Origin of the sequence: Streptomyces chromofuscus, from assembly GCF_015160875.1 — a bacterium.
GTDB classification, from domain to species: domain Bacteria; phylum Actinomycetota; class Actinomycetes; order Streptomycetales; family Streptomycetaceae; genus Streptomyces; species Streptomyces chromofuscus.
In genome coordinates this window covers 2,406,807-2,631,885 of record NZ_CP063374.1, presented here as the reverse complement: position 1 = coordinate 2,631,885, position 225,079 = coordinate 2,406,807, and the positions used below count along the sequence as shown (strand labels likewise).

Below are 225,079 nucleotides of genomic sequence, written 5' to 3'. Positions count from 1 at the left end.
GTCCTTTTTCATGTCCGGTGGAACCGCCCGGGCCGCGGGGGAGTCTCCGAGGTCGTGCGGAGCCGACCAGCCGGAGCAGGAGATCGTATGAGCGGCTATGCTGCGGCAGACGGCGCGCACAAATGTGCGCGACACGCCGCTATGGGGCGGTAGCTCAGCCGGTTAGAGCAGCGGACTCATAATCCGTCGGCCGTGGGTTCGAGTCCCACCCGCCCCACCAGTGCAGGCCCGTAACCTGCGGAAACGTCTCTTCTTGGCAGGGAGATCATCAACGTCGACCCGACGGGGAGAATCCGCTGCTCAGGGGCACTGCCGGGAGTCGCAGAGAGTGACCTGACTGATCCAGGCATGGCTCTGACCTGCACTGATACGAGGGGTCGGTGAGCTGGAAACCACCTCGCGGTCTCCGTGCCTCAAGATCCAGTGGACGCATAGTGGACGCGAGGGCCTGGAGCTGAGTGCAGAACGGCGCGGCTGGTTCGAGCAGCAACGGAGCACGCGTCCGGTACTGGTACCCGTACCTGAGCCGCCACGCCGCCCGGCGTAGCCCCAGTGGTGCGGCCTAGTGCCGCGACAGGCAACGTTCACCCCGTCCCGACGCCCGGCACGCCCTCTCGCCGCACCGGCCGGAAGCCCAAGTACATCCAGTACGAGGGCTTCCGGCCGGCACGTCGAGAGGACGCACCGGACGCCGCTCCTTGCCGGGCAAACGTTGCCTGCCGCGGCACTAGAGGTCGTCGGGTAGGAGCCGGAAGGCGGGATGGCCAGTCAGGGGGCGGACCATGCGGAAGTGATGGTCGGTGGTGAGCAGGGCGTCGGTGCGGTAGGCGGCGGCCAGGGCGACGTTCATGGCGCCGGTCAGTCCGATACCTTTGCCGCCGTCGGCGTCGGCGTACCCCTCTGCGACCGCGATCGCCGCGCTCAGGTGCGCGCTGACAGGCGGTACCTCGAATCGGCGCGTCGCCACGTTGCGTTCGATGAACCGGGCCGCCGCCAGAGCTTTGCGGGCTCCGGCGCGTGTCGCGATCAGGTAGTCCAACTCGGCCAGAACCAGGGGGGAGATGACCAGGTGGCTGGTCGCCGCCAGTGCCTTCCTGTGCTCCTGGTGGCCGGTTAGGTTCGGATCGAGCAGGCGGTACAGGCCGTTGGTGTCGGCGATGGCGACCAGGGTCACGCGCTCATCCCCTTGAGCGTGTCCTCGATCTCGTCGTCGGTGAGGTCGGGCAGGCCCAGGTCGGGCAGGTCGAGGTCGCCCATGGGGTCGGTCGGGTACGGGGGGACGTTGGTGTCGCTTATCGGTACGACCCGAGCTACCGGGGTGCCGTTCTTGGTGACCGTGACGGTCTCGCCGCGGGCCGCGGCGGCAAGGATCTGCGAGGACTTCTGGTTGAACTCGCGGGCAGTGGTCTCCATGTAGTACATGTTACTACCCTAGGCTGTCGGCGACGGTCGGTGCCGCTCATGCGGGGTCCCAGCGGAGCAGCCGGAACGCGAGTGCCGCGGTCGCACGGCGCAGGTGGCCGGGGCCGCCGAGGGCGCGGTGGATAGGGCGATGCCGTGGTGTGGGGTGAGCGTGTCCGGCAGTGCGGTGTCGAGGTGGTGCAGCGGCAGCAGCCGGGCGGTCCACTGCAGCCGTGAGGGGGCCTGGTCCAGGTCGAAGAAGCTCACGCAGCGGGGGCAGCACCGTGGACAACGACTTCAGTACTGGGTCGGCGGTCCTGAAGGGAGTTACAGCAGCGGGACGCACGTGCCTGATGACGGCGACCGCTGCGGGAGAGCTCCGTCCGTCGAGGTGGCGTCGTACGAAATGCGCCGAGCACGGATCACTCGATCGGCGGTGCGGTGGAGGCGGCCACCAACAAAGCGACGTCGGCCTCCCGGTGACGCACCCCGGACGGGTGCGGCTGCCTCGCGCCCTGGGCCGCCACCCGAGCGTTACGCCGGGGGCATCACACCGTGGATCCGCGACAGGGTGAACACCCGTTCCGCATCGCGTAGATGACACCAGGCGTACAGATACGGGGGGTCGAGGTCGAGGCCGCTGATGGTGCGGACCGTGCGGCTGCCCGTGGTGGCGACGTACTCGATGGTGATCGCCGTACGGTCGTCGACGGCGTGCGCGAGTTGACGGACATCGGCGTGGGGGAGCTGGGTCGCGTATCCGGCGATGATTTCTTCGGTATCGGTGGCGAAGGGGACTCCGTTGTACGGGTCGGGGGCGGGATGAGCGTGCGGGGCGCCCGTGAGTCGGGTGGCCGGCGCGGCCAACTCGGCTTGCTCCGGGGCGGCGGTCGTACGGGACCGGACACCGGGCCCGCCGACCGCTCCGCGCGGGGGCGGTACCGGCGCGGTCGCCCGGTGGCTGCGGGGCCGTTCGATGCGCACGGTTCCGTCTGCTGCCTCCGCGACGCCCCGCCTCACCGCCCCCGCCGGGCGAGCGCCCGGCGCAGCGCCGCGCGTACGTCCTCCGGCGGGGGCGGGCCGTCGGACTCCGCGCCGGAGGTGATGGCCGCCGCGACCGTGTGGAGCTTGGTGTTGGAGAGCTGGGAGGCCTCGCGGAGGATGTGCCACGCCTCGTCGGAGGTGCAGGCGTGGGTGGCCATGAGGACGCCGCGGGCCTGGTCGATCACCGGGCGGGAGGCGATGGCCCGGCGCAGGTGCTCGATCTCCTCGCGCAGTTCGTGGAGTTGTTCCGCGCGTTCCAGGGCCACCGCGGAGGGGAGCGGGGCGGGCGGCGGCGCCGGCGGCTCCGTGTCCTTCGGGCGCAGGGGGTCGGTGGTGTCCAAGCCGATCAGCTCCAGGATCCGGCGCGGCTGGCCGTGCCAGTTGGTGGCGGAGACCGGGACCACGTGCCGGCGCCCGTAGTCGCACAGGGTGGCCAGGAACTGCCGTCCCGCCGTGTCCATGAACGTCACGCCGGCCATGTCCAGCTCCACCCGGCCGGTGCGTGCGGGCAGCCGGGCCAGTGCCTCGGCCAGGATGCCGTCGCAGCCGTGCACGACCTCGCCCCGCGCGCGGAGCACGGCCCGCCCGGCGGCGTTTGTGCGCCGGTCGATGGTGAGGGGGCGATACCGATCCCCGAGAGAGGGTGGTGCCACAGGGTTCATGTCACCGCCTTCGTGGTCGCCGACAGCCGTGGACGGCCGCCGACGGTCGGGCACGACGTGGCGTTGTCCACGACTGTTCCGTTGTCCCGATGTTGTGCGGAGCCCTCCGCAGCCCCGATGCTGTGGGTGCGCCTGCCCCGCGGGTGGCGCCCTACACCCGCTGACGGGCCGGACGCGAGGATTGACCGGTTCACGTCGGGGTACGAGCGACGACGAGGAGTACGGGGAGACGGCTGTGGCCATCCAGTACCGGGAGCCGTCCGGGTCCGGCGGCGCGCCGGCGCGGCTGACCGTCGCGCCGCTGGCCGAGCGCTTCGGCGTACGCGCGGTGGGGGAAGTGGGGCTGACCACGCGCGCCATCTGGGAGAGCGCTCTGGAGGGCGTCGTGCGGGACGGCAGGGACGTGTGTCATCTGGAGATGTCCGCCGTGACGTTCGTGGACGTGGCGGGCGCCGGGGCTCTCGTGGACGCCGCGCGGCGGCTGTCCGTCGGCCGGCGGATGGTGTTGCACGCTCCGCCGCCCGTGCTGTGCCGGACACTGGAGTTGTTCTGGCCCGATCAGTCGGCGATCGAGGTGTCGATGTCATGAGTGCCGCAGCCCAGCCCTTCGTGCACCCGGCGCTGTTCTACGCCGACGAGCAGGAGTACCTCGACGGCACCGTCCCCTTCGTCCGCGAGGGCCTCGCCGCCGGGGAGCCGGTGGCGGTGGCCGTGCCCGGCAAGAACCTCGCGCTGATCCGGGACGGACTCGGTGACATCGCCGGCGCGGTACGGCTGCTGGACATGCGCGAGGCCGGCCGCAACCCCGGCCGGATCATCCCCGGAGTGCTGCGCGCGTTCGCCGACGCCCAGCCGCCCGGCCGCCGGGTGCGGATCATCGGCGAGCCGGTCTGGGCCGGCCGCACCGCCGCCGAGTACCCGGCCTGCGCCCAGCACGAGGCCCTGATCAACGCGGCGTTCACGGGCCGCCGGGTGACCATCCTGTGCCCGTACGACGTGCGGACCCTGGACGCCGAGGTGCTCGCCGACGCCCGGGCCACGCATCCCACGGTCGTCTCCTCGGGCCGGGAGGAGGACAGCGCGGCCTACGACTGGGAGGGCGTCGTCAGCCGCTACAACCAGCCGCTGCCCGTCGTGCCGGAGGCGCTCTCCTTCGCCTTCACCGCGGACACGCTGCCGACGGCGCGGCACACCGCCACCCGGGAGGCGGCGGGGTTCGGGCTGTCCGGCACGCGCCTGGAGGACCTGGCGCTGGTCACCGCCGAGCTGACCACCAACAGCGTCGTGCACGGCGGCGGTTCGGGCGTGCTGCGGGTGTGGGCGCAGGACGGGTACGTGGTGTGCGAGGTGCGCGACCCGGGCCGTCTGACCGACCCGCTGGCGGGCCGTCGCCCGGCCGTCCGGGACCAGCGGGGCGGCCGGGGACTGCTGCTGGTGAACCTGATCGCCGATCTCGTGCGGGTGCACACCGGCGAGGACGGGACGACGGTGCGCTGCTGGTTCGCGCGGTGAGCCGTTCTGGGGTCGCCGCAACGCTTACGGGGGCGGCTGCTGCAGGGTGAGGATCGTGGTGCGGACCTCCTCGATGGTCGCGTGGGGTTCGTCCACGGCCCGACCCACCCGGTCGTGCACCGCGCCGGACTCGCCGCGGCGCTGCGCGCCCTCCAGCATCAGCGCGGTGGCGAACAGCCGCTGGACGACCAGGTCGTGCAGGTCGCGGGCGACGCGGTCGCTGTCCTCGTAGACCGCCAGACGCGCGCGGCTGTGCCGGGCGTCGGCGAGGACCGGGGCGAGCGCGGCCTGCGAGGCGAACTGGCCGGCCGGCAGCCGCTCCAGCGGCGTGTACGGGCGCTCGCCGCGCCGGCGGGGCAGGGCGAGGGTGCCGATCAGCCGGCCGCCCGCCTGCGACGGCAGCAGCATGCTGGCCCCGAACCGGCGCCGTACCCGCGTCGTCATGCGCGGGTCGGTCGCCGAGTCGTCGACGAACACCGGCTCACCGCTCAGGAGTTGCCTCAGTACGGGGCTGCCGGGCGCGATGGTGGTGCCGACGAGGTCACCGGGGTCGTCGGGCGCGGCGGCGGTGACGATCTCCATGCCGCCGGCCTCGGTGGGCAGCAGGATGACGCCCGCGGCGGCGGCGAGCAGGCGGGCCCGTTCGGCGACCGTCATCAGGGAGTCGTCGGCACTCCCGCCGCCGAGCAGGGCGGTGATGACGGCCGCCACGCCTCGATCCAGCGTTCGCGCTGCCGGGCCGCCTCGTACAGCCGGGCGTTGCCGAGGGCGATCCCGGCCTGGGCGGCCAGGATGCGCAGCGGCTGTGCGTCCTCGGCGGTGAACGGGCCGCCGCCGTGCTTGCCGGCGAGGTGGAGGTGGCCGAACTCCTCGTCGCCGACGTGGATCGGCCCGTCGAGGGTGTCGGCGTCCGGCGGCGGGGCGGGCAGGCCGGCCCATCGGGACTCGTGGAGGCCGTCGTCGCCCGGGCCGCGGGTCTGCAGGGCCGCGTGGCGGGCGCCGGTGAGCTCGGCGGCGCCGTCCACGATGCGCTGGAGCGTGGCGCGCGGATCGAGGTCGGCGCCGACGCCGAGGACGGTGCCGAGCAGCAGGGCGGGGAGTCGGGGGACGTCGGGCATGTCCCTGGGCCCGGGGCGCTCAGTCGTCCAGCGGGTCCAGCTCCAGCGGTGTGATCCGGCCCTCCAGCATGGTGCCGAGACCCTGGACGGCGCACACGTCGGGCCGTTCCGCGATGTGCACCGGCATGCCGGTGGCCTCCCGCAGCATCTGGTCGAACCCGGGCAGCAGGGCGCTGCCGCCGACCATCATGATCCCCCGGTCGGCGAGGTCGGCCACCAGGTCCGGCGGGCAGTCCCGCAGCACCTTGCCGATGCCGTCCAGCACGGCGGTCAGCGGGGTCTGGATGGCGTCCCGCACGGCGGCGGTGTCGACCCGCACGCTGCGGGCGAGGCCGGTGGCGACGTCCCGCCCGTGGATCTCCGTGGAGGCCGGTCCGTGCGGGGTGAGCCCGTTGCCGGACAGGGCGAGCTGCAGCGGCCGTACCGACTGGCTCGGCAGCATCAGCTCGTGCTCGTGCCGCAGGTGCTGCACGATCGCGTGGTCCACGGCCTCACCGCCGACCGGGATCCGCTCGGCGGTGACGATCGAGCCGAGGGAGAGCACCGCGACCTGCGTGGCGGCCGCCCCGCACACCAGCACCATGGTCGCCTCGGGCTGCTCGACCGGCAGCCCGCAGCCGACGGCGGCGGCGATGAGGGTGTCGACGAGTTCGACGCGCCGCGCCCCGAGCCCGACGAGGGTCTCGATGGTCGCGCGCTGGGCGAGGGGGTCGGCGTCGTGCGGGGTGCAGGCGGCGGCGCGCAGTCTCGGCTTGCGGCGCAGGTAGCGGCGCGTCTTGTCGCCGAGCAGATGGCGCAGCATCCGCTGGGCCATCTCGATGTCGACGACCGTGCCGCCGGAGACCGGCCGGACGACCCGGATGTAGTGCGGCGTACGTCCCGTCATCTTCTCGGCGAGCTCACCCACTGCGATCAGCGCCCCGGTACGGGTGTTGACGGCGGCGGCCGAGGGCTGGTCGACGACGAGTCCGGCGCCCTTGACGTACACCCGCGTCCGCGCCGCCCCCAGGTCGACGGCGAAATGGCAGCGCCGTAGCTGCTCCAGACTGGCGGTCATGGCGGATCCTCCCGGGCGTGGACCGAGGTGCCGCCGGGCGGCGGGCCTCCCTGGCATCGTGCGCGGGGCCGGGGTGGGGGCGCCCTCTGGAGGGGGCCGGGCGGGGTGCGGCCGGACGAGTGATTCGTCGTACCGGTCGGCGCGTCGGCGTGCGAAACCCGCCCGATCGCCGCCGCATTCCGACCACCGCGCCGGCCCCACCGACCCCACTCGACTCCCCCGCCCCCCGCGCGGCGTCGCATCTCTCCTTGCGGTGAGGCGGGCGGGGGACCTGCGCCCGGACGGCAGCCCGTCGCTCGCCCACCGCCGGTGTCGACGGACGCCGCGCGACCCGGCCGCCCTCAGGGGTGGGGATCGTCTGCCTCGGGGGAGGAGCGATCGTCTGCCCGGGTCAGGCCCAGCTCGGCCAGGTCCTGTGGGCGGACGCGGAGTTGGGCGGTCGTCGACTCCACCTCCCGCCGGGGTCGTTTGAGGATCGCCGCGGCCAGCTCCGGGGCTATGACGGAGAAGTAGCTGTCCGGGGTGGCCCAGGTGTTGCCGGGTGCGGCCAGGGCCAGGGCGCCGCCGGAGCCGCCCTCGCCGATCACCAGGGTCGTGATGGGGGTGCGGGCCACGGCCACCGCGCCGAACAGGTCGGCGATCGCCGCCCCCACGCCCTGCCGCTCCGCCTCCGCGTCGTTCGCCGCTCCCGGGGTGTCGACCAGGGTCAGCACCGGGATGCCCAGCCGGTCCGCGAGGCGGATCAGCCGGGTGGCGGTGCGGTAACCCGCGGGCCGGGTCGCCGTGCCCGTCTGGGCGGCGTACGCGACCGTACGGCCCCCGTGGTCGCCGAAACCGCACAGCATCCCGTCGTCGGTGCCGCCGCACCGGTCGCCGCTGATCGCGACCCGGTGGGTGAAGTAGGCGTCCAGATAGCTCCGCGCGCGCGGGCGTCGCGGTGAGCGGGCGCGCCGGACCGCGGCCCAGCCGGAGGCGGGCAGGTCGGTCGCGCCGAGGGGCCGGGGCGGTGGCGCCGGTTCGCCGGACGGGGCGGTCAGCAGCGACAGCCACCGCCCCAGCGTCCCCCGCAGTTCCTCCGGCCGTACGACCGCGTCGGCGGCGCCTGCCGCCACCTGGGCCTCCGCCGTGTACGCCGCCGGGTCCGCGTCGGCCGGGCGGACCCGGGAACCCGCGAAGCCGACCTGGGCGCCGGGCAGCGCGAGGATCACGTCGGCACCCGCGCCGAGGGTGGCCCAGCCGCCGCCGGTGGTGGGGTCCCGCACCACGGCGAGCTGCGGCAGCCCGGCCTCCCGGGTGAGCGCCGACTGCCGTGCCACCCGCTGGAGTTGGCTCAGCGCGACCATGCCCTCCTGCATCCGGCTGCCACCGGTGGCGATCAGCGCGACGACCGGCAGCCGGTGCTCGCGGGCGTGGATGTACGCCGACTCCAGCCGGTCGCCGGTGCGTTCCCCGAGCGAGCCGCCGAGGTAGCCGAACTCGAAGGCGATCAGGACGGCCGGGGTGCCCTCGACCCGGGCGGTGCCGCAGACGACGGACTCGTCCTCGCCGGTGCGCTCGGCGGCGCGGGCGCGGGAGGCGTCGTAACCGTCCCAGGCGAGGGGGCCGTCGGGCCGGGCCCGCCGCGCCGGAGACGGCAGTTCGCTGAACGCGTCGGTGACGAGGGCGATGGCCGCGCGGGCGGACGGGCGCTCAGGCATGGCCGCCCAGCGCCCGCTTCATGATCTTCCCCATGTCGTTGCGGGGGAGCGCGTCGAGGTGGTGGACGACCCGCGGCCGCTTGTGCGGGGCGAGGCGGCGGGCCACGTGGCCGGCCAGCTCCTCCAGTCCGGGCGGCGCCTGGGGGTCTGCCGGGACGATCCAGGCGACGATCCGCTCGCCGAGGTCGGCGTCGGGTTCCCCGGTGACGGCGGCCTCACGCACCCCGGGGTGCTCCAGCAGCGCGTTCTCGATCTCACCGGCGCCGATCTTGTAGCCGCCGCTCTTGATCAGGTCGGTGGCCTTGCGGCCGACGATCCGGACGTAGCCGTCGGGGTCGCGCACCGCCATGTCGCCGGTGCGGAACCAGCCGTCGGCGGTGAAGGCGGCGGCGGTCGCGTCGGGCCGGTTCAGGTACCCGGTGAACAGGTTGGGGCCGCGCACCTGGATCTCGCCCACGGTCTCGCCGTCGTACGCCGCGATGGGCGTCCCGTCGTCCTCCACCAGCCGCAGCCGGACGCCGGGCAGCGGGACGCCGACGGTGCCGGGGCGGGCCTCGCCGTCGGCGCGGACGCTGGTGTTCATCAGCGTCTCGGTCATGCCGTACCGCTCGATCACCCGGCGGCCGGTGGCGGACGCGATCCGCTCGTGGTCGTGCACGGGCAGCGCGGCCGAGCCGGAGACCAGCAGCCGCGCCCCGGCCAGCGCCTTCACCAGTTCCTGGTCGGCGGGGAAGGCCTCCGCGACGCGGTGGTACATCGTCGGCACGCCGAAGAGCATCGTCGCGCCGGCGCCGAGCTCGCGGGCGACACCCTCGGGGCTGAACCGGCCGAGGTGGCGCACGGACCCGCCGCGCCGCAGCGGGCCGAGGACGCCCAGGACCAGGCCGTGCACATGGAACAGCGGCAGCGCGTGCACGAGCACGTCGTCGCCGGTCCACTGCCAGGCGTCGGCGAGCGCGTCCAGGGTCGCGGCGATCGCCCGGCGGGGGATGACGGCGCCCTTGGGCGGGCCGGTGGTGCCGGAGGTGTAGACGATCAGGGCCGGGGCCTCGTCGTCGGCGTCGTCCGGCAGGACGGGGCCGGTCGCCCGGACGTCGACGTCGATGCGCGGCAGGCCGGCGAGCGCCGCGGGGAGTTCGGCGCCGGGGGCGGTGAGTACGGCGTCCGGGGCGCTGTCGGCCAGGATGTGCCCCAGTTCCCGCTCACCGGACTTCGGGTTCAGCGGCACGGCGGCCGCTCCCGCGGTCAGGGCGCCGACGGTGGCGACGGCCGTCTCCAGGACCGGGGTCGCCCAGACGGCCACGCGGCCGGCGGTGCGGATCCGCTCGGCGACGGCGCCGGACGCGGCGGCCAGCCGCGCGTACGTCAGGGAGCGGCCGCCGAAGGTCAGGGCGGGCCGCTCGGCCGGTCCTCGGTTCAGCGCCGGGAAGAGTGGGGACACGCTGCGTACTCCTTGGTCGTCGTCTGAGCCGTCGTCGTGGCCGTGGTGCGCCGGTGGCCCGCGCGGTCTCGCGGATGAGGGTCCGCGCGGGTCAGGGCTTGCGTCGGTGAGGGCCGGCCGAAACCGGGCACGACCGTCACCGGCCACACCACCGCGGGGACCACGCCACCACGATCCCTCCCTACATCATCGGCTGCCGGAAGAAGCGCTCGCGGTGGCGGGGTGGTGAGGGCGACGGTGGCGGGAGTCGGCGTCGGGCCGGGCGTCAGCCGGGCGTGGTGAAGCAGGCCGTCGTGGTGCCGGAGGTGCGGGCCTGGTGGAGGTTCGGCACGGCGGCGGGACGTACCTGGGGCGCGACATGAAGGAGCGCGGCGCACAGGCGCGACGCGCGACGATTCACCGCTCGGGAGGTCTCACACGGTGGACAACGGCACGTCCTCGCTCAGACGGCAGGGGCCGCCGGCACGGTAACGGCGCACACCGTCGCTCCACTGCTTTCCGGCGCCTCACCGCGTCACGTCGGCCACCACACAACTGACGTTGTCGGGCCCGCCGGCGTCGTTCGCGGCGGCGACCAGGGCGCGAACGGCCTCCTCGGGGGTCGGTTCCGTGCCGAGCAGGCCGCGTATGCGGGCGTCGGGGACCACGGCGGTCAGGCCGTCGGAGCAGAGGAGGTAGCGGTCGCCGGGGTGGGCGTCGTGCAGGCGCAGGTCCGGGGCGGCGGGGACGGTTCCCGTGAGGGAGTTGAGGAGCAGGGCCCGTTGGGGGTGGCTGGCGGCCTCCTCGGGGGTCAGGCGGCCCTCGTCGATCAGCGACTGGACGACGGTGTGGTCGTGGGTGATGCGGAACAGGCCGCCGTCGCGCAGCAGATACGCCCGGGAGTCCCCGACGTGGACCAGCGCGACGCTCGATCCCGTCCACAGCATGGCCGTGAGGGTGGTGCCGGCCTCCTCGTCCGCCGCGACGTCGTGCACCGCCAGGGCGGCGTCCCGCACCGCGGCCTCCAGCAGGTTCAGCACGCTGCCGGCCGAGCGTTCCGCCGTCCGTTCCAGGGTCTTCAGACACGCCACGGCGGCCGTGCTCGCCGGGCCGCCTGCCGGACCGTAGCCGTCGGCCACGGCGAGGAGGCGGTCGCCCGCGTACGCGGTGTCCTGGTTGGCGGGACGGATCATGCCCCGGTCGGAGTGGGCGGCGTAGCGCAGTCGCAGTGCGGTCATGGTGGGGTCCTTTCGCGGTGATGCCGTCAGATGGGCGACGAGGATTCCGGCGAGGTCCCGGCGTGCGGCCGTCTCGGCCTCCACACGGGCCCAGTACGCGCGGACCTCGCGGGCGGCGTCCGGCGCCGGCAGGGCGCACACCTCGCGAATGCGGGCGAGGGGCATGCCCAGGCGGCGCAGCCAGGCCACCAGGCGGGCGCGTTCCAACTGGTCCGCCGCGTAGTAGCGGTAGCCCGTGCCGGGATCGACCCGGGCCGGGCGCAGCAGGTCCAGCTCGTCGTACAGGCGCAGGGCCTTGGGCGTGAGCCGGGACGCCCTGGCGAAGGCGCCGATCGTCAGCAGGTGATCCAACTCCGCACTCCTCCGGTTCCGGGCGCCGACGCACCGATGCTGAGGCTTCACCGAAGGTGAAGGTCAAGCGGGGTTCTCGGGCTGGGTCGCATTGTTAGCCTGCGGGGCTGTTGGTCGGAAGAACGTGCGTGCGACCGCGTCGTACGAGGAGGAGAGCGCCGTGGCCCGAATAGCCCTTGCCACCTGCCGTCCGGGGCCCGAGGTGAGCGTCGACCCCGATCTGCCGGTGCTCATCGAGGCGTTGAGGGAGGCGGGGGCCGATGCCGTCGGGGTCGAGTGGGACCGGGCCGGGGTCGACTGGCGCGGGTTCGACCTGGTCGTGATCCGGTCGACCTGGGACTACAGCTGGCGGTCGGCCGAGTTCGTCGAGTGGGTCCAGGCCTGCGGGAAGGCCACGCGGCTGGCCAACCCGGCGGACGTCGTGCGGTGGAACGTCGACAAGCGGTACCTGGGGGAACTGGCCGCGGCCGGGGTGCCCGTCGTGCCGACCCGGTATGTCGCGCCCGGGGAGCCGGCCGGGCTGCCCCGCGACCGCGAGTACGTCGTCAAGCCGACGTCCGGCGCCGGTGCGCGGTTCGCCGCGCGGTACACGCCCGACCAGCACGACATCGCCGTACGGCACCTTCAACGCATGCACGCCGAGGGGTTCACCGCGATGGTGCAGCCGTATGTCACGGGCATCGACGTGGCCGGAGAACGAGCGTTGCAGTTCTTCGGCGGGCGGTTGCTGCACGCCAGCCGGAAGGGGGCCGTGCTCGCGCGGGGGACGGCGTACGACGAGCGGAAGGTCGCCCACCCGGGGCTGGAGGTGTGGCGGCCGACCGACGCCGAACTGGCCGTCGCCGAGCGGGCGCTGGGCGCCGTGCCCGGGGCTCCCGGGCTGCTGTACGCGCGCGTCGACCTGGTCGACGGCGAGGACGGGCAGCCGCGGGTGATGGAGCTGGAGCTGGTCGAGCCGCACCTGTTCCTCTCGCTGCACACCGCGTCCGTGCCCAAGGTCGTGGCGGCGGTGCTGGCGGCGGCCCGGGGGTGACGGCGGCGGCCGCCCCGGGCGGCGGGGCGGGGCGCGCCGGCTTGTTCGTCGGCACGGCCCGCCCGCCGTCACCGGACCCCTCACAGGACCCGTCGGCCGCCGATCATCGTGCGTTGCAGCAGGCCCCAGGTGAACTCCGCCACCACCTCGTGGCGATGGCCGTCGGTGTCGGGGGCGGTGAAGGCGAGGCCCCAGCGGCTGGGGGCCGAGCCCTCCATGGGGCGGGCGGGGGAGAAGGCGCGGGCCGCCTCGTCGACCGTGCAGGACCAGGGGTAGAGGTCCTCGACCGTGTGCAGCTCGGGCGGCTTGGCGTCCGGCGCGCGGACCAGCCACTCGTTCCAGACCGCGCCGCCCGGGGCGAGCAGCACCTCGAAGCGCAGGTCGGGCCAGAGGGGGACCGGCCACTGCCAGGCCTCGCAGTCCAGGTCGCCGATGCGGCGTGAGGTCGTCCATTCGGGTGCGCCGAGGATCGCCCGGTGCCGGCTCTGGGCGGCGCGGACGCGCGGTGAGCGCAGCAGCATCTGCCAGCGCCGGTTCGCCTCCTGCATCCGTGTGACGGACACGCCCAGTTCGCGGCGGGCGTCGTCGACCAGGTCGGCGTTGTGGTCGGCCATGCGGCGCAGCAGGACCACCTGGAATTCGACGAGGGTGAAGGGGCTAGTGGGGTTGTCTGCGGAGGACGGCATGCGAACCATCGTCGCCCATTCGGCCCCCTCCTGGCCGCCTTCCGTCCGGAAGGAACAGCACGGAGTTGACGTATCGGGTGCGACCGTGTAATGGGAGGACGCGGCGTACCAGTCCGTGCGACGCGACGTGTGCGGTGGCGGCCTGATGGGCCTCCAGGGGGAAGTCGGCGAGGGGGATCCAGCGGTCCTCGGGGAGCACCCAGCCGTCATATCCGAGCAGCGCCACATACGTCAGGACGGGCGAGATCGGCTGGATACGGGACTCCAGTTCGACGAACAGGGCCGGGCGGTCGCGGGTCAGCAGAGCCGTCCCGCCGCGCAGCACCGCCAGTTCGCTGCCGTCCACGTCCACCTTGACGAAGCCGACGTCCCGCAGGTCCAGATCGTCCAGCGCGACGCTGCGCACGTCCACGGCGTGGGCGTGGATGTCCCGGCGGACGAGGGACGACACGCCCCGGTCGCCGGTGTCGTCGGCCGGCAGCCACAGGCGGGCGGTGCCGGGGCGGTCCGAGGCGGCGGCCTGGATCACCCGGACGTTGGACGGGGCGGTGGCGGTGAGCAGGCGGGCCAGGTGCGGGACCGGCTCGACCGTCACCACCCGGCGGGCGTGGGCGGACAGCCGGTGGGTCCAGGGGCCGTACCAGCCGCCGATGTCCACCGCCGTGCCGCAGCCGGGCGGGCACAGCTCGGCGATCCTTGCCAGCTCCGGTTCGAAGCGGGGGTAGACCGCGCGGGCGGTCGCCGCGACGAGGCGGGCCGGGAGGAAGGGAGCGAGGCGGGCGGCGAGCGTGGTCATGGGCCATCCGTTTCCGGTCCGGTACCTGGGGCCTCCGCTTCGGAGGCCGTCGGTGAGGCCTCCCCTTCGGGGCCGTCCGTCGTGGGGTGCGCGTCGTGCGGGTCTCCGTCGTGCCGCGCCCGTCGTGCCGCGTCCGTCACGCTTGCCCGTGTTGTCCGTCATGGAGGCATCCGTGGGGCATCTGTGGCGGAGGCGCGTTGTGGGGCGTCTGTCATGGCGGCAGACCTTATGGCGCCCTTCGCTGGAGCAGTTTCTCGTGCTCCTCCTCGGACACCTGTTCACCGGAGGACGGCAGCAGTTGCGGGATGCCGTCGACGATCGGGTAACGGCGGCGCAGGCGCGGGTTGTACAGGGCCTGCGCCGACGCGACGGACCCGTCCGGCGGCACCAGATGCAGCGGGCCCTTGTCGAGCGGACACGCGAGGATGCTCAGGAAGAGCCGGTCGTCCGGGCTCGGGGAGGAGCTCATGGCGGGGTCAACTCCTTGGCGGGTGCGGGGGGTCGGGGAGCGTCGTCGTGCTTCGGCATGGCCAGCAGCACGGCGACCGCCAGCGCCGTGCCCGCCAGCCGCAGGGCGAGCCGCGGCGGGTCGTCCGGCAGCGCCTCGCCGAACGACAGCGTGCCGAGCACCGCCGTGTACAGGCACGTCACCGTCGTGCACACCGGCACGATCAGCGAGGCCCGGCAGCGCTGCAGCGCGGCCTGCGACATGACCAGGCCGAACGCGCCGGTGAACAGCAGCAGGTACGGGTACGGGGAGCGCAGCACGCCGAGCAGTGCGCCGCCGACGTCACCGGCCGGCCAGTAACCGGAGACGCCCTTGACGGCGAGCGAGCTGACCCCGTAGAGCAGGCCCACCGCCACCCCGTACTCGACGCCCGCCGTCGGCATCCGGTGCCGGCGCGCCGCGCGCCGCTCGGCCGCGCGGTACAGCCAGACGCCGCAGGCCAGCGACGGCACGCACAGCAGCAGGACCAGCGGGTGGGGGGCGCCGTGGCCGACGGTGTCCGTGCCTTCGTCCAGGGACAGGACGACCATCAGCAGCGCGGCCAGGATCGCGGCGAGCGCGTACCGCTCGCGCCCGCTGGTCCGCTCGCCCAGCAGCCGCGCGGAGAGCAGCACCAGCAGGACGAGCCCGGACACGAAGATGCCCTGCGCGGCGGCGATCGGCAGGGTGCGGTAGACGACGAGCTGGGCGGCGAAACCGGCCGCGAGGGCGAGCGAGCCGCCGATCCACAGCGGGCTGCCGAGCACCAGGCGCAGCAGGCGGCCCGGACGGCGGACGGAAACCTCGGGCAGCATGGCCAGAGCCCGCTTCTCCAGCACGAACCCGCTGCTGTACAGCACGTTCGCCAGCAGGGCCGCGGCCACTCCCCACCACACGGCCTACGTCCTTCGCGCGTGCAGCAGCAGGATCGAGGCCAGGGGCGGCCGGGCACAGGCGAGCCGGTCCAGCGCCCGCAGCGGACGCGGTACGCCGTGGAAGGGCGCCCCTTCCAGCCGTACGACCTCGAAGCCGGCCGCCGCGACGAACTCCCGCAGCGCGCGGGCCGTGTACAGCCGCAGATGCCCCACGACCTCCCGGCCGGGACGGCCGTGGACCGCGCGCAGGCTCACCTCGGAGAAGACGGGCTGGACGCCGGCGAGCAGCAGGCCGCGGTTGTACCAGGCGGCGAGGTTGGGGGTGGAGAGCATCAGGTGGCCGCCGGGGCGCAGGACGCGGCGGATCTCCTCGAGGGCGGCGTCCGGGTCGACCAGGTGCTCGACGACCTCGCTGAACAGGACGGCGTCGGCGACGCCGGTGCGCAACGGCAGGCCGCCGCCGGTGAGTTCACCGCGGACGGCGTACGACAGACGGGAGCGGGCCCGGGTGAGGGCGTCCTGGGACCAGTCGACGCCGACGATGCGGTGGCCGGGCAGCAGCGGTGCGGCGGTGGCGGCGGCGGTGCCGTCGCCGCAGCCGATGTCCAGGACGAGGCTCGGCGTGCCGCTCGCGCCGAGGGCGGTGGCGAGCATACGGGCCTGGCGGAGACTGCGGGGGGTGCCGGAGGCGACCGGGACGCCGGGGTTCTCGTAGAAGTCGCGGAGGTCCCCGGGAGGTGCGGCGGTGGTCATCGGGGCACCTCCGTCATGTGCAGGTACTGCTCGAACAGGTCCCGCAGACGGGCGCCGTCGCCCGGTCCCAGGAGGCTGCGCGACCAGCGCAGGGCCAGGTGGAGACGGCCCGCGGTGGACGCGGTCGTGAACGTCAGGCCGCGGGGCATGCGGGCGGGGGCCGAGAACCAGACCGCGTGCGCGCGGCCGGCCTCCGCGCCGAAGTCCAGGGGGTAGGGGTTCCGGCCGATGTTGCTCAGGAGCGTGGTGGACGTCCAGGGCGCGGCGGCCCGGCGCAGGCCGCGGGTGAGGGCGGCACGCCAGGGGACGGGGAGGACCGGGGCGGTCAGGAAGGCGGCCCCGTGGCCGAGTTGCGGCCGGGGCAGGGACTTCAGGGCCCGGGTGCGGACGGCGGTGCGGTGCAGCAGGGCGGGCATGTCGCGGTCGTGGCCGGCCAGTTCCCCGGGGGCGAACGGGACTTCCACGAGGCGGGTGCCGTTGCCGATGGGCATGGTCGTGTCGCGAGGGCGGTCGTCCACGGGCATGGTGATGCGCACCGGGCGGGGAGAGGCGCCGCCGTGTTCCCGGTTCCAGCGCGCGAGGGTGAGGGCGGTGGCCACCATCAGCTGGTCGTTGACCGTGTAGGGGGCGCCCCGCGGGCGGTGGGGGACGGCGAGGTCGGAGACGATGAGGCCGTTGCCGGGCGAGGGGTCCGGGGTGCCGGGGGCCACTCGGGCGGGCCGGGACCAGGTGGACGGGGTGGTCCCGGTGGGTGGTTCGGGGCGGGCCGTGCGCAGGGGCGGGGCTGCGGGGGAGTTGTCCCTGCCGCCGTACAGCTCCGCGGCGGTGGCGACGACGCGGAGGCATGCGGGGCCGTCGAGGGCGGTGTGGTTGATGGTCAGCAACAGGACGCTGCCGGTGCCGGGCGGGCCGGGCGTGCTCACCACGTCCAGGCGTACCGGCGGGGACAGCGCCAGCGGGGGCGCCTGGGTCAGGGCCCTCGTCCTCGCGTCCCGCAGCGCGTCCCGCCCCGGGAGCGGGAAGCCCACCACCTCCACGTCCGGTCCCTCCGTCAGTTCCCACTCGTAGCGGCGGCGGTACCACGGGCCCGGGGCCTCGCGCATCAGGATGCGGGGGTGGTGGCGGAGGGCCTCGGTGAAGGCCGTGCACAGCCGGGGCGGGTCCAGGGGGCCGGGCAGGTGGACCTCGATGTGGACCGTCTCCGGTTCCTCGTCCTGCAGGCAGTGCCGGGCCACCTCGTCCACGACCGGGAAGGGGATCCGTACCGCCGGGCGGGGCGTCGCGTCGTCCAGTGCGGTCATCGGGTGTCGTCCCCCTCCTTGGACTGCGGGCTGCCGGGACCGCGCGCCGTGACGGGTGGCCCGGCCTCGGCGCGCGGGAACGGGTCCGGCACGGCCCTGGCGCGGCGGGGCAGGGGCCGCGTCGGGGCCGTCCCCGGCGCCACCGGCGGCGCCGTCGTCCCCGCACCGCCGCCCCGCTCCCGCACACTCACCAGCGCGGCGAACAGCCCGACCACGGCGAGCAGTTGAGCCACGTGGGAGAAGGCGCCGCCGCCGTCCCCGGCCGGCTCGCCGGCCGCCGTCGCCGCGACCACGCCCGCTCCCGCGAGCCCCGCGAACGCGAGCGGCACCAGCAGCGCGTGCCGCCGGTACGCCAGGACCGCCAGCGCCGGCACCAGCAGCGCGAGCCACCCGGCCATCACCGCGCCGGCCGACGTCAGCGCCACCGTTCCCAGCCACAGCCCCGGCGCCGGGGGCGCCGGCTGCGGTCCGTCGGGGTTGGGTGCCCGCCGGCGCCACAGCACCAGGCCCACCAGCACGGCCAGCCCCACCCCGCTGCCGACGAGCCCGGCCTCGTACGTGGTCGACGGCTCGTACGCCAGCTTGATCGTGCCGCCCGCACCGGCCGGGACGCGCCAGCCCTGCTGCCAGCCGTCCAGCCGGACCGGGGTGAGTTCCTCGCCGTTCAGCGTGGCCTTCCAGCCGTCGTTGAAGTTCTCGTACGTCGTCAGGTACGAGGCCGCGCCCGAGCCGGCCGTCACCTCGCGGCGGTCGCCGAGCCAGTCCCGTATCCGGAGGTCACGAGCCGTGGACACCGGCTGCGTCACCGTGCCGCGTGTCAGCGTCACGTCCGTCAGCACCAGCGGACCGGCGTCCCCCGCCTCGACCCGGTGGGTGCCCTCGGTCAGCTCCACACCGCTCGACGGGCACAGCGACACCTCCACCGGCCGGCGTTCCGTCAGGTCCCGTACCGTGCCCTGCACGCTCGTCCGGTACAGCTCCCCGTCCACCGCCAGCACCGGCCCCTCGCCGCACGGCAGCGAGAACGGGCGTTCGGGGCGGGGCTGCGGGGTGCGGTAGGCGTCGAGGGCCGGGAGATAGGCCTCCGTGAGGCCGACCGGCAGCTGCAGGTCCTCGTCGACGACCGGGTTGTGCAGGGTGAGCGGGGCCGTCTCGGTGACCGTGATGTCCAGCCGGTCGGTCGTGATCGCCGGGAAGCGCACCCAGCCGTTGTCGTCCACGGCGGCGCTCGCCGCGCCGTCGGGGGAGCTGACGCGCACCTCGGTGGGGCGGGTGGACAGACCGCCGGCCGGCGCCAGCACCAGCTCGCTCACCGGCTGCTTGCCCTCCCAGCGCAGATGCACCGTGGGCCGGTCGCCCGCGAGCCACGCCGTCGTCAGGTCGCCGTCGGTGAGGTTGCGCGCGGACAGGCCCGCGCCCAGCCGGGCCGTGGAGTCGGCGGTGGCGGTGACGCGGGCCGGCCGGCCGGGCGCGACCTCGTAGAGCAGCCGGTCCAGTTCCTCGCCCGGCACCGGCACGGCGCTCGCCCTGATGTCGTACGTCCCCGTGCCGGTGGTCGAGAAGCGCCGGTGCAGGCCCGTTTCCGTGCCGGTCGCGGAGAGGCCGGTGGGGTCGGCCGCGCGGTGCAGGGAGACGATCTCGAAGGCCGCCGCCGAAACGTCGGTCGGCAGCCGCAGCATGCGGGTCACCCGTACGTCCGGCAGCCGTATCTCGGTGAAGCCCGCGCCGGTCAGCCCGGGCCTGCGGGCCACCGAGTCGACGATCGTCAGCTTCATCCACCTCGTCGCGCCCGCCGGGGCCTTCACCCGCTGCGTCATGCCGTTCGGCTGGAGGAAGCTGGTCACCGAGCCCCGCTCGGTCTCCACCCGCACCCGGGTCGGCGCCGACCGCACGCTCTCCTGCGGCAGCGGCGTCACCGCGAACGACGACGGCATGGCGTACGCGCCCGCGGCCTCGTCCTCGCCTGCGCCCGCGAACTCGATCCGCAGCCACTGCCCGTTCGGCGACCGGTCCGAGCCCTCCGCCCACGCGGTGGCCGGGTCGCCGTCGAAGGCGCCCACCGGGTCGAACTGCGGCAGATGGAAGAACCAGCTGCCGTACGACGACGCCGTCACCGACCGCGCCCCGCGCAGCTCGGCCACCGTCTGATGGCGGAGGCCGGTCACCGGCAGGATCTGGTGCGGTGGCTCGCCGGCGTCCTGGTGGGCGTCGGGCGCGTTGCGCTCGTCCCGGGTGTACGTGTACGAGGTGTTGGCGTTGACGAGCCCGAACCGCGTGTCCGCGCGGCGCAGCCCGTCGCCGGTCACCTGCAGCCGCGGGGAGCCGAGCCCGGGGTGATGGTCGCCGGCCAGCACGGTGGCCCGGCCCCGCAGTGCCGGGGCGAGCGGCAGCAGGGACTCCGGGCCGCCGGAGACGACGGCCGTGTCGGCGATCGGATACAGGGCGGCCTGCCCGGGGCGCGGCACGCCCGCGCCGCCCGGCCGGTAGATCTCCACCGCCCGTTGCCGCGGGTACAGGCCCTCGACCTGGAGCGGGGTGTCGTCCGCGATCCGGCCGCCGGTCATGACCGGGCCGAGTCCGGTCACCCGCCGGTAGCCGGACTGCTCCAGCGTGCGCTTGACGATCGTGGTCGGGACGGCGCCGATCTGGTCGGGGTCGAGGTCGTTGCGCACCACGACGTAGTGGATGCCGGCGCGGCTCAGGTGGTCGGCCAGTCCGGGGACCGCGCCGCCGGTCAGCAGGGCCTGCTCGACGGCGTCCATCGCGCGGCGGTTGCCGGGCGTGCCGAAGGGGACGTAGTCGCGCTGCGCCCAGCGGGACTCGGCCAGGACGTCGAGGGGCTGGTCGATGGGGGAGCCCCAGGTGTGGATGCCGTGCGCGGTGGCCGGGACGACGAGGGCGCGGGAGTCGGGGGAGTACCTGTGCAGCCAGTCGGCTGTGGCCTGCCAGTACTTGGGGAGCTCCTGGAAGGAACCGGGGTTGAGGATCGACCCGTTGACGTACGGCACCACCAGCCCCGGCAGCACCAGCAGCGCCGCGAACAGCGGGGCGAACCGGCGGCCGCGCACCGGCCGGGCGCCGCGCGGCTCGGCGGCAGCCGCCACCAGGTGGGCGAGGCCGAGGACCAGCGCCAGCGCCAGACCCGTCTGGAACTTGTAGACGTTCCGGAACGGGGCCAGCCAGCCGTTCAGCCAGTCCCGCACGGTCTCGTGGAACGGCGCCCCGAACGCGCCGCCGTACCCGGCGAGCAGGACCAGCCCGGTCACGAGCACGGTGAGCACCAGCCACCGCCGCTCCGGCAGGTCCCGCCGCGCCAGCCCGGCCAGCCCCAGCCCGGCGGCGCACGCCGAGCAGACGATCACCGGCACGGAGGACGCCACGGTCCAGCCGGCCGGCAGCCACGCCTCGCCGAAGTGCAGGTACGCCACCCAGTTCCCGGCGCCGCGCAGCGCCTCGGTGGCCGACATGGTGGCCGTCGTGGTCTGCGAACTCTCCACGTAGGGCAGGAAGTTCTCCCCGTAGGCGCCGAGCAGCAGCAGCGGGATCCACCACCAGGCGGTCGCCACGAGCACGCCCGGCACCCACCAGGCGATCAGCTTGCGCTGCCGGGGGCCCGGCGGGCGGGACAGCAGGTACAGGCCCACCGGAAGCAGGGACGCCAGCGTCGAGGCCGCGTTCACCCCGCCCATGAACGGCACGATCAGCGCCGACCGCAGCGCCGCCACGCGGGCGCCGTACCGCTCGTCGGTCAGCGGCAGCAGCACCCACGGCAGGAAGGCGCCGGGGAGCGCGGCGGCCGACGTCGAGCCGACGACGGTCGTGAACACCGGCCACAGCGCGTACGCCACCGCCGCGAGCAGCCGCGCCGGGCCGTTGCCGATCCGGAGCCGCTCGGCCAGGCGCAGCGCGCCCCAGAAGGCGACCGAGACCACCAGCGACATCCACAGGCGCTCCGCCAGCCACACCGGCAGCTCGACCGCGCGGCACAGCCAGTGGAAGGGGAGCATGGGCCACAGGTAACCGGCGTACTGGTCCTGGATGCCGCCGAAGCCTCCCCGGTCGTGCCACAACTGGCCGAGGTCCGCGAGGAACCGGCCCGGGTCGACCGTCACCCCCAGCTTGGTGTCGAAGGTCTGCCGGCCCGGGCGCACGGCCAGGAACAGCACGAGGACCACGGCCCAGAACCCCAGCAGCCAGCGCCGCGACCGCGGGCCCTCCGGGGGGCCCGCGGTGGTCGCGGTGGTGGGGACGGCTGCCGGAGGAGGGGCCTGGACCGTGGTCGTCATGGGGGACACCGCCGGAGGATGAGGAGGAGGTTCCAGGTGGCCACCTCGCGGATGCCGGGCGCCTTGACGACGGCCTGCGCGAGGAACGGCCAGTAGCGGGAGCGCGCCGTGACGAGCGTGACGTCGTCGCGGGCGCGGACCTGCCGCAGGGTGGGGCCGATGTGCACGGCGAAGAGGTTCTCGCCGAGGGTGTGCTTGGCGGGCTTTCCGGTGCGGCGCCGGTAGCGGGCACGGGCCCGCTCGGCGCCGAGGTAGTGCCAGGGCGCCCACTCGTGGCCGCCCCACGGGGAGAGCCAGTTGGTGAACGACACGTAGATCAGCCCGCCGGGCCGGGTCACGCGCGCCAGCTCGCTGAGGAAGGTCTGCGGGTCGGCCACGTGCTCCAGGACGTTGGAGGAGAAGGTCACGTCGGCGGCCCCGTCGGGCAGCGGCAGCAGATAGCCGTCGGCGATCACCGAGCCGTCGGGCGGCCGCCGTCCGAGCTCGCCGACGTCGGGTTCGAACAGGTAGGCGTGCGCGCCGCGGCGCCGGAACTCCTCGGTGAAGTGCCCGCTGCCCCCGCCGACGTCGACGACGGTCCGCCCGGCGACGGGACCGTCGTAGGCCTCGACCTGGTCGACGGAGTCGCGGGCGAGCAGTGCGTAACAGGCGTCGGGGTCGTCCTGTTCCCGCAGGAAGGCCCGCAGGAGGGCGAGGGAGCGGCGGAAGGACGGATCCTTGACGGGCCGGCGAGGTGATGCGGTGGAGGGGCGCGGGGCCGTCCTCGGTGTGCGGCCGCCGCCGCGCGGGCGCGACCAGCCACGCACGACCGGCACACGCCAGACGGCCTCACCGATACGGCGCACCGGCGTCATGGCGCCCAGCCCCTCACCGCCTCCTGTGCCACCGCACGGAACTGCCGCACCGTACGATCCCAGCGGTACCGCGCCGCGTGGTCGCGCGCCGCCTTCCCCATCAGCTCACGGCGGTGCCCGGACAGCGCGAGGGTGCACCAGGCCGCCGCGAACGAGGACTCACCGCCGGCCAGCACACCGGTCTCACCGTCGACGACGGAGTCCCGCAGACCCGGCACGTCGAAGCCGACCGTCGGCGTCTGACGCGCCGCCGCCTCCGTCACCACCAGTCCCCAGCCCTCCACCGCCGAGGGATGCAGCAGCAGCCACGCCGCGCACAGCAGGCGGTGCTTCTCGGCCTCGGAGACATGCCCGGTGAACTCGACGTCCGGTCCGGCCAGCGCGGTGAGCCGCTCCCGTTCCGGGCCGTCGCCCACGATCACCAGCCGGCCGCCGGTGACCGGCCGGACCCGCTCCCACAGCCGCAGCAGCAGGTCGACGCGCTTGTACTCGACGAGCCGGCCGACCGCCACGAACAGCGGCTCGGGGGAGCGGTCGGCGCGCGGGCCGGGCTCCTCGACGCCGTTGTGGACGACGCGGACGCGTTCGCGTGCGACGCCGAGCGCGCGCAGCGCGTGCGCGGTGGACGGGGAGACGGCGACCAGCAGGCCGGACTGCGCGCCGGTCAGCGCCCAGTGCTCGAGTCTTCGGCCGATCCGGGCGGCGGGCGCGAGCGGGCCGCCGAAGCGCATCCCCCACAGGTCGGAGTGGACGTGGTTGACCAGGCAGAGGGTGGGGCCGCGATGCCACAGCGGGGCGAGGTAGGGCATGCCGTTGCACACCTCGACCAGCAGGTCGCAGTCGCCGACCTGGCGGGCGAAGGCCGACCGGGCGCGCAGGTAGTGGCCGTAGGGGCCGCCCGCCGACACCACCCGGTAGTCGCGGAAGGCGGCGGGGCCGCCGCACAGCAGGGTGACCTGGTGGCCGAGGCGGGTCAGGCCCTCGGCCAGCCGGTCGACGAGCAGCTCGGAGCCGCCCGCGGCCGGATTGCCGAGGTCGCGGTGGGCGAGGAAAACGATGCGGCGCGGCGATGGGGGGAGCGCCGGGAAGTGCTGCTGCGGCCGGGGGAGCGCGGTGCGCAGCGGCGGCGGTACGTGCTGGGGCATGGGTGCTCCAACTCGTCTCGGAGTGCGGTACTCGGCGTGGGGGACGAGAACGATCGCTGTGCTCTGGCTGGGTGGGGGCTGTGCACGGGATGTGCTCGGGGTGGGGTTGGACAGTTTTCGCCGAGGCGTTCGTCACGGCTACTCACCGACATGACAATTTCGGCGCTTGTTGTACCTGACGTCACGTCACAACGTGAGCCTCGGTCCGATTCCGGCCCTTGACGGCATACCGGGCCGCGCCGACACTGGGCCGACGGGCAGGGGCGCCGGGGTGGGAGGACCTCCGGACCAGAGAGGCTGACCCCACATGTCCAGACTGATCGCCGCCACCGTGACCGTCGTGGTCGCGAGCGTCCTCGCCGTGGGCGCCGCGCTCGGCGTCGTCGCCCTGCTCGAAGCCACTCCCGAGCAGCCCAACACGCCCTTGGTCACCTATGAACAAGCGGGGCGGGGGGACTGACCGGTGACCGCCCGCCCGGCAACCGTCACCCCGGCCGCGTCCACCGGCACGGTCGGCACGTCCCGTTCCGCCTGGCACGAGGTGCCCCGGCTGCAGGTGCGCCGGTTCGCGGCGACCGCCATGGCGGAGGCGCCCGCGCTGGCCGAGGAGATCCTGTACGAGATCCGCCGCGAGTACCCGCACCTGCCGCTGGTGCTGGACGAGAACGGCGAGCCGATGGCGCTGGTCGGCATCCGGCGTGCCATCGAGGTGTTCGTGCAGCACCTGGAGCACGCCGACTACTCGACGGGACGCCCCACCGTGCCGCCCGGCGTCTTCCAGGACTTCGGCCGCGGCGAGGGCTACAACGGCCGGACCCTCGACTCCCTCCAGGCGATCTACCGGATGGGGGTACGACTGGCCTGGCGCCGTTTCGCCGACATCGGCCAGCGTGTGGAGATCCCGCCGCCCGCGATGTACGAGCTGGTCGACGCGGGCTACGAGTACCTCGACGGCCTGGTCGACCAGTCTGTGCGCGGCTACGCCGAGGCCGCCGCCCGCCAGGCCGGGGAACGGCTGCGCCTCCAGCGCCGCCTGATGGAGCTGCTGCTCGCCGAACGCCACCGCGGCGACCCCGCCGACGCCCTCGCCGAACGCGCCGCCCGGATCGGCTGGCAGCTGCCCGAGAAGGTCGCCGTCGGGGTGCTGCTGCGTCCGGCACGGGAGGCGGTCGCGCCCGCGGTCGGGCAGGACGTGCTGCTCGACCTGGAGTACGAGCAGCCCCGCATGGTCGTGCCCGAGCCGGACGCCGCCGGCCGGGGCGAGCTGCTGCACCGGGCACTGGGCGGCTGGGCGGGCGCCATCGGGCCGCCGGTGCCGCTGGCCGACGCCGCGAAGTCGCTGCGCTGGGCCGAGGCCGCCGTACGCCTGATGGAGCGGCGGCTGCTGCCCGCCGGGGAGGTGCTGTTCTGCACCGAGCACACCGAGGCGCTGGTGCTGCTCCAGCCCGAGGAACTCCTCGACGACCTGGCGCTGCGCTGCCTCGCCCCGCTCACGCACTGCGGGCCCGCCCACGCGCGGCGGCTCGCGGAGACGCTGCTGGCGTGGCTGGAGACGCGGGGCGGGGCGCCGGAGGTGGCTGAGCGGCTCGGGGTACATCCGCAGACCGTCCGGTACCGGTTGCGGCAGATACGGGAACTGTGGGGCGACGAGATCGACGACCCCGACCGGCGCTTCGAGTTGGAACTGGTGCTGCGCGCCCGCCGGCTGCGCGGCGAGATCGGCCGGGGCCGCTCGCAGCCCCGCCGGGCGGGCCCCACCGGCAGACGCGTCACATCACCTGCCACGGCAACACGCGCGGAGTAGCCACCCCGGCCCGCCCCGGGGCGCGCCCGGCGGTCCCGCCCCGGCCCGACGGGACCCCGCGACGACCTGCGGGGCGTCGCGCGTGCGGCGGGCATGCGCGGGATGCCGCGCGGCGGCGGGCATGTGGGGGATGCCGCGCGGCGGCGGGGTATGCGCCCGGCGCCCTCACCGCGACGACCTGCGGGGCGTCGCGCGTGCGGTGGGTATGTGCGGGATGTCGCGCGGCGGCGGGGTGTGCGCCCGGCGCACCCGCCGCGACGACCTGCGGGGCGTCGCGCGTGCGGTGGGTATGTGCGGGATGTCGCGCGGCGGCGGGGTGTGCGCCCGGCGCACCCGCCGCGACGACCTGCGGGGCGTCGCGCGTGCGGTGGGTATGTGCGGGATGTCGCGCGGCGGCGGGGTGTGCGCCCGGCGCACCGCCGCGACGACCTGCGGGGCGTCGCGCGTGCGGTGGGTATGTGCGGGATGTCGCGCGGCGGCGGGGTGTGCGCCCGGCGCACCCGCCGCGACGACCTGCGGGGCGTCGCGCGTGCGGTGGGTATGTGCGGGATGTCGCGCGGCGGCGGGGTGTGCGCCCGGCGCACCCGCCGCGACGACCTGCGGGGCGTCGCGCGTGCGGTGGGTATGTGCGGGATGTCGCGCGGCGGCGGGGTGTGCGCCCGGCGCACCCGCCGCGACGACCTGCGGGGCGTCGCGCGTGCGGCGGGCATGCGCGGGATGTCGCGCGGCGGCGGGGTATGTGCGGGATGTCGCGCGGCGGCGGGGTATGTGCCCGGCGCACCCGCCGCGACGACCTGCGGGCGGCGAGCATCCGCCGGGCATCCCGCGGCGGCGGGCATGCGCCGGATGCCCCGCGCCCCCGCGGCTCGGGTCACCCCGGCCCCGGAGGAAGCCTCGTCCGGCACGTGCAAGGCCATTGCCCGGGTAAACCCTCCATGAGTAGCCTGTGTTCGCCATTCCGACCGCGTGTTGAAATCTCGAACACGAGGGCTCGGGTCGACGTCCGGACGCCTCGTCGCCCAAGCCACCACAGCACACGGCCGGAAACAAGCCGTCGGGCACAAGTCACCGACGTCAGCCGCAGACGCAAGTCTCAGAACGCAAGGGAGGGGCCGGTCGTGGGACGCCTCGTACCAGCCGTGACCCGGGCTCTCGACATCCTGGAGCTCTTCCTCGACGGGGACGGCACGCTCTCCGCCCCCGACATCGTGCGCAAGCTCCAGCTGCCGCGCACCACCGTGCACGAGCTGGTCACCACGCTCGCCGCCCGGTCGTACATCGTCCAGGTCCCCGGCCAGCCCGGCCGCTACCGGCTCGGCGTGCGCCCCTACCAGCTCGGCAGCCGCTACGCCGAGCAGCTGGACCTCGCCGCCGAGGGCCAGCAGGTCGCCCGGTCCGTCGCCGAGACCTGCGACGAGACGGTGCACGTCGCGATCCTGGAGGGCACGGACGTCATCTACATCGCCAAGGTGGACTCCACGCACGCGGTGCGCATGGTCTCCGCGGCCGGCCGCCGCCTGCCCGCCCACTGCACGTCCGTCGGCAAGATGCTGCTGGCCTCCCTGCCCGATCCCGAGCTCACGGCCCGCATCCCCGACGGCGCGGAGCTGGCCGCGATGACGCCGAACAGCATCACCGAGCCCATGGCCCTGCGCGCGGCGCTCGCGGGCATCCGGCAGCGGGGCATCGCGGTGGAGAGCCGCGAGTCCAACCCGGACGTCTCCTGCGTCGCCGCGCCGGTCCGTGACCGCACCGGGCAGGTGGTGGCCGCCCTCTCCATCTCCGTTCCCATGATCCGCTGGAGCGACGAGCGCCGCGCCGAGCTGGAGCAGCTCGCCGCGAAGGGCGCGGCGGAACTGTCCGAGCGGCTGGGCCACCGGAGCGCGGCATGACGGCGCTCGAGGTGGCGGTGCGCGCCGAGGCGGCGCTGGGCGAGGGGCCGACGTGGGACGCGGCGACCGGGCGGCTGATCTGGATCGACATCCTGAACTCCCGGCTGCACACGTACGAACCCGCCACGGGTCGGCGCACGACCCGCACCACGCACCAGCACGTGGGCGCGGCCAAGCCCCGCGCGAACGGCGGCCTGGTCCTCAACCTGCGGGACGGTGTGGGCCTGCTGGACCCGGACGGCACCTACCGCGTGCTGCACCACGACCCGGTCCCCGGCCGGCGCGCCAACGACGCCGCCGTGGCGCCGGACGGCGCGCTGTGGGCGGGCACCATGCGCTACGACGAGGCGCCGGGCGGCGGCACGCTGTCCCGCGTCGCGCCCGACGGTTCGGTGGAGGTGGTCCTGGACGACGTGTCGGTGAGCAACGGCATCGGCTGGAGCCCCGACGGCCGCCTGATGTACTACATCGACTCCCCGACCCGCCGCGTCGACGTCTTCGACCACGCCGACGGCCGCGTGACCGGCCGCCGCACCCTGGCGGAGATCGAGGAGGGCGCCGGCTTCCCCGACGGCCTCACGGTCGACGCCGACGGCTGTGTGTGGGTGGCGCTGTGGGACGGAGGCGCGGTGCGCCGCTACACGCCGGACGGCGCACTGGACCGGGTCCTCCCGCTCCCGGTGCCCCGCCCCACGGCGTGCGCCTTCGGCGGCGCCGGCCTGACGGACCTGTACATCACCACGGCGCGCGTCGGCCTGACGGCGCCGACGCCGCTGTCGGGCTCGCTGCTGGTGGTCCGGGACGCCGGAAAGGGCCTGGCGCAACCGGCGTTCGCGGGGTAGGGACGGGTCGCGGGCGGCCCGCCCGCCCTTGGTGCGGGCGGGCCCCTCCGTGAAGCCGTGGCGATGACCACCACACCGGACTGGGAACGGGCGCTCCGCAGACCCTGAGGGCCGCCAGTGCGAACGACGCGACCGGCAGGGGCGAGGAAGCCGTACCGCTCTCCCGCACGACATTGGAGAGCGGCCTCACCGGCGAGCGCCGGCGGCGGGCGGTAGTCCAGCGGGCCGGCAGACCGCCTTCCTGGTCCTGGCGCTGATGGACGTGGGCCGGCAGCGGGAGGAGGCCGCGCCGGCCCTGGGCGCGCTCGCCCGGCACCTGCCGCGCTACAACGTTCCCTCGCCGCCTCCGCGAAGACGGCGATCGGCGACGAAGCCGGTCCGACGCCTTCGGCCAATGCCACGGTCCCGCCGCCTTGCGGCTAGGACAGTCCAGCTGCCTTGCGCTCCTCGGCCGTCAGGGGCGGCCGACCCAGCGCCGGTTTCAGCGGCCCGACCATGGCCGCCAGCAGCATCCCCGGCGTCAGCAGCATTTCGGCGCCCCGCTCGAGGGACGTCACGTCGGTCACCCTTTTGGCCACGCGGCCGTTGCCGGTGGCGGTGTGCATCAGACGGTCCACGTACGCCGCCACCGCCCGTTCCCGCAGCGTCGGCCCGTTCTGTGTGGCCCCCGGGTAGAACACGTCCTGCCCGATGGCCAGTTCCCACGCCGCGCCGACCGGCCGGGCGACCGCCCGCTGGGCAAGCCTGGCCAGTGCTCGCGAGCCCCACCCGCGACGTCTTACGGCGGCTCTCAGCGCCACCGCGCTCTGCGCTGCCACGGACATGCCGTGCCCGTACACCGGATTGAAGGCGGCGAGCGCGTCGCCCAGTACGACCAGCCCTTCCGGCCACACGCGCATTCGCTCGTAGTAGTGCCGCCGGTTGACCGTCGTCCGGGTGAAGGACGGCTCGCCAAGCGGTTCCGCCTGACCGCAGAGGTCGGCCAGGACCGGGTGCCGCAGTTCCTCACGGGCGTAGCGCTCGAAGTCGGCGGCGTCGGTGGAGGGCTCGCCGCCCTGGGTGCCGTACAGCGTGACAAGCCACTGGCCGCCCTCGATCGGCAGCAGCACACCCCCGCGCCCCGGCTGCCCGGTCCGCGGGTCCGGCTGGATGCTGACCACGGGGAAGCCGTCCCGCGCTGCCTCGGGCGCCCGGTATATCCGGCTGGCGTAGGCCAGACCGGAGTCCACCTCACGCCTCTCGGGCTCGGGAAGTCCGAACTCCCGCAGCCGCTGTGGCGTCCGCGAGCCGCGGCCGGTGGCGTCGACGACCAGATCGGCAGTCAGGCTCCGCTCGGCTCCGTCGGAGCCGCGCAGGCGCACCCCGGTGATCGCTGTGTCCGTGCCGAGCAGCGCCAGCGCCTCGGTGCCGTCGGCCAGTTCGATGTGAGGATGGGCGAGCGCCTCGGCCCGTACCGTCGCGTCCAGCAGGTCCCGACTGCACAGCAGCATGAAGTGGGACTCGTCCCAGCGTCGGAACCAGCCCTGCGGGGACAGCACGACCATGTCGGTCGTGACCTTCTGCCGGTGCGCGCCCGCGTCCACGAGCATTCCGGTGACGCCCGGCAGCAACTGCTCCAGCGCCCGTGCACCGCCCGACCACAACTGGTGCACGTGCCGTGCCTGAGGCAGCCCCTTGCGCGGGGCCGGCCCGGTGGGCAGGACGTCGCGCTCGACCACAACGACCCGATCGGCGACGTCCGCCAGCGCTCTGGCCGCGAGCATGCCGGCGAGGGAACCGCCGAGGACGACGGCGGTGGTGGGTTCACTCATGTACGGACACGCTCTCTGAGGATGCGGCGGCCCGTGCGCGGACCGCGTCGAGGACATCGGGACGTCGGAGGGCTCGGGACACGGCCCCGATCTCCCGGAGCAAATCCGTGGTGTCGGTATTGGCGGTGCCGTCCCTGGCGGGCGAGCGCCGCTTGCGTTCGACGGCGTCCTGGATGGCGACGGCGGCGGCCAGCGCCTTGGCCTGCTCCGGCGAATGGCCGAGCGCGAGCGCCGCCTCGTACGACCGCCGGCCCAGCTCCTCGTCGAAATGCCGGGACAGCGGCAGGAGAGTGTCGCGGATGAACGTTTCGCGGCGGATCAGCCGCAGCTCAGGGGTGGCGCGCAGCACAACTGGGACACCGGAGCCGCTGACGCCCCGCATCAGCACGTACAGGGGCCGCAGTTCGCGATGGGCGAGCCGCACCCGCCAGCGGTCGTGAAGGTACTGGCCCGCGTGCGGCAGGATGAAGCCGACCGCGATCAGAATCGCGGAAAGTGCGGCGACCGGCGGTGCCAGGTGGGTGCTGAGCCAGTCGAGGTCGTGCCCGGTCCAGCGGGCCACGACGGCGGTGAGCTTGGAGGCGTCGAAGATCAGGTTGAGCCCGTAGCCGACGCCCAGGAGTTTCAGCCCCCAACGCAGCCAGGCGTCCAGCCCGTCGGTGCGCACCCACTCCCAGATCAGTTTGGACGTGATCAGCACGGCCACGGAGTGGGCGAGCAGGTAGAGCAGGATCTCCTCGCGCATGAACGGGGTGGTGGCGTAGTACGTGTCGAGGTCCCGCAGCCGCTCCTCAGGTGCCTCGGCGAGGAAGAACAGCACCCAGAGGGCGACGATCACCGCCGAGTAGGTACTGATCACCCAGCGCATGGCGCGGCGGGTCTCGGCGGAGCCCCGGGCCGGTCCGTTGCGCCAGGTGATGATCAGAAGCAGACAGGCCGCGCAGAACGCGGTGAGCAGCGAGTAGCACCAGGGTGCCGAGATGTTGGGGACGCCTGTGACGCGGTTGGTCCAGGCGATGGTGGACGGCGCGACGAAGACGAAGACCGCGCAGGCGAGCAGCAGAAGTCCGCCGACTGCGCGCAGCAGCGGGTCTCGCCACAGCCGGATGATGGTGGGCAGCTTGATCAGCAGGGCCGCGGTCAGAACCGCGGTCGGGATCCAGAACGAGATGTAGATCCTGCTGAGCAGATCGGAAGGGTCCATCGCGAGCACGGCACCGATCACTGCGCGGCTCCTCTGCGTCCGCGGTAGCCCATCGACCGCTGCACCGGGTCGAGCGAGGCGTCGGTGCCGCGGTCCCCCGTGAGCACGGGCCGGAACAGCGCGGCGAGCCGGTGTCCGAAGTCGTCGGCCTCGGCCTCCTCGCGCCGCCGCGAGCCGTTGCGGGCGGCCACCGCCACCGCGATGCCCTTCCAGCCCGGTGCGTCCGCGAGGGCGTGCGTGGCGGCCGGACGGGCGCCGTGCCGGTGCTCGTGCCCGACGTGCATGTGCCACAACTCGTGTCCGAGGATGACCAGTTGCTGTACGGCCTCGGCGCGTTCCTCGACGATCACGAGGTCGAAGTCCTGGAACTCGACCCACAGACCGGTCACTTCGATCTCGTCGGGGAACCGCTCGAAGCGCAGTTCCAGGGGCCGTCCGCCGCGCCGCGCGCTCATCGCCCGGCACAGCGCGCGGCACAGATCCCGCACGTCGGCCGGGGGAGCGGGGAGGGCGCGCAGGGCGGCGCCCAGCTCGGCCTCCAGCGCGCGCATGGCGGAACCGCGCCGCCGCGGCCGCAGCGCCGAGAAGTCCATCGCCACCCCTTCCACCGCCGCACGGCGGGCTGTTCGAGACTACGCGGCCGAAAGTGTCCGCGTCAGGTGATCCGACGACCGTTGTTCAACGAGGAACGACCGGGTCCTGCCGGACGTCGTGCAGACCCGTGGACGGGCCGACCCCGGCGCCCGCGACACGCTCCCCGGAGGCGACGCCGGGGCACAGCCCGTTTCCGGTCGGCCCACAATGGGCGTATGAGGATCTCGGCACGGGCGGACTACGCGGTACGGGCGGTACTCGAACTCGCCGTACGGCAGGGCGGCGAACCGGTGAAGGCGGAGGCCATCGCCGCCGCGCAGGACATCCCGCACAAGTTTCTGGAGGGGATCCTCGGCGATCTGCGGCGCGGCGGGATCGTCGACAGCCGGCGCGGCGGCAGCGGCGGCTACCGGCTGGCGCGCGAGGCGTCCCGGATCACGGTCGCCGACATCATCCGCACCGTCGACGGCCCGATCGTCTCGGTGCGCGGCGAACGCCCGACCGGGCTGACCTACCAGGGTTCGGCGGAGCCGCTGCTGCCGCTGTGGATCGCGCTGCGGGCGAACGTACGGAAGATCCTCGAAGGGGTCACAGTCGCGGACATCGCGGCGAACGCGCTGCCGGAGCCGGTGCGGGAACTGGCGGCGGAGCCGGCGTCCTGGGAGAACCCGTCCTGACCCTGCGGCGGCCCTGGCTAGTACACCCCGGACACCAGCTCCAGCGCCTCCTGCAGGCCGCCGGGGCGTGGCATCCCCGGCGACGCGGAGCCGGCCCACCCCGTGCCGGCGAGGACGACCAGCGGACGGCGGCGGGCGCCCCGGGCTCCCCAGCCGGTGCCGGCGATGTGGGCCGCGAGGGGAGCGCTCGCCGTGCTCCGGGCCTGCGCCCACAGCACGACGACGGTGGGGCCGAGCCGGCGTACCGCCGCGGTGAGCGCCTCCGCCGGTACGGCCGCCCCGAACATCCGCGCGGGCACGTCCCGTTCGCTCAGGGCGGCGGTGAGGGCTTCGAGCGCCAGCGTGTGCTGTTCCCCCGGCACGCAGGCCAGGACGACCGGGCCGGGGGCGGGCGCGGGAGCCGGCTCCGGCGGCGCGGCGGGGGAGTCGACCCGCCGCGTGGCCCGGCGCAGCGCGGTCGAGACGTGCCAGGACAGCAGGTGCTCGACTTCGACGTAACGGTCGCCCGACGTCTCCCACTTGCGGCCCACGGCGTGCAGTACCGGCATCATGACGTCCTGCCAGGCGCCGACGACGCCGTGCCGGTCGACGGCCGCGGTCAGGAGTTCGTCCACCGCCGGGGCGTCCAGCCGCACGGCGGCCCGGGCCAGGCCCCGGCACTCCTGCCGCACGTCGCCCAGCGGCAGGGCACCGGCGGCACGCGAGCGGCCGTCGGCCTCCGGTTCGCCGTTGGCGGCCCCCGACACGTCGGCGCCGCCGCGCGCGGCCCGCGCGGCCTCGGCGGGCGGCACCCCCGCGGACGTCAGCCGGCACATCGCCTCCAGCACGGCGACGTCCTCCGGCGACCACCGACGGTGCCGCCCCTCGGTCCGCACCGCCGTGCCTATGCCGTACCGGCGGTCCCAGGAGCGCAGGGTCGTGGGCGAGACGCCGAGCCGGCGGGCCAGCGCGCCGGTCGTCAGGCCCACCTCGGGGACCGGCTCCACCTCCTGTGCCATGCGGCAACTCTACGGCCGTGGTGCCGGGTCAGCCGGGAAAACGTCCGGTGGACCGCAGCAGCCGGCGGCGCTCGGCGTAGGCCAGGTCGTCGCGCCACAGACGCCCGGCGGCGGCGCGGACCAGCGGACGCAGCACGGGCGCCATGGCGCGCGCCACGGCGAACCCCCGGCGGTCGGAGGCCGCGACGACCGCCTCGATCACGGCGGTGCGCGGCCTGCCCCGGTCGTCCGGGCCGAGCGGCGTGGCATGGGTCTCGACGACGGAGCCGACGCCCTCCCCCTCCTCGATGCGCATCACCACGGTGCGCGGCTCGGGCGCCGTGAAGACGGCCCGCACCGGCACCACCAGCCGCCCGGCCACCTTGAACGACACGTCGACGGCGAAACCGTCGCCGTCGCCCGCGGCGGCGACGCCCGGCGCGTCGACGACGGTGAGGTCCACGAAGGAGTACGGGTGGAACCAGGCGCCGTGCCACGGGTCGAGGCGGTTGGCGACCACGTCCTCGGGCTCGCAGATGCCGATGCCCGTGTACACGGAGTGCAGGGCGCCGGCAAGAGCGGGCCGGGCGGGCACCACGGGGGCCGCACGCGGCGCCTCGCCGCCGACGTCGTCCAGGCGGACCCACACGAGGACGCCGTCGTCGTGCGCGGGCAAAGGCTCCCAGCCCGCCGCCGGCCGGCCGTCCAGGGACAGGCCGTGCCAGTGGCAGATCAGGGTGCCGCAGCGCACCGGGCTGTCGGCGAGCGGCGCCCCGAGGTGCGGGCAGCTGCCGGGCCCGGCGACCAGCCGGCCCTCGCGGTCGCGCCACACGACCACTTCCCGGCCCGCCACCGTCCGGGCCAGCGGCCGGTCACGGGGCACGTCGCCGGTGGCGCCGACGACGTACCAGTTGCCCGACGGCCGCGCCTGGGCCCGTTTCAGCGCGGCGGCGATCACGGCGGGTCGGGCCTCGCGCCAGGTGGGCCGCTGCCGGGTCCAGGCCACCGGCTTCCTGCGCAGCCTCAGCGGGAACCGGCCCCGGCGGTCGGCGCTCATCCGGCCTCCTCGGGGACGACGGCGGCCGGCGGACACGGCGCCGCCGGCTCGGGACGCGGGGGAGCGGCGCCCGCGGCCGTCCGGGCCCGCAGCACGCGCAGGAGCCCGTCCCCGGCCACCGTGAGCCGCCGCCGCAGCGGAACCACCGCACGGCGGTGGACCACCGCGTACCCGTCCTCGGCGATGGCGTCCAGGATCCCTCCGTACAGCACGTACGCGGTGCGGATGCAGGGACGGGCGAGCGGTTCGAGCATCGCGATACCCGGCGCGGCCTCGCGGTAGACGCCGCGGGTCAGGTCCTCGGCGGCCCGCAGCGCCTCCGTGATCCGCCGGTCGCCGCGGCCGGTGCGCCTGCTCCACAGCAGCAGCTCGCGGTCGGCGCCGTGCGCGGCGAGCAGGTCGGCGGGGAGGTAGACGCGTCCGCGGTCGAGGTCCTCGCCGACGTCGCGCAGGAAGTTGGTGAGCTGGAAGGCCACGCCGAGCGCCGCGGCGTGCGGGGCGGCCTCGGCGCGCGGCACCACGGTGCCGAGGACGGGCAGCATCTGAAGCCCGATCACCGCGGCCGAGCCGTGCATGTAGGCGCGCAGGTCGGCGTAGGTGGCGTAGTCCGTGACGTCCAGGTCGCTGCGCATGGCGGCCATGAAGTCCGTGAAGTGCCGGTGGTCGATGGCGTGGCGGCGGGCGGTGTCCGCGAGGGCGTGCACGACGGGCTCGGTGCTGTGCCCCTCCTTCAGGCCGCGGGCCAGCCGGGCCTCCAGCAGGGCCAGTTGCCGTGCGCGGTCGCCGCGGGTGTGGCCGCAGCCCAGGGAGTCGACGATGTCGTCCGCCCAGCGGGCGAACCCGTACAGGGCGTGCACGGCCGGCCGGCGTTCCGGGGGCAGCAGCCGGGTGGCGAGGAAGTACGTCTTGCCGTGCCGCGCGTTCAGCACGCGGCACCGGGCGTAGGCGGCGCGGAGGTCCGGGTCGCAGATGCCGGCCGCGTCCAGCTCTCGGCTGGTCATGACGGGATCCCTTCGGGCGTCGTCGTGCCGTCGGTTCGGGGGCGGGAGCGCGGGGCCGGCGTCGTCGGCCCGGTGACGCGGGCGGCGGCGAGCTTGCCGGACAGCAGCACGGTCGGGACGCCGACACCGGGTGTGGTGCCGCACCCGGCGAGCACGGCGTTGTCCGTGCCGCGCACCAGGTTGCGGGGCCGGAACGGGCCGGTCTGGCGGAAGGTGTGGGCGGCGGAGAACGGGGTCCCCGCCGCGTGGCCCTGCGCCTGCCAGTCGGCGGGCGTGACCAGGCACTCCTCCTCGATGGCGGCGCCCAGGCCGGCCAGCCCCCGGCGTTCGAGTTCGGTGAGGACGCGGTCGCGGTAACGGGGCGCGAGGTCACGCCAGTCGGCCGCGCCCGGCCCGATGTCGGTGTTGGGGCAGGGGGCGAGGACGTAGTGCAGGTGACGACCGGGCGGGGCAAGGCCCGGGTCGGTGGCGGTGGGCCGGGTGATCAGCAGGGACGGGTCGGACATCAGGTCGCCGGTGCGGGTGAGTTCGTCGAAGGTGCCGTGCCACCGCGCGCCGAAGGACAGGGTGTGGTGGGCGAGTTGCGGCCAGGTGCGGTCGGTGCCCGCGTGCAGCACGACGGCCGACGGCGCGTGCGTCAGCCGGGCCGGGCGGCGCGGGGCCCGCCCCAGCAGCCGGTAGGCCACGGGCAGGTCGGGGGTGAGGACGACCGCGTCGCAGGGGATGCGCTCCTCGGCGGTCACCACCGCGGTGACCCGGCTGCCCCGGCGCTCCAGCCGGACGACCTCCTGCCCGTAGCGGAACTCGGCGCCCGCCGTCGCCGCGGCGTCCGCCATGGCCTGCGGCAGCGCGTGCATGCCGCCGCGCGGGAAGTAGACCCCGGCCACGGTGTCCATGTAGGCGATCACCGCGTAGGCGGCGAGGGCGCGCCGCGGCGGGACGCCGGCGTACAGGGCCTGGAAGGAGAACACCCGGCGCAGCCGCTCGTCCCGCAGATGACGGCCGATGGCCGGGTCCAGCCGGCCGAAGCCGCCCAGGGCGGCGAGGCGCGCCAGGTCCCAGGTGACCAGATCCAGGGGCGAGTCGAAGTTGCGGTCGATGAACCGGCGCATCTGGACCCGGTGCAGCCGCTCCAGCCAGTCGCGCAGCCGCCGGTACCCGGCGGCCTCCGCCGCGCCCGCGAACCGCTCGACCTCCGCCTCCATGGCCTCGCCGTCCGTGTGCACGTCCAGTGCGCTGCCGTCGGCGAAGAGCGCCCGGTAGGCGGGTCGCAGCCCGATCAGCTCGACCCGGTCGGCGAGGCGCTCCCCGACCGCCGCGAAGGCCTCGTCCGCCAGATGCGGCATCGTCAGCACCGTGGGCCCCGTGTCGATGCGGTAGCCCGCGCGGGTCAGACGCCCGGCGCGTCCGCCCGGCAGCGCGTCGCGCTCGACGACGGTGACACGGCGGCCGGCGCCCAGCAGGTGCAGGGCGGCCGACAGGCCCGAGAGACCGGCGCCGACGACCACCACGTGGTCGGTCGGGCCGGGCAGCGTCCGCGTCATCGGCCCGCCCCCTCGGCCTCGGCGGCGTGCGCGAGAGCGGGCGGTCCGGCGTCGTCCGGTGGTCGTGTCGCGCCGGCCGGACGCGCCGGGTGCACGCCCGCCACGGCGAGCAGCAGCCGTTCCAGCTCGGCGGCGCCCGCGCCGTCCAGGCGGGCGTCGCGCAGATGACGGACGCCGCACCCCACCAGCCGGTCGATCTTCTCCTCCACGGCGTCGCGCGCGCCGGTGGAGACGAGGACCCGCCGTAGCGAGGCGAGGCCGGACTCCGGCAGATCGGCCCGGCCGTGCGTGCCGTCCAGCACGGCGAGCGCCTCCACGTCGCCGGCCGCTTCCGCCCACGCCCGGGCCACGGTGAAGACGTAGGTCGGTTTGCCGTTGCGCAGGTCGCCGCCCGCCGGCTTGCCGGTGCGGCCGGGATCGGCGAACACGTCCTCGAGGTCGTCGCGCAGCTGGAACGCCAGCCCGACGCACCGCCCGGCGGACGACAGCGCCGTCGTGGTGGCCGCGTCCGCTCCGGCCAGCGCGGCGCCCAGCGCCATCGGCCGCTCGACCGAGTACAGGGCGCTTTTGAGGGTGGCGGCCCGCAGCGCCCGGGGCACGTCGTGCGAGCGGGTGGCCTGCCCCTGGACGTCCAGGTACTGTCCGGCCACCATCTCGGTGCGCATGTCCCGCCACAGCTCCCGCACCCGCCGTGCGCTGCGCTCCGGCACCTCGGTGTCGGCGATCAGGTCGTCCGCCCAGGCCAGCGCCAGGTCCCCGGCGAGTATCGCGGTGGCCTCCCCGAGCCGTTCGGCCCGTCCGTCCGGCGCGGCACCCCGGTACTGGGCGGCGACGGAGACGTGCAGGGCGGGCCGGCCGCGGCGCACGCGCGCGCCGTCCATGACGTCGTCGTGGGCCAGCGCGCAGGTCTGGATGAGCTCCAGGGCCGCCCCGACCCGCAGCGCCGCCCTCGCGGCGGCGTCGTCCCGGCCGCCGCAGGCGCGCATCGTCCACCACACGATCCGGGAGCGGAACCGCCTGCCGCCGTCCAGGGTGAAGTGGGCGACGCGCCGGGCCACGTCGCGGGCGAACAGGGGGTCCGCGGTGGCGGCCCGGGTGAGGTTGTCGGCCAGGGCGTGCCCGAGCACCCGGTCGACGGCGGCCCTGACGTCCCGGTCGACGGCGTCCACCCGGAGCCCGTCCACGGCGAGGCTCTCGGCCCCCGCCGGGTCCGGGGGCGCCTGCAGGTGGGGCAGGTCGGGCGCCCCCGGTGACCGGTGCGGGGCTGGGTCCGCCGTTTCGGCGCGGCGGTCCGTGGGGTGGCTGGCACGCATGCCGGGTCCTCTCCTCGGTGGCACGGCACTGTGTCCATGCCTTCCGCGCCGCGGACCGGAACGGATGCGCCAAAAGGGTGTGTCACGGAGGGGCGTCGCCTCGCTGTCGCTCCTGGCGGACCACGGCGTCCACGTCGGGGAGCCGGTCCAGGCCCCGTACGGCCTGCCGCATCCGGGGGTTGTCCACCAGTCGGGCGCGGTGCCGGTGCAGGAAGGCCCAGTAGCCGGCGGTGTACGGGCAGGCGCGTTCGCCGACGCGTTCGGTGGGCCGGTAGGCGCAGCCGCCGCACAGATCGCTCATCCGGTGCACGTACGCCCCGCCGGAGGTGTAGGGCTTGGTCGTCATCCGCCCGCCGTCGGCGTACTGTGACATGCCCACGACGTTGGGCAGCATCACCCAGTCGTAGCCGTCGACGAAGCAGCGGTGGAACCAGTCGGTCACCGCGCGGGGGTCCCAGCCGCGTTGCAGCGCGTGGCTGCCGAGCACCATCAGCCGCTGGATGTGGTGGGTCCAGCCGGTGTCGCGGACCTGCGCGAGGGCGGTGGACAGGCAGCGGGCGGTGACGGCGTCGGCGTCGAGGTCGAGGAACCACTCGGGCAGCGGCGCGTGGTGCCCGAGCGCGTTGTGGTGGCGGTAGTCCTCACCGAAGTACCAGTACAGGTGCCACACGTACTCCCGCCAGCCCGCGATCTGCCGGACGAACCCCTCCACGCTGTTGACCGGCGCCCGCCCCGCCCGCCAGGCCGCCTCGGCCAGGTCGACGCACTCGGCGGGGTCGAGCAGGCCGAGGTTCAGCGACGAGGACAGCAGGCTGTGGTTCAGCACCGGGTCCCCGGCGAGCATCGCGTCCTCGTACGGCCCGAAACCGCCCAGGCGGTGGTCGACGAACCGGTGGAGCGCCGCGAGCGCCTCGCGGCGGGAGGCGGGGAACAGCCGCGGGCCGTCGCGGCCGACGAAGCGGATGCCCTCCTCGCGCTCCCAGCGGTCCAGGTCACGCCGTACCTCGTCGTCGATCCCGTCCTCGCGGGGCCGGTAGGGGGCGGGCGAGTCCAGAGTGCGGGCCCCGCGCGGCGGCGGCAGCCGGTTGTCGTGGTCGTGGTTCCACCGGCCGCCCGCCGGCCGGTCGCCGTCGAGCAGCAGGCCGTGCGCGCGCCGCACCCAGTGGTAGAAGTCCTCCTGCAACAGCCGTCCCCGCCCTCGGCCCCCCGCCCAGGCGCGGAAGTCCTCGTGCGGCACCAGGAAGCCGCGGGCCGGCAGGACCGAGACCCGGTCGAGGGACGAGACCAGGCGCAGGGCGGCCCGCGAGGTGGGGTGGAAGACGGTCACCTCGCCGTCGCCGACGGCCTCGCGCAGACCCTCGCGATAGGTCTCGGCGCGCACGTAGCGGACCCGGTCGCCGAGTTCGGCGGCCCGGTGCCGCATCGCGGACAGCACCAGGTGCGCCTTGGCCCGGTGGAAGCGGCGGCGCCGGAAGACGGAACGCGCCTCGATCATCACGACCGGCGCCGAGCGGTCCGGCCCGCCGTCCCCGGGCGTGAGGAAGCGGGGGCCGAGCTGGTCCCCGAACAGCCAGTGCGCGGTCGCCACGGTCGTCCTCTCAGCCGCGGTCGCGGGCCCTCTTGAACCGGTCGAGGCCCTCGCGGAGGTCGATCAGGGGTTCCGGGTAGTCGAGCGCGGCACGCTCGGGCCCGCGCAGCTTCCACGGCTCGTGCACGGCGGGACCCTCGACCCCCGCCAGCTCGGGCACCCAGCGCCGCACGTACGCCCCGTCGGGGTCGTACCGCCTGGCCTGGAGGACCGGGTTGAGGACGCGGTGGGGCCGGGTGTCGGTGCCGGTCCCGGCCACCCACTGCCAGTTGAGCTGGTTGTTGGCGAGGTCCCCGTCGACGAGCAGGGACAGGAAGTGGTCGGCGCCGACGCGCCAGTCGACGTACAGCGTCTTCGCCAGGAAGGACGCCGTCAGCAGCCGGCCGCGGTTGTGCATCCAGCCCTCGTGTCGCAGCTGGCGCATCGCGGCGTCGACGACGGGGTAGCCGGTACGGCCCTCGCGCCACGCCTCGATGTCGCGGCGGGCCTCCGGTTCGCGGCGCCAGCGGTCGTCGCGGCCGCGGTAGTCGGCGGTGGCGGCGTCGGGCCGGGCGGCCAGGACCTGGCGGTGGAAGTCCCGCCAGGCGAGCTGCCGCACGAAGGCGTCGGCCCCCGGGCCGCCGACCCGGCGGGCCCGGTGGACGATCTCGACGGGGGAGAGGGTGCCGAAGTGCAGGTGCGGCGAGAGCCGGGAGGTGGTGTCGCCGGCCAGGTCGTCCTGGCGGTCCTCGTAGGCGCCCACGCGCCGGTTCAGCCACGCCGTCAGCTGCGTGCGGCCGTCCGTCTCGCCGCCGCGCGCCAGTCCGGGGGAGACGTCCGTGAGGGCGCGGCGGGAGGGCAGCGGCTCGGATCCGACGGTGTCGGGGACGCCCACCGAGCGCGGTGCGTCGAGGGGCCGGCGCAGTTTCTCCTGCGACCACCGGCGGAAGTAGGGCGTGAAGACGGAGAAGTGGTCCGCGCCGGACGGGGTGAGCGCGCCGGGGGCCACGGCCGTGGTGACCGTGTCGTGCACGTGCAGCCGTCTGCCGTCGGCCTCCAGCGCGGTGCGCAGGCGCTGCTCGCGGCGGTGGGCGTAGGCGCTGACGTCGGACGACATGTGCACCTCGTCGGCGTCGGCCTCGGCGGCCACCTTGCAGACCTCGTCCACGACGTCGCCGTAACGGACCACCAGCCGACCGCCCCGGGCCCGCAGCCCGGCGTCCAGGTCGCCCAGGCAGTCGACCAGGAAGGCCATCCGGTTCGGCACCGCGAAACCGGTGTCCGTCACGCCCCTGTCGCGGACGAACAGGGGGACCACATGCCGGGAGCCGTCGAGGGCGGCGCGCAGCGGCGGGTGGTCGTGCAGCCGCAGGTCGGCGGTGAACAGGACGACGGACACGTTCATGGGCGTGCTCCAGTTGAGTGAGCGGTGGACGCGGTGCGCGGCCGGCGGACCCGCTCAGGGGGCGCAGGCGCCCGGGACGACGGCGGGCACGGGGTGCGCGGCGCGGCGGACCGGGGGTGGGCCGGGGTTGCGCCGTTCCGCGGGGTCTCGCCGTCCCGCGGGTGGGCCGCATACCGGGTGCCCCGTGGGTGGGCCGGGGTCATGAGGTCGCCTCGCCGCCCCGGGCGGCGGTCGCGTGCGGGACCGCCGGGTCGCGCACGGCCGGGGACTCGGCCGTCGCCGCCGCGCGGGCGATGTTGCGGGCCATGCCGCCGAAGACGGCCGCGTGGAAGGGGGAGACGCCCCACCAGTACAGGTGTCCGAGCAGCCCGTGCGGGTGGAACAGGGCGCGCTGACGGTAGCGGGCGCGGCCGGAGCCCAGCGGCTCGGCGTACAGCTCCAGCCAGGCCAGGCCGGGCAGCCGCATCTCGGCCCGCAGCCGCAGCATGTGCCCCGGCTCGATGTCCTCCACGCGCCAGAAGTCGACGGCGTCGCCCACCCGCAGCCGGTCCGCGTCCCGGCGTCCGCGGCGCAGCCCCGCCCCGCCGATCAGCCGGTCCAGCCAGCCGCGTACCGACCAGGCCACCGGGAGGGAGTACCAGCCGTTGTCGCCGCCGATGCCCTCGATGATCCGCCACAGCGCGTCGCGCGAGGCGCCCACGGCCACCGCCCGCCTGTCCTCGTACAGGCTGCCGCCCGCCCAGTCGGGGTCCGTGGGCAGGGGATCGCTGGGCGCGCCGGGCAGCGCCGAGGAGGACCAGCGCGTGGTGACCTGGGCGTCCCGGACGCGTTGCAGCGCCAGCCGTACCGCCTCGTCGAAGCCGATCGACCCGCCGGGCGGATCGGGCACGTACCGGGCGATGTCGTGCTCGTGGCAGACGACCTCGTGGCGCAGGGACTCGGTCAGCGGGCGGGCGATGGACGGCGGAACGGGCGTCACCAGTCCGACCCAGTAGCTGGACAGCCGCGGCGTCAGCACCGGCACGGGGAAGATCAGCCGGCGGGGCAGGTCCGCGACCGCCGCGTACCGGAGCATCATGTCGCGGTACGTCAGGATCTCCGGGCCGCCGATGTCGAACGAGCGGTTCACCGAGGCCGGCATGCCGGCGCTGCCGACCAGCAGCCGCAGCACGTCCCGCACCGCGATGGGCTGGATGCGGGTGTGCACCCAGCTGGGTGTGACCATCACCGGCAGCCGCTCGGTGAGGTAGCGCAGCATCTCGAACGAGGCGGAGCCGGAGCCGATGATGACGGCGGCCCGCAGCACGGTCGTCGGCACGCCCGAGTCGAGGAAGATGCGCCCGACCTCGTCGCGGGAGCGCAGGTGGGGTGACAGGGCGTGGTCGGGGACGCCCGCGGGTTTCAGGCCGCCGAGGTAGACGATGCGGCGCACCCCGGCGGCGCGGGCCTGCTCGGCGAAGACGCGCGCCGCCCGCCGGTCGGACGCCTCGAAGTCGCGGCCCGTGCCCAGGGAGTGCACCAGGTAGTAGGCGACGTCGATGCCGCGCATCGCCTCGGCGACGGACGCGGCGTCGGTGACGTCGCCGCGCGCCACCTCGACATCGCCCGCCCACGCGTGGTCGCGCAGCTTGTCCGGTGAACGCGTCAGACAGCGCACCCGATGTCCCGCGTCCAGCAGTTCGGGGACGAGCCGGCCGCCGATGTAACCCGTGGCGCCGGTGACGAGGCTGTGCGGTCCCGGCGCGGTGGCGTTCTGGCGCATGGTCGTTCCTTGGTGTCGGCGCATCTGGGGTACCTTCCGCACTTGCGACCCGTTCGGATGCGGTGACGGGGGTGCCGTCCGGGTGGTGAGGGCTCACGGCCTGCGGAGTCCCGGGTCGTGGAGGTGTCCCGGGCCGTGGCGGGGCCGGGCGGAGGCCGGCGCCCACCGGGTACCCCGGACCGCGGCGCTGCTTCCTCTACGCTGATCAGGTGGCCGGAGCAGACGTGGAGCACAGCGGGTCGGGCGGGACCGTCGGGCCGTCCGGGGGCCGGGCCCCGAGCGGCGGCCGGGACGCCGACCTGCGCGCCCTGGCAGTGGCGCTGCGCCGGATGCACGGCGAGATCGGCCGCGTGACCCAGCGCTTCGCGGGGGAGCGGGGCCTGCACGCCACGGACGTGCAGGCACTGGCGGCGATCCTGGACGCCGAGGAGCCCATGACGCCGGGCCGGCTGCGCGAGAGCCTCGGACTGACCTCGGGAGCGGTCACCGCGTGCGTGGACCGGCTGGAGCGCGCCGGGCACATCCGCCGGGTCCGCGAGAGCAGCGATCGCCGCGTCGTGCACCTGTACTACGTGGACGACGCCCGCGCCGCGGCCCGCACCCACTTCCGTCCGCTGGCCGACGCCACGCGGTCCGCCATGGAGCACTTCAGCGACGACGAGCTGTCCGTGGTGCGCCGCTTCCTGGCCGTCCTCAACGAGGAACTGGCCACGGAGAGGAACTGACGGGTTCCGGGCGCATCCGAGGGGCCGCCGTACCGGGAACGAGGGGTGTCACCTACGATCACCGCGGCTCGAATTTATCTCAATCATTGAGATTCTTTTTTATTGAGCATGTTGCCGCCATGCCTGGAGAACCGGAGAACCATGTCCGTCACCCCCCGACGAGCGCGCCGGCTCGTCCCCGTCCTCCTGCTGATCGCCTGGCTCGGCATCGGCGGCGCCCTCGGCCCGTTCGCCGGCCGGCTCGGCGAGGTCGCCACCAACGACCAGGCGGCCTTCCTGCCGCGCAGCGCCGAGTCCACCAAGGTCGTCGCGGAGCAACGCGCCTTCAGCCGGGCGGAGACGCTGCCCGCGATCGTCGTCTGGACCACGCGGGGCGAGGCGAGCGGCGCACAGCCCGCGGCCACCCGGGCGCTCGCCTCGCTGGCCGGCACGCCGGGCGTCACCGGACGGCTCTCACCCGCGCTGGTCTCGCGGGACGGCGCCGCCCTCCAGGGCGTCGTCCAGCTCCGCCCCGACCTCGGCGAGGAGCTGCCCGCGGCACTGGACCGGATCCGGGCCGCGGCCGAGCGGGTACCGGGGACCACGGTGGGGCTGGCCGGCCCCGCCGCCACCCGGGCGGACCTCTCCGACGCCTTCGCCGGGATCGACGGGCTGCTGCTGTTGGTGGCCCTGATCACCGTCCTGGTGATCCTGCTGCTGGTCTACCGCAGCCTGCTGCTGCCCCTGGTAGTGATCCTCGGCTCGGTGTTCTCCCTCGGGCTGGCCTGCGCGGTCGTGTACGCGCTCGCCGACCACGACGTCGTGCGCGTCGACGGCCAGGTCCAGGGCATCCTGTCCATCCTGGTGATCGGCGCGGCCACCGACTACGCGCTGCTGCTGACCGCCCGCTACCGGGAGGAACTCGGCCTGCACGACGACCGGTTCGCGGCCGTGCGGGCCGCGCTGCGGCAGTCCTGGGGCGCCATCGTCGCCAGCGCCGCGACGGTCGCGCTGGGTCTGCTGGCCCTGCTGCTGAGCGACCTGACGAACAACCGGGCCCTCGGACCGGTCGGCGCCATCGGCATCGTGTGCGCCGTGCTCAGCGCCCTCACGTTCCTGCCGGCCGCCCTCGTCCTGCTCGGCCGGGCCGCGTACTGGCCCGCCAAGCCCCGGCCCGGCGGGTCGGCGGACGCCTCGACCGGCGTGTGGCGCAGGATCGCGGACCTCGTCGACCGGGCGCCCCGCAAGGTCTGGGCCATCGCGCTGGCCGCGCTGCTGGCCTGCGCCGCCCTGGCACCGACCCTCACGTCCAAGGGCGTCCCGCTGGACGAGATCTTCGTGGACGACGCCCCGTCCGTCGCCGCGCAGCGCACCCTCGGCGAGCACTTCCCCGGCGGCGCGGGCAACCCCACGGTAGTGATCGCCGACGCCGGGCGGCTGGACCGGGTCGTCGCGGCGGCCAGGACCACCGAGGGGGTCGCCGCGGTGGCACCCGTGACACGGTCCGGACGTCCGGGCGAGGAGCCGTTCGTGGTCGACGGGCGGGCGCGGGTGGACGTCACCCTGGAGTCGGCCGCGGACAGCGACGCGGCCAAGGACACCGTCGCCCGCCTACGGACCGCCGTGCGGGCCGGGCCGGACGCGGACGCGCTCGTCGGCGGCTACACCGCCCAGCAGTACGACACGCTGCGCACGGCCGAACGCGACCGCACCCTCATCGTGCCCGTCGTCCTCGCGGTGATCTTCCTGGTCCTCGTCGGGCTGCTGCGGTCCCTGCTCGCGCCCGCCCTGCTCGTGGCCACCGTGGCGCTCAACTTCCTCGCCACCCTGGGGATCGCGTCCCTGGTGTTCACGCACGTGTTCGGCTTCACCGGCACCGATCCCTCGGTGCCGCTGTACGGCTTCGTGTTCCTCGTGGCGCTGGGCGTGGACTACAACATCTTCCTCATGTCCCGGGTACGGGAGGAGTCGCTGCGCCACGGCGTGCGCGAGGGCATACTGCGCGGACTGGTCACCACGGGCGGCGTCATCACCTCCGCCGGCGTCGTGCTCGCGGCGACCTTCGCCGCGCTCGGCGTCATCCCGCTGGCCTTCCTCGCGCAGATCGCCTTCATCGTGGCCTTCGGCGTCCTGCTGGACACCCTGGTGGTGCGGTCCCTGCTGGTGCCCGCCCTGGTACGGGACATCGGGGCCCCGGTGTGGTGGCCGGGGCGGCTCGGACGCAAGCGGTAGCCGCCCCGCGCGGCCGGCCCCGCTCGCGGGTCATTTCTCCGCGAGCAGGGCCGTCAGGGCCCGCAGCACCGCCGACCGGCCGCGCTCCGGCACCGTCCGCAAGGGCTCGGCCCGCACCCCCCACCGGCGCAACAGGACGTTGGCGGCCAGGAATCCGCTGGTCGCGGCGCGCTCCATGAGCGCGACCGGCAGACCGGTGGCGACCATGTCACCGGCCACGACGACCGCCGGGTCCGCCGTCCGCACGCGCGGGCGGCGGTCGTAGCCGCCCACCTCGAACAGCGGACAGTCCTCCCGCCACTCGTGGCGGCAGTCGACCACCCCCGCGTCGCGGGTCTCCGGATACACCCGGTGCAACTGGCTCACCAGCCGCTCCTGCACCTCCTTGCGGTCGGCGCCCGGCGGGACGGCGTAGGCGTGCAGTTCGACCACGCAGCCGCCGGTGCGCAGCGACCAGCGGTGGGCCTCGCCCTCCCAGCGGTTCAGGACACTGATGTTGTCCAGCGCGTCGTACCCGCTGGTGCCCAGGAACGCCGGGCGGTCGGGGTGCACCGGCCGGTCCAGCCACAGCCGGGACACCAGGAACGGCGGGGCGGTGCGCAGCCCGGCGACGTTCTCGCGCCAGGTCCGGTCGACCAGGTCCGGCGACGCGGCCGCGACCTGCCGCAGGCCCGGCACGTCCGTCGCCAGCACCACGGCGTCGTAGGTCCGGGTCCTGCCCGCCGCCTCCACGCCCACCGTGCCGTCCGGGTTCGGGGCCACCGACTCCACCGGGCTGGCCGTGCGGACCGTCGCCCCGCGTTCCTGGAGGTAGTCCCCGAGGGGCTCCCACAGTGCCTGGGGGAAGGGCTCCCGCGGCACGTCGAACAGCAGCCCCTCGCTGGAGCCGAGGAAGTAGACGTGGAACATGAGCGCCAGTTCCGCCGCGGACAGCTCCCGGGGATCGGCGAAGAAGCTGCGCGAGAAGACCTCGAAGGCGAGATGCCGGGCCGCCGCGGGAAACCCGATGCGGGACAGGAAGTCGTGCGCGCTGATCCCGTCCAGCCGCTGGTGGATCCCCGGAACGCGGACGTCCAGCAGCGGCAGCGCGGAGCGCGGGTTCATGGCCAGCAGGTCCCGCCGGCCGAACGTCGGGCTGAGCGCGACGAAGCCCAGGGCGTTCAGCGGGGGAGTGCGCGGCACGCGGGCGAAGCTGTCGAGCATCCCGGCGCTGTTGCGCAGCGGATAGTCGGGCAGGGCGGTCAGCCCGTGCAGGCCCGGGTCGGTCCGCCGCAACAGCGCCCGCAGGTTGTAGTACTGCCGGAAGAACGCGTGGAAGCCGCGGGTCATGGTGGCCGACGACCCGTCGGCCAGCTGCACCTGCCACCCCGCCAGCCGCCCGCCGAGGTCGGACTCCCGCTCCAGCAGGGTCACCCGCACCCCGCGCTCGGTCAGCACCGTGGCCGCCGCGAGCCCGGCGATGCCACCGCCGACGACGGCGACCGCCGGACCGGCGCCCTCCAGGCGCGGCACGCCCGTACGGTCCGTCAGCAGGCGCGCCTTGCGGTCCCTTCCGTACCCTTCGCTCACCAGGCCCCTCCCGCGGTCCCGTCGGCGGCTCTCGTTCACGAGGACCTCCCGCGGTCCCCGCCGTGGGCCCCGCCCGTGCGCCGCACGGCCGACGCCGCTCGCGTGGCCGGCAGCCGCGCCACGAACGTGTGGGTGATCCCCGTCTGCCAGCCCGTCAGCGGCAGCGTCCGCACGTCCGCGAACCCGGCCCGCGCCAGCCGCGCCGCGAACGCACCCGCCGTGTCGAATTCGACGACGCTGCGCCACAGGTGCTCGTACAGCCTGTCGTCCCCGGTGCGCCGGGACACCGGAAGGACCAGGCCCTTGCACACCGCCGTCCACACCGCGCGGTGCTGCGCCCGGCCGGTGAGGGTGTATTCGTGCACCGCGAGCCGCCCGCCCGGGACGAGCACGTCCCGCACGTTCGACAGGACCCGGTCCGGGTCGGCGACGTTGCGGAACAGGTAGGCGGCGAACACGGCGTCGAACGGCCCGTCGACCCCGGCAGTGGCCAGCTTCTCCGCGGGGGCGTGCACGAAGCGGACGCGGGTCGGCCAGCGCTTGGTCCGCGCCCTGGCGAGCATCCCCGCCGACGCGTCCACCGCGGTGATCCGCGCGCGCGGCGCGGCGGCGAGCAGGGCGGCCGTGGAGGCGCCGGTGCCGCAGCCCACGTCGAGCAGCCGCAGGCCACTGCCGCCGTCGGGCAGCGCCAGCCGCCGGGCGGAGCGGCGCAACTGGCTGTGGTAGCCGGGGTTGGCGGCGACCATCCGGTCGTAGGACGGCGCCGCGTGGTCGAACGCGGCCGACAGTGCGGCGTCGCGCAGCAGTGACATCAACGTGCTCCTCGGTACGGCCGCGGAGGGCCGGGTCATGGTCCGGCCGGGCGCCGGGCGGGAACGGGTCGTGGTCCGGCCGGGCGCCGGGGAAGGAAGGGCAGTTCCAGGGCGGTGCGCAGCATCGGCCGCACGGGGGTGCGCAGCCCGACCGCGACGTCCTCCAGCGCGGTGGTCCGGCCGTCGAGGAAACGCAGCAGGCGCTGGGCCGGCACCTTCTCGAACAGCCCGGTGAACAGGTCGGCCCCGTCGACCCGTCCGGTGTCCAGGGCGCGCAGCAGCACGGCGTCCATGGCGAGGGAGCGCGCCCCGTGCGGGGCGGGGACCAGCGGCGTACGGCCCCGGGCGAGCGCCGCCGCGATCGCCCGCGTGTGACGCTGGGTGGCGGCGAACGAGTAGCCGGTCGCGGGCCGCGTCGCCCCGCCCGCCACTCCGACGGGGAAGACGGACCTGCCCGTGCGGCGCGGGAACCGGGCGTCGGTCATCGCGATCACCCCCTGTTCCACCGCCGTGACCTCCAAGTCCCCGAGTCCGAGCACCTCGGCGGCGTAGTGCCCGAGCGCCCGGTCGTAGGCGTCGTCGTCGAGGACCGCGCCGGAGAACTCCGTGTACTCGACCAGCGCCTCGTGCCGCCCGAGCGGCAGGACGTAGCCGAAGGCCAGCCCGTGCCGCGGCTGGGGGGTGCGGAAGTCCATCAGGTCGGCGACGCCCGGGTCGAAGGCCGGGCGGGCGGTGCGCACGAACCAGCCCCGGAAGTGCTGCAGGAGCGTGGTCCGGGCCGGTCCCGGCCGGCCCGGCGGCCGGGAGTCGAACACCCAGCGCGCCAGCAGCCGCACGGACGCGCCCCGGGCGTCGTGCCCGCGCACCTCGGCGCCCCCGGGCACGTCCCGCACGCTCTCGACGACGGCTTCGTGCCGCAGGCATCCGGCCCGGTCCAGCTCCGCGCCCGCCCACCGCTCGAAGTCCGGGGACCGGATCATCTTGTAGCGCAGCGGACCCGGATTGCCCACCACCGTCCGGCCGTCCCGGCCCGTGATCCGCAGGCGGCCCCAGTGGGCGCGCACGACGGCGTCGTACTCACCGCCCGGCGCCTCCCAGAAGCACCAGGTCCGGGGCGCCGCGCGCAGTTCGCCCGGCGGGGCGTCGACCAGGGCGACCGTCAGGGGTCGGCGGGACCGCGTCCGGGGCCCGGTCAGCCGCCGTGCCAGGGACAGCCCCGCGGCGCCGCCACCGATGACGACTACGTCTGCGTCCCGCACCCAGGCTCCCTCGTGGCCGTGCCGGTCCCCGGACGGCGCTGCCCCGGGGACGCGTACTCATGATGCTGGTGCTTCCTCGCCGGGCCCGCTCCTGGATGCGCCTGCGGACGGAGTTCACGCGTTCGCAGTGCCCGTCTCCTCCCGCAGGCAGTGGGCGAGGCGGTGCAGCCCGCGGCGCGCGTGACTCTTGACGGTGCCCAGGGGCCAGCCGGTGAGGTCGGCGATCTGCGCGTGGGACAGGTCGCCGTAGAAGGCCAGGCTCAGCACCCGGCGCTGCGCCCGGGAGAGCTTCGCCAGTTCCGTGGTCACCAGCAGCCGGTCGATGGTGGCTTCCGGGTCCGCCGCCGACCGCGCGGCGCGGGCGAGGACCATGGACGCGGCGGCCTCGGCCAGCTCGGTACGCCGGTACCTGGCCGCGAGGGCGTCGGCGACCTTGCGCCGGGTGATGCCCATCAGCCAGGCGGACAGCGCGCCCCGCTCGGGGGCGAAGCCGTCCCGTCCGCTCCACGCCGCCAGGAACACCGCCTGGGTGACGTCCTCGGCCTCGCCCCGGTCCGCGAGCGAGCGACTGGCCAGCGCGTGCACCAGGGGCCGGAACCGCCGGTACACCACCGCCAGGCACTCCTCGTCCCCGCCGGCGAACCGGGTGGCGAGGTCGTCGTCGACGATCCGCTGTGCGTGCATGGGCCTGCTCCCTCGGCCGCGGTGCTTCCGCGTCCCGGCGTTCACCGTGAAGCCCGTGCCGGGAGGCCTTCAACCCGCAGCGACCGTGCATCGCTTCGGGCGCCGTTCTCACGGGCCGAGCGTCCTGCCGGGCGTGGGCACGATGGCGTACGTCGTCCTGTGCGCGCTGTGGGCGGCGGCGGTGGGGCACTCTGTCTGTGCCCACCTGAAGGAGAGGGTGACGGAGAGCCGACGCGCGCCGCGCGGGGTGAGCCGGTGGGCATCCAGGCCGAGCAGGGGCCCACTACTGGAGTGTCATGCCCTTCGGGGAGGTCAGTCCCTTGCCCGGGTCGGCGCGGAAGGCCGCCGTCCAGACGGTGGGCGGGCAGGACGTGCCGTTGGGGTGCTGCTCGGTCAGCCTGGCCCGGGTGCTGTCCGTGATCACGGGATCGCCGATCTTCGCGGACGTCACGGTGAGCCGCACCGGCACGGTGGACGCGCCGATGTCGTCGGGCAGGCGGACCGAGACCGAGCCGAACGGGTCCTCGGGATCGCCCGACGCCCGCTCCTCGCAGGTGTCGTCCACGCACAGCTCGATCGTCGCCGCGTCCCGGCCGCCGAAGTCGGACGGCCGCCACACGAGGGAGACCGCCGAGTCCGCGTCGGCCTGGGCGCACGGCGTGCCCTGACCCGCGAACGAGCATCCGGCCAAGGCCGGCGCGAGGAGCGGCACGAGCACGGTTTCGCGCACCTCGGCGACGTGGGATCGGGAAGACACGGGAGATGAGGCCGGCCCAGGCCCCGGGGGAGAGGGCCGGCCGGGGCCGCGCCCGTACGGCTCGCTGGTGCTCATGACTCCTCGCATCCGCTGCAGCAGGCTCGTTGAGTCCTGTGAGCGAGAGCCTGTGAGCGCATCCTGGCACAGCGCCCTTGACTCAGGTGGCCGACCCAGGGGCGCGGGGAACTGCGCGACCGGCCACAACGGACCCGCAGTCGCCCGCACACACCACCTCCCGCGGCGAGCAGGCGCTACCCCGCCTGCCCCATCCCCGCCGCGTTCGGCCAGCTGGTCGCACCCGGCCAGCCGGTCGCGGAGGCCGGGGACAGACCGCCCGGGGGGACCGGGGCGCCCGGGCCCGTGGTGCCCCGGACCTGCGCCGCGGTGAGGCCGCCGCGCGCGGGGACACCGGGCGGGGTGGGACCGGGGACGGGCGTCGGCTGGGGGACCGCCCGGGCAACGGCCGGCTGCGGCAGCGCGGGCTGCGGCAGCGCGGGTTGCCCCAGCCCGGGCTGGAGCAACTCCGGTTGGTGAATCCCGGGCTGAGGCATCGCGGCGGGCATCCCCGGCTGCGGGATCTGCTGCGGGATCTGCTGGGGAACCTGCCGCGGCACCTGTTGAACCTGCACCTGCACCTGTGGCTGTGGCTGTGGCTGCGGCGGGAACGCCTGGGCCGCCGCCGGCATCGGCATTGGCATCGGCATCGGCATGCCGGCGTCGACGCCGGCGGCCGGGGCGGCTGCCGGCCCCGACGCGCCGGGGCCGACCGCACCGACGGGAGCGGCGGCAGCGACGGCCTGAGCGGCAAGGCCCTGCATGCCGGCCCCGTTGGTGGCACTGACCAGCCGGTCCACCGCCGCCGTGCCCGAGCTGTAGCTGGTCCCGGTGCCCAGCTCGGGCACGGCGGCTCCCCTCCTGGTCCCGTAGAGCACCTGTTCCAGGCCGGACACCAGGCGACGCACATCCACCTGGGGGCGCACCACGAGACGCAGGAAGCGGCTGGAGGATCCGATCTTGTTGCCGCACTCGCGGACCAGGACCCGGTGCTCGGTGAGCAGCCGGTCCCGCACCACGGTGCCCTCGGCGCCGACGGGCAGACGCACGAAGAGGAAGTTGCCCTGGGAGGGATAGACCGTCAGCCCGGGCAGCGCGGACAGCCGGCCGGCCATGTCCAGCCGGTCCCGGCGGACCTGCTGAAGGCTCTGCGCGTACTCCTGGCCGTGCTCCCTCAGCATGAACACCACGTGCTCGGCGAAGGAGTTGAGGTTCCACTTGGGCAGCATGGAGCGGATCCGTCCCGCGAGCGCCGGGTTGGCGACCAGGTAGCCGAAGCGGATGCCGTGCAGGCCGAAGTTCTTGCCGAGGCTGCGCAGCACGACGACGTTGGGGCGGATCATCGCCTCCTGCACGACGCTCGGCTCGACCTCGGCGTCGGCGAACTCCAGGAAGGACTCGTCGACGACGACCAGGTCCCGGTCCGCCATCGCGTCCATGAACTGCACCACCGCGTGCCGGTGGAGGAAGCCGCCGTCGGGGTTGTTGGGGTTGCAGATCACGGCGACCCGGGTGCCGCGGACCCGGATGAACTCGGCGTACTGCGCGAGGTCCAGGGCGAAGCCGCTGGACTCCTGGAGCGGGAACATGTCGACCCGCTTGCCGGTCTCCATGGGCTGGTCGGTCCAGCGGCCGAAGGTGGGGACGGGGACGGCGAGGGACTCCCGCACGAGGAGGTGGTCGATCCAGGTGATCAGCTCGGTCGAGCCGTTGCCCATCGCCACGCACTGCGGCGGAAGCTGGAGCAGGCTGCACAGCTCGGCGGTGATGGTGTCGGCGCCGCTGGGGTAGTACGTGATGATGTCGCGCAGCTTGCCGGCCATCTCGTCGAACATCGCCGGGGTGGGGAAGTACGGGTTGCAGGGAATGCAGAAGTCCACCGGCCCCGACCCGTCGCTCTCCCGCGTCAACGCCGCCATCGACGGGCTGTGCGCCGCAGTGCTGCGGAACAGCGAGGTGACGTTGTCAGCCAAGGAGACCTCCGTTTGGGGCGGTCCCGGTGGTCAGCTCCGGGTCCGTCGTCTCGGGCGGCCCGCGCGGGGGAGCGCGGGCCGCCCTTACATACGGAGGCCGCGGTGGCCCCGTTCAACGCGTGTGACGGAAGTGTGGAGGCGTCACGCGCTGAACGAGTGGACCGTCGTCGTGCGGTAGGTCTGCCCCGGACGCAGCACGGTCGAGGGGAACGACGGCTTGTTCGGCGAGTCCGGGAAGTGCTGCGTCTCCAGGCACAGCCCGTCGCCCTGCCGGTAGACGGTGCCGCCGGAGCCGACGAGGGTGCCGTCGAGGAAGTTGCCGGAGTAGAACTGCAGGCCCGGCTCGGTCGTCGCGATCCTCAGGGTGCGGCCGGACGAGGGGTCCCGGAGCGTGGCGATGTGCTCGGGGCGTGCGGTGAGGCCCTTGTCGAGGACCCAGTTGTGGTCGATGCCCTTGCCGTACAGCAGTTGCTGGTGCGGTACGCGGATGTCCTCGCCGACGGTCTTGGTCCGGCGGAAGTCGAAGGGGGTGCCCGCGACCCGCGCCAGTTCGCCCGTGGGGATCAGCCCGGCGTCGACCGGGGTGTAGCGGGAGGCGGCGATGGACAGTTCGTGGTCGTAGATCGTGCCGCTGGACTCGCCGGCCAGGTTCCAGTAGACGTGGCTGGTGAGGTTGACGACGGTGGCCTTGTCGGTGGTGGCCTCGTAGTCGACGCGCCAGTCGCCGTGCCGGGTGAGGGTGTAGGTGACCTTGGTCCGCAGCGTGCCCGGGTAGCCCATCTCGCCGTCGACGCTCGTGTAGTACAGGTGCAGCCCGACGTCCGTGCCCCTGGTGAACGGCTCGACGTCCCACACGTGCTTGTCGAAGCCCTGGGCGCCGCCGTGCAGGCTGTTGTCGCCGTCGTTGACGGAGAGCTGGTGGGTTTCGCCGTCCAAGGTGAAGCGGCCGTTGCCGATGCGGTTGCCGTAACGGCCGATCAGGGCGCCGAAGTAGGGGCTGCTCGCGACGTAGTCCTCGATCGTGTCGAACCCGAGGGAGACGTTGGCGTGGCGCCCGCGCCGGTCGGGGATCTCCAGGGACTGCACGATCCCGCCGTAGGAGAGGACCTTCAGCCGGGTGCCGCCGTTCTCCAGGGCCCAGCTGTACACCTTGGTGCCGTCGGCGAGCTTCCCGAACAGCGACTTCACCGGCTTCCCGCCTCCCGTCGCGTGCGCGCCGCCGATGCTCGCCGCGGTGATGCCCGCGGCGGCGGCTCCGGCGATGACCGTGCGTCTGCTCATGTCCATGTGCGGCTCCTGCAGGGGAAGGGGCCCCGCCTCGCGGCGGGGCCCGAGTGACCTATGAACCGACCTTGCGCTTGTTCCACACGTCGAAGCCGACCGCCGCCAGGAGCACCAGGCCCTTGATGACCTGCTGCCAGTCGGTGCCGATGCCGACGAGGTTCATACCGTTGTTCAACACGCCCAGGACCAGACCGCCGATGATCGCGCCGAGCACGGTGCCGACACCGCCGCTCATCGACGCACCGCCGATGAACGAGGCCGCGATCGCCTCCAGCTCGAAGTTGAGGCCGGCCTTGGGCGAGGCCGCGTTGAAGCGGGCGGCGAAGACCAGACCCGCCAGGGCCGCAAGCATGCCCATGTTCAGGAAGACCAGGAAGGTGACCTTCTTGTCCTTGACGCCGGACAGCTTGGCGGCGGGGAGGTTGCCGCCGATGGCGTAGATGTGCCGGCCGATGATGGCGTTGCGCATCACGTAACCGAAGCCGACGAGCAGCACGCCCAGGATCAGCAGCACGATCGGGGCGCCCTTGTAGCTGGCCAGCAGCAGCGTCAGCGTGAGGATGGCGGCGCCGAGCGCGACCAGCTTCAGCAGGAAGAGGTTGAAGGGCGGGACGTCGAGGTGGAACTCCTGCTGCCGGCGGCGGTCGCGGAACTCCTGGAAGACCACGAACGCGATCATCGCGAAGCCGAGCAGCAGGGTGAGGTTGTGGTAGTTGGTGTTGGGGCCGACCTCGGGCAGGAAGCCGTTGGCGACCTTCTGCAGGCCCTCCGGGAACGGGCCGAGGGTCTGGCCCTCGAGGAAGATCTCGGTCAGACCGCGGAAGATCAGCATGCCCGCGAGGGTCACGATGAACGACGGTATGCCGCCGTACGCGATGAAGAAGCCTTGCGCGGCCCCGGCCACCGCGCCCATGGCGAGGCAGAGGATCACCGCGAGCGGCCATGGCATGTCGTTCTTCACCATGAACACGGCCGCCATCGAGCCGACGAACGCCGTCAACGAGCCGACCGACAGGTCGATGTGGCCCGCGATGATGACCAGCATCATGCCGATCGCCAGGATCAGGATGTAGCTGTTCTGCAGCACCAGGTTGGAGACGTTGCGCGGCAGCAGCAGGTCGCCGTCGGTCCACACGGCGAACAGCACCACGATCAGGCCGAGGGCGATCAGCATGCCGTACTGCCGCATGTTGCGGCGCATCCCGTCCAGCACCATCTGGAGCAGACCGTCACCCGCGCCCGCTCCGCCCTTGCCCGGCGGCGCGGGGGCCGGGGTCTTGGCGGTCACATCCGTGCTCATCGCGTTACCTCTTTGTCCTTCGTCATCTGACGCATCAGCGATTCCTGTGAGGCCTCGACCCGCGAGAACTCACCGGTCAGCCGGCCCGCGGCCATCGTGTAGATGCGGTCGCACATGCCGAGCAGCTCCGGCAGCTCGGAGGAGATGAAGACGACCGCCTTGCCCTGGGCGGCCAGTTGGTCGATGACCGTGTAGATCTCGTACTTGGCGCCGACGTCGATGCCGCGCGTCGGCTCGTCCAGGACGAGCACGTCCGGACCCGCGAAGATCCACTTGCTGAGGACGACCTTCTGCTGGTTGCCACCGGACAGCTTGCCCACCGGCTCGAAGACGGTCGGCGCCTTGATGTTCATGGACTTGCGGAAGCCCTCGGCGACCTGCCGTTCCTCGTGCTCGTCGACCACACCACGGTTGGCCACCTTGCCCAGCGCGCTGAGCGAGATGTTCCGGTTGATGGTGTCGATGAGATTGAGGCCGTAGTGCTTGCGGTCCTCGGTGACGTACGCGATGCCGTTCTTGACCGCCTCGGGGACGGTCTTGGTACGGATCTCCCTGCCGTCCTTGAGGACCGTACCGCCGTGGTAACGGCCGTACGTCCGCCCGAAGACGCTCATCGCGAGCTCGGTGCGGCCGGCGCCCATCAGGCCCGCGATCCCCACGATCTCCCCGCGCCGCACGGACAGTGACACGTCGTCGACCACCTTGCGCTGCTGGTCGATCGGGTGGTGCACCGTCCAGTTGCGGATCTCCAGCGCGGGAGCCGCGCCCTTCTCGGGCTCGTGCGGGGTGCGCTCCGGGAAGCGGTGCTCCAGGTCGCGGCCGACCATGCCGCTGATGATCCGGTCCTCGGTGGTCTCCGGGGCCTTCACATCGAGCGTCTCGATGGTGCGCCCGTCGCGCAGGATCGTCACCGAGTCGGCGACCTTGCGGATCTCGTTGAGCTTGTGGGAGATGATGATCGAGGTGATGCCCTGCTTCTTCAACTCCAGGATCAGATCCAGGAGTTTGCCGCTGTCCTCGTCGTTCAGGGCCGCGGTCGGCTCGTCGAGGATGAGCAGCTTCACCTTCTTCGACAGGGCCTTCGCGATCTCCACGAGCTGCTGCTTGCCCACGCCGATGTCGGCGACGCGGGTGTCCGGGTGGTCGGACAGACCGACCCGCCGCAGCAGCTCGGTGGCGTGCTGCAGGGTCTGCCGCCAGTCGATGAAACCACCCTTGGCGTGCTCGTTGCCGAGGAAGATGTTCTCCGCGAGGGAGAGGTACGGCGACAGCGCCAGCTCCTGGTGGATGATGACGATGCCGCGCTGCTCGCTCGCGCGGATGTCCTTGAACTCGCAGACCTCTCCCTCGAAGAGGATGTCCCCCTGGTAGGTGCCGTGCGGGTGGACGCCGGAGAGGACCTTCATCAGGGTCGACTTGCCGGCGCCGTTCTCCCCGCAGATGGCGTGGACCTCGCCCTGCCGGACGGTCAGCGTGACGTCCGACAGCGCCTTGACGCCGGGAAAGGTCTTGACGATCGAGCGCATTTCCAGGACGGGTCCCGCCATGGTCGTGCCTTCCAATCAGAGTGAGCCGGCGGTTAGTTGAGGTCGCTTTCCTTGATGTATCCGGAGTCGACCACCGTCTCCTTGTAGTTGGTCTTGTCGACGCTGACCGGCTCGAGCAGGTAGGCCGGGACGACCTTCGAGCCGTTGTCGTAGGTCTTCTCGTCGTTGACCTCGGGCTTCTTGTCGTTGAGCAGCGCGTCCACCATGTTCGAGGCCACCTTGGCGAGCTCGCGGGTGTCCTTGTAGACGGTCATCGACTGCTCGTCGGCGATGATCGACTTCACCGAGGCGACCTCGGCGTCCTGGCCGGTGACGATCGGCAGCGGCTTGCTCTTGGAGCCGTAGTCGTCGGACTTCAGCGCGGACAGGATGCCGATGGAGATGCCGTCGTACGGCGAGAGCACGGCGTCCACCCGCTCGGACTTGTACGCCGAGGTCAGGATGTCGTCCATGCGCTTCTGCGCGGTGCCGCCGTCCCAGCGCAGGGTGGTGACCTGGGTCAGCTCGGTCTGCCCGGAGCGGACCACCAGCTGCTTCTTGTCGATGTAGGGCTGCAGGACGTTCATCGCGCCCTGGAAGAAGTAGCGGGTGTTGTTGTCGTCGTTGGAGCCGGCGAACAACTCGATGTTGAAGGGGCCCTTCTTGCTGCCGTCCTTCAGGCCGAGCTTGTCGACGATGTAGGTGCCCTGGAGCTCGCCGACCTTCTCGTTGTCGAAGGAGGCGTAGTAGTCGACGTTCTCCGTGCCGAGGATCAGGCGGTCGTAGCTGATCACCGGGATGTTGGCGTCCTTGGCCTGCTGCAGGACGTTGTTCATCGACTTGTTGTCGATGGCCGCGACGATCAGCGCCTTGACGCCCTGCGTGATCAGGTTCTCGACCTGGGAGACCTGCTGGTCGGGGTCGTCCTCGCCGTACACGAGCTTGGTCTTGTAGCCCTTGGACTCCAGGTCCTTGACGACGTTGTTGCCGTCGGCGATCCACCGCTCGGAGGACTTGGTCGGCATCGCGATGCCGATGGTGGCGCCCTCGGAGCTGCCCGAGTCCTCCTTGCTGCCGCCCTCGCCGCTCTGGCCGCAGGCGGTGAGGGTGAGGGCGAGACAGGCGGCTGCGGATATGGCGGAGAGTGCGGCTCTGCGGTTACGCATGATCATCATCCTTGATGTGTGCGGGGAGGAACCGAGACAGGGTGTGTGGGATTGTGCGCGACTGTGTCTTGTTGTGAGAAGCCGGTTTTCCGGAACGTTATGACGAGGTGTCGAATCGGCGCAGTTCGCCCGGGAGCCGGGAGCCGAGCGGCGCCATGTCGCCCTCCGCTCCGTGGCGGACCAGCAGATCGAGGGCGAGCCGGCCGCGCCGCACCCGTTCCCTGGCGGTGGCCAGGGTCAGCTCCCGCAGGTGGTGCCCGTACGGGTAGATCCCGGGTGCCTTGGACAGGCCGAACTTCAGATAGAGCGGTGCGCCGCGCCGGATCAGCTCGGCGACCTCGTACATCCGCACATAACCCCCGAGGTCGTCGGGGGCCTCGATGTACATGTCCATGGGAGCGGCGGACACGCGGCGGATCTCCGTCAGGTGATCGAGCGTCAGATCGCTGGGCACGTTGACCGAGTCGGCGCCGAGGTGCTCGTACACCGCGTAACTCGCCGGGTTCACCGGCCCGATGAGCGCCGACACCTTCAGCGTGGTGTCGGCCGGGAGGATGCCCCGCGCCCGCGCCCGGTGCAGCGTCCACAGCACGCCCTCGTCGGCGACGAGCAGGCACTTCACGCCCAGCTCCGTGGCCCGTACGGCGTCCTCGACACAGCCGGCGACGGCGTCGTGGCCGCGCGCCCGCAGCCCGGCGCCCCGGGAGTCGGTACGCGTCGAGGCGCCGATGTCCCAGGTGCCGCGCGGGCCGGTGAACAGGCAGAGTTCGATGTCACGTTCGCCGGTCGCCTCCACCATCTCGGTGATCTCGGCGTCGGTCAGCATCCACACCCCGCTGCCCTGGCTGATCCGGTGGATCGGCACGTCGAGGCGCGAGGCCTCCTTGAGGACGACCGCCAGCGCCTCGGGACCCTCGCACGAGGGGATCTCGGTGCGCCAGCGGCCACCGCCGGGGAAGGTGTGCGGTGAGGCGTCGGCGGGGTCGAGGGCGGGCGCGCCCAGGCCCAAGGCGGTGAGCGCCTGCTCACCGGGTCTGCGGGCTGCCGTGGCGGAAGCGTCGGTCACAAGCTGTCCTTAGTGTTCGGTATTTCGGACGAGGTTCGCGGCGGTGGGGACGCGAAGGCCGGGTACGCCGGTACGGCGGCCGTCAGGTCGCCCCCGTACCGGCGTACGACTAGGGGCGGAGCAGCACCTTGCCGACCTTCGGATCACCGGCCCCGACCAGCTCGATGGCCTGCGAGAACTCGGTCAGCGGCAGCTCGTGGGTGACCATCGGCACCGGATCGAGCAGCCCGGCGCCGAACACCCGCACCGCGTGCGCCCAGGCGTCGGGCGGCGCCCCGAAGACGGTGTGCACCTCCAGCTGCCGGACGACCAGGTCCGTCGGGTCCAGCCCGTCGGCGCCCGGCGCCGGAATGCCCGTCAGCACCAGCCGCCCGCCGCGCCGCAGCAGCGCGGCGGCGCCCCGGGCGGCGTCGGCGGACCCGGCCGTCTCGATCACCACGTCGAAGCCGCCGGGCAGCTCCTGGTCCTTGGTGCGGAAGTCGGTGGCGCCGAAGCCCCGCGCCATGGCCGCGCGGTCGGGGCGGGTGCCGACGACCAGCAGTTCGGCCGGGGAGGTGGCCCGCAGGAACTGCACGGCGAACATGCCGAGGGTGCCGGTGCCCACCACGGCCACGCGCTCGCCCGGCTTCGCGCCGGCCTTGAGGGCCGCTGCGGCGACGCAGGCGGCGGGCTCCAGCAGCGCCGCCGCCGTCAGGTCGGCGTCGTCCGGGAGGACGTGCAGCAGACGGGCCGGAAGGGTGAGGGTGGCGGCCATCGCGCCGGGCTGGGTGAACCCGGTCTCCTCGTACCCGTCCGTGCACAGCGTGGTGTCGCCCGCGTGGCAGCGGTCGCACACCTGGCAGTTGCGGAAGCCCTCGCCGACGACCTTGCGGCCGACCAGTGAGGCGGGCACCCCGGGGCCGGCCTCCGCCACCGTCCCGGACCACTCGTGGCCGGGGGTGAGGGGATAACGGACGTACCCCTCGGGCCGGTTGCCCTGGTAGACCTCGCGGTCGCTGCCGCAGATGCCGACCGCGTGCACCCGGACCTGCGCCTCGCCGGGGCCGGGCGGGCGGGGCGTGTGCGCGACGAGCCGGTGCTCGCCGGGGGCGTCGACGACGACGGCGGTGCTCACGGCTGCGTCGCCTTCGGCTTGCGCTGCTCCCAGCCCTCGGCCCACAGGTCGAAGCGGGCCTGCTGCTGCGGGAACTCGGCGGCGGCGTCGGTGTCCAGCTCGACGCCGAGGCCGGGGGCGTCGGACAGGTGGAAGCACCCGTCCTCGGGGTTCACCTGGGGCGCGCCCCTGACGACCTTCTTGATCTCCGCGTCGGCGAAGTCGTTGAAGTGTTCGAGGATCTTGAAGTTGGGGGAGGTGAAGCCGACCTGGAGCGAGGCGGCGGTCAGCACGGGGCCGCCCACGTTGTGCGGCGCGACCAGCATGTAGTGGGTCTCGGCGGTGGCGGCCAGCTTGCGCGTCTCCCAGATGCCGCCGATGTGGCCGACGTCCGGCTGGATGATGTCGACGGACTGATCCTCGAACAGCTCGCGGAACTCGATCCGGTCGTGGATGCGCTCACCGGTGGCGACCGGCATGTCCACCTTCTCGGCGACCTTCTTCAGCGCCTTGAGGTTCTCCGGCGGGACCGGCTCCTCCAGCCAGGCCGGCTTGAACGGCGCCAGCTCGTGGGCGAGCCGGACGGCGGTGGCGGGGGAGAAGCGGCCGTGCATCTCCAGCATCAGCTCGGCCTCGGGGCCGATGGCGTCGCGGACCGCCTCGATGAGGGAGACGGCGTACAGGGTCTGCCGGTGGTCCAGCTCGAAGTGACCGGTGCCGAAGGGGTCGATCTTCAGCGCCCGGTAGCCGCGGGCCATGACCTCCTGGGCGGCCTTGTGATACGCCTCGGGCGTGCGCTCCGTGGTGTACCAGCCGTTGGCGTACGCCTTGACCTTGTCGGTGACCCTGCCGCCCAGCAGCTGCCACACCGGCACGCCGAGCGCCTTGCCCTTGATGTCCCAGCAGGCCATCTCGACCACCGCGATGCCCGACATCACGATCTCGCCGGCGCGCCCGTAGTCGCCGTACTTCATGCGGCGGACCAGGTCTTCCACGGCGAACGGGTCGGAACCGAGAATGTGGTTGGCCTCGGCCTCCTTCAGGTAGCCGAGGAGGGCGTCGGTGTGGCCCAGCATCCGGGTCTCCCCGACTCCAGTGATCCCCTCGTCGGTGTGCACCTGGACGTACGTCAGGTTGCGCCACGGCGTCCCGACCACGTGCGTGCTGATTCCGGTGATGCGCACGGCAGTTGCCCCTCGTGAACGTCGGCTCTGTTCGAAATTTCGTCACACGTTCGAAATGTTGGCGTGACAGTAAGGAGGCGACGGCAGGGGTGTCAATGGGTCCCGCCGATAACGGTTTCGAGACTTTCGACGGCCGTTTCGCGATGATCCGCACGGGTTGCCCTCAAGTCGACGCGCCGGAAGAAGTTGTTCCGCACAGAACATTCACAGCGACGACTATGAACGTTACCGATCAAAAACTTAACCTTCCCGCGTCATGGACTACTGCCACCCGTGCCGACGGCACCTGAATGGCGCCCTCGCCTGCCCGGGATGCGGCGCACCGGCCGACCAGCTCCCTCCGTACGCGGAGGAGACAGTCGTGCACACCGTCGTCCGCACGGACGTGCGCACGGATGTGCGGACCGACGTGCGTACGGACGTCGTCACGGTGATCCGGCCGGCCGACCCCGGCGAGCCGTACGACGAGGACGCCGCGGATACCGCCGACGACGACGAGTCCCGGGCCGGGTCCCGGCGCCGGCAGACCGGCGTGAGCCGCCGGGACCGCAAGGCCGCCGCGCACCGCAGGCGGCGCCGCCGCGCCCTGCTCGTCGCGGTCGGCTTCGTGCTGGCCGCCGGCGCCCTGAGCCTCGCCGAACTCGGCCTGGACGGACCGGGGTCGGACCAGAACCCGGCGGCGGCCGGGGACCCCTCGGCGGACGGCGGCGCGTCGGCCGAGTCGGAGGAGACGACGGACCCGCTGAGCGGCGCCACCGGCGGTGCCGCCCCGGGCACGGGCACGGCCTCCCCGGACGCCTCGTCCTCCCCGTCCCCGTCGACGTCCGGCAAGGACGAGGACGACAAGGACGGCAAGGAGTCGGCGAGCCCGTCCGAGGCGGACGCGTCGTCCCCGTCGGACACGGCCCCCGACCCCTCGGTCTCCACACCGGCGGCCCCGCCCGCGGCGGACCCGACGCCGACGCCGACGGCGGACCCGACGCCTCCGCCGCCCACTCCTGAGCCGTCCCCCTCCGAGACGTGCGACCGCTTCCTGTGGTGGTGCACCTAGCGCCGCGACAGGCAACGTTCACCCCGTCGCGACGCCCGGCACGCCCAGCCTCCGGCCGGGGGGACCCCAGAGCACGCACCGGACGCCGCTCCTTGCCGGGCACACGTTGCCTGCCGCGGCACTGGCGCTGCCGCTCGGCTCGCGCCGCGGACGCGCGGTCCGGCACGCGCATCTGCCGCGTCTGCACGCACGGGGCCCTGCTCGCCGGCGCCGATCAGCACCGTCGGCTTCCTGCGGCCTGATCCGGAGGTCAGGCCCCGGCGCCTGCCGTTCGGCTCGCGCCGGGGACGCGGGTCCGGCATGCGTACCCGCCGCGTCGCCGCCGGTGCCCCGCGCCGGCTTCCCCTTCCGCCTTGCGGCTGCACGCACGGGGCCTCGCTCACCGGGCGTCAGGCCCCGGCGCCTGCCGTTCGGCTCGCGCCGTGGACGCGGGTCCGGCATGCGTACCCGCCGCGTCGCCGCCGGTGCCCCGCGCCGGCTTCCCCTTCCGCCTTGCGGCTGCACGCACGGGGCCCCGCTCACCGGGCGTCAGGCGCCGGTGCCTGCCGTTCGGCTCGCGCCGGGGACGCGGGTCCGGCATGCGTACCCGCCGCGTCGCCGCCGGTGCCCCGCGCCGGCTTCCCCTTCCGCCTTGCGGCTGCACGCACGGGGCCTCGCTCACCGGGCGTCAGGCCCCGGCGCCTGCCGTTCGGCTCGCGCCGTGGACGCGGGTCCGGCATGCGTACCCGCCGCGTCGCCGCCGGTGCCCCGCGCCGGCTTCCCCTTCCGCCTTGCGGCTGCACGCACGGGGCCTCGCTCACCGGGCGTCAGGCGCCGGTGCCTGCCGTTCGGCTCGCGCCGCGGACGCGGGTCCGGCACGCGCATCCCGCGTCCGCCGCGCCGCCGGTCAGCGTCGTCGGGTTCCAGCGGCGTCCGGCACGCGGCCCGGGCCGTGTCCGCCCGGCCCGCCGGAGGCCTCCTTCACCCAGGTCTCCAGCCGGTCCGTGAACTCGGCCGATCGCTCCGCCCAGTCGAGCTCGGCCAGCGCCGCGGCCCGGCCGCGTTCGGCCGTGCCCAGGCGCAGCGCCGCGTCGGCGCGCAGCCGGCGCACCGCATCCGCGGCCGCCGCCGGGTCCTCGTACGGGACGACGAGACCGCAGCGGTGCCGGGTCACCAGGCCGGCCGCCAGGGGGTTCGGCGTGGTGACGACGGGGATGCCGTGGGCCATGTATTCGACGACCTTGGTGGGCTGCGAGTGGCGGTAGTTGGGCTGGTCGTGCAGCAGGGACAGTCCGGCCAGCGCCCCGGACAGCAGCGCGAGCGCACGGTCGTTGGGCAGGTAGCCGTGCCAGGCCAGGACGCCGTCGCGGTCGGCCTCGGTGAGCGGGCCGCGCACGTCGGGGTCGGCCGCGCCGATCACCTCGACCCGCACGTCCGGCCCCAGCAGCCGCGCCGTTTCGACGAGGTCGAGCGCGCCGCGCGCCCGGGACAGGTGCCCCAGGTAGACGACCCGGTCCGTGCCGGGCGGCTGGGCCGGCCCGGGCGGCACGGTCGGCAGGTTCGGCACGACGGGATGGGGCCGGCGGAACCGCGCCCGGTAGGCGTCCTCGGCGAGCAGCAGCCGCACGTGCCGCTCGGCCAGGCGTTCCGCCGCCCGCACCGCCACCTTCAGCGGCGGCCGCAGCGCCGCCGGCACCCAGCGCTTCATCGACAGCGCCGCCGCCGTGTCCTCGTGCACGTCCCACACGGTCACCGGGGCCCGGCCGGCCCGCCGCCACCCGCGCAGGGTGCCCGGCAGGGCGAGCAGCAGTTCCGGGTCGTGCAGCAGCACCACGTCCGCCTCCGGTCCCCGCTCGGCGAGCAGGGCGCGCGCCGCGCGCAGAGCCGCCCGGCGCTCCCGGCCGGCGGCCCGGGGCAGGTCCACGCCCTCGACGCCCGGGCGCGGTACCACCCCGCGCGCGCCGAACGGGGCGGCGTACACGATCCGGTGACCGCGCTCGGCAAGGGCGGCGATCTCCCGGTGCAGTATCCGCGCGTCCTCGGGATGGTGGACGACGGTGACCACGAGTATCCGCATCAGACAGGCACCTTTCGGCTCCGCGCCCGCACCGTCACAGCACCTCGACCCCGGGCCGGAAGATCCGCCCCCGGGTGTCGAAGAACAGGCGGGCCGCGTCGGCGAGGGCGGGCAGGTCGTAGGACGAGTGGTCCTGGAGCAGGATCGTCAGGTCCTGGTCGGTCACGGCGGCCCTCGGGTCGTCGACGCGGGGCACCGGCACGTCGTCGACGCGCCACTCGGTGACGTGCGGGTCGTGGAAGGTGACCTCGGCCTCGCGCTGCCGCAGCAGCCGGGCCACCGGCACGGCCGGGCTCTCCCGCTGGTCGGCGACGTCGGGCTTGTAGGTCACCCCGAGCAGCAGCACCCGGGAGCCGCGCAGCGGCCGGCCGGAGGTGTTGAGGAGGTCCTGGGCGCGGCGTACGACGTACTCCGGCATCCGCCGGTTGATCTCCTGGGCCAGCTCGACGAACCGGAACTCGTAGCCGAGCGACGCACGCACCTTGTACGACAGGTAGTTCGGGTCGATGGGTATGCAGTGCCCGCCGACCCCGGCGCCCGGCCGGAACGCCTGGAAGCCGAACGGCTTCGTGCTCGCGCAGCGGATCGCGTCCCACAGGTCGACGCCCAGCTCGTGGCTGATGACGGCGAGTTCGTTGACGAGGGCGATGTTGACGTGCCGGTAGGTGTTCTCCAGCAGCTTGGCCATCTCGGCCTCGCGGGTGCCCTTCGCCTGGACGACCGTGTCGACGAGCTTGCCGTAGAAGGCGACCGCCCGGGCGGCGCACGCGGGGGTGCAGCCGCCGACGACCTTCGGGGTGTCGCGCAGCCCGTGCCCGGTGTTGCCGGGGTCGATGCGTTCCGGCGAGAAGGCGAGGGCGAAGTCCTCCCCGGCCCGCAGCCCGGATTCCTGCTCCAGCAGCGGCCGTACGACCTCCTCGGTGGTGCCCGGGTAGGTGGTGGACTCCAGCACGACGAGCTGTCCGCGCCGCAGCCGGCCCGCCACCGCGCGGACGGCGGCGGTGACCGCGCTCAGGTCGGGCCCGCCGTCCCCGTTGAGCGGGGTCGGCACGCAGATCACCACGGTCTGCGCGCGGGCGAGGCACGCGTCGTCGGTGTACGCGAGGAAGCCGGCCGCCAGCATCCGGTGGACGTCCTCGTCGGACACGTCGTCGACGTGGGAGCGTCCGGCGTTGAGCCCGGCGACGACCCGGGGGTCCCGGTCGAGGCCCACCACCTTCAGGCCGACCGTCGCCGCCTCCCGTGCGAGCGGCAGCCCGACGTAACCGAGTCCGATCACCGCGAGTTCGGCGGTGCCGGTCATGTGCGATTCCCCGAGCTGTGCGCTCTCGTCCCCGAGCGGTGCGGACTGGTCGGCCTGCATAGGGGTGCTCCCGTCCCGTTGGCGGACACGGATGTGAAGTTGTGCTCGGTCCGGCCCGCTCCTCACAGACAGCCGAGGGCGCGGTACGCCTCCCGGGTCGTCATGGCGACCCGCGTCCAGGTGCGGTCGCGCGTCACGATCTCGCGAGCGGCCGTACCCCATTCGGACCGCTTTCGACTGTAAAGAAGGAATTCGATCGCATCTGCCCAAGCCTGCTCGGAGGACGGCGGAACGAGCTGTCCGGTCACTCCCGGCTTGACGAGCTCCCGCAGCGCGGGGAGATCGCTGGCGGCCACCGGCAGTCCGCTCGCCATCGCCTCGACCGGCTTCAGCGGCGTCACCAGCCGGCACACGCGCTCGTCCGTGCGCGGCACCGCGAACAGGTCCAACACGGCGTGAAAACCGCGGACTTGGGAGTAGGGCACCCGGCCGGTGAACACGGCGGTCCCGTCGTCCAGACCCAGCCGCCCGGCCAGCCGCAGCAGCGCCGCGCGCTCCGGTCCTTCCCCCACGATCAGCAGCCGCAGCGGCACTCCGCGACGCCTCAGCTCGGCACCCGCATGGAGCAATGTGCCGATTCCCTCGTGTGGAGTAAGGCTGCTGACCGTGCCGACCACGAAGTCGTCCGGCGCGATGCCGAGCCGGGCCCGCAGCGGGGCCCCGTCGGGCAGCGGGGCGAGGAACTCCGCGTCCACCGCGTTCGGCACGATCAGCACCCGCTCCTCGGGCACCCCGCGTGCCACGATCTCCGCCTTCATCGCCGCGCCCAGCGTCAGCACCAGGTCCGCCTCGCGCATGCAGTGCGTCTCCAGTTCACGCCGGGCCCGGTACGTCGGGTCGGCCGGACTCCGCCCCGGCGCCTGGGTCAGCCAGGTGTCCTCCAGGAAGCCGCGCACCTCGTAGACCACCGGCAGCCCGTACGCCGCGCGCAGGGCCAGCGCCACCCGCCCGTTGCCGTGGTCGGTGGCCGGGTGCAGCACCGCGGGCCGCAGCCGCTGGACCAGCCGGCCGGCCAGCTCCGCGTTGCGGGCCAGCAACGCCGCCTGCCCGTACGGCAGCCACGGCGGCAGCAGCCGGTGCTGCGGCACCCCGCCCACCGTCTGCACCGGACCGGCGTTCAGCACCCCCTGCGCCACCGGGAACCCGATCCGCGTCACCACGTGCGGATCGAGCCCGGCGGCGCGCTGCGCCTCGGCGATCTGCTGCGTGCGCACGGTGTAACCGGCGTGCTTGAACGGCAGCCCGTTGGTCACCAGATGGAGCACCCGCCCCGGCACCGGCCGCACCCTGCGGACGGGCGGCGGAGGCACCCGTACCCCGGATGGAGCAGCGGCCGGCCCGGCCGTCCGGGCCCGGTCGGCGAGCCGCGTTTCCAGCGGCCGGACCCGGCGCCGCACGGGCGGCGGCAGCAGCCGTACCCCCAGCAGTGCCGCCCGGAGGGGGTCATGACGCAGCTCGCCCCACGCCACGGATGCGGCCAGACTGAGCGCACGGGGGATATGACGCGACATGCCGTCACGTTAGGCGGCGAGAGCGGAGAAAGTACGACATGAACGGCCGCATACTCCACGTCGTCGGCACCCGACCGAACTTCGTCAAGGCCGCCCCGGTCGTCGCCGCACTGCGCACGGCGGGCTGCGACCAGGTGCTGGTGCACACCGGCCAGCATTACGACGAACGGATGTCGGACATCTTCTTCCGGCAACTCTCCCTGCCCGAGCCGGACACCGATCTCGGCGTCGGCTCCGGCAGCCACGCCCGGCAGACCGCCGACCTGCTCGTCGCCCTGGAGGGTGAGCTCACCGCGCGGGACCCCGCCCTCGTCATGGTCTACGGGGACGTCAACTCGACGCTGGCGGCCGCCCTGGTCGCCGCCAAGCTGGGCATCCCCCTCGCCCATGTGGAGGCGGGCCTGCGCAGCTTCGACATGGCGATGCCGGAGGAGGTCAACCGGCGGCTGGTCGACCAGCTGGCCGAGCTGCTGTTCGCCACCAGCCCCGAGGCGGTGGGCCACCTCGCCCGCGAGGGCGTCGACCCCGCCCGGGTCCACCTCGTCGGCAACCCCATGATCGACACCCTGCTCACCCACCTGAACCACTTCGACCCGGACGCCGCCCGTGCCGCGCACGGACTGCCCGAGCGCTACGGCGTGGTCACCCTGCACCGCCCCGCCAACGTCGACGACCCCGAGGCCGCCGGGGCCGCCGCCCGCGCCCTGACCGAGGCGGCCCGGCTCCTCGACCTGGTCGTGCCGCTGCACCCGCGCGGCCGGGCGGCACTGGGCGCCGCGGGCCTGGACGGCGCACCCGGCGTCCACGTCGTCGACCCGCTGGGATACGTCGAGTTCATGAGTCTGGTGCGCGGCGCGGCGGCCGTGATCACCGACTCGGGCGGCGTCCAGGAGGAGACCACCGTCCTGGGCGTGCCGTGCCTGACCCTGCGCACCACCACCGAGCGCCCGGTCACCGTCACCCACGGCACCAACCGGCTCGTCGGGCCCGACGAACTCGTCCCCGCGCTGCGCAAGGTGCTGGACGGCGGACAACCGGCGCCCGACGAGGGCCCGCCGCTGTGGGACGGACGGGCCGGGGCCCGGATCGCCGCCGAGGTCACCCGCTGGCTGGACCACCATGCATGAGTCCACCCGCGTCCGCTGGGACACCAAGGCCACCCGCGTCTACTGGGACACCCGCCACCGCGAGCACGACGACCTCGCGTCCGGCGGCCACATCGGCCTGGACCGCGCGGGCAACGAGATCTTCTACGCGCTGCGCCTCGGCACCCTGCTGCCGCTGATCGGCGACCTGACCGACCCGTCCGCCCCGCTGTTCGTGCTCGACGCGGGCTGCGGCAAGGGCCACTTCGCCCGCGCCCTGGCACGCTGCGGCCACCGCGTCGACGCCTTCGACGCGAGCGAGGAGGCCGTGGCGCACGCCCGCGCCCGGGGCGGCGGCCCCCGCTACGCCGTCGCCTGCCTGGACGAGTGGGCCGTTCCCTGGCCGTACGACGTCGTGCTCTGCGTCGACGTCCTCTTCCACGTCCTCGACGACGCGGAGTGGGCGGCCGGGCTGCGCAACCTGGCCTCGCTGGTGCGGATCACCGGACGGCTGATCGTCACCGACGAGAACACCGGCGCCCGCCGGCCGCGCGGCGACTACATCCTGCACCGCCCGGCCGCCGAGTACGCCGCGCTGCTCGAACCCCTCGGCCTGCGGCACACCCTGTTCGCCCCGTACCGCTTCCGCGAGAACGAGGTCGGCTTCCACGTCTTCACGAGGACCCGCTGATGCGCCTGACCGATCTGCTCCACCCCCACCTGGACGGCGTCACCACCGTCGTGGACGCCACCGACGGCGGGCTCGACCTGGAGCCCTACCTCCATCTGCCCGGCGAGGTCGCCCTGCACCACGGCGAACGGGACATCGGCGAGAGCGAGCTGGTGCTCGTGTCGTACGGCCCCGACCCGGCGCTGCACGGCACCGAGACCGACTGTCTCGCCGTCCTGCGGCGCATGCGCCCCGGCGGCCGCGGCGTGATCCTCTTCGGCCACCGCGGACCCGACATCCCCTACCACCGGCTCCTCGACGCCCTGGTGGCCCACCGCTGCCAGGTGCTGCGCGCCGCGCCGCTCGACTACACGCACCTGCACGCCGGCGCGGTGTTCGTCCGCACCGACGTACTGCTGCCGCTGCACGACTGGTTCGGCCGGCCCGTCCCGGCGGAGGGCTTCGCCACCGCGCTGCGGATCGCCGACGAGTACGTCCTCGCCGACCTGGTCTCGCGCTCCCTGCGGGCCCGCGTGCTGGACCTCGAGCGTGACGCCGAGGAGGCCGAACGCGCTCGCGGCCCCGTCCACGAGGACGGCCTCGCCGAGCGCCTCGCCGCCGCCGTACGGGAGAAGGAACAGCTGGCGGCAGCCCTGCACGGCGCCCGGCAGCGGGTCGGCCTGCTCCAGGCCCGGGTGGCCATGCTGGAGGGCTCCACCTCGCTGCGGGTGGGACGGGCCCTGGTGTCGGCGGCCCGCTCGCCCCGGCGCGAAGCGCCGCGACTGCCGCGTGAGCTGTACGGGCTGTGGCGGAGGCGGATGAAGTCGCGCTCCACGGCGACGACGTCACGGGCGGTCGCGCAGGCGGGCGTGCGCCGGGCGGTGCCCGACGGGCGGATGCACCTGGCCCACCGCGCGTTCGCCGCCACGCCCCGGGACCGGCTGGTGATCGCCGGTGTGCTCACCGACGCCACCGCCGCGGACCTCGCGGCGGACGCGGTGGTCAACCGGGTGCTGCCGCACGACGGCCGGCTCGTCGTGCAGCGCACCGACCCGGACGCCCTTCTCGTCCAGCTCAGCGCCTGCACGGGCCACGGCCCCTGGTCGCTCACCGGCACCGGGCTCGCCCCCGACCTCGACCGAAGACTGGCCGAACTGCTCACCGAGACCCGGGCCGCGGGCCGCCCCTGCGTCCTGTGGCGGGACGCCCCGGCCTCCGCGGCCCCCGGCCTGACCCGGCTCGACTGGGACGCCGTCCTCGACGCGGACGCCGGAGTGCGGCTGGCGAGCCTGGACCCGGCGGCGGCCGGACGGCGGCGGCTGCGCGAGGTGTTCCGGGCGGACAGCACCCGGGTGCGGCTGTCGCAGCTGGCCCGCCGGATCGGCGGCCCCGACCCGCTGGACCAGCGCCGCGTCTGCGTGCTGGCCGCCCCGCGGGACCGGGCCGACGTCGCCCGGCTCGCCGCCCAGGTGCTGAGCCAGCGGCACCGGCCCGCCGAGGTGGTCGTACCCGATCCCACCGGGCTCGACGAACTCACCGCCGCCGGCGTGACCGTACGCACCGGCGAACCCCTCGCCCCCTGGGTCGCCGACTGGACCGACCTCACCGAGGACCGCCCGGACACACTGCTGCTGGACCTGATGTGCGCGCAGGAGTACTCCTGCGCCGACGCGGTGGGCAGCACGCCCGCCGCCGACGACTACACCTTCGTCCCCGAACTGCGCCCGCTCCTGGTGCGCCGGTCGCTGCTGGCGTCCGGAACGCCGCCGGAGACCTGGGCGCGGCAGGGACACCGTCTGTTCGCCTGGTGCGGGAAGGAGCCGACATGAGCCGGACACTGAACGCGCTCGTCTACGGCGACGTCGACCTCAACCTCATCGACGGCTCCGCCGTCTGGGCCCAGTCGACGGTGCAGGCACTGTCGCGGGCCGGCTGCCGGACCCGGCTCGTGCTGAAGGCCCCCGTGCTCACCGGGCGGTTGACCGACCCGCTGGCGGGACTGCCCGGGGTCACCGTGGTCCGCCCCCACGAGGAGCGGCTGTTGCCCGGGCTGTCCGACCGGACGCTGTCCCCCGTGCAGGCCTCCCAGGTCCTCGCCGGGCTCGACGCGGACGAGCCCTGCGACCTGCTGGTGCTGCGCGGCCGCCGACTGGTCGGGCGGGTGGTCTCCGACGGCGACTTCGAGGGACGGATCTGGGCCTACCTCACCGACATCCCGCAGTCGGCCACCGAGATGACCGAGGGGGCCCGCGCGGAGCTCACCCGCATCGCCGAGGCCTCCCGGCGGCTGCTGTGCCAGACCGAGGACCTGCGCTGCCTGCTGGAGACGTGGGTGCCCGAGGCGTGCGGCAAGTGCGTGCTCAGCCCGCCCGCCGTACCCGAGCCGGACTTCCCGCTGCCCGGGCGCGAACGCCCGCACGACCCCGTACGGCTCGTGTACACCGGCAAGTTCGCCCCCCTGTGGAACACCCTGCCCATGACCCGGCTGCCGGCCGCGCTCGCCGAACAGGGCGTCCGGGCGGAGCTGCACACCGTCGGCGACAAGATCCACGACGATCCCGCCCACCCGGACTTCCACGCCGCCATGGCCCGTGCGCTGGCCGTCACCCCGGGCGTCGAGCACCACGGCGGGCAGCCCCGCGAGGAGGCCATGCGCATCGCCGCCGACTGCGACCTCGGCCTGGGCTGGCGCGCGCCCGAGCTCGACGCCAGCCTCGAACTGTCCACGAAGGTACTGGAGTTCGGCGCCCTGGGACTGCCCGTCGTCCTCAACCGCACCCCCGCCCACGAGGCACTGCTGGGCGGCGACTACCCGCTGTTCGTGCCCGGGCGCGCCGGACTCGACGACGCCGCCGAGGTGATCGCCCGAGCCGTGCGCGAGCCCCAGGCGCGGCGCCTGGCCGCCGACCGCTGCCGGGACGCCGCCGCGCGGTACACGCTCCAGGCGGCGGCCGACCGCTGGCGCGCCCAGCTCGGCCGGGCCTTCCCGCAGGCGCCGGCCGCCGTGGCCGCCCGGTCGCGGCCCCTGCGGGTCGGCGTCGCGGGCCACGACCTGAAGTTCCTCTCCCGGCTCCTCGACCACTTCCGCACGCTGCCCGGGCTCGACGTGCGCGTCGACGCCTGGCCGGCGCTGGCCCGCCACGATCCGGCCGCGAGCCGGGAACTCGCCGGCTGGGCCGACGTCGTGGTCGTCGAGTGGTGCGGTCCGGCCGCCGTCTGGTACAGCCGTCACAAGCGGCAGGGCAGCCGGCTGATCGTGCGGCTGCACCGGTTCGAACTGGACGCCGACTGGCCCGCGCAGGTCGACATCGACGCCGTCGACCGGGTGATCTGCGTCAGCTCCTACTACGCCCGCCGCACCCTGGCGCACACCGGCTGGCCGGAGTCCAAGGTCACCGTCATCCCGAACTGGGTGGACACCGACCAGCTCGACCGTCCCAAGGCGCCCGGCGCCCGCTTCCGCCTCGGCATGATCGGCATCGCGCCCAGCCGCAAACGCCTCGACCTGGGCCTCGACGTCCTTCAGGCGCTGCGCGCCCGGGACCGCCGTTGGCACCTGTCGGTGAAGTCCAAGCCGCCCTGGGAGTACTGGTGGATCTGGAACAAGCCCGAGGAGCGCGCGCACTACGACGCCGTGCTGCGCCGGATGCAGACCTCGCCGCTGCTCGAAGGGGCGGTGGTCTTCGACGAGTTCGGGTCGGACGTGGCGGGTTGGCTGCGGCGGGTCGGGAACGTGCTGTCGACCAGTGACGACGAGAGCTTCCACCTCGCCCCGGCCGAGGGGATGGCCTCCGCCGCCGTCCCCGCCCTGCTGCCGTGGCCCGGCGCGGACGAGATCTACGACCGGCGGTGGATCCACCAGGACCCGGAGAAGATGGCGGACGCCCTCGCCGAACTGGACGAGGAGGGCTGGCGAGAGGCCGGTCACCTGGCCCGCACCCAGGTGCGCGAACAGTTCTCCCTGCACCGCGTCGCCCGCGACTGGACGGAACTACTGGTGACCGGCTGACGGTGTGCGGGGCGGTCCGGAGGTGGTCGCGGCCGACGGTGTGCGGGGCGGCGGGAGGGCGGTCGCGGCTCACTGCGCGCGGGGCGCCCGGAGGGGGGCGCGGCTCACTGCGCGCGGGGCGCCCGGAGGGGGCGCGGCTCATTGCGCGCGGGGCGCCCGGAGGGGGGTCGCGGATGAACGGTGCGGGCGGGCCGGGCGGCCGGTCAGGGCCTGTCGTTCGGCCCGCCTCGGTGTGGAGGGGCGGTCACGGCCCGTCGTTCGGCTCGACCCGGTGTGGAGGGGCGGTCACGGCCCGTCGTTCGGCTCGACCCGGTGTGGAGGGGCGGTCACGGCCCGTCGTTCGGCTCGACCCGGTGTGGAGGGGCGGTCAGGGAGTGTCCTCCGGCTCGTAACGGCGTCACCGCGGTCCCTGGTCCTCCGCGTCGCCCTCCACGTCCACCATCCGCCGCAACAGGTCCCGCAGCGTCAGTCGTTCCCGCTCGCTCAGCCCCGCCAGCGGCTCCCGGGCGAAGCGCAGGGACTCGCGCAGGCTGCGGGCCACCCGGCGGCCCTCGTCCGTCGCCGCCGCCAGCTTCACCCGCCGGTCGGCCGGGTCCGGGCGGCGCTCGGCCAGGCCCCGGGACTCCAGGCGGTCGACGATGCCCGTGACGTTCGACGGCTCGCACTTGAGCTTGTGGGCCAGCTTGCGCATGGGGAGCGGCTCGAGGGAGAGCAGGCTGAGCAGCCTCGCCTGGGCGCCGGTCAGCGCGTGTTCCGCCGCCGCCTCCTCGTACTCCTCGTGGTAGCGGGCCACGACCGAGCCGATCAGGTCGACGACCTCCAGGGTCAGCGCGTCAGGGCGGGTGGTACGGGGTGTGGCCATGCTCTCCAGGGTACCCCGTTACTTGACAGCATGAAATGTTCAAGCGCATCGTTGTTTCAGGTGCTGAAGTATCTGCCCGCATCCTGCCCGGCGCGATCCGCGTCCCGCCCGGCCCGAGAACGAGGAAAGGCGCCCCATGACCGACACCCCCGCCCTGCCCGACGTCCACCGCGAATGGCACCTCCTCAGCCGCCCCGTCGGCTGGCCCGAGCCCGAGAACTTCGCCTTGGTCGAGGCCCCGGTGCCGACGCCCGGCGAGGGTCAGGTGCTGGTGCGGAACCGGTACGTCTCCGTCGACCCCTACATGCGCGGGCGCATGAGCGCCGCCAAGTCCTACGTCGCTCCTTACGAGCTGGGCAAGGTCATGCAGGGCGGCGCCGTCGGCGAGGTCGTCGCCTCCCACGCCGAGGGCCTGTCGGTGGGCGACCACGTCCTGCACTTCTTCGGCTGGCGCGAGTACGCCGCCGTCGACGCCGCGAATGCCGTGAAGGTCGACCCGCAGGCCGCGCCCCTGTCGACGTACCTCGGCGTCCTGGGCATGACCGGGCTCACCGCCTACGCCGGCCTGCTGCGCACCGCCGCCTTCAAGGAGGGCGACGCGGTGTTCGTCTCCGGGGCCGCCGGCGCCGTCGGCAGTCAGGTGGGGCAGATCGCGAAGCTCAAGGGCGCCTCCCGGGTCGTCGGCTCCGCCGGGTCGGACGAGAAGGTCCGGCTGCTCGTCGAGGAGTACGGCTTCGACGCCGCCTTCAACTACAAGGCCGGGCCGGTGAGCGAACAGCTGCGCACCGCCGCGCCGGACGGGATCGACGTCTACTTCGACAACGTCGGGGGCGACCACCTGGAGGCGGCCATCGGCTCCCTCAACCGGGGCGGCCGCATCGCCGTGTGCGGCATGATCTCCGTCTACAACAACACCGAGCCCGCGCCCGGCCCGAGGAACCTCGCCCGCCTCATCCAGACCCGCGGCCGCATCGAGGGCTTCCTGGTCGGCGACCACTACGACCTCCAGCCGCAGTTCGTCCAGGAGGTCGGTCCCTGGGTCGCCTCGGGCGCCCTGAAGTACGGCGAGACCGTCGTCGAGGGCATCGAGAACAACCTGGAGGCCTTCCTCGGCGTCCTGCGCGGCGACAACACCGGCAAGATGCTCGTCAAGCTGTAACCTTCCACGGTTTTCCGCCACACGGTAACTTCTTTCCGAAAGCCGCCGTCGATCGTGGGCGCGAGTCGTGGCGGACCGAGGAGGAGACAACCGCATGCCCATCCAGCAGTCCGACGTCCTCTACACCGCCGTCGCCACCGCCGAGAACGGCCGTGACGGCCGGGTCGCCACCGACGACGGCAAGCTCGACGTCGTCGTCAACCCGCCGAAGGAGATGGGCGGCAGCGGCGCCGGCACCAACCCGGAGCAGCTGTTCGCCGCCGCTTACAGCGCCTGCTTCCAGGGCGCCCTGGGCGTCGTCGCCCGGCAGCAGAACGCCGACGTCTCCGGCTCGACCGTCACCGCGAAGGTCGGCATCGGCAGGAACGACGACGGCTTCGGCATCGTCGTCGAGATCTCGGCGGACATACCGGGCGTCGACGAGGCCACCGCCAAGGCGCTCGTCGAGAAGGCCCACCAGGTCTGCCCCTACTCGAAGGCGACCCGCGGCAACATCACCGTGACGCTCGTCTGACGGCACTCGTTGCGTACGACGAAGGCCGCACCCCTGGACGTGGGGTGCGGCCTTCGCCCGTGCGTCAGGCCAGAGCGGCCCGGTGCACCGCCCGCACGAACCGCTCGTTCTCCGGCGCCGCCCCGCCCGGGAACGCGCAGCGCCGCCGCGTGTACCCGTACGCCAGCCCGCTGCGCGGATCCGCGAAGGCCTGCGCGCCGCCCGCTCCGCTGTGCCCGAAGGCGCCCGCGCCCAGGAACGGATACCAGTTCTCGGCCGTCGCCTGGAAGCCGAGCCCGTACACCTTGTGCGCCCGGGCCACCAGGTCGTACCCCACGGAGTGGATCTGACCGACCTCGGCGACCGTGTCCGGCTTCAGCAGCGGCGGCCGGCCGGCCACCTCGCTGATCGCCGCCGCGTACATCCCGGCGAGCCCGCGCGCGGCGGCCACGCCGCCCGCCGAGGCCGGGCCCTTGGCGCGGACCAGGCGGGAGTTGGCGTGGTCCACCAGCTCGCCCGCCCCGCCCACGTGCGCGTTGAACGCGATCGAAGTGAGCGTGTGCGGTCCCGTCGGCCGGGCGTCCAGGCCCGCCTGCTGCTCGGGCGTCGGCAGCATCGGCTGCACGGACCGGAAGCGGACCTCCTCGGCGTCGGGCAGCCCGAGGTAGAAGTCCAGCCCGTAGGGGGCGCGCACCCGCTCCTCGTACACCTCCTGGAGGGTCCGGCCCGTGGCCCGCCGCACCACCTCACCGGCGAGCGCGCCGAGCACCAGTGCGTGATAGCCGAACGCCGAGCCGGGCCGCCAGAACGGCCGCTGGTCCGCGAGCCGTTCGGAGATCACCCGGTCGTCCGCCAGCTCCTCCTCGGTGAACCCGGAGTCGAGCCCGATCAGCCCCGCCCGGTGCGTGAGCAGCTCGCGCAGGGTCAGCGCGCCCTTGCCCTCGGCGGCGAACTCCGGCCAGTAGTACGTCACCTTGCGGTCCAGTTCGAGCGTGCCGTCCTGGACGAGGAGCGCGACGACGAGGTGGGCGGCGCCCTTGGTGGACGAGAAGACGCCGTACAGCGACCCGGCCGAGACGCCGTCCGGACCCGCCCACAGGTCGACGACCCGCCGCCCCCGCACGTAGGCGCACACCTGTCCCTCGTAGTCCGCCCGCTCCCGCGCCACGAACGCGGCGAACTCCGTGCGCACCTCCTCGTAGCCGTCGGCGACGGTGCCGTGGACTTCCTGCGTCATCCGATCTCCTCTGCCTCCTCGGCCGTCCGCTGTTCGCGTGAGTGCCGTGCTCCAGCCGTGGTACGGCCGTGGTCTACCTGGGCGCCAAGGTGAACAATGCCCGCCCCACCTGAGCGAATACCCCCTTGGGGTGATCACGGAAGAGTGGTTCCGTGCCGAAGAGCACCGCGTGCGGGCCGCTGACCACCGACGCCCGCCCGGCCGCGGCGGCGGGCCCGCCGGTGCCGTCCGGCAGCGCCCGCCAGTGCCCGGACACCAGCGGATCGCCGACGGCGTACGACTGCTCCACCCGCACCCCGCGCCCGAGGTCCGTGAACCACAGGGGCGCGTACACGAAGGAGTGCTCCGGCGCGCCGGCGGTGATCCCGCCGCCCGCGTTCACCACCCGCACCACCCCGTTGGCGTCCCCGTTGCCCTCGACGGGCTTGACCGGCAGCAGCCCGGCGTCGGCGTTGAGCGCCGCCCCGGCCGCCCCGCGCCCCACCAGCCCGTGACCGTCGAGGAAGTCGTCGAGTGCCCTGCGCGCGGCCGGGTTCAGGTCGTCGTACGCCAGCCCCGCCGACACGAACAGCACCTCCACCCCCGACCAGTCGAAGCCGGCGTTCAGCACCGCGGTGGACACCGGCGTCACCTCGAAGCCCATCTCCCGCAGCGCGAACAGCTCACCCGACGTGACGGCGGCGGCCACCCGCACCCGTGTCAGCGGGGTGCCGCCGGTCGGCCGGGCGGCGTCGAAGGCGACGTCGTACGTCCGGGCCGCGGCCGTCGCCTGCCGCCGCGCCGAACCCGGCACGAGCGCGCTGCCGTCGGCCGCCTGCCGGACCGGTACGCCCTGGGCGAGCAGGGAGTTGACGGCCGCCACCTCGCGCGGGTCGTCCAGGCGCAGCCGGAGGTCGCCGCTCGGGGCCACGTGGGCCACGGGCGCGGCCTCGCGCACCGGGCTCAGCGGGACGGGAGACAGCTGACGCACCGGCTCGACCGTGGCGCCCCAGAGCCGGCCGAGGCTCCAGCCGGAGATGTCGTACATCACCGACACCTTGTCGCTGATGTCCCGCCCGTCGGCCAGCAGTACGTTCGCGAGCCCGCGCTTGGGCTGGCGCATGTCGACGACGTACGAGCCCTTGGCGTACCACCGGCCCGAGAGCCGGACGTCGTGGACCGCCCGGCCGACGCGGACGTCGTTGGCGAGCAGGTGGTCGACCAGGCGGGCGGCGGCGGTGGGGGAGCGCTGGGCGCCGCCCGCCGGAATGACGTACGCGCGCGGGAAGGTGGTCGTGTAGACGTCCTCGGGGCCGATGCCGGGCACGCCGGGGACGGTCTCCTCGGCCACCGGCACCTGCGCCTCCCCGGCGGCGCCGCGCCGGAAGACCTCGATCTGGTCGGCGACCAGTGACCGGCGCTCGGTGCGCACGTAGTCCAGGGTCGCCTCGATCGCGGCGCCCGCGACGGCCACGTTGATCGCGGCCCGGCGGCGCAGTTCGCCCTCCGGCAGGGTGTCGTAGGCGCTGTTGTTCACCCGGAGCGGGATCTCGACGGTGTGCGCGGCGACCGCGCCGTGGAAGGCGGCGTACTGCGGAGTGAAGATGGGCGGCCAGTCGTCCCAGCCCTCCTCCTGGTCCCGGAACGGGATCTGCGCGGGCTCGACGCCGTCCTTTCCGGGCGTGTGTCCGAGGCCGTTGACGGCGGCCTCCATACGGAGGGCGTTGGCGTAGGTGTGCTTCAGGAAGAGGTCGTACTCGTAGTTCTCGCCGTGCGGCGGGGTGGTGGGCTCGATGAGCGTGCCGTTGACGTAGCCGTGCAGGTCGAGCAGGACGGCCGGCTGCTTGTCGACCACGATCTGCCGCATCGCCCGCGCCTCGGGCTGGGAGGCGGTGACGAAGTCCCGGTTGAGGTCGAACCCGCTCGCGTTCGCCCGGGTCCCGGCGATACGGCCGTCCGGGTTGGCGGTGATGTTGAAGTACAGGCGGCTGTGCGCGAGCAGGTCCCTGGTGCGGGCGTCGTTCGCGGTGGCGAGGCGCTCGATGAGCTTCAGGGAGGCGTCGGTGCCCTCCCACTCGTTGCCGTGGATGTTGCTGTTGACGAACACGGGCGTCTTGTAGGCGGCCTTGACCCGCGGGTCCCGCGCGGCCACCGCGGGCGCGTTCTCCACCAGTTCGCGCATCCGGGCCTGCTCGCCGGCCTGACGGGCCGTCTCCGGGGCGGTGACGGTGACGAGATGGAGCCGGTGGCCGCCGGCCGAGTGACCCGCGACCTCGACGCTCACCCGGTCGCCGAGGCGTTGCAGGGCGTTCAGCTTCGGCGCGATGGCGTGGTACGGGGTGAGGCCCAGCTTCAGGGACTTGTCGGCCGGGTTCACGGGGTCCTCGGCGAGGTGCTGCTCGCGCGGGTAACCGCGGGAGGCGTCCGCGAGTTCGGCGGCGGGCGCGGTGAGCGCCCGGCGGGTGGTGCTCGCCGGGGACCGGGCGGGGCGGTGGTCGAGAGCGGGGCCCTCCGCCTCGGCCCGGGTGACGGGGCCGGGGTCCGTGCCCGCCCGGGCGGGGGCGGCCGGCAGGAGAGAGGCGGCCGTGGTGAGGCCGAGGGTGAGGGTGAGGGCGGCCGTCAGGACGGGTCTCGCAGAGGTCGTTCTCGTGGAGCGCACGCGTACCTCCTCCGGGTTCCTGAGATCGGTACGGCGAGGTGTACCTGTTCGACTCAACCGCAACAAGGGGGCCTTGGTGTCGCCGATGACCGCCGATGCCCCGTATGGCGCACGGCGGGGCCGGGGCCTGTGGTGCGGATCGCGTCGCCGGCGTGATCCACGCGACGGGGCCCTGGGGGCCGTACGGGCCGTTACATCGGCGTGACCGCTCGCGGAGGACGCCCCGATAGGGTTCCCCCATGCGCGATCTCGGGGTGGGTTTCAGCTATCTCCTGAAGGGCCAGCGCTGGGTGGCCCGGCACGGCAAGCAGTACGGCTTCGGGCTGCTCCCGGGCCTGATCACCCTCGTTCTCTACGCCGGCGCCCTGGTGGCGCTGGCGGTGTGGGGCGAGGACTTCGTCGCCTGGTCGACCCCCTTCGCCGACGACTGGTCGGGCCCCTGGCTCGGCCTGTTCCGCGGCTTCCTCACGGCCGTCCTGTTCGCCCTGGCGCTGCTCCTGGCCGTCCTCACCTTCACGGCGGTGACGCTGCTGATCGGCCAGCCCTTCTACGAGGCCCTGTCCGAGTCGGTCGACCGTGACGTCTCCCCGGACGGCACGGCGCCCGTCTCCGATCTGCCTCTCCATCAGGAGCTGTGGATCTCGGCCCGCGACAGCCTGCGGATCCTGGCCCGCGCCGCCGTGTGGGGCGTCCTGCTCTTCGCCCTCGGCTTCGTCCCGGTGGTCGGCCAGACGGTCGTGCCGGTGCTCGGCTTCTTCGTCACCGGGTTCTTCCTCACTCAGGAGCTCACCTCCGTCGCGCTGCAGCGCCGGGGCGTGGAACTCCGTGAGCGGCTCCCCCTGCTGCGCTCCCGCAGGACGCTGATCTGGGGCTTCGGCACCCCCCTCGCCCTCGCCTTCCTCGTCCCCTTCGTCGCCGTCCTCCTGATGCCGGGAGCGGTCGCCGGCGCCACGCTGCTGGCCCGTGAACTGCGCGGCGAGGAAAGCGTCCTGGACGCCGGGGACGACGCCGGGGAGCGGAAGATCACCCGATGACCGGGACACCCGCCGTCACCGTCATCACCGTCCTGGCGTGACCGCCCCGGCGTCACGTACACGATGCCCCGTTCCCGTCCCCGTCGGCGACGCCCCGGGCGCCCCGGGCGTCAGTCTCCCGTTCGCTGCCTCGCGCCGGCCTCCGCGGCGACCGTGAGGATGGCCCGCACCTGCGCGATGATGTCCAGCCGGTTGCGGACGAACTCCGGGTCGGTGACCTCGGTGGTGTTGCCCGCGCCGAACTGGAGGACGGGCGTGTGCACATGCCCGCCGGGCAGGGTGTCGTGCAGTCCCAGCCGGTCGCGCAGCAGCGTCGCCCGGTAGGCGATCTCGTTGGAGAGGTAGTCCCCGCCGCCCCCGGCGCGTGCCGTCGACCCGGGCGTCGGCCCGTCCGGCCGGACGACGGCCTGGGTGCCGCCCGCCGGGATCTCCGTGACGGTGGTGTTGTCGTACACCGGGAAGCGGCCGGTCCCGGCGGCCACGATCCGCTCGTACGGCAGCGTCGTCGACGTCCACTGCGGCTGCGACGCCGGGTCGGCGACCGGGATGGTCTCCGTCCGGCCGACGTTCTCGTTGTCCGCGAAGCCGCCCCGCCAGGCCCCGTTGGTCCGCTCGACGTCGAACCGCCCGACCCGGCCCTGGCTGACGGTCGCGAAGAGGTCGACCCGCGGCAGGTACGGCCGCAGCGTCCGCTCCACCGTCCCGTCCGCGAAGTCCCGCCACCGCACCGGGAACACGGCGGTCTCCACCCGCGCCGGCCCGTCCGCCGTCCGGATCACCGTGCCGTCGAGCGCGAGCGCGGTGGCGCCGGAGGGGTTGGAGATCCGCACGTCCCGGTCCAGGGTGAACGGGTCGAACCCGGTGACCAGGATCCGCTTCACGCCCGAGCCGCGGCCCGGGTGGCGGATGTCGTCCTGCCCGCGCGAGGTCCGCTCCAGCGCGTCCAGCAGAGCGGCCCGGCCGCGTTCGTCGAGCCCGAACTGCGGTTGCCAGGAACGCAGTTCACGTGTCATTCCCAACCGCGCCCAGTACAGGGGACGGTCGTCGTCCCGGCTGAGGTCCCCCTCGACGGGCGCCCGCCCCTGCGCCCGGTCCACCGCCCGCCGCCACAGCGCCGAGCCCTGCCGTACGACGATCCTGTGCGCCTGCGCGTAGGAGCGGGCCGCGCCCAGCACCTCGGCGAACTCCGGTGCCACCGCGTCGAATCCGGACCGCCGCAGGATCTCCTGCGGCACGGCCCGCTCCAGCCGTTGTTCCTCGACGGTGACCACGGGTTCCGCCGACGCGGTGGCGGTGGCGGGGGCGGCGAGCCCGGCCATGAGGACGAGCCCGAGTGCACCGGTGCCAACACGTAGAGCTTTCACAGGAGTTGGGTCCTTCCGTCGCAGTGGGGAGCGGGAACGGCCGCAGTATCCCGTGACGGAAGTGGGCCGCGCCATGGTGTGTGACCCGGGGGATGCCAGGGCTGCGGGTTTCAGCCGAGCATCAACGCGAGGAGCGCGAGCAGCGGAACCGCCTGGAAGGCCGCGGCCCGCCGCAGTCCGGCCCACCACAGCACGACGCCGATCAGCGCCACCCCGCCGCAGGCCGCGCCGAGTTCCGCCATCGGCGGCCGGTACGGCTCCGGGCCGAAGCCCGCCGCCCACGCCGTCATGCCGGCCGCCAGCCACCCGTACCCGACCAGCAGGGTGTTGAGGGGCAGCAGCCCGAGCACCGCGAGCGTGTTCCTCCACCTCATACGGGCATGGTCGCGCGCGGGCCGGGCGAGCACCTGAGTACCCGTACTCAGACGGGGGTCAGTTCTCGCCCAGCAGCGTCAGGAAGTCCCGGAAGGCACCCGGCATGTCCACCGACTCGGGGTCCAGCAGCCACTGGTACTGCAGCCCGTCCATCACCGCCACCAGCAGGGGCGCGGTGCGTTCCGGTGTGAGGCCGTTCGGGAGGCGGTCGCCGTACTCGGTGCGCAGGACGGCCGCCATGCTGTCGCGGACCCGCCGGTAGCGCTCGGTGAAGTAGTCCCGCGCCGGATGCCCCTCCGTGACGCTCTCGCCGAGCAGCGCGGAGAAGGTCTGGACGACGCCGGGACGCATCGCGTTGTACTCGACCAGCGCCGTGAGCAGGTCGACCCGCCACCGGGTGTCCGGCATCGCGTCCCACTGGTCCCGTTCCTTGAGCACGGCGACCAGCAGCGCGTCCTTGGTCGGGAAGTAGTGCAGCAGCCCCTGCTGGGTCAGCCCCACCCGCTCGGCCACCGCGGCCAGGCTCGCGCCCCGGTACCCGCGCTCGGCGATCACCTCCAGGGCGGCCCGGACTATCTCGGCCCGCCGCTCCTCGCTCCTGACCCGCCCGCTCATGGCGTCACCGTACGGCATCCGCCCACCAGCGGATAACGGAGAGATAACGAAACCTACCGGTCGCCAGGTGGCCGATGCACGATGGGGACACCGTACGGACGTCGACGAGGAGACACCCCATGGCGGGATCCCCGCGCACCACCCCGGCCGACCGGGTTCGCGAGGCGGCCGTCGAGGCCGCCCTGCGCACGCTGGACCTGGACGCCAAGACCCGCCTCCTGGCCGGCCAGGACACCTGGACCCTGCCCGCCCTCCCCGAGATCGGCCTCGGCTCCCTGGTCATGTCCGACGGCCCGATCGGCGTACGCGGCGTGCGCTGGACCGCCGAGGACCCCTCCGTCGCCCTGCCCTCGCCCACCGCCCTCGCCGCGACCTGGGACCCCGCCCTGGCCCGCCGCGCCGGCGTCCTGCTCGCCCAGGAGGCCCGCCGCAAGGGCGTCCACGTACTGCTCGCGCCCACGGTCAACCTGCACCGCTCCCCGCTCGGCGGCCGCCACTTCGAGGCCTACAGCGAGGACCCCTGCCTCACCGGCCGGATCGGCGCGGGGTACGTCCAGGGCGTGCAGTCCGGCGGCGTCGCCACCACCGTCAAGCACTTCGTCGCCAACGACGCGGAGACCGACCGCTTCACGGTCAACAACCTGATCTCCGAACGGGCGCTGCGCGAGCTCTACCTCGCCCCCTTCGAGGCGATCGTCGAGAACGCCCGCCCCTGGGGCGTCATGACCGCCTACAACTCGGTCAACGGCACGACGATGACCGAGCACCACCACCTCGTGAACGAGATCCTGCGCGGCCAGTGGGGCTTCGACGGCGTCAACGTCTCCGACTGGACCGCGGCCCGCTCCACCACCGGCGCCATCGAGGGCGGTCTCGACGTGGCGATGCCCGGCCCGCGGACCGTCTACGGCGAGGCCCTCGCGCAGGCCGTACGGGACGGCAGGACCGACGAGGCCAGGGTCGACGACGCCGTGCGCAACGTCCTGCGCCTCGCCGCCCGCGTCGGCGTCCTGGACGGCGCCGAGCCGGCCGTCACCGAGCTCCCCGCGCCGGTCGACGGCGCGGCCCTGGCCCGCGAGATCGCCCGCCGCTCCTTCGTCCTGGTCCGCAACGAGGGCGCGCTGCCGCTGCGGCCGGGCACGGTCGCCCTCGTCGGCGCCGCCGCCCGCGACGCCCGTGTCCTCGGCGGCGGCTCGGCCACCGTCTTCCCCGACCGCGTCGTCTCCCCGCTCGACGGCCTCACCGCCGCCCTCCCCGAGGGCTCCGTCACCTACGCCGTCGGCGCCGACCCCACCACCGAACCGGGCGTCGCCGACCGGGGCTTCGTCCTGCGCGCGGTCTGCCGCGACGCGGACGGCGCGATCATCGGCACGGCCTCCGTCCCGAACGGCCAGATCCAGTGGCTGGGCGACGACCTGCCCGACGGCGTCGATCACGACCGCCTGCACACCGTCGAACTGACCGGCACCTTCACCCCCCGCGACACCGGCCCGCACACCTTCGGCATCAAGGGCACGGGTGCCTTCACCCTCACCGTCGACGGCACCACGTACTACGACGACGTCCAGCGCCCCGCCAAGGACGACCCCTTCGCGTCCTTCCTCGGCGCCCCCGTGCCCCGCGCCCGGGCCGCACTCACCGCGGGTGAGCCGGTCGAGGTCTCCCTGACCCACGTCGTCGACCTCCCCGAGGACGTCCCGCTGCGGGTCGTCGGCTTCGCGCTCGCCCACCAGGGACCGCAGCGTGACCCCGACGAGCTGATCGCCGAGGCCGTCGAGGCGGCCCGCGCCGCCGACACGGCCGTCGTCGTGGTCGCCACCACCGAACGCGTCGAGTCCGAGGGTTTCGACCGCACCGACCTGCGCCTGCCCGGCCGCCAGGACGACCTGGTGCGCGCCGTCGCCGCCGCCAACCCGAACACGGTCGTGGTCGTCAACGCCGGCTCCCCGGTGGAGCTGCCCTGGCGCGAGGAGGTCGCGGCGGTACTGCTGACCTGGTTCCCCGGCCAGGAGGGCGGCGCCGCCCTCGCCGACGTGCTGACGGGGACGCACGAGCCGGGCGGCCGCCTGCCGACCACCTGGGGCCCGCTGGCGGACGCCCCGGTCACCCAGGTCGTCCCCGCCGACGGCGAACTGGCCTACCGCGAGGGCGTCTTCATCGGCTACCGCGCCTGGGAGAAGGAGGGCAGAAGGCCGACGTACCCCTTCGGCCACGGCCTCGGCTACACCGACTGGTCCTACGAGTCCGTCGAGACGGACGGGACGACGGTGAAGGTGCGCGTCCGCAACACCGGCGGGCGCCCCGGCCGCGAGGTCGTGCAGCTCTACGTCGCCCCGGCCGAGCCGGACCCGGAGCGCCCGGCGCGCCGGCTGGCCGGCTTCGCGGGCGTCGAGGCGGGGCCGGGGGAGAGCGCGGAGGCCGTCGTCGAACTCCCGCGCCGGGCGTTCGAAATCTGGGACGAGATGACCAACTCGTGGTCGTTTGTGAAGGGTTCGTACGAGATTCAGGTGGGTCGCTCGATCGCCGACCGCAGGATCACGTTGACGACTACGGTCTGAACCAGGGCGATGCGTCCCACCGAGCAGCCCCGGTCCGGGACCTGACATCCGGGCCGGGGCTCAAGGGATCGCCGTGACGGCTCAGCGCGTCGAGAAGCCGTACACCGTCTCCGAGCGGAACACCTCGCCCGGCCGCAGCACGGTGCTCGGGAACTCCGGCCGGTTCGGCGAGTCGGGGAAGTGCTGCGTCTCCAGCGCGATGCCGTCCCCGGGTGCCCAGGGCCCGCTCAGGTGCTCGCCGGTGTACAACTGGAGCCCCGGCTCGGTCGTCGCCACCGTCAGCACCCGCCCGGACCCGGGGTCGGACAGCTCCGCGACCTCGACCGGCGTCGCGGTCACGCCCTTGTCGAGGACGAAGTTGTGGTCGTACCCGGAGCCGGTCTTGCGGGCCGTCCGGAAGTCGAACCGGGTGCCCTCGACGGGAGCGGTCCCGGTCGGGATCAGCACGTCGTCCACCGGCGTGTACCGCCCGGCGGCGATCCGCAGCTCGTGCCCGCCCGCGTTGCCGGAACCGCTCAGGTTCCAGTACGAGTGGTTCGTCAGGTTGACCACGGTCGGCGCGTCGGTGACCGCCTCGTACGCGATCCGCAGCGCGCCGCCCGGGTCGAGACGGTAGGTCGCCGAGACCTCCAGCCGCCCCGGGAAGCCCTCCTCGCCGTGCGGGCCGACCCGGGTGAGCCGGACGCCGTGCTCGACCGGCGTCACCTCCCAGACCCGCTTGTCGAAGCCGCGCTCACCGCCGTGCAGCGAATTCGGCCCGTCGTTGGGCGCGAGCGCGTACGTCCGCCCGTCGAGCGGGAAGCGGCCGCCCGCGATCCGGTTGGCGTACCGCCCGATCAGGGCGCCGAGGTACGGCTCCGGGTGCGTCAGATACCCGTCCAGTTCGGCGAACCCCAGCACCACGTCCTCGGTCCGGCCGTCCCGTCCCGGCACCTCGACGGACTGTACGATCCCGCCGTAGGAGAGGATCCGCACCCGGACGCCGGCGCGTTCGAGGGTCCAGCGGTGCACGGCCGTGCCGTCGGGAAGTGTGCCGAAGTGTTCGCTCATGAGCGGAACCTTAAGGCTTTTCGGCGGTGATCCTCCGAAAGGCGATCTCCGCCAGCCGTGCCTGACCGTTCTTGCTCGGATGGAACCAGTCCCACGGGCTCAACTGCGCCGTGCCGAAGCGGTAGTCGAACACCGCCCCGCCGTCGTACCGGCAGTACTCGTCCGCGCCGCAGACCTCCGCCAGTGCGGAGTTGTAGTCCATCACCCGCTGCTGCACCGTCGCGCGCCGCTGGTTGGCCGCCGCGTCCAGGGCGTCGGCGTCGCCCAGCATGGACGGGCAGATCCCCAGCTTCCACACCTGCTTGCCCAGCGGGTTCGTACGGCCCTCGGACCACAGCCGCATCAGGTTCGGAATGCTCGCCACGTACACCTGAGCCTTGGGCAGGGTCTGACGCAGCGTGCGCATCGCGTCCTTGAAGTCGGCCCGGAAGTCGTCCACCGGCGTCATCGCCGAGACCGAGGACCGGCAGGCGTCGTTCGCGCCCGTCATCACCGTCACGAGCTCCGGCCCACGCGCCGCCGCACGCTCCATCTGCGCCGGGAGGTCCGCCATCGCCGTCCCGCTCACCGCGACGTTCCAGCTGTGGGTGGTGGCCCGCGCGCCCAGCAGCCGCACGGCGAGACTGTTCACCTCGGGGCTGCTGCCGGTCGCCCAGGACACCTGCGGGCAGTCCACCAGCACCCCGCAGGCGTCGAACCCGCGGGTGATGGAGTCACCGACGGCGACGATCGAGGCGGGACTGCGGTCCCACAAGACCGCCGGACCCTCGGCCCGCTGCCGGCCCAGGCCGGCCTCGTCCGGCGCGTCGCCGCCCAGGGCGTCGCATCCGGTCAGTCCGAACACGGCCGCCGTGAGCACGGCCACCGCGGTCCGCACCCGCTGTCCGCTCTTGCGCATCGTCTGTCGGCCCCCTCGCTCTCGTCGGCCCTCTCCATACAACGCGTGAAGGTTCCCGGCCGCGCGCTGTGCAACGGGTCACGCCCGTACAAGCGTCCCCCTGGGTGAATGGCGGCGGTTTCCGGGCACTGGGACCGACGGTACGTCACACTCCTTGCGCCACCGCACGGTAGCCTCGCCATCAGTGTGGCCGACCGGCCACCGCCGCCCAGCCAGCCGCAACACGCCCGCTCTGCCCGGAGGTCCCGGTGACGACACGTGGAGTCCTGTACGTGCACTCCGCGCCGCGCGCGCTGTGCCCGCACGTCGAGTGGGCCGTCGCCGGCGTGCTCGGCACGCGCGTCAACCTCGACTGGATCCGGCAGCCGGCCGCGCCCGGCACCTGGCGGTCGGAGTTCTCCTGGCAGGGCGAGCCCGGCACGGCGTCGAAGCTGGCCTCCGCGCTGCGCGGCTGGCACCTCCTCCGCTTCGAGGTCACCGCCGAACCCTGCCCCACCGCCGAGGGCGAGCGCTACAGCTGCACCCCCGACCTCGGCATCTTCCACGCCGTCACCGGCATCCACGGCGACATCCTGATCCCCGAGGACCGCCTGCGCGCGGCCCTGGTCCGCGCCCAGCAGGGCGAGACGGACCTGGAGGCCGAGATCGCCAAGCTCCTGGGCAAGCCGTGGGACGACGAACTGGAACCGTTCAGGTACGCGGGCGAGGGAGCCCCGGTCCGCTGGCTCCACCAGGTCGTCTGACCGCTCCTGAGGCGACGACACACACCGAAACGGCGATGGCCCGAACCCCCTCAGGGGGTTCGGGCCATCGCCGTAAGGCAAACGGCATCAAACCGTCCGGAACGCCAGCACCACGTTGTGCCCACCGAAGCCGAACGAGTCGTTGAGCGCGGCGATACGGCCCTCGACGGGCAGCTTGCGCGCCTCGCCCCGCACCACGTCGGCGTTCGCCTCGGCCTCGGGGTCGAGGTTCTCGACGTTGATGGTCGGCGGAGCCACCCGGTGGTACAGCGCGAGCACGGTCGCGACCGTCTCGACACCGCCCGCACCACCCAGCAGGTGCCCGGTCATCGACTTCGTCGCGGACACCGCCATGTGGTCGGCGTCGTCGCCGAACACCTTCCGCAGCGCCTTCAGCTCGGCGATGTCACCGGCCGGCGTCGACGTAGCGTGCGCGTTGACGTGCACGATCTCCGCCGGGTCCAGGTCGGTCCGCTCCAGCAGGTTCTGCAGGGCGTGGCTGATGCCGCGTCCTGCCGGCTCCGGCTGCACGATGTCGTGGCTGTCGGCGGAGATGCCCTGCCCGACCGCCTCGGCGTACACCCGCGCCCCGCGCTTCGCGGCGTGCTCCGCGGACTCCAGGACGATGACACCGGCGCCCTCGCCGAGCACGAAGCCGTCGCGGTCGACGTCGTAGGGACGCGAGGCGCCCTGCGGGTCGTCGTTGTTCTTGGACATCGCCATCATGTTGCCGAACGCGGCGATCGGCAGCGGGTGGATCGCCGCCTCCGTGCCACCGGCGACGACGACGTCGGCGCGGCCCGAGCGGATCATCTCGATGGCGTAGCCGATGGCCTCGGCGCCCGACGCGCACGCGGAGACCGGGGTGTGCACGCCCGCCCGGGCGCCCACCGCCAGACCCACGTTCGCGGAGGGGCTGTTCGGCATCAGCATGGGCACGGTGTGCGGGGAGACGCGGCGTACGCCCTTCTCCTTGAGCACGTCGTACTGGTCGAGGAGGGTCGTGACACCGCCGATGCCGGAGGCGATGACCGCGCCGAGCCGGTCCGGGTCGATCTCGGCGCCCTCACCGGCCTTGGCGGTGAAACCGGCGTCGGCCCAGGCCTCCTGCGCGGCGATCAGCGCGAACTGCGCCGAGCGGTCGAGGCGGCGGGCCTGCGGCCGGGGGATGATCTCGGAAGGCTCCACCGCGACCGGCGCGGCGATCCTGACCGCCTGGTCGGCGGCCCACTCCTGCTCCAGGGGCTTGACGCCGGATCGTCCGGCGACCAGGCCCTCCCAGGTAGAGGCTGCGTCGCCACCCAGCGGTGTGGTTGCGCCGATACCGGTGACGACCACGGTGCGATTGGTCGGGCTCACGGGAATTCTTTCTCCAACGGATACGAGGATTCAGCGGCGCCACCGCCGGGTGGCGGGGCCGGAAGCACCCGGCCCAGGGGACCTCAGGACTGGTGCTTGAGGATGTACTCGGTCGCGTCGCCCACGGTCTTGAGGTTCTTGACGTCGTCGTCGGGGATCTTCACGTCGAAGCGCTCCTCGGCGGCGACGACGACCTCGACCATGGACAGCGAGTCGACGTCCAGGTCGTCGGTGAAGGACTTGTCCAGCTGGACGTCCTCGGTGGGGATCCCGGCGATCTCGTTCACGATCTCCGCGAGACCGGCGACGATCTCTTCCTGAGTGGCGGCCATGTCAGGCGCTCCTTCGTAGTGTTCCAGAGGGTGTGGCGGTGCTGCTTCCGGGCCGGACCGGCAAGATCCGGCACGGAGTGCCTAGGGGAGAGTAACGACCGTCGCTGCGTAGACGAGACCCGCCCCGAATCCGATGACGAGCGCGGTGTCGCCGCTCTTCGCCTCGCCGGTCGCCAGAAGCCGCTCCATCGCGAGCGGAATCGAGGCGGCCGAGGTGTTGCCGGTGGTGCGGATGTCACGGGCGACCGTGACCGACTCCGGCAGCTTGAGTGTCTTCACCATCGAGTCGATGATCCGCTCGTTGGCCTGGTGCGGGATGAAGACGTCCAGGTCGGCCGGGTCGAGTCCGGCGACGTCCAGCGCCTCCTTGGCGACCTTCGCCATCTCGAACACGGCCCAGCGGAAGACCGCCTGGCCCTCCTGCGTGATGGCGGGGAACCGCTCGACCTCGCCGGCCCGGTAGTCCGTCCACGGCACGGTCTGCTTGATGGTCTCGGACTTGTCACCCTCGGAGCCCCACACCGTGGGGCCGATCGCGGGCTCGTTCGACGGGCCGACGACGACCGCGCCGGCGCCGTCGCCGAACAGGAAGGCCGTCGCCCGGTCCTCGAGGTCCGTCAGGTCGCTCAGCCGCTCGACGCCGATGACGAGGACGTACTCGGCGCTGCCCTCGACGATCATGCCCTTGGCGAGGGTCAGGCCGTAGCCGAAGCCCGCGCAGCCGGCCGAGATGTCGAAGGCCGCGGCCTTCGCCGTGCCCAGCTTGTCGGCGATCTCGGTGGCGACGGCCGGGGTCTGCTTGAAGTGCGTGACGGTCGAGACGATCACCGCGCCGATCTGCTCGGCGGTGATCCCGGCGTCGGCGATCGCCTTGCCGGACGCCTCGATCGACATCGCGGCGACGGTCTCCTCGTCGCTCGCCCAGTGCCGGGTCTCGATGCCGGAGCGCGAACGGATCCACTCGTCCGACGAGTCGATCGTCTCGAGGATCACCTCGTTCGGCACGACCCGGGTGGGCCGGTAACCGCCCACGCCGAGGATCCGCGCGTACGGGGCGCCCTTGCTGGGCTTGATCTTCGACATGTTGCAGTCGGCTCCTTAGGGCGTCAGCAGGGCGTCAGGCGTGCTCGGCGATGAGCTCGCGGGCCGCGTCGAGGTCGTCGGGGGTCTTCAGGGCCAGCGTCTTCACGCCGGGCAGGGCGCGCTTGGCGAGCCCGGTCAGGGTGCCGCCCGGGCACACCTCCAGCAGCGCGGTCGCGCCGAGCTCCTGGAAGGTCTCCATGCACAGGTCCCAGCGGACCGGGTTGGCGACCTGGCCGACCAGCCGCTCGACGATCTCGGCGCCGGTGGTGACCGCCCGGCCGTCCTTGTTCGAGACGTAGTCGACCTTCGGGTCGGCGGGCGTCAGCTCCCGGGCCGCGGCGGCCAGTTTCTCCACCGCCGGGGCCATGTGCCGGGTGTGGAAGGCGCCGGCGACCTTCAGCGGGACGACCTTGCGCACGCCCTCGGGCTTGTACTCGTTCAGCGCGGCGAGCTGCTCCAGCGTGCCGGCGGCCACGATCTGCCCGGCGCCGTTGACGTTCGCCGGGGTCAGGCCCAGCTTCTCCAGGTGCGGCACGGTCACCTCGGGGTCGCCGCCGAGCAGCGCCGACATCCCGGTCTCGGTGATCGCGGCGGCCTCGGCCATGGCCAGACCCCGCTTGCGCACGAGGGCCAGCGCGGCGCTTTCGGTCAGGACGCCGGCGAGGGCGGCGGCGGTGATCTCACCGACGCTGTGGCCCGCCACCGCGCCCGGGGAGATGTCACCGAGTGCCGTGGCGGAGAGGATCCCGGCGGCGACGAGCAGCGGCTGCGCCACGGCCGTGTCGCGGATCTCCTCCGCGTCGGCCTTCGTGCCGTAGTGGGCGAGATCCAGTCCGATGGCGTCCGACCAGGCGGCGACGCGGTCGGCGGCACCGGGCAGTTCGAGCCAGGGAGTCAGGAAGCCGGGCGTCTGAGCGCCCTGGCCGGGAGCGACGAGTACGAGCACTCTCACACTCTCTCTTGGTTACGGGCACGGCCGCCCGTGGGGACAAGGACGAAGAACGGCAAGGGGTTTTGTGGGCCCCCGACAAAAGACTAGGGCTGCGCATCCCCATCGGCCAGACGCCCCAGGATCAGCGCGATGCGCAACGTGAACGCGGAACGTACATCGGATGGCGACCAACCGGTGACGTCAGTCACACGTCGAAGCCGGTAGCGCACGGTGTTGGGATGGACGAACAGCATCCGGGCGGCGCCCTCGAGACTGCTCGCCTGTTCGAGATACACGCTGAGCGTCTCCAGGAGCGCGGAGCCGGCCTCCTCCAGCGGTCTGTAGATCTCCTCCACCAACTGCTCGCGCGCGCTGGGGTCCGAGGCGATCGCGCGCTCCGGCAGCAGGTCGTCCGCCAGCACCGGCCGCGGCGCGTCCTGCCAGGCGGAACACGCCTTCAGCCCCGCGGCGGCGGCCTGTGCGGACCGGGTCGCGGCCAGCAGGTCGGGCACGATCGGCCCGGCGACCACGGGGCCCGCGGCGAAGGGCCCGATCAGCGACTTCGCGACGGCGAGCGGATTGTCGCTGCCGCCCGCGATGACGACGAGCCGGTCACCGAGCACCCCGGTCAGCACCTGGAGCTTGGCATGCCGTGCCGCGCGCCGGATGGCCTCCACGGTCAGCTCGGAGTCACCGTCGGGCGCCGTTCCCAGCACCACGCACACATGCTCCGGCGCGTTCCAGCCCAGCGCCGCCGCCCGCGACACCGCGCCCTCGTCGGCCTCGCCGCTCAGCACGGCGTTCACGACGAGCGACTCGAGCCGCGCGTCCCAGGCGCCCCGTGCCTCGGCGGCCTGGGCGTACACCTGGGCGGTGGCGAAGGCGATCTCCCGCGCGTACACGAGGAGCGCCTCGCGCAGGACGCTCTCGTCGCCGGGGGCGGCGACCTCGTCGATCGCGCTCTCCATGACCTCGATGGTGGTGCGCACCATCTCCACGGTCTGCCGCAGCGTGATCGCCCTGGTCAGCTCGCGCGGAGCGGTCCCGAAGACGTCGGTGGAGATGGCCTGGGGGGCGTCCGGGTGCCGGAACCACTCGGTGAACGCCGCGATACCGGCCTGCGCGACCAGCCCGATCCAGGAACGGTTCTCCGGTGGCATGGCCCGGTACCACGGCAGCGTCTCGTCCATGCGCGCGATGGCCTGGGCGGCGAGAGTGCCGGAGGACCTCTCCAGCCGCTTCAGGGTCGCGGTGTGCGGGTGGACGCCGGGCGGGGCGGTACGGGCGGTGCTGGTTTCGGGTTCGGGCACGGGACAAGACTGCCTTATCCGGACGCGCGCGCGTGTCGCCGGGTGGGGATGAGGGTCCCGGGCGCCGCGGGCACGGTTCCCGGCGGGGATCGGACGGGGCCGCGGAGCGGTCGCCGACGCGGGGGACCGACGGGGGCTCGGCCGGTCGTGACGCGACCCGGTGCCGGTCCCGGCCCGCGACACGGCCGTCCGTCCGGCTGGTGCCAGTGCCGTCCTGGGCCCCGACACGGGCTTGGGCTTCGGTCCGGCTCGTGCCCGCGGCGTCCGGTGCGGGCCTGCGGCCGCGGCGAGGCTTCCGTCCGGCTCGTGACCGAGGTGTGCGGCGCCGGTCCTCGCCCGCGACACGGCGTCCGTCCGGCGGGTGCCGATACCGTCCTGGGCCCCGACACGGGCTTGGGCTTCGGTTCGGCTCGTGCTCGCGGCGTCCGGTGCGGGCCTGCGGCCGCGGCGAGGCTTCCGTCCGGCTCGTGACCGAGGTGTGCGGCGCCGGTCCTCGCCCGCGACACGGCGTCCGTCCGGCGGGTGCCGATACCGTCCTGGGCCCCGACACGGGCTTGGGCTTCGGTCAGGCTCGTGCCCGCGGCGTCCGGTGCGGGCCTGCGGCCGCGGCGAGGCTTCCGTCCGGCTCGTGACCGAGGTGTGCGGCGCCGGTCCTCGCCCGCGACACGGGCTTTCGTTCGGCTTCTGAGCCGTGTGCGTGTGCCGGTCCTCGGACGGTTCGGGCGGGTCTACGGTGGTGGGTGTGATGGACGTGCGGCGCGCCGGTGAGCGCTACCCCGGAGGCGACCCGGAGGCCGGGATCGAGTCCCGTCACGCCTTCTCCTTCGGCCCCCACTACGACCCCGGCAATCTGCGTTTCGGCGCCCTGATCGCCTGCAACGAGGAGCGCCTCGCCCCCGGCGCGGGCTTCGCGGAGCACCCGCACAGCCACACCGAGATCGTCACCTGGGTCGTCGAGGGCGAGCTGACGCACCGCGACTCGACGGGGCACGAGACGGTCGTCCGCACCGGGGACGTGCAGCGCCTGAGCGCCGCGTCCGGCGTGCGGCACGTCGAACGCAACGACGGCGAGCGCCCGTTGACCTTCGTGCAGATGTGGCTGGCCCCGCTCGCGCCGGGCGGCGACCCGGCGTACGAGATCGTGCGCGGCATCGCGGACGCGACGCCGTACGCGCTCCCCGAGGCCGGCGCGATGCTGCACGTACGCCGACTGGCGCCGGGCGAACGCACGGCGGTCCCCGACGCCGCGCACGTCTACGTCCACGTCGTGCGCGGCGAGGTCGCCCTCGGCGCCGAGCGCCTGGGCCCGGGTGACGCGGCCCGCATCACGGACGCGAAGGACGAGGAGGCGGTGGGGGCGACGCCGGCGGAGCTGCTGATGTGGGAGATGACCTGACGGCCGTCAGCCCCGGCGCGCCTCCGCCAGCACCGCGTCCGTGAACACCGGCCACGCCTCGGTCGCCCAGGGCCCGAACGCCCGGTCCGCCAGCGCCACGCAGGCCAGCCCCGCGTCCGGGTCGACCCACAGGAACGTACCGGACTGCCCGAAGTGCCCGAAGGTGCGCGGCGACGAGGAACCGCCCGTCCAGTGCGGGGACTTGGAGCCGCGGATCTCGAAGCCGAGCCCCCAGTCGTTGGGGTTCTGGTGCCCGTACCCGGGCAGGACGCCCTTCGTCCCCGGGTACTGCACGCTCATCGCCTCGGCGACGGTCAGCGGGTCGAGCAGGCGTGGCGCCTGCACCTCGGCGGCGAACCGCAGCAGGTCCTCGACGGTCGACACCCCGTCCTTGGCGGGGGAGCCCTCGAGGGACGTGGACGTCATGCCCAGCGGCTCCAGCACCGCCTGCCGCAGGTACTCGGCGAACGGGATGTCCGTGGCCTTGGCGACATGGTCGCCGAGCTGCTCGAACCCGGCGTTGGAGTACAGCCGCCGCTCCCCGGGCGGCGCGGTGACCCGGTGCTCGTCGAAGGCCAGCCCGGAGGTGTGCGCCAGCAGGTGACGCACCGTCGACCCGGGCGGCCCGGCGGGCTCGTCGAACTCGACCGCACCCTCCTCGTACGCGACCAGCACGGCGTACGCGGCCAGCGGCTTGGTCACCGAGGCCAGGGGAAAACGGTGCCCGGCCGGCCCGTGCACCCCCAGCACGGCACCGTCGGCCCGTACGACCCCCGCCGCAGCGGTGGGCACCGGCCAGCTGTCGATCAACGCCAAGCTCTGCAAGGACATGCCCCGAGCCTAATCCCGCTCGCAGCACCGGCTTGCTGACGGGGTCCTCGGCGGGGCCGTGCGGGGCCCCGGCGACTCGTACAGTCGTTCCCCCATGCGCGCGCGTCCGGCAGCCGCGGCGTACGAGGCCCGCCGGGCGCCGCGCCCACCCCGCGCGTCCTGCCGATTCATGACCGGCTCTTTCCCTTGCCACGCTTGCCTGGAGTGCACTCCAAGGTCATAGCGTGGAGCGCATGACGGTGATGCAGACCATGGCAGCAGCCACCGAAGAGGCTCACGAGGAGGCCCACGAGGAGGGCCCCACCCGCACCGACATCTGCTCCGCCCCGCCCCGACGGCACCCGCGCCCCGACGGCCAGGACCGCTACACGATCAGCGAGGTCGTCGCCTTCACCGGCCTCACGGCCCACACCCTGCGCTGGTACGAGCGGATCGGCCTCATGTCCCACATCGACCGCTCGCACACCGGCCAGCGCCGCTACACCAACCGCGACCTGGACTGGCTGGACCTCGTCGGAAAGCTGCGGCTGACCGGCATGCCGGTCGCCGACATGGTGCGGTACGCGGAGCTGGTGCGCGCGGGCGACGGCACGTTCGCAGAGCGCCGCGAACTGCTGCAGACGACCCGCGAGGACGTCCTGGCGCGGATCGCCGAACTCCGGGACACACTCGCCGTGCTCGACCGGAAGATCAGCTTCTACGCCGAAGCCGGCCGCGCGCAGCCCTCGCGCGAAGGGAAGAGGAACCGATGAACGACGGCACCATAGCGACGGTACGGCTCGGTGACACCGGACCCGAGGTCGGTGTGCAGGGCCTCGGCTGCATGGGCATGAGCTTCGCCTACGGCCCCTCCGACGCGCACGAGTCCCGCGCCACCCTGGAGCGGGCGCTGGAGCTGGGCGTCACGCTGTACGACACGGCGGACGCGTACGGCGCCGGCGACAACGAGCGGTTCCTGTCGCCGTTCTTCACGGCGCACCGCGACGAGGTGGTGATCGCCACCAAGTTCGCCCTGTCGATTCCGCCGGAGGACCCGACCAGGCGGGTCATCCGCAACGACCCGTCGTACATCCGCCAGGCCGTGGAGGCGAGCCTCAAGCGCCTGGGCGTGGACGTGATCGACCTCTACTACATGCACCGCCGGGACGTGAACGTGCCGATCGAGGAGACGGTCGGCGTGATGTCCGAGCTGGTCCGCGAGGGCAAGGTCACGTACCTGGGCCTCAGCGAGGTCACCGCCGACGAGCTGCGCGCCGCGCACTCCGTGCACCCCGTCACCGCCGTGCAGTCGGAGTGGTCGCTGTTCAGCCGGGACATCGAGGCGAGGGTCGTGCCGGCCGCCCGTGAGCTGGGCGTCGCCCTGGTCCCGTACTCCCCGCTCGGCCGCGGTTTCCTCACCGGGTCCTTCGTGAACGCCGAGCAGGACCTCACCGCCGACGACTTCCGCCGCGGGCAGCCCCGGTTCACCGGCGCCAACGCCTCGGCGAACGCGGCACTGCTGGAGCCGGTCCGCACGGTCGCCGAGGCGCACGGCGCGTCGCTCGGCCAGATCGCCCTGGCCTGGGTGCAGCAGCAGGCGGCCGTCCACGACCTGACGGTCGTCCCGATCCCGGGAACGCGCAGGCCTGGCCGCGTCGAGGAGAACACCGCGGCCACCGGGATCACGCTGACGCAGGACGAACTCGCCCTGCTTCAGCCCGTGGCGACGAAGGTGGCCGGCGACCGCTACGCCGACATGACGTTCACGTCGGCAGGCAGGGAGTGATGCTCGACGCCGGGGAAGCCGCACGCGCACGACCGCACGCGCACGACCCGGCGGACGCTACAGCTCGGCCAGCAACTCGGCCTTCTTCACGGAGAACTCCTCGTCGGTGACCAGCCCGGCCTGGTGCAGTTCCCCGAGATGCCGGATCCGCTCCGCGATGTCCGCGGGGTCCCTCCGCACGCCGGCGGCGACCACGGCCGCCGTCGGCCCCGCGGAGCGCACCGCCGCCAACACGGCCGCCGCGAACGGCAACGACTCGTGCACCGGCCCGTACCCGAGCCCGAACACCACGGCGGCGGGGTCCTGGTCGGCCTGCGCCGACTGCTCGCCCGCGTCGCGCCGCAGCAGCCGCAGATGTCCCTCGAACACCTCCGGCGAGCGCCACTCCACCCCGCTGAGGTCCCGGACGGCGAACGTCTGGTCCCCGGCCTTCCACTTGGCCGACGACGCCCCCGTCCAGAACCACCGGAACGTCACCGACGTCCCGTCGAACGAGGCCTTGCCGTCGTAGGCCTTGAACTGCAACGGCGCTCGCGGCGCGGCGACCAGATGCCGGTCCACCGGCCCGGAATCGGTCAGCAGCGCGCGGATTTCGTCGGCGTAGTACTCGGCCAGCGTCTCCCGTTCGGCGGGCAGCACGAGCCGGTAGGGATCGCTGCCCTCCTTCAGCTGCCCGGCCGCCGCGTCCATCAACGGGTCCGCGCCCGGCCGGGGTTCGGCACACAGGACGACGGTTCCGCGCCGCCCGGGGGAGAGCGTCACCCCCTGCAACGCCGCCAGCGGCACCCGCCGTTCACCGAGTGCCTGGAAGAGCCTGGGTGTTCGAATCCCCCGTTCGTAGCGGATGAGCACGGAGTCGGACTCGAACTCCCAGGCGGCATGAAATCCGGCCAGTACGTCACCCATGCGGCTCATCGTAAGCGGCACGCCCTCTTTCGTCCCCTCCCTGCGCAGACCGCAGTTTCTGCGCCTCTACGCGCGTCCGGCCGTGGCCGTGGCGGACAAACCCGCCCGGCACGTGCCGGCATCGTCGGCGCAGTCCACCGCGCGGTACGCGCCAACCCCGATCTCGGCGAAGTTGGCGAGGCTCTCGGTGCCGGGTACGAAATACCCGGCGTGCCCCTGGGCGCCGCGCGCCGACAGCACGCGCGCCCCGAACGCGGCGGACACCGGATCCGCGCCGTGCCCCAACCCGCCGAACTCCATGTACGGCACGTCCTGGATCCAGTCGTCGGCGTCCCGCATCGCCCACACCCGGGCGGAGGTGCGCAGTTGCGTGGCCCTGGTGACGCGCATCCCGGGGCTCCCGGCCACCGCTATGTCGGCGACCCGGCCGGGCAGGGAGTGCGCGGCGACCCCGCAGACCACGGATCCGTAGCTGTGGCAGAACAGCGACACCGGCGCCTTGCCGGGCAGCGCGCGCACCAGCGCGTTCAGGCGCACCGCCCCGTCCTCGGCGCGCATCGCGGTGGCCGACTCCATGCCGAGGCCGTTGGGCGCGGTGTAGTCGGCCCAGGCGATCACGGCCGTGCGGGTCGATGGGCCGGCGGCGCGCTCGGCGGCGTAGAGGGACTTCGCCATGCCGACCGGGGCGGTGTGGCTGCGCCGGGTGCGCTGGAAGGTGAGCAGGTCGGTGTCGACGCCGGGGACGACGACGGAGACCCGTTCGGCCCGGTCCAGGTCGCCGAACACCTCGGCGACGCGGCCCGAGCCGTCCGGGTCGAAGGCGAGGATCTGCCGGTCCGCGCTCATCAGCGACGCGAAGCGGTGCATGCGGCGGCCCGCCTCGTGCTGCCCGGCGGGACTGAGCCGCGCGTCGCGCATGCGTCCGAGTTCGACCCTGCGGGCCTCACCGAGGGCGATGCGGTTGGCCCGGTAGCGAAGCTGGACGGGGGCGCCGTTCATGTTGCCGACCGCGAGGGGATAGCGGCGGGCCAGGTGGGCGCGCTGCCCGTCGCCGAGCGAGGCGAAGAAGGCGGCGATCCGCGCGGGCGCGGCGTCCGGGTCCGGCAGCCGGTGTCCGCCGACGCTGCCGTCCTCCCAGGCGGAGAGGGAGGCCTGGAGCGGACTCTGGGAGCGGTGGCTGCGCAGGGTGGTCCACCCGGTGGTCGCCAGCATCACGAACACCACGGCCAGTGCCGGCAGGGCACGCCAGACATTGAGCGAAGGGGAGGCGTCGAAGGAAGTCACTGGGAGGACACACTAGGAGAACGGGAGGGTCTCGCGTGAACCGTGTGGCGTGTATCACGTTTGAGGGAAGTCACCTGATCGCACCGCGCCGGACCCCCTGCGTGCGGTCCGCGGGGCCTGCCGTCGACGCCCGCCTCAGCGCCCGCGCCAGTCGCCCGCCAGGACCGGACCCACCTGATCGAGGTACGCGGCCGTCAACGTGCGCATCGCCTCCAGACTGACGTCCGGCCCCGCGCTCCACAGCCGTTCGGTGACCCGGACGACCCCGCCGAAGACGGCCACCGCCACCCGCGGCCGTGGATCGGCGTCCACGTCCAGGCCCTCCCGCTCGGCGATCAGCCGCGCCAGCTCCTCCTCCGTCTCCACCGACCGCCGCAGGTGCGCGGCGAGCAGGACGGGCGTCGACTCGATCACCCGGTACATCCGCAGGTACTGCTCGACCGGGACGACCGCCTCGATGACCTCGCTGATCCGGTTCCAGCCGTCCAGCACCGCCCGGCGCAGCGCCTCCATCGGCGGCTCGTGCGCGGGGCGGGCGCGCACCGCCTCCACGAAGTGCGCCACCGTGATCGCCTCCAGGGCGAGGGCGGCCTCCTCCTTGCCGGAGAAGTAGCGGAAGAAGGTGCGCTGCGAGACGTCGACGGCCGCGGCGATCTCGTCGACGGTGGTCTCGTCGTAGCCGCGGGTGGTGAACAGCTCGACCGCGGCGTGCAGCAGCGCGTCCCGGGTGCGCTGCTTCTTGCGTTCGCGCAGACCCGGCCGCGGCCCTGTCCCTGCGGTGCCGACCGTGTCCATGGAGTCTCTCCTGCGAACTGTTCCGCCTGATCAGGCTATGTGCGAGTGTCGTGACAGTTACCGACTTGTGAATTTGTTTGTCAACTGTCAGAGGCTGTCACTAGCCTCGAACGCATGACTAGTCAGACCACCATCGACACGACGGGGCCGGGTGACGGGACGCCGGCAGCCCCGTCGGACCCGACGCCGGTCAAGGGCCTGCGCGGCCATCCCTGGCTCACCCTCATCACCGTCGCCGTGGGCGTCATGATGGTGGCCCTCGACGGCACCATCGTGGCCATCGCCAACCCGGCCATCGCCACCGACCTGAAGGCCAGCTGGGCCGAGGTCCAGTGGATCACCAACGCCTACTTCCTCGCCCTCGCGGTGTCCCTGATCACCGCGGGCAAGCTGGGCGACCGCTTCGGCCACCGTCAGACCTTCCTGGTCGGCGTCGTCGGCTTCGCCGCCGCCTCGGGTGCCATCGGCCTGTCCGACAGCATCGCCGCGGTCATCGTCTTCCGCGTCTTCCAGGGCCTGTTCGGCGCCCTGCTGATGCCGGCCGCGCTCGGTCTGCTGCGGGCCACCTTCCCCGCCGAGCGGCTCAACATGGCCATCGGCATCTGGGGCATGGTCATCGGCGCCTCCACCGCCGGCGGCCCGATCCTCGGCGGCGTGCTGGTCGAGCACGTCAACTGGCAGTCGGTGTTCTTCATCAACGTGCCGGTCGGGGTCCTCGCCCTCGTCCTGGGCCTGCTGATCCTCACCGACCACCGCGCGCAGAACGCCCCGCGCTCCTTCGACATCCCCGGCATCCTCCTGCTGTCGGCCGCCATGTTCTGCCTGGTGTGGGCCCTGATCAAGGCGCCCGAGTGGGGCTGGGGCGCAGGCCGGACGTGGACCTTCGTCGCCGCGTCGGTCGTGGGCTTCGCGCTCTTCGCCCTCTGGGAGAAGCGGGTCAAGGAGCCGCTGATCCCGCTCGGCCTGTTCCGTTCCGTCCCGCTCTCGGCGGGTGTCGTCCTCATGGTCCTCATGGCCATCGCGTTCATGGGCGGCCTGTTCTTCGTGACGTTCTACCTCCAGAACGTGCACGGCCTGAGCCCCATCGACGCCGGTCTGCACCTGCTGCCGCTCACCGGAATGATGATCGTCGGCTCCCCGCTCGCCGGCGTGATGATCACCAAGTTCGGCCCGCGGCTGCCGCTGGCCCTGGGCATGAGCTGCACCGCGCTCGCCATGTACGGCATGTCCACGCTGGACAAGGGCACCGGCAGCGGCGTCATGTCGCTGTGGTTCGCGCTGCTCGGTTTCGGCCTCGCGCCGGTCATGGTCGGCGCCACCGAGGTCATCGTCGGCAACGCGGCCATGGAGCTGTCCGGTGTGGCGGGCGGTCTGCAGCAGGCGGCGATGCAGGTCGGCGGCAGCCTCGGCACGGCCGTGCTGGGCGCCGTGATGGCCTCCAAGGTCGACAGCGACCTGCCGGGCAACTGGGCGGACGCGGGCCTTCCGCAGCTGACCCCGGCCCAGGAGGCGCAGGCCGCCGAGGCGGTCCAGCAGGGTGTCCCCCCGGTGCAGCCGGGCACGCCGGACGCCATCGCCGCGAAGATCACGGACGTCGCCCACGACACCTTCATCTCCGGCATGAGCCTGGCGTCGCTGGTCGCGGCCGGGGTAGCGGCGGTGGCGGTGCTGGTCGCCTTCCTGACCAAGCGCGGCGAGAACGCGGAGGCCGGCGTGGGCGCGGCGCACATCTGACGGGACTCACCTATCAGGGTGACAGTCCCCAGGACCCCTCCCGCGCGGCACGCGCCGCAGGTCACAGTGGGTCAAGCCCTCCGCACGGCATGTTCCCCGGGCATGTTCGTACGACGAGGGCGGCCGGGCCGCGGCGCGCTGCCGGAGGGGGGCGGCGCGCCGACAGGCCGTCAGGCATGGAACGCGCAGCGGGGGTACCCGATTCATCGACCCGAACGAACCGCGAGGTTCGAGGAGTTGATGAGTAGATGGCGGGCTTCGGACAAGGAACGCGCAGGTACCCCCGCTCACGTGGCCGGACGTGGTCACGGACCGGGCCGGATCGCGCGCAGCTCGGGATCATCGGCGCCATCTGTGCGACAGCCGGTTTCTTCGTCCTGGGCATCGTCCTGGGACCGGTGGCCATCGCCTGTGGCTGGCTCGCCATGGGCCGAACCTGGGCGGGCTCCCGCTCGGTATCGGCCCTCATTGCCCTGGTCCTGGGCGCGATAGACACGCTGCTGGCGCTCATCTGGCTGGCGGGGGCGTCGTCTCCCGGGTACGGGTTGTTCTGAGCCGGGGGGAGTGAGGAGGGGCCTCCGGCAACACGCCGGAGGCCCCTCGCACGGGTGCCCTCAGCGTTTCTCCTCCGCCGGCCCCGGCACCAGCACCGTCTCGCCCGACAGCGCCGCGACCTGCGCCCGCAGCGCCCGGACCTCCTCCGTCAGCGCCGCGATGGCCTCCGTCCGGCGCCGTTCCTCCGCGTCGTCCATCTCGAAGCGCGAGATGAACCAGGCGGCGATGTTCGCGGTCACCACACCGAGCAACGCGATCCCCGACAGCATCAGCCCCACGGCCAGCAGCCGACCCACCCCGGTCGTCGGCGCGTGATCCCCGTAGCCGACGGTCGTCATCGTCGTGAACGACCACCACACCGCGTCACCCAGCGTCCGGATGTTCCCGCCGGGCGCGTCCCGCTCCACCGACAGCACGGCCAGCGACCCGAACATCAGCAGCCCGACCACCGCGCCGGCCACATACGTCGTCAGCTGGATCTGCGAAGCCATCCGGGCCCGTCGCCCCACCAGCAGCAGGGTCGACACCAGCCGCAGCAGCCGCAGCGGCTGGAGCAACGGCAGCAGCACGGCACACAGGTCCACCCAGTTGCGCCGTACGAACTCCCAGCGGCGCGGCGTCAGCCACAACCGCACCAGGTAATCGGCCGCGAACGACCCCCACACCACCCACTCCACGACCAGGCACACGGTCGTCAGGGTCCGCCCCGCCGAACTGTCCACTATCGGCACCGCGTAGGCGACGGCGAACACCACGGCCAGTACCAGCAGCGGCCGTTGGGTACGCCGCTCCCACCGCACCTGCGCCGATTGCTCCTTCATGCCCGCATCGTAAGGAACGCCCGAGGGCGGCGGGGCCGGGGCCCCACCGCCCTCGGAACCGGCCGAAGCGAGCGAAAACCGCCCACAACGACCGCGCGCCCGCCGCTATGCGTCGCCGCCCGCGACCCCCGGATCCGCCGCCGAGACCTCGAGGAGCTGGTACCGGTCGATGGCCTGCTTCAGCACCGAGCGGTCCACCTTGCCCTCCTTGGCCAACTCGGCCAGCACCGCCACGACGATCGACTGCGCGTCGATGTGGAAGAAGCGACGAGCCGCCCCACGGGTGTCCGCGAAGCCGAACCCGTCGGCCCCCAGCGACTGGTACGTTCCCGGCACCCACCGGGCGATCTGATCCGGAACCGACCGCATCCAGTCGGAAACGGCCACGAAAGGCCCCTCGGCGCCACTGAGCTTCCGGGTGACGTACGGCACCCGCTGCTCCTCCTCCGGGTACAGCAGGTTGTGCTCCTCGCACGCCACCGCATCCCGCCGCAGCTCGTTCCACGAGGTCGCCGACCACACGTCGGCCCGTACGTTCCACTCCTCGGCGAGGATCCGCTGCGCCTCCACCGCCCACGGCACCGCCACGCCCGACGCCATGATCTGGGCCGGGACCGACCCGGAGGTGCCCTCGCTGAACCGGTAGACGCCCTTGAGGATGCCCTCCACGTCCACGTTCTCCGGCTCCGCAGGGTGCCGGATCGGCTCGTTGTAGACGGTGAGGTAGTAGAAGACGTCCTCGCCGTGCGGGTGCTCCTGCGACCCGCCGTACATCCGGCGCAGCCCGTCGCGCACGATGTGCGCGATCTCGTAGCTGAACGCCGGGTCGTAGGCCACGCAGCCCGGGTTCGTCGAGGCGAGCAGCTGCGAGTGACCGTCCGCGTGCTGCAGGCCCTCACCGGTCAGCGTCGTGCGCCCCGCGGTCGCGCCCAGCACGAAGCCACGGGCCAGCTGGTCGGACATCTGCCAGAACTGGTCGCCGGTGCGCTGGAAACCGAACATCGAGTAGAAGACGTACACCGGGATCAGCGGCTCGCCGTGCGTGGCGTACGCCGAGCCCGCCGCGATCAGCGACGCCGTGCAGCCGGCCTCGGAGATGCCGTCGTGCAGCATCTGCCCGGTCGGCGACTCCTTGTACGCGAGCAGCAGCTCCCGGTCGACGGCCTCGTACTGCTGCCCGAGCGGGTTGTAGATCTTCGCACTCGGGAAGAAGGAGTCCATGCCGAACGTGCGGTACTCGTCCGGCGCGATCAGCACGAACCGCTTGCCGATTTCCTTGTCCCGCATGAGGTCCTTGAGCAGCCGGACGAAGGCCATGGTCGTTGCGATGGACTGCTGACCCGTGCCCTTCTTCACGGTCGCGTACGCCTTGTCGTCGGGCAGCGCGAGCGGCTCGGACCGCACGACCCGAGTCGGGACGTACCCGCCGAGCCCTTTGCGGCGGTCGTGCATGTACTGGAGCTCCTCCGAGTCCCGGCCCGGGTGGTAGTACGGCGGCGGGCCGGACTCCAGGTCCCGGTCGGAGATCGGCAGGTGCAGCCGGTCCCGGAAGCGCTTGAGGTCGTCGACCGTCAGCTTCTTCATCTGGTGCGTGGCGTTGCGGCCCTCGAAGTTGGGGCCGAGCGTCCAGCCCTTGATCGTCTTGGCCAGGATCACCGTCGGCTGGCCCTCGTGCTCGACGGCCGCCTTGTACGCCGCGAAGATCTTGCGGTGGTCGTGACCGCCGCGCCCCAGCATCAGGATCTGGTGGTCGCTCATGCCCTCGACCATCGCGCGCAGCCGGTGGTCGTCACCGAAGAAGTGCTCCCGGATGTAGGCGCCGGTCTCGGTCGCGTACGTCTGGAACTGGCCGTCCGGCGTGGTGTTCATCTTGTTGACCAGCACGCCGTCGCGGTCCTGGGCGAGCAGCGGGTCCCAGGTGCGGTCCCAGATCAGCTTGATGACGTTCCAGCCGGCGCCCCGGAAGACCGACTCCAGCTCCTGGATCACCTTGCCGTTGCCGCGCACCGGGCCGTCGAGCCGCTGGAGGTTGCAGTTGACGACGAAGGTGAGGTTGTCCAGGCCCTCACGGGCGGCGATGGTCAGCTGGCCGAGGGACTCGGGCTCGTCCATCTCGCCGTCGCCGAGGAATGCCCACACGTGGGACTTGGAGGTGTCCGCGATCCCGCGCGCGTGCATGTAGCGGTTCATCCGCGCCTGGTAGATCGCGCCGATCGGGCCGAGGCCCATCGACACGGTCGGGAACTCCCAGAACTCCGGCATCAGCCGCGGGTGGGGGTAGGAGGACAGGCCGTACGGCGCCTTGGACTTCTCCTGCCGGAAGCCGTCCAGGTGCTGCTCGGACAGGCGGTCGAGCAGGTACGCGCGCGCGTAGATGCCCGGTGAGGCGTGCCCCTGGAAGAAGACCTGGTCGCCCCCGTCGCCCTCGTCCTTGCCGCGGAAGAAGTGGTTGAAGCCGACGTCGTAGAGCGAGGCCGAGGAGGCGAACGTGGCGATGTGGCCGCCGACTCCGATGCCGGGGCGCTGGGCCCGGGAGACCATCACGGCCGCGTTCCAGCGGGTCGCGTTGAGGATCCTGCGCTCGATCTCCTCGTTGCCCGGGAAGAACGGCTCGTTCTTGGTGGGGATGGTGTTGACGTAGTCCGTGCTGCGCATCTCGGGCACGGCCACGCGCTTCTCGCGGGCGCGCTCGATCAGGCGCAGCATCAGGTAGCGGGCCCGCTCACGGCCGCGCTCGTCGATGGCGGCGTCGAGGGAGTCGAGCCACTCCTGGGTCTCCTCGGGATCGAAGTCAGGAACCTGACTCGGAAGGCCGCCAATGATGATCGGATTGCGATCGGATCCGGAAGCCACGCTGTTCCTTACCTGTCAGAGGGCGATTATCGAGGGTTTTCGGTAAGCCTGCACCGTTCCCCATCGTGTACCTCGGGGCTGCAAACGTCACCTCTACCGAGAGGTAACGATGACCCTTGGTCGGGTCCGGGCCGGCGGTGGACGCAGGGCCATTCGAATCTCGTACCCAGGGATGATTCCCAAACGTACATACGGGGCAGATAGGTGTGGTGTACGTCACCATGGGTCTCGACGGCATGCAGGGAGTTGCGGCGACACGGCCGGGATCGTCACCGTTTCGGCGGTCCGAACCGCCGGGTACTTGCGCGATCCGCCCCGCCCGTGTGGACTACGGCCAATGCTTCGCGCACGCGCGTGGCTGAGATTCCCCCGAGTTCTTGACGAGCAGGGGGTACCCACATCCAAGACATGATCAGGAGGCAACCCGTGAGCGCGACCGCGGACCACGCGGAGGAGCGGACGAACCCTGCCGCCAGGCTGGGGTTCCAGCCCGGGCAGGTGGTCCAGGAGATCGGCTACGACGACGACGTCGACCAGGAGCTCCGCGAGGCCATTGAGGAAGCCATCGAGGGCGACCTGATGGACGAGGACTTTGACGACGTGGCCGACGCCGTTGTGCTGTGGTTCCGTGACGACGACGGCGACCTGACGGATGCGCTGGTGGATGCCACCACGTACATCGAGGAAGGCGGCGCGATCCTGCTCCTCACGCCGAAGACCGGCCGGTCGGGGTACGTGGAGCCGAGCGACATCTCGGAAGCCGCGACGACGGCAGGGCTGACCGCGTCCAAGAGCGTCAGCGTCGGCAAGGACTGGAGCGGCAGCCGCCTCGCGACGCCGAAGGCGGCGAAGTCCAAGCGGTGACCGTTCGTCGAACGTGGGACGGGCCGACGGATGTCGGCCCGTCCCACGTTCGCCGGTGATGCTGCGTAGGGTGGTGTCCACTCGAACAGCCCACCGAAGGGACGACGATGGCCATCCAGGTCGGCGACAAGGCCCCCGACTTCGCGCTGAAGGACAACCACGGGCGGGCCGTGCAGCTCTCCGACTTCCGCGGCGAGAAGAACGTCGTGCTGATCTTCTACCCCTTCGCCTTCACCGGCGTGTGCACCGGCGAGCTGTGCGAGGTCGGGGACAACCTGCCGCAGTTCGCCGACCGCGACACCCAGGTGCTCGCCGTCTCCAACGACTCCATCCACACCCTGCGCGTCTTCGCCGAGCAGGAGCGCCTGGAGTACCCGCTGCTCAGCGACTTCTGGCCGCACGGCGAGGTCAGCCGCGCCTACGGCGTCTTCGCCGAGGACAAGGGCTGCGCGCTGCGCGGCACCTTCGTCATCGACAAGGAGGGCGTGGTCCGCTGGACCGTCGTCAACGGCCTGCCGGACGCCCGTGACCTGAACGAGTACGTCAAGGCACTCGACACCCTGTGATTGTTCGGTCCCAAGGCCTGCTACGGCCGGGAACCCGTCACTAGGATCGACTCGTTTGATCCGATACCAACGCACGACGGGGCTTCCCGCCCCCGGACACCAATGGAGGGACTCGTGGGAGTCAGCCTCAGCAAGGGCGGCAACGTATCGCTGACCAAGGAGGCCCCGGGCCTGACCGCGGTCATCGTCGGTCTGGGGTGGGACGTGCGCACCACGACCGGCACGGACTTCGACCTCGACGCGAGCGCGCTGCTGCTGAACAACTCCGGCAAGGTCAGCAACGACCAGCACTTCATCTTCTTCAACAACCTCAAGAGCCCGGACGGCTCGGTCGAGCACACCGGTGACAACCTCACCGGTGAGGGCGAGGGCGACGACGAGCAGATCAAGGTCAACCTCGCGGGCGTCCCCGCCGACATCGAGAAGATCGTCTTCCCGGTGTCGATCTACGACGCCGAGAACCGCCAGCAGTCCTTCGGCCAGGTCCGCAACGCGTTCATCCGCGTCGTCAACCAGGCCGGCGGCGCCGAGATCGCGCGGTACGACCTCTCCGAGGACGCCTCGACCGAGACCGCGATGGTCTTCGGCGAGCTGTACCGGCACGGCGCGGAGTGGAAGTTCCGCGCCATCGGCCAGGGGTACGCCTCCGGCCTGCGCGGCATCGCGCAGGACTTCGGCGTCAACGTCTGAGCCGTCCTTTTCGCCTCGCCCGTCCGGCGCCGCACGTTTGCGTGCGGCGCCGGACGCGCAGGACAACCACATCAGGCAGCACCCAGGGGAGGACCAGCATCATGGGCGTCACGCTCGCCAAGGGGGGCAACGTCTCCCTGTCCAAGGCCGCGCCGAACCTCACTCAGGTGATGGTCGGGCTCGGCTGGGACGCACGCTCCACCACCGGAGCCCCCTTCGACCTGGACGCCAGCGCCCTGGTGTGCAGCAGCGGACGGGTGCTCGGCGACGAGTGGTTCGTCTTCTACAACCAGCTCAAGAGCCCGGACGGCTCGGTGGAGCACACCGGTGACAACCTCACCGGTGAGGGCGACGGCGACGACGAGTCCATCCTCATCGACCTCTCCAAGGTCCCCGCCCAGTGCGACAAGATCGTCTTCCCGGTCTCGATCCACATGGCCGATGAGCGCGGCCAGACCTTCGGCCAGGTCAGCAATGCCTTCATCCGGGTCGTGAACCAGGCCGACGGCCAGGAGCTCGCCCGCTACGACCTCAGCGAGGACGCCTCCACGGAGACCGCCATGATCTTCGGCGAGGTCTACCGCTACCAGGGAGAATGGAAGTTCCGGGCGGTGGGACAGGGGTACGCGTCGGGGCTGAGGGGCATCGCTCTAGACTTTGGGGTCAACGTTTCGTAAAGCCGGGTGCGGCGCGGGGGAGACCCGTACACCCCGTACACAAGGGATTGGGTAGCCAGTGGTTCTGAAAACCTTCGGCTGGTCGTTCGCGGTCACCGCGCTCGGCCTCGTCGCGGCGGTCTTCTACGGGGGGTGGACCGCTTTCGGCATCGTGGCGATCCTCTCCGTCCTCGAGATCTCGCTGTCCTTCGACAACGCAGTGGTCAACGCCGGAATCCTGAAGAAGATGAACGCCTTCTGGCAGCGCATCTTCCTCACCATCGGCATTCTGATCGCCGTCTTCGGCATGCGGCTGATCTTCCCCGTGGTCATCGTCGCCGTCAGCGCGCAACTCGGTCCGATCGAGGCCGTCGACCTCGCCCTGACCGACAAGGAGCGCTACCAGGAACTCGTCACCGACGCCCACCCGGCGATCGCCGCGTTCGGTGGCATGTTCCTGCTGATGATCTTCCTGGACTTCATCTTCGAGGACCGGGAGATCAAGTGGCTGGGCTGGCTGGAGCGCCCGCTGGCCAAGCTGGGCAAGATCGACATGCTGTCGGTCTGCATCGCCCTGATCGTGCTGCTGATCACCGCCACGACCTTCGCCACCCACGCGCACCTGCACGCCGGGCCCGCGAACAAGGCAGAGACGGTTCTGCTGTCCGGCGTCGCCGGCCTCATCACCTACATGATCGTCGGCGGTCTCTCCGGCTACTTCGAGGACAAGCTGGAGGAAGAGGAGGAACGCGAACACGAGCAGGAGGAAGAGGCCAAGCGCACCGGCAAGCCCGTCATGCTGCTGGCCGGCAAGGCCGCGTTCTTCATGTTCCTCTACCTCGAGGTCCTGGACGCGTCCTTCTCCTTCGACGGCGTGATCGGTGCGTTCGCCATCACCAACGACATCGTGCTGATGGCCCTCGGCCTCGGCATCGGCGCCATGTACGTCCGGTCGCTGACCGTCTACCTGGTCCGTCAGGGCACCCTCGACGACTACGTCTACCTGGAGCACGGCGCGCACTACGCCATCGGTGCGCTCGCGGTGATCCTGCTGATCACGATCCAGTACGAGATCAGCGAGATCATCACGGGTCTCATCGGCGTCGTCCTGATCGCCGCCTCGTTCTGGTCCTCCGTCCGCCGCAACCGCGCGCTGGCGGCCGCCGAGGGAAAAGCCGGCTCGGACGACAAGACTGAGGTCTCGTCCGGGGTGTGACACCCGTTCGAGTGAGGAACGCTCTGTGCGGGGCGGCCGTCGAGGACGACTGATGTCCTCGGGGCCGCCCCGTCGGTCTTGTCCGGCAGGGCGCGGCGCGTGCAACACGGCACGGCACGGTGAGTGGGAGTGTGGGGGCGGGAATGGGCTTGTTTGACGGGCTCTGGCGTGGGCGTGCGGCCGAGTTCGACTCGGGCAGCGCGGCCAGCAACGCGATCGAGCTGACCAAGCGGCACAGCCAGGTGTCGCTCACCAAGCAGGGGGCGGAGACCGGGAATCTGCGCATCAACCTGACCTGGCGGATGCGCAGCTCCGACATCGGCGGGCCCCAGCGGGAGAGCCTGCTGCGGCACCCCTTCAAGGCGCTGAAGCCGCCGGAGGTCATGGGCCACAGTCAGAGCATGGTCAACGTCGACCTCGACCTGGGATGCCTGTACGAACTCCAGGACGGCACCAAGGGCGTCGTACAGCCGCTCGGCGGCTACTTCGGCGACGTCAACGCACCGCCGTACGTCAAGCTCAGCGGCGACGACCGGTTCGGCTCGGCGTCCGGTGAGACGATCTACGTCAACCTGGACCACCGCGAGGCGATCAAGCGCCTGCTGGTCTTCGTCTACATCTACGACCAGACCCCCGCGTTCGACCGCACCCACGCCATCGTCACGCTCTACCCCAGCAACGGCCCCCGCATCGAGATCGGCCTCGACGAACGCCACCCCCAGGCCCGCTCCTGCGCGGTCGTGATGATCGAGAACGTGAAGAACGAGGTGTGGGTGCGGCGCGAGGTGAAGTTCGTCTACGGATTCCAGGCGGAGCTGGACCGGCTGTACGGGTGGGGGCTGCAGTGGGGGCGGGGGCACAAGGTCAAGTCGCAGCGGTGAGGGGGACCGGGGCGGGGGTGCGGCTTGTTGCGCGGGGGCTGATGGCTGGCGGGGTACTTGTGTGTGGGGCGGGGGGCTGACGGCCCCAGGGGTGCTTACGTCGGCGGTCGGCATCGTGTCGCGCGAGCGGCACGCCCCCGCGAAAACCCTCGAATGAGCGGCACGCCGCCCGCCGATGCCCTCGCACAAGCGACCACGTCGGCTGTCGGCAGCCCCACGAAAGCGACCCGCCCGCCGACACCCGCCCAGGCAGCCCGCGCCGCCCGATCAGCAGGCGCCGCCGATCAGCAGGCGCCGACCGGCAACCCGCCGCAAAAGCGTCGACCGCCGAACGCCGCCTGTGCGACGGTCCCGGCGGCCGACGGGTTGCCTGTACGAGGCGTCGGGGTGCCGTTTCGGCGCGCCGGTGTCAGCGGCCGATGAACTGAGGGCCCTGCGGCGGCAGCCGGAAGTCGGGGTCCGGGGCCGAGGGCACCGGGATCGGCGGCGGGTAGCCGTAGCCGGACTGGGCGGTCGGCGGCGCGGACTGCGGGTAGCCGTAGCCGGTGTCGGCGGCCGGATGCGGATAGCCGTACGCCGGCTGCGTCGCCGCGGGCTCCTGCTGCTGCGGATAGCCGTACGCCGGCTGCGCGGACTGCTGCGGCACCACCGCAGTCGGCTGCTCCGGCGGCAGCGGTCGCGACACCTCGGGCGCCGTCCGGGCCGCGGCGGACGTACCGTCGCCGCCCGCCGACTCCGCGGCCTCCGCCTCGTCCACGGAGATCCCGAAGTCGGTCGCGAGCCCCTTCAGCCCGTTCGAATAGCCCTCCCCGAGCGCCCGGAACTTCCAGCCCTCACCGCGCCGGTACAGCTCCCCGCAGATCAGCGCCGTCTCCTCGCCGGTCTCCGGCTTGACGTCGAAGTGCGCAAGCGGCTCCCCCTCGGCCACCGCCGCGTCGTACAGCAGGATGCGCAGTGACCGTACGCGATCGAACGCCACCCCGTCCGCCGAAGCGACCAGAAGAATCTGGCTGACGTCGGACTCGACACCGGACAGATCCGTCTGGATCGTGTCGGTCAGCCCCTCGGCCACCCGTTTCTTGCCGAGCCGCCACACCTTCCCGGACGGGTGCCGGGGCTGGTTGTAGAAGACGAAGTCCTCGTCGGAGCGCACACGACCGTCAGGGCCCAGGAGCAGCGCAGAAGCGTCGACGTCCGGGACCCCCTGCCCGGTCGTCCAGCGCAGCACGGCGCGCACCGTCGTGGCTTCGAGCGGGACGTTCGACCCCTTCAACATCGCGTGCGTCATGCGGTCATCCTGCCCTCTCGGTCCTGCTCACGACAACGCGGGGTACACGGGTCCCGGACCGCCCGCAGCACCGGGAGACACCTTTGCCCGCCCTTGTGTTACTTGAAATTCATGCCTGGCGGGAACCCATGACATGGATCTCTACGTACTATTACCGGCCACCTTCAGCCGGATCTCTGGCCGCTCAAGCACCGCTGGGAAGCTATATGCGTCATTTCGGGCACATCGCCCCTGAGGTGCGGCAGCGCCTCTTCCACCGGGAGCCGTGCGAGTTCACCGCGGACTCCCCGGCCCGGCTGTTGTCCGCGGCTCTGGGTGCCACCCTGTACAGCCCGGCCACCAGGCCGCGGCTCGCCGAGGACATCGTCAAGCAGACCAGCCGCGGCGTGGTCTCGATGGTGCTCTGTCTGGAGGACTCGATCGGTGACGCGGACGTCATGGCCGGTGAGGAGAATCTCGTCGGCCAGTTCGCCGAACTCGCCGACCTGGCCGCGCGCGGCACCGGCCCCGACCTCCCCCTGCTGTTCATCCGTGTCCGCACGCCCGACCAGATTCCCGACCTGGTCCACCGCCTCGGCCCCCACGTCCGGCTGCTGTCCGGATTCGTGCTCCCGAAGTTCACCGCGGAGCGCGGCATCCCCTTCCTGGAGGCCCTCTCCGTCGCCGAGACGGCCTGCGGACGGCGGCTCTTCGCCATGCCGGTCCTGGAGTCCCCCGAGCTGCTCTACCGCGAGTCGCGGGTGGAGACCCTGGAGGGCATCTCCCGGGCCGTCGACAAGTACCGAGGCCGGGTCCTCGCCCTCCGCCTCGGCGTGACCGACTTCTGCTCCTCCTACGGCCTGCGCAGGGCCCCCGACATGACCGCGTACGACGTCCAGATCGTCGCCTCGGTGATCGCCGACGTGGTCAACATGCTGGGGCGGGCCGACGGCACCGGGTTCACGGTGACCGGGCCGGTGTGGGAGTACTTCCGGGTGCAGGAACGTATGTTCAAGCCCCAGCTGCGGCGCAGCCCCTTCCTTGAGGGCCAGGCCGAAGAGCTGCGAGAGGACCTGATCGAGCACGCCATGGACGGGCTGCTGCGGGAGATTACGCTGGACCAGGCCAACGGTCTGCTCGGCAAGACCTGCATCCACCCCTCGCACGTCCTGCCCGTGCACGCGCTGTCGGTCGTCAGTCACGAGGAGTTCAGCGACGCGCAGGACATCCTGCGGCCGGAACAGCTGGGCGGCGGAGTGCTGAGGTCGGCGTACACGAACAAGATGAACGAGGTGAAGCCACACCGCGCCTGGGCGGAGCGGACCCTCCTGCGGGCCGAGGTCTTCGGCGTCGCCAACGAGGACATCGGTTTCGTGGAACTCCTCGCCGCGGGAATTCCCGGGTGAACGCGGTACGGCACCACAAGGGCGACCACCGCCCGGCACAGTCGATGACGCCGAAGAACTCCGAACTCGGCTGAACACGGGGAACGCATTGGACAAGGCAGTGAACGACGGGGTCGTCCGGGATGACGGGGCCGAGCGGGGCCACGCCGCCCAACGAGGTGACGCGGTGAACCCGGGTGGTGAGGCCACTCGTGGCGGTGAGGCCATCATGGGCGGTGAGGTCAACCGGGGAGACGAGATGAGCCGGAGCGACGATGCGCACCGGGGTGGTGAACCGAGCCGGGTCGATGAGGTGAACCGGGGCGGTGAGCCGAGCCGGATTGACGACGTGAGCCGCGGCGGTGAGGTCAGCCCGAGCGGCCGCGGTGACGAGGGCTGGTCGGGGGCCTGGGTCGCCGAGCGGCTGGGGGTCGAACTCGTGGGCGACGACGCCCTCACCGACCTGCTCGGACTCGCCCTGCGGCGCAACCCCAAGCGGGCCCACCTCCTGGTCTCGAACGTGCTCGGCAAGCACGTCCCGCAGTCCCCGTCGGTCGTCTACGGCTCCGGCTTCGCCCTCGGACGCAGGGTGCGGGACCTGCTGGGCCCGGCCGGCGCGCGTTCCGCGGTCGTGGTCGGGTACGCCGAGACGGCCACCGGCCTCGGCCACGCCGTCGCCGACGGTCTCGGCCACGCCCCCTACCTCCACTCCACCCGCCGCCCCGTCCCCGGTGTCGCCCAGGCCGGCGGCTTCGAGGAGTCCCACTCGCACGCCACCTCCCACCTCCTCCTCCCCGAGGACCCGGACCTCCTCGCCGGGCAGGGGCCACTGGTCCTGGTCGACGACGAGTTCTCCACCGGCAACACCGTGCTCAACACCATCCGCGCCCTCCACGAGCGCTGTCCCCGCGACCGGTACGTCGTCGTCGCCCTGGTCGACATGCGCTCCACCGCCGACCGGGACCGCCTGACGGACTTCGCCACCGAGATCGGCACCCGCGTCGACCTGGTCACGGCGGCGCGGGGGACGGTACGGCTCCCGGACGGGGTGCTGGAGAAGGGGCAGGCCCTGGTCGCCCGGCACGAGCAGGGTGCGGCCGCGCCGACCGAGGCCGGTCAGAGCGGTGCCGCGCCGACCGAGGCCGGTCGGAGCGGTGCCACGGCGGCCGAGCCCGGTCGGCACGGGTCGGTCGTCGTCGAGCGCGGGCGTGTCGTCCGGGTCGACCTCCGCTGGCCGGCCGGGTTGCCCGACGGCGGACGGCACGGCTTCACCCTCGCCCATCGCAGACGTCTGGAGACCGCCCTGCCCGCCATGGGCGCCCGTCTCGCCGAGGCACTGCCGCCCGGCGCCGGGCGTGTGCTCGTCCTCGGCTTCGAGGAACTGATGTACGCCCCCCTGCGTCTCGCCCGCGAACTGGAGCAACTCGTCCCTCCCGTGGACATCCGCTTCTCCACGACCACCCGTTCTCCCGTTCTCGCGGTCGACGACCCCGGCTACGCCATCCGCACCCGCCTCGTCTTCCCGGCCCACGACAACCCCGCCGACGGCCCCGGCGAGCGCTACGCCTACAACGTCGCCGGCGGCGCCTTCGACGCCGTGATAGCCGTCGTCGACTCGACCGCCGACACCCCCGCCCTGCACGCCCCGGACGGTCTCCTCGCCCAGCTCGCGCAGCACACCCCGCACGTCCTGCTCGCCGTCGTCCCGTCCTACGCTCCCGCGGCCCCGCCCGCCCCCGAAAGGCCCGTCATGCTGCCCGAGCCCCTTCGCGGCCCCGCCTTCTCCAGCTACGCGCCCGACGAGGTCGGCTGGCTGCTGCAGGACCTGTCGGACGTGACCCTGGAGGCGCCGACCGAGGAACGCGAGGAGGCCATCCAGAGCGGCGGCGCCCACTACGCCGAGTCACTGCCGGTCGAGTACCAGCCCAGCGAGCAGTACCAGGCGCTCTTCCACGCGGCCCTCGAGACCTCCGCGGCCCGCATCGCCCACGCCGTGGGTGTCGTCACCGAGACCGTCCTCGCCGAACGCTCACCTCGTCCCGTCCTCGTCTCCCTCGCCCGCGCCGGCACCCCCGTCGGCGTCCTGATGCGCCGCTGGGCCCAGCACCGGCACGGCCTCGACCTGGCGCACTACGCCGTGTCGATCGTCCGTGGCCGCGGCATCGACGCCAACGCGCTGCGCTGGCTGGCCGACCGGCACGACCCCCGCGACGTCGTCTTCGTCGACGGCTGGACCGGCAAGGGCGCCATCACCCGCGAACTGGCCGCAGCGCTGCGCGAGTTCGAGGAAGCGGAAGGCATCACCGGCTTCGACCCGGAGATCGCCGTACTCGCCGACCCCGGATCATGCGTCCGCACCTACGGCACCCGCGAGGACTACCTCATCCCGTCCGCCTGCCTCAACTCCACGGTGTCCGGCCTGATATCCCGCACCGTTCTGCGCGCCGACCTGGTCGGCCCGCACGACTACCACGGCGCGAAGTTCTACCGCGAACTCGCCGGCGCCGACGTCTCCACCACCTTCCTCGACGCCGTCGCCGCCCACTTCGACGAGGTCGCCGACGCGGTGGACGCCACCACCAAGGAATTGCTGTCCGCCGACCGCACCCCCACCTGGGAGGGCTGGGCGGCCGTCGAGCGCATCAGCCAGGAGTACGGCATCCACGACGTGAATCTCGTCAAGCCCGGCGTCGGTGAGACCACCCGCGTGCTGCTGCGCCGCGTGCCCTGGAAGATCCTGGCCCGGGCCGGGGCGGGGCCCGACCTCGACCACGTCCGGCTGCTGGCCGAGCAGCGAGGCGTACCGGTCGAGGAGGTCGCCGCACTCCCCTACACCTGCGTGGGGCTGATCCATCCCAAGTACACACGGGGCGCGACGGGCGCCGACGGAAAGGCGGTGGCTCTCTGATGCCGGTGCTGGTGGCCAGTGACCTCGACCGTACGCTCATCTACTCCTCCGCCGCGTTGTCGCTGACCATGCCGGACGCGCGGGCGCCCCGGCTGCTGTGCGTCGAGGTGCACGAGAGCAAGCCGCTGTCGTACATGACCGAGACGGCGGCGGGACTGCTCACCGACCTCGCCGACGCCGCGGTCTTCGTGCCGACCACGACCCGCACCCGCAAGCAGTACCTCCGCATCAACCTCCCAGGCCCCACGCCGAAGTACGCGATCTGCGCCAACGGCGGGCATCTGCTGGTGGACGGCGTGTCCGACCTCGACTGGCACGCGAGCGTCACGGCACGGCTGGCCGACGAGTGCGCCTCCCTGCACGAGGTGCAGGAGCACCTGCTGACCGCCGCCGATCCGGTCTGGGTGCGCAAGCACCGGGTCGCCGACGACCTCTTCGCCTACCTCGTCGTCGAACGCGAACTGCTGCCCGATGACTGGGTGAAGGAGCTCGCGGTATGGGCGGAGAACCGCGGCTGGACGGTCTCTCTCCAGGGCCGCAAGATCTACGCCGTGCCGAAGCCGCTCACCAAGAGTGCCGCCGTGCACGAGGTCGCCCGCCGCACCGGCGCCGACCTCACCCTCGCCGCGGGCGACTCCCTCCTCGACGCCGACCTCCTGCTGGCCGCGGACAGGGGCTGGCGCCCGGGCCACGGCGAACTCGCCGACAGCGGCTGGACGGCCCCCGACATCACCTCCCTCCCGGAGCGGGGCGTACTGGCGGGCGAACGAATCCTGCGTGAGTTCCTCCGGTCGGCGGGGGAGCGGGAACACCCGTAGCGGCGGGGCGCGCCGCGGTCGGTGGGCGCGGCTGCGGGTGGTGTGGGGTCGGGCGTGGGCGGGGAAGCCCGCCGTCGGCGGTGCAGAGTCGCTGCCCACGGGGTCTCGCCCAGTCTCCGGGGTGCCGCGACCGGTGGCCGCCGACGGGCCGGAGGCTGCCGGCCCGGGAGCCGGTCGGCGCTGATTGCCGTGGCGGTGGGGCTGCCGGAGCGGGGTGTCGTCGGAGGTGGGAGGCTGCCGGCGTGGGGTGCCGTTGGCGGAGTGCTGTCAACGGCGGGGCACTGTCGCGGTCCCCGAGTCCGCATCTCCGCCTCTCCACGAAGCTGCCTCCGACCCAGCACCGCGCCGCCCCTGCCGCCTCGTACCGCGAAGGTCGTCCTCGTCGTGGCCGCAGACCCAGGCGACGGCCGTGGTCTCCACGTACTGGCGGCGGTCGTGGCCTTGCGGCAGCCGCGCCGCTGTCGCCGCCACCGTTCGGTCGCGGCCGAGCAGCGCACCGACGCCGTACCGCGCCGACGCCCCGACCACCGAGCCGGCCGTCGTCCAGATCAGCGCGGCGCACATTCACCTTGGCTGGGCAGCGGCGGGCGCAGGTTCTCCAGTGCTACCGCGAGCCCGGCGCCCGGCGCGCCGAGGGTGTCCATGAGTTCGTTGATCCACTGTGGTGTGCCGTCTGCGCTGCGATGGCTGTCATGACGATCACGCCAGAAATGAGATGGCGCAGGGCACACCAACGCGGCGATCGCCGAGCTCCGGCACATCTTCCGCAGCGGCGTCGAGAAAGCACATCCCTCGCGCAGAGTGCCGGCGGTGCTGCGCTGCCTGGGGGCGTCAGGGCGGGCGGAGACCACCGCCGGTCCTCGCGCACTCCACAACGACCACGGAACTTGATCTTCCGCGAGAACCGGTCGCGTGTCACCCGCAGCGACGCCGGCGACAGTCCGCCGGGTGACAGTCCAGCCGGGTGACAGCCCGGCTGGGTTGAAGTCCCGCGGGGCGGGTGTCGGCCGGGTGTGTCAGCCGCAGCAACCGCCGCCGCAGCACCCACCGCCACCTCCGCCGCCCGCGCGTGGCGCCGGGGTGGGGGCGGAGGCCGAGCCGCCCACCGCGACGGTCGACAGGAGTTTCACCGTGTCGTCGTGGCCCGTGGGGCAGGTGGCAGGGGCGGAGGACTCGGCCATGGGGCGGCTCAGTTCGAAGGTGTCGCCGCAGGTCCGGCAGCGGTACTCGTAGCGAGGCATGACCACAGGTTAACGGGCGTCCTCCGGCGGCTGCAGGGAACGGTCGCGTGCCATCGCGGCGCTTCGGCCCTGCTCGCGGGGCTCCTGCTCGACAAGATCGGGGTGGCGAGCCCGCCAGTAGGGGTTGTCGTGCGGCAAGGCCGAGCCGACCCTCCCGTACATCCCGAACACCATGAGGATCAGACCGACGATGAAGCTGAACAGCACGTTCTGGATGCGGAACGCCAGGAAGTTGTAGTCCGTGTCCAGCAGCCCCAGGTTCAGGAAGCCACTGAGGATGAAGGCGATGCCGACGACCATGTTGAGCGTCGAGGCGAAGTTGCCGCCGATGACCATGCCCACGAAGAGCAGCAGTCCCACGCAGATCGACAGCACGCTCAGGGCGCCATTGGTGTTCAGGCCCACGATCTGGTCACCGCGGGTGTCGAAGAAGCCGACCTTGCCGATCAGGCCGAGGATGCCGAATGCGATCAGCACCAGACCCATCAGTCCGGCGCCGAAGCGGTACACCTGGTTCAGGCGGTGGTCGACGGGGAGGTGTTTGTCGAACTGGATCCGCCGCCGTTCTTCCTCGTGCGCTGCGTGTGTGGCCATGTCGCCTCCTTCGGGCGATAGCGGAGGCCGTGCGTCCCCTTCCCTTCAATATCTGCCCGCCCGGTCGGGGTGGGCAACACAAGGAGGTGACCTGCGGGCGCCGGCCCAGGTCAGCGCGGGATGGCGGGGGACGGGGCGGACGGGTCAGTGGGCGGTGGCTCCGCGCTCTTCCCGGATCTGTGCGACGACTCGGGCCACTGTCTGCCGGACGGCTTCCGTCTCGGTCAGGAAGTGCCAGTAGTCCGGGTGGCGGCCGTCCAGGGTGGCGATCGCGCGCTCCAGCCGGTTGACGGAGTCGTCCAGGGGCCGGGCGTGACGGGGGTCGGGCGTGTTGCGGCCGGCCATGGCGAGCCGTTGGGCGTCCCGGATGGCGAACCGGGTCCGCTGGATTTCCTGCTGGGGGTCCTTCTGGACGGCGTTCAGCCGCTCGAGGCGGTCGCCGGCGGCCGATACGGCCTCGTCGGTGGAGTTCAGCAGGGCCCGGGCCGTGGACAGCAGGGCGGTCGCGTCGGGCCAGCGTTGGGCCTGGCGCGCCGTCTGGGCCTCGGCGAGCTTCTGCTCGGCCTGGCGGACGTTCTCCGCGGCCTGCGCGGGGACGGGTTGCAGGTCCTGCCAGCAGGCGACGGTGAACCGCCGGCGCAGCTCGCTGAGCACCGGTTCGACCTGGCCGGCGCGCGTGGTCAGGGCCTCGGCGCGGGTGCGCAGGGAGACCAGGCGGCGGTCGATCTCGGCGGCCCGCTCGGGGAGCCGTTCGGCGTCGGTACGGATGGCCTCGGCCTCTCGGGCGACCCGCTCGGCGCGCTCCAGGGTCTGGGGGACGCCGTGCCGGCCGGCGCCCTGGTTGAGCTTGGTCAGCTCGGGCGCGAGGGCGGCGAGGCGGGCGGCGAGGTCGTCCGCCTTCAGCCCGGATCCTCGCGCGGCGTCCAGGGCGTTCGAGGCGGCGAGCAGGGACTGGCGGGCGCGTTCGACGGCGGGGGCCAGGCGGGCCAGTTGGGTCTCGGCCTTGCCGAGCAGCGGGCCGAGGCCGTCGGTGAAGCGGTCCAGGTCCTGCTTGACCCGGGCGAGCTCGTCCTTGGCCTCGGTGAGCTGGGTGCGGGCGCGGGCGGCGGCCGAGGCCTCCAGGTCGTCGCGGTCGAGGTCGTGGGCGTCGACGGCGTTGATGTACCGGTGGCTGGCCTCGTCGATGCGGCGACCGAGCGCCTCGAAGTCGGCGGCGGCGCGGCGGGCGGCGGGGGAGTCGTCGACGGCCGCGATCGTCTCGATGGAGATGCGCAGATCGCGCTGGGCGGTGTCGAGTTCGTAGAACGCGGCCGCGGCGGCGTCCTTCGCGGCCTGCGCCTCGGCACGCTGGCTCTCGGACCGCCCGCCGAACCAGCGCCGGGTGCCGCCGCCGGCGACCGCGGCGGGCAGGGCGAGGGCGGCGAGCAACGGCAGGCCGGCCAGGGTGAGGAGGTCACGGACACCGGCCGGCGCACGGCGGCGCACACGCGGCATCGACGGCGAGTCCGGCTGAGGTGGTGTCGCCGTCACATGCCTCTCCCGTGCTGTCATCCGCCCTGCCCGGTGGTGTCATTCTCCCACCGGTTAAGGACGAACACACGGGGCGGTTAGTTCGCTGTCCGGACCGTGACTTTGCCGTCGCCGGTGCGGGCGGAGACGACGTGACGGCTGGAGTCGTCGTGCGGCACGGACACCTCGACCCCGCCGTCGCCGGTATCGGTGGACACGCGGTACGTGGACCGGGGCACCGAGACGGTGACGGAACCGTCGCCGCTGCGGGCCTCGACCAGGTCGGGGACGGCGCCCAGTTCGAGGTGGGTGGAGCCGTCGGCGGTGTGGGTGCGGACCTCGCGGGAGGTGACGTCGGCGCGGATGGAACCGTCCTGGGTGCGCAGGTCCAGCGGGCCGGTGGCGGCGTCAACGCGTACGGAGCCGTCGCCGGTGCAGACCTTCACGGCGCCGGTGGTGTCGTCGATGCGGACGGAGCCGTCCCCGGTGCGGATGGTCAGCGCTTCCTCGAAACCGCCGGCGCGCACGCTGCCGTCGCCGTCCCGCACCTCGACGGCGACGCCACGCGGCACCTCGATGCGGTGCCTGGCCGAGCAGTCGGCGACGAAGCCGGAGCACTTCAGCCGCAGGACCAGCCGGTCACCGTCCATGGCCCAGGTCACCTCGGGGTCCTCACCCAGGACGACCGACCCGTCGAACCAGCGGGTCACCTGGATACGGCCCTCGGGGGCCGCGTCCGTGGCGACGAGTTCCAGGGCGGAGTCGTCGGAGTCGACGGTGAGGGTGGAGCCCCGCAGCGGGAAGGACCGCTGCTCGGGCTCCTGGTCGTCCCCGGCGGCCGCACCGCAGCCGGTGACACTCGCGACGACGACCATGACGGCGCCGGCGAGGGCGGCGGCGCGGGCGGACACGGAAGCGGAAACGGAACGGGCCATGACGGATCTCCCCTGAGGCGGTCTGCGGGACGCCTCCCGTCAGGCGCCGGGAAGGGCGGGGAAGGCGACCCCTCGACCGTACGGACCGGGCTCCGACCAGGGCATCCGGACCACTCCCGGATCCGGGGTCGGGTTAACCCCCCTTCCCCGCCCCCGGCGATACGGGTTTGCGGGGCACTGCCTCGGGCAAGGTAGGCTGTCGACTCGTCCTGGGCGCGTAGCTCAGCGGTAGAGCGCCGCCCTTACAAGGCGGATGTCGGCGGTTCGAAACCGTCCGCGCCCACCAGGAAAAAGACCCCCAGCCGATCATGGCTGGGGGTCTTTGACATCCGGATCTGACATCAGCGGCGGACCTACTCGCGCTGCAGGCGCCTCGTGAGCAGCCGGTCCATGTGGCTGACAGCCTCGCGCTGGGTGTCCTGCACCACGTGGGCGTAGACGTTCATCGTGACGGCGATCTGGCTGTGCCCGAGGATCTCCATCACGACGCGGGGCGCCACGCCGGCCGCGGTGAGCAGGGTCGCGCAACCGTGCCGGGCGTCGTGCAGTCGGATGACCCGGGCGTTCGGCGCTTCCAACTGATGCGCACCAGAAGGTTGCATCTGGGGGGCCGTGGAACGAGCCTGGCGTCACTATGAGCTGGGCAAGCGCGCGGCCCAGGAGGCCGACGAGCCGATGTACCTCGCACACGCCACGGCCGAGCAGGCGTACGTGCTCTGTGATGCCGGACGCGCTGACATGGCGGTGCAACTGGTGCGTGACGCGCAGCGGCTCGGTGGGAAGGCCATGTCCCCGCGGCTGACGGCGTGGCTGTACGCGGCTGAGGCCGAGATCTGTACCCGAGCCGGTCTTCACGACGAGTGCCGGCGGGCACTGGAACATGCGGTGCGGCACCTGCCGACCGGGCAGGAGGCCCGCGACCCGGACATGCTGAGCATCTTCCTGAGCGACGGGCACCTGGCGAGGTGGCGCGGCAACGCCCTCGCGCTGACAGGCGACGACGACGCGGTGGGCAGTCTGTACACGGCCCTCGAAACCGCCGATCCCACGTTCCTCAGGGCATCGGCGGGACTGCGTTGCGATCTCGCAGAAGCGCACCTCGCACGCGGCGAGTACGACCAGGCGCAAGAGCACCTGCGGCAGGCCCGTCTGGTGGCGAGCCGTACCGGCTCAGTACGTCACCGGCGCCGCATCGAACAGCTCACGCAGCGGTTGTAGGCGAAGCCCCGGCGCCGCGCGAGGCAAGCACGTGCAGGAGGGCAACGAGAGTGCCCGAGCCCATGAGTTCACGACGAGCCATCAGACCGGGGATGTCAGAGAGGGGCACCCAGGCGATGTGTCCGGCCTCTTCCAGGTCCGTCGGCTCGCCGACGAGCTTGGCGCCCTGGCCGACGAAGATCTCGTGCGGCGAGTCGACCATGCCGACCATCGGCTGGTAGGTGACCACGTGTTCCAGGGAGTTCGGCCGCCAGCCGGTCTCTTCCTCGACCTCACGCATGGCCGTCTGCAGGGGGTCTTCACCCTCGTCGACGATGCCGCCGGGCAGCTCCCAGCCGAAGGAGTCGGGGACGAAGCGGTACCGCCACATCATCAGCACGCGGTCCTGGTCGTCGACGACGGCAGCGACGGCCACGTGGTGCAGCCGCACGACACCGGCAGGGCGGGGGCACGGGCTCGTCGGACCGGCCCGCCAAGGCCTGCCCCCGTCTTCGTCAGCAGCGTGCGGAAGAAGCGCCTGGCCGCAGCGGTGTCCCGCCGGTTCTGTACGAGGATGTCGAGCACGTTGCCGTCGGCGTCGACGGCCCGCCACAGGTACTTCTGCTCTCCGTTGATCTGAGGAAGACCTTGTCCAAGTGCCACTTGTCCCCGGGCCGGGGCTGTCGGCGGCGCAGGCCGTCGGCGAGGACTGCCCGAACTTGGCGCACCAGCGGCGGACGGTCTCGTGGGAGACGATCACGCCGCGCTGGAGCATCAGCTCCTCGAACTCGCGGAACGACAGCGAGAAGCGGAAGTACAGCCACACGCAGTGCGCGATGATCTCGACCGGGTACCGGTGCTCCTTGTACGACGGCGGCGTACCGCCCACGGACCACCCCCTCCACCATGATCAACCCGAAGATCATCCCACCCGGCCAGCCAACGTGACAGTGCCCGAAGAGCGCACCCTGACCGCTATGGTGACTGACCATGTCACCGATAGCCCGCACCTTGCAGATCGCCCTGATGCTCTCCGGCTTTGCCCTACTCGCCTATGCCGCCCTATGGGACATGGACGACGCCACGGGGTGGCAGTGCCGGGCCACGAAAATAGGACAGGAACCGGTGCAGATCTGCGGCACCGAGGACGGCCTGCACACTCCGATCCTCCTCGGTATGGCCGGGATCGCTCTAGAGATCGCGGGCGTTTCCGTCGTGGTGGGGGCCCGCAAGGGACGCTCGGTCGAGGCTTCGCCGTCAGCCGTCCCGGCCTCGTTCGCACCAACGCCCCTTGGTGCGGCGCCCTCCGGCTCAGCGCCTTTCGGGTCAGGGCAAACACCCCCTGCCCCCGCTGCTCCACCCAACCCGTGGCCTTCCCAGGTGCCTCCACAGACTGGGCCCGGACAGCACTGAGGGAAGCCGCTACGCCGGAGGCCTGCTCGGCGGCCGGCGGCGAGCGCCTACTCCGGAGCCGCACCGCCGGGAACCGGGGCGAGGACCGGTGTGACTGAGCGCTTCATCCGGCGATCGTTGCGTAGACCGACCGTCACCCATGCGCTCCGCTGATGCCGTGTCGGCGCGTCTGTGGCACAGCCAGCCTGGCGACCGTGCGCTCAGCAGCCTCTCGGTGGTCGAGCCGAGGCACCGGCCCTCGCGGGCCGGCCAGATCGCGGCCGGAGAGCGACTTGGCTGCGACCGTGGTCCAGTCGGAGCGGTGTACCACAGCAACGTGTCCGTCCACGTGAGCCTTGTGGTCCTTCCAGTCGTCGGGCGGCGCCATGAGGAAGCGAAGCGGCACTGTCACGTTGGCTGGCCGGGTGGGATGATCTTCGGGTTGATCATGGTGGAGGGGGTGGTCCGTGGGCGGTACGCCGCCGTCGTACAAGGAGCACCGGTACCCGGTCGAGATCATCGCGCACTGCGTGTGGCTGTACTTCCGCTTCCCGCTGTCGTTCCGCGAGTTCGAGGAGCTGATGCTCCAGCGCGGCGTGATCGTCTCCCACGAGACCGTCCCGCATCTTCTAAGCGCCGGGTCGCACCCCGGGTGAGTGTCCAACTGCGTGACAACGCCGACGCACAGCGGCGGACGAGCGCGGACGGCTGTGGACGCTCGCAGCAGGTGAGAGGCCCACCGACCCATGGTCGGCCACCCGCGCAAGTTCCTTCGGGACGAAGCGGTCGCGTGCCACAGTCGTGCCATATGAGGCGGTCAACCACGGTCAACGACGGCTCGCCGCGGTCGAGATGTGTCGCTGGCCTGCGCTGCCTTTGCAGCCGGGGTGACCTGTGCGCCTCTGCTGCTACCCACGGCCGCCCTTACAAGGCGGATGTCGGCGGTTCGAAACCGTCCGCGCCCACCAGTCGCAGGACACGTCGAAGGCCCAGGTCAGCGGGTAGGTACCCGGAGACCTGGGCCTTGACTTGGCCTCCTTCGTCGAGGCCCGCGCACGGCGCGGGGCGCATGCGGGCGGACGTCGGAAACCCTCTATGGCTGAGGTCGGTCGGGTCCGCGACTTCGCCCCGCCACTTCGTCGCGAGCCTCGAAGATCACGGCCCTGACGTCGTGCTGTGCCGAGGAGGACTGCCCGGGGCCGTCCCGGGGCCAGAGCGGTCAACGATGAGCCACGCCGACAGCTCAGCAGCAGAGCCGACAGCTCAGCAGCGGATGAGTGCGCTGATCGACTAGCGGCCGCTGGTCACGGCCCCTGGTGGTCAGTTGAGGCTGAACCGGCGCCCACCAGCCGGTCTCGGGCTCAGCCCTCCTCGTCCTCGACCATGCCGACGGCGAAGGGGAACGACTCCAGGAACTCACGACGTTCAGGATTCTCCTCCGCTGCGGCCATGTCTGCGAGCACCTGCATGAACCGGTCGCGTTGGTCTGCGGGCAGTTGCAGCAGCTCCCAGCCGATGTTCTCCATCATCTTCACCGCAGAGTCGGGATCCACTTCCTCGTCACCGCAACTCTCCAGGAACCAAACGGCGTCGACGACCAGTCCGGCAAGTGCCGGCACGAGCGGGTCCATGGCAGTCATCCTCACCTCAGTTGCTACAGGACGAGTGGGTCGTGAGCTGAATGCCCTCGCGGCTCGACCAGAGAGCTGTCAGGGTTCATTGTGCAGAAGCGGGGCGGATGCGGGGCTTCCGCGGCTTTGCGCAGCTCTGCGTTCCAAGTCCAAGGGGTAGGAAGAGCAGGGCGTATGGTTCTTCCTCTTTGCCGGGCGCCGCACGTTCCGAGCCTTCCGCGCAGGGATACCCTCGGCGGACCTGTTTCCCCGGGGGGATCAACCTATGGACATGGCCACGCCGCGCCCTGGGGGCTGCGCGGTCTTCGGTGTCGCAGTGACCGCAGCCTTCCTCGACACTGTGTGCTGGGGGATCACTGCGCTCATGACCGAGAACTTCGGGAACGACTGCCTCTTCTACTTCGGCGATATTGGACCGCGTGCCGAACACTGTTACCTGGTCAACGACCGGGCGGAGGTATGGCTCCCTCGGCTGGTGTCCGCCGCGTGGACCGGTGCGGTGCTGGTTCTCTGCGTGCCGCGCCGGTTTCTTCGAGGGCGGCGTACCGTCGCCGGCGTCCCCGTCGCCTGCCTGGTCGTTGCCGTGGTGCTCGGGGGTCATGCCCTGGCCGTCTCCGGCCCCTGATGGGCTGCCGGTCGTACAGCCGAGCGGCGCTCCTTGTGTCACGTCCGCCGCCGGCGCGGCCGTGGGCCTTGGCCGGAACGATGTCCGCCGGCGGGGCGTTGCGCGCCGGTACGCGAGGACCGTGGGCCGTCCAGGCCGTTGCGCGCAGCACCCCGACCTGCCACACCGCCGTGGTGCCGGGCGTGACCGCTCCGAGTACCGCAGTCGTGGCGTGGCCGCCGACAGCGACCTTCCTCCGCCGTCCTGGCGTCCTCGGAAGGCGGCAACGGTCTCGGTCGTGGTGGGCAGTCTGCCCGGGTTCCGGGCGTCTGGGCACTGGACGTCCAGCCGAGACGTGGGACGGTCGACGGGAGATCCGGCCGGGTGAGCAGGGCTGTTCGCCGACCCGAGGCGGTCAGGGCCGTCGGCGCTCCGTCAGGCGTCCTGCTCGGCCTCCGGGGAAGTGTCGTGGGCGTGCTTCAGCGTGCCTCGGGCGTCCACGCGGTCGGGGCCGGTGAGGTCGGACCAGTAGCGGTGGGTGGTGACGAAGATCGCGAGTTCGCGTTCGCGGCGGCGGAGCTTTTCGACCTCGGCCTGTTCGTCGGCCGTCCAGCCAGGGGAGGCGGGGCGTTCGATCTTGCGCCAGCCGCCCGCGTCGCTGAAGCCGTCCAAGGGCTCGACCGACCAGGGGAGCCGCTTCAGCAGGGCCGACAGCTCGGCCCGGACCTGATGCAGCTCCTCCTGGCCGGCGCGGAGGTCGCTAGGGAAGTCGTAGGTCGTAGCCACGGCAGTAATGCTACGCCTGTTCGATTTCCGGTCGCGAGTTTCTTCCGGCGGTTCATGCGAACGGGTGTGCCTGCGGGGTGTGCGGACGCACGCGGGGCGCGGGGGCCGAGGACCGCACCACCGACACCGTCCTGCACCTCACCGGCCGCCCGCCGCGCAGCTTCCGCGCTCATGTGCCTGCCCCATGCGCGCGCCCATGTGGAGCGGACGGGACCTCGCTAGGCTCGGGCCATGGTGCAGAGCAAGGCCGAAGACGTCGACACGTATCTCGCCGAGGTGCCGGAGGAACGCCGGGAGGCGCTGGTCCGGCTCCGGACGCTGTGCCGGGGGGAATTGACGGGCTTCCGTGAGGTGATGGCGTACGGGATGCCCGCCTATGAGCGGGACGGTGCGGCCGAGATCGCCTTCGCCAGTCAGAAGCAGTACGTCTCCTTCTACCTGATGCGCGGTGACGTGCGGGAGGCCTTCGAGGAGCGGCTAGTGGAGCAGGACATGGGCAAGGGCTGCCTGCGCTTCCGTCGGCCCGAACTGATCGACTTCGACTTGGTGCGCGAACTGCTGAAGGCCACGGCCGCCGCCGGCCCCGGGCAGGTCTGCTGAGCGCGGGCCGTCGTAGAGGCGCGTGTGCGGGTGCCCGCAGCGTCACCGGGGCGCGGAGATGGTCGCCGGGCGCGCTGTACTGCCTGACGAGACGACGCACGCGCTGCACCGCCCGACTCCGGACGCGCTGCACCGCCCGACTCCGGACGCGCTGCTCCGACCGACTCCCGACGCATGTGCCCGCTCGATGCCGGACGCGCTGCACGACCCGAGCGCCGGCTGCATGTGCCCGCTCGGCGCCGGACGCGCTGCACCGCCCGACGACGCCACGCGCTGCACCACCCGAGCGCCGGACGCATGTGCCCGCTGGATGCCGGATGCGTCTGCCCCCGGCGTCGAGCGCGGCCGGCGTGATGCCGGACGCGTCTGCCCACCCGGCCCCGAACCCGTGCGGCGCGGCGCGGTGCGCGCCCCTGCCCGCCCGGCCCCCGAACCCGTCCGGCCCGGTCGTCAGTGGCCGGCCTCCCGCAGTTCCCGTACCAGCTTCGCCGCCACCGGCGTGGGTACGCCGTGCTGCTCGGCCGCGCGGAGCAACGCGCCGCCGATGGCGTCCAGTTCCAGAGGGCGGCCCGCCTCCGCGTCACGCTGCATGGACGACTTGGTGCCCGGCGGGAAGGCGTCGAAGCGGGCCATCGCCTCGGCCGGGTCGGCGGGGCCGCCGCAGGCGCGGCTGACGGCGGCCGTCTCGGCGACGAGGGCGGTGAGTTCGTCGCGATGGCGGGTGCGGACGTCGCCGAGGGGGAGGGCGTAGCGGGTGGTGAGCAGGGCGAAGGGGGCGAGGAACGACATCTTCGCCCACAGGGCCGCCGCCTCGTCGTCCAGGACACGGGTGGTGAGGCCGGCGCTCGTGAACGCGGTGGCCAGTGCGTCGAGGCGGTGCCGGGGGACCGGGTCGCCGGTCAGGTCGATCTCCGCGAAGGGGCTGGTGTGCGCGATTTCGCCCGGCGCGACGCGGGTGGACTCGACGCGGATGACGGCCGGGGCTACCTGGTCCGGGCGGTAGCGGGAGCGGAGGTGGGCCGGGTGTTCCACGCCGTTGAGGAACGGGACGAGCAGGGCGTCGCCGAGGACCCGGGCGGGGATGCGGGGGAGTGCCGGGTCGAGGGTGGTCTGCTTGACGGTGATCAGGCAGGCGTCGACCGGTTCACGCAGTTCGGTGTCGGCTTCGACGGGGGCGGTGAAGTCGCCGTAGCGGTTGCTGCGGACGTGGAGTCCGGTGGTGCGCAGGGTGTGGGCCGTGGTGTCGCCGGCCAGGCAGATCACGCGGTGGCCGGCGCGGGAGAGCAGCGCGGCCAGCAGGCCGCCCACGCCGCCGGGGCCCAGGACGGCCACGGTGAGTTCGTCGTGTGGCATGTGTGGCTCCTCTCGTCGGTCGGCCCCGGGGACGGTGGCCGCCTCAGAGGCGATCATGGCAGGCGGTGCGGGGCGCCGGTAGCGCCGGTTCGGACTGCGAGACGTACGGGCGCGGTCGGGGGGAGACTGGAGTCATGTGCCGCAGCATCAAGACGCTTCGTCCGCCCGTCCTGCCCGAGGAGGCGACGGAGGAGGACATCAGGGCCGCCGCGTTGCAGTACGTGCGGAAGGTGTCCGGCTTCCGGGCACCCGCCGCCCACAACCGCGAGGCCTTCGACCAGGCGGTCGACGCGGTCGCCGAGGCAACGGCCGAGCTGCTCGCCGGGCTGGAGATCCGGGGGCAGGCGGCGCGCCGGACGGGGTAGCGGTGCGGAGGTGCGTGGGCGGCGCGCCGGGCGGGGTAGCGGGGCGGAGGTGCGTGCAGGCGGCGCGCCGGGCGGGGTAGCGGTGCGGAGGTCTGTGCGCCGCCCGCCCGTACTCCGAGTCGCCGCCCGGCGCCTCAGTACCGCTGGGCCTTGGTGATGGCCGCCGTCAGGCGCTGCCCCTCGGGTGTGCGGCTGATGGCGAGCGGCTGCTCCTTGGCGCCGGGTGCGAGGTCCTGCGCGCCGACGTAGCGGGTCTCGACCACCTTGCCGTCGGAGTCGCGGAAGTCGACCTGCACCGCGTACGACGCGGTCTTCTCCGTACGGTTGGTGATGTTCACCATGACGGCGATCAGGTCCGCCGCCTCGCCGCGCGGCTTGCCGGTGAGGGACACGTCCGCCATGGCGTTGCCCTGGCCCTCGACGTCCGCCAGTTCGCGCCGCGCGGCCACGTTGGCGCGCTCGACCTCCGCCGACACCGACGCCTCGAACTCGGAGGCGCGGGCGGCGGCGGAGGAGGCCGCGGCCGAGGCCCGCGCCCGGGCGGATTCCGCCAGTGTGGCGAGGGCGGAGGCGGGGGTGCCGGAGAAGGACGCGGTATAGGGGCCCGAGGGCGTCGGCCGCGGGGAGGCGGCGCCGCCGTCGCCCTCGTCGCCGCCGCAGGAGACGAGCGTCGCCGCACCCGCGGCCGCGATCAGCAGCCCGGCCAGTGCGGTGCGCACCTGGGCCCGTTGCGGTGGTGTGATCGCCATGGCGTCCTCCGTGGCGTCGGCGGACGCACGGGGGGCGTTCCGCGGCCTTATCGGTATTTGTCCCCCTCTGTGTGTTCCATCGTGCACGCGCGGTAGCGGCTCGGCCATTCCAGAGGCGCGAGGTGGTGGGCGCCGAAGTTTCCCTGCGGCCCTCACGCCCGCCGCATCAGGTACGTGGCCGCCGCCCCCGCCCCGAACAGCGCGACCAGGGACACGCCCGCCGCGAGCCAGGTCGCGCCCAGCCAGTGGGCGCCGAAGTAGCCGAGGGCGACGCTGTACGTGGCCCAGGACAGCCCCGCGAGGGCCGACCAGGGGACGAAGTCCCGGGCGCGGCGGTGGGCGGCGCCCGCGGTGAGGGAGACCACCGAACGGCCGGCGGGCGCGAAGCGGGCCAGCACGACCAGCGCCCCGCCGCCCCGGGCCAGGGCCATGCCGAGACGTTCCTGTGCGACGGTCAGCCGGCGCGAGCGGGCCAGCGCGCGGTCCAGGCGCTCGCCGCCGCGCCAGGCGAGGCGGTAGGCCACCAGGTCGCCCAGTACCGAGGCGGTCGTGGCGCAGAGGGTGAGGAGCAGGATGTCGGGCACGTCGGCCGGGACGCGCCCGGTCGCCGCGCCGGAGCCCGCCGCGGCGGCCGTCGCCGCCATGATGACCAGCACTCCGCTCGGCAGGACGGGGACGAACACGTCGAGCAGGACCGACGTGGCGACCATCGCGTAGATCCATGGGCCGCCCGTGAGCGACCCCATACTGTCCAGCACCGCGACTCCCCCGTCGTCCCCCGTGAGCCACACAGCGTACGCCGGGGGTGTGACAGGGGGTTCGTGGGGGGCTCGTGCGTTCGGTACGGGATGTTCACTTCCGCGCCGTTCGCGTGCCGAGCCCGTGCGTCACCTCGCGCTGCGCCACCCCGGCTGCCGCAACGTGGGGACCGCGACCGGCTCCTCGCGCTGCGTCACCCCTGGTGCCGCTACGCGGGAGTCCGCGGCCGGCTCCTCCGGCGCCGCCGCCACCCGCAGCACCGCCCGCGCCACGGCGTCCGCGTCCGACAACGTCACCGAGTCCACCCCGGGCCGCGCCCCCGCCGCCGTCACCCAGTGCACCCCTTCCGTGGGCACCCCGAGGGCGAACCGCCGCTCGTGCGGCACGCCGTGACGGTCGATCAGCCGGTACGGCCGCGGGGTCACGTCCAGGCCACCCGTCTCGTACCCGTCGACCGTGTGCGGCCGGCACTGCCCGGTCCTCAGGAGCCGGGCGAGCAACTCGTCGCCGGTGCGCCGCAGGTCGGGCTCGGGGAGCCGCGCCTCGACGAGCGTCGTCACCCGTACCGCCGACCCCGGCACCTCCGGCGAGTGCGCCACCCACGCACCCTCCGCGCACGCCACCTCCAGCCGTGGCCCGAGCACCTCCACCACCCCGGCCTCGATCAGCGCCGCCAGTTCCTCGATGCGGCGCCGGGGCGGCCCGATGGAGAGGAAGGCGTTGAGCGGGGTGTACCAGCGGTCCAGGTGCTCCCGGCGGGACGCGCCGCTCAGCCCGGCGTGGTCGACGATCAGCCGGATCTCGTTGCGCAGGTCGCGCAGCACGTCGAGGGCGGCCTTCAGCGGGCCGCGCACATTGCCCAGGGCGGCCTGCGCGGCGTCCTCGCGCAGATACGACAGCAGCCACTCGCGCCACGACCCGGGCCCGTCGAACGTGCGCCCCGCGTACGGGCGGGAGATCCGCTGCCAGGACCAGCGGTCGGCGACCGGTACGCCGAACTCGTCCAGTACGTGGGCCTCCTGGGGATCACCGTGGGCCACGGCGAGGTAGGCCTCGGTGAAGGCGCGCGGGCCGTCCAGCAGCGCGGTGTAGTAGACCGTCTCGACCTCCTTCGCCACCAGCGGCCATATCTCCGCCAGGAAGTCGGGCGCGTCACCCGAGTCCGCGCGCTTGCGGAAGCCCGCGATCACCTCCGCAGTGAGGACGAGGGGCTCGTGACGGCCGTACGGGCCCTTGGCGTTGTCGCCGCGCGCCTGGTACGGGACGCCGCGCCGGGAGCCGGCGTACAGGCGGGGCTCGCGGCCGGAGGGGACGTACCGCAGCCCGTTGTCGGTCCGCGTGAAGCTGCCGCCGCGGCCGGTGGTCAGCAGGGCCACGTGGTCGAAGAAGTTCAGGCCCAGGCCGCGCAGCAGCACCGGCTCGCCGGGGGAGAGCGGGGTCAGGTCGACGTCCGCCGGATTGGCGGGCGCGACGTAGCGCAGCCCGTTCCGGCCGGCGTACGACGCCGGCTGCCGCTGTTCGGCGTCCGGGGCCGTCGGCAGGTGGCCCTGCGCGAGGACGACGGCCGCGAGCCCGGTCAGCAGCCGGCCGTCGTCCAGGGCGAGGACCTGGCGGCCGTCGGGACCGTCGTCGAGCCGCACCGCGCGGGCCGCGTGGGTTTCCACACGCACCGCGGGCGGCGCCTGACGCACCACCCGCGCGAACACCCACTGCAGATAACGGCCGTACTGCGCCCGCGTCGGATAGTCGTCGGGTCCCAGGTCGCCGCTCGCCCACTCGTGCAGGCTCGGGCCCGGCCGGATCGGACCCGAGCAGTCCACGCTCTCGTCCGTGAACAACGTCACCTGCGAGGCGACCGTGTTCATCAGCAGCTCGGCCGACTGCGTGGTGCGCCAGACGCGGCCGGGGCCGGGCGGCGCCGGGTCGATCACATGGACCGTCAGCTGCGCACCCGGCGCCAGGAGTTCGGTGGCGGAGACGCACAGGCGCTCGAGCACGCTGGTGCCGCGCGGCCCGGCACCTACCAGGGCGACGGAGACCGGGCCGGGAGCGGACCCCGTCGAGGAGGAGCGGGACGAACCCTCGGGCGCCCCCTGCGCGGAAGTCCCCGGTAAAGCCCCCGGTACGGGTGAGTCCGGTACGGAGGACTCCGGTATGGAGGGCTCCGGTGTGGATTCCGCGGTCGGTGCAGACAAAGCGGTGACTCCCGGGCATGTGGGGGGACGCGGTGCGGCCGACCGCCCGTGGGAAGCGGACGGTCCGCCTCATCATGCCGTCGGGGACACCAGAAGCCAACGCGGGTCCCTCAGGTCCCAGTTGCACCTCATGAGGTGGTGAGGACCGACTCCTCCACGGTCGTGAGCCGTGCCTCGCCCCGCTCGTCCTCCCGCGCGTGCTCCAGCAGCAGTCGCGCCGAACGCCCGTTCATCGTCAGCGTCATGAGCTGGTTGCCGAACCAGGGTCCGCCCGTGCAGCGCCAGTCGATCGGCGGCTGCGGCACCTTGCCGTGCCCGGCGATCCGGCGGCCCAGGAAGCGCGCGACGCCGCTCCAGCCGAAGCGGAAGCCCCACTTGAGCGGCAGCGGGATGCGGTTGTGGACGGGCGAGCAGGTCAGCTGGAGCACGCGCGCCCGCGGCCCGCCGGAAGGCCACGTCGGCTCGGCCACGTAGGCGTGGTGCACGTCCCCCGACAGCACGCACACCGTCGCCGGCGCGGCGTCCCCCGAGCCCACCTCGGCGATCAGCGCCGCAAGCGCGTCGAAGGACTCCGGGAAGGCCGACCAGTGCTCCAGGTCCCCCGCCCGCCGCATCTTCTCGCCCCACCGCGCCCAGCGCTCGCCCCGCTCGCCGCGGCACAGCGCGGCGTTCCACCCCTCGGCGTCGTGCACCAGGTGCGGCAGCAGCCAGGGCAGGGAGGTGCCGATGAGCAGGTGGTCGTACGACCCCGGCTCGTCGAGCGCCTCGGTGCGCAGCCACTCCTCCTCGCCGGAGTCGAGCATGGAGCGCTTGCCCTCCGCCAGGACGCGGGCCGCGCGGCTGTCCACCATCAGCAGCCGGACGCGGCCGAAGTCCCGTCGGTAGCTCCAGCGCACGGACGCCGGGTCGGTGTCGGCCTCGGTGGCGAAGGCGCGCAGCAGCCCTGTGGCGTCCGGGGTGTCCCGTACGGCCGCGTAGAGCGGGTCGGCGGCCAGCTGGTCCGGTGAGAGGTTGCCCAGGTGCTGGTGGACCCAGTACGACATCAGGCCGCTCAGCACCCGCTCCTGCCACCAGTTCGTGGCGCGCATGTCGGCGAGCCAGGAGGCGGAGGTGTTCCAGTCGTCGATGACGTCGTGGTCGTCGAAGATCATGCAGGTGGGCACGGTGGACAGCAGCCAGCGGACGTCGGGGTCGAGCCAGGACTCGTAGTAGAGCTGGGTGTACTCCTCGTAGTCCGCCACTCCGGTGCCCGGTGGCTCGTTCAGGTCGCGGCGGGCGGCCAGCCGGCGCTGGGTGGCCCCGGAGGTCTCGTCGGCGTAGACCTGGTCGCCCAGGAGCAGCAGGACGTCCGGTCGTGCGGCCGTGGGGTCGGCCGCGATGCGGGCGGCCAGGGTGTCCAGGGCGTCGGGGCCGACCGGGTCCTTCCCGTCGCCCGGGGGCGCGGCCCAGCGGCAGGAGCCGAAGGCGACCCGGACGGCGCCGTCCCCGAACCCGGCGCGGATCACCGAGGGCGGGAAGGGAGAGCCGGGCAGCGGCCACACCGTGGTGCCGTCGAGCAGCACCTCGTACTCCGTCGTCGTCCCGGCCGTCAGGCCGGTCACCGGCACCAGCGCGTAGTGATGACCCTCGACCTGGAAGGTGCGGGCCGTGCCGTGGGCGCCGTCGGCGCACCGCACCTCCGCGGTGCAGGGGCGGCTCGCCTCGACCCAGACGGTCGCGGTCGAGCCGTCGACGTATCTCAGCAGTGGTCCCAGGCGCAATGCCGTCACGTGATCGCCCGCCTCTTCCTCGGTCGGCTCGCGTGCCCCGTCGGCTCGCCTCCTCCGTCGTCCCGTACGGTACGGAACGACGGAGGCCCGCGGGGAGGTTCCGCGCCGAAAACCGGCGCGGTGGTTCAGCGGTGCGTCAGCAGGCGGCCAGGTAGTTGGTGAGCGCGTTCTTCTCGGCGGAGTCGACCGAGAGGCCGTAGTAGTACTTCACCTGGACCCAGGCGCGCGCGTAGGTGCAGCGGTAGGTGGTGCGGGACGGCATCCAGGTGGCCGGGTCCTGGTCGCCCTTGGACTGGTTGACGTCGTCGGTGACCGCGAGCAGCTGCGGGCGGGTGAGGTCGTTGGCGAAGGCCTGGCGGCGGGAGGTGGTCCAGCTGTCGGCGCCGGAGTCCCAGGCCTCGGCCAGCGGGACCAGGTGGTCGATGTCGAGGTCCGAGGCGGCGTACCAGGTGGCGCCGTCGTAGGGGGAGTACCAGCTGCCGCTGGTGGCGTAGCAGGCGGAGTCGGTGACGACGTTCGAGCCGTCGCGCTTGAGGACGGTCTCGCGGGTGTTGCAGGTGCCGCTGATGGTGATCCAGTGCGGGAAGAGGTCGCGGTTGTAGCCGGTGCGGTCCTCGGCCGCGACGGGGAGCTGCGCGAGGTAGGAGCGGGCGGTGGCGCCGCTGATCGGGGTGGGGAGGGCGGCGGAGGCGGTGGGGGCGCTGAACAGGGCGACGGAGGCGGCGAAGGCGCTGATCGCCGCGACTGTGCCGAGCCGTCGACGCGCGTAGAACCTGGACATGCGAACTCCCTTGGAGGGTAGGGATGTTGGTGCGCGGGCGAGGGAATGCTGTCGGTGCCGTGTTACGAACGGGTGTGCGTTCGATGAGAAACTAATGACGCGGGCATGACACGACAAGATCCCGAGGGGAACTTCTCGCTCGCGGGGTCGCCGCGGCCGTCGCGTACCATGGGGGGCGCAGAAGGGGAGTAGCTCTTCGCCGGACCGTCGACATACTGCTCAGCCCGAGAGGGATCCGAGCCGGCGCCCGGAGGCGGGCCTCGATGACGAGGCCGCCCAGCGAGACCTTCGGCAAGCAGTACACGCCCGTGCCCTACGGCACGGGTGCCACGTGTGCTGCCGTGCCGAGGTCCGATGTGCGTCACTGACTCTCGGCCGGCGGCCCCGACCGATTGAGGAACCTTGATCAGCCCCACCGTCACGGCGCTCGTCTTCGGCGTCGTCTTCCTCGCCGAACTGCCCGACAAGACCGCACTCGCCGGCCTCGTCCTCGGCACCCGCTACCGCGCCTCCTACGTCTTCGCCGGCGTCGCCGCCGCCTTCGCGCTGCACGTCGCGCTCGCCGTGGCGGCGGGCAGCGTGCTGACGCTGCTGCCGCAGCAACTGGTGCACGCGCTGACCGGTGTGCTCTTCCTGGGCGGCGCGGCGATGCTGCTGATGAAGAAGGGTGACGGCGAGGAGGAGATACGCAAGCCGCAGGACCAGTCCTTCTGGAAGGTCGCCGGGGCCGGGTTCATGCTCATCCTGGTCGCCGAGTTCGGTGATCTCACGCAGATCATGACCGCGAACCTCGCGGCGCGGTACGACGATCCGCTCTCCGTCGGCCTGGGTGCCGTGCTCGCGCTGTGGGCGGTGGCCGCGCTGGGCATCGTCGGGGGCAGGGCGCTGATGAAGCGCGTGCCGCTGGGCCTGATCACGAAGATCGCGGCGCTGCTGATGCTGGGCCTCGGGGTGTGGAGCCTGTGGGAGGCCGTGACCGGCTGAGCTGAACGGCGGGTGAAGGGTTGGCCACGGCGCTGGCGGCGGCGCCCGTTGTTTTGTACCGTGAAGAAACAAAGTGGCTCCCGCCCGTTTTCCCTGACCGGCGGGCGGGGCCGCCTTGTTCCCCGGGCCGGTGCCCTCGCCGCCTTCCCCCCCCCCCCCGCGTACTGGAGCTGCCGATGACGGCCACGACCGTGCTCACCGCCCGCGCCCTCCTGCTCGACATGGACGGCACGCTCGTCAACTCCGACGCCGTCGTGGAGCGCGTGTGGCGACGGTGGGCCGAGCGGCACGGGCTGGACGGCAACGAGGTCATGAGGGTCGTGCACGGGCGGCAGGGGTACGCGTCGATGGCCGTCCTGCTGCCGGACCGCCCGATGGAGCGGAACCTCGCGGACAACGCGCGCATGCTCGCGGAGGAGACCGCCGACATGGACGGCGTGGTCGAGGTCCCCGGCGCGGCCCGGTTCCTGGCGTCCCTGCGCGGACTGCCGCACGCCCTGGTGACCTCCGCGGACGTGCCGCTGTCCACGGCGCGGATGACCGCGGCGGGGCTGGCGCTGCCGGACGTGCGGATCACCGCCGAGTCCGTCGGCGCGAGCAAGCCCGACCCGGAGGGGTTCCTGAAGGCGGCCGCCGAGCTGGGGGTGGCTCCCGCGGACTGCCTCGTGTTCGAGGACTCCGGCGCGGGCATCGCGGCGGGGCGCGCCGCGGGGATGCGGGTCGTGGGGGTCGGCCCGCGCGCCTCGGTGCACCGGCCGGACGTCCTGGTGCGGGACCTGACCGAGGTGCACGTGGAGGATGCCGGGGGCGGGGAGATCCGGGTTTCGTTCGGGTGAGGTGGCCTCCGGCCCGGGCTTCGTCCGGGTGCGGGGAAGGTGACCCACGGGGCCTGTGGGTTTCGTGCGGGTGGGGGGCCCGCGGGTCGGTGGGGTGACATGCCCTCCGGGTTCGTCCGTGGTGGGGGCGCCTCGGTGTTGCCGGAGGTCGATCGGGCGCCGCCTTGCCCGGTGAGGTGCCTGCGAGGTCGCTCGGGCGAGGTGCCTGTGGTCCTGCTCGGGTGGGGGAACTGCGGGTTGGGCTCGGGTGGGGGAACCGCGGGTTGGGCTCGGGTGGGGGAACCGCGGGTTCGGCTCGGGTGGGGGATCCGGTGGTCGTCGGCGGACGACGTGGTCGGTCGTCGGGGAAGGTGGTGCCCGGCCGGGTATGTCAGGGCTCTGACGTCTCCGATTCCAGCATCTGCCTCGTCTCCTCGCCGTAGACGCCCAGTTCGTCGTCCCGTATTCCGCGCGCCCACTGGTAGTTGCGTACGGCGTGCTCGACCTGCTTCGTGTACTGGCCGTGCGGGTCGTCGTTGTACAGGTACAGCTGGCGCAGGCGGAGCTGGAGCTCGGTGACCTCGGGGCCGGAGTCGCCCCGGCGGAGGGTCGGGGCCGGCTCGTCGCGGTCGGCGGGGACCGGGGAGCCCGTCGCGGGAGCCGGCGGCGAGGACGACTGCGGCGGGGTCGGCGACGGCGTGGGGGACACCGACGACGCGGTGGGCGTCGGCGAAGGCGTCGGTGTCGTCGTGGGCGTCGGGGACACGGACCGCGGCGTCGGGGCCGCCGACGTCCGTTCCGTCGACGGGGTGGGGCTCGGCTGCGTCGTGCGGGCCTCGGGTACCGCCTCGCGCACCGACTCCGGGGCCGCGCTGTCCCGGGCCGGGGGCTCGTAGGAGAACAGGCCGCCCGCGAATCCCGCCGTCGCGGCCACCGCGACCACCGCGGCGGACGCCGCCAGCAGGGCGGTACGGCGGCGGATGCGGGAACGGCCACCGGGGCCCCGGGACTCCGCGTTCTCCGCGAGCTCCGTGATGGCAGTGATCGCTGTGATCTTCGTGGTGCGAGTGGTGCCGGTGGTGCCAGTGGGGCCGGTGGTGTCACGCGGGTCCGTGCCGTCCGTGCCGTTCGTGCCGTTCGTGCCGTCCGTCGTCGCGGCGCCGGCGACGGTGGTGGTTGGGTGCGGGTCCGGGATCCGCAGCGGCAGCGGGATCGTCGGTTCCGCCGGTGGGACGTCCGTCTCCGTCGTCGTCGCGGGCAGCGCCACGTAGGGGCGTATCCGCAGCGGGTCGAAGTCCTCCGCCGCCGCCTGCTCCGCCGTGCGCGCGTCGCGCAGGGCCTCGGCGGCGCGTTCGCCGCAGCCGCAGGACGGGGTGTTGTCCGCCGCCCTGGGCGCCCCGCACTCCGGGCACTGGTGTCCCCTCTGCTCCCCCACGTGTCCGTTCCTCCCCTTGCGGCCCCGCGGTCCCAGAGATTATGCAGATCCCGTGTACGTCCTGTTCGACAAGCCCCCCGCTGTCGCACCGGAATGACCGCCTCCAAAAGGGCCCGGCAGGCCATAACGGGGCATACCGACCACGATGGAGAGGGTAGTGCCGGTCGGGTGAGGGCGGCCTCGGAGGTGTGCATGGTCGGGCAAGCGCACGGCAGGACAGCGGAGGTGCCGGGTGCCGTGGACCGGGAACAGGTGTCCGGAAACGTCCTCGTGTCGATCGGTGCGCTGCTGCTCGGCATGCTGCTCGCCGCGCTCGACCAGACGATCGTGGCGACCGCGCTGCCGACGATCGTCAGTGAGCTCGGTGGACTGCAGCACCTGTCCTGGGTGGTCACGGCGTACCTGCTGGCCTCGACCGCGGCGACGCCGCTGTGGGGCAAACTGGGCGACCAGTACGGGCGCAAGCCGCTGTTCCAGGCAGCCGTCGTGATCTTCCTCATCGGCTCCGCCCTCTGCGGGCTCGCGCAGGACATGCCGCAGCTCATCGCCTTCCGAGGGATCCAGGGTCTGGGCGGGGGCGGGCTGATCGTGCTGTCGATGGCGATCGTCGGGGATCTGGTCCCGCCCCGCGACCGGGGCCGCTACCAAGGGCTGTTCGGTGCGGTCTTCGGGACGTGCAGTGTGCTCGGGCCGCTGCTGGGCGGGGTGTTCACCGAGCACCTGAGCTGGCGCTGGGTCTTCTACATCAACCTGCCCCTCGGGGTCGTCGCGCTCGTCGTCATCGCCACCGTCATGCACCTGCCGCGCGCGGGGACCCGGCACGTCATCGACTACCTCGGCACCTTCCTCATCGCCGCCGTCGCCACCTGCCTGGTCCTCGTCGCCTCCCTCGGCGGCAGCACCTGGGGCTGGGGGTCCTGGCAGATCGTCGGGCTGCTCCTGCTGGCGGCCGTGCTCGCCGGGGCGTTCGTCGCCGTCGAGCGGCGGGCGGCGGAGCCCGTACTGCCGACGAAGCTGTTCCGCATCCGCACCTTCACCCTCGCCGCCGCGATCAGTCTGGTCATCGGTTTCGCGATGTTCGGCGCGATGACCTACCTGCCGACCTTCCTGCAGGTCGTCCGGGGCGTCTCGCCGACCCTGTCGGGTGTGCACATGCTGCCCATGGTGCTGGGGCTGCTGCTCGCCTCGACCGGTTCCGGGCAGATCGTCAGCCGCACCGGGCGCTGGAAGGTCTTCCCCGTCGTGGGCACCTTCGTGACCACGCTCGGACTGCTGCTGCTCGACGAACTCGACGAGCACAGCTCCGACCTCGTGATCAGCGGCACCTTCTTCGTCTTCGGTTTCGGGCTGGGGCTGGTGATGCAGGTGCTGGTGCTCGTCGTGCAGAACGCGGTCTCGTACGAGGACCTCGGCGTCGCCACCTCCGGCGCCACCTTCTTCCGTTCCATAGGGGCCGCGTTCGGCGTCGCCGTCTTCGGCTCGATCTTCGCGGGCCGCCTCGGGGACCAGCTCGCCGCCGCCTTCCGCGGCGTGCAGCTGCCGCCCGGGGTCTCCGTCGAGGCACTGGAGGCCGACTCGCGGGCCGTCGCCGCCCTGCCGCCGGAGCTGCGTGCGCAGGCGCTGCACGCGTACGCCTCCGCCATCACGGACGTGTTCCTGTACGCCGCTCCGGTCGCGTTCCTCGCCTTCCTGCTGTCGTGGTTCCTGAAGGAGGACCGGCTGCGGGCCTCCGTCACGGCGCCCGACGTCACCGAGACACTGGCCAGCAACCCGGTGCAGCGGTCGTCGTACGACGAGGTGTGCCGCGCGCTGTCCGTGCTCGGAACCCGGGAGGGACGGCACGAGGTGTACCTCAGGATCGCCGAGCGCGCGGGGTACGACCTCGTGCCGGCGGCGAGCTGGCTGCTGCTGCGGATCAAGCGGTACGGGCGGGTGGAGCCGGGCGTGCTCGCGGAGCGCAGTACGGTGCCGCTGGGCGTCGTCCTCGACGGCGCCCGTCAGGTCGAGGAACGCCGGCTCGCCGTGCGCGAGGGCCTCGACCTGGTCCTGACCGAACAGGGGCGGGTGGTCGCCGAACGGCTGGCGACGGCCCGTGAGGAATCCCTCGCGGAGCTGCTCGGCGACTGGTGGGGGCCGGACCGGCCGACGGATCTCGTGCAACTGGTGCGGGAGTTGAGCGAGGAGCTGTGCGGCTCGGACCGCGAGGAGCCGCACGACGAACGGCCGGTGGCCCGGTTCGGGTGAGGCGCGGGCGCGGGCGCGGGCCGGGGTGCGGGCGCGCGGGGCCGATTCAGACGAGCCGCTTGCTGAACCAGTGCTCGGCGTACGGGTCGGTGTTGTGCGCCGGTGTCTCCGCGTAGCCGAGGCGCGCGTAGAGGGTCCGTGCCTCCACCAGGTCGCTCCGCGTGTCGAGGATCATCCGGCCGGCGCCGAGGTCCCGGGCGGCGGCCTCGGCGGCGGTCACCAGGCGGGCGGCCCCGCCCGTGCCGCGCAGTGCGGGGAGCAGGAAGACGCGGGTGAGTTCGGCGGTGGCCGCGTCGGATGTCAGGCGCACGCCCGCGGTTCCGGCCGCGGTGCCGTCGTACCGGGCGACGAGCAGCACAGCGAGGTCCCGGCCGGTGTCGGCGGCGATCTCGCGTTCCAGTTCGGCCGGGTCGGTGGTACGGCCCTCGTGCAGCAGGTACCAGCGGTCGCTGACCTCCGTGTAGTACGCCCGCCACAGCGCGACGGCATCGGGGGAGTCGACGGGTTCCGGGGTGATCGTCCATGTCATGTCCCGCATTGTCCGGGGGCGCCGGTGACCGGCCGCAAGCGGCTTTGCGCGGCCTCGGGGGGCGGGGCTCGCGCACGGCGCGCCGGGCCGGGTGTCGTTTGGGTGGGTGCTCGCGGGCAACCCGTTGAAGGGACCGGCCCGGCGAGGGGCCGGTCGGGTCGAGAACCCGGAAGGCATTCATGTCCACTGGCTGGATCATTGCTCTGATCGTGATTGTGGTGGCGGTCGCCCTCATCGTGGCCGCCCTGACCCTGCGCGGCCGTGGCGCGACCGGCGGACGGGACCTGAAGCGGCGCTTCGGACCCGAGTACGACCGGACCGTGGCCCGGCACGACGGTGACGCCACGGCCGCCGAACGTGAGCTCGCCGAGCGGGTGGAGCGGCACGGCAAGCTGCGCGAGCGGCCCCTCGAACCGGCCGAGCGCCAGCAGTTCGAGGCCCGTTGGACGGCCGCCCAGGAGCGCTTCGTCGACTCGCCGCAGGACGCCGTGGCCGAGGCGGACCAGCTGCTGGCCGAGCTCGCCGGCGTCCGGGGCTTCCCGGACGGCGGGCAGTACGAGGAGCAGCTCGCCGCGCTGTCGGTGCACCACGCGCACCACGTCCACGGCTACCGGCGGGTCCACCGCATCGCCCGCGCGCGGACGAGCGGTACGCAGGACGGCCGCACGGCTGCCGCGCAGGACGGCACCGGCACCGAGGAGATGCGCGAGGCCATGGTCGAGGCCCGCGCCCTCTTCGACGACCTGCTGCGCCCCGCACGCGACGACCACCACGGGCGTCCGCCCGCCGAACGGAACACCACGCCGGCCCGTGCCGGCGCCGGCCGTCCGCATCTGCCGTGGGCCTTCGGGCGCCACGCGAAGGGGAGTTGAGGCACATGACCGACGTGACACGGCCCATGGGCGGCGGCGAGCCGTCCGAGACCGACCGCACCGCGCGGCGCGACGACCTCGTCGGTCGCGAGGCGGTACCGGGGACGGCCCGGGAGACCGGGAGCACCCGCGGTACGGCGCGGGATGCCGCCGCCGAGACCGGTGGCGCGCCGCGGGAGTCCGGCGCGGGTCCGGTGAGTTCCGGCACCGGCGCGCTGCCGCCGGCCGGTTCGGCTCACGGGAGCGCCGAGGCACGGCAGGCGCCCGTCGCCGCGGCCGGGGCGACCCCCGGTGCCCCGGGCTCGACGAGGCAGCCGGCCGACCCCTCCGCCCCCACCACCCGGACCGCCTCGCTCATGCCGCGTGAGGAGACCGACAAGTTCGGGCTGCGGATGCAGCAGGCGGTGTCCTCCTTCGTGGACGGCCCCCGGGCGGCCATCGAGGAGGCGGACCACGTGCTGGAGGAGATCGCGGCCCGGTTCACGGAGGCCGTGACCCAGCGCCGCCGTACGCTGCGCCGGTCCTGGGAGTCGACCGACGAGGCCACCTCCGCGAGCAGCGACACCGAACAACTCCGCCTCGCCCTGCGGGACTACCGCGAGCTGGCGGAGCGGCTGCTGCGCCACTGAGCGCGGCGCCGGACCAGGCTATTCGGCCGCCGCCCGGCCCTCCCGCCACCGCCGTACGACATCGTCGACGTCGTACGGCTTCAGACCCAGCGGGGGGCCGGGCGGCGGCTTGAACATGACGTCGCGGATCTTGACGTTGACGTCCTCGACGATCTTCCGTACGAGCCGCTCCGAGGGCGCCCGCAGCGCGGCCAGCAGCGCGTCCTCGGCCTCCTTGCGCAGGGCGAGCGTGGGCGGCAGGACCGAGAGGCCCTCACGGGCCAACTTCCGCTTGATCCACCACTGTTCGTCGTAGGTCTCCTCGACCTCCTTCGGCAGCGGCTTGCCCGCGCCCGGCAGCCGGGCGAACTCGCCCCGGGCCTGAGCGTCCCGGATCTGCTTGTCGGTCCACGACTCGAAGCTGACGCCCGGTGGCTTTCGCTCGGTCATGAGGCCATTGTGCCGGACGCCGCCGTGCCGGGCGATTTATCATGCGGCGGCGGCAGGCCAACCGGGCTGCCGGACCAGGACGTTGCAAGGGAGCGCACGTGCTCGAACTGACCATGGCCTCCGTCTCCGGGACGGAAGCGGGCGCCACGGCCGGCATGCTCATGGCCGACGCGCCCAGTGAGCCGGGGGCGGTGCTGCGGGTGGGCCGGGACGGGACCGTGTGCCGGCTCGTGACGCCCGACGACTGGCTGTTCGTCTCCCGGGTGCACCTGGAGTTCCTGTGCGGGCCGGACGGCACCTGGCAGGTGACCTGGCTGCGCGGCTCGCAGCCGGACCCGTCCTCCGAGGTCCGGCTGGTGTCCGGCGAGTACGCGCAGCCGCTCGCGTACGGCGGCACGGCGCCGCTGCCCAGGGGCGGCAACGGCGAGATCGTCATCCAGGACCGCACCGGGCCGCGCAGCGTGAACGTCGGCTTCTACCACGAGGCCTGACCCGCGGCCCGGGCCACGTCACCCGAGGACGCGCGCCAGCGCGAAGCCGTCGTACCCCTTGCTGCCCACCGTCTGGATCGCGGTGCCGTCGAGGCGGGGGTGGGAGCCGATGAGTTCGATGGCGGTGCGTGTGCCCCGCACGTCGGGGGCGGGGCTGTCCGCCTCGGCGACGCGGCCGCCGCGGACGACGTTGTCGACGACGATCAGGCTGCCCGCGCACGTGAGCTTCAGGGCCCACTCCACATAGCGGGCGTTGTTGGCCTTGTCGGCGTCGATGAAGACCAGGTCGAAGGGCGGCGGGTTCTCGTCGGCGAGCTGCGGCAGCGAGTCGAGGGCGGCGCCGACGCGCACGTCGACGACCTTGTCGAGGCCCGCGCGGGCGATGTTGCGGGTGGCGACCTCGGCGTGCTTCGGGCTGTACTCCAGCGAGACCAGACGGCCGTCGGCCGGGAGGGCGCGGGCCAGCCAGATCGTGCTGTAGCCGCCGAGCGTGCCGATCTCCAGGATGGCGCGGGCGCCCTGCATCCGGGCGAGGAGCTGCAGCAGCTTGCCCTGCGTCGCCGTGACGTTGGCGCGTGGCAGCCCGGCCGCGTCGCTGTCGCGCAGGGCCGCCTTGAGGGCCTCGTCGTCGTGGGAGAGGTGGGTGGTGAAGTACTCGTCGACGGCGTCCCAGACCTGCGACTCGCTCATGCGCTCTGCCTCTCGTCGTCCTAGTTAGAAGTGCTAACTAGATGGCCTAACGAGTAGGGGCGGGTGCAGGTTCCTGTCCCACGGGGCCAGTGGAGCGACGCCGGTCCGACGAACCGGAGGGCCGGGACCCGGGCCCGCGGTCTCGGCCGCGGGCCCGGGTCCCGGCGCCGGCCGTCCTCGGCGCGCGGTCGCCCGCGCCGCGTCGCCTTGGTCCGATTGCGCAGGGTGGCCAATTAGGTGCATGGGGCACGTAAATGCGGGCTGTCCAGGCCTGCCGCCGGGCGTCTGACCGCCGCGTCCGCACACGTCCTGTGACCCATCTCGCGCCCGGCCGGGGCAACCCGACCCCCCGCCCACTGTCGTCTTTCGGACAAAAGGCAGGCGGACGTCAGGTGAAGCGGAGGTGGCCTGCGTCCTCCTCCGGGGGCGATGCGCACCCACAGGGTGCGCGAAGGACCTCAGGAGGGTGCGCACGGAAACCTCGCGCGCGCGGGGCGTGGGACACAGGGGAGGGAGGCCGACGAGGCGTGGTGAACGCGGAGCACGGCGGGAGACCGGTGGAGGCCTTCGGAGCGACGGCCGGCGCACGATGGCGCGCCGCGCGCCTGACCCTGTGGCTGGTCGCCGCGATCCTCGGCGCACGGCAGATCGCCGTCGTCCTCGGCACCCCCCGGGGTGAGCGGCTGACCGACCTGGAGGCCTGGGTCGGCCCGGACGGCGTCCTGCACGTCGACGGTTCGCTCTACGACTCCACCCGCTTCACCGGCACGCCCTTCGGCGGCCTGGTCCTCAAGCCGCTGACCCGGGCCGCCGAGCAGGCGCTCGGCTGGGGCTGGACCTTCGGCACGCTGCTGCTGGTCGTCGTCCTCGGCCTGGTCGCCGCCCGCGCCCTCCCGCAGCCGGTCAGCCGCCGTACCTCCCTCGTCGCCGCGCCGGTCGCGATCTGCCTGTTGATGCTGTCGCTGCCCGTGCGCAACGCCTTCTGGCTCGGCCAGACCAGCATCATCCCGGTCCTGCTGGTCCTCCTCGGCTGCTTCGTCGTGCGCGGCGAGCGGGCGGGCGGCGCGCTGATCGGCGTCGCCGCCGCCTTCCAGCCGACGGTGCTGCTCTTCGCCCCGCTGCTGTGGTTCACCGGCCGCCGCACCGCCGCCGCGTCGCTGGGCGCGACGTTCGCCGCGGCCACGGCGCTGGCCTGGGCGGCGATGCCGCACGACTCCTACAGGTACTGGGTGCACCATCTGGCCGGCGTCGGCCTCGGCGGCCGGGCCGACGACCTCGCCAACCAGTCCCTGCACGGAGCACTGCTCCGGCTGGGCCTGTCCGGCCCGCTGGAGACAGCCCTCTTCCTGACGCTGGGCGCGGTGGTCGCCGCCCTCGGCCTGCGCCGGGCCGTCCGCTACGCCCGAGACGGCCAGCTGCTGCTGGCCGTCGCCGTCACCGGCTGCGCCGCGATCGCCGTCTCGCCCACCGCATGGCAGCACCAGCTGCTGTGGGTGCTGCCGGCAGTGGCCGGCCGGGTCGGCCGGCGCGCCTCCGACCGCCTCGTGTGGCCGGTGGCGGTGGTGCTGGTGATGACGCTCCCGGCGAAGATGCTCCTGCCGAACATGGCCGTGCTGCACCCGCTGCGCGACAACGTCGTCCTGCTCGCCGCGATCGCCGCCGCCACGGCCGTGCCGTTCCTGTCGCGCACCTCGCCCTACTACCGGGACCCGATCCCCACGGAGTACGCCCGGCCGGTCCCGGCCCGCTGGAAGCGCGTACCGCTGCTGCCCTTCCTGCGCCGCGTCCTCGGCCGTCCGAACCTCCTGCTGGAGCTGCTCCTCATACGCGTCACCTACGCCGCGTACTCGCAGGTGCGGCTCGCGGCCACCGGCGGCACGATATCCGGCGGCCGGGAGCGGGCCGAGGCGCACGGCGAGCAGATTTTGTCCGTGGAGCGGTTCCTCCACATCGACGTCGAGCACACGCTCAACCACGCGATCGTGAAGGTTGACCGGCTCCGGCAGTTCTTCGACTTCTACTACACGTCCTTCCACTTCGCCGTGCCGCTGACCGTCCTCGGCGTCCTGTACTGGCGCCGTCCCGTCGACTACCGCTGGGGCCGCTCGACCCTGGGCCTGACGACCCTGCTGGCACTGATCGGCTTCTGGCTCTACCCGCTCGCCCCGCCGCGCCTGATGCCGGGCTTCGGCATCATCGACACCGTCCACGGCGTCCAGGACTTCTCCCAGCCGGACTACGGCACCCTGACCTCCCTCACCAACCAGTACGCGGCCATGCCCTCACTGCACTTCGGGTGGTCCCTGTGGTGCGGCGTCATGATCGCGATCGTCGCGCCCAAGGGGTGGATGAAGGCGCTGGGCCTGCTGCATCCGGCGTTCACGGCGACCGCGATCGTGGTGACCGGCAACCACTGGGTGCTGGACGCGGTGGGCGGCGCGCTGGTGGTGGGCGCGGGCTTCGGCCTCGCGTACGTGTTCCAGGGTCCGCGGGCGCGGACGACGCCGTCCCCGGCACTCGGCGCCGAGGCGGCACCGAAGCCGATCGCCGCTGCCGGCCGGTCCGGATCGGCGGGGTGACGCGGCCTCGCACTCGAACCAGACCGTCTTGCCGTCGTCGGCGCGCGGCTGCACTCCCCACTGGTCCGCCACCGCTTCCAGCAGCAGGCCGCGGCCGTTCTCCGCGTCCGGCGACCGGGTGAGGGACGGGCGGGGGAGGTGCGGCGAGCCGTCCGAGACCTCCACCCGCGTGCCCGTCCCGCGGCGCAGCAGCAGCGTGCGGCGCCGGTCCGGGACATGGCGCACGACGTTGGCGACCAGCTCCGTCACGCCGAGCTCCACCGCGTCGGTCAGGTCCGCCATCCCCCACTCCGCCGGCAGCGAGCGGACGATGCGGCGGACGTGCCGTGGCGAGTGTTCGCCCACGGTCGGGCTCATGCGGTACTGGGCGGGGCGAGGGATCAAGTAGGCCGAGGGGAAGTGTTCGTTCACGCCACGAGGCCGGCCAGGCGCACCTACTGTGGGCGACGGATCGGATACAACCCGTCCGGCAGTGCGGAGTTGCGTGAGAGGGGACCGTGCGTGACCCGCATCAACGACCTCGACCCGGGCGCCTCGCCGGCCCCGTGGTGACCTTGGACCCCGCCGCCTTCACGGCGTTCGTCTCGTGGGCCGGGGCCGCAGCCCCCGACGTTTCGTCCCGGTAGCCGGTCCGCCGCCCGCGCACAGCGTCACCAGCGCGAACTCCCTGTCCGCTGCCGCCCACGTTTGGTTGTCACGGGTGGAAAGGGGCAGGAGGTGTGGAGCGGATCACCGTGCCGTACGGCGGGCGCGTTGCTCCGCTCATCCGACCACCGGAGAAGCGCGACACTGGAGGGCCTCATGGACTCCGAGCGGAACCAAGCGGCGACGACGAGCGGCACCGGCTCGGGTACGGCCGAGCGAGAACTCCTCGAGGGCCTCAGCGTGGACGAGCAGCGTCCGGAGAGGCCGCTCCTGCTGAACGACGACGGCAGCCCCATAGAGACCTGGCGGGACAACCATCCGTACGACCGGAAGGTACGCAGGGCCGACTACGAGCGGCAGAAGCGCATCCTGCAGATAGAACTGCTCAAGATGCAGCGCTGGATCAAGGACACCGGCCAGCGGATCGTCGTCGTCTGCGAAGGCCGGGACGCGGCCGGCAAGGGCGGGACGATCCAGCGCTTCACGGAGCGCCTGAACCCGCGCGGCGCCCGCGTGGTCGCATTGGAGAAGCCGACCGAGCGGGAGGCCGGCCAGTGGTACTTCCAGCGCTATGTCGCGCATCTGCCGGCCCGCGGGGAGATCGTCTTCTTCGACCGGTCCTGGTACAACCGGGCCGGTGTCGAGCGGGTGATGGGCTTCTGCACGGACGACGAGTACCGCGAGTTCCTCGTGCAGGCACCCCTGTTCGAGAGGCTCCTGACGGAGGACGGCGTCATGCTGGTGAAGTTCTGGTTCTCCGTCTCCCGGGCCGAGCAACGCACCCGGTTCGCCATCCGGCAGGTGGACCCGGTGCGCCGGTGGAAGCTGTCGCCGACGGACCTCTCCTCGCTCGACCGCTGGGACGAGTACACGGCGGCCAAGGTCGAGATGTTCCGAGCCACGGACACCGCCCACGCTCCGTGGACGGTGGTCAAGAACAACGACAAACGGCGTGGCCGGCTGGAGGCGATGCGCAGCCTGCTCGACCGCTGCGACTATCCGGCGAAGGACCACGCCGCCGTCGGCAAGCCCGATCCGCTGATCGTGGGCGCCGCGGACACCCTGCTGGAGGCCGGTGAGCGACCCACCGACCTGACGCCCACCCCGCTCAGCGGTCACCACGACGGCCCGGGAACCCATCCCCGCTAGTGGCTCGTGCGGTGCGGGGCGCACAGAAGGCGGCGGCCCCGGGGATCGGGGGCCGCCGCCGTCTTGGGGGCTGGTGTCCCAGCATCGGCCGATGCTGTGGGGCCGGCTCAGTACCAGCCGTTGGCCTGCCAGAAGTTCCAGGCGCCGACGGGGCTGCCGTAGCGGGACTTCATGTAGTCCAGGCCCCACTTGATCTGGGTCTGGGCGTTGGTCTTCCAGTCGGAGCCGGCCGAGGCCATCTTGTGGCCCGGCAGGGCCTGGACCAGACCGTAGGCGCCGGAGGAGGAGTTGGTGGCGTCGACGTCCCAGTTGCTCTCGTGCTGAACGATCTTGCTGAAGGCGTTGAACTGGGCGGCGTCCGGGATCATCTTCTTCGCGATCGCCTTGGCCTGGGTGGGAGAGGCGGTCGACGCGGCGTGGGCCGGGGCGGCCGACAGCGCCATACCGGCGGTGGCTGCGGCGACGGCGACGCCGGTGAGGGCCTTCTTCGGGGTGGCGATGCGGCGGAGGATGGAGACGGACACAGGCGAACCTTTTCGTCGGGGACTGGGTGGTCGCGGCAAGCCGGAACCACGCGGTGCGAGGCGGTGACATGCAGGGGCGCCGCGGCCCTGTGGGCTCGTCGGCGCCGTGCGACGTCATCCAGAGAAGCAGCCGAGCGAAGTGCCCGCAATGACCGCTTTTACTAGTTGTGGTCGCATCAGAGGTGAAGGTCCGTTGTGTGACCTGGCTCTCAATGCGCAGGTCAGGGCGCACAATGCCAAGTGCATGACACGTGACTGGATCTACTATCCGGCTTCGTTGGTGACGTGGGTCATGTGGGGTGCTTCACCGTCCGCGTGACCGTCCGCACGCAAGCCCTCACCCGAGGGTGACGACCCGGGCGGGTCGAATGTGACCGGGGTCTCGAAGGCGGCGCGGCGGGTGGCCCGGCGCAGGGCCCTGAGGACCGCCGGGCCGAGCGTCACGGTCAGGACGACCGTGACGGCCGCGCGGCCCAGGTCCCAGCCGAGCGAAGTGGCCAGGCAGTACGCCAGGAAGCGGGCCAGGTTGGCCGGGACCGGCGCGTCCGGGTCGAAGGCGATGGTGGAGGCCAGCGCGCTCATGAAGGGCCAGCCCGCGAGGTTCATGATCGTGCCGTAGGCGAAGGCCGCGCAGAAGCCGTACCCGGCCAGGAGCAGCAGCTCGGCGCGGCCGCGCAGCCGGTCCGGCGCCGGCAGCAGGCCCGCCGCCATCGTGAACCAGCCCATCGCCAGCATCTGGAACGGCAGCCACGGGCCCACGCCGCCCGTGAGCAGCGCCGACGCGAACATGGTGACCGCGCCGAGCACGAACCCGAAGCCGGGGCCGAGCACGCGTCCGCTGAGCACCATCAGGAAGAACATCGGCTCGATGCCCGCCGTACCGGCACCGATCGGCCGCAGCGCCGCGCCGGTCGCGGCCAGCACACCGAGCATGGCCACGGCCTTGGGGCCGAGCCCTGACTCGGAGAGGGTCGCCGCCACGACTCCCATGAGGAGGGCCAGCAGGCCCGCGAACAGCCACGGCGCGTCCTGGGCGTGGGCCGCGACCCGGGAGGTGGGCGGGGCGAGGAAGGGCCAGAAGAAGGCCGCCGCGCCGACCGCGCTGGTGAGGGCGAGCGCGACGAGGGAACGGGGGCCGAGGCGGACGGCGCGCGCCCGGGCGCCGCCGGTGGCGCGGGGCGGTGCCGGTGGGGTGCTGTCCGCGGTCGGTGGGGTGCGGAGGGCTGTCGGCGGGGTGCTGTCCGCGGTCGGTGGGGTGCGGAGGGCTGTCGGTGGGGTGCTGTCCGCGGTCGGTGGGGTGCGGAGGGCTGTCGGTGGGGTGCTGTCCGCGGTCGGTGGGGTGCTGTCCGCGGTCGGTGGGGTGCGGTCCGCTGCCGGCTGCGGTTCGAACGGCCCGGTGGAGTCCGTCATGACAGAGCCTCCCGGACCTGCGTGACCGTGAGCCACTGCTGGGGGGCGAGGATCTTGGTGACCTGCGGGGCGAAGGACGGGGACGAGACGACCACGTCCGCCGTCGGGCCGTCGGCGATCACCTCGCCGTCGGCGAGCAGGACCACCCGGTGGGCCAGCTCGGCGGCCAGTTCCACGTCGTGCGTGGCCAGGACGATCGCGTGGCCCCCGGCGGCCAGCTCGCGCAGCAGCGCGACCAGGCGGGACTTCGCCGCGTAGTCGAGGCCCCGCGTCGGTTCGTCGAGGAGGAGCAGCGGCGGACGCGCGGTGAGCACGACCGCCAGCGCGAGGGTGAGGCGCTGCCCCTCGGACAGGTCGCGCGGGTGCGTGTCGTCGGTGATGCCGGGGAGCAGCTCGGAGACCAGCGCCCGGCAGGTGCCGGGGGCGGCGCCCGCGTCGGCGTCGGCGGCCGTGCACTCGGCGGCGACCGTGTCGGCGTACAGGAGGTCGCGCGGCTCCTGGGGGACCAGGCCGACGCGGCGTACGAGCTCGGGGGGCGGCGTGCGGTGCGGTACGGCTCCGCCGACGTGCACCGAACCGGCGGACGGTTCGACGAGGCCGACCAGGGTGTTGAGCAGCGTGGACTTGCCGGCGCCGTTGCGGCCCATGAGGGCGACGGTCTCGCCGGGGGAGACTCTGAGGTCGACCCGGCGTAGGGCCTGGACGCGGCCACGGGTGACGGCGAGGGCTTGTATGTCGGCTATGTGGTGGGAATGCCGGGTGGCATCCGTGCGTTTGCGGCGGAACCAGCGGTGGGGGGTGGCGCCCAAGCGCTCGAGGGGTGCGGATGCTTCGCGGGTGCGGGTTGTGTTTGGCTGGTCGCGCAGTTCCCCGCGCCCCTGCTCGGCGATGGTGTCCCGTTCCTCCAGGCGTTCCCGGAGTTCCGCCGCCCGGCGGCGGGCGTCGCGGACCGTCAGGGGTAGGGGTGTCCAGCCGGCGAGGCGGCCCAGGGATACGACGGGCGGGTACACCGGGGATACGGCCATCACCTCCGCCGGGGTGCCCAGAGTCGTGGGCTCGCCGGGGGACGGGAGAAGGACGACCTGGTCGGCGTACTGGATGACGCGTTCCAGGCGGTGTTCGGCCATCAGGACCGTCGTACCGAGGTCGTGCACAAGGCGCTGGAGGACGGCCAGGACTTCCTCGGCGGCGGCCGGGTCGAGGGCGGAGGTCGGTTCGTCGAGGACGAGCACGCTCGGGTGCGGGGTGAGGACCGAGCCGATCGCCACCCGCTGCCGCTGACCGCCGGAGAGCGTGGCGATCGAGCGGTGACGCAGGTCGGCGAGGCCGAGCAGGTCGAGGGTCTCCTCGACGCGGCGGCGCATCACGGCCGGGGCGAGACCCAGTGACTCCATGCCGTAGGCGAGTTCGTCCTCGACGGTGTCGGTGACGAAGTGGGACAGGGGGTCCTGACCGACGGTGCCCACCACGTCGGCGAGTTCGCGCGGCTTGTGCGTGCGGGTGTCGCGGCCGGCGACCGTGACCCGGCCGCGCAGGGTGCCGCCGGTGAAGTGCGGGACGAGGCCGCTGACCGCACCGAGCAGGGTGGACTTGCCGACGCCGGACGGACCGACGAGGAGGACGAGTTCACCCTCCGGGACCTCGAAGTCGACGCCGCTCACGGTGGGTTCGGTCGCCCCGTCGTAGGTCACGGAGACGTCCTCGAAGCGGATCATGAGGGCTTCTCCTCGGATTCCTCGGGAGCGGGGGTGACGAACGCCGGGAGCAGGCCGAGGAGTACGGCTGCCGCCGGCCACAGGGGAAGGGTCGGGGCGACCAGCGGGACGACGCCCGGGTGGAGGGCCGCCGGGTCGGTGGAGGCGGCGAGGGCCAGCAGGGCGGCCACCGCGGCGCCGGACGCGGCGACCAGGCAGGAACGCGGGTTCCAGGTGTCGGGGCGGTAGCGGGTGCGCGGGGAGCGGCGGCCGCCCAGCCGCAGACCGGCGAGGGCGGCGGCGAGCCCGGCCAGCAGGACGGGCAGGCCGTACGTGCCGCCTTCGGCGGTGAGCAGGCCGTACGTTCCGGCGCAGACGCCCAGCAGACCGCCGAGCGTCAGGGCGGCGGTCGTACGGCGGACCGCGCGCGGGACCCGGGCGGTGCGGCCGTATCCGCGGGCGTCCATGGCGGCGGCGAGGGCGACGGAGCGTTCGAGAGCGCCTTCGAGGACGGGGAGACCCACCTGGAGCAGGCCCCGCAGGCCCTTGTCCGGGCGGCCGCGCAGACGGCGGGCGGCGCGCAGGCGCTGGGCGTCGGCGATGAGGTGCGGGGCGAAGGTGAGGGCCACGACCACGGCCACACCGGTCTCGTAAAGGGCGCCGGGGAGGGACTTGAGCAGGCGCGTCGGGCCGGCGAGGGCGTTGGCCGCGCCCACGCAGATCAGGAGCGTGGCCAGTTTCAGGCCGTCGTAGAGGGCGAAGACCAGGGTCTCGGCGGTGACCTCGCCGCCCAGCCGGATGCCCTGCGCCCAGGCGGGGAGGGGGACTTCCGGCAGGGTGACGAGGGTGTGGGTGCCGGGCAGGGGCGAGCCGAGGGCGACGGCGAAGACGAGACGGACGAGGAGGACGGCGAGGGCGAGTTTGACGAAGGCGCCGTAGGAGCGGGACCAGGGGGTGTGCGGGCGGCGGGCGGTGACGACGTAGGCCGAGACCGTGATGAGAAGGGCGAGGAGGAGGGGGTTGGTGGTGCGGGTGGCGGCGGTGCCCAGGGCGAGGGACCAGAGCCACCACGCGCCGGGGTGTGTCGGTGCCCGGTGGTGCGCGCGGTTGCTCGTCTGCGGGCCGTGCGTGGCCGGTCGCGCAGCTCCCCGCGCCCCTTGAGGGCGGTGCGGCTCAGCCACGTCGACGGCGCCGGGTCTGCCACACAGCCGCAGCCCCGAGTACGGCGATCGCTGCGATGCCGGCCCACATGCCCGCCGCAGGCCCCGCGTCGGACGCCTCGTCCTTGCCCGCTGTGGACTGCTCGCTGTCCGTCACCTGCTCGCCGCAGCCCCTCTCCGGATACCCCGCGATCGCGCACAACAGGGCGTTCGTGTCGTAACGGAGAGGCTTGGCCACCGCCGCCAGGGCCTCGGCCGTCGTCGCGTCGGGCGAGACCTGGGCGCAGGCCGTGCGGGCGCGGGGCGGGGTCTCGCCGGACGGGGCCTCCGACGCCGTACCGAAGTCGATGACGAGCGCCACCCGCTTCGTGCCGTCCCGCGCCGGGGTGCCGGCGCAGATCGCCGTGAAGTCGGCCGTGCCGCGCGGGCGGGACGCGTCCTGGGAGTCCACGCTGACCGCGAACCGGAACCCCTGGACGGAGCCGTCGACGGGGCGGGCCGTCGAGGGGCCCTGGGTGGCGTACGTCCACGCCTTGCCGTCGAGCTCCCAGAACGACCAGTAGCGGTAGCCGGCCGCCTGGGCCTGACCGGTGTTCAGCAGGAGGAACGGCGCGGCCAGGAGCAGCGCGGCGATACGGCGGTACCTCACGGCTACTGCCTCTTGTTGCGGTTGCTGAGCAGGAAGCCGATGCCGATGCCGACGACGAGGAAGACACCGACGTACCACCACACGCCGAAGACGGAGCCCTCGTCCTCGTCGTCCTTCTCCTCGGCCTTCGCCACGGCCCGGTCCTCGACCTGGAGCTGCGGGGTCGGGCCGGTCGCGTTGAGCTGGGCCACCAGGTCGGTGCCGGCGAAGTCCTTCGGGTCGGCGCCGGCCGCGTGGGCGGCGAGGATCAGCTGGGCGTAGGCGGCGGGGCCGTTCTGCCCGGCCCACTCGGCAGCGTTCCGCTCCAGCCAGGTCAGCGGCTTGGCTGCCCGAGCGGCGCCGCCCTGCGCGGCCAGCGCGACCACGGCGTCGGCGGTGTTGCCGTAGTCGGGCTGGTCCTCGGCGCCGGGGAGCGCGGAGGTGAGGTGGCCGTCCTTGGCGAGAGTCCTGGTGAGGTAGGCGGCGCCGTTGGCGGCGGCCTGCTCGGGGGTCTTGGCGTCGGCGCAGGCGGGCTCCGCCTTCCCGCCCGCCTCGGCCGCGAGGCCCTTGCCCAGCGCGCCCAGGACGGCCGCCGCGGTCGCGTCCGCGTTGGCCGCCGGCGTGCCCTTCTTGTCGGGCTGGTAGGCGAAGGCGCCGCCGTCCTTCGCGTCGCAGGGTATGGCCAGCTTCAGCAGGGCGTCGTAAGGGGACTCGCCGTCCTTGACGACGGCGTCCGGCTTCTCCCCAGCCGCCGCGAGGGCGCCGATGACGACCGCGGTGGAGTTGGCGTCGCTGGGACCGCCGGGGCTGTAGCCCCAGCCGCCGTCCTTGTTCTGCACGGACTTCAGCCAGTCGACCGCCTTGCCGGTGGCGGCTTCGTAGTCGCCGAGCGCGGCGAGGGCCTGGACGGCGGCGGCCGTGCTGTTGGTGTCGACGATCGTCTTGGCGTCGCAGTCCTTGGCGGGCTCGGCCCGGAAGGCGGCGAAGCCGCCGTTGTCGCACTGCTGCCGGGCCAGCCAGTCCGTGGCCTTCCAGGCGGGCTCGACGCCCACGGTGTGCTGGGCGAGCAGGGCGAGCGACTGCCGCCATACGCCGTCGTAGGTCGGGTCGGACGTGCCGTACAGGCCGGAGGGCAGAGCCACCGACGGCGACGGGGACGGACCGGCGGCCTGCGCGACCGGGGTCGCGGCGGCGCCGATCACGGCGGTGACGGCCAGGGCCGCGGCGCTTCGGCGGACGACGTTCATGATCGGCGGGTGCCTCTCCCTGCGGGGAGCCGGGCAGCACGGGGCACCCCCGGGCGGCTCGGCTCCGTATGCCTCGACGGTGCCGCGTACCGGCCGGTTGCCGGTGCGCATGAGCCGGTCACGCTTCCGTGCGGGGCAGTCCGGCTCACAGCCTCGGCTGCTCACGGTTGCGGGTCAGCGCCGGATTTGCACCGGCTTCCCCCCGTACGGGTGTGATGACGACCCGGCCACTCTACCCGGCCGTAGCGCAACGCCCGAGGGGCGGTCGGTCCACGTGTTCGAGCGCGGCATCGGCCGGCCCCCGGGTTGCGGATCGAGCGGCCGGGAGGGGCCCACCACCGCGAGTGGCCCGGTTCACATGGCGTGACGGGTCCGCCCTCGACACCATGGTGCTCACTGCCGGCGGGCTGAAGGGGGCAAAGGGATGTTCCGCAAGGTGCTGGTCGCCAATCGCGGTGAGATCGCGATTCGCGCGTTCCGCGCAGGTTATGAACTGGGCGCGCGCACGGTCGCCGTCTTCCCCCACGAGGACCGCAACTCGCTGCACCGCCTGAAGGCGGACGAGGCCTACGAGATCGGTGAGCCGGGGCATCCGGTGCGGGCCTATCTCTCGGTGGAGGAGATCATCCGTGCGGCGCGCCGCGCCGGGGCGGACGCCGTCTACCCGGGTTACGGGTTCCTGTCGGAGAACCCGGATCTGGCCCGGGCGTGCGAGGAGGCGGGCATCACGTTCGTCGGACCGGGCGCGGACATCCTCGAGCTGACCGGCAACAAGGCGCGCGCCGTGGCCGCCGCCCGCGAGGCCGGCGTCCCGGTCCTCGGCTCCTCGGCGCCCTCCACCGACGTGGAGGAACTGGTCCGGTCCGCCGACGACATCGGCTTCCCCGTGTTCGTCAAGGCCGTCGCGGGCGGCGGCGGACGCGGTATGCGCCGTGTCGAGGCTCCGGCCCAGCTGCGGGAGGCCATCGAGGCCGCGTCCCGGGAGGCGGCGTCCGCGTTCGGCGACCCCACGGTCTTCCTGGAGAAGGCCGTGGTCGAACCCCGCCACATCGAGGTGCAGATCCTCGCCGACGGGCACGGCGACGTCATCCACCTGTTCGAGCGCGACTGCTCGGTGCAGCGCCGCCACCAGAAGGTGATCGAACTCGCGCCCGCGCCGAACCTCGACCCGGCGCTGCGCGAGCGGATCTGCGCCGACGCCGTGCGGTTCGCCCGGCGGATCGGCTACCGCAACGCCGGCACCGTGGAGTTCCTCCTCGACCGCGCCGGGAACCACGTCTTCATCGAGATGAACCCGCGCATCCAGGTCGAGCACACGGTCACCGAGGAGGTGACCGACGTCGACCTCGTGCAGGCTCAGCTGCGCATCGCCGCCGGCGAGACGCTCGCCGACCTGAGACTGTCCCAGGAGACCGTCACGTTGCGGGGCGCGGCCCTGCAGTGCCGCATCACCACGGAGGACCCGGCCAACGGCTTCCGCCCGGACACCGGCAGGATCAGCGCCTACCGCTCGCCCGGTGGCTCGGGCATCCGGCTCGACGGCGGAACCACCCACGCCGGTACGGAGATCAGCGCTCACTTCGACTCCATGCTGGTCAAGCTCACCTGCCGCGGCCGGGACTTCACCACCGCCGTGGGCCGCGCGCGGCGTGCCGTGGCCGAGTTCCGCATCCGCGGTGTCGCCACGAACATCCCGTTCCTGCAAGCGGTGCTGGACGACCCGGACTTCCAGGCCGGCCGGGTCACCACGTCGTTCATCGAGCAGCGCCCGCACCTGCTCACCGCACGTCACTCCGCCGACCGCGGCACCAAGCTGCTGACCTACCTCGCCGACGTCACCGTGAACAGGCCGCACGGCGAGCGGCCCGACCTGATCGACCCGCTGACCAAGCTGCCGTCGCTGCCGGACGGTGAGCCACCGGCCGGCTCCCGGCAGTGGCTCGCCGAACTCGGCCCGGAGGGCTTCGCGCGCCGACTGCGCGCGTCACCGACCGTCGGCGTCACCGACACGACCTTCCGGGACGCCCACCAGTCGCTGCTCGCCACCCGGGTCCGCACCAAGGACATGCTCGCCGTCGCTCCGGTGGTGGCGCGTACCCTGCCCGGACTGCTGTCGCTGGAGTGCTGGGGCGGTGCCACCTACGACGTCGCCCTGCGCTTCCTCGCGGAGGACCCCTGGGAGCGCCTGGCCGCCCTGCGGGAAGCCGTGCCGAACATCTGCCTGCAGATGCTGCTGCGCGGGCGCAACACCGTCGGCTACACGCCGTACCCGACCGAGGTGACCGATGCCTTCGTCCAGGAGGCGGCAGCCACCGGCGTCGACATCTTCCGCATCTTCGACGCCCTGAACGACGTCGGGCAGATGCGGCCCGCCATCGACGCCGTACGACAGACCGGAACGGCTGTGGCGGAGGTGGCGCTGTGCTACACCTCCGACCTGTCCGATCCGTCCGAACGGCTGTACACCCTGGACTACTACCTGCGCCTGGCCGAACGGATCGTGGCCGCGGGCGCCCACGTCCTGGCCGTCAAGGACATGGCGGGTCTGCTGCGGGCACCGGCCGCGGCGAGGCTCGTCTCGGCCCTGCGCCGGGAGTTCGACCTGCCGGTCCACGTCCACACGCATGACACGGCCGGCGGTCAGCTCGCCACCTACCTGGCCGCGATCCAGGCGGGCGCGGACGCGGTGGACGGAGCGGTGGCGTCCATGGCGGGCACCACCTCGCAGCCGTCCCTGTCGGCGATCGTGGCCGCGACCGACCACTCCGACCGGCCCACCGGCCTCGACCTGAAGGCCGTCGGCGAGCTGGAGCCGTACTGGGAGAGCGTCCGCAAGGTCTACGCACCCTTCGAGGCAGGTCTGGCCTCGCCGACCGGCCGCGTCTACCACCACGAGATCCCCGGCGGGCAGCTGTCCAACCTGCGCACCCAGGCGATCGCGCTGGGCCTCGGCGACCGCTTCGAGGAGATCGAGGCGATGTACGCCGCGGCGGACCGGATGCTGGGTCGCCTGGTGAAGGTGACCCCCTCGTCGAAGGTGGTCGGCGACCTGGCGCTGCACCTGGTGGGCGCCGGCGTGTCCCCGGGCGACTTCGAGGCGGCGCCGGACCGGTACGACATCCCCGACTCCGTCATCGGCTTCCTGCGTGGCGAGCTGGGCACCCCGCCCGGCGGCTGGCCCGAGCCGTTCCGCAGCAAGGCGCTTCAGGGCCGCGCGGAGCCCAAGCCCCTGCAGGAGCTGACCGCCGACGACCGTGCGGGGCTCGCGAAGGACCGACGGGCGACGCTCAACCGGCTGCTGTTCCCCGGGCCGACCCGCGAGTTCGAGACGTACCGTCAGACGTTCGGCGACACGAGCGTGCTGGACAGCAAGGCCTTCTTCTACGGCCTGCGCCCGGGCAAGGAGTACGGCGTCGACCTGGAACCCGGAGTGCGCCTGCTCATCGAGCTGCAGGCCGTCGGCGAGGCGGACGAACGCGGCATGCGGACGGTGATGTCGTCCCTGAACGGTCAGCTGCGGCCGATCCAGATCCGCGACAGGGCGGCGGCCTCCGACGTCCCGGTCACCGAGAAGGCGGACCGGGCCAACCCGGGCCACGTCGCGGCGCCCTTCGGCGGCGTGGTGACGCTCGCGGTCTCGGAGGGCGACGAGGTGGCGGCCGGTGCCACGGTGGCCACCATCGAGGCGATGAAGATGGAAGCCGCGATCACCGCTGCGAAGTCCGGCACGGTGGCCCGGGTGGCCATCAACCGCATCCAGCAGGTGGAGGGCGGCGACCTCCTCGTGGAACTCGCCTGAGACGCCGCGGCCGCCGCTCACCCGGCGGTGTGCGCGTTCGCCTCGTGCACGCTGCGCTCCGGTCGCCGCTGCCCGGGCGGCCCGGCCCGGTGCGCCGGTGGCACGTCCCGCGTCGGCAGGGCCTGCTCGGCCCAGATGACCTTGCCCTGCGGGGTGTACCGCGTACCCCAGTGGTCCGCCACCTGGGAGACCAGGAACAGACCACGGCCGCCCTCCTCCGTCGTGGCGGCGTAGCGCAGGTGCGGCGAGGTGCTGGTGCCGTCGGACACCTCGCAGATCAAAGTACGGTCACGCAGGAGCCGTACGTGGATCGGGGGCGAGCCGTGGCGGATGGCGTTGGTGATCAGCTCGCTGAGCACGAGTTCCGTTCCGTAGGAGAGCTCGGACAGGTCCCACTCGTCCAGCTTCCGCGTCACGGCGGCGCGCATTCCCGCGACAGCGGCGGGGTCCGAGGGCACGTCCCAGTCGGCGACCCGGTCGTCCGGCGTGGCCAGGGTGCGGGCGACGAGCACGGCGACGTCGTCCTTGGGGCGCCCGTGCAGCAGTCCCTCCACCACCGCCCGGCAGTGCTCGTCGGGCGAGCGGTCGCGGTGCCCGGCGAGGGTCTCGCGCAGCATGTCCATCCCGACACCCAGATCCCACGCACGGTCCTCGATCAGGCCGTCCGTGTAGAGGACCAGCTGGGTGCCTTCCGCCAGCTCCAGCTCGGCGGCCTGGTACGGCATGCCGCCGAGGCCCAGCGGCAGACCCGCCGGCACGTCGGCGAACGTGACGTCGCCGTCAGGGCCCACCACGGCGGGGGCCAGGTGCCCGGCCCGTGCCATCGCGCAGCGGCGCTCGACCGGGTCGTAGACGGCGTAGAGACAGGTGGCGCCGACGACCCCGGAGTCGCGGTCCGTGTCCGACTCGTCCTGGTCGATGCGGCCGACCAGGTCGTCGAGACGGCTGAGCAGTTCGTCGGGCGGCAGATCGAGGGTGGAGAAGTTGTGCACGGCGGTGCGCAGTCGGCCCATGGTGGCCGCGGCGTGCAGGCCGTGGCCGACGACGTCGCCGACCACCAGCGCCACCCGGCCGCCGGGCAGGGGGATGACGTCGAACCAGTCGCCACTCACCCCCGACTGTGCGGGCAGGTACCGGAAGGCGACCTCGAGCGCGCTCTGCTCGGGCAGCGCGCGCGGCAGCAGACTGCGCTGGAGGGCGACGGCGAGGGTGTGCTCGCGGGTGTAGCGGCGGGCGTTGTCGATGCTGAGCGCGGCGCGGGCGACCAGTTCCTCCGCCAGGGAGAGCTCCTCTTCGTCGAAGGGCTCCGGCCTGCGGGAGCGCCAGAAGACGGCCACGCCGAGCGTGATGCCGCGCGCCTGGATCGGCACGGAGATCATGGAGTGGATGCCGCACGCCTCGATCCTCCCCACCCGCTCGGCGTCCTGCAGACGGAGCCCCGTCGCGGTGGCCAGGTCGGGCACCAGCTCCGAACGGCCCGTGCCCAGGCCGCGGGCGTGCGGCGTCGAGGGGACGAAGCTGATCAGGGAGCCGACCTCGTTGAAGGGGTGGTCCTCCCGGACGCCCTTGACGGCGGTACGGCGCATGCCCGTCCCGGTGCCGGTCGGTTCCTCTCCCTGCAGCACCGCGTCGACCAGGTCCACGGTGACGAAGTCGGCGAACCGGGGAACGGCGATCTGGGCCAGCTCCTCGGCCGTACGCGTCACATCGAGGCTGTCGCCGATGCCCAGACCTGCGTCGTAGAGGAGTTTCAGGCGCTGGCGGGCCATCTCTGCCCGGCCGGAGAGTGCCCGCAACTCGGTGGAGTCGCGCAGGGCGACCACCGTGCCGCCGCCGCGTCCCGCGGGTCGCTGGCTGACCGCGAGCAGGCGCTCCCCGGCGAGGTGCACCTCCTCGGTGGCCTGCCGCCCGGAGGTCAGCAGTTCGCGGATGCCCCGGGGGAGGCCGGGCAGCTCCGTCACCAGCCTGCCCTCGGCGTCCGGGGGCAGGTCGAGCAGCAGTGCGGCCTCGTCGTTCATCAGGAGCAGCCGGCCGTCCGCGCCCACGATGAGCACGCCCTCGCGCACGGAGTGCAGGACCGTGTCGTGATGCTCGTACATCCGCGTCATCTCGCTGGGGCGCAGATTGTGGGTCTGCCGCCGCAGTCGCCTGCCGACCAGCGCCGTACCCGCCGTGGCCAGCGCCAGGCCGGCCGCTCCGGCGCCCAGGATGAGCGGCAGCTGTCGTGCCACGCCGCTGGTGACCGTCGTCACCTTCAGACCGGCGGAGACCAGCGCCACCACCGTGCCTTCGCCACTCCTGACCGGGACGGTGGCCTGGACCTCGTGGCCGAGCGGCCCGTGCACGCTCTCCGTGTGGACCCGGCCGGTCAGCGACGGCTCGATCCGTCCCACGAAGCGCTCACCGATCCGGTCCGGTTGGGGATGCGTGTACCGGATGCCCCGGGTGTCCATGACGACGATGAAGTCGACGCCGGCCGACCGCCGGCCCTGCTCGGTGAGCGGCTGCAGCACCTTCGACGGCTCGGGGGCCCGCAGCGCGGACAGGATGCCGGGGGAGTGGGCGAAGGTCTGGGCAACGGCGATGGACCGGCGCTTGGCCTCCTCGCCGCCGGCGCGCTGCGACTGCAGAACCAGCGCCGCCACGGCGCACGCCACGAGCAGCACCACCAGCGCCACCTGCAGGAGGAACACCTGACCAGCGACGCTTCGCGGGCTTCGCCTGCGCAGAAGCCGGGAGCGTATGTCTGCACATCGACCGAACGAGTCCATTTGGCGCATATTCCTACATTAAGAATGTCTCCTTGGCTAGCACCTCCCTTGCGCCGGAGGCGGACACGGGGACGACGGGACATCGGACAGAAGAAAGCAGGTGTCACGCCGGGACGGCAGGCCGCAGCGGGTCACCGAGGGCGTCGAGTCGCCACGTGGCCCACCGGATCGCTCACCGCCCCCGCCTCCGTGCGCCCGGCCCCACCAGGCGGTGCGGACGGGCTTCCGCCTCCGCGCCGAGCGGGTCGAGGACCTCCCTCCAGTCGCCTCAATCTGGAGATTCCGGTAAAAAGTTCGCGCTCAGGTCTTTTCTTCTCGCGGGAACGTTCTAGTCTGATAACAGGCCTACGAGGCGAGTGAGGGAGTTCGACCGGAGTAGCCGACTCTGGCGAGAGGCTTCGGCTTCCGCTGGTGCCGACGTCGACGGTCGGGCTGAGAGGCCGGAAGGTCATGTGACCGAGAGGTCGTATGACTGGAAGGCGACCCCCAGCCACCTGATCCGGGCAATACCGGCGAAGGGAACCCGTCTCGTAGGTCGCTTTCGTGTGCCCTTCCGTGTCCTTGCCGGCCGTGTGCGTCCGCGCCGGCCCTATGCGTCCGCGGACGTCGGCGGCAGGTCGATCAGGCGGCAGGCCGTCTCGATGTCGATCTTGACCTGGGCGATGGAGGCGCGGCCCGAGAGCCAGGTGATGAGGGCCGAGTGCCAAGTGTGCTCGATGACGCGGACGGCGGACAGCTGGGCGGGCGTGGGGTCGTCGTCCAGGCCCATGGCGTCCAGGATGATCGCCGTCGTCTGGCGGGAGACCTGGTCCACCTCGGGGCTCACGCTGCGGTCCGCGAAGGTGAGGGCGCGGACCATCGCGTCGGCCAGGTGGGGCTCGCGCTGCAGGGCGCGAAAGGCGCGCATCAGGGTCTCCGCCACCCGCTCCGCCGCCGTCTCGCCCGTCGGTGGCTTCTTGCGCAGCGTGCCGTGCAGGTGCTCCAACTGGTCCTGCATCGTGGCGACCAGCAGATGGATCTTGGACGGGAAGTAGCGGTAGAGGGTGCCGAGGGCGACCTGCGACAACTCCGCGACCTCGCGCATCTGCACCGCGTCGAAACCGCCCCGGCCGGCCAACTGCGCGCACGCCCGCAGGATGCGGCGCCGGCGCGCCTCCTGCCGCTCGGTGAGGGGCGGCGCGGCGGGGGCGGCGGGCCGCGCGCTACTGGCTTCCGCCTTGGCTTGCGCTGGCATGAGGTCTCGTTCCGTGACAGTCCGTGAGGGCGTGCGATCAGACAGCATGGCAGGCGCGGACCGCCGCCGCGTGCCTCGGCGTGCCGTGGCGTGAATCACCTGATCCACTGCTCCCAGCGGCGCTACCTGCCGGTAGATTCAGAGCCTCTTGAACGATCAAGTCTGTAACTTGTTCTAGATTAGCGTCCCGGCGTAATCTCGCGGGACAGTGCAGGGAGAAGGGGGCCCAGGGTGACCGCTGAGGCCAGTCAGGCGGGCTCCCCGGCGGGACCCGCGGCAGACGGCTTGCGACCGCTCCGTATCGCGCTCCTCACGTACAAGGGAAACCCGTTCTGCGGCGGCCAGGGCGTCTACGTCCGGCACCTCTCCCGCGAACTGGCCCGCCTCGGCCACCATGTCGAGGTCATCGGCGCCCAGCCCTATCCCGTCCTCGACGAGGGCTACGACGGCCTCCGCCTGACGGAGTTGCCCAGCCTCGACCTCTACCGCCAGCCCGACCCCTTCCGCACGCCGAAGCGCGGCGAGTACCGGGACTGGATCGACGCCCTGGAAGTCGCCACCATGTGGACCGGCGGCTTCCCCGAGCCGCTCACCTTCTCCCTGCGGGCGCGCCGTCATCTGCGGTCCCGGCGCGGGGACTTCGACGTCGTGCACGACAACCAGACGCTCGGGTACGGGCTGTTGGGCGACGTCGGCGCTCCCCTGGTGACCACCATCCACCACCCCATCACCGTGGACCGGCAGTTGGAGCTGGACGCCGCCGAGGGTCGGCAGCGACGCTTCTCCGTGAAGCGGTGGTACGCCTTCACACGCATGCAGAAGCGGGTGGCCCGGCGCCTGCCGTCCGTCCTCACCGTCTCCGGCACCTCGCGCCAGGAGATCGTCGACCACCTCGGCGTCCGCCCCGACCGCATCCACGTCGTGCACATCGGCGCCGACACCGACCTGTTCTCGCCCGACGCGTCGGTGCCGCAGGTGCCGGGGAGAATCGTTACGACGTCCAGTGCGGACGTGCCGCTGAAGGGGCTGGTCTTCCTCGTCGAGGCCCTGGCGAAGGCGCGCACCGAGCACCCCGAGGCCCACCTCGTCGTCGTCGGCAAGCGCCCCACGGAAGGGCCGGTGGCGCAGGCCGTGCGGCGGTACGGGCTCGAAGGCGCCGTCGAGTTCGTCAAGGGCATCTCCGACGCCGAGCTCGTCGACCTGGTGCGGTCGGCCCAGGTGGCGTGCGTGCCGTCGCTGTACGAGGGCTTCTCGCTGCCGGCCGCGGAGGCCATGGCCACGGGCACACCGCTGGTCGCCACGACCGGCGGGGCGATCCCCGAGGTGGCCGGGCGCGACGGTGAGACGTGCCTCGCGGTACCGCCGGGCGACGCGGGCGCGCTCGCCGGCGCCCTGAGCAGGCTCCTCGGCGATTCCGAGCTGCGCGCGCGGCTCGGCGCGGCCGGGCGCGAGCGGGTCCTGCGGAACTTCACCTGGGCGCGCGCCGCGGAGGGCACGGCCGCCCGCTACCGGGAGGCCATCGCCCGGAGCGCCGGGCCGGGACGCCACGGCGCGACGGTCGGCCCCGACCGCGCCGCCGCCTCGCGCCCGGGCCGTTCCACCGTGCAGGACGAGCCGGCGCGCGACGTCGCCCCGGCGGGCGCGGCGGGCGGCCCTTCCGGCGCCCTGCCGGCAGGACCGGCACCCGGCGGCGCGGCGACGAGCCCCACCCTCGCGCCGCCTCCCGAAGCCACCCCCATCCGTACCACCGGCGTCTACCGCGAAAGCAGGAGCACGTGCTGACCGTCGACTTCTCCCGGTTCCCGCTCGCCCCGGGCGACCGGGTCCTGGACCTCGGCTGCGGCGCCGGCCGGCACGCGTTCGAGTGCTACCGGCGTGGAGCGCGGGTCGTGGCGCTGGACCGGAACGGCGAGGAGATCCGCGAGGTCGCCCAGTGGTTCGCGGCGATGAAGGAGGCGGGGGAGGCACCCGAGGGCGCCACGGCGACCGCCATGGAGGGCGACGCCCTCGCCCTGCCCTTCCCCGACGAGTCCTTCGACGTCGTCATCATCTCCGAGGTGATGGAGCACATCCCGGACGACAAGGGCGTCCTCGCCGAGATGGTCCGGGTGCTCAAGCCGGGCGGCCGGATCGCCGTCACCGTCCCCCGGTACGGCCCCGAGAAGGTCTGCTGGGCCCTGTCCGACGCCTACCACGAGGTCGAGGGCGGCCACATCCGCATCTACAAGGCGGACGAACTCCTCGCGAAGATGCGCGAGGCCGGCCTCAAGCCGTACGGCACGCACCACGCCCACGCGCTGCACTCCCCGTACTGGTGGCTGAAGTGCGCGTTCGGCGTCGACAACGACCGGGCGCTGCCGGTGCGGGCGTACCACAAGCTGCTGGTCTGGGACATCATGAAGAAGCCGCTGGCGACCCGCGTCGCCGAGCAGGCGCTGAACCCGCTGATCGGCAAGAGCTTCGTGGCGTACGCGACCAAGCCGCACCTCCCGCGCGTCGCCGAGGAGGCGGCCGCCCAGTGACCACTCCCCGGACAGAACACCTCGTCCTGCCCGGGGTCCTCACCGCCGAGCAGGCCGCCGCGACCGTCCGCGGCGTCCTCGCCGTGCAGCGGGAGGACGGGGCGATCCCCTGGTTCCGCGGACACCACCTGGACCCCTGGGACCACGTCGAGGCCGCGATGGCGCTGGACGCGGCGGGCGAGCACGAGGCCGCCGAGCGGGCGTACCTGTGGCTGGCGACCCATCAGAACCAGGACGGCTCCTGGTACGCCGCGTACGCCGACGGCGCGCACGACGACGTCACCGACCCGGGGCGCGAGACCAACTTCGTCGCCTACGTCGCGGTGGGCGTCTGGCACCACTACCTCTCCACCGGCGACGACACCTTCCTCGACCGCATGTGGCCGGTCGTGTACGCGGCGATCGAGTGCGTGTTGCGGCTCCAGCAGCCCGGCGGGCAGATCGGCTGGAAGCAGGAGGACGACGGCACGCCCGTCACGGACGCGCTGCTCACCGGCTGCTCGTCCGTGCACCACGCGCTGCGCTGCGCGCTCGCCATCGCCGAGCAGCGCGAGGAGCCCCAGCCCGACTGGGAGCTGGCGGTGGGCATGCTGCGGCACGCGATACGCCGGCACCCGGAGCGGTTCCTGGACAAGGACCGCTACTCGATGGACTGGTACTACCCGGTGCTGGGCGGCGCGCTCACGGGCGCCGAGGCCAAGTCCCGTGTGGAGGACGGCTGGGACCGTTTCGTCGTCCCCGGCCTCGGGGTGCGCTGCGTGGTCCCCAACCCCTGGGTGACCGGAGGCGAGTCGGCCGAACTCGCCCTGGCGCTGTGGGCGATGGGCGAGTCCGACCGCGCGCTGGACATCCTCCAGTCGATCCAGCACCTGCGCGATCCGGAGACCGGCCTGTACTGGACGGGTTACGTCTTCGAGGACGACGCGATCTGGCCACGTGAGCTGACCACCTGGACGGCCGGCTCGCTGCTGCTCGCCGTCGCCGCCCTGGGCGGCCACGAGGCGACCTGCGCGGTGTTCGGCGGTGAACTGCTGCCGCGCGGGCTCGACCCGGACTGCTGTACGTGAGTCAGTGCTGGCGGTGCATGCGGCCCGCGATCGCGTGGCCGACGAACAAGTACACGACCGCCGCCAGCCCGTAGCCCGCGACGACGCGCGCCCATGCCGCGTCGAAGGTGAACAGGTCGTGGGACCAGCCGGCCAGCCAGCGCGCGGCGTCGTGCACGAACTGCACGAGGGCGTTGCCCGGGTTGGCGTCCAGCAGGTACATCAGGATCCACAGGCCCAGGATGAAGGCCATGATGTCGGCGACGATCGCTATGACCGTGCCGGCCTGGTTGGCACCGTTGCGATATCTGGGGGACATGCCCTACGGGTTGCCGCTCACGCATGGCTGAAACCCGAAAGCATCGCGCTCATGACGGACGGTCATCCCCGTGGTGTCCGGGTGGAGTTGAGCGCTCCGCGGGATGATGTTCCACGGGGTCACTGATGATCCTGCCCCCTTGAGCGGCAGGGGGGCCGTTGTCCGACGACAGAGCAGCGACGCGCGACGACAGAACGACCCGCGCCGGCATGTCCGCGACCGCGGAACCCGGACTCACCACCCGCAGAACGACACACCGCGGCGTCCCGCGCCTCGTCCTCGTCGCGCTGCCGCTCGCCCTCGCCGGTCTGCTGTCCCTGTTGATCTCCGGCAACGCGCTCCGGCCGTTCGAACGCATCACGGTCATCGAGTCACGGATGACGTCCACGTCGGACTGCTTCCGGGACCCCGAAATAAAGCGGCTGCTGATCGAGCACGGCATCCGCGTGGACATCCGCCGCCTCGGCTCCCGGAGCATCGCCACCCGCTCCCTGAAGGGGCTCGACGTCGTCTTCCCCTCCGGCCGGCCCGCGGCGAAGCTCATCCTGGACCGGCCGGACCGGCCGGACCGGCGTACGGCTCAGTGCCCCGTACGGCGACGACGCGCACGTGGAGGTCATGTGCCTCACGGCCGAGGTCCGTGGCGACTTCCACGAGGAGCACTACTACACGGGCAGGTTCACCGCCCGCTGCCTGTGCAAGGTCCTGGTCTGGGACGAGGGCCGGCGGAAACTGACCCTCGATCCGGTCGCCATCTTCCGCTGACCCGACCGGAGTTCGGCTCGACCGGCGCCCGCCGAGGGAGACCACGGCAACGGCCCCCCGCCCGGAAGGGCGAGGGGCCGTACGGTCGCGGGCGCGGCGTCAGCCGCGCTGGATGCCGCTGGTGTCCTGCAGGACGCCCCGGCGGCCGTCCTGCGTCTGCGCGACCAGCGCCTGGCCGCGCTGCTCGACGGCCAGGTACCACGTGCCGGGCGCGAGTTCGGCGATCGGGGTCGGCGAGCCGTCCTCCGCGAACAGCGGGCGCGGCACCGGCACCGCGAACCAGAACGGGGAGAAGTCACCGGCGTGCGGCTGCGGCTGGGGCTGCTGCGGCTGGCCGTAGGGCTGACCGGGCTGCCCCGGCTGCGGCTGACCGTACCCGGCGGGCTGCTGGGCGCCGGGGTAGCCGTAACCGCCCTGCGGCTGACCGCCGTAGGGCTGGGGGGCGGCGGGGCGGGGGGCCGGCAGGAGCGCGGCGTTCAGCGCCGGCACCAGGGGCGCGGCGACCGCGCCGGCGGCGAGCAGCAGGGCGGCGATGAGACCCAGGATGAGGCCCGCCCCGCGGCTCTCGGCGTCGATCGTCCACCACAGCAGCGCCCACGCGGACGCGACGGCCAGGCCGATGCCGAGCGGGCCGAGGTCGAGACCGGCGACCTTGCGCGGCTGCGGCAGCAGGCGGGCCGCCACGACGAGCGCGCCACCGATCACACCGAGCATGTAGGTACCGAGGCCGAGACCGAGGCTGAGACCCCAGGCGCTGGGGATGTCGGCCGCCTCGCACAGTTCTTCCGGGCCGTCGCAGCCGGCGACGTCGAGGAACGACGCGATGAACAGCAACACCGCTGCTCCGATCACCACGCCGTCGCCTCGAGTGAGGGAGCGGATATTCACTTCAGGTCCTTCGTAGGTCGTCTCGTCGTCGGTAGAGGCGTCGCTGTCACCATGTCGCCGTAAGGCCCCGGTGTGAAGCGCGGGGGTGACCCCTCATCGTGGGGACGACACTATCGTCCGTACGAACGACCTGTCCGCCGGGATGATCGCGCCGGTCACTACCCGCGCAGGAAACTCACGATTCCCTCAGAGATCCCCTGCGCCGCCTTCTGCCGCCAGGCTCCGCCGGTCAGCAGTGCCGCGTCCTTGCTATCGCGCATGTTGCCGCACTCGATGAACACCTTGGGAACCGTTGACAGATTGAGACCGCCCAGGTCCTGACGCGTGACGAGACCGGTGCCGCCCCCGACGTAGTTGGAGGGCGCGCTGCCGGTGACGCGGACGAGGCTGCCCGCGATGCGCTCGCCGAGTTCGCGCGACGGCGCGACGATCGGCCGGGTGTCGGCGGCGCCCGCGTGCACGGACGCCGGGAGGATGACGTGGAAGCCGCGGTTGCCCGCCCCGGAGCCGTCCGCGTGCAGGGAGACGACGGCGTCGGCCCCGGCCTCGTTGCCGATCCGCGCCCGTTCGTCGATGCACGGGCCGTAGGCCCGCTCGCCGTTGTGAGTCAACTTCACCGTGGCGCCCTGCTGTTGCAGGACCGTGCGCAGCCGGCGCGCGACGTCCAGGGTGAACTCGGCCTCCGTGTAGCCCGCGTTGGTCGCCGTGCCGGTGGTGTCGCACTCCTTCCAGGCCGTACCGATGTCCACCTTGCGGTTGATCTCGGCCGTGTGCTGGAAGTTGCGCGGGTTGTGGCCGGGGTCGATGACGACGACCTTGCCCCTGAGGGCGTCCGGCGCGGAGGCGTCCGGCGCGGGCCGGCCACCGGTGGACGAAGGGCTCGCGCTCGACGGGGAGGCGGGGGAGGGGGACGCGGGCGACGGGGCGGGCCGGGTCGTCGAGGGCGCCTTGGCCTCCGTACGTCCCTGTCCCGGGCCGCCGGTGTCACCCACCGCCTCGTACACCAGCCAGCCGAGCAGTGCGCCGGGCACCAGGGCCGCGACGGCGACGGTCATCGCCCCGCGGCGGGAGCGGCGGGGCGCGGGCGAATCGAACTCCGGTCCTGTGTACGACACGTTTGCCACCCTAGCGGCCGGGGTCGCGCCACCCGGTCCTGTGTACGTCCCAATGGGTGGCGCCGGGTCAGATGCCGGCCCCCGTGCGGCGCAGCACGCGCAGCGAGTCGGTCGCCGAGACCTCGGTGAAGGCGCCGGAGGCGAGGGCGCGCAGGTAGACGCGGTACGGGGCCTGGCCGGTGAACTCGTCGGCGGGGTCGGGGAAGACGTCGTGGATGACCAGCAGGCCGCCGTCCGCGACGTGGGGCGCCCAGCCCTCGTAGTCGGCGGTGGCGTGTTCGTCGGTGTGGCCGCCGTCCACGAAGACCAGGCCCAGGGGGGTCCGCCAGATGTCCGCCACCTGGGGCGAGCGGCCGACCAGCGCCACCACGTGCTCCTCCAGACCGGCCCGGTGCAGGGTGCGGCGGAAGGTGGGCAGGGTGTCCATCAGGCCGATGTCGGGGTCGACCGTCTGCGGGTCGTGGTAGTCCCAGCCCGGCTGCTGCTCCTCGCTGCCCCGGTGGTGGTCGACGGTGAGCGCGGTGACGCCGGCCGCGCGGGCCGCGTCGGCGAGCAGGATCGTGGAGCGCCCGCAGTAGGAGCCGACCTCCAGCAGCGGCAGCCCGAGCCGCCCGGCCTCGACGGCCGCGGCGTACAGGGCGAGGCCCTCCCCGGTGGGCATGAAGCCCTTCGCCGCCTCGAACGCGGCCAGGATCTCGGGCTCGGGTGCCGCCGTCATCGCAGGGGCCTTCCGGTCGTACGGGTGTCTGGGCGCCCCATGCTGCCGCACCCCCGGTCGTCGCGGTGACCGGGGGTACGGGGAGGACGGCTCAGGCCGTGACCGTCTCGCCGGGCAGGGAGAGGTCCAGGTCGACCGGGTGGGCCTCGCCGGAGTGGGTCGCGGTGGCGGCGGTCGGGCCGTGGCCGGCGGCCTGGGCGGCGAGGACGTACGAACCCCCGGCCGGGACGGCGAGGGCGTAGCGGCCGTCCTCGGCGGTGAGCGTCGCGCCCGCGTGGCGTCCCCGGCGGTCGGTCAGCGTGACCTTGGCGCGGGCGACGGGTGTCCCGTCGGCGGCCAGCACTCGGCCGCGGAAGCCGGCGAGTGCCGCGATCGCCCGCTCCAGGCCGGCGTCCTCCTCGCTGCTCGCCCGCGGCTGCGGCTTGTCCGCGGGGCGGCGGCGCGGCAGGCACAGGGCGAGGACCAGGCCGACGGCCACGGCGGCGGTCGCGATCAGGAAGGAGACGCGGAAGCCGTGCATGGTGGGGATCTCGACGCCCCCGACGGTGTCCGCGGTGTCGGCCAGCACCATGCCGATGACGGCGCTGGAGACGGACGTGCCGATGGACCGCATCAGCGTGTTGAGGCCGTTCGCCGCGCCCGTCTCGGAGGCCGGGACCGCGCCGACGATCAGTGCGGGGAGGGAGGAGTAGGCGAGGCCGATGCCCGCGCCGAGCACCACCGAGGTGACGACCGTCTGCCAGGCGGCGCTCATCAGGCCGAGGCCGCCGGCGTAGCCGAGGGCGATGACGAGCAGGCCGATGATCAGCGTGGTGCGCGGGCCGTAGCGGGCGGAGAGCCGGGCGTAGACCGGCGCGGTGAACATCATCGTCAGGCCCAGCGGGGCGACGCACAGACCGGCGACGACCATCGACTGGCCGAGGCCGTGGCCGGTGGCGGCGGGGAGCTGGAGGAGCTGGGGCAGGACGAGGGAGACGACGTAGAAGGAGACACCGACCATGATCGACGCGAGGTTGGTGAGCAGTACCTCGCGGCGGGCGGTGGTGCGCAGATCGACGAGGGGCGCCGACAGGCGCAGCTCCAGCAGGCCCCACAGCAGGAGCACGACGACGGCGGCGGCGAACAGGCCGAGCGTGGTGGCCGAGGACCAGCCCCAGTCGCTGCCCTTGGTGATCGGCAGCAGGAGCAGGACCAGCCCTGCGGACAGACCCAGCGCGCCCAGCACGTCGAAGCCGCCCCGCGCGCGGACCGGGGACTCCGGTACGACGAGGAAGGTGAGGGCGATGGCGACGACGCCGAGGCCGGCCGCACCCTGGAAGAGGACGTGCCAGTCGGCGTTCTGGGCCACCAGGGCCGCGGCGGGCAGCGCGAGGCCGCCGCCGACGCCGATCGAGGAGCTCATCAGCGCCATCGCCGAGCCGAGACGTTCTTGCGGCAGCATGTCGCGCATCAGACCGATGCCGAGCGGGATCGCGCCCATCGAGAAGCCCTGGAGCGTACGGCCGACGATCATCGGCAGCAGGGCGCTGGTGAACGCGCTGATCAGGGCGCCGACCACCATCACCGTGAGGCTCGCGACCAGCATGCGCCGCTTGCCGTACAGGTCGCCGAGCCGGCCCATGATCGGGGTGGCCACGGCGCCGGAGAGAAGGGTGGAGGTCAGGACCCAGGTGGCGTCGCTGGGCGAGGTGTCCAGCAGCTGCGGCAGGTCCTTGATGACCGGGACGAGCAGGGTCTGCATCACCGCGACGGTGATGCCCGTGAAGGCGAGCACCGGGACGACGGCTCCGCTCGCTCTTCCGGTGGGCCGGCCGGTCGTCGTGGGCGTCATGGGGGTGGGGCCTCCAGGCCGGGGGTGATCGTCTCTACGGCACGGTGAACCCGTGCGCTGGGGCAACTATTCCGGTGGTTCGAGTCGCTGACGAGTCCTTGACCGTCCCATGGGGATCTGATCCGCCGTCAGTCCGGTGGGAGCGTCCGCCGCATCCGGCCCGCCCGGCGCGTTGACGCGGTCACAACATGCTCCTACGGTTCCCGCACCAGTGGGAGATCGTGAGGCTCCGGCGGCGCTCCCGGACGCTCCGGGAGCGCCGCCGGTGTCAGGTGCGCCGGTGCGCGAAGGGCCCGTCGGCGGTGAAGGCGAGCCCGGCGAAGCGCTCGCCGATCCGGCGGTGGGTGGCGGCGTCGGGGTGGAGGTCGTCGGGGAGTGGCAGCTCGGCGTGGTCGGCCTCGCCGTAGAGCTCGCGGCCGTCGAGGTGGTGGAGGCGGGGGTCGTCGGCCGCCCGTTGCGCAACGATGCGGGACAACTCCGCGCGGATGACGTTCAGGGTGAGCTTCCCGGCGGCCGTCTCCGCCGGGTCGCCCGCCGCCCGGAACCGCAGCCGGCCGGCGCCGAGGGCGGCGAAGTCGAAGGCGCAGGGGCCCGGGGTGTCCTCGTGCATGGGGCACAGGAGGGGGGAGACGACCAGCAGCGGTGTGCTGGGGTGGCCCTCGCGGATGGTGTCGAGGAAACCGTGGACCGCGGGCGTGAAGGCGCGCAGCCGCATCAGGTCGGTGTTGACCAGATTGATCCCGATCTTGACGCTGATCAGGTCGGCGGGGGCGTCCCGGATGGCGCGCGCGGTGAACGGGTCGAGCAGCGCACTGCCGCTCAGGCCCAGGTTGATCAGCTCCACGCCGCCGAGGGCGGCGGCCAGCGCGGGCCAGGTGGTGGTGGGGCTCGCGGCGTCGGAGCCGTGGCTGATCGAGCTGCCGTGGTGCAGCCAGACCGGGCGGCCGGGGTCCGGGGCGGGTTCGACCGGGGCGTCGGTGCGCAGGGCGACCAGTTCGGTGATCTCGTTGTGCGGCAGCCAGATCTCCACGGTCTTGGCGCGGTCGGGCAGGCCGGCGAAGCGGACGGTGCCCGGCGGGCCGGAGTGCAGTTCGGTGGCGCCGGTGCTCAGGTCGACGGTGACGGTGTTGCCGCCGGGCGCGGTGGCCTGCCTGGTCAGGCGGCCGTCGACGAGCAGGTCGTACACGCCGTCCGGGCGTGGTGGAGCGCCGGTGTAGGCCCGCTTGGTGGGGAGCGTGTCGAGTTCGACGGCGGTGGCGCGGGTGCGGAAGACCAGGCGGACGCCGGACGGCTGGGCCTCGGCCATGGCGAGCTGTTCGTCGCTGTTCTGGGCGCGCGCGACGGCGGGCAGCCGGTGCGGCAGCAGGCCGCGCGCGGTGCGCTCGACGTCCAGGGCGCCGCGCAGGAGGGCGGGGGTGAGCGGGGTGGTGATCCAGGAGTGCATGGCCTCTGCCTGTGGTCGGGGGTCGTGTGCGGGGTCAGGCCGTGGGCCAGTCGCGCAGGAGGGTGTCGAGGGCGTCGAGGATGCGTGACCAGGACTCCTCCGAGTCGGGGGCGCTGTGGCTGAAGCCGCCCGCCAGCTCCAGGCCGACGTACCCGTGGAAGACGCTGCCCAGCATGCGGACCGCGTGCGTCTGGTCGGGTTCCGCGAGGTCGTAGCCGCGCAGAATGGCCCGGGTCATGGCGGCGTGCCGGATGCCGGCGCTCGCGGCGGCCGTCTCGGGGTCGAGTCTCAGCTGCGCGGCGGCGTAGCGGCCGGGGTGTTCGCGGGCGTAGTCGCGATAGGCGCCGGCGAAGGCGGTCAGGGCGTCCTTGCCGGCCCGCCCGGCCAGGGCGTCGGCGGCTCGGTCGGCCATTTCCTCCAGGGCGAGCAGGGCGATCCTCGTCCTGAGGTCCTGGGAGTTGCGCACGTGCGAGTAGAGGCTCGCGACCTTGACGTCGAAGCGGCGGGCCAGCGCGGAGACGGTGACCTGGTCGAAGCCGACCTCGTCGGCCAGTTCGGCGCCGGCCCGGGTGAGCAGTTCGGTCGTCAGTCCTGCGCGTGCCATGAGCTTCCTTCCGTTTGCCGTAATCGATTGTGCATGTCCCTAAAGCTTTTAGGCAAATGGCAAAGGGCGCGGACCAGTCCTGGATCCCGGGGACCAGCGGCCCTGACACCCGCGGAGGAGCGCTCGGCGGGTTGTAGGGCGAAAGCCCGATGCGGCGGCCGGGGGACGGTTGAGAGCATGGCTCGCATGCTCCGAGCCGCAGCCGACCCCCGCATATCCGGTCGTACCGGTGCCCCGACCTGGCTGGTCGTGGCGCTCGCCTGTTCCGGACAGTTCCTCGTCGTCCTCGACGTGTCCGTCGTGAACGTGGCGCTGCCGTCGATGCGGGCCGATCTGGGGCTGAGCGGCCCCGGTCTGCAGTGGGTGGTGAACGCGTACGCGATCGCCTTCGCCGGGTTCATGCTGCTCGGTGGGCGGGCCGGTGATCTGTACGGCCGCAAGCGGATGTTCCTGGTGGGGCTCGCGCTGTTCACGCTGGCCTCGCTGGGCGGTGGGCTGGCCCGGGAGGGGTGGGAGCTGCTGGCCGCGCGGGCGGTGCAGGGACTGGGCGCGGCGGTGCTGGCGCCCTCCACGCTGACGATCCTCACGGCAGCGGTGCGGGAGGGGGCGGCGCGGGCGCGGGCGATCGCGACGTGGACGGCGGTCGGCGCGGGCGGCGGAGCGGCGGGCGGGCTGGTCGGCGGGCTGCTGGTCGACGGGCTGTCGTGGCGGTGGGTACTGCTGATCAATGTGCCGGTCGGGGCGGTCGTCCTGCTCGGCGCGCTGCGGTGGCTGCCGGAGAGCCGGGCCGGGGACGGGCGGCGGCTCGACCTGCCGGGCGCGGTGCTGGTGACCGCGGGCCTCGGGGCGCTGGCGTACGGCATCTCGCTGACCGAGGCCGAGGGGTGGACGGCGTCGGTGACGCTCGTGCCGCTCGTCGCGGGGCTGCTGCTGATCGGGCTGTTCCTACTGGTCGAGGCGCGTACGGCGGCACCGCTGATGCCGCTCGGACTGCTGCGGCTGCGCCCGGTGGCGTCGGCGAACGTGGCGATGTTCCTCAGCGGCTCGGCGATGTTCTGCATGTGGTTCTTCATGACGCTGTACGCGCAGAACGTCCTCGGCTACACGCCGCTGGAGGCCGGACTCGCGCTGGTGCCCAGCTCGCTGGCCGTGGTGGCCGGCTCCAAGCTCGCGCCGCGGCTGATGCGTGCCGCGGGGGCGCGGAACGTGGCCGTGCTGGGGACCGCGGTGGCCGCGGCGGGCTTCGGATGGCAGTCCACCATCAGCGCCGAGGGGGACTATCTGACGGCGATCATGCTCCCGGGGATCATGATGATGCTGGGCGCCGGACTCGCGATGACGCCGCTCGCCGCGCTGGCCACGTCGGGCGCGGAGCCGGGGGAGGCGGGGTTGGTCTCCGGGCTGATCAACACCTCGCGGACGATGGGTGGCTCACTCGGGCTGGCGGTGATGTCGACCATCGCCGCGGCACGGACCGAGGCGAGCGCGACCCCGGGAACGGACGCCGGCGGACCCGCGGCGCTGGTGGAGGGCTACGCGCTGGCGTTCCGGGCGAGCGCGGGGGTGCTGGTGGTCGGGGCGGTGGTGATGGCGGTGTGGTTGCCGCGCAGGGTGCGGGTGCGGTGAGCCGTCCGTGAGGACCAGGCCCTGCTCCACCGCCTCTCCGGGGACTGCAACCCGCTGCACGCCGACCCCGAGTTCGCCGAGGTCGCCGGGTTCGAACGGCCCATCCTGCACGGGCTGTCCACCTACGGGATGACGCTGAAGGCGGTCGTGGACACGCTGCTCGGCGGGGACGTCACCCGGGTGCGCTCCTGCACCACGCGGTTCGTCGGCGTGGTGTACCCGGGTGAGACCCTGCGCATCCGCATGTGGCGGCAGGAGGCGGCCGTACGGGTCGCCGTGAGCGCGGTCGAACGGGACGAGGCGCCGGTCCTGGCCGACACCACCGCCCAGCACACCTGAGGGACCGGGGGAGACGTTCGCGGCGGTGGAGGTGCTGGGGCTGCGGCGTACGGAGGACCCGACGCAGAGGCCCCGTCCGCCGGTGGGCGGACGGGGCCTCGCACTCAGCCGACTGACGTTCGGTCAGGCCGCCGACTCGGTCTGCTGCCCCACCGGCTTGCGGTGCCGGCCCTGAGGGGCCGACTCGGTGTCCTGGTTCGAGACCGGACCCCGGTGCCGGCCGTGGCCGGCGGTGTCCTGGACCTCGGGCAGCGGCTGGGACGTGCTGGCGTCGTTCATCGGAAGAAATTCACCCCGTCAACATGATCTTTTGCTCACAGCCGGGCGAGTCTAACCAGGACACCTCGGGCCGAATCCAGGCGCCCACGCCAACCGGCACTACTTCGTTACCTACGTGCTGTACGACCGCCCAACGGCGCCTGCTGCAGCGGCACCGGGCGTGGTGCGGCAGGCTCCGGAGGACCCGGTTCCGACGACTCGACGGCTGCTGGAGCCGCCGAAGTCGCGCCGTCCGGAACCGGATCCCCCGGGCTCGTGTCCCCCGCGTCCCCCGCCTGCGTGCCGCCGGTGTCGGCGCGCGGCGCCTCCCGGGGCACCGCCCACTCCGCCACCCCGCACGGCATCCCGTCCGTGGCGTACGGCAGCCGCAGCACGCCGTCCCTCGTCCACAGCCCGGCACCCACCAACCACCCCTGCGGCGCCGGAAGGTGCCGCACCTGCCGCTCGGCCGGCCGCCACACGCCGACCCAGCTGCCGGCCGGGCCGTCGACGCGCAGCGCCACCCCGCAGCTCTCCGGGGTCAGCACCTGCCCCGGCTGGATCGCGAACGGCGTCACCGCGCAGTCCCCGCTCGTCCGCAGACAGTCCGGGAACCGCACCGGCAGCGTGCTGCCGAGCACCCCCCAGCCCAGCCGGCCGCCGTCGCCGGGGCAGGGGGCGTCGGAGCGGATGAGGAGCAGTCCGCTGTCGGGGTCGGCGAGCAGCAGCCGGTCGTCGCTGTCGGCGGCGATCTGCAGCAGCGGCGACACCTCGCCGCCGCGCCCGAGGTCCACCACGACCGTCTTGGTCCGGCCGCCGGACTCCCGGTCCAGGGCCAGCATCCGTCCCGTCCGGTCCAGCCACACGCCGCCCGAGCACGGTCCGGGGATCCGGGCGGTCTGCTCCGGCCCGAAGGCGCCGCCCGCGACCAGCCACACGGTGCTGACGTGCGGGCCCACGGCCAGGGCGTACGCCTTGTCGCCGCCAGGCGCCGGGGGCAGCAGCCGCAGCCGGGTGCCGGGGTCGGGGCACTCCACCGCGCCGAGCGGCAGTTCGCCGGTGCCCGGGCCGGTCGGGTAGAGCAGCGAGAAGGTGTGCCGGCCGGCCGCGAGGCGGCGGATGAGCACCCGGCCGTCGCCCATCGGCTGCACCTCGGTGCCGGGTTCCTCCGGCTGGTGGCCGGGCAGCGGCACGGCGTAGGGCTCGGGGCCGTCCAGCGTCCAGCGCTCCGGGAACCAGGAGTCGCCGCTGTGGGCGAGGCGTGCGCCGTACGCGCCGTCCACCGTGATCACACAGCCCGGCGGCGGGGAGGGCGCGTCCTCGTTCCCCGCCGCGGGCTCGACAACACACGCAGTCATCGTCCGATCACCTCCAGCGACGACGCTAGTTTTCGTACGCACACGCGGGGACCCGGCCGACGGCCGCTTCACACGGACGGGTGGTGGTCGGACGGTTCCTTGGAGGAAACGAGGGCCGGTGTGCTGGGCGTGGCGCCGGTCGACGGCTGTGATGCTCCCCTTCGAAGATCACCGCGACCGTCGAGCGGGAAAGCGCGGCGGCGGGCCGCCACGTCCGCGACAGCGGTTCCGGTTCAGGTGCGAAGAACAGCCAGGTAGCCTGTGTGCCGTGCCCCGTCTGTCTGAAGTCATCGCCGCGCTGGAGAACCTGTGGCCCGCCGAGCGGGCCGAGGCCTGGGACGCGGTCGGCACCGTCGTGGGCGACCCCGCCCAGGACGTCACCCGGGTGCTGTTCGCGGTCGACCCGGTGCAGGAGATCGTCGACGAGGCGGTGAAGCTCGGCGCCGACCTGCTGGTCACCCACCACCCGCTCTACCTGCGCGGTACCACGACGGTCGCGGCCACCCACTTCAAGGGCCGCGTCGTGCACACCCTGATCAAGAACGACGTCGCGCTGCACGTCGCCCACACCAACGCCGACACCGCCGACCCCGGAGTCAGCGACGCGCTGGCCGGAGCGCTCGACCTGCGGGTCGTACGGCCCCTGGTGCCGGACCCGGGCGACCCCGACGGGCGCCGCAGCCTCGGCCGGGTCTGCGAACTGGACCACCCGCTGACCGTCCGCGAGTTCGCCGCCCTCGCCGCGGAACGGCTGCCCGCCACCGCGCAGGGCATCCGCGTGGCCGGCGACCCCGAGGCCCCGGTCCGCACGGTCGCCGTGAGCGGAGGCTCCGGCGACAGCCTCTTCGACGCCGTACGCGCGGCCGGGGTCGACGCCTTCCTCACCGCGGACCTGCGCCACCACCCGGCGTCCGAGGCCCGCGCCCACAGCCCCCTCGCGCTGCTCGACGCGGCGCACTGGGCCACCGAGTGGCCCTGGTGCGAGCTGGCCGCCGCCCAGCTCGACGAGATCTCCGACCGCCACGGCTGGGACCTGCGCGTCCACGTCTCGAACACGGTCACCGACCCCTGGACCGCCCACGCGGCGTCCAACCCGACACGAACTCCTGGAGCCCCCAACTGAACGCCGCGCCCGCCGACCAGATCCGTCTCCTCGACGTCCAGGACCTCGACGTCCGCCTCCAGCAGCTCGCGCACCGGCGGAGGTCGCTGCCGGAGCACGCCGAGATCGAGTCGCTGTCCAAGGACCTCACGCAGCTGCGGGACCTGCTGGTGGCCGCGCAGACGGAGGAGAGCGACTGCGCCCGCGAGCAGACCAAGGCCGAGCAGGACGTCGACCAGGTGCGCCAGCGCGCCGTCCGCGACCAGCAGCGCCTCGACTCCGGCGCGGTGACTTCGCCGAAGGACCTGGAGAACCTCCAGCGGGAGATCGCCTCCCTCGCCAAGCGGCAGGGCGACCTGGAGGACGTCGTGCTTGAGGTCATGGAGCGCCGGGAGTCCGCGCAGGAGCGGGTCGCCGAGCTGACCGAGCGGGTCGGCTCCGTCGAGGCGAAGATCGACGACGCGACCGCGCGCCGGGACGCCGCGTTCGAGGAGATCGACGGTGAGACGGCGTCGGTGACGAAGGAGCGCGAGGTCGTCGCGGGCTCGGTGCCGGCGGACCTCCTCAAGCTCTACGACAAGCTGCGCGGGCAGCAGGGCGGCATCGGCGCGGCCAAGCTCTACCAGCGGACCTGCCAGGGCTGCCGCCAGGAGCTGGCCATCACCGAGCTGAACGAGATCCGGAAGGCGGCGCCCGACACGGTGGTGCGGTGCGAGAACTGCCGCCGCATCCTGGTGCGTACGTCCGAGTCGGGCCTGTAGGGGCCGTTGTGGTGCGGGAGTTCATCGTCGAGGCCGACGGCGGTTCCCGGGGCAACCCGGGGCCCGCGGGCTACGGCGCCGTGGTGATCGACGCGGCGACCGGCGAGACGCTGGCGGAGACGGCCGAGTACCTGGGCGTCGTCACGAACAACGTCGCCGAGTACCGGGGCCTGGTGGCCGGGCTGCGCGCGGCCCACGCCCTCGACCCGGCCGCGTCCGTGCGTGTCCGGATGGACTCCAAGCTGGTCGTGGAACAGATGTCCGGCCGCTGGAAGATCAAGCACCCCGACATGAAGCCGCTGGCCATGGAGGCGGGGCGCGTCTTCCCGGCGGAGCGGGTGACGTACGAGTGGATCCCGCGCGAGCGGAACCGGCGGGCGGACCGCCTGGCCAACGAGGCGATGGACGCGGGCACGCGCGGCGAGCCGTGGACGCCCTCCCCGCCGGCCGCCACCCCGTCCCTTCCCGAGCCCGGGGGGCCGCCCGGCGACGCGACGGCGGGCGCGGCGAAGGCCCGCGCGGCCCTCGCGGGACGGTCGTCTGCGGGCGGGTCCTCCGACGCGGCGGTGCGGTCGTCGGCGGGCGGGGCTGGTGGGGCGGCCGGGCGGTCGTCGGTGAGCGGGGCCGTCGGTTCGGGGTCCTCGGTCTCGGGCGCTGGCGGGGCCGTCGGTTCGGGGTCCTCGGTCTCGGGTGCCGGCGGGGCCGTCGGTTCGGGGTCCTCGGTCTCCGGTGTTGACGAGTCCGTTGCCGCGCGTGGTGCCTCCTCGGCCCCGGTCGGCAGCGATGCGAACGCAGCGCGCAATGTGGCCACCCCTCGTGTCGGGTGGGGGGCCCCGGACCTCGGCGCGCCCGCGACCTTCGTGCTGCTGCGGCACGGCGAGACGCCCCTGACGCCGGAGAAGCGTTTCTCGGGCAGCGGCGGCAGCGACCCCTCCCTCTCCGGCATCGGCCGGGAGCAGGCCGCCCGGGTGGCCGAGGCGCTGGCGCGGCGCGGCACGATCCAGGCCGTCGTCGCCTCCCCGCTCGCGCGCGCCCGTGAGACCGCCGGCGTCGTCGCCGCCCGCCTCGGGCTGGAGGTCGGCATCGACGACGGGCTGCGCGAGACCGACTTCGGCGCCTGGGAGGGCCTCACCTTCGCCGAGGTGCACGAACGCCACCCCGACGACCTCAGCGCCTGGCTGGCCTCGCCGGACGCCGAACCCACCGGCGGCGGCGAGAGCTTCGCGGCCACCGCGACCCGGATCGCCGCCACCCGCGACAAGCTGGTCGCGGCGTACACCGGCCGCACGGTCCTGCTCGTCACGCACGTCACGCCGATCAAGACCCTGGTACGCCTCGCCCTCGGCGCCCCGCCCGAGTCCCTGTTCCGCATGGAACTCTCGGCGGCCTCCCTGTCGGTCGTGGCGTACTACGCCGACGGCAACGCCAGCGTCCGCCTCCTCAACGACACCTCGCACCTGCGCTGAGCGCGGCCGCCTCTCGCGCCAGCCCCTCGATCCGCCCCCAGTCGCGCGCCGCCACCGCGTCCGCCGGGACCATCCAACTCCCGCCGACACAGCCGACGTTGGGCAGCGCAAGATACTCCGGCGCCGACAGGAGCCCGATCCCGCCCGTCGGGCAGAACCGCGCCTGCGGCAGCGGCCCGGCGAGCGACTTCAGGTACGCCGTACCTCCCGCGGCGGCCGCCGGGAAGAACTTCATCTCCCGTACCCCGCGCTCCAGCAGCGCCACCACCTCGGACGTCGTCGACACCCCCGGCAGGTACGGCACCCCGGACCGCCGCATCGCCGCCAGCAGGACGTCCGTCCAGCCCGGGCTCACCAGGAAACGCGCCCCCGCCGCCACGGCGTCGTCGACCTGCCCGGGCGTGATCACCGTCCCGGCCCCGACCGCGGCGTCCGGCACCGCCGCGCGGATCGCCCGGATCGCGTCGAGCGCGGCCGGCGTCCGCAGGGTCACCTCGATCGCCGGCAGCCCCCCGGCGACCAGCGCCCGTGCGAGCGGGACGGCGTCGGCGGCGTCCGGGACGACGACCACGGGGACGACGGGAGCGAGATCGAGCACGGAGTCGGTCATGCGCCTCATCGTGCCCGTGGGGTGCAGCATGCGCAAAGAGCGTTGCGCATGCTGCAATTACCGGATGCCTGTCCGTACCGGTCCGGCGGCCTGGGCGTCAGTGGACCTCGTCCACCAGCACGTCCAGCGACCAGGCCCGCCCCGCCCCCGAGGGCGCCTCGGCCTCCACCACGTACCCGAGCTCCCGCAGCACCTCGACCAGCTCCGCCGGCCCCTTCGGCGCCGCCCCCGCCGCGAGCAGACCCCGCACGATCCGCCCCTTCGTCGCCTTGTTGAAGTGGCTGACCACCTTCCGCGTCGGCGCGTGCAGCACCCGCACGGTCGCCGTCCGCCCCGCGACCTCGCCCCTCGGCTTCCACGCCGCCGCGTACGCCGAGGACCGCAGGTCCAGCACCAGCCCGCCCCCGGCCGCCTCGGGCAGCACCGAGTCCATCGCCGTACGCCAGTGCGCGCCCAGCGCCCCCAGCCCAGGCAGCCGAACACCCATCGAGCAGCGGTACGACGGGATCCGGTCCGTCACCCGCACCGCGCCCCACAACCCCGAGAACACCAGCAGGGACCGCGCGGCGCGCCGCTTGGCCGCCGCGTCCAGCGAGGCCAGGTCCAGGGCGTCGTACAGCACACCCGTGTAGACCTCCCCGGCGGGCCGCGCCCCCGCGGTGCGCAGTGCGCTGTTCTTGGCGACCTCGCCGCGCAGGCCCGCGCTCAGCCCCAGCACCTCGCGTGCCTTGTCCTCGTCGCCGGCGCACAGCTCGACCAACTCGCCGAGGACGGCCTCCCGGGCCCCGTTCAGCTCCGGCAGCGCGAGCGACTCCAGCTTCAGCGGTGCGCCCCGGCCGGAGGACGCCTTCCCCTCCGAGGGCGGCAGCAGGACCAGCACGGATACTCCTTCTCTAGACCTCCGCGCCAGGGTACGGCGTGTCGCCGCGCGGCCCGTTCCGCGCCCGTCTCAGCTCCCGGGCAACGGTGCGCCGCGTGCCCGCCCGGCCGCCTCCACGAGGGCGTCGACACGGTCGGCGTACACGCGCACGACGCTCACCTCACGCCGCCGGCCGAGGAAGGTCACGTGGCTCGGGCAGCAGGCCCAGGTGGTGGTAGTGCCGCACGGTCCGCGTGGTGACGTCGGCGGCGGCGAGGTCTCCGATCCGCATGCCTTCAGGTCGCGGCAGGATCAAGCGAGCCGTGTGCTGACGGGGTGTGCGGGGGTGTGCCACGCTCGAGGGAACGGTTCCCGATCTCTCGGACAGGTGATCAGCCGATGTCCCAGTCTGGCGAGCGACCGAAGGAGGGGCGTGACATGACTGCCATGGCCCATGAGCCGCTCACGCAGGAAGAGGTCCTGCTGGAGTGGTTCCTCGCCCTGGACACACCGGAGGGCTTCCGGGCGGAGCTCGTCGAGGGGGAGATCGTTGTGACACCGCCGCCGGACGGGGATCACGAGAAGTACATCAGCCGGATCGTGAGGCAAGTGATCAAGCGATCCAAGACGGAGATGGACTTCTCCGGGAACAAGGGGCTGAGGCTGAAGAGGGCGGAGGCCTGGCCGACGGACCACGTGATCCCGGATGCCACGTTCGCAGCCGTCGAGGCCGACTTGTTCGGGGGCGCCCACTCCTGGATGCCCTGCGACGGCGTCACCATGGTGCTGGAGGTGACCTCCACCAAGCCCAAGGCCGACCGTGAGGTCAAACGCCGTTGCTACGCCCGCGCCGGCATCCCGTTCCACCTGCTCGTCGACCGCGACACCGCCGAGGTCACGCTCCTCGGCGACCCGAGGCAGGACGACTACAGTCAGCGCTGCACCGTCCCCTTCGGCAAGCCGCTCCCCCTCCCCGAGCCCTTCGGATTCGACCTGGACACGAGCGACTTCCTCTGATCCCCTGTCCCGGGGGGAGGGACGAGGTGAACGGACGCGAGGACGCCCGGTGGGCGCGGGCGCGGCTCGGGCGGTGCGGGCCGGCCGTGGATCTGCTGACCGCCCGCTTCGACCGGCACGTCTACGCGCCGCACACGCACGACGAGTTCACCATCGGGGTGACCGTCGGCGGGCTGGAGTTCATCGACTACCGGGGCGGCCGCATCCACTCGGGGCCGGGCTCGATCGTCGTCCTGGAACCCGGCGAGATGCACACCGGCGGCCCCGCCCGCCCCGAGGAGGGCTACTCCTACCGCGCCCTGTACGCGGCGCCCGCCCTCCTCGCCGACGGCACTCGAGGCACCGGCGCACGGCACTTCCGCGAGGCCGTCCTCGACGACCCCGAACTGGCCTCCGCCCTGCTGCGCGCCCACACCGAGCTGAGCACCTGCCCCGACCCGCTGGAGGCCGAGTCCCGGGTGCCGTGGCTGCTCACCGCTCTCGCCCGCCGCCACTCCACGGCCCGCGCCGCCGGCGACACCGTGCCCGGCGCCGACGGCATCGTGCGCGCCGTACGCGACCGGCTCGCCGACGAGCTGACCGCCCCGCCCTCCCTCGCCGACCTCGCCGCCGAGGCGGGCCTGTCCCGGTACCAGCTGCTGCGCGCCTTCCGTACGACGATGGGGGTGCCGCCGTACGCCTGGCTCGCCCAGCACCGCGTCCACCGGGCGCGCGGCCTGCTGGAGTGCGGGCTGCGGCCCGCCGAGGTGGCCGCGCTCGTCGGGTTCGCCGACCAGGCGCATCTGACGCGCTGGTTCCGGCGGGTGCTGGGGGTGACCCCGGCGGCGTACCGCAACAGCGTTCAAGACCGCAGGTGAGGGCGACGCCGACACTGCTGCCATGACTGCACGTGGCTGGGCCCTGTTCTCCCTGATGGGAGTCGTCTGGGGCATTCCCTATCTGATGATCAAAGTGGCGGTGGACGAGCTGTCCCCGTCCGTCGTGGTGTTCACGCGGTGCGCGCTCGGCGCGGCCCTCCTGCTGCCCTTCGCGCTCCGCCAGGGCGGCCTCGCCCGCACGGTCCGGGCGCACTGGAGGCCGATGCTGGCCTTCGCCCTCATCGAGATCGTCGGCCCCTGGTGGACCCTGACCGACGCCGAGCGGCACCTCTCCAGCTCCACCGCCGGACTGCTCATCGCGGGCGTGCCCATCGTCGCCCTCCTCCTGGCCCGCTTCTTCGGCGCCGAGGAACGCGTGGGCGCCCGCCGCGTCACCGGACTCGCCCTCGGACTCGCGGGCGTCACCGTCCTCACCCTGCCGCACCTCACCGGCGGCGACGCCCGCTCCCTGGCCGAGGTGCTGGTCACGGTCGTCGGCTACGCCACCGCGCCGCTGATAGCCGCCCGGCACCTCAAGGACGTCCCGACCCTCCAGCTCATCACCCCCTGCCTCACCCTGGCCGCCGTCGTCTACGCCCCCGCCGCCTTCCTGACCCGGCCCGCCGCCGTGCCCTCGGGCGAGGTCCTGGCCGCCCTCGCCGGCCTCGGCGTCGTCTGCACCGCGATCGCGTTCGTGGCCTTCCTGGAGCTGATCAAGGAGGTCGGACCGGCCCGGGCCGGCGTCATCACGTACGTCAACCCGGCGGTCGCCGTCGCCGCGGGCGCCCTCCTCCTGGACGAGGAGCTGACCCTCGGCATCGGCGTCGCCTTCGCCCTCATCCTGGCGGGCTCGGTGCTGGCCACGGCCGCGGCTCCGAAGGCCGGCGTCCGCCGGGTAGCATGGCCGTCACGGCAGACGAGCCGGGCGGACGGCCGCGTGGAGATTCTTGTGGATCTCCCCGAGGAACGTCCGGGCTCCACAGGGCAGGGTGGTGGCTAACGGCCACCCGGGGTGACCCGCGGGACAGTGCCACAGAAAACAGACCGCCGGGGACCGTATCCGTACGGACCTCGGTAAGGGTGAAACGGTGGTGTAAGAGACCACCAGTGCCCAGGGTGACCTGGGCAGCTGGGTAAACCCCACCCGGAGCAAGGTCAAAAGGAAACACCCCGGTGTTTCTGCGCGGACGTTCGAGGGCTGCCCGCCCGAGTCCGCGGGTAGACCGCACGAGGCCGGTGGCAACACCGGTCCTAGATGGATGGCCGTCGCCAGGGGGTTCGCGAGAACCCCTTGGAACAGAACCCGGCGTACAGCCCGGCTCGTCTGCCGCTACCTGCGGCTTTGCCTGGGAAAGGGCCTCTGACCTGCGTTGGAGGCCCTTTCCGGTTTTTCGGGGGCTTGCCGCGTTAGGCGGCGGAAAGTCCCTCGGAAGTCCCTCAGACAGGACTGAAAGTCCCTGAAAAGTCCCTGGAGGGGGTCGGGCGCGGAACCGGTCGCAGCCTTGTTTTGGCCGCGCGCCGTCGGGGGTGGGAGTGCTCGGACAGCCTCGGGTTACGCCGATTGGACGGCCTCTCCTACGGCCCGGCTGACGCGATCGCGGAGCGCGTCAGCGGAGACATAGGAGAGCGCCTCGGCCAGTGAATCGACTGCGGAGGCGAACTGGCCCGCCTGCTGACGCAGATGCGCGTCCAGGAAGGGGACCACAGCACCCGTGGCGCTGCGGCGGGCCTGCCGCGCGTACAGCATGGTGTGGGAGAAGGCCCAGCACGCGTGCAGGAAGCCGTAGACGGGGCGAGGAGTTCCCCGCCAGGGGGAGAAGAAGGTGACGTCGGCGGGGAGGCTCACGTCGTACGCGGTCAGGGCGTCGTTGAACCAGTTGTGAGCGGCCTCGTGGATCAGGTCGCGGGCCAGGACCTCGGGGTGCGCGGTGTAGTCGCTGAAGACGGTGCCCGGGAGGCGGGTGAGGGCCCAGCTGTGGAGGGTCTCGTCGAGCCGGCGGCGGTTGAGCAGGCAGATGACGGGGGCGTGCTGGGTGAGCAGGGTGCCGTAGCCGTGCTCGGCCGCGGAGGCGAGGGCGCCACGAACGAGGCCGTCGACCTCGGGTGGAGCAGGGGTGGTGCCGGGGCCGACGAGGTAGTACGCGGTTTCGGAGATCCCAGAGCGGAGCAGGTCCTCGGGGCGTGGGTTGAGCACGACATGAGGGCCGGCAGACAGGTGGGTCAGGTCTCGCACTGTCGTATGGCGGTACCAGGCCAGGAGGTCCGCGTCCCGGGCGCGCGCAGCGTGTTCGGCGCCTTCGAGCAGGTGGTGGGCGACGGCGTAGTCGAGGGCGGACGGGCCGAGGCGGTTGCCGAGTACGGAGGCGATTCGGCTGGTTTGGAGGTGTTGGTGGTCTGCGATGCCGTCGAGGGTGACCAGGGCTTCCGGGGAGGGGGCGCTCATCTGGGGCTCCGGGGGTGGAACGGGGCCGGACCGGGCCCGGCCCCGTGGCGGTCAGGACTCGATGGCGGGCTCGGCGGCTTCGGGCTGCACCGCGGTGGCCAGCCAGGTCTCGGTGGCCGCGTTGGAGGTGTGCGCGGTGGTGCGCACGGGGTCGCTGTCACGCAGGGACGCGACCGCCTCCAGGAACTCGTCGAACGTCTTGTCTTCTGCCACTGCTCGCTCTCTCCTCTGGTCGGGGCCGTGGGCTGAGGTGATTGGCGGATGCGGGCGGGCCGCGGGGGCCGGTCATGGCTGCATGGCTCCTTACTCGGAGACGAATAGCGTCAGGAACTTGCGGACGCGGTCGGCGCGGACCGGTTCGGTGCCGTGGACGAGTTGGCTGCCGAAGGCCACGAGGGTTCCCGGAGAGGGGGCGACACTCCATCGAGTGCGCGGCATGCAGCGGAACCAGGGGGAGGACATGTCCGACCCGTCGTGCGCGAAGCGCATCCCCGGGGCGTAACCCGACCCGGTCGGCGCCTGGTCGGCGGTCCAGATGGCGTCGCTGCCCGTGGTCTCCACGTAGAACGCGCCGCCGGTGTCGTGAAAGTCCGTGAGTGTGACCGTCGCGGCGGCGATCTGGCGGGGACGGTCAAGCGGATTGGGAGCGATGCCGTCCGCATGCGGAGTGATGTACTGGCCAGCGCTGTACTCGAGGTAGATCCACGGCCGGTGGCCGGTGACCGACGGCAGCGTGCGCGTGATGGCGGCCATGTGGAGCTTCAGGGCCTGGTCGAGGAGGGCGGTCGCCTCGTACGGGATGTCGGTCATCTCGATCCGGCCGGCCGGCTCGTAGACGTCCTGCGCCTCGGCGGGGGAGCGACCGGGGATCTCGTGGATGGTGGTGCGGCGGTCCGTGCCGTATCGGTTGCGTCCGGGTGAGCCGAGAGCGTCGTCCATGATGAGGCTGAGTCGCTCGGTCTCGTCCGGTTCGAGGAAACCCTCCACGGTGCGGATGGACAGCGTCTCGGCGATGTGGATCACTGCTCGCCTCCACCGCTGGAGTGGGCTTCGGTCGCGCAGGCGCAGAAGTTGGACGGCGGGGCAGAGGCGACCTCGGCCAGGGCATCCGTGAGTACGTGCGCGGCTTGGGCGAGGTGCTCGAAGCACTCGGCAGGTGTGGTGTCGGCAGCGGGTACGAGATGGAGGTCGAGCGTCGGATACACCCGGCCGGTGGTACGGCACGTGAGCTCGCTGCGACCGATAACCAGCGAACACGCCCCGGGCAGGGCGGACTCGGCTCGGCTGGCGGCACGGCACAGGCGTACCGCTGTACGCGCGTACTCGGCGCGGTCGCGCGGCAGGATGCCGACCGAGAGGAACCGGGGCTCGGCTCCGGGGAGGTCGGCGTAGGCGTGGCCCTGGCAGCTGTCGTAGGTGACGGCGTTCCACCCCGCGGTGAGCGCGTCGACAATCGGGCGGATGCCGGGCTCGATGCCCTCGTACCACTGGGGGTGGTGGGGGTCGAGATCGTCTGCCTCGTGGACGCCGGGGAGGCCGGCCGTGTTGATGTTCCCGTTGGCGCTGACCTGGAGACGCGCGGGCGTGCGGGGCACGGTGGGGTCGTCCCAGCGGGCCAGGAAGGCGGCGATGTGGTGCATGTCGTTGGGGTGGACGGGACGCCAGCGCACTCGGGAACAGGAGGCACCGGGCGGGAGATCCGGCTGGGCGAGCAGGGCTGCGACGCCGTCGATCAGACGCATGCGGTGGTCGCAGTACGCGTCTTCGTCTCCTGCGGCGGCGAAGCGGAGGCGGACCGCCGGGCAGCCCCCGCCACAGGTGTCGCGGTAGTCGCAGGTCGTGCACTTCGTGACCAGGGAGCGTGCCTGCTGAAGCAGGGGAGAGCCGCCCTGGGCGCCGGCCACATCCGCCTCAGCGCGTATGTCGCCGAGCGCGGCCAGTCCGGCCTGCGGCCAGGGCAGCTCGTCGCAGCTTCCGAGGCGGTCATCGGGATAGAGGGTGAGGACGTGGTCGCACTTCAAGTCGGAGAAGTGGCACGAACGGGTTTGTAGGCCCCTCAGGCGGCGGATGACGGAGACGACGGGCTCCAGCTTGACGTGGCGGAACACGCCGTCGACGACCCAGTGGTGGGCGGCCTCCAGCACGAAATCGGCGTACTGACGCGGCGTGACGGCCCAGGCCGGGCCGGTGGGGCCGATGGCCCGTCGCTGGAGTGCCCGGCTGGTCGGCGTACGGGATCCGGCCACCGTGGTCGACCGGGTGACCGCCGCGTCGAAGCACGGCACCAGGCTGACCGTCGTCACGGCGGGGAAGGAGGCGAGGTGCTCCATGACCTCGGAGGCCCGGCCGAGGACGTACGGGGTGACGGCGCAGATGATGCCGACGCGGCGTTCCCGGCGGCCGAGGAGTTCCAGCGCTTCGACCACTCGGGGGTACGTGGGGCGGCCGTCGTAGCCGACACGCCACGAGTTCCCGAGCGCGTCGCCGTCCAGGGAGATGCCGATCTCCAGCTCCGGGCAGTGCCGTTCGAACAGGTCCAGCCAGGCGTCGTCGAGCTGGAGGCCGTTGGTCTGGAGGCTCACGCGGATGACGTTCGGCTGTGCGGCGAGCGCGTCGAGGATCTCCGCGATCCGTTCCCGGTCGGCGGTCAGGGGCTCCCCGCCGTGGAGTTCGACGCTGAGCGGACGCCCGGAGAAGATCGAGCCGAGGCGGTGGACCTGTGCGGCGCTGATCCGGGCGCCGCCCGGTGACTCCTTGCGCTTCTCGAAGCAGTACAGGCAGTCGATGTCGCAGGTCTCCCCGCGGAGCTTGAGGATGACGGAGACGGCCGTGTCCGGCCCGGTGCTTGACAGCGAGGCGTAGAGATTCTCCAGGTCGATGGGGGCAGTGCGGGGGGTGACGGGCATCAGAGACCTCCCGAGGAGGAGGGGCGCGGTCTACGCGCCATCGGTGGAGACCGTGGACAGCCACCCGAGAAGCTGTCCGCCGGTGATGGGGATGTGGACGTCGCCGCGGCGAAGGAACCACCCGTCGGCGTACCGCTGGGGCAACCAGCCGGCGTTGGGGGCAGTCAGGTTGGGAGGCTTCTGCAGCGGGTCGTCGACGGGCCAGCAGTCCAGGAGCGCTCTGGCCACGCGTCGCTGAACCGGACGGAACCACTCCCACGTCTCCGCGCGGGCCGGGTGGATCGGCGGACCGAACGGCGCGCCGGCAAGCAGCGGCAGCCACTTGTCGCCCAGGACCGGATGGCCGGCCGCCGCGCACTCGAGCGCGGTGAGGCAGATCTCCAGCTTCCGGCACACGACGTCGGCGGGTTCGGCCAGGCCGTCCTCGACGAGGCCGGTCAGGTCCTCGGCGAGACTCGCCGCGACCTCGGCCTGGTCGGCGACCGCCCAGCGTCGGTAGCCCCGGCGCTCCCCGGGATCGAGCACCGGATCCCAGCGTCCGGAGCCGTACGAGAGAGCGGTGCGCAGACACATGAGGTCGTGCATCGAGGCGCGTACCCGGCGGAACGATCCGAGGTCGTCGCGGCGGACGTCGAAGGAGCGGAGCAGGTGACGGAGTTCCTCCGCCTGCTGCGGCGCCGCCGCCTGGAGGTCGATACGGACGCCGTCCACGATGCGCGACTCCCACGCCGGAAGGACGCCGTCCACGATGCCGCGCAGGTCGACGTCGCTCGCCGCGTGGGCGAAGCCGCAGGCGAGCGCTCCCTCCAGCCAGACCTCACGAGCCAGACGCGAGACGAGCAACTCCCGGGCGACTCTGTCAGCGATCTCCCGGCGCAGCTGTGCTGATGGGTTCACCGGCGGCCTCCTTCGACCAGGATCTTGTCGTCGGCGGTGATCTCCCTGAGGAGATCGACGGCCCATCGGTCCAGCGCGCCGCGCACGTCCGTCCGTTGGGCGCCAATGTGAGGTGAGACCAAGAGGTTGAGCGGCGACGCGGAGCCGGTGAGGAGCGGAAGGTGCTCCCGCTCGACCGGGTCCAGGGCGAGACCTGAGAGCCCACCGTCCGCCAACGCCCGCAGGCAGGCGGCGACATCGAGGGTCTCCAGCCGTCCGGCGCAGATCAGCAGGGGCTGCTGCGGAGCGACGCGTGCCAGGAATTCCTCGCCGATGAACTGCCGGGTCGTGGCACGCAGTGGCAGAGCGACCACGTGTATTTGTGACTGCTCCATGAGCGCCGCCTGCGGCACCTCCCGCAGACCGGAGGGATTCGACGGCCATGCGGCGTAGGCCGTGCGCCCCACATGTGGAGCGAGGGCCTGGCCGGCCGCCAGCCCCACCGGGCCCGCGCCCCAGACGCCTGCGGCCAGGGTGCCGAGCGACACTCCCATGCACGCCTCCTTCTCGTGGCGACCGAGCCGAAGCGCGTGCTGACCCAGGGGGATCCGCCGGGCCAGGGCGAGGGCAGCGGCGAGGACCCACTCGCCCACGGCGCCCGCGCCGGCCTCGGCGTTGCGGTGCAGAGCGATGCCACGGTGCCGGAGGGCGCTCACGTCAATGTGGTCGATGCCGGAGCCGGTCCGTACGACGTGCCGCAGGCGGGGGAGCGCGTCGAGCTCCCGCTCGCCGAGTCGGACGCCTGAACGCAGGACGAGCACGGCCGTGTCGGCGGGCATAGGCGAGTTCAGGTTCAGCAAGTCGTGCACAAGAACGCCGGGCAGCGCGCGGCGGATCGCCCTCGAGTCCGCCGCTCCGCGCACCACGAGGACTGCGCTCATCCGACAGACTCCGCCTTCTCGTACCGGCCGAAGGCGAGATCACCCTCGCCGACGACGACGGTCACGGGCGACGGCGCGCCGAAGTACGCGTCGCAGGCGCGCTTCACCCCCGGGAGCCCGTCCCAGGCCCGCGGATTGACCGCAGTGTCCGCGTAGTCGTCGACGAGCAACACACCCGTCGGCACCAGGCGGGTGACACAGTGCGTGAGTCCGGTGAGGGTCGAGTCGTAGAAGTCGCCGTCCAGGTAGGCGAACGCGATCTCGTCGGGCAGCTCCTTGGGAAGGGTCTCGTCGAACCACCCGGGATGGATGACCGGCGCCGGCCTGCCCCAAGCCGCATGCGTGGCGTGCACGTCGTCCGGGGAAGACCGGAGCTCGCCCGCCGCCAGATGGTCCGAGTCCTCGGCGTCGGGCGCGGGCATGCCCTGGAAGGAGTCGTAGACGTGGATCTCGCGGTCGCGGTCGCCCAGCGAGTCGAGCACGCTACGGATCCAGAGGGCCATCGCGCCCCTGTAGCAGCCGAGTTCGACCACGGCTCCCGGTAGACCGCGCGCGGTCATGTCGGCGAGCTCATTGGCGATCACGTGGAGCCGGTCGGCACAGACCGTCCCGGAGTGTTCCCGCAGCAGCCACTCCCGCAGATCCTTCAGCGTCGGATCCATGAAGGTCACCACCTGTCCACGAAGGTGTCGGCGAGTTCCCCGCTCAACGCTGCCGACAGCGGGCGGTTGATCCGGGGCAGCAGGTACACGTCATTCAGACGTTCCAGCGGAACCCACTCGAAGCCCACCTGGATGGGGTCCGGCGGTTCCGGCATGTGCGGCTCGGCGTCGTCCACCTGCTCGGCGAGGAAGTTGAACTGAATTTTCTGTACGTCCCCAAACTCGCCCTGCCACGACTCGGGGACGTACTCGACGACGCACAGCAGACGCCGGGCCACGACCTGGAGGCCGGTCTCCTGCGCGACCTTTCGGTTCACGGCCTGGCGCAGGTCCTCGCCGACCTGGGCCTTGCCGCCCGGGAGGTTGTAGTGGAACCCGGCATCGTCGTCGTACGACAGCAGCAGGACAGCGCCGTTACGCACGATCGCCGCCTTCACGGAGACACTGATCCGAGGCAGTTCGGGCGTCAGAGGCACGACAGCGCCTCCGGTTCGCCGACGCGCATCAGGTCGCCGACCTCCGCGAGGGACCCCGCGACGGTGGAGCGGAAGCTCCCTCCGCGCCGGAACTGACGGGCGGCGGTGCGCATACCCGCGAGGGCGGCACGGCTGAGCTGGTTCGCGTAGATGCAGAGGCGGAAGCCGGCCTCGCCGAGTTCGGCGGCGCTCAGGTCGGGGAACGCCGTGGGCACGCTGACCAGCGGCACGACGTGGCTCCACGCACGTCCGATGGTCCGCGCCTGGTCACCGGTCGCGTCCTTGGAGTGGATGAGGATCGCATCCGCTCCGGCCCCGGCGTATGCCTCGGCGCGGGCGATCGCCGTGGTCATGTCCGCGCCGGCGATCAGGGCCTCGGTGCGGTCCACGACCACGAGGCCGTCACCGGCGGTTTTCCGTATGCGCCCCACCTGCTCGCACAGCAGGTCCCGGTCGGCGAGGCTCTGGGTACGGTGGGCGGCGAAGCTGTTGCACTTCGGGTACGCGCTGTCCTCGACACACACGGCCGCGGCTCCCGCGCGCATCAGGTCGTACGCGAACCGCTCCGCCGTGCGCCCCGAGCCACCCGCGTTGTCGATGTCCACGACGACAGGCAGTTCGGTGACACGGCCGAGCGAGGCGACCACGTCGGACAGATCCCGGGGGCCCAGGACGTTGGCGTCCGGCAGCCCGGAGGCAGCGGACACCTCCAGACCGCTCACCCACAGGGCGTCGAAGCCCGCTTCCGCCGCGACGTGCGCGGCGAGCGCGTTCACCGCACCGATCGCAAGGAGCGGGTGCTTCCGCTCGCTGTCGTCGAGGGCCTGGCGCAGACGCGTCGTGTTCGTGCCGTCAGCCATGGGTCTCTCCTCCTTCCGCGTGGGCGGCGAGCGACGGCACCAGCTGCCGTTCGCGCAGTACGTCCCAGGCGGTAAGCAGCACCTCGGACCTGGCCCGGCGGGCGTCCAGGCGGACCACGTCGCCGAGGAGCGGGAACTCGTCGGGCTTCGTGACCACGGCCTCGTAGGTCTCGCGAACCCTGCTCTGGACGTCGTGCACGTCCCAGTCGGCCCGGACGGCGTCCCCCTGTCGGGCCTGCGCCCGGCTCATTGAGGCGTCGGTCTCCAGGTCCAGGACGAGCGTGAGATCCGGGGCCACGGTGAGGTGCGCGGCCAGCGCCCCGTACGTCTCCGGCGCCCTCATGCCGTGCTTCACGGCGAAGAAGGCCAGCTCGCTGAGGAGCCAGCGATCCGCGATCACGGGCCGGGCCGGTCGCTGGGGAAGCACGAGGCGATCCAGCGTGGCCCGCTTGTCCGCCGCGATCGCGGACAGGTAGGCGTCACGGTTCCCGGCGTTCGGCTGGTACTTGCCGTTGACGATGGCAGCGGCGTGGTCGGCGGCGAGGAAGTTGGTGGTGAGCACGCACAGCGGGGTGACGCCGTAGAGCCCCTCCCAGAGCCGGAACAGGCCCTTGCGCAGCGTCGTCTTGCCGGTGCCGTCGAGTCCTTCGATGACGATGAACGGATAACGGTGGTTCATTCGACCTGCCCCGCCCCGGTGCCGCCGGCGTACTTGGTGAATCGGCCTCGCCAGCGGGCCGTGGTGGACACCAGGTCCACGAGCCGGAGCTCCGCCAACTCGTCCACGAGGCTGGGCAGCTCGGGCTCGCCGCAGACGCCGGCCTCGATGGCGCGGCAGTACGCGGCGCGGAGGGCCGGGTCGTCGTCGGAGTCGCGCAGCGCCGTCTCCAGCACCCGCGTGGCCATGCCGTGGGCCACGACGCCCACGGCCGTGCCCAGGGCCCGCTCATGGAGCGGGCCCGGGTGCGGTTCCAGCGTGATGTGGTGTACCCCGCGGTGGCGGATGACCGCGAAGAAGCCCACCCACCACGCGGCGGCGGCGCTGCCGGCGTGCATTGCGTCGGACCAGGCAGCCCCGGGCTGTCCGGCGAGGACATTCTGGGCAGCGGTGTCGGCGGCGCGGTGAAGTGCCCCGCACTGGTTCCGCGACTCCGCTCCGTGCCGCTGGGGCAGCTCCCACCAGAAGCGGAGCCCGGCGTCCTCCAGCAGCGCCCTCGCGGACTCGTCGCTTGCCAGCAGCGGAGACGGGCGCTGGGCCAGCATGGAGACATCGGCGCCCGGCACGTCCGGCAGCGCCTTCTCCTCGGCGACGGCAGCCCGCCATTCGTCGAGATGGAGGTGGAGCCGCTGGGTCAGCAGCCCGTCCGCCAGCGTCTGCCAGGCATGGGCGAGCGGCGGCGAACCGGGAGGCCGGGGTGGCAGGGTCAGGGAGGTCACGGGTCGGATCCTCACGTCCGGGGAGTCGCGGCACGCGGCTCCGGTCGGCGGTGCTCCACCACGATGGCCGCCACGCAGGCCCACGCCTATGAGTGTTTATGAGCCCCATCAGCGGAACGTGTCCGGGTGATCGCACAGCGAGGGAGAATGCCGACCACGGTCGACAGCGGACAGCGGCGGTGTACGCGTTGCGGTGCCCTTCTCAGCCGCTTCAACGCCGGTACACGATGCGCCTCGTGCCAGGACGGGCCGACCGTCCGACGGGCGGACCCGGCATTCTGGCGTGATCCGACGGTCCGGCGAGCCGTGGCCGCATGGGAACTCGGTACCGTCGTCAAGCTGTTCAGGAAGCACACGGGCCTCTCCCAGGCCGGCGTGGCGCGGATGGTCCGCATCGACCAGGCCGAGGTCAGCAGGCTGGAACGCGGGCTCAAGCAGATCCGCGACCGACGGCAGTTCGTCCAGTGGACCGATGCGCTGGGAGTTCCGGAGGAGCTGCTCGGGCTCCTGCCCACGGCCGATCCGCACGTCCCGGACTCCACGGGTCGACCGGAAAAGGCGGGTACCGGAGCCCGTGGGTACGCGGCGCTGCCCGAAGGCCCGGGCCAGCTTCTTTTACCCGCCGGCCGGTCCGTCCCGACGACGGCGCTTCCTGTGCTGACGCTTCCCGCGGCCTCCTTCCTCGGGGACAGCCTGAGGCTCGACTCCCGCCCGGAGCTGGATGCCTGGCGCACCATGCCGATGCGCGCGCTCGTCGTCGCGAACCGCACGGTGGACGGGGCGGTCCGGCAGTTCGTCACCGACGCCCGACCGAGCGGCGTACGCGCCACCGCCTCCACCCCGGTCGACATCCCCGCCGCGTACGAACTGGACGACCTGACCTACGGCATCCTCTGGGCCGTGTCCGGCTTCGAGGCGGCACTGCTCGGCGACGACCAAGCCCTGTACACATCGCTGGCGTCGCTCACTGTTTCCCCAGGCTCACCAGCTGCCTCCGACCAGGGCCTGACCGAAGTCTCCCGGATGCTGATCGGCTCGGAGACCGCCGCCCGGTACATCCTGGGCCACCATGACCACCTTGGCGACGCACCCGTCTTCTGGACCAGGGAACAGCGCGGGGAGGAGGCCGCCACATGGCTGTTCTTCCGGCACAAGTACCGCTACCTCGAACGAATGACACCCCGGCGTACTGGCGGTACCAGCGGCCGGGGGTTCTGCGTCCCCGAGGCGGCGGTCGCCGCCTCGCCGGCGTACGAGCGCGTTCTGCTGTTCCTCGCCATCGCGCTCATGGAGTCCTTCGGCATCCGCACCTGGGTGACCGACGACGGAGGCTTCGCGCACACTGACGGTTTCGCCCTCTCTCCCGGGCGCCGCGCTGTCATCGCCTCTTGGGTACGGACCGAGGGGGCGTCCCACCTCGCGGTCACCGCGCGGCCGGGAGCCCTGCGGACGTTCGCCGATGTGACCGGCCACGTCAGCCACCACTCGGCCACAGCGGCCGAGCAGGCTGGACAGCGCCTTGCGGCGACGGCGGAGTATCTCGGCCTCGACACCTCCTGGCTCGGTCGCCGGTGCGCACAGTTGTCGGCGGCCGGTACGGAGCGGGTGGCCTGGCCGCGCAGCCGGTTGCTCGGCCTCGAAGGGCTGGAGGCAGCCTGCCGGTTCGTGGCCGAGCAGCTGATGATCATTCCGAGTACCCGGACGGCGTCGCCGACCCGATAGCCTGCCTGAACCACTCGCGAGGCCGCGCTCGGCGGCGTCCGGACAGGGGAGCAGGGGACATGACGGAGTCGGTCAGGAACGTGGCGGTCTTCTCCCTCGGCGGCACGATCGCCATGACCACCGATCCCACCACCGGAGGCGTCGTACCCGCGCTCTCGGCCCACGAACTCCTCGCCGCGGTACCCGCCCTGGCCACGAGGGGCATCGGCCTCAAGGTCCGGGACTTCCGGCGTCTGCCCGGCGCCTCACTGACCTTCGAGGACCTCACCGCACTGTCCGCCGCGATCACGGCGGAGCTGGAGACCGGGGACGTCGACGGAGTCGTCGTCACCCAGGGCACCGACACCATCGAGGAGACCGCCTTCCTCCTCGACCTCTACCACGGCCACGAGCAGCCGGTCGTCGTCACCGGCGCGATGCGCAATCCCACCCTTCCTGGCGCTGACGGCCCGGCCAACATTCACGCTGCTGTCCTGGCCGCCGCCGACCCCGGCCTGCGTGGCGCCGGTTGCCTCGTCGTACTCGGCGACGAGGTCCATTCGGCCCGGACCGTCCGCAAGTCCCACACCACGAGCCCCGCCGCGTTCACCTCACCGGCGTGCGGCCCGATCGCGCGGATCGCGGAGAACCGGGTGCGAAGGATGGGCGGCCTGCCGTCCCGTGGACCGCTGGTCGGCGCCCCCGACCGTGAGGCGCGCGTCGGGCTCTACACCGTCACCCTCGGCGACGACGGAGCCCTGCTCGACCTGTGGGACGGCAACTGCGACGGGCTCGTGGTCGCGGCCTTCGGCGTGGGCCACGTCCCGGAGCGTCTCGTCGAAGGGCTCACCAAGCTCGCGTCCCGCATCCCCGTGGTCCTCGCCTCCCGCATCGGCAACGGACCCGTCCTGTCCGACACGTACGGCTTCCCCGGCTCCGAGAAGGACCTCCTCGGTCGCGGGCTCATCGGTGCCGGAGACCTCGGCCCGTACCAGGCGCGGCTCCTCCTGCACGCTCTGCTCGCCCAGGGCGCCGACGGAGCGACGGTCCGCGAGACCTTCACCACCGCCTGCGCCCGCTGATCCCACCTCATCAGGAGACCCGCGCATGCGTTCTCACGAGCTGACCGTCGGCCGTACCTTCGGCGTCACCTTCGACCACGGGGAGGACTTCTTCGAGGCGCTGTCCACCTTCTGCCGGGACAACGGCGTACGGCAGGGCTACATCCCCTCGTTCATCGGGGCCTTCGCGGAGGCCGAGATCGTGGGTGCCTGCGAGAAGCTCGCGGACCCGGACGCACCGGTCTGGGCGAAGACGTACGTGACCAACGTCGAGGCGTTCGGCGCGGGCACGCTCGCCCACGACCCGGCCACCGGCGGGATACTTCCGCACATCCACGTTTCCGCCGGCTTGAAGGCCCAGTCGGCCGACGGCAGGACGAGCCATCTCCTCAGCGCCAAGGTCCAGTTCCTCAGCGAGCTGCTGATCGTGGAGGTCACGTCGCCCACCATGACCCGGCCCCGGAACCCCGACCTCTACGACGTACCGCTGCTCACGTTCGGCTGACCGGTAGTAGCCGGCGGAGCCAGGGGTGGCTGGGCACGACCACCCTAATCGCGTCTGCCAGCCAGGAGCGTGCCGGAGCATCCAGCAGCGGCAGTACCGCTTCGAAGTCGATCTCGTCCTTCTCCCGGGTCGCCTTCGCCTTGTAGAAGAGCTGCACCTCGGGCGCGAGATACGGGATACCCGCCTTGCTCGTCCGCCCGAGCCGGTCGATCGGGAGGCGGATCGCGGGGTGGCGCCGCGAGACCCACTGAGCGCCCTCGGCCTCGTCCAGCATGAGCTGCACGGACCAGGGCGCCTCCGGCTTGCGCCGGCACCAGATGTCGTGGAGCGGAGGCCGAAGGACCTCGCCAGGACGCCACGGTCGCAACTCCCCTTTGCCGGGTGGGTCCGCCACGTACAGGTCCCAGCCGGTGAGAAGATCCCGTACGCGGTCTTGGTCACGCCGAAGGAAGAGGACGTCGAGATCGCCATGTGCGCGCAGCTCGCGGCCGACCGCGAGTTCGATCGCGTAGCCACCGGCGATCCACCACGGGAAGTCCGCCTTGGCGAAGACCGCGGCCACATCTTCGGGACGATCCGGCACCCAGCGGCCCAACACGTCAGCACTCACCCGCCCATACTCCCAGTGAACCGTTCCGGGTTCGGTAGGGACTCGATCATTTGAGAGGATCGAGTCATGGCACGTCCTTCCCTTACCCGCTTGAGTTGCGCCGTCGTGCGGTGCGGATGGTCGCCGAGGTGCGGCCCGACTACGACACCGAGTGGGCCGCGATGAAAGCGGTCGCGTCCAAGCTCGGGATCGGCACGACCGAGACGCTGCGCAAGTGGGTCCGGCAGGACCAGATCGACGCCGGCACCCGGCCGGGCACCACGACCGAGGAGTCGGCCGAGCTGAAGCGGCTGAAGAAGGAGAACGCCGAGCTCAGGCGGGCGAACGAAATCCTCAAGGCCGCGGCGTCTTTCTTCGCGGCCGAGCTCGACCGGCCACACACGCGCTCGTAGCCTTCATCGACGAGCACCGGAACCGCTTCGGCGGGGTCGAGCCGATCTGCCGCGTGCTGAGCGCACACGACTGCAAGATCGCCCCTGCCACCTACTACGCTCACCACAAACGACAGGTCACGCCGTCCGCCAGGACCGTGCGGGACGCCGAGCTGAAGGAGCACATCGGCGAGGTCTTCGAGGCCAACTACCGAGTTTACGGCGCGAGGAAGATCTGGCGGGAGCTGAACCGGCAGGGTCACGCGGTGGCCCGCTGCACCGTCGAACGCCTGATGCGCGAGCTCGGCATCACCGGCGCCGTCCGCGGCCGGCGCGTGATCACCACGCCGTCCGGCGGCCAGGCCGACCGGGCCCCGGACCTCGTCGATCGTGATTTCGTCGCCGGCGCCCCGAACCGGTGCTGGGTCGCGGACTTCACCCACGTGAAGACCTGGGCAGGTGTCGTCTACGTCGCCTTCGGCGTGGACACCTTCTCCCGCCGGATCGTCGGCTGGTCCGCAGCCACCGTGAAGGAAACGGTCTTCGTGCTGGACGCCCTGGAGATGGCATTGTGGCAACGCGACCTTGACCAACACCCCGTTCGGGCAGGCGAGTTGATACATCACTCGGATGCCGGATCGCAATACACGAGTTTCCGGCTCGCCGACCACCTGGAGGCCGCCGGCATCGCCGCTTCCATCGGATCGGTGGGCGACGCCTACGACAACGCCCTGATGGAGAGCACGATCGGCCTGTTCAAGACCGAACTGATCAAGCCCAGGCGGCCGTGGAAGACGCTGTCCGACGTCGACTCGCCACCGCCGAGTACGTCGACTGGTACAACCACCGGCGACTCCACGGTGAGATAGGCCACGTCCCACCGGTCGAATACGAGAACAACCACTACCTCGCAACCACGAAACCTCAGGTCACACCCAACTTCTGAGATCTCTACCGAACCCGGAACGGTTCAATGACCATGACCAGGCTCCAGCAGCTGATCGTGGCCCGAACTGCACGCCGACGAGGGCCTGCGCCCTACTCAGTGAGGTTTGGACGCTGCGGACCGACTGCCCCAGAAGCGACACAGCTCTGCTGGACGGTTTGGTACCGGGGCAGGGACTTGCCTCTGCGGAGGAGACGGGACGCATCCGCGCTTGCGTAGCCGTCAAGGTGCCACGCTGGTGGACATTACGCCTATCTGTGCACGTCATAGCCCTGCGATGACTCTCCCCGGCGTACAGCCCGGCTCGTCTGCCACCGGGGCGCTCGCGCCCCTGCTCACCATCGGGCTCCGCCCTCGGACGCGGCGCGAGAGGCGAGGCGGGATGGATGTCCTGGGGGTCGATGCCTGCGGCAAGCAGGGATGGATCGGCATCGCGCTCGCCGACGGTGCATACGCGGGCAGCCTGGTCGATGTCCGGCTCGACGCGTTGATCGAGCGTGCCGCCGGGGTGCAAGCGATCGCCGTGGACATGCCCCTCGGCCTGGTCGAAAAGGGATGGCGGGCTGCGGATCTCGAGGCGAGGGCGCTGCTGGGGGCGCGGCGCAGCAGTGTCTTTCTCGTGGCACCGAGGCCGGCCTGGCTCGAGTCGGACTACGCGGCAGCCGGCGATCGGTGCCAGGAGCTCACGGGTCAGCGGCTCAGCCGACAGGCGTGGGCACTGGCCCCGAAGCTTCTCGAAGCCCGGGCCTGCAGGCTTGCCGATGAGCGGATCCACGAGGTGCACCCCGAAGTGTCCTTCCCTGCCCTGGCCGGCGGCGTGCCGCTCGCCCACTCCAAGAAGACCTGGCGTGGCCAGAACGTGCGCCGCCACCTTCTGGCCGCGGCCGGGCTCCCGCTGCCGGACGAGCTCGGCGAGGCGGACGGCGTTCCTGCGGACGACATTCTTGACGCCGCTGCCGCGGCCTGGTCGGCCCACAGGATCGCGCTGGGCATCGCGGGCCGGATTCCCGAGGCTCGTGAGGTGGACGCGGAAGGGCGATTCATCGAGATCCGGTACTGACGGCTCGGCGCGAGGCGTCCGCCTGCTCCGACTCCGCGTCCCATGTCGTACGTCGTGAGCGGCTGGTTTTCCCCGACTTCCTCCAAAGTGTCAGTGGCGGTCCGTACGCTCGGCGGTATGGAGGGGGACGAACTGTACGAAGGACCGCGGGAAGAACCGCCCGTTGAAGACAGCGACGCCGACGCGTGGCAGCGACTCAGCGCCTACGCCTACCTCAGCGCCCCCGAGCGCCTGGAGTACGTCGCGGTGATGCGGGTGTTCTGCGGGACGCTGCTCGCGGATCTGGCCGTACCCGACGTGCTCGCCAAGCTGGCACAGGCGGGCGGGTCGAGGGAGTCTCTCGACGCCGAGACGCTCACCGCCAGGCTCGAACAGCTCGTGCGCTGGGGCAATCTGTTGCGCAGCACCCACACCGTCAGGGCGACGAGCATCGCCGAGTACCAGCGCTCCCGGTCCCGCTACCAGCTGTCCAAACCGGGCGAGCGTGTGCAGCGTGACGCGGACGAGGTGCTGGCCGGAGCGGACGCCGCGCGTGAGGTCAGCAGCGAGCTGCTCACACTCGTCGACCGGGGGCTGCGCGAGATCGCCGACATGGTCGCGGCGCCCGGCGGCGCGGACCCGCAGCGGGCGCTGGAGCGCATCAGCACGCTGTTCGTGCAGTTCGCCGCATTCGCCGAGTCAGTACGGGACTTCTACGCCTACCTGGGCCAGGTGCTCGCCCGCTACGACCTCGACGGAGCCGAGTATCAGGGCTTCAAGGAGCTGCTGCTCGACTACGTGGAGGCGATCACCGAGGACGTCTCCTTCCACGCCCCGCGCATCGCCGCCCACCTGCGCTCGATCTGGCCCCACCTGCCCACGCTGCTGTCCCGCATCGACACGCACGCGACCGGCCTCGGAGCGCTCGCCGACGGTCTGCCCGAGACACGCGTCCAGCGCAGCCGGGGCCGGGACCTGGCGGACTGGGAGGGGCTGCGCGACTGGTTCGCCGACACCGGCGGACACGGCAGCCAGGTGGACCAGCTCAGGGACGCGACCCTGCGTGCCCTGCAGTCCCTCCTCGCCAACGCCAAGCGGATGCTGCGATCGGCGTCCGGCGAGATGTCCCGCCGCAAGGACCTGCTCAGGCTCGCGGCCTGGTTCGACGCCGCGGAGCCGGAGGAGGCCCACGACATCGCGGTCGCCGCCTTCGGGCTGTACGGAGCGCGGCACCTGGGGGTGGCGCCGGACCCCGACCAGCCCGTACCGGCGTACGTGAGCTGGTGGACCGGGCCCGTCGTGGACGTTCCGGTGGCGTTGCGCGAGCGGGGCAGCCGGGCTCCGCGCGGGCGACCCGCGGCGGTCGAGGACCACAGCGAGCAGAAGCGCCGCCTGATGGAGCAGGCACGGGAACAGGCCGAGGCACGGCAGGCCGCGGCAGGCGAACTGCGCAGCGCGTCCGGCCGCTTCGACCAGGTCAGGCTCAGTTCCGCGGCCATGCGCCTGCTGCTGGAACTTCTCACCTCCGCCCTCGGCAACGCCCAGCTGCACCAGGACGCCGACGACTTCTCGCTGGACGGCGCCCGGGCGAGGGACGCGGATCTCGGCATCCGGCTGACCGCATGGCGTACTCCGGGCCGGCACACGCTCCTGCGTTCCCTGGACGGCGACATGACGGCGGACGACCTCACCCTCGTCGTCGAGAGCGACTCCGCCGCGTCCGTCGATGCCGCAGAGGAGGCGAGCGCCTGATGCCCCTGCCCTCCGCGTACGACGTCGCACTCGCCGCCGAGCGTCGCGCCGCCGCCCGGCTGCTTCTCGCCCACCCCCTGGTCACCAGCACCGGCCCACACCGCGACATGACGGCGGACGACCTCACCCTCGTCGTCGAGAGGGACTCCGCCGCGTCCGTCGATGCCGCAGAGGAGGCGAGCGCCTGATGCCCCTGCCCTCCGCGTACGACGTCGCACTCGCCGCCGAGCGTCGCGCCGCCGCCCGGCTGCTTCTCGCCCACCCCCTGGTCACCAGCACCGGCCCACACGGCGACACGTTCCCGCTCATCCGGCGCCACGCCGACTGGCTCGCCCAGCGCTTCCAGCAGGTGTTCGGCTACCGCCTTCTCGTCGAGGCGTCGTACGCCCGTCTGTTCAAGGCGGGCCTCGGCCCCGGCTCGGGCCACCGCCTTCAGCGGCCGTCCACCGGCACGCCGTTCACCCCACGGACGTACGCGTACCTGGCCCTCGCCCTCTCGGTCCTCGTCACCGCCCCGGAACAGCTGCTGCTCTCCCAGCTCGTCGCCGACCTCAGGGCCGCGGCCGTCGACGCCGGGATCGAGATCGACGACACCGGACGGCAGTCCGAACGGCGCACACTCGCCGCGGCCCTCCGCCAGCTCGTCGACTGGGGCGTTCTGGTGGAGACGGAGGGCCATGTCTCGGCGGTCGCCGAGGAGCGGGACGGCGAGGCGCTGCTGACCGTGGACCGCGAGATCGCCCGCGCGATCGTCGCCGGCCCACTCGCCCAGAGCCGCGACGGCGCCGACCTCGTCCGCCGTGCCGCCGACCCCGGCTTCGGCGGCCCGCGCACCTACGTGCGCAGACGCCTCGTCGAGACTCCCGTGGTCCATCTCGACGACCTCACCGAGGCCGAACGCGAGTGGTTGCGCACACGTCAGCGACGCGAGTCGCAGGCCTTCTCCGAACTGCTGGGTCTCGAGGCCGAGATCCGCGCCGAGGGCATCGCCCTGGTCGATCCGGACGACGAACTCACCGACCTGCATCTGCCCGGCACCGGCACCGTCGCCCAGGCCGCACTGCTGCTGGTGGAGCGGCTGGTCGACAGACTCCGCCCGGAGGACCCCGGCCACCCCGCGGTCGGCGGGCGACTGATCATCGGCGTACCCGTCCCGGACGGGCTGCTGCCGGAACTGCTCGACGAGCTGATCGAGGAGTACGGCCGACGCAGCAACTGGCAACGCGGCCTCCTGGACGACCGGGACGGGCTGCTGGCCGCCGTCCTCGACGTCCTCGTCCGTATGCGCCTGATGGCGCCGATCGCCCCGGTGCGCGCCGACGGTCACGGTCTTCCCGAGGGCTACGGGGAGGCGGCACCTGAGGGCCGGTCCGTCACGGGCGTCTCCGCTGCCCGCGGGCAGGACCGCACGGACTCCACGAGCGGCTGGGTGCTGCTCGCCGCGGCCGCCCGGTTCGCCACCACGGTGGCCGTCAAGCGGCGCACGGAGGACGACGGGACCCCAGGCACGCCCGAACAACCCAAGGAGCAGCACCGGTGAACGGCCCTCGGACGAGCCCCCATCGCTACCGCCTGCACCGCGCCGGCATCCGGAACGTCTGGCAGTACGACCAGCAGGAGTTCTCCTTCGGTGACGGCCGCCTGCTGCTGCGCGGCAAGAACGGCGCGGGCAAGTCCAAGGCCCTGGAGATGCTGCTGCCCTACCTTCTCGACGGCGACGCCCGCGCCCTCGACGCCACGGGGACCGGCCGGACCACGCTCCTCTGGCTGATGCTCGACGGCTTCGAGCAGACCAACAGGCTCGGCCACCTGTGGGTGGAGTTCGCACGAACCGACGAGGACGGGAACGACCACCACCTCACTGTCGGCGCAGCCATCCGCGCATCCCAGTCGGCCAAGGCGGCGAAGCCGTTCTTCTTCGTCACACCGCTGAGGGTGGGTGAGGAGCTCCACCTCACCCCGGCCGGCCAGCCGCTCCCCGTCGACCGGCTCAAGTCGCTCGTCGGCCCGGAGAACGTCACCGAGCGCGCCGTCGAGCACCGGGCCCGCGTCGCCCGCGACCTGTTCGGCCTCACCGACCCGGCCCGCTACCGCAACCTCCTCCACCTCCTGCACCGGCTGCGCCGCCCGACCATCGGCGACCGCATCGACTCCGGCGGCCTGGTCTCCGTCCTCGCGGAGACGCTTCCCGCGCTCGACGACGAGATCGTGGAGAAGGTGGCCCGGAGCCTCGACGACCTGGACGCGGTGCGGACCGACCTCGGCCGTCTGGAGCGGACGGACACGGCACTGCGCACCTTCCTCACCGGCTACCGCGGCTACCTGCACGGAGCGCTGCGTCGCCGCACGGACCAGGTCAGCGGGGAACTGGAACGGCTGGCGGAGCACCGCGCGGCAGCGGCCGAGGCGGCGAAGAAGGCGACGGCCCTTCGCGTCCGCGAGGAGGAACTCACCGCCCGCCTCGACGCGCTCACGGCGGAGGCGGAAGCCGCCGAGACGGACCTCGCCGCCCTCCACGGCAGCGCGGCCTACCGCAGCCTGAAGGAACTGGCCGAGAAACGCGCCACCGTGACCGCCCTGCACAGCGCCGCGACGACCGCGTTCAAGGCACTGCGTCAGGCCCTCGGCGGTCAGGAGGAGGCGGGGCGGCGCCTCACCGACGAGGCCGGACGAATCGTTCAGGAACTGACCGAACTTGCCACTGCTCAGCACGAACTGCTGAGAGCGGCGGAGCGGTCCGGGCTCGACCACGCGCACGTGGGCGAGCCGCCCACGGCCACCGTCACGCCGGTCGAGACCGCCACCCAGACGCAACTGGCATCCCCGGACGGCGACTTCCACGTCATCGGCCACACCGAGGTTCTGGCTGCCGACACGGAAGCCTGTGCCACGGCCCTGCACGCCTGGGACGCCCAACTGGACACCGCGGGGCCCGTCATCAGAAGCCGCGCCCGAGCCGTGACGGAACTGGTCGCCCTCGTCGAGGAGTCGGACCGGACCCTGCGCGAGGCTCACGAGGCCGATGCGGCCCGGGAGCGCCTGGAGGAGCAGGCCGAAGAGGCGCGCGCGAGGGCGGGACGCCGACGGGAGGAGACGGCCCGCGAGGGGGAGGCCTACGCCGACGTCGTACAGGGCTGGACCGAGCAACTGCGCGGCCTGACCGGCGTGTCCCTGGACGGCGTGCACGCCCTCGTCGCGCATGACGCGACGGAGGAGCCACTGCCCGCGCACGTCCCGGACGAGGTTGCGGATGTCGCCCGCTCGGCCCTGGACCCGTGGCTGGCGGAGCTGAACGAACAGCGCGACGCACGCGCCGTCACGATCCGCGAACTGGCCGCAGAGCGGGACCGGCTGCGGCGGGAGCGAGACGACTGGGAGCGCCGAACCGACCCCCAGCCTCCGTCGCCGCCCCACCGCACCGCACCTCGCGAGCCCGGCAGCGGCGCACCTCTGTACCGGCTCGTGGACTTCGCCGAGGGCGTGGAGCCGCAGCTTCGGGCGGGCCTGGAAGCCGCGCTCGAGGCGAGCGGCCTTCTCGACGCGTGGGTGTGCGCCGACGGCACGGTCCGGGATCCCGCTACCCGGGACACCCTCCTCGTTCCGGGCGATGCGCCTGCGGGGCCCACACTCGCCGACGTGCTCAACCCGGTGGAGGCGCCGGGCAGCGGGGTCACGGCCGCTCGGACCGGCAGCGTGCTGCGGTCGGTGGCCCTGGTCGCGCAAGGGACGACGGAAGCGGCGGCGGACTCCGCGATCGGCACCGACGGCTCCTGGAGGCTGGGCGTTGCCCGCGGCCGCCACATCAAGGAGACCGCCGAGTACGTCGGCGCGGAGGTACGCGCCGAGACCCGCCGCCGGGCGCTGGCCGGACTCGCCCGTCGACTCACCGCCGTACACGAGGAGCTGGGGGAGCAGGAGCGAGCGCTGCGGATCCTGACCGAGCACCGCACACAGGTGACCGAGACACTGAGCCGTCCGCCCGCCGCGCGGGGACTGACCGACGCCTGGGCCCGCACGGCCGAGGCCGAGCGCACCGCGCAGGTCCTGGCCGGTCAGGCGTCCACGGCCGCCCGCGAGGCGGAGCAGGCGCGTGCCCGCGCGGTGGCCGCCCGGCGCGAGACCGAGGCGAACGCGAGCGCCCATGACCTCCCGGTCGACCGGGCCGCCCTCGACTCGGTACGTCTCGCCCTGGACCGGCTCGGTACGGGCGCGGAACGCCTGCGCCGCGGGCTGCGGGCGGTCGGCCCCGTCCTCGACGGCCACCGCCGGGCCCGCGAGGGCTACGAGCGCGCGCTCACGTCCCGTCGGGAAGCTGATTCGGACTACGCCGAGCACCTCGCCCGCCTGGACGCCGCCCGCCGTATGGTCCGAGGCCTGGAGGAGGCCCTGGGCGCGTCCGAGCAGGAGATCCTCGCCCGCGAGGACGAGGCCAAGCGCCGTCTCGAGGCCGTAAGGCGTCAACGGCCCGGCACGCAGCGGGACATGAGCGCCACACACGACGAACGCGTGCGCGCGGAGGAGGACGAGCGGGGCAGGCGCGAGGCACTGGCCGCCCAGCAGGGCGAGGCGCTCGCGAGCGGCAGGCGACTGCGTACGGCGCTGTCGTTTCCGGGGGTGATCAGGGGAGCGGGGTTCGATGCCGGCGAGGTACGAGGAGCCGGGGAGGCAGGTGAGGACGCGGCGGAGGCGGACGCCGTACGCGGCGGCACGGACGGCGTAAGGGCTCTGAGCCTTCTGGTCGAGGCGGTCGGGGGCCGCCTGGACGCGGCACGCCACGACCTGTCGGACACCGCCCTCCTCAACCGCCACACCGAGCTGCGCGACCAGCTCTCCGGAGGTTACGACGCCACGATCGAGGAGCACGACGGCATCAAGATGTGCCGCCTGGTCGACGACCACGGCCCGCACGACATCGCCGCCGTCGGCGAGCGCATCGCCTCCCAGGCGGCCGAGGCCCGCGAGCGCCTGACGGAACGCGAACGCGAGGTGTTCCAGCGCTTCCTCACGGGCGAGCTGGGTGACCACCTGTCGTCCCAGGTCCTGGCCGCGGGAGCCCTGGTGGCGGCCCTGAACACCACCCTGTCCACGGTCCGCACCTCGCACGGCCTCGGCGTGGTCCTCGACTGGAAGCTCACCGAGGGGGTGGAGGCCGACGTCAAGGCGGCCGTCGACCTGCTGCGCAGCCCCTCCGGCCTGCGCACGCGCGAGCAGTCGGAGCACCTGCGCGACGTACTCCAGCGCCGCATCGAGGACGCCCGCCGCGCCGACCCCGGCGCGGGCTACGCGGCCCATCTGCGTACGGCCCTCGACTACCGCGACTGGTTCACCTTCACGCCCTGGGTGGTGAACGATGCCGCGCCGGGCAGCCGCCGCAAGCTCTCCGGCCGTACCGGGCTGAGCCAGGGCGAGCAGCGCGTCCTGTCGTACCTGGTGCTGTTCGCGGCAGCGGCGGCCCACTTCACCAGCCTGGCCGGGACTGCCCCGCACGCCCCTCGCCTGATCCTCCTGGACGACGCCTTCGCCAAGGTCGACGAGCCCACCCACGCCCGCCTGGGCCGCATCCTTGTCGACCTCGACCTGGACTTCGTCCTCACCAGCGAACGCCTGATCGGCAACTGGCCCGACGTACCGTCCCTGCACATCTACGAGTGCCTGCGCGACCCGCACGTACGCGGGGTCGCGACGCTGCACTACACCTGGAACGGGCGGCAGCGCAGGCTGGTGTCGGTATGACGAGCCGCGAACCAGCCGCCGAACGTCCACCGGACCGTCCGCCGGACGCCGAGGCCCTGGCATTCCTGACCCGACCGGGCCTCACCCGCCTCTGGACGGCCGTACGAGCGCGACTGGAGCGCAACGGCCTGCAGCCGGCCGGCACGATCAGGCTCCAGCACCTGGACGCACAGGAGCGCGAAGCCCTCTCCCTCCTCCTGGCCAGACCGGTCACCGGCCCCGCCGCCACGATCCGCCTGCCGGACCTGGACGCCCGCCTGCGCCGCAGCGCGCTCGCACGAGGCCTGACCGCGACCCTGGCGGCACTGGGCCCACCGCTCACCGACCGCCGAGCGGCCCGCGACGCGGCGACGGCCGAACGCACCCGCCTGTGGGCCACGGCGGAAGCGGCCCTGGCAGCCACACCTCTGTCGGACCAGCCGTGGGCCGGCCAGTGGCTGGCCGAGCTACGACGAGGCGGCACCCTCACCCGCCAGCCGCCCGCCACCGCGCTCACCACCGTCACCCAGGCCGCCCAGACCCTCGCGACCCTTTTCCCCGGCACGGGAGCCGACCCCACCCCCGCCACCTGGGGCCGCGGCGAACTGGCCACGCGCACCACCGGCTCGGCCCACGGCCTGGACGACGGCACGCTGCTCTCCCGCCTGGTCCTGCGCGGCATCGCCCTGGCCCGGGGCGTCGACTTCCCCGCGGACGCACCGGGACGGCGGGCGCTGTGGCGGATGGCCTCGGTCACCCCCGACGAGGTCTCCAGCACGGTGCTCACGTACGGTCTGCGCCCGACGGGCGGCACCTGGCAGGAGACGGCCCTCAGGCAACGCGCCGACAACCACATGGAGACCCACCTGACGCTGCGCGAACTACGCACACTCCAGTTGGAGTTGCCGGCCCACACCCGCATCCACGTCTGCGAGAACCCACGCGTGGTGGAGGCGGCGGCGGACAGCGGCTGCGGGGCGCCGTTGATCTGTACCTCGGGGAGCGCGACGACGGTCGTCCTCACGCTCTTGGACGCACTGGCCGCGTCCGGCTGCGTGTTCGCGTACCACGGCGACTTCGACTGGCCGGGTGTCGCCCTGGCGAACCGGGTCATGGGCCGGTACGAGGCGATGACGCCCTGGCGCATGTCCGCCGCCGACTACGAGTACCTCGCTGCGCGCACCCGGGTGCAGGGAGCGCCGCAACTGACCCTCGGCGGAGCTCCGGTCGAGGCCCTGTGGGACCCCGAACTCGCCCCAGCCATGGAGGGTTTGTGTGTAGTCCTGCATGAGGAGTCGTCTCTGGATCTTCTTCTGGAGGATCTGCGGTAAGCGTGGATCGACAAGCCCCACGGGGACGGCTGAGAGAACTCGGCCGCCCCGGCCGCACTCCTCGGGATGCGTTTCACCTCCACCCCGCGCGGGGCCCGCCTCGCGCGCCGGCCGGCAGTCGTACGCCTCGACGTCCGGGGCATCCCGTCCGACACCGAGTCGCACGACGACATCGTGCTGATGGTCGCCGAGCTGACCGCGAACGCCTCACGTCACGGTCACGTCCCCGGCCGGGACTTCCATCTCCGCCTCCAGGTCCCGCCCGACGGAGGGGCCGCCCGCGTCGAGGTCACCGACACCCGTACCGAACCCCGCGCCCTGACGGGCCGGGCAAGACGGTCTGGGCTGAGTACACCCTCGGAGCCGCTTCCACCTCCTGACCCGCGATACGGGTACGTACCCGTACCCGTATCCTCAGGGAGTCTCGCGCCGTCTCGCACTTCCTCGTACAAGCTCGTACAAGGAGGCCCCGCATGCCCGACGGAGGCCCCGCATGTCCGACGCCAACATCCGCATACCCGTCGAAGCCCGCGACAGGCTTGCCCGGATAGCGTCCTCCGAGGGCATGTCACTGCGGGGCTACCTCTCCCATCTCGCCGAGACGCTGCTCACCCCCGAGGAGCGCGCGGCACGCGCTGAGCAGGCACGCGTCGCCCTGCGGGAGTGGAACGGATACGACCCGAGCACGAGCGAGCAGGCGGCTCTCGACGCCGAGCTGGACCGGCGGATCGGTGAGGCGGGGGCAAGGTGACCGAGGCGCTGCACATCGTCCTCGACGAGACGGCGATGATCGCGGCCGGGAAGGGCAATGTGCTCGCCTCCCGGCTGATGCCCCGCGCGCATGCCGAAGCGGGCTGGTTCCTGTTCGCCCCGGCATGCGCTCTGGTCGAGGCGGACCGGGTGCGGCCCGGCACGGCCGAGCATCTCGCCGCACTCCCGGGGATCACCGTGCTCGACCTGGACCTGCCCGCCGCGCTCGCCGTGGCGCGCGAGACGTCCTGGGGGCCGGCTCACACGCGATACGCCGCCGAGCCCACGGCGGAACGGCCGAGCGGGGCGGTGGTCGCCACCGCCGACCCGGAAGCCTGGGAGGGACAGCCCGTACGCGTCATCGACCTGAGCCCTTGCACCTGACCTGGGCCGGTCCGATCGGGCCTGGACCGGCCTGGTCCCGTCGAGGCCGGCGGCAGGGATGCACCGGGCTCCTCAAGACTGCCGAGGGGTGAGGGTGCGGGCGGCGGTCCGGTGGAGGTGTTCGGTGAAGCGGGCCGCGGGGTCCGGGACGCCGAGGCGGTGCAGGGCGACCATGGACGTGACGATCACGTCGCAGACCTCCGCCGTCACGTCCTCCCAGGTGTTATCTGGGGTTTTACTCAAATACACGCTGGTCAGAGCGATCTACGGATGTCAGTTACGTGAGGCACGTCTTCTCCTGGTGACCGGAGGCCATCACCGCGTGCTCCTGTAGGGCAAGCAAGCTCATCAGCTTGCGAGTGAATCGGTGCATGTGGGGGTCGAGGGTGTCCTCTGGTGTGGCGAGGACCTGGTCCAAGGAGAGCCACTTGATCGCGTCGAACTCGGTTTCGTCGAAGGAAGTGACCTGGCCTGCCTCTCCCCGCAGGATGTACCACAAGGACACGTCAGTGTGCTGCCCCTGTCCGCGAGTCCGTGTGACGGTGAGGAAGGTCGGGCGGTCCCCGGTGATCGAGGCAGGTACGGCTTCGATGCGCAGCTCTTCGCGGCATTCACGACGGACCGTGTGCCATGGATCCTCTGCCGGCTCGACGTGACCGCCGCTGGGAAGCCACAAGCCGGCCTTGCGGTGGGCAACAAGTAGGAGCTCCTTGCGCGTCTCATCGAGCACGACGAAGTAGCTGACCAGGTGCTTCGCGGGGGTGGCAGGCTTAAGCGTCCTGTAGAGAGGCGCTCCGCTGGTGATCCACTCTGCTGTTGCAGCGAGGTGTGTCTGCTCCTGATCGTCCCAGGGCTCGATGCCGCTGAGCACCCGCATCAGCTGGGCGCGGAGTAGTTGGTCGGGGGCGTTTGACGAATCCATGGTGACCACGGGCACATGATGGCAGGGAGCCGCAACCTCTCGCTGGTCAAGTCAGCCAGCGCTAGCGGACGGGGCCCTGCTCGTCGATGAAGAAGTCAGGCGTTCCACAGAACAGGTCAGTGGTCACCGGTCCGTAGGCGATGTTGAAGGTGTCCAACCAGTAGGACCAGTCCCGGATCCCCAGTGCGCTGCTGAAGCGGTAGTTCAGCTGCCAACGGACCCACTGCCCGGGAACAAGTCGCACGGCCGGCAGGCGTCGTCGCCGCGGCGGCAGGGCAAACAAAGGCTGCACTCGCGGGAAGACCCGCAGGCGTCCTTCGACTTCACGGAGTTGGACATCGACCTTGCCGAGGTCCTCAAGAGTGTCATGAGGCTGAAAGCCGTTCTCCTCACGCATGCGCACCACGTGCGCCAGCGAACTCGACGCATGTGGAAGAGGGAACCCGATCGGGGCGGCATTCCTGCGCGCGGCACTCTCACCTCCCCGCGACTCCTTGGTCCACGAGGTCCGTACCCACTGCACAGTGATCTCCACGCCGTCTCACTCCCCGCTCAGCTCGTCGAGGATCTCGCCGTAGTAGCGGCGCCGCTGGCTCAGTGTCTGGGCGACCTCCTTGTCTGTGACCTGGGATATTTTCCCGAGGTGCTCCAAGAGGTTGTCCCGCTGGGGATGGTCAGAGTCTTTGACGTACTCCGTGGTGATGGACACTCCGGCAGTGAGCAGCAGGTGGTGGGGAAGGCCGCACCAGGTGTCGAAGCTCCGGCAGACGGCTTCCCACAGGAGCCAGACGTCCTCGACGCGGCGCTCTTCGGCGACCCGCAGGGCGGCGAGTTCGATGCTGTGGCTGACTCCCCAGGAATGCCCATGCCAGCGTGTCTCCTGAAGGAGCAGGAACCGGGCGAAGTTCCCGTCTTCCTGGCAAGGGTCCCCGACCAGGGCTTCGAGGACCTGCTGCCTGTCCTCCCAGCGGGCGTCCATGGGCAGCCCATCCTCAGTGTGCTGCCCGTCGAACTCCAGAAGTTCCCATCGCTCGGGGTCCCCGCGCCACCAGGCCAGGTCGGGTATCGCGGGACGGCTCATTGGCGTGTCTTTCGTGCGGGGAAGGGTGACATCGTTGCATGTGCGTGATCAGCATCGACAAGGACGCCCCAGCTTCGCATGGCTGCTGCTACGGCCAGGGTCGCCTGCGAGCAATCCGAGGGGCGATTACGTTGAGTCGCGGTTCTGGTCGCGCATCATGTTCCGCAGGGCCGTCCGGGCGGCGGCCAGGTCGTCCTGTGCCTCGGCCAAATCATCCTGCAGGCTGTCGCGGTCTGCTTCGGCTCGGGCCAACTCTGAGGCGAGCCGTTGGTTGGCGATGGACAGCTCCTGAACACGGGCGAGTAAGTCCTTGGTCGAGACGGCGTCGACCCGCTCGCCGAGACTGCGCTGCACTGCGGCCCTGAGCCGGTCACGTTCTTCGGTGAGCGTCCGGACCTGGGCACGCGCAAACTCAAGGTCGGTCGCTAGGCTCGCGGCGCTGGCCACCGCTCCTTCCTTGCGCTGCCGGGTTACGCCGACTGCCTGGCCCGCGCGAGCGGCTTCGATGTGCTCGCGAACCCCTTCGGCGTAGACAAGCCAGTTTGAGACGCCAGCCCGCTTGGCGACTGTGAGGAACGTGATCGGGTCGCCGTCGGCCTTCATCTGATCCACTACAGCGAGCACCCTTGCGCGCTTCTCCCGGCTGGCCTTCTGCCGAGATTCAAGCAGCACCTGAGCTGGCGTACGCGGCTCCTTCGTCATGCGACTACCCCCGGAGGACCGAATGCGGGCATGCCCAGGCTCACAGCGCCCTTCGAGGCCCCGGCACGGAGCTTTCGCAGAACCTTGCTGGCCTCCTCGACCTCGTGTCGCATCTCATCGGGCATCGAAGCCAGTTTCTCCTTCTGGTTCTCACGGACGGCCTGGAACGCAGCGATCTGGTCGTCCAGGTTCCGGATGACGAACTCGGCTGCTCCGGCGGCGGCAGCGACCTCACGGTCCGCCTTCAACGCACGGATGTGCTCCTCAACGGCAGGTAGGTAGGAGGGATCGGGTCGGTACGAGCCGCAGCCAGCGCATTGGAACCGGATGGGGCACGCCTTCCCGCCGGCCTTCACGTTGGTGGGTTCGATGCAGTTTCCGAATGCCACCGCTACCGACCGCATCTCGTACGCCGTGCTCGATCTCATTGGAGCAGGAGTGCCGAAGCGGTCGGTGGTCAGACTCTTGATGGTGTTGATGGCCTCCCGCTTCATTTTGATGCTCACCTTGTAGTAAGCCGCGGTGGTGTCAGCGGACTTGTGATCCATCAGGTCCTGGAGGACGTGCTGCGGCATACCGGCGTCGGCGTATCGCTGGCAGAAGGTGTGGCGGAAGGCGTACGGGTAAATCAGCGACCGTTCGAAAGGCAATGGTGCGCCGTCCGCGCCGAGTTCTTCGGAGTGGATTTCCGGGATCGAATCGGCCCATGTCCGGATGGCAGCGCCGATGTTCCCGGTAGTCAGGTGGCCGGTGGCGGCGTTGTCGGTGATCGCAGGGAACAGGAAGGGGAGGGTCCGAGAAGGCAGGTCGAGTCGCTCCCGGACCGATGTCCACTCTTTCACCGCGCTGACCGTGTCCCTGTCCAGGGGAAGGCGTCGCCGGAGCCTACGTGCCTTGGTATTGTCCCAGATCAGCTGGTACTCACCGCCGTCGTACTCCAGGCAGCCCAGGTCAAGAGCGCCGATCTCGTTGGGACGGCGTCCGGTGTCTCTCAGCAGGACGTAGACCGTGCGGAACATGGCCCGGATGCAGTCCGTCGGCATGCTGCCGTAGGTCATCCCCACACCGATGAGGTCGACGTGCTTGTCGAGCTGAGCAACGACCGACTCGGGAAGGGCCTTGCCGATGTTGTCCTCATCGACTTTGTCCCGCTTGATGCGGTGCTCGTTCGTATGGAGAACGAACCGAGGAGAGAGATCATCAAGGACTCCTTCGATTCGGCCGAATTCCAGGAGCTCCGTGAAGAGCTTCAGTAGCCGGGCCCGGGAGTCGTTGCTGCGGGGCTTCCCGTCTCTGCGAACGGACACCCTGAACTCGTTGACGACCGCCGTCATGTCCGCGAAACCCAGTCCGGCTGGGTCGGAACCAGCACGCCGGGTAGCGAGGGCCCGAGAGGCGATCGTGCAGGCCAGGAGCCGGTCACGAAGGGCCGAGGACCCCGGACTCGTCGTGCGAGCCCAGCGCATCGCTACTTCCCTTAGCCATGGCTGGAGGATGGGGGTGAAGTCGATCTCGCCCTCACGCACGCGGAACCCGGTCCGCGTGCGCGCCGGTAGAGGGGTATCCAGCGCCCGCAGGTCCCACACCGGTTTGGTGGTCTCGTCGATACCGCGGTACGCGTCGAGGCCCCTGGTGATGTCCCGCTTGACCTCCTTGATCAGAGACTGAGTCGCCGTGCATGTGGTGTCGGAGGGGCCAGGCGTGGCGCCAACCGCGAGAGCCACAGAGGGAATGCCGACGAACAGCTTGACGATCTTCCTGACCTGAGTCGGACGGAGAACCTGGCCCCGCGCGTCCCTCTTCTGGAGGGCGTAAAGCAGCTCCAGGCGCGTCGTCTCCTCAAGAGGGACGAGGCTGAACTCGTTCTGGAGGAGGAACGGCACCCGGGTCTCGGTCCACCTGGCCAGGTCCTTGCTGCTGTCCCGGCCGCTCTCACGGGCGCACGCCGCCCACAAGTTGCGGTGCGCATAGCAGAGGTGCGTCGGAAGGCTCTCCTCGCTTCGGCACCCTCGGACCGCGCACAGAGGCAGCCCGGGGAACGGCTCTTGTGAAATTGCCCATGCCTCACGCTCAGCCGCGTAACGGCTGATCCTGGCATCGTGGCCGTAAGTCCTGCGTACATGGCTGCGCCAGACCGAGTAGTGGCTGTGGCAGAGCTGCCCTTTGATCCCGTCACGTCCGCAAGCGGGGACGACGCATCGCTCAGGCCTGGCGTGGAACCTCCGGTTGCGTCGCGGGACAAAGGTCTGGTCGAACTCTGTTTCCGTCAGTTTGGACGCGCGGTAATCGATGTTGCAGCTTCCACAGTACGTCGGCCCCTCGGTCGGGGAGTCGCAGAGAGGATGACGGCAGCGTCGAGATCCAGTGAGCGGGTTGTCCAGGTCTCCGACGAACAGCAGATCGTGAGGATTCCATTCACCGGGCCTCCAGCACATGTCGATGGCGTGCTGAAGCCAGGTGTTCCAGGACCGGAGCAGGTGATCATCAGTCGGCAGAGCCGCGACGCCTACGTTCCTCGCCGACTTGGCCCTGTCATTCACCGCTGTGCGGCCCTTCGCATCTCCGAGACCGCCGTCACAGCGTCCCGTTTTTCCTGGTCGCTGGCGTGCAGGTAGATCTCCATCGACTGCTCGCTGACATGCCCGAGCAGGTCCTGCACCACATGACGCTGCTTGCCCTGGCGAATCCACCGCGTCGCGGCCGAGTGCCGGAACATGTGCGGCCGTGTGGCGAAGCCCGCCCGTTTGGCAAGCCGCGCGAACAAGTCGTACGTGGCTTGGTATTTCATCGGCGAACCCAAAGGCCCACGGAACAGGTTGACGAATGTCATGTCGCAGGACGCGGCCTCGGGCACGGCCTCCCGTTCCCACTGGTAGTCGGCGTAGAGACCGACCAGGCTGTCGCTGACCGGGACCGACCGAGGCTGCCGCGACTTGGCCAGGGCTCCGTTGGAGTTCTGGCGACGGCGCACATGGATATGAGGACCGACCGTGCGGCACCCGAGCGTCGCCGAGTTCGACAGCAGATGCATGTCCTCCCGTCGCAGACCCAGGGCTTCCCCGATGCGCACACCTGTTTCTGCCAGGAGCGTCACCAGGAACCGGTCGCGAGAGTGGCATGTGAGGTCGATGATGCGGAGGATCTGCTCGTCGGTCAGGTACTCGTAGCCGGAGATGGCGACTTTGAACTTCAGCTTCCGTGCACGCACAGTGCGGTACTGATCGTCCTCACCGGCGTTGTAACCGGTCGGCATGTGGTGGAGGAGCCTCGGCTCGGTCAGCAGAGCGATCAATTCTGCGGCGACCCACCCGTGCAGGGAGCAGTGCCTGAGGAACTGGCATGTGGTGGTCATGATCGCGTTCGCGGTCTTCTTGCTGCGGTGCCGGGGCTCGGCGAGCACCCTCTGACTCCTGGCCGGCAGGGGTTCGTCAACCAGCCAGTGCAGGAACTGAGCAAGCTGCACGACGGTGGGTGCCGCCCAACAGATACCGATCTCCGCACAGTAGGACAGGTACAGCGCCACCCGGCCCGCGTAGCTGCGCAGGGTATTGACGGATGCGTCCTCCCGGGAGGCCAGCGCGGTCAGGTACGAAGTCGCCTCAGGGTGGATCTCGTAGTCCTTGCTGATGACGATCCACGTCGTTGCCTCATCGGAGGGCCTGATGGCCTTCTCAGCCCGGTAGGCGCGGGGCTTGGAAGAGGGTCTGGCTGACGTCACTGAAGTCCCCCAAGATAGTTGTCTGTCACGGAGAGAACGCGCAAACGTCACTTAGGTAACTGAACTTCAGGACTTACTAGAGATAACAGGTGTGGCTCACGCCCTTGCGGGGGTTGGTGCCGGTGACCCCGATCAGGGCCTGGGCCGCCTCGCCGAACTCCTCGCCGATCTTCAGCACCTGGAGGACGGAGCGCTGCTCCGGGGGGATGTGGGCGTTCGCCCGGTCGAAGAAGGCGGCCAGTTCGGCCGTCGTGTCCCAGGCAGCGCTGTCCATGGTGATCCCTTCCAGTGGCCTCGTGCGAGCCGTCGCGTGAACGGACTCACGGAACAACGGACTCACGGAACAACGAACTAACGGAGTAACGGGTGAACGCGGCTCCGGTGACCTGTGGAGCCGATTCGCGGGTCATGTCGCTGGGTACCCGGCATGTCCACGCACCGGCAGCCCGCGACCGGGGCTCGCGTCCCAGTCGTACGACACCCAGCCGAGGACAGTACCGCCATGACCGAGTACGAACGTTCACGCACGATGCCCGCCCAGCCCGAGCAGGTCTTCGACGAGGTCGCCAACGTAGGGAGGCTGGACACCTGGCTGCCCGAGGATCTGCACGTGCAGGCCGAGGACCTGCCCGCCGTCACCGTGCACGAGGACCGGAGGGACGAGGACACCGAGGCCCTGCTGCGCGCCCAGCGAGACCAGATGCGGCTCGAGTGGGGCACCCGCGAGCAGGGAAGTTACGCCGGCTGGCTCCAGGTGGCCGGGATCGGGGCCGGAGCCAGTGAGGTGACGGTGCACCTGTCGTTCTTCGACGACAGCCACGACCCGGGTGCGCAGATCGTGCGCAACGCCCTGGACTCCAGCCTGCAGCGCCTGGAGGAGCAGGTGCGGCTGCGCGTCGAGCACGCGGCCGGCTGAACCGGCGGGCACGCACGCACATGGCACGCGCCGAGCAGTAACCCCGTCGCCGCCTCCGGGCAGGGGACCGACGAGGAGAAGGGCCGCCGCCGGCTGCCCTCCGGTGAGGAGCACGCCTGGCAGCCGGGCATGGACCAGACCGTCTGCGGGCTGTCCCTCAGCCGCTCCCGGCTGATCCGCTTCCCGCACGTCGCATGGCCGGACACCTTCCCGGAGTCCGGGGGCGCCGCGGACGAGGTGCGGCGGCAGTGTCCGCGCCGCGCCTCGGTCGCCGGACGCCGCGGCACCGACGCCCGCCCACGGTGGCGCCGCGTGCATCCGCGTGGTCGCGCCCGGTCGGCCCTTCGGATGCGGCCGGCGTACCGATGGAGACGGACGGCAAAAGGGGGTAGTCGGGCCCCATGAGTGATCCCCGTGACCCGGACCGGCTGCGGCAGGCCGCCGAAGAGGTGTTCGGTTGGCGAGAGCTGCGGCCGGGACAGCTGACCGCGATGGAAGCGGTGACGGCGGCCCGCGACACGCTGGTGGTCATGCCGACCGGCGCGGGCAAGTCGGCGGTGTACCAGGTGGCGGCGCTGCTGCTGCCCGGACCGACCGTCGTCGTCTCCCCGCTCATCGCCCTGCAGCGGGACCAGATCGCCGGCCTGCTGAGCCACCGGGCCCCGGACGCCGTCGCCGTCAACTCGGCGCAGCCGGCCGGGGAGACGGCGGCCGCCTGGGACGCGGTGCAGCACGGCGACGCCGAGTACCTGTTCCTCTCGCCCGAGCAGCTCACCAAGGACGAGGTGGTCGAACGCCTGGCCCGCGCCGAGCCCTCCCTGTTCGTCGTGGACGAGGCGCAGTGCGTGGCTTCCTGGGGCCACGACTTCCGCCCCGACTACCTGCGCCTGGCCCAGGCCGTCCGGCGGGTGGGCAGGCCCACGGTCCTGGCCCTGACGGCCACGGCCGCGCCGCCGGTGCGCGAGGAGATCGTCCAGCGGCTGGAGATGGCGGACCCCGCACTGGTCGTCGCCGGTTTCGACCGGCCGAACATCGCCCTGGAGGTGCGCCGCTTCCAGGACGACGCGGACAAGCGCCGGGCGGTGGTGGAGCGGGCCGCGACGGAGCCCAAGCCCGGCATCGTGTACGCCGCCACCCGCAGGGACGCGGAGGAGTACGCGGCCGAGCTCGCAGGGCTGGGCCTGTCGGCCGCCGCGTACCACGCCGGGCTGGCCGGTGGGGAGCGTTCCCGGGTGCACGACGCCTTCCTGTCCGGCGATGCCGACGTGATCGTCGCCACCTCGGCTTTCGGCATGGGCATCGACAAGGAGGACGTACGGTTCGTGCTGCACGCCTCCGTGCCCGGTTCGCTCGACGCCTACTACCAGGAGATCGGACGTGCCGGCCGCGACGGCGCCCCGGCGGTCGCCGTCCTCCACTACCGGCCGCAGGACAGCGCCCTGCAGCGTCTCTTCGCCACGCGCGCACCCGACGAGGAGACCCTCGGCGAGGTCGCGCGGCGGATCGACGAGCACAGCGGTCCGGTCGGGCTGGCCGACGTCGGTGAACGGACGGACCTGTCACGCCGGCGTGTGACCGCCGCGGCCAACCTGCTGGAGCAGGCGGGAGCCGTGCGCACCGACGCCGAGGGGCGGGTGCGGTCCGTCCCCGGCGTGACGGCCGACGAGGCCGCCGCGCACGCCGCGGAGGTGGCGGAGGCCCGCAGACGGCTGGAGCGGTCGAGGCTGGAGATGGTGCTGGGATACGCAGAGACGACGGGCTGCCGTCGCCGCTTCCTCCTCGGCTACTTCGGTGAGCCCTACGAAGCCCCCTGCGGCGCCTGCGACGTCTGCCGCGACGACGGCTCACCCGCCGCTGCCGAGGGCACGGTCGTCGAGGGAGCGGGGGACACGGGCGACGCCCCGTCGGCCCATCCGGCCGCCGCCTCGTTCCCGGCGGGGACGCCGGTGCGGCACAGCGAGTGGGGCGACGGCACGGTGATGAGCGAGGAGGGCGACCGGATCACCGTCCTGTTCGAGTCCATGGGCTACCGGACCCTGTCCCTGGCCGCGATCGCCGGCAAGGGGCTGCTCAGCGAGCGGGCGGAGACGGCGGACTGACGTGCGGGGAGGGCGACTCCGTGCCCGGGGACGGGCTCCCGACGAACCCCCGGACCCCGTCGGCGCCGGGCACGCGCCGTTCATCCCCCGTTCGACCGGCGCCAGTCCGGGCAGACGCAAGGAGACGCACCCTTCGTGCGACGGACGAGCGACGAGCGACAAGAGGCGAGGAGGATGCCATGGGGCAGGCGACCGGGAGGATGCGGCCGGAGCAGCGGATCGGCATCCGGACGTACGGAGAGGTCGACTCGGCGCTCAGCGGCCTGGTGGCGCGGCACGCGGGCAGCCCGCAGTTCTCGGCCGGGGAGGCGGTGGCCCTGGAGTGGGCGCTGGGGCGTGCCCCCCGCTCGCCGATCACCGGTGTGGGCGCCCGCGGCGCGCCGGACCTGCAACTGCTGACCGCCGAGGCCGACGCGACGGTCGTACGCCTGGAGGACCCCACCACTCCGGCGGGCAACCGTGACTACTTCCAGGGCGTGTACGGCGCCCTGGCCTGGCTCTGCGGCCTGCGCGGCCAACTCGTCTGAGCCGACGCGCGCACACGGAGGCCCGTAGGCGGGGCCTCGCGGGGGCTCCTTGGCGGCGCACGGACGCTCGTCCGCGCAGCAGCCGGCTCGCGGCGGACGCGCGTGTCCAGGGCCTCTGGGCCCGCGCGTGGGCGCGTGGGCCCTCGCGGGACGACGTAGGCGGCGCGCGGGTGCGTGTGGCTACTGCACCCGGCCCGTCGGCGCCTCCTCGCCCTCCGGTTCCTCGTCCGGGAGGTGGACGTCGCCGACCGCGATGTTGACCTCGACGACCTCCAGGCCGGTCATCCGCTCGACCGAGGTGATGACGTTCTCCCGCACATCGGCGGCGACGTCGGTGATGGACAGCCCGTACTCCACGACGACATCGAGATCGACGGCGCACTGCCGCTCGCCCACCTCGACCTTGACGCCGCTGGTGACGCTGGCCCGCCGGCCGGGGACCCGTTCGCGCACCGCGCCCATCGTGCGGGCGAGGCCGCCGCCGAGCGCGTAGACGCCGGGCACCTCACGCGCGGCCATTCCGGCGATCTTCGCCACGACGTCGTCCGCGATGGTGGTCCTGCCCCGGGTGCCGGGGTCGGTCCCGCCTCTGCGCGCGTTCGCGCCGGGTTCGGTGGTGCGGACCGCCGCACCGGTCGTCTCCGTCATGTCCAACCCGCCTCCTCCGGGCGCGCAGCGACCCGCTCACAGGAGGCCCGCCGCAACGCTCATGCCTCTTCTCCAGCGTGCCCCCGCCCCACCGGGCCCGCCACCGCTGGCCCGCCCGGCACCGACCTCCGGGACGACCTCACGGGACGGCCTCCCGGGACCCGCTCGCGGCCCGTGAAGGACCGCCAGAGCCCGTTCCCTCACTCCTCGAACAGCGTCTGCTCCCCACCCGGCTCCGCCGCCTGACGCACCTGCTTGTTCCGCATCCCCACGACCGCCGTCGTGACGGCCGCCGCCACGCCCAGGGCCACCGGGACCATCCAGTCGCGGTTCAGCACGTTCCCGAAGGCGTGGTCGAGGGAGAGGCGGCCGGGGCCGGCGACCGCGATCCCGGTCGCGGCCAGGCCGAGGAGGGCGGCGTGCTCGTAGCCGCCCTGCTCGTTGAAGAAGCCGGCCGGGGCGTGCACCGCCGTCGCGCCCGCCATCCCGCCGGCCGCCGCCGCTCCCGCCGCCGGGGTGGCGAGCCCCGCCGCCAGCAGGGCCCCGCCGCCCCACTCGGCGAGCCCGGCGGCCGTGGCGCTCACCTTGCCGGGCCGGTATCCGACGGACTCCATGAACTGCCCGGTCCCCTCGATCCCGGCCCCGCCGAACCAGCCGAACAGCTTCTGTGCGCCGTGCGCCGCCAGCACCCCGCCGGTGCCCAGCCGGAGCAGCAGTAGACCCAGATCACGTCGGTCGTAGCACGTCATGATGTCTCCCGGTGCAGTTCGGGTGCAGAAGTGGACTTCACTCCACCGTCGCAGCTCGCCACCCGCCCGGCCCTCCCGGGCAGCCGTTCGGGTGGCGGGGCGCCGGGACGCGGTGTGAGGTGACCGTATGACGATTCAGACGGCCAAGCTGAGTGACCCGGCGGTCCGCGCCTTCGTCACCGCTGTCAACTCCCACGACCGCGAGGGCTTCATGACCCTCCTCGCACCCGGCGCGACCATGGCCGACGACGGTGCCGACCAAGACCTCGCCGACTGGATCGACCAGGAGATCTTCTCCTCCCACGGTCACATCGAGGTCGACAACGAGTCCAACGGCGGCCGCTCCCTCATCGCCCGCTACCGCAACGACACCTGGGGGGAGATGCGCACACGCTGGACGTTCTCCGTCGACGACGACGGCAGGATCACCCGGTTCGAGACCGGGCAGGCGTGAGCCCGCGGGCGCCCGGCCTTGTGCTGAAGCGCACTTCACCTCCTAGCCTCACCGGGCATGGAGACCACCAGAACACTCGGGCGCAGCGGCATCGGGATCAGTGCTCTCGGCTTCGGCTGCTGGGCGATCGGCGGTGAGTGGACGGACCCGGACGGGCGGCCACTGGGCTGGGGCAGGGTCGACGACGAGGAGTCCGTGCGGGCGATCCGGCGCGCCCTCGACCTCGGCGTCACCTTCTTCGACACCGCCGACACCTACGGCGCCGGCCACAGCGAACGGGTCCTCGCCCGCGCCCTCGGCAAGCGCCGCGCCGATGTCGTCGTCGCCACCAAGTGGGGCAACGTCTTCGACGAGGAGACCCGCACCCTCACCGGCGGCGACGACTCCCCGGCGTACGCCCGCCGCGCGCTGACCGCCTCCCTGCGCCGCCTGGACACCGACCACGTCGATCTCTACCAGCTGCACCTGTCCGACGCCGATCCGGACCGGGCTGCCGAACTGCGCGACGCGTGTGAGGAGTTCGTGCGGGAAGGGCTGATCCGGGCGTACGCCTGGAGCACCGACGACCCCGCTCGCGCCGCCGTCTTCGCCGAGGGCGCGCACTGCGCCGCCGTGCAGCACCGCCTCAACGTCCTGCAGGACGCGCCCGACATGCTCGCCCTGTGCGCGCGGTCGGGGCTCGCGAGCATCAACCGCAGCCCGCTGGCGATGGGGCTGCTGACCGGGAAGCGGGCCGCCGGGCAGCCCCTCGAGACGGGGGACATCCGCAGC

At 72.7% G+C, this 225,079-nt stretch carries 195 protein-coding genes, 2 tRNA genes, 1 other RNA gene, 13 pseudogenes and 1 riboswitch (1 of these 212 running past the window's edge); of the genes and pseudogenes, 82 read left to right on the top strand and 129 right to left on the bottom strand.

Annotated elements, in window-relative coordinates:
* Positions 1-143 precede the first annotated feature (143 nt).
* Positions 144-220, top strand: a tRNA-Ile gene (locus tag IPT68_RS11835).
* 507 nt (positions 221-727) lie between these two features.
* Here the strand turns inward: IPT68_RS11835 and IPT68_RS11830 are convergent.
* The 5 genes from IPT68_RS11830 to IPT68_RS11810 all read right to left on the bottom strand — a co-directional run bounded on the left by IPT68_RS11830 (position 728) and on the right by IPT68_RS11810 (position 3,107).
* Positions 728-1,174, bottom strand: a complete 447-nt coding sequence (locus IPT68_RS11830; RefSeq protein ID WP_189698288.1) for a PIN domain-containing protein — start codon at positions 1,172-1,174, stop codon at positions 728-730.
* Complete coding sequence (locus IPT68_RS11825; RefSeq protein WP_189698287.1) at positions 1,171-1,413, bottom strand: type II toxin-antitoxin system Phd/YefM family antitoxin; 243 nt, start codon at positions 1,411-1,413, stop codon at positions 1,171-1,173. The genes IPT68_RS11830 and IPT68_RS11825 overlap by 4 nt, the downstream gene beginning before the upstream one ends.
* 18 nt (positions 1,414-1,431) lie before the next feature.
* Positions 1,432-1,668: a hypothetical protein gene (locus IPT68_RS11820; protein WP_189698286.1), complete on the bottom strand. Its 237-nt coding sequence runs from the start codon at positions 1,666-1,668 to the stop codon at positions 1,432-1,434.
* Between the two features lie 267 nt (positions 1,669-1,935).
* Positions 1,936-2,385 carry a WYL domain-containing protein gene (locus IPT68_RS11815; RefSeq protein WP_228040386.1) on the bottom strand — a complete coding sequence of 150 codons (450 nt, stop codon included), beginning with the start codon at positions 2,383-2,385 and terminating at the stop codon, positions 1,936-1,938.
* A 32-nt stretch (positions 2,386-2,417) separates the two neighbouring features.
* Positions 2,418-3,107, bottom strand: a complete 690-nt coding sequence (locus tag IPT68_RS11810; protein ID WP_189698285.1) for an ANTAR domain-containing protein — start codon at positions 3,105-3,107, stop codon at positions 2,418-2,420.
* A gap of 235 nt (positions 3,108-3,342) precedes the next feature.
* On the opposite strand from IPT68_RS11810, the gene IPT68_RS33975 reads away from it, so the two are divergent.
* Both IPT68_RS33975 and IPT68_RS11800 read left to right on the top strand, forming a co-directional pair.
* The gene (locus IPT68_RS33975) at positions 3,343-3,696 is read left to right on the top strand and encodes an STAS domain-containing protein (RefSeq protein ID WP_228040384.1); all 354 of its coding nucleotides are present in this window, start codon (positions 3,343-3,345) and stop codon (positions 3,694-3,696) included.
* Positions 3,693-4,619 carry an anti-sigma factor RsbA family regulatory protein gene (locus tag IPT68_RS11800; protein ID WP_189698283.1) on the top strand — a complete coding sequence of 309 codons (927 nt, stop codon included), beginning with the start codon at positions 3,693-3,695 and terminating at the stop codon, positions 4,617-4,619. The genes IPT68_RS33975 and IPT68_RS11800 overlap by 4 nt, the downstream gene beginning before the upstream one ends.
* 30 nt (positions 4,620-4,649) lie before the next feature.
* On the opposite strand, the pseudogene IPT68_RS11795 reads toward IPT68_RS11800, so the two are convergent.
* The 5 genes and pseudogenes from IPT68_RS11795 to IPT68_RS11775 form a co-directional block, all read right to left on the bottom strand.
* Positions 4,650-5,737 (bottom strand): annotated as a pseudogene (locus IPT68_RS11795) (GAF domain-containing protein); the annotation flags it as partial.
* A 19-nt stretch (positions 5,738-5,756) separates the two neighbouring features.
* On the bottom strand, positions 5,757-6,794 hold the full coding sequence (locus tag IPT68_RS11790) for a rod shape-determining protein (protein ID WP_189698282.1): 1,038 nt from the start codon (positions 6,792-6,794) through the stop codon (positions 5,757-5,759).
* Between the two features lie 341 nt (positions 6,795-7,135).
* Positions 7,136-8,491, bottom strand: a complete 1,356-nt coding sequence (locus IPT68_RS11785) for a carboxyl transferase domain-containing protein (RefSeq protein WP_189698281.1) — start codon at positions 8,489-8,491, stop codon at positions 7,136-7,138.
* Positions 8,484-9,932 (bottom strand): acyl-CoA synthetase, encoded by a 1,449-nt coding sequence (locus IPT68_RS11780; RefSeq protein ID WP_189698280.1) that lies wholly within the window; start codon positions 9,930-9,932, stop codon positions 8,484-8,486. The genes IPT68_RS11785 and IPT68_RS11780 overlap by 8 nt, the downstream gene beginning before the upstream one ends.
* Before the next feature lie 506 nt (positions 9,933-10,438).
* On the bottom strand, positions 10,439-11,491 hold the full coding sequence (locus tag IPT68_RS11775; RefSeq protein ID WP_373300590.1) for a MerR family transcriptional regulator: 1,053 nt from the start codon (positions 11,489-11,491) through the stop codon (positions 10,439-10,441).
* A 169-nt stretch (positions 11,492-11,660) separates the two neighbouring features.
* Here IPT68_RS11775 and IPT68_RS11770 point away from each other — a divergent pair, with 169 nt between their 5' ends.
* A complete protein-coding gene (locus IPT68_RS11770) occupies positions 11,661-12,533 on the top strand; it encodes an ATP-grasp domain-containing protein (RefSeq protein WP_189698496.1) in 873 nt (290 codons plus the stop codon).
* Positions 12,534-12,613: 80 nt separating this feature from the next.
* On the opposite strand, the gene IPT68_RS11765 is transcribed toward IPT68_RS11770, so the two are convergent.
* The 9 genes from IPT68_RS11765 to IPT68_RS11725 all read right to left on the bottom strand — a co-directional run bounded on the left by IPT68_RS11765 (position 12,614) and on the right by IPT68_RS11725 (position 23,716).
* Positions 12,614-13,219, bottom strand: a complete 606-nt coding sequence (locus IPT68_RS11765) for a hypothetical protein (RefSeq protein WP_189698278.1) — start codon at positions 13,217-13,219, stop codon at positions 12,614-12,616.
* Positions 13,191-14,015 carry an FkbM family methyltransferase gene (locus tag IPT68_RS11760; protein ID WP_189698277.1) on the bottom strand — a complete coding sequence of 275 codons (825 nt, stop codon included), beginning with the start codon at positions 14,013-14,015 and terminating at the stop codon, positions 13,191-13,193. Before IPT68_RS11760 ends, IPT68_RS11765 begins: the two co-directional genes overlap by 29 nt.
* 226 nt (positions 14,016-14,241) lie before the next feature.
* Positions 14,242-14,484: a Trm112 family protein gene (locus IPT68_RS11755; RefSeq protein WP_189698276.1), complete on the bottom strand. Its 243-nt coding sequence runs from the start codon at positions 14,482-14,484 to the stop codon at positions 14,242-14,244.
* Positions 14,481-15,386, bottom strand: a complete 906-nt coding sequence (locus IPT68_RS11750; RefSeq protein ID WP_189698495.1) for a hypothetical protein — start codon at positions 15,384-15,386, stop codon at positions 14,481-14,483. The genes IPT68_RS11755 and IPT68_RS11750 overlap by 4 nt, the downstream gene beginning before the upstream one ends.
* Before the next feature lie 15 nt (positions 15,387-15,401).
* Positions 15,402-16,130: a class I SAM-dependent methyltransferase gene (locus IPT68_RS11745; protein ID WP_189698275.1), complete on the bottom strand. Its 729-nt coding sequence runs from the start codon at positions 16,128-16,130 to the stop codon at positions 15,402-15,404.
* On the bottom strand, positions 16,127-17,431 hold the full coding sequence (locus IPT68_RS11740) for a condensation protein (protein WP_189698274.1): 1,305 nt from the start codon (positions 17,429-17,431) through the stop codon (positions 16,127-16,129). The genes IPT68_RS11745 and IPT68_RS11740 overlap by 4 nt, the downstream gene beginning before the upstream one ends.
* Positions 17,428-21,717: a DUF3367 domain-containing protein gene (locus tag IPT68_RS11735; RefSeq protein WP_189698273.1), complete on the bottom strand. Its 4,290-nt coding sequence runs from the start codon at positions 21,715-21,717 to the stop codon at positions 17,428-17,430. Before IPT68_RS11735 ends, IPT68_RS11740 begins: the two co-directional genes overlap by 4 nt.
* Positions 21,714-22,571, bottom strand: a complete 858-nt coding sequence (locus IPT68_RS11730) for a class I SAM-dependent methyltransferase (RefSeq protein WP_228040382.1) — start codon at positions 22,569-22,571, stop codon at positions 21,714-21,716. The genes IPT68_RS11735 and IPT68_RS11730 overlap by 4 nt, the downstream gene beginning before the upstream one ends.
* Positions 22,568-23,716: a glycosyltransferase family 4 protein gene (locus IPT68_RS11725; protein WP_189698272.1), complete on the bottom strand. Its 1,149-nt coding sequence runs from the start codon at positions 23,714-23,716 to the stop codon at positions 22,568-22,570. The genes IPT68_RS11730 and IPT68_RS11725 overlap by 4 nt, the downstream gene beginning before the upstream one ends.
* A gap of 307 nt (positions 23,717-24,023) precedes the next feature.
* Here IPT68_RS11725 and IPT68_RS11720 point away from each other — a divergent pair, with 307 nt between their 5' ends.
* From IPT68_RS11720 to IPT68_RS11700, 5 genes are all read left to right on the top strand, one after another.
* Positions 24,024-24,176 carry a hypothetical protein gene (locus IPT68_RS11720; RefSeq protein ID WP_189698271.1) on the top strand — a complete coding sequence of 51 codons (153 nt, stop codon included), beginning with the start codon at positions 24,024-24,026 and terminating at the stop codon, positions 24,174-24,176.
* A gap of 3 nt (positions 24,177-24,179) precedes the next feature.
* Positions 24,180-25,520, top strand: coding sequence for a PucR family transcriptional regulator (locus tag IPT68_RS11715; protein ID WP_189698270.1), 1,341 nt, complete (start codon positions 24,180-24,182; stop codon positions 25,518-25,520).
* Between the two features lie 1,118 nt (positions 25,521-26,638).
* Positions 26,639-27,412, top strand: a complete 774-nt coding sequence (locus tag IPT68_RS11710; RefSeq protein ID WP_189696710.1) for an IclR family transcriptional regulator — start codon at positions 26,639-26,641, stop codon at positions 27,410-27,412.
* Positions 27,409-28,254 carry an SMP-30/gluconolactonase/LRE family protein gene (locus IPT68_RS11705; protein WP_189696711.1) on the top strand — a complete coding sequence of 282 codons (846 nt, stop codon included), beginning with the start codon at positions 27,409-27,411 and terminating at the stop codon, positions 28,252-28,254. Before IPT68_RS11710 ends, IPT68_RS11705 begins: the two co-directional genes overlap by 4 nt.
* A gap of 80 nt (positions 28,255-28,334) precedes the next feature.
* Complete coding sequence (locus IPT68_RS11700; protein ID WP_322734602.1) at positions 28,335-28,511, top strand: tetratricopeptide repeat protein; 177 nt, start codon at positions 28,335-28,337, stop codon at positions 28,509-28,511.
* A gap of 162 nt (positions 28,512-28,673) precedes the next feature.
* On the opposite strand, the gene IPT68_RS11695 is transcribed toward IPT68_RS11700, so the two are convergent.
* The 3 genes from IPT68_RS11695 to IPT68_RS11685 are packed head-to-tail and all read right to left on the bottom strand — an operon-like array spanning position 28,674 to position 31,862.
* Positions 28,674-30,065 carry an FAD-dependent monooxygenase gene (locus tag IPT68_RS11695; RefSeq protein WP_189696712.1) on the bottom strand — a complete coding sequence of 464 codons (1,392 nt, stop codon included), beginning with the start codon at positions 30,063-30,065 and terminating at the stop codon, positions 28,674-28,676.
* A complete protein-coding gene (locus IPT68_RS11690) occupies positions 30,058-31,269 on the bottom strand; it encodes an MAB_1171c family putative transporter (RefSeq protein ID WP_189697061.1) in 1,212 nt (403 codons plus the stop codon). Before IPT68_RS11690 ends, IPT68_RS11695 begins: the two co-directional genes overlap by 8 nt.
* Positions 31,270-31,286: 17 nt before the next feature.
* Complete coding sequence (locus IPT68_RS11685) at positions 31,287-31,862, bottom strand: toxin-antitoxin system, toxin component family protein (RefSeq protein ID WP_189696713.1); 576 nt, start codon at positions 31,860-31,862, stop codon at positions 31,287-31,289.
* Between the two features lie 216 nt (positions 31,863-32,078).
* Between IPT68_RS11685 and IPT68_RS11680 the strand changes: the two genes are divergently transcribed.
* Positions 32,079-32,540 (top strand): RrF2 family transcriptional regulator, encoded by a 462-nt coding sequence (locus tag IPT68_RS11680; protein WP_189696714.1) that lies wholly within the window; start codon positions 32,079-32,081, stop codon positions 32,538-32,540.
* Between the two features lie 17 nt (positions 32,541-32,557).
* Here the strand turns inward: IPT68_RS11680 and IPT68_RS11675 are convergent, their stop codons facing one another.
* From IPT68_RS11675 to IPT68_RS11640, 8 genes are all read right to left on the bottom strand, one after another.
* Positions 32,558-33,538: a MerR family transcriptional regulator gene (locus IPT68_RS11675; protein ID WP_189696715.1), complete on the bottom strand. Its 981-nt coding sequence runs from the start codon at positions 33,536-33,538 to the stop codon at positions 32,558-32,560.
* Positions 33,539-33,566: 28 nt separating this feature from the next.
* On the bottom strand, positions 33,567-34,574 hold the full coding sequence (locus tag IPT68_RS11670; protein WP_189696716.1) for a DUF5914 domain-containing protein: 1,008 nt from the start codon (positions 34,572-34,574) through the stop codon (positions 33,567-33,569).
* Complete coding sequence (locus IPT68_RS11665) at positions 34,571-35,575, bottom strand: phytoene/squalene synthase family protein (RefSeq protein ID WP_189696717.1); 1,005 nt, start codon at positions 35,573-35,575, stop codon at positions 34,571-34,573. Before IPT68_RS11665 ends, IPT68_RS11670 begins: the two co-directional genes overlap by 4 nt.
* The gene (locus IPT68_RS11660; RefSeq protein WP_189696718.1) at positions 35,572-37,119 is read right to left on the bottom strand and encodes a phytoene desaturase; all 1,548 of its coding nucleotides are present in this window, start codon (positions 37,117-37,119) and stop codon (positions 35,572-35,574) included. Before IPT68_RS11660 ends, IPT68_RS11665 begins: the two co-directional genes overlap by 4 nt.
* Complete coding sequence (locus IPT68_RS11655) at positions 37,116-38,432, bottom strand: polyprenyl synthetase family protein (protein ID WP_189696719.1); 1,317 nt, start codon at positions 38,430-38,432, stop codon at positions 37,116-37,118. Before IPT68_RS11655 ends, IPT68_RS11660 begins: the two co-directional genes overlap by 4 nt.
* A gap of 82 nt (positions 38,433-38,514) precedes the next feature.
* Positions 38,515-40,020, bottom strand: coding sequence for a cryptochrome/photolyase family protein (locus IPT68_RS11650; protein ID WP_189696720.1), 1,506 nt, complete (start codon positions 40,018-40,020; stop codon positions 38,515-38,517).
* A 10-nt stretch (positions 40,021-40,030) separates the two neighbouring features.
* Positions 40,031-41,404, bottom strand: a complete 1,374-nt coding sequence (locus tag IPT68_RS11645; RefSeq protein ID WP_189696721.1) for a cryptochrome/photolyase family protein — start codon at positions 41,402-41,404, stop codon at positions 40,031-40,033.
* A gap of 199 nt (positions 41,405-41,603) precedes the next feature.
* The gene (locus tag IPT68_RS11640) at positions 41,604-43,166 is read right to left on the bottom strand and encodes an SDR family oxidoreductase (protein WP_189696722.1); all 1,563 of its coding nucleotides are present in this window, start codon (positions 43,164-43,166) and stop codon (positions 41,604-41,606) included.
* A 299-nt stretch (positions 43,167-43,465) separates the two neighbouring features.
* On the opposite strand from IPT68_RS11640, the gene IPT68_RS11635 reads away from it, so the two are divergent.
* The gene (locus IPT68_RS11635) at positions 43,466-43,891 is read left to right on the top strand and encodes a MarR family winged helix-turn-helix transcriptional regulator (protein WP_373300514.1); all 426 of its coding nucleotides are present in this window, start codon (positions 43,466-43,468) and stop codon (positions 43,889-43,891) included.
* Between the two features lie 141 nt (positions 43,892-44,032).
* The gene (locus IPT68_RS11630; RefSeq protein ID WP_189696723.1) at positions 44,033-46,102 is read left to right on the top strand and encodes an MMPL family transporter; all 2,070 of its coding nucleotides are present in this window, start codon (positions 44,033-44,035) and stop codon (positions 46,100-46,102) included.
* 30 nt (positions 46,103-46,132) lie between these two features.
* Here IPT68_RS11630 and IPT68_RS11625 read toward each other — a convergent pair whose 3' ends face one another.
* The 13 genes from IPT68_RS11625 to IPT68_RS11565 form a co-directional block, all read right to left on the bottom strand.
* On the bottom strand, positions 46,133-47,671 hold the full coding sequence (locus IPT68_RS11625) for an NAD(P)/FAD-dependent oxidoreductase (RefSeq protein ID WP_228040380.1): 1,539 nt from the start codon (positions 47,669-47,671) through the stop codon (positions 46,133-46,135).
* 35 nt (positions 47,672-47,706) lie between these two features.
* A complete protein-coding gene (locus IPT68_RS11620) occupies positions 47,707-48,483 on the bottom strand; it encodes a class I SAM-dependent methyltransferase (protein ID WP_189696724.1) in 777 nt (258 codons plus the stop codon).
* Between the two features lie 35 nt (positions 48,484-48,518).
* On the bottom strand, positions 48,519-49,742 hold the full coding sequence (locus IPT68_RS11615; protein ID WP_189696725.1) for a lycopene cyclase family protein: 1,224 nt from the start codon (positions 49,740-49,742) through the stop codon (positions 48,519-48,521).
* A 114-nt stretch (positions 49,743-49,856) separates the two neighbouring features.
* Complete coding sequence (locus IPT68_RS11610) at positions 49,857-50,426, bottom strand: RNA polymerase sigma factor (protein ID WP_189696726.1); 570 nt, start codon at positions 50,424-50,426, stop codon at positions 49,857-49,859.
* A gap of 283 nt (positions 50,427-50,709) precedes the next feature.
* Positions 50,710-51,183, bottom strand: coding sequence for a hypothetical protein (locus tag IPT68_RS11605; protein ID WP_189696727.1), 474 nt, complete (start codon positions 51,181-51,183; stop codon positions 50,710-50,712).
* A 251-nt stretch (positions 51,184-51,434) separates the two neighbouring features.
* Positions 51,435-53,210 carry a pyridoxal phosphate-dependent aminotransferase gene (locus tag IPT68_RS11600; protein WP_194074078.1) on the bottom strand — a complete coding sequence of 592 codons (1,776 nt, stop codon included), beginning with the start codon at positions 53,208-53,210 and terminating at the stop codon, positions 51,435-51,437.
* Between the two features lie 141 nt (positions 53,211-53,351).
* Entirely contained in the window at positions 53,352-54,497 is a 1,146-nt protein-coding gene (locus tag IPT68_RS11595; protein ID WP_189696729.1) for an aldose epimerase family protein, read from the bottom strand.
* A gap of 52 nt (positions 54,498-54,549) precedes the next feature.
* On the bottom strand, positions 54,550-55,794 hold the full coding sequence (mmsB, locus tag IPT68_RS11590) for a multiple monosaccharide ABC transporter permease (protein ID WP_189696730.1): 1,245 nt from the start codon (positions 55,792-55,794) through the stop codon (positions 54,550-54,552).
* Complete coding sequence (gene mmsA / locus IPT68_RS11585; protein ID WP_189696731.1) at positions 55,791-57,341, bottom strand: multiple monosaccharide ABC transporter ATP-binding protein; 1,551 nt, start codon at positions 57,339-57,341, stop codon at positions 55,791-55,793. The genes mmsB and mmsA overlap by 4 nt, the downstream gene beginning before the upstream one ends.
* 32 nt (positions 57,342-57,373) lie before the next feature.
* Positions 57,374-58,486, bottom strand: a complete 1,113-nt coding sequence (chvE, locus tag IPT68_RS11580) for a multiple monosaccharide ABC transporter substrate-binding protein (RefSeq protein ID WP_189696732.1) — start codon at positions 58,484-58,486, stop codon at positions 57,374-57,376.
* A 97-nt stretch (positions 58,487-58,583) separates the two neighbouring features.
* Positions 58,584-59,552 (bottom strand): hypothetical protein, encoded by a 969-nt coding sequence (locus tag IPT68_RS11575; protein WP_189696733.1) that lies wholly within the window; start codon positions 59,550-59,552, stop codon positions 58,584-58,586.
* Between the two features lie 109 nt (positions 59,553-59,661).
* On the bottom strand, positions 59,662-60,666 hold the full coding sequence (locus tag IPT68_RS11570; RefSeq protein WP_189696734.1) for a zinc-dependent alcohol dehydrogenase: 1,005 nt from the start codon (positions 60,664-60,666) through the stop codon (positions 59,662-59,664).
* A complete protein-coding gene (locus tag IPT68_RS11565; protein ID WP_189696735.1) occupies positions 60,663-61,829 on the bottom strand; it encodes a mandelate racemase/muconate lactonizing enzyme family protein in 1,167 nt (388 codons plus the stop codon). The genes IPT68_RS11570 and IPT68_RS11565 overlap by 4 nt, the downstream gene beginning before the upstream one ends.
* 256 nt (positions 61,830-62,085) lie before the next feature.
* Between IPT68_RS11565 and IPT68_RS11560 the strand changes: the two genes are divergently transcribed.
* Positions 62,086-62,880, top strand: a complete 795-nt coding sequence (locus IPT68_RS11560; RefSeq protein ID WP_189696736.1) for an SCO2400 family protein — start codon at positions 62,086-62,088, stop codon at positions 62,878-62,880.
* Between the two features lie 886 nt (positions 62,881-63,766).
* Here the strand turns inward: IPT68_RS11560 and IPT68_RS11555 are convergent.
* The 3 genes from IPT68_RS11555 to IPT68_RS11545 form a co-directional block, all read right to left on the bottom strand.
* Positions 63,767-64,936: a glycosyltransferase family protein gene (locus tag IPT68_RS11555; protein WP_189696737.1), complete on the bottom strand. Its 1,170-nt coding sequence runs from the start codon at positions 64,934-64,936 to the stop codon at positions 63,767-63,769.
* Positions 64,937-64,970: 34 nt separating this feature from the next.
* Complete coding sequence (locus IPT68_RS11550; RefSeq protein WP_189697064.1) at positions 64,971-66,239, bottom strand: nucleotide sugar dehydrogenase; 1,269 nt, start codon at positions 66,237-66,239, stop codon at positions 64,971-64,973.
* Between the two features lie 122 nt (positions 66,240-66,361).
* On the bottom strand, positions 66,362-67,810 hold the full coding sequence (locus IPT68_RS11545; RefSeq protein WP_189696738.1) for a glycosyltransferase family 4 protein: 1,449 nt from the start codon (positions 67,808-67,810) through the stop codon (positions 66,362-66,364).
* 38 nt (positions 67,811-67,848) lie between these two features.
* Between IPT68_RS11545 and wecB the strand changes: the two genes are divergently transcribed.
* The 4 genes from wecB to IPT68_RS11525 are packed head-to-tail and all read left to right on the top strand — an operon-like array spanning position 67,849 to position 73,574.
* Positions 67,849-68,937: a non-hydrolyzing UDP-N-acetylglucosamine 2-epimerase gene (wecB, locus tag IPT68_RS11540; protein WP_189696739.1), complete on the top strand. Its 1,089-nt coding sequence runs from the start codon at positions 67,849-67,851 to the stop codon at positions 68,935-68,937.
* Positions 68,930-69,586 carry a class I SAM-dependent methyltransferase gene (locus IPT68_RS11535; RefSeq protein WP_189696740.1) on the top strand — a complete coding sequence of 219 codons (657 nt, stop codon included), beginning with the start codon at positions 68,930-68,932 and terminating at the stop codon, positions 69,584-69,586. Before wecB ends, IPT68_RS11535 begins: the two co-directional genes overlap by 8 nt.
* Positions 69,586-71,394 carry a hypothetical protein gene (locus tag IPT68_RS11530; RefSeq protein ID WP_189696741.1) on the top strand — a complete coding sequence of 603 codons (1,809 nt, stop codon included), beginning with the start codon at positions 69,586-69,588 and terminating at the stop codon, positions 71,392-71,394. The genes IPT68_RS11535 and IPT68_RS11530 overlap by 1 nt, the downstream gene beginning before the upstream one ends.
* Positions 71,391-73,574 (top strand): glycosyltransferase, encoded by a 2,184-nt coding sequence (locus IPT68_RS11525; RefSeq protein ID WP_194074077.1) that lies wholly within the window; start codon positions 71,391-71,393, stop codon positions 73,572-73,574. The genes IPT68_RS11530 and IPT68_RS11525 overlap by 4 nt, the downstream gene beginning before the upstream one ends.
* Positions 73,575-73,971: 397 nt before the next feature.
* Here IPT68_RS11525 and IPT68_RS11520 read toward each other — a convergent pair whose 3' ends face one another.
* Positions 73,972-74,436: a MarR family winged helix-turn-helix transcriptional regulator gene (locus tag IPT68_RS11520; RefSeq protein ID WP_189696742.1), complete on the bottom strand. Its 465-nt coding sequence runs from the start codon at positions 74,434-74,436 to the stop codon at positions 73,972-73,974.
* Between the two features lie 136 nt (positions 74,437-74,572).
* Between IPT68_RS11520 and IPT68_RS11515 the strand changes: the two genes are divergently transcribed.
* Positions 74,573-75,595 (top strand): NADP-dependent oxidoreductase, encoded by a 1,023-nt coding sequence (locus IPT68_RS11515; RefSeq protein ID WP_189696743.1) that lies wholly within the window; start codon positions 74,573-74,575, stop codon positions 75,593-75,595.
* A gap of 94 nt (positions 75,596-75,689) precedes the next feature.
* The gene (locus IPT68_RS11510; protein WP_189696744.1) at positions 75,690-76,109 is read left to right on the top strand and encodes an organic hydroperoxide resistance protein; all 420 of its coding nucleotides are present in this window, start codon (positions 75,690-75,692) and stop codon (positions 76,107-76,109) included.
* A gap of 64 nt (positions 76,110-76,173) precedes the next feature.
* Here the strand turns inward: IPT68_RS11510 and IPT68_RS11505 are convergent, their stop codons facing one another.
* Entirely contained in the window at positions 76,174-77,325 is a 1,152-nt protein-coding gene (locus tag IPT68_RS11505; protein ID WP_189696745.1) for a serine hydrolase domain-containing protein, read from the bottom strand.
* Positions 77,326-77,398: 73 nt separating this feature from the next.
* Positions 77,399-79,963: a M14 family zinc carboxypeptidase gene (locus tag IPT68_RS11500; protein WP_189696746.1), complete on the bottom strand. Its 2,565-nt coding sequence runs from the start codon at positions 79,961-79,963 to the stop codon at positions 77,399-77,401.
* A gap of 239 nt (positions 79,964-80,202) precedes the next feature.
* Between IPT68_RS11500 and IPT68_RS11495 the strand changes: the two genes are divergently transcribed.
* Positions 80,203-80,997, top strand: coding sequence for an EI24 domain-containing protein (locus tag IPT68_RS11495; protein WP_189696747.1), 795 nt, complete (start codon positions 80,203-80,205; stop codon positions 80,995-80,997).
* Between the two features lie 110 nt (positions 80,998-81,107).
* Here IPT68_RS11495 and IPT68_RS11490 read toward each other — a convergent pair whose 3' ends face one another.
* The 3 genes from IPT68_RS11490 to IPT68_RS11480 all read right to left on the bottom strand — a co-directional run bounded on the left by IPT68_RS11490 (position 81,108) and on the right by IPT68_RS11480 (position 83,369).
* Positions 81,108-82,316 carry a pyroglutamyl peptidase gene (locus IPT68_RS11490; protein WP_228040378.1) on the bottom strand — a complete coding sequence of 403 codons (1,209 nt, stop codon included), beginning with the start codon at positions 82,314-82,316 and terminating at the stop codon, positions 81,108-81,110.
* A gap of 155 nt (positions 82,317-82,471) precedes the next feature.
* Positions 82,472-82,735, bottom strand: a complete 264-nt coding sequence (locus IPT68_RS11485) for a hypothetical protein (RefSeq protein ID WP_189696749.1) — start codon at positions 82,733-82,735, stop codon at positions 82,472-82,474.
* A gap of 58 nt (positions 82,736-82,793) precedes the next feature.
* On the bottom strand, positions 82,794-83,369 hold the full coding sequence (locus tag IPT68_RS11480) for a TetR/AcrR family transcriptional regulator (protein WP_189696750.1): 576 nt from the start codon (positions 83,367-83,369) through the stop codon (positions 82,794-82,796).
* 101 nt (positions 83,370-83,470) lie between these two features.
* Here IPT68_RS11480 and IPT68_RS11475 point away from each other — a divergent pair, with 101 nt between their 5' ends.
* Positions 83,471-85,909, top strand: coding sequence for a glycoside hydrolase family 3 protein (locus tag IPT68_RS11475; RefSeq protein WP_189696751.1), 2,439 nt, complete (start codon positions 83,471-83,473; stop codon positions 85,907-85,909).
* 81 nt (positions 85,910-85,990) lie between these two features.
* On the opposite strand, the gene IPT68_RS11470 is transcribed toward IPT68_RS11475, so the two are convergent.
* Together IPT68_RS11470 and IPT68_RS11465 are read right to left on the bottom strand one after the other, a co-directional pair.
* Positions 85,991-86,959 (bottom strand): aldose epimerase family protein, encoded by a 969-nt coding sequence (locus IPT68_RS11470; protein WP_189696752.1) that lies wholly within the window; start codon positions 86,957-86,959, stop codon positions 85,991-85,993.
* Between the two features lie 10 nt (positions 86,960-86,969).
* Positions 86,970-87,857, bottom strand: a complete 888-nt coding sequence (locus IPT68_RS11465; protein ID WP_189696753.1) for an SGNH/GDSL hydrolase family protein — start codon at positions 87,855-87,857, stop codon at positions 86,970-86,972.
* 248 nt (positions 87,858-88,105) lie between these two features.
* On the opposite strand from IPT68_RS11465, the gene IPT68_RS11460 reads away from it, so the two are divergent.
* The gene (locus tag IPT68_RS11460; protein ID WP_189696754.1) at positions 88,106-88,600 is read left to right on the top strand and encodes a DUF3145 domain-containing protein; all 495 of its coding nucleotides are present in this window, start codon (positions 88,106-88,108) and stop codon (positions 88,598-88,600) included.
* Between the two features lie 87 nt (positions 88,601-88,687).
* Here IPT68_RS11460 and fabF read toward each other — a convergent pair whose 3' ends face one another.
* From fabF to fasR, 5 genes are all read right to left on the bottom strand, one after another.
* Positions 88,688-89,959 carry a beta-ketoacyl-ACP synthase II gene (gene fabF, locus IPT68_RS11455; protein ID WP_189696755.1) on the bottom strand — a complete coding sequence of 424 codons (1,272 nt, stop codon included), beginning with the start codon at positions 89,957-89,959 and terminating at the stop codon, positions 88,688-88,690.
* An 83-nt stretch (positions 89,960-90,042) separates the two neighbouring features.
* Positions 90,043-90,291, bottom strand: coding sequence for an acyl carrier protein (locus IPT68_RS11450; protein WP_141312265.1), 249 nt, complete (start codon positions 90,289-90,291; stop codon positions 90,043-90,045).
* A gap of 81 nt (positions 90,292-90,372) precedes the next feature.
* Positions 90,373-91,374: a ketoacyl-ACP synthase III gene (locus IPT68_RS11445; protein ID WP_189696756.1), complete on the bottom strand. Its 1,002-nt coding sequence runs from the start codon at positions 91,372-91,374 to the stop codon at positions 90,373-90,375.
* A gap of 34 nt (positions 91,375-91,408) precedes the next feature.
* Positions 91,409-92,320 (bottom strand): ACP S-malonyltransferase, encoded by a 912-nt coding sequence (locus IPT68_RS11440; RefSeq protein WP_189696757.1) that lies wholly within the window; start codon positions 92,318-92,320, stop codon positions 91,409-91,411.
* An 89-nt stretch (positions 92,321-92,409) separates the two neighbouring features.
* Positions 92,410-93,615, bottom strand: coding sequence for a fatty acid biosynthesis transcriptional regulator FasR (fasR, locus tag IPT68_RS11435; protein WP_189696758.1), 1,206 nt, complete (start codon positions 93,613-93,615; stop codon positions 92,410-92,412).
* A 745-nt stretch (positions 93,616-94,360) separates the two neighbouring features.
* On the opposite strand from fasR, the gene IPT68_RS11430 reads away from it, so the two are divergent.
* On the top strand, positions 94,361-95,011 hold the full coding sequence (locus tag IPT68_RS11430) for a pirin family protein (RefSeq protein WP_189696759.1): 651 nt from the start codon (positions 94,361-94,363) through the stop codon (positions 95,009-95,011).
* A 6-nt stretch (positions 95,012-95,017) separates the two neighbouring features.
* Here the strand turns inward: IPT68_RS11430 and IPT68_RS11425 are convergent, their stop codons facing one another.
* Complete coding sequence (locus tag IPT68_RS11425) at positions 95,018-95,842, bottom strand: serine hydrolase domain-containing protein (RefSeq protein ID WP_189696760.1); 825 nt, start codon at positions 95,840-95,842, stop codon at positions 95,018-95,020.
* 233 nt (positions 95,843-96,075) lie between these two features.
* On the opposite strand from IPT68_RS11425, the gene IPT68_RS11420 reads away from it, so the two are divergent.
* A complete protein-coding gene (locus IPT68_RS11420) occupies positions 96,076-96,594 on the top strand; it encodes a MerR family transcriptional regulator (protein WP_189696761.1) in 519 nt (172 codons plus the stop codon).
* Positions 96,591-97,607, top strand: coding sequence for an aldo/keto reductase (locus IPT68_RS11415; RefSeq protein WP_189696762.1), 1,017 nt, complete (start codon positions 96,591-96,593; stop codon positions 97,605-97,607). The genes IPT68_RS11420 and IPT68_RS11415 overlap by 4 nt, the downstream gene beginning before the upstream one ends.
* 57 nt (positions 97,608-97,664) lie before the next feature.
* Here the strand turns inward: IPT68_RS11415 and IPT68_RS11410 are convergent, their stop codons facing one another.
* The 3 genes from IPT68_RS11410 to IPT68_RS11400 form a co-directional block, all read right to left on the bottom strand.
* Positions 97,665-98,513, bottom strand: coding sequence for a DUF4429 domain-containing protein (locus IPT68_RS11410; RefSeq protein WP_189696763.1), 849 nt, complete (start codon positions 98,511-98,513; stop codon positions 97,665-97,667).
* Positions 98,514-98,579: 66 nt separating this feature from the next.
* Positions 98,580-99,797 (bottom strand): alpha/beta hydrolase, encoded by a 1,218-nt coding sequence (locus IPT68_RS11405; protein WP_189696764.1) that lies wholly within the window; start codon positions 99,795-99,797, stop codon positions 98,580-98,582.
* Between the two features lie 135 nt (positions 99,798-99,932).
* On the bottom strand, positions 99,933-100,592 hold the full coding sequence (locus IPT68_RS11400) for a TetR family transcriptional regulator (RefSeq protein WP_189696765.1): 660 nt from the start codon (positions 100,590-100,592) through the stop codon (positions 99,933-99,935).
* 114 nt (positions 100,593-100,706) lie between these two features.
* Between IPT68_RS11400 and IPT68_RS11395 the strand changes: the two genes are divergently transcribed.
* On the top strand, positions 100,707-102,326 hold the full coding sequence (locus IPT68_RS11395; RefSeq protein WP_189696766.1) for an MFS transporter: 1,620 nt from the start codon (positions 100,707-100,709) through the stop codon (positions 102,324-102,326).
* A gap of 248 nt (positions 102,327-102,574) precedes the next feature.
* On the top strand, positions 102,575-102,880 hold the full coding sequence (locus tag IPT68_RS11390) for a small hydrophobic protein (RefSeq protein WP_189696767.1): 306 nt from the start codon (positions 102,575-102,577) through the stop codon (positions 102,878-102,880).
* A 60-nt stretch (positions 102,881-102,940) separates the two neighbouring features.
* On the opposite strand, the gene IPT68_RS11385 is transcribed toward IPT68_RS11390, so the two are convergent.
* Together IPT68_RS11385 and aceE are read right to left on the bottom strand one after the other, a co-directional pair.
* Entirely contained in the window at positions 102,941-103,702 is a 762-nt protein-coding gene (locus IPT68_RS11385) for a potassium channel family protein (protein ID WP_189696768.1), read from the bottom strand.
* A gap of 105 nt (positions 103,703-103,807) precedes the next feature.
* A complete protein-coding gene (aceE, locus tag IPT68_RS11380) occupies positions 103,808-106,555 on the bottom strand; it encodes a pyruvate dehydrogenase (acetyl-transferring), homodimeric type (protein WP_189696769.1) in 2,748 nt (915 codons plus the stop codon).
* A gap of 426 nt (positions 106,556-106,981) precedes the next feature.
* On the opposite strand from aceE, the gene IPT68_RS11375 reads away from it, so the two are divergent.
* The 6 genes from IPT68_RS11375 (at position 106,982) to IPT68_RS11350 (ending at position 111,428) form a co-directional block, all read left to right on the top strand.
* Entirely contained in the window at positions 106,982-107,419 is a 438-nt protein-coding gene (locus tag IPT68_RS11375) for a DUF3052 domain-containing protein (RefSeq protein ID WP_189696770.1), read from the top strand.
* 107 nt (positions 107,420-107,526) lie between these two features.
* Positions 107,527-107,985, top strand: coding sequence for a peroxiredoxin (locus IPT68_RS11370; RefSeq protein WP_189696771.1), 459 nt, complete (start codon positions 107,527-107,529; stop codon positions 107,983-107,985).
* Between the two features lie 114 nt (positions 107,986-108,099).
* Complete coding sequence (locus IPT68_RS11365) at positions 108,100-108,675, top strand: calcium homeostasis/redox stress adaptation protein (protein ID WP_189696772.1); 576 nt, start codon at positions 108,100-108,102, stop codon at positions 108,673-108,675.
* 101 nt (positions 108,676-108,776) lie between these two features.
* The gene (locus tag IPT68_RS11360) at positions 108,777-109,352 is read left to right on the top strand and encodes a TerD family protein (protein ID WP_189696773.1); all 576 of its coding nucleotides are present in this window, start codon (positions 108,777-108,779) and stop codon (positions 109,350-109,352) included.
* A gap of 58 nt (positions 109,353-109,410) precedes the next feature.
* Entirely contained in the window at positions 109,411-110,547 is a 1,137-nt protein-coding gene (locus tag IPT68_RS11355; RefSeq protein WP_189696774.1) for a DUF475 domain-containing protein, read from the top strand.
* Between the two features lie 143 nt (positions 110,548-110,690).
* The gene (locus tag IPT68_RS11350) at positions 110,691-111,428 is read left to right on the top strand and encodes a TerD family protein (RefSeq protein WP_189696775.1); all 738 of its coding nucleotides are present in this window, start codon (positions 110,691-110,693) and stop codon (positions 111,426-111,428) included.
* Between the two features lie 409 nt (positions 111,429-111,837).
* On the opposite strand, the gene IPT68_RS11345 is transcribed toward IPT68_RS11350, so the two are convergent.
* Positions 111,838-112,716, bottom strand: a complete 879-nt coding sequence (locus IPT68_RS11345) for a TerD family protein (RefSeq protein ID WP_189696776.1) — start codon at positions 112,714-112,716, stop codon at positions 111,838-111,840.
* Positions 112,717-112,922: 206 nt separating this feature from the next.
* On the opposite strand from IPT68_RS11345, the gene IPT68_RS11340 reads away from it, so the two are divergent.
* The 3 genes from IPT68_RS11340 to IPT68_RS11330 all read left to right on the top strand — a co-directional run bounded on the left by IPT68_RS11340 (position 112,923) and on the right by IPT68_RS11330 (position 117,806).
* On the top strand, positions 112,923-114,101 hold the full coding sequence (locus IPT68_RS11340; RefSeq protein WP_189696777.1) for an HpcH/HpaI aldolase/citrate lyase family protein: 1,179 nt from the start codon (positions 112,923-112,925) through the stop codon (positions 114,099-114,101).
* 328 nt (positions 114,102-114,429) lie between these two features.
* Complete coding sequence (locus IPT68_RS11335) at positions 114,430-116,988, top strand: phosphoribosyltransferase (RefSeq protein WP_228040376.1); 2,559 nt, start codon at positions 114,430-114,432, stop codon at positions 116,986-116,988.
* Entirely contained in the window at positions 116,988-117,806 is an 819-nt protein-coding gene (locus IPT68_RS11330; protein ID WP_189696779.1) for an HAD family hydrolase, read from the top strand. The genes IPT68_RS11335 and IPT68_RS11330 overlap by 1 nt, the downstream gene beginning before the upstream one ends.
* Before the next feature lie 444 nt (positions 117,807-118,250).
* On the opposite strand, the pseudogene IPT68_RS33970 reads toward IPT68_RS11330, so the two are convergent.
* The 5 genes and pseudogenes from IPT68_RS33970 to IPT68_RS11310 all read right to left on the bottom strand — a co-directional run.
* Positions 118,251-118,450 (bottom strand): annotated as a pseudogene (locus tag IPT68_RS33970) (DedA family protein); the annotation flags it as partial.
* A gap of 372 nt (positions 118,451-118,822) precedes the next feature.
* Positions 118,823-119,047 (bottom strand): FmdB family zinc ribbon protein, encoded by a 225-nt coding sequence (locus IPT68_RS11325; protein WP_189696780.1) that lies wholly within the window; start codon positions 119,045-119,047, stop codon positions 118,823-118,825.
* Between the two features lie 9 nt (positions 119,048-119,056).
* A complete protein-coding gene (locus IPT68_RS11320; RefSeq protein WP_189696781.1) occupies positions 119,057-119,641 on the bottom strand; it encodes a DUF4383 domain-containing protein in 585 nt (194 codons plus the stop codon).
* Between the two features lie 144 nt (positions 119,642-119,785).
* Positions 119,786-121,171, bottom strand: a complete 1,386-nt coding sequence (locus IPT68_RS11315; RefSeq protein ID WP_189696782.1) for a coiled-coil domain-containing protein — start codon at positions 121,169-121,171, stop codon at positions 119,786-119,788.
* A 77-nt stretch (positions 121,172-121,248) separates the two neighbouring features.
* Positions 121,249-122,085: a DUF4097 family beta strand repeat-containing protein gene (locus tag IPT68_RS11310; RefSeq protein WP_189696783.1), complete on the bottom strand. Its 837-nt coding sequence runs from the start codon at positions 122,083-122,085 to the stop codon at positions 121,249-121,251.
* 211 nt (positions 122,086-122,296) lie between these two features.
* On the opposite strand from IPT68_RS11310, the gene IPT68_RS11305 reads away from it, so the two are divergent.
* Positions 122,297-122,371 (top strand) — tRNA-Val (locus IPT68_RS11305).
* Between the two features lie 67 nt (positions 122,372-122,438).
* On the opposite strand, the pseudogene IPT68_RS11300 reads toward IPT68_RS11305, so the two are convergent.
* Positions 122,439-122,651: pseudogene (locus IPT68_RS11300) on the bottom strand (tyrosine-type recombinase/integrase); the annotation flags it as partial.
* Positions 122,652-122,691: 40 nt separating this feature from the next.
* On the opposite strand from IPT68_RS11300, the pseudogene IPT68_RS11295 reads away from it, so the two are divergent.
* Positions 122,692-123,303, top strand: a pseudogene (locus tag IPT68_RS11295) (XRE family transcriptional regulator); the annotation flags it as partial.
* Here the strand turns inward: IPT68_RS11295 and IPT68_RS11290 are convergent.
* Together IPT68_RS11290 and IPT68_RS11285 are read right to left on the bottom strand one after the other, a co-directional pair.
* Positions 123,287-123,736: pseudogene (locus tag IPT68_RS11290) on the bottom strand (NUDIX hydrolase); the annotation flags it as partial. The pseudogenes IPT68_RS11295 and IPT68_RS11290 sit on opposite strands and share 17 nt — an antisense overlap.
* A gap of 53 nt (positions 123,737-123,789) precedes the next feature.
* A pseudogene (locus IPT68_RS11285) lies at positions 123,790-124,171 on the bottom strand (IS6 family transposase); the annotation flags it as partial.
* Positions 124,172-125,141: 970 nt separating this feature from the next.
* Here IPT68_RS11285 and IPT68_RS11280 point away from each other — a divergent pair.
* Positions 125,142-125,294, top strand: a pseudogene (locus IPT68_RS11280) (IS6 family transposase); the annotation flags it as partial.
* Positions 125,295-126,035: 741 nt separating this feature from the next.
* Here IPT68_RS11280 and IPT68_RS11275 read toward each other — a convergent pair.
* Positions 126,036-126,305, bottom strand: a complete 270-nt coding sequence (locus IPT68_RS11275; protein ID WP_228040374.1) for a hypothetical protein — start codon at positions 126,303-126,305, stop codon at positions 126,036-126,038.
* A gap of 364 nt (positions 126,306-126,669) precedes the next feature.
* Here IPT68_RS11275 and IPT68_RS11270 point away from each other — a divergent pair, with 364 nt between their 5' ends.
* Positions 126,670-126,930, top strand: a complete 261-nt coding sequence (locus IPT68_RS11270) for a hypothetical protein (RefSeq protein ID WP_189696785.1) — start codon at positions 126,670-126,672, stop codon at positions 126,928-126,930.
* Between the two features lie 414 nt (positions 126,931-127,344).
* Here IPT68_RS11270 and IPT68_RS11265 read toward each other — a convergent pair whose 3' ends face one another.
* Positions 127,345-127,695 carry a hypothetical protein gene (locus tag IPT68_RS11265; protein WP_189696786.1) on the bottom strand — a complete coding sequence of 117 codons (351 nt, stop codon included), beginning with the start codon at positions 127,693-127,695 and terminating at the stop codon, positions 127,345-127,347.
* A gap of 231 nt (positions 127,696-127,926) precedes the next feature.
* On the opposite strand from IPT68_RS11265, the gene IPT68_RS11260 reads away from it, so the two are divergent.
* Positions 127,927-128,295, top strand: a complete 369-nt coding sequence (locus IPT68_RS11260) for an iron chaperone (protein WP_189696787.1) — start codon at positions 127,927-127,929, stop codon at positions 128,293-128,295.
* A gap of 450 nt (positions 128,296-128,745) precedes the next feature.
* Here IPT68_RS11260 and IPT68_RS11255 read toward each other — a convergent pair whose 3' ends face one another.
* Positions 128,746-129,648 (bottom strand): ketopantoate reductase family protein, encoded by a 903-nt coding sequence (locus IPT68_RS11255; protein ID WP_189696788.1) that lies wholly within the window; start codon positions 129,646-129,648, stop codon positions 128,746-128,748.
* A 134-nt stretch (positions 129,649-129,782) separates the two neighbouring features.
* Here IPT68_RS11255 and IPT68_RS11250 point away from each other — a divergent pair, with 134 nt between their 5' ends.
* Positions 129,783-130,013, top strand: a complete 231-nt coding sequence (locus IPT68_RS11250; protein WP_189696789.1) for a DUF2277 domain-containing protein — start codon at positions 129,783-129,785, stop codon at positions 130,011-130,013.
* A gap of 134 nt (positions 130,014-130,147) precedes the next feature.
* Here IPT68_RS11250 and IPT68_RS11245 read toward each other — a convergent pair whose 3' ends face one another.
* The 5 genes from IPT68_RS11245 to IPT68_RS11225 all read right to left on the bottom strand — a co-directional run bounded on the left by IPT68_RS11245 (position 130,148) and on the right by IPT68_RS11225 (position 136,266).
* On the bottom strand, positions 130,148-130,762 hold the full coding sequence (locus tag IPT68_RS11245) for a hypothetical protein (protein WP_189696790.1): 615 nt from the start codon (positions 130,760-130,762) through the stop codon (positions 130,148-130,150).
* Between the two features lie 152 nt (positions 130,763-130,914).
* Positions 130,915-131,520, bottom strand: coding sequence for a DedA family protein (locus IPT68_RS11240; RefSeq protein WP_189696791.1), 606 nt, complete (start codon positions 131,518-131,520; stop codon positions 130,915-130,917).
* A 129-nt stretch (positions 131,521-131,649) separates the two neighbouring features.
* On the bottom strand, positions 131,650-133,548 hold the full coding sequence (locus IPT68_RS11235; RefSeq protein ID WP_228040528.1) for an FAD/NAD(P)-binding protein: 1,899 nt from the start codon (positions 133,546-133,548) through the stop codon (positions 131,650-131,652).
* 296 nt (positions 133,549-133,844) lie between these two features.
* Positions 133,845-135,485, bottom strand: a complete 1,641-nt coding sequence (locus IPT68_RS11230; RefSeq protein ID WP_189696792.1) for an alkaline phosphatase D family protein — start codon at positions 135,483-135,485, stop codon at positions 133,845-133,847.
* Positions 135,486-135,621: 136 nt separating this feature from the next.
* Entirely contained in the window at positions 135,622-136,266 is a 645-nt protein-coding gene (locus IPT68_RS11225; RefSeq protein ID WP_189696793.1) for an HNH endonuclease family protein, read from the bottom strand.
* A gap of 402 nt (positions 136,267-136,668) precedes the next feature.
* Between IPT68_RS11225 and IPT68_RS11220 the strand changes: the two genes are divergently transcribed.
* Positions 136,669-137,250 (top strand): TMEM165/GDT1 family protein, encoded by a 582-nt coding sequence (locus tag IPT68_RS11220; protein WP_189696794.1) that lies wholly within the window; start codon positions 136,669-136,671, stop codon positions 137,248-137,250.
* A 176-nt stretch (positions 137,251-137,426) separates the two neighbouring features.
* Complete coding sequence (locus IPT68_RS11215) at positions 137,427-138,086, top strand: HAD-IA family hydrolase (RefSeq protein ID WP_189696795.1); 660 nt, start codon at positions 137,427-137,429, stop codon at positions 138,084-138,086.
* 370 nt (positions 138,087-138,456) lie between these two features.
* On the opposite strand, the gene IPT68_RS11210 is transcribed toward IPT68_RS11215, so the two are convergent.
* Positions 138,457-139,500 (bottom strand): peptidoglycan-binding domain-containing protein, encoded by a 1,044-nt coding sequence (locus IPT68_RS11210; protein ID WP_189696796.1) that lies wholly within the window; start codon positions 139,498-139,500, stop codon positions 138,457-138,459.
* A gap of 192 nt (positions 139,501-139,692) precedes the next feature.
* Here IPT68_RS11210 and IPT68_RS11205 point away from each other — a divergent pair, with 192 nt between their 5' ends.
* Positions 139,693-141,744, top strand: coding sequence for an MDR family MFS transporter (locus tag IPT68_RS11205; protein ID WP_189696797.1), 2,052 nt, complete (start codon positions 139,693-139,695; stop codon positions 141,742-141,744).
* Positions 141,745-141,790: 46 nt separating this feature from the next.
* On the opposite strand, the gene IPT68_RS11200 is transcribed toward IPT68_RS11205, so the two are convergent.
* Positions 141,791-142,273, bottom strand: a complete 483-nt coding sequence (locus IPT68_RS11200; protein WP_189696798.1) for a GNAT family N-acetyltransferase — start codon at positions 142,271-142,273, stop codon at positions 141,791-141,793.
* 179 nt (positions 142,274-142,452) lie between these two features.
* Here IPT68_RS11200 and IPT68_RS11195 point away from each other — a divergent pair, with 179 nt between their 5' ends.
* A complete protein-coding gene (locus IPT68_RS11195) occupies positions 142,453-143,145 on the top strand; it encodes a hypothetical protein (RefSeq protein WP_189696799.1) in 693 nt (230 codons plus the stop codon).
* Positions 143,146-143,150: 5 nt separating this feature from the next.
* Positions 143,151-143,774 (top strand): hypothetical protein, encoded by a 624-nt coding sequence (locus tag IPT68_RS11190; protein ID WP_308438745.1) that lies wholly within the window; start codon positions 143,151-143,153, stop codon positions 143,772-143,774.
* A gap of 18 nt (positions 143,775-143,792) precedes the next feature.
* Here IPT68_RS11190 and IPT68_RS11185 read toward each other — a convergent pair whose 3' ends face one another.
* Positions 143,793-144,203, bottom strand: a complete 411-nt coding sequence (locus IPT68_RS11185; RefSeq protein ID WP_194074076.1) for a DnaJ family domain-containing protein — start codon at positions 144,201-144,203, stop codon at positions 143,793-143,795.
* Between the two features lie 98 nt (positions 144,204-144,301).
* Here IPT68_RS11185 and IPT68_RS11180 point away from each other — a divergent pair, with 98 nt between their 5' ends.
* Entirely contained in the window at positions 144,302-144,694 is a 393-nt protein-coding gene (locus tag IPT68_RS11180; RefSeq protein ID WP_189696800.1) for an FHA domain-containing protein, read from the top strand.
* An 18-nt stretch (positions 144,695-144,712) separates the two neighbouring features.
* Here the strand turns inward: IPT68_RS11180 and IPT68_RS11175 are convergent, their stop codons facing one another.
* Positions 144,713-145,384: an O-methyltransferase gene (locus IPT68_RS11175; RefSeq protein WP_189696801.1), complete on the bottom strand. Its 672-nt coding sequence runs from the start codon at positions 145,382-145,384 to the stop codon at positions 144,713-144,715.
* Positions 145,385-145,911: 527 nt separating this feature from the next.
* On the opposite strand from IPT68_RS11175, the gene IPT68_RS11170 reads away from it, so the two are divergent.
* Positions 145,912-147,963 (top strand): bifunctional glycosyltransferase 87/phosphatase PAP2 family protein, encoded by a 2,052-nt coding sequence (locus IPT68_RS11170; RefSeq protein ID WP_189696802.1) that lies wholly within the window; start codon positions 145,912-145,914, stop codon positions 147,961-147,963.
* A 78-nt stretch (positions 147,964-148,041) separates the two neighbouring features.
* On the opposite strand, the pseudogene IPT68_RS34975 reads toward IPT68_RS11170, so the two are convergent.
* A pseudogene (locus tag IPT68_RS34975) lies at positions 148,042-148,245 on the bottom strand (ATP-binding protein); the annotation flags it as partial.
* A 519-nt stretch (positions 148,246-148,764) separates the two neighbouring features.
* On the opposite strand from IPT68_RS34975, the gene ppk2 reads away from it, so the two are divergent.
* Entirely contained in the window at positions 148,765-149,757 is a 993-nt protein-coding gene (gene ppk2, locus IPT68_RS11165; protein WP_189696803.1) for a polyphosphate kinase 2, read from the top strand.
* A 107-nt stretch (positions 149,758-149,864) separates the two neighbouring features.
* Here ppk2 and IPT68_RS11160 read toward each other — a convergent pair whose 3' ends face one another.
* The 6 genes from IPT68_RS11160 to IPT68_RS11135 all read right to left on the bottom strand — a co-directional run bounded on the left by IPT68_RS11160 (position 149,865) and on the right by IPT68_RS11135 (position 156,420).
* The gene (locus IPT68_RS11160; RefSeq protein ID WP_189696804.1) at positions 149,865-150,281 is read right to left on the bottom strand and encodes an aggregation-promoting factor C-terminal-like domain-containing protein; all 417 of its coding nucleotides are present in this window, start codon (positions 150,279-150,281) and stop codon (positions 149,865-149,867) included.
* Positions 150,282-150,545: 264 nt separating this feature from the next.
* Complete coding sequence (locus IPT68_RS11155; protein WP_189696805.1) at positions 150,546-151,691, bottom strand: ECF transporter S component; 1,146 nt, start codon at positions 151,689-151,691, stop codon at positions 150,546-150,548.
* The gene (locus IPT68_RS11150) at positions 151,688-153,406 is read right to left on the bottom strand and encodes an ABC transporter ATP-binding protein (RefSeq protein ID WP_189696806.1); all 1,719 of its coding nucleotides are present in this window, start codon (positions 153,404-153,406) and stop codon (positions 151,688-151,690) included. Before IPT68_RS11150 ends, IPT68_RS11155 begins: the two co-directional genes overlap by 4 nt.
* Complete coding sequence (locus tag IPT68_RS11145) at positions 153,403-154,566, bottom strand: energy-coupling factor transporter transmembrane component T (protein ID WP_189696807.1); 1,164 nt, start codon at positions 154,564-154,566, stop codon at positions 153,403-153,405. Before IPT68_RS11145 ends, IPT68_RS11150 begins: the two co-directional genes overlap by 4 nt.
* Positions 154,559-155,194 carry an SCO2322 family protein gene (locus IPT68_RS11140; RefSeq protein WP_189696808.1) on the bottom strand — a complete coding sequence of 212 codons (636 nt, stop codon included), beginning with the start codon at positions 155,192-155,194 and terminating at the stop codon, positions 154,559-154,561. Before IPT68_RS11140 ends, IPT68_RS11145 begins: the two co-directional genes overlap by 8 nt.
* 2 nt (positions 155,195-155,196) lie before the next feature.
* Complete coding sequence (locus IPT68_RS11135; protein ID WP_189696809.1) at positions 155,197-156,420, bottom strand: prenyltransferase/squalene oxidase repeat-containing protein; 1,224 nt, start codon at positions 156,418-156,420, stop codon at positions 155,197-155,199.
* A gap of 122 nt (positions 156,421-156,542) precedes the next feature.
* Positions 156,543-156,620: riboswitch (cobalamin riboswitch) on the bottom strand.
* A 224-nt stretch (positions 156,621-156,844) separates the two neighbouring features.
* Here IPT68_RS11135 and IPT68_RS11130 point away from each other — a divergent pair.
* Positions 156,845-160,219 (top strand): pyruvate carboxylase, encoded by a 3,375-nt coding sequence (locus IPT68_RS11130; RefSeq protein ID WP_189696810.1) that lies wholly within the window; start codon positions 156,845-156,847, stop codon positions 160,217-160,219.
* Between the two features lie 17 nt (positions 160,220-160,236).
* On the opposite strand, the gene IPT68_RS11125 is transcribed toward IPT68_RS11130, so the two are convergent.
* Entirely contained in the window at positions 160,237-162,990 is a 2,754-nt protein-coding gene (locus tag IPT68_RS11125) for a SpoIIE family protein phosphatase (RefSeq protein ID WP_189696811.1), read from the bottom strand.
* A gap of 589 nt (positions 162,991-163,579) precedes the next feature.
* Positions 163,580-164,224 (bottom strand): TetR family transcriptional regulator, encoded by a 645-nt coding sequence (locus IPT68_RS11120; RefSeq protein ID WP_189696812.1) that lies wholly within the window; start codon positions 164,222-164,224, stop codon positions 163,580-163,582.
* A 231-nt stretch (positions 164,225-164,455) separates the two neighbouring features.
* Here IPT68_RS11120 and IPT68_RS11115 point away from each other — a divergent pair, with 231 nt between their 5' ends.
* From IPT68_RS11115 to IPT68_RS11105, 3 genes are read left to right on the top strand one after another with little or no spacing between them, the layout of a single operon-like run.
* Positions 164,456-166,006, top strand: a complete 1,551-nt coding sequence (locus tag IPT68_RS11115; protein WP_228040372.1) for a glycosyltransferase family 4 protein — start codon at positions 164,456-164,458, stop codon at positions 166,004-166,006.
* Positions 166,000-166,746, top strand: a complete 747-nt coding sequence (locus IPT68_RS11110; RefSeq protein ID WP_189696813.1) for a class I SAM-dependent methyltransferase — start codon at positions 166,000-166,002, stop codon at positions 166,744-166,746. Before IPT68_RS11115 ends, IPT68_RS11110 begins: the two co-directional genes overlap by 7 nt.
* Positions 166,743-167,813: a prenyltransferase/squalene oxidase repeat-containing protein gene (locus IPT68_RS11105; RefSeq protein ID WP_189696814.1), complete on the top strand. Its 1,071-nt coding sequence runs from the start codon at positions 166,743-166,745 to the stop codon at positions 167,811-167,813. The genes IPT68_RS11110 and IPT68_RS11105 overlap by 4 nt, the downstream gene beginning before the upstream one ends.
* Before the next feature lies 1 nt (position 167,814).
* Here IPT68_RS11105 and IPT68_RS11100 read toward each other — a convergent pair whose 3' ends face one another.
* Positions 167,815-168,111: a hypothetical protein gene (locus tag IPT68_RS11100; protein WP_189696815.1), complete on the bottom strand. Its 297-nt coding sequence runs from the start codon at positions 168,109-168,111 to the stop codon at positions 167,815-167,817.
* Between the two features lie 618 nt (positions 168,112-168,729).
* Between IPT68_RS11100 and IPT68_RS11095 the strand changes: the two genes are divergently transcribed.
* Positions 168,730-168,876: a hypothetical protein gene (locus IPT68_RS11095; protein ID WP_189696816.1), complete on the top strand. Its 147-nt coding sequence runs from the start codon at positions 168,730-168,732 to the stop codon at positions 168,874-168,876.
* 99 nt (positions 168,877-168,975) lie between these two features.
* Here the strand turns inward: IPT68_RS11095 and IPT68_RS11090 are convergent, their stop codons facing one another.
* The 6 genes from IPT68_RS11090 to IPT68_RS11065 form a co-directional block, all read right to left on the bottom strand.
* A complete protein-coding gene (locus tag IPT68_RS11090) occupies positions 168,976-169,764 on the bottom strand; it encodes a DUF5336 domain-containing protein (protein WP_189696817.1) in 789 nt (262 codons plus the stop codon).
* Between the two features lie 158 nt (positions 169,765-169,922).
* Entirely contained in the window at positions 169,923-170,879 is a 957-nt protein-coding gene (locus IPT68_RS11085; protein WP_189696818.1) for an N-acetylmuramoyl-L-alanine amidase, read from the bottom strand.
* Between the two features lie 67 nt (positions 170,880-170,946).
* Positions 170,947-171,597 carry a class I SAM-dependent methyltransferase gene (locus tag IPT68_RS11080; RefSeq protein WP_189696819.1) on the bottom strand — a complete coding sequence of 217 codons (651 nt, stop codon included), beginning with the start codon at positions 171,595-171,597 and terminating at the stop codon, positions 170,947-170,949.
* Positions 171,598-171,688: 91 nt separating this feature from the next.
* A complete protein-coding gene (locus tag IPT68_RS11075) occupies positions 171,689-173,428 on the bottom strand; it encodes an MFS transporter (protein WP_189696820.1) in 1,740 nt (579 codons plus the stop codon).
* Positions 173,429-173,696: 268 nt separating this feature from the next.
* The gene (locus IPT68_RS11070; protein WP_189696821.1) at positions 173,697-174,872 is read right to left on the bottom strand and encodes a GDSL-type esterase/lipase family protein; all 1,176 of its coding nucleotides are present in this window, start codon (positions 174,870-174,872) and stop codon (positions 173,697-173,699) included.
* A 34-nt stretch (positions 174,873-174,906) separates the two neighbouring features.
* Positions 174,907-175,476: a TetR/AcrR family transcriptional regulator gene (locus IPT68_RS11065; RefSeq protein WP_189696822.1), complete on the bottom strand. Its 570-nt coding sequence runs from the start codon at positions 175,474-175,476 to the stop codon at positions 174,907-174,909.
* Positions 175,477-175,662: 186 nt separating this feature from the next.
* Between IPT68_RS11065 and IPT68_RS11060 the strand changes: the two genes are divergently transcribed.
* Both IPT68_RS11060 and IPT68_RS11055 read left to right on the top strand, forming a co-directional pair.
* Complete coding sequence (locus IPT68_RS11060) at positions 175,663-177,102, top strand: MFS transporter (protein WP_228040370.1); 1,440 nt, start codon at positions 175,663-175,665, stop codon at positions 177,100-177,102.
* A 3-nt stretch (positions 177,103-177,105) separates the two neighbouring features.
* Positions 177,106-177,441, top strand: a pseudogene (locus IPT68_RS11055) (MaoC/PaaZ C-terminal domain-containing protein); the annotation flags it as partial.
* A gap of 123 nt (positions 177,442-177,564) precedes the next feature.
* On the opposite strand, the gene IPT68_RS11050 reads toward IPT68_RS11055, so the two are convergent.
* Together IPT68_RS11050 and IPT68_RS11045 are read right to left on the bottom strand one after the other, a co-directional pair.
* Positions 177,565-177,720 (bottom strand): hypothetical protein, encoded by a 156-nt coding sequence (locus IPT68_RS11050; protein ID WP_194074075.1) that lies wholly within the window; start codon positions 177,718-177,720, stop codon positions 177,565-177,567.
* A 107-nt stretch (positions 177,721-177,827) separates the two neighbouring features.
* The gene (locus tag IPT68_RS11045) at positions 177,828-179,057 is read right to left on the bottom strand and encodes a hypothetical protein (protein WP_189696824.1); all 1,230 of its coding nucleotides are present in this window, start codon (positions 179,055-179,057) and stop codon (positions 177,828-177,830) included.
* A gap of 268 nt (positions 179,058-179,325) precedes the next feature.
* On the opposite strand from IPT68_RS11045, the gene IPT68_RS11040 reads away from it, so the two are divergent.
* From IPT68_RS11040 to IPT68_RS11030, 3 genes are read left to right on the top strand one after another with little or no spacing between them, the layout of a single operon-like run.
* Positions 179,326-180,180 carry a Nif3-like dinuclear metal center hexameric protein gene (locus IPT68_RS11040; protein ID WP_189696825.1) on the top strand — a complete coding sequence of 285 codons (855 nt, stop codon included), beginning with the start codon at positions 179,326-179,328 and terminating at the stop codon, positions 180,178-180,180.
* Positions 180,177-180,920: a zinc ribbon domain-containing protein gene (locus IPT68_RS11035; RefSeq protein WP_189697067.1), complete on the top strand. Its 744-nt coding sequence runs from the start codon at positions 180,177-180,179 to the stop codon at positions 180,918-180,920. Before IPT68_RS11040 ends, IPT68_RS11035 begins: the two co-directional genes overlap by 4 nt.
* 11 nt (positions 180,921-180,931) lie before the next feature.
* Positions 180,932-182,386, top strand: coding sequence for a bifunctional RNase H/acid phosphatase (locus tag IPT68_RS11030; RefSeq protein ID WP_189696826.1), 1,455 nt, complete (start codon positions 180,932-180,934; stop codon positions 182,384-182,386).
* Here the strand turns inward: IPT68_RS11030 and eda are convergent.
* The 3 genes and pseudogenes from eda to IPT68_RS11015 form a co-directional block, all read right to left on the bottom strand.
* Positions 182,361-182,996: a bifunctional 4-hydroxy-2-oxoglutarate aldolase/2-dehydro-3-deoxy-phosphogluconate aldolase gene (gene eda, locus IPT68_RS11025; protein ID WP_189696827.1), complete on the bottom strand. Its 636-nt coding sequence runs from the start codon at positions 182,994-182,996 to the stop codon at positions 182,361-182,363. The two genes, IPT68_RS11030 and eda, sit on opposite strands and share 26 nt — an antisense overlap.
* A 97-nt stretch (positions 182,997-183,093) precedes the next feature.
* A complete protein-coding gene (gene yaaA, locus IPT68_RS11020; RefSeq protein WP_189696828.1) occupies positions 183,094-183,876 on the bottom strand; it encodes a peroxide stress protein YaaA in 783 nt (260 codons plus the stop codon).
* A 187-nt stretch (positions 183,877-184,063) separates the two neighbouring features.
* Positions 184,064-184,147, bottom strand: a pseudogene (locus tag IPT68_RS11015) (MerR family transcriptional regulator); the annotation flags it as partial.
* 146 nt (positions 184,148-184,293) lie between these two features.
* Between IPT68_RS11015 and IPT68_RS11010 the strand changes: the two are divergent.
* The 4 genes and pseudogenes from IPT68_RS11010 to rnpB all read left to right on the top strand — a co-directional run bounded on the left by IPT68_RS11010 (position 184,294) and on the right by rnpB (position 187,056).
* The gene (locus tag IPT68_RS11010) at positions 184,294-184,872 is read left to right on the top strand and encodes a Uma2 family endonuclease (RefSeq protein ID WP_189696829.1); all 579 of its coding nucleotides are present in this window, start codon (positions 184,294-184,296) and stop codon (positions 184,870-184,872) included.
* Between the two features lie 26 nt (positions 184,873-184,898).
* On the top strand, positions 184,899-185,729 hold the full coding sequence (locus tag IPT68_RS11005; protein ID WP_189696830.1) for an AraC family transcriptional regulator: 831 nt from the start codon (positions 184,899-184,901) through the stop codon (positions 185,727-185,729).
* A 22-nt stretch (positions 185,730-185,751) separates the two neighbouring features.
* Positions 185,752-186,531 (top strand): annotated as a pseudogene (locus IPT68_RS34970) (DMT family transporter); the annotation flags it as partial.
* A 115-nt stretch (positions 186,532-186,646) separates the two neighbouring features.
* Positions 186,647-187,056, top strand: an RNA gene (rnpB, locus tag IPT68_RS10995) — RNase P RNA component class A.
* Between the two features lie 225 nt (positions 187,057-187,281).
* Here rnpB and IPT68_RS10990 read toward each other — a convergent pair.
* The 11 genes from IPT68_RS10990 to IPT68_RS10940 all read right to left on the bottom strand — a co-directional run bounded on the left by IPT68_RS10990 (position 187,282) and on the right by IPT68_RS10940 (position 196,330).
* Positions 187,282-188,172 (bottom strand): aKG-HExxH-type peptide beta-hydroxylase, encoded by an 891-nt coding sequence (locus IPT68_RS10990; protein ID WP_189696832.1) that lies wholly within the window; start codon positions 188,170-188,172, stop codon positions 187,282-187,284.
* Positions 188,173-188,223: 51 nt separating this feature from the next.
* Positions 188,224-188,385 carry a hypothetical protein gene (locus IPT68_RS10985; protein ID WP_189696833.1) on the bottom strand — a complete coding sequence of 54 codons (162 nt, stop codon included), beginning with the start codon at positions 188,383-188,385 and terminating at the stop codon, positions 188,224-188,226.
* 90 nt (positions 188,386-188,475) lie between these two features.
* Positions 188,476-189,195 carry a 2OG-Fe(II) oxygenase gene (locus IPT68_RS10980; RefSeq protein ID WP_189696834.1) on the bottom strand — a complete coding sequence of 240 codons (720 nt, stop codon included), beginning with the start codon at positions 189,193-189,195 and terminating at the stop codon, positions 188,476-188,478.
* Positions 189,192-191,078, bottom strand: a complete 1,887-nt coding sequence (locus IPT68_RS10975) for a radical SAM/SPASM domain-containing protein (protein WP_189696835.1) — start codon at positions 191,076-191,078, stop codon at positions 189,192-189,194. Before IPT68_RS10975 ends, IPT68_RS10980 begins: the two co-directional genes overlap by 4 nt.
* Positions 191,079-191,108: 30 nt before the next feature.
* The gene (locus IPT68_RS10970; protein ID WP_189696836.1) at positions 191,109-191,975 is read right to left on the bottom strand and encodes a hypothetical protein; all 867 of its coding nucleotides are present in this window, start codon (positions 191,973-191,975) and stop codon (positions 191,109-191,111) included.
* Entirely contained in the window at positions 191,972-192,895 is a 924-nt protein-coding gene (locus IPT68_RS10965; RefSeq protein WP_189696837.1) for an NAD(P)-dependent oxidoreductase, read from the bottom strand. Before IPT68_RS10965 ends, IPT68_RS10970 begins: the two co-directional genes overlap by 4 nt.
* On the bottom strand, positions 192,892-193,557 hold the full coding sequence (locus IPT68_RS10960; protein WP_189696838.1) for a TylF/MycF/NovP-related O-methyltransferase: 666 nt from the start codon (positions 193,555-193,557) through the stop codon (positions 192,892-192,894). The genes IPT68_RS10965 and IPT68_RS10960 overlap by 4 nt, the downstream gene beginning before the upstream one ends.
* A 5-nt stretch (positions 193,558-193,562) precedes the next feature.
* Positions 193,563-194,033: an NUDIX domain-containing protein gene (locus IPT68_RS10955; protein ID WP_189696839.1), complete on the bottom strand. Its 471-nt coding sequence runs from the start codon at positions 194,031-194,033 to the stop codon at positions 193,563-193,565.
* Positions 194,024-194,893, bottom strand: coding sequence for an isocitrate lyase/phosphoenolpyruvate mutase family protein (locus tag IPT68_RS10950; protein WP_189696840.1), 870 nt, complete (start codon positions 194,891-194,893; stop codon positions 194,024-194,026). Before IPT68_RS10950 ends, IPT68_RS10955 begins: the two co-directional genes overlap by 10 nt.
* Positions 194,886-195,572: a dTMP kinase gene (locus IPT68_RS10945; protein WP_189696841.1), complete on the bottom strand. Its 687-nt coding sequence runs from the start codon at positions 195,570-195,572 to the stop codon at positions 194,886-194,888. Before IPT68_RS10945 ends, IPT68_RS10950 begins: the two co-directional genes overlap by 8 nt.
* The gene (locus IPT68_RS10940; RefSeq protein WP_189696842.1) at positions 195,569-196,330 is read right to left on the bottom strand and encodes a hypothetical protein; all 762 of its coding nucleotides are present in this window, start codon (positions 196,328-196,330) and stop codon (positions 195,569-195,571) included. Before IPT68_RS10940 ends, IPT68_RS10945 begins: the two co-directional genes overlap by 4 nt.
* A gap of 306 nt (positions 196,331-196,636) precedes the next feature.
* Here IPT68_RS10940 and IPT68_RS10935 point away from each other — a divergent pair, with 306 nt between their 5' ends.
* From IPT68_RS10935 to IPT68_RS10925, 3 genes are read left to right on the top strand one after another with little or no spacing between them, the layout of a single operon-like run.
* Positions 196,637-198,052, top strand: a complete 1,416-nt coding sequence (locus IPT68_RS10935) for a helix-turn-helix domain-containing protein (protein WP_189696843.1) — start codon at positions 196,637-196,639, stop codon at positions 198,050-198,052.
* Positions 198,053-198,111: 59 nt separating this feature from the next.
* Entirely contained in the window at positions 198,112-199,113 is a 1,002-nt protein-coding gene (locus IPT68_RS10930; RefSeq protein ID WP_189696844.1) for an asparaginase, read from the top strand.
* 25 nt (positions 199,114-199,138) lie between these two features.
* Positions 199,139-199,597, top strand: coding sequence for a PPC domain-containing DNA-binding protein (locus IPT68_RS10925; protein ID WP_189696845.1), 459 nt, complete (start codon positions 199,139-199,141; stop codon positions 199,595-199,597).
* Here IPT68_RS10925 and IPT68_RS10920 read toward each other — a convergent pair.
* On the bottom strand, positions 199,584-200,207 hold the full coding sequence (locus IPT68_RS10920; RefSeq protein WP_189696846.1) for a nucleotidyltransferase domain-containing protein: 624 nt from the start codon (positions 200,205-200,207) through the stop codon (positions 199,584-199,586). The two genes, IPT68_RS10925 and IPT68_RS10920, sit on opposite strands and share 14 nt — an antisense overlap.
* 116 nt (positions 200,208-200,323) lie before the next feature.
* Here IPT68_RS10920 and IPT68_RS10915 point away from each other — a divergent pair.
* From IPT68_RS10915 to IPT68_RS10875, 9 genes and pseudogenes are all read left to right on the top strand, one after another.
* Positions 200,324-201,524 (top strand): annotated as a pseudogene (locus tag IPT68_RS10915) (IS3 family transposase).
* A gap of 382 nt (positions 201,525-201,906) precedes the next feature.
* Complete coding sequence (locus tag IPT68_RS10910) at positions 201,907-202,584, top strand: DUF429 domain-containing protein (protein ID WP_189696847.1); 678 nt, start codon at positions 201,907-201,909, stop codon at positions 202,582-202,584.
* A gap of 117 nt (positions 202,585-202,701) precedes the next feature.
* Positions 202,702-204,315, top strand: coding sequence for a TIGR02677 family protein (locus IPT68_RS10905; protein ID WP_189696848.1), 1,614 nt, complete (start codon positions 202,702-202,704; stop codon positions 204,313-204,315).
* On the top strand, positions 204,315-204,503 hold the full coding sequence (locus IPT68_RS10900) for a hypothetical protein (protein WP_189696849.1): 189 nt from the start codon (positions 204,315-204,317) through the stop codon (positions 204,501-204,503). Before IPT68_RS10905 ends, IPT68_RS10900 begins: the two co-directional genes overlap by 1 nt.
* The gene (locus IPT68_RS10895) at positions 204,503-205,855 is read left to right on the top strand and encodes a TIGR02678 family protein (RefSeq protein WP_189696850.1); all 1,353 of its coding nucleotides are present in this window, start codon (positions 204,503-204,505) and stop codon (positions 205,853-205,855) included. The genes IPT68_RS10900 and IPT68_RS10895 overlap by 1 nt, the downstream gene beginning before the upstream one ends.
* Entirely contained in the window at positions 205,852-210,048 is a 4,197-nt protein-coding gene (locus IPT68_RS10890; RefSeq protein WP_189696851.1) for a TIGR02680 family protein, read from the top strand. Before IPT68_RS10895 ends, IPT68_RS10890 begins: the two co-directional genes overlap by 4 nt.
* Positions 210,045-211,358 carry a TIGR02679 family protein gene (locus tag IPT68_RS10885; RefSeq protein ID WP_189696852.1) on the top strand — a complete coding sequence of 438 codons (1,314 nt, stop codon included), beginning with the start codon at positions 210,045-210,047 and terminating at the stop codon, positions 211,356-211,358. The genes IPT68_RS10890 and IPT68_RS10885 overlap by 4 nt, the downstream gene beginning before the upstream one ends.
* A gap of 493 nt (positions 211,359-211,851) precedes the next feature.
* Positions 211,852-212,109, top strand: coding sequence for a hypothetical protein (locus tag IPT68_RS10880; RefSeq protein WP_189696853.1), 258 nt, complete (start codon positions 211,852-211,854; stop codon positions 212,107-212,109).
* Positions 212,106-212,492, top strand: coding sequence for a PIN domain-containing protein (locus IPT68_RS10875; protein WP_189696854.1), 387 nt, complete (start codon positions 212,106-212,108; stop codon positions 212,490-212,492). Before IPT68_RS10880 ends, IPT68_RS10875 begins: the two co-directional genes overlap by 4 nt.
* Positions 212,493-212,564: 72 nt before the next feature.
* Here the strand turns inward: IPT68_RS10875 and IPT68_RS10870 are convergent, their stop codons facing one another.
* The 8 genes from IPT68_RS10870 to IPT68_RS10835 all read right to left on the bottom strand — a co-directional run bounded on the left by IPT68_RS10870 (position 212,565) and on the right by IPT68_RS10835 (position 219,189).
* Positions 212,565-212,702: a hypothetical protein gene (locus IPT68_RS10870; protein ID WP_194074074.1), complete on the bottom strand. Its 138-nt coding sequence runs from the start codon at positions 212,700-212,702 to the stop codon at positions 212,565-212,567.
* A gap of 67 nt (positions 212,703-212,769) precedes the next feature.
* Complete coding sequence (locus IPT68_RS10865; RefSeq protein ID WP_189697068.1) at positions 212,770-213,414, bottom strand: NUDIX hydrolase; 645 nt, start codon at positions 213,412-213,414, stop codon at positions 212,770-212,772.
* 61 nt (positions 213,415-213,475) lie between these two features.
* Positions 213,476-213,949 (bottom strand): hypothetical protein, encoded by a 474-nt coding sequence (locus IPT68_RS10860; protein WP_189696855.1) that lies wholly within the window; start codon positions 213,947-213,949, stop codon positions 213,476-213,478.
* 6 nt (positions 213,950-213,955) lie between these two features.
* Positions 213,956-214,495 (bottom strand): hypothetical protein, encoded by a 540-nt coding sequence (locus IPT68_RS10855; RefSeq protein WP_189696856.1) that lies wholly within the window; start codon positions 214,493-214,495, stop codon positions 213,956-213,958.
* Between the two features lie 126 nt (positions 214,496-214,621).
* Positions 214,622-215,197 (bottom strand): DUF6262 family protein, encoded by a 576-nt coding sequence (locus IPT68_RS10850; RefSeq protein WP_189696857.1) that lies wholly within the window; start codon positions 215,195-215,197, stop codon positions 214,622-214,624.
* Entirely contained in the window at positions 215,194-217,080 is a 1,887-nt protein-coding gene (locus IPT68_RS10845; RefSeq protein ID WP_228040368.1) for a tyrosine-type recombinase/integrase, read from the bottom strand. Before IPT68_RS10845 ends, IPT68_RS10850 begins: the two co-directional genes overlap by 4 nt.
* Before the next feature lie 653 nt (positions 217,081-217,733).
* Entirely contained in the window at positions 217,734-218,915 is a 1,182-nt protein-coding gene (locus tag IPT68_RS10840) for a tyrosine-type recombinase/integrase (RefSeq protein WP_228040366.1), read from the bottom strand.
* Positions 218,916-218,991: 76 nt separating this feature from the next.
* Positions 218,992-219,189: a MazG-like family protein gene (locus tag IPT68_RS10835; RefSeq protein WP_189697090.1), complete on the bottom strand. Its 198-nt coding sequence runs from the start codon at positions 219,187-219,189 to the stop codon at positions 218,992-218,994.
* 228 nt (positions 219,190-219,417) lie between these two features.
* On the opposite strand from IPT68_RS10835, the gene IPT68_RS10830 reads away from it, so the two are divergent.
* The 4 genes and pseudogenes from IPT68_RS10830 (at position 219,418) to IPT68_RS10820 (ending at position 222,457) form a co-directional block, all read left to right on the top strand.
* Complete coding sequence (locus IPT68_RS10830; protein ID WP_189696858.1) at positions 219,418-219,831, top strand: SRPBCC family protein; 414 nt, start codon at positions 219,418-219,420, stop codon at positions 219,829-219,831.
* A gap of 93 nt (positions 219,832-219,924) precedes the next feature.
* Positions 219,925-220,155: pseudogene (locus IPT68_RS33955) on the top strand (hypothetical protein); the annotation flags it as partial.
* A gap of 77 nt (positions 220,156-220,232) precedes the next feature.
* A complete protein-coding gene (locus IPT68_RS10825) occupies positions 220,233-221,930 on the top strand; it encodes a RecQ family ATP-dependent DNA helicase (RefSeq protein ID WP_189696859.1) in 1,698 nt (565 codons plus the stop codon).
* A gap of 179 nt (positions 221,931-222,109) precedes the next feature.
* Positions 222,110-222,457, top strand: a complete 348-nt coding sequence (locus IPT68_RS10820; protein WP_189696860.1) for a hypothetical protein — start codon at positions 222,110-222,112, stop codon at positions 222,455-222,457.
* A gap of 180 nt (positions 222,458-222,637) precedes the next feature.
* Here IPT68_RS10820 and IPT68_RS10815 read toward each other — a convergent pair whose 3' ends face one another.
* Positions 222,638-223,105, bottom strand: a complete 468-nt coding sequence (locus tag IPT68_RS10815; RefSeq protein WP_189696861.1) for an Asp23/Gls24 family envelope stress response protein — start codon at positions 223,103-223,105, stop codon at positions 222,638-222,640.
* A 200-nt stretch (positions 223,106-223,305) separates the two neighbouring features.
* A complete protein-coding gene (locus tag IPT68_RS10810) occupies positions 223,306-223,854 on the bottom strand; it encodes a DoxX family protein (protein ID WP_189696862.1) in 549 nt (182 codons plus the stop codon).
* Between the two features lie 127 nt (positions 223,855-223,981).
* On the opposite strand from IPT68_RS10810, the gene IPT68_RS10805 reads away from it, so the two are divergent.
* Both IPT68_RS10805 and IPT68_RS10800 read left to right on the top strand, forming a co-directional pair.
* Positions 223,982-224,308 (top strand): nuclear transport factor 2 family protein, encoded by a 327-nt coding sequence (locus tag IPT68_RS10805; RefSeq protein ID WP_189696863.1) that lies wholly within the window; start codon positions 223,982-223,984, stop codon positions 224,306-224,308.
* Between the two features lie 57 nt (positions 224,309-224,365).
* Positions 224,366-225,079, top strand: the 5' portion of a protein-coding gene (locus IPT68_RS10800) for an aldo/keto reductase (RefSeq protein ID WP_189696864.1). 273 nt of this gene lie beyond the right edge of the window; only the first 714 of its 987 coding nucleotides appear in the window; it begins with the start codon at positions 224,366-224,368; its stop codon lies off the right edge, out of view.

What these genes read in the sequence shown, in the direction of transcription:
- IPT68_RS10905 (WP_189696848.1), top strand. Translation starts at nt 202,702, where the DNA reads ATGGAGGGGGACGAACTGTACGAAGGACCGCGGGAAGAACCGCCCGTT.
- IPT68_RS11505 (WP_189696745.1), bottom strand. Translation starts at nt 77,325, where the DNA reads ATGACGCAGGAAGTCCACGGCACCGTCGCCGACGGCTACGAGGAGGTG.
- IPT68_RS11595 (WP_189696729.1), bottom strand. Translation starts at nt 54,497, where the DNA reads ATGGACATGAGCAGACGCACGGTCATCGCCGGAGCCGCCGCCGCGGGC.
- IPT68_RS11275 (WP_228040374.1), bottom strand. Translation starts at nt 126,305, where the DNA reads ATGGACCCGCTCGTGCCGGCACTTGCCGGACTGGTCGTCGACGCCGTT.
- IPT68_RS11630 (WP_189696723.1), top strand. Translation starts at nt 44,033, where the DNA reads ATGTCCGTCACCCCCCGACGAGCGCGCCGGCTCGTCCCCGTCCTCCTG.
- IPT68_RS11725 (WP_189698272.1), bottom strand. Translation starts at nt 23,716, where the DNA reads ATGCCCCAGCACGTACCGCCGCCGCTGCGCACCGCGCTCCCCCGGCCG.
- IPT68_RS11385 (WP_189696768.1), bottom strand. Translation starts at nt 103,702, where the DNA reads ATGAAGGAGCAATCGGCGCAGGTGCGGTGGGAGCGGCGTACCCAACGG.
- IPT68_RS11470 (WP_189696752.1), bottom strand. Translation starts at nt 86,959, where the DNA reads ATGAGCGAACACTTCGGCACACTTCCCGACGGCACGGCCGTGCACCGC.
- IPT68_RS11760 (WP_189698277.1), bottom strand. Translation starts at nt 14,015, where the DNA reads ATGACCACGCTCGCCGCCCGCCTCGCTCCCTTCCTCCCGGCCCGCCTC.
- IPT68_RS10815 (WP_189696861.1), bottom strand. Translation starts at nt 223,105, where the DNA reads ATGACGGAGACGACCGGTGCGGCGGTCCGCACCACCGAACCCGGCGCG.
- IPT68_RS11070 (WP_189696821.1), bottom strand. Translation starts at nt 174,872, where the DNA reads ATGCACTCCTGGATCACCACCCCGCTCACCCCCGCCCTCCTGCGCGGC.
- IPT68_RS10820 (WP_189696860.1), top strand. Translation starts at nt 222,110, where the DNA reads ATGGGGCAGGCGACCGGGAGGATGCGGCCGGAGCAGCGGATCGGCATC.
- IPT68_RS11410 (WP_189696763.1), bottom strand. Translation starts at nt 98,513, where the DNA reads ATGGGTGACGTACTGGCCGGATTTCATGCCGCCTGGGAGTTCGAGTCC.
- IPT68_RS11765 (WP_189698278.1), bottom strand. Translation starts at nt 13,219, where the DNA reads ATGCCGTCCTCCGCAGACAACCCCACTAGCCCCTTCACCCTCGTCGAA.
- IPT68_RS11545 (WP_189696738.1), bottom strand. Translation starts at nt 67,810, where the DNA reads ATGTCGCGTCATATCCCCCGTGCGCTCAGTCTGGCCGCATCCGTGGCG.
- IPT68_RS11520 (WP_189696742.1), bottom strand. Translation starts at nt 74,436, where the DNA reads ATGGCCACACCCCGTACCACCCGCCCTGACGCGCTGACCCTGGAGGTC.
- IPT68_RS11060 (WP_228040370.1), top strand. Translation starts at nt 175,663, where the DNA reads ATGCTCCGAGCCGCAGCCGACCCCCGCATATCCGGTCGTACCGGTGCC.
- IPT68_RS11345 (WP_189696776.1), bottom strand. Translation starts at nt 112,716, where the DNA reads ATGACGCACGCGATGTTGAAGGGGTCGAACGTCCCGCTCGAAGCCACG.
- IPT68_RS10810 (WP_189696862.1), bottom strand. Translation starts at nt 223,854, where the DNA reads ATGACGTGCTACGACCGACGTGATCTGGGTCTACTGCTGCTCCGGCTG.
- IPT68_RS11610 (WP_189696726.1), bottom strand. Translation starts at nt 50,426, where the DNA reads ATGCACGCACAGCGGATCGTCGACGACGACCTCGCCACCCGGTTCGCC.
- IPT68_RS11735 (WP_189698273.1), bottom strand. Translation starts at nt 21,717, where the DNA reads ATGACGACCACGGTCCAGGCCCCTCCTCCGGCAGCCGTCCCCACCACC.
- IPT68_RS11050 (WP_194074075.1), bottom strand. Translation starts at nt 177,720, where the DNA reads ATGAACGACGCCAGCACGTCCCAGCCGCTGCCCGAGGTCCAGGACACC.
- IPT68_RS11420 (WP_189696761.1), top strand. Translation starts at nt 96,076, where the DNA reads ATGACGGTGATGCAGACCATGGCAGCAGCCACCGAAGAGGCTCACGAG.
- IPT68_RS11675 (WP_189696715.1), bottom strand. Translation starts at nt 33,538, where the DNA reads ATGGCACAGGAGGTGGAGCCGGTCCCCGAGGTGGGCCTGACGACCGGC.
- IPT68_RS11370 (WP_189696771.1), top strand. Translation starts at nt 107,527, where the DNA reads ATGGCCATCCAGGTCGGCGACAAGGCCCCCGACTTCGCGCTGAAGGAC.
- IPT68_RS11095 (WP_189696816.1), top strand. Translation starts at nt 168,730, where the DNA reads ATGTGCCTCACGGCCGAGGTCCGTGGCGACTTCCACGAGGAGCACTAC.
- IPT68_RS11215 (WP_189696795.1), top strand. Translation starts at nt 137,427, where the DNA reads ATGACGGCCACGACCGTGCTCACCGCCCGCGCCCTCCTGCTCGACATG.
- IPT68_RS11800 (WP_189698283.1), top strand. Translation starts at nt 3,693, where the DNA reads ATGAGTGCCGCAGCCCAGCCCTTCGTGCACCCGGCGCTGTTCTACGCC.
- IPT68_RS11425 (WP_189696760.1), bottom strand. Translation starts at nt 95,842, where the DNA reads ATGTCCTTGCAGAGCTTGGCGTTGATCGACAGCTGGCCGGTGCCCACC.
- IPT68_RS11495 (WP_189696747.1), top strand. Translation starts at nt 80,203, where the DNA reads ATGCGCGATCTCGGGGTGGGTTTCAGCTATCTCCTGAAGGGCCAGCGC.
- IPT68_RS11065 (WP_189696822.1), bottom strand. Translation starts at nt 175,476, where the DNA reads ATGGCACGCGCAGGACTGACGACCGAACTGCTCACCCGGGCCGGCGCC.
- IPT68_RS11415 (WP_189696762.1), top strand. Translation starts at nt 96,591, where the DNA reads ATGAACGACGGCACCATAGCGACGGTACGGCTCGGTGACACCGGACCC.
- IPT68_RS10930 (WP_189696844.1), top strand. Translation starts at nt 198,112, where the DNA reads ATGACGGAGTCGGTCAGGAACGTGGCGGTCTTCTCCCTCGGCGGCACG.
- IPT68_RS11320 (WP_189696781.1), bottom strand. Translation starts at nt 119,641, where the DNA reads ATGGCCACACACGCAGCGCACGAGGAAGAACGGCGGCGGATCCAGTTC.
- IPT68_RS11785 (WP_189698281.1), bottom strand. Translation starts at nt 8,491, where the DNA reads ATGCCTGAGCGCCCGTCCGCCCGCGCGGCCATCGCCCTCGTCACCGAC.
- IPT68_RS11745 (WP_189698275.1), bottom strand. Translation starts at nt 16,130, where the DNA reads ATGACCACCGCCGCACCTCCCGGGGACCTCCGCGACTTCTACGAGAAC.
- IPT68_RS10965 (WP_189696837.1), bottom strand. Translation starts at nt 192,895, where the DNA reads ATGAGCGCAGTCCTCGTGGTGCGCGGAGCGGCGGACTCGAGGGCGATC.
- IPT68_RS11075 (WP_189696820.1), bottom strand. Translation starts at nt 173,428, where the DNA reads ATGACGCCCACGACGACCGGCCGGCCCACCGGAAGAGCGAGCGGAGCC.
- IPT68_RS11810 (WP_189698285.1), bottom strand. Translation starts at nt 3,107, where the DNA reads ATGAACCCTGTGGCACCACCCTCTCTCGGGGATCGGTATCGCCCCCTC.
- IPT68_RS11125 (WP_189696811.1), bottom strand. Translation starts at nt 162,990, where the DNA reads ATGGACTCGTTCGGTCGATGTGCAGACATACGCTCCCGGCTTCTGCGC.
- IPT68_RS11225 (WP_189696793.1), bottom strand. Translation starts at nt 136,266, where the DNA reads ATGTCCAGGTTCTACGCGCGTCGACGGCTCGGCACAGTCGCGGCGATC.
- IPT68_RS10825 (WP_189696859.1), top strand. Translation starts at nt 220,233, where the DNA reads ATGAGTGATCCCCGTGACCCGGACCGGCTGCGGCAGGCCGCCGAAGAG.
- IPT68_RS11640 (WP_189696722.1), bottom strand. Translation starts at nt 43,166, where the DNA reads ATGCGCCAGAACGCCACCGCGCCGGGACCGCACAGCCTCGTCACCGGC.
- IPT68_RS11480 (WP_189696750.1), bottom strand. Translation starts at nt 83,369, where the DNA reads ATGCCGTACGGTGACGCCATGAGCGGGCGGGTCAGGAGCGAGGAGCGG.
- mmsA (WP_189696731.1), bottom strand. Translation starts at nt 57,341, where the DNA reads ATGGCGGGACCCGTCCTGGAAATGCGCTCGATCGTCAAGACCTTTCCC.
- IPT68_RS11655 (WP_189696719.1), bottom strand. Translation starts at nt 38,432, where the DNA reads ATGCGTGCCAGCCACCCCACGGACCGCCGCGCCGAAACGGCGGACCCA.
- IPT68_RS10925 (WP_189696845.1), top strand. Translation starts at nt 199,139, where the DNA reads ATGCGTTCTCACGAGCTGACCGTCGGCCGTACCTTCGGCGTCACCTTC.
- IPT68_RS10835 (WP_189697090.1), bottom strand. Translation starts at nt 219,189, where the DNA reads ATGGACAGCGCTGCCTGGGACACGACGGCCGAACTGGCCGCCTTCTTC.
- IPT68_RS11695 (WP_189696712.1), bottom strand. Translation starts at nt 30,065, where the DNA reads ATGAGTGAACCCACCACCGCCGTCGTCCTCGGCGGTTCCCTCGCCGGC.
- IPT68_RS11135 (WP_189696809.1), bottom strand. Translation starts at nt 156,420, where the DNA reads ATGAACGTCGTCCGCCGAAGCGCCGCGGCCCTGGCCGTCACCGCCGTG.
- IPT68_RS10910 (WP_189696847.1), top strand. Translation starts at nt 201,907, where the DNA reads ATGGATGTCCTGGGGGTCGATGCCTGCGGCAAGCAGGGATGGATCGGC.
- IPT68_RS11535 (WP_189696740.1), top strand. Translation starts at nt 68,930, where the DNA reads ATGCATGAGTCCACCCGCGTCCGCTGGGACACCAAGGCCACCCGCGTC.
- IPT68_RS11740 (WP_189698274.1), bottom strand. Translation starts at nt 17,431, where the DNA reads ATGACCGCACTGGACGACGCGACGCCCCGCCCGGCGGTACGGATCCCC.
- IPT68_RS11430 (WP_189696759.1), top strand. Translation starts at nt 94,361, where the DNA reads ATGGACGTGCGGCGCGCCGGTGAGCGCTACCCCGGAGGCGACCCGGAG.
- IPT68_RS11155 (WP_189696805.1), bottom strand. Translation starts at nt 151,691, where the DNA reads ATGACGGACTCCACCGGGCCGTTCGAACCGCAGCCGGCAGCGGACCGC.
- IPT68_RS10895 (WP_189696850.1), top strand. Translation starts at nt 204,503, where the DNA reads ATGCCCCTGCCCTCCGCGTACGACGTCGCACTCGCCGCCGAGCGTCGC.
- IPT68_RS11525 (WP_194074077.1), top strand. Translation starts at nt 71,391, where the DNA reads ATGAGCCGGACACTGAACGCGCTCGTCTACGGCGACGTCGACCTCAAC.
- ppk2 (WP_189696803.1), top strand. Translation starts at nt 148,765, where the DNA reads ATGGACTCCGAGCGGAACCAAGCGGCGACGACGAGCGGCACCGGCTCG.
- IPT68_RS11555 (WP_189696737.1), bottom strand. Translation starts at nt 64,936, where the DNA reads ATGCGGATACTCGTGGTCACCGTCGTCCACCATCCCGAGGACGCGCGG.
- IPT68_RS10830 (WP_189696858.1), top strand. Translation starts at nt 219,418, where the DNA reads ATGACCGAGTACGAACGTTCACGCACGATGCCCGCCCAGCCCGAGCAG.
- IPT68_RS11485 (WP_189696749.1), bottom strand. Translation starts at nt 82,735, where the DNA reads ATGAGGTGGAGGAACACGCTCGCGGTGCTCGGGCTGCTGCCCCTCAAC.
- IPT68_RS11255 (WP_189696788.1), bottom strand. Translation starts at nt 129,648, where the DNA reads ATGCCACACGACGAACTCACCGTGGCCGTCCTGGGCCCCGGCGGCGTG.
- IPT68_RS11705 (WP_189696711.1), top strand. Translation starts at nt 27,409, where the DNA reads ATGACGGCGCTCGAGGTGGCGGTGCGCGCCGAGGCGGCGCTGGGCGAG.
- IPT68_RS10850 (WP_189696857.1), bottom strand. Translation starts at nt 215,197, where the DNA reads ATGACGAAGGAGCCGCGTACGCCAGCTCAGGTGCTGCTTGAATCTCGG.
- IPT68_RS11150 (WP_189696806.1), bottom strand. Translation starts at nt 153,406, where the DNA reads ATGATCCGCTTCGAGGACGTCTCCGTGACCTACGACGGGGCGACCGAA.
- IPT68_RS11825 (WP_189698287.1), bottom strand. Translation starts at nt 1,413, where the DNA reads ATGGAGACCACTGCCCGCGAGTTCAACCAGAAGTCCTCGCAGATCCTT.
- IPT68_RS11690 (WP_189697061.1), bottom strand. Translation starts at nt 31,269, where the DNA reads ATGGACCCTTCCGATCTGCTCAGCAGGATCTACATCTCGTTCTGGATC.
- IPT68_RS10805 (WP_189696863.1), top strand. Translation starts at nt 223,982, where the DNA reads ATGACGATTCAGACGGCCAAGCTGAGTGACCCGGCGGTCCGCGCCTTC.
- IPT68_RS11755 (WP_189698276.1), bottom strand. Translation starts at nt 14,484, where the DNA reads ATGAGCTCCTCCCCGAGCCCGGACGACCGGCTCTTCCTGAGCATCCTC.
- IPT68_RS11130 (WP_189696810.1), top strand. Translation starts at nt 156,845, where the DNA reads ATGTTCCGCAAGGTGCTGGTCGCCAATCGCGGTGAGATCGCGATTCGC.
- IPT68_RS11390 (WP_189696767.1), top strand. Translation starts at nt 102,575, where the DNA reads ATGGCGGGCTTCGGACAAGGAACGCGCAGGTACCCCCGCTCACGTGGC.
- IPT68_RS11100 (WP_189696815.1), bottom strand. Translation starts at nt 168,111, where the DNA reads ATGTCCCCCAGATATCGCAACGGTGCCAACCAGGCCGGCACGGTCATA.
- IPT68_RS10960 (WP_189696838.1), bottom strand. Translation starts at nt 193,557, where the DNA reads ATGGATCCGACGCTGAAGGATCTGCGGGAGTGGCTGCTGCGGGAACAC.
- IPT68_RS10855 (WP_189696856.1), bottom strand. Translation starts at nt 214,495, where the DNA reads ATGAGCCGTCCCGCGATACCCGACCTGGCCTGGTGGCGCGGGGACCCC.
- IPT68_RS11045 (WP_189696824.1), bottom strand. Translation starts at nt 179,057, where the DNA reads ATGACTGCGTGTGTTGTCGAGCCCGCGGCGGGGAACGAGGACGCGCCC.
- IPT68_RS11445 (WP_189696756.1), bottom strand. Translation starts at nt 91,374, where the DNA reads ATGTCGAAGATCAAGCCCAGCAAGGGCGCCCCGTACGCGCGGATCCTC.
- IPT68_RS11200 (WP_189696798.1), bottom strand. Translation starts at nt 142,273, where the DNA reads ATGACATGGACGATCACCCCGGAACCCGTCGACTCCCCCGATGCCGTC.
- IPT68_RS11685 (WP_189696713.1), bottom strand. Translation starts at nt 31,862, where the DNA reads ATGGACTTCTCGGCGCTGCGGCCGCGGCGGCGCGGTTCCGCCATGCGC.
- IPT68_RS11310 (WP_189696783.1), bottom strand. Translation starts at nt 122,085, where the DNA reads ATGGCCCGTTCCGTTTCCGCTTCCGTGTCCGCCCGCGCCGCCGCCCTC.
- IPT68_RS11490 (WP_228040378.1), bottom strand. Translation starts at nt 82,316, where the DNA reads ATGGCCGGGCTCGCCGCCCCCGCCACCGCCACCGCGTCGGCGGAACCC.
- IPT68_RS11245 (WP_189696790.1), bottom strand. Translation starts at nt 130,762, where the DNA reads ATGGCGATCACACCACCGCAACGGGCCCAGGTGCGCACCGCACTGGCC.
- IPT68_RS10945 (WP_189696841.1), bottom strand. Translation starts at nt 195,572, where the DNA reads ATGAACCACCGTTATCCGTTCATCGTCATCGAAGGACTCGACGGCACC.
- IPT68_RS11550 (WP_189697064.1), bottom strand. Translation starts at nt 66,239, where the DNA reads ATGACCGGCACCGCCGAACTCGCGGTGATCGGACTCGGTTACGTCGGG.
- IPT68_RS11120 (WP_189696812.1), bottom strand. Translation starts at nt 164,224, where the DNA reads ATGCCAGCGCAAGCCAAGGCGGAAGCCAGTAGCGCGCGGCCCGCCGCC.
- IPT68_RS11475 (WP_189696751.1), top strand. Translation starts at nt 83,471, where the DNA reads ATGGCGGGATCCCCGCGCACCACCCCGGCCGACCGGGTTCGCGAGGCG.
- IPT68_RS11195 (WP_189696799.1), top strand. Translation starts at nt 142,453, where the DNA reads ATGTCCACTGGCTGGATCATTGCTCTGATCGTGATTGTGGTGGCGGTC.
- IPT68_RS11465 (WP_189696753.1), bottom strand. Translation starts at nt 87,857, where the DNA reads ATGCGCAAGAGCGGACAGCGGGTGCGGACCGCGGTGGCCGTGCTCACG.
- IPT68_RS11510 (WP_189696744.1), top strand. Translation starts at nt 75,690, where the DNA reads ATGCCCATCCAGCAGTCCGACGTCCTCTACACCGCCGTCGCCACCGCC.
- IPT68_RS11620 (WP_189696724.1), bottom strand. Translation starts at nt 48,483, where the DNA reads ATGTCACTGCTGCGCGACGCCGCACTGTCGGCCGCGTTCGACCACGCG.
- IPT68_RS11645 (WP_189696721.1), bottom strand. Translation starts at nt 41,404, where the DNA reads ATGAACGTGTCCGTCGTCCTGTTCACCGCCGACCTGCGGCTGCACGAC.
- IPT68_RS11530 (WP_189696741.1), top strand. Translation starts at nt 69,586, where the DNA reads ATGCGCCTGACCGATCTGCTCCACCCCCACCTGGACGGCGTCACCACC.
- IPT68_RS11205 (WP_189696797.1), top strand. Translation starts at nt 139,693, where the DNA reads ATGGTCGGGCAAGCGCACGGCAGGACAGCGGAGGTGCCGGGTGCCGTG.
- IPT68_RS10885 (WP_189696852.1), top strand. Translation starts at nt 210,045, where the DNA reads ATGACGAGCCGCGAACCAGCCGCCGAACGTCCACCGGACCGTCCGCCG.
- chvE (WP_189696732.1), bottom strand. Translation starts at nt 58,486, where the DNA reads ATGCGTAACCGCAGAGCCGCACTCTCCGCCATATCCGCAGCCGCCTGT.
- IPT68_RS11560 (WP_189696736.1), top strand. Translation starts at nt 62,086, where the DNA reads ATGGACTACTGCCACCCGTGCCGACGGCACCTGAATGGCGCCCTCGCC.
- IPT68_RS11010 (WP_189696829.1), top strand. Translation starts at nt 184,294, where the DNA reads ATGACTGCCATGGCCCATGAGCCGCTCACGCAGGAAGAGGTCCTGCTG.
- wecB (WP_189696739.1), top strand. Translation starts at nt 67,849, where the DNA reads ATGAACGGCCGCATACTCCACGTCGTCGGCACCCGACCGAACTTCGTC.
- IPT68_RS10880 (WP_189696853.1), top strand. Translation starts at nt 211,852, where the DNA reads ATGTCCGACGCCAACATCCGCATACCCGTCGAAGCCCGCGACAGGCTT.
- IPT68_RS11730 (WP_228040382.1), bottom strand. Translation starts at nt 22,571, where the DNA reads ATGACGCCGGTGCGCCGTATCGGTGAGGCCGTCTGGCGTGTGCCGGTC.
- mmsB (WP_189696730.1), bottom strand. Translation starts at nt 55,794, where the DNA reads ATGAGCACGGATGTGACCGCCAAGACCCCGGCCCCCGCGCCGCCGGGC.
- IPT68_RS11350 (WP_189696775.1), top strand. Translation starts at nt 110,691, where the DNA reads ATGGGCTTGTTTGACGGGCTCTGGCGTGGGCGTGCGGCCGAGTTCGAC.
- IPT68_RS11175 (WP_189696801.1), bottom strand. Translation starts at nt 145,384, where the DNA reads ATGAGCGAGTCGCAGGTCTGGGACGCCGTCGACGAGTACTTCACCACC.
- IPT68_RS10950 (WP_189696840.1), bottom strand. Translation starts at nt 194,893, where the DNA reads ATGGCTGACGGCACGAACACGACGCGTCTGCGCCAGGCCCTCGACGAC.
- eda (WP_189696827.1), bottom strand. Translation starts at nt 182,996, where the DNA reads ATGACCGACTCCGTGCTCGATCTCGCTCCCGTCGTCCCCGTGGTCGTC.
- IPT68_RS11515 (WP_189696743.1), top strand. Translation starts at nt 74,573, where the DNA reads ATGACCGACACCCCCGCCCTGCCCGACGTCCACCGCGAATGGCACCTC.
- IPT68_RS11340 (WP_189696777.1), top strand. Translation starts at nt 112,923, where the DNA reads ATGCGTCATTTCGGGCACATCGCCCCTGAGGTGCGGCAGCGCCTCTTC.
- IPT68_RS10900 (WP_189696849.1), top strand. Translation starts at nt 204,315, where the DNA reads ATGCCCCTGCCCTCCGCGTACGACGTCGCACTCGCCGCCGAGCGTCGC.
- IPT68_RS11270 (WP_189696785.1), top strand. Translation starts at nt 126,670, where the DNA reads ATGACCGAGAACTTCGGGAACGACTGCCTCTTCTACTTCGGCGATATT.
- IPT68_RS11395 (WP_189696766.1), top strand. Translation starts at nt 100,707, where the DNA reads ATGACTAGTCAGACCACCATCGACACGACGGGGCCGGGTGACGGGACG.
- IPT68_RS11660 (WP_189696718.1), bottom strand. Translation starts at nt 37,119, where the DNA reads ATGACGCGGACGCTGCCCGGCCCGACCGACCACGTGGTGGTCGTCGGC.
- IPT68_RS10975 (WP_189696835.1), bottom strand. Translation starts at nt 191,078, where the DNA reads ATGCCCGTCACCCCCCGCACTGCCCCCATCGACCTGGAGAATCTCTAC.
- IPT68_RS11185 (WP_194074076.1), bottom strand. Translation starts at nt 144,203, where the DNA reads ATGACCGAGCGAAAGCCACCGGGCGTCAGCTTCGAGTCGTGGACCGAC.
- IPT68_RS11720 (WP_189698271.1), top strand. Translation starts at nt 24,024, where the DNA reads ATGTCCAGACTGATCGCCGCCACCGTGACCGTCGTGGTCGCGAGCGTC.
- IPT68_RS11330 (WP_189696779.1), top strand. Translation starts at nt 116,988, where the DNA reads ATGCCGGTGCTGGTGGCCAGTGACCTCGACCGTACGCTCATCTACTCC.
- IPT68_RS10865 (WP_189697068.1), bottom strand. Translation starts at nt 213,414, where the DNA reads ATGGATTCGTCAAACGCCCCCGACCAACTACTCCGCGCCCAGCTGATG.
- IPT68_RS11790 (WP_189698282.1), bottom strand. Translation starts at nt 6,794, where the DNA reads ATGACCGCCAGTCTGGAGCAGCTACGGCGCTGCCATTTCGCCGTCGAC.
- IPT68_RS11670 (WP_189696716.1), bottom strand. Translation starts at nt 34,574, where the DNA reads ATGAGCGCCGACCGCCGGGGCCGGTTCCCGCTGAGGCTGCGCAGGAAG.
- IPT68_RS11250 (WP_189696789.1), top strand. Translation starts at nt 129,783, where the DNA reads ATGTGCCGCAGCATCAAGACGCTTCGTCCGCCCGTCCTGCCCGAGGAG.
- IPT68_RS11665 (WP_189696717.1), bottom strand. Translation starts at nt 35,575, where the DNA reads ATGACCAGCCGAGAGCTGGACGCGGCCGGCATCTGCGACCCGGACCTC.
- IPT68_RS11400 (WP_189696765.1), bottom strand. Translation starts at nt 100,592, where the DNA reads ATGGACACGGTCGGCACCGCAGGGACAGGGCCGCGGCCGGGTCTGCGC.
- IPT68_RS11190 (WP_308438745.1), top strand. Translation starts at nt 143,151, where the DNA reads ATGACCGACGTGACACGGCCCATGGGCGGCGGCGAGCCGTCCGAGACC.
- IPT68_RS11360 (WP_189696773.1), top strand. Translation starts at nt 108,777, where the DNA reads ATGGGCGTCACGCTCGCCAAGGGGGGCAACGTCTCCCTGTCCAAGGCC.
- IPT68_RS11680 (WP_189696714.1), top strand. Translation starts at nt 32,079, where the DNA reads ATGAGGATCTCGGCACGGGCGGACTACGCGGTACGGGCGGTACTCGAA.
- IPT68_RS11450 (WP_141312265.1), bottom strand. Translation starts at nt 90,291, where the DNA reads ATGGCCGCCACTCAGGAAGAGATCGTCGCCGGTCTCGCGGAGATCGTG.
- IPT68_RS10990 (WP_189696832.1), bottom strand. Translation starts at nt 188,172, where the DNA reads ATGAGCGCCCCCTCCCCGGAAGCCCTGGTCACCCTCGACGGCATCGCA.
- IPT68_RS11325 (WP_189696780.1), bottom strand. Translation starts at nt 119,047, where the DNA reads ATGCCTCGCTACGAGTACCGCTGCCGGACCTGCGGCGACACCTTCGAA.
- IPT68_RS11260 (WP_189696787.1), top strand. Translation starts at nt 127,927, where the DNA reads ATGGTGCAGAGCAAGGCCGAAGACGTCGACACGTATCTCGCCGAGGTG.
- IPT68_RS11080 (WP_189696819.1), bottom strand. Translation starts at nt 171,597, where the DNA reads ATGACGGCGGCACCCGAGCCCGAGATCCTGGCCGCGTTCGAGGCGGCG.